At 71.7% G+C, this 230,686-nt stretch carries 179 protein-coding genes, 5 pseudogenes and 1 CRISPR repeat array (2 of these 185 only partly in view); of the genes and pseudogenes, 88 read left to right on the top strand and 96 right to left on the bottom strand.

What is annotated here, in order from left to right; genetic code table 11:
- Nucleotides 1–1,343: the 3' portion of a prolyl oligopeptidase family serine peptidase gene (locus O7633_RS06840; protein ID WP_282326850.1), read on the top strand. The gene continues 490 nt to the left of window position 1, outside the view; the window shows 1,343 of its 1,833 coding nt (coding positions 491–1,833); its start codon lies beyond the left edge, outside the window; its stop codon occupies nucleotides 1,341–1,343.
- On the opposite strand, the gene O7633_RS06835 is transcribed toward O7633_RS06840, so the two are convergent.
- Nucleotides 1,319–2,710: a helix-turn-helix transcriptional regulator gene (locus O7633_RS06835; RefSeq protein WP_091286328.1), complete on the bottom strand. Its 1,392-nt coding sequence runs from the start codon at nucleotides 2,708–2,710 to the stop codon at nucleotides 1,319–1,321. The two genes, O7633_RS06840 and O7633_RS06835, sit on opposite strands and share 25 nt — an antisense overlap.
- Before the next feature lie 370 nt (nucleotides 2,711–3,080).
- Between O7633_RS06835 and fxlM the strand changes: the two genes are divergently transcribed.
- The 10 genes and pseudogenes from fxlM (at nucleotide 3,081) to O7633_RS06785 (ending at nucleotide 16,050) form a co-directional block, all read left to right on the top strand.
- The gene (gene fxlM / locus O7633_RS06830) at nucleotides 3,081–4,301 is read left to right on the top strand and encodes a methyltransferase, FxLD system (RefSeq protein WP_282326843.1); all 1,221 of its coding nucleotides are present in this window, start codon (nucleotides 3,081–3,083) and stop codon (nucleotides 4,299–4,301) included.
- A 46-nt stretch (nucleotides 4,302–4,347) separates the two neighbouring features.
- The gene (locus O7633_RS06825; RefSeq protein ID WP_228986292.1) at nucleotides 4,348–4,542 is read left to right on the top strand and encodes an FxLD family lanthipeptide; all 195 of its coding nucleotides are present in this window, start codon (nucleotides 4,348–4,350) and stop codon (nucleotides 4,540–4,542) included.
- Between the two features lie 83 nt (nucleotides 4,543–4,625).
- Entirely contained in the window at nucleotides 4,626–7,742 is a 3,117-nt protein-coding gene (locus O7633_RS06820; RefSeq protein WP_282326837.1) for a lantibiotic dehydratase, read from the top strand.
- Nucleotides 7,739–8,908, top strand: coding sequence for a lanthionine synthetase C family protein (locus O7633_RS06815; RefSeq protein WP_282326834.1), 1,170 nt, complete (start codon nucleotides 7,739–7,741; stop codon nucleotides 8,906–8,908). The genes O7633_RS06820 and O7633_RS06815 overlap by 4 nt, the downstream gene beginning before the upstream one ends.
- Nucleotides 8,890–9,852 (top strand): thiopeptide-type bacteriocin biosynthesis protein, encoded by a 963-nt coding sequence (locus O7633_RS06810; protein ID WP_282326832.1) that lies wholly within the window; start codon nucleotides 8,890–8,892, stop codon nucleotides 9,850–9,852. Before O7633_RS06815 ends, O7633_RS06810 begins: the two co-directional genes overlap by 19 nt.
- A gap of 2 nt (nucleotides 9,853–9,854) precedes the next feature.
- A complete protein-coding gene (locus O7633_RS06805) occupies nucleotides 9,855–10,997 on the top strand; it encodes a hypothetical protein (RefSeq protein ID WP_282326831.1) in 1,143 nt (380 codons plus the stop codon).
- Between the two features lie 86 nt (nucleotides 10,998–11,083).
- Nucleotides 11,084–12,073, top strand: coding sequence for a transcriptional regulator (locus tag O7633_RS06800; protein ID WP_278136137.1), 990 nt, complete (start codon nucleotides 11,084–11,086; stop codon nucleotides 12,071–12,073).
- Between the two features lie 2 nt (nucleotides 12,074–12,075).
- Nucleotides 12,076–12,366: pseudogene (locus O7633_RS06795) on the top strand (SDR family NAD(P)-dependent oxidoreductase); the annotation flags it as partial.
- Nucleotide 12,367: 1 nt separating this feature from the next.
- Nucleotides 12,368–13,435: a hypothetical protein gene (locus O7633_RS06790; RefSeq protein WP_278136136.1), complete on the top strand. Its 1,068-nt coding sequence runs from the start codon at nucleotides 12,368–12,370 to the stop codon at nucleotides 13,433–13,435.
- 575 nt (nucleotides 13,436–14,010) lie between these two features.
- Nucleotides 14,011–16,050, top strand: coding sequence for a TOPRIM nucleotidyl transferase/hydrolase domain-containing protein (locus tag O7633_RS06785; RefSeq protein ID WP_278136135.1), 2,040 nt, complete (start codon nucleotides 14,011–14,013; stop codon nucleotides 16,048–16,050).
- Nucleotides 16,051–16,144: 94 nt separating this feature from the next.
- On the opposite strand, the gene O7633_RS06780 is transcribed toward O7633_RS06785, so the two are convergent.
- Nucleotides 16,145–16,273: a hypothetical protein gene (locus tag O7633_RS06780; RefSeq protein WP_278136134.1), complete on the bottom strand. Its 129-nt coding sequence runs from the start codon at nucleotides 16,271–16,273 to the stop codon at nucleotides 16,145–16,147.
- Between the two features lie 433 nt (nucleotides 16,274–16,706).
- Here O7633_RS06780 and O7633_RS06775 point away from each other — a divergent pair, with 433 nt between their 5' ends.
- On the top strand, nucleotides 16,707–17,348 hold the full coding sequence (locus tag O7633_RS06775) for a hypothetical protein (protein WP_278136133.1): 642 nt from the start codon (nucleotides 16,707–16,709) through the stop codon (nucleotides 17,346–17,348).
- Nucleotides 17,349–17,378: 30 nt separating this feature from the next.
- Here the strand turns inward: O7633_RS06775 and O7633_RS06770 are convergent, their stop codons facing one another.
- The 3 genes from O7633_RS06770 to O7633_RS06760 all read right to left on the bottom strand — a co-directional run bounded on the left by O7633_RS06770 (nucleotide 17,379) and on the right by O7633_RS06760 (nucleotide 20,109).
- Nucleotides 17,379–18,584 (bottom strand): DUF4238 domain-containing protein, encoded by a 1,206-nt coding sequence (locus O7633_RS06770; RefSeq protein ID WP_282326828.1) that lies wholly within the window; start codon nucleotides 18,582–18,584, stop codon nucleotides 17,379–17,381.
- A 31-nt stretch (nucleotides 18,585–18,615) separates the two neighbouring features.
- On the bottom strand, nucleotides 18,616–19,146 hold the full coding sequence (locus O7633_RS06765) for a hypothetical protein (RefSeq protein ID WP_282326826.1): 531 nt from the start codon (nucleotides 19,144–19,146) through the stop codon (nucleotides 18,616–18,618).
- Between the two features lie 93 nt (nucleotides 19,147–19,239).
- Nucleotides 19,240–20,109 carry a serine/threonine-protein kinase gene (locus O7633_RS06760; RefSeq protein ID WP_282326824.1) on the bottom strand — a complete coding sequence of 290 codons (870 nt, stop codon included), beginning with the start codon at nucleotides 20,107–20,109 and terminating at the stop codon, nucleotides 19,240–19,242.
- A 259-nt stretch (nucleotides 20,110–20,368) separates the two neighbouring features.
- On the opposite strand from O7633_RS06760, the gene O7633_RS06755 reads away from it, so the two are divergent.
- The 3 genes and pseudogenes from O7633_RS06755 to O7633_RS06745 all read left to right on the top strand — a co-directional run bounded on the left by O7633_RS06755 (nucleotide 20,369) and on the right by O7633_RS06745 (nucleotide 22,888).
- Nucleotides 20,369–20,785 carry a transposase gene (locus O7633_RS06755; protein ID WP_282326821.1) on the top strand — a complete coding sequence of 139 codons (417 nt, stop codon included), beginning with the start codon at nucleotides 20,369–20,371 and terminating at the stop codon, nucleotides 20,783–20,785.
- Nucleotides 20,786–20,896: 111 nt separating this feature from the next.
- Nucleotides 20,897–21,709, top strand: a pseudogene (locus tag O7633_RS06750) (IS3 family transposase); the annotation flags it as partial.
- A gap of 66 nt (nucleotides 21,710–21,775) precedes the next feature.
- Nucleotides 21,776–22,888: a DUF4238 domain-containing protein gene (locus O7633_RS06745; protein WP_347405226.1), complete on the top strand. Its 1,113-nt coding sequence runs from the start codon at nucleotides 21,776–21,778 to the stop codon at nucleotides 22,886–22,888.
- A gap of 486 nt (nucleotides 22,889–23,374) precedes the next feature.
- Here O7633_RS06745 and O7633_RS06740 read toward each other — a convergent pair whose 3' ends face one another.
- The 7 genes from O7633_RS06740 to cas6 all read right to left on the bottom strand — a co-directional run bounded on the left by O7633_RS06740 (nucleotide 23,375) and on the right by cas6 (nucleotide 31,168).
- Entirely contained in the window at nucleotides 23,375–23,824 is a 450-nt protein-coding gene (locus O7633_RS06740) for a hypothetical protein (RefSeq protein ID WP_282326818.1), read from the bottom strand.
- A 151-nt stretch (nucleotides 23,825–23,975) separates the two neighbouring features.
- A complete protein-coding gene (locus O7633_RS06735; RefSeq protein WP_043960814.1) occupies nucleotides 23,976–24,395 on the bottom strand; it encodes a hypothetical protein in 420 nt (139 codons plus the stop codon).
- Nucleotides 24,392–25,225: an IS5 family transposase gene (locus O7633_RS06730; RefSeq protein WP_229406985.1), complete on the bottom strand. Its 834-nt coding sequence runs from the start codon at nucleotides 25,223–25,225 to the stop codon at nucleotides 24,392–24,394. Before O7633_RS06730 ends, O7633_RS06735 begins: the two co-directional genes overlap by 4 nt.
- Nucleotides 25,226–25,309: 84 nt before the next feature.
- Nucleotides 25,310–26,482 (bottom strand): hypothetical protein, encoded by a 1,173-nt coding sequence (locus O7633_RS06725; protein WP_282326815.1) that lies wholly within the window; start codon nucleotides 26,480–26,482, stop codon nucleotides 25,310–25,312.
- Nucleotides 26,483–27,535: 1,053 nt separating this feature from the next.
- A CRISPR array of direct repeats spans nucleotides 27,536–28,082; the repeat unit is 37 nt; unit sequence GTTTCCATACGCCCTTCGGCGTGACGTGGTTCAGGAC.
- 201 nt (nucleotides 28,083–28,283) lie between these two features.
- Nucleotides 28,284–28,565, bottom strand: a complete 282-nt coding sequence (cas2, locus tag O7633_RS06720; protein ID WP_278136127.1) for a CRISPR-associated endonuclease Cas2 — start codon at nucleotides 28,563–28,565, stop codon at nucleotides 28,284–28,286.
- 6 nt (nucleotides 28,566–28,571) lie between these two features.
- On the bottom strand, nucleotides 28,572–30,446 hold the full coding sequence (cas1, locus tag O7633_RS06715) for a CRISPR-associated endonuclease Cas1 (RefSeq protein ID WP_278136126.1): 1,875 nt from the start codon (nucleotides 30,444–30,446) through the stop codon (nucleotides 28,572–28,574).
- Nucleotides 30,443–31,168, bottom strand: a complete 726-nt coding sequence (gene cas6 / locus O7633_RS06710) for a CRISPR system precrRNA processing endoribonuclease RAMP protein Cas6 (RefSeq protein WP_278136125.1) — start codon at nucleotides 31,166–31,168, stop codon at nucleotides 30,443–30,445. The genes cas1 and cas6 overlap by 4 nt, the downstream gene beginning before the upstream one ends.
- A 312-nt stretch (nucleotides 31,169–31,480) precedes the next feature.
- Between cas6 and O7633_RS06705 the strand changes: the two genes are divergently transcribed.
- From O7633_RS06705 to O7633_RS06675, 7 genes are read left to right on the top strand one after another with little or no spacing between them, the layout of a single operon-like run.
- A complete protein-coding gene (locus O7633_RS06705; RefSeq protein WP_278136124.1) occupies nucleotides 31,481–33,922 on the top strand; it encodes a TIGR03986 family CRISPR-associated RAMP protein in 2,442 nt (813 codons plus the stop codon).
- A gap of 8 nt (nucleotides 33,923–33,930) precedes the next feature.
- Entirely contained in the window at nucleotides 33,931–35,349 is a 1,419-nt protein-coding gene (locus O7633_RS06700) for a hypothetical protein (RefSeq protein WP_278136123.1), read from the top strand.
- Nucleotides 35,346–35,918 (top strand): RAMP superfamily CRISPR-associated protein, encoded by a 573-nt coding sequence (locus tag O7633_RS06695; RefSeq protein WP_278136122.1) that lies wholly within the window; start codon nucleotides 35,346–35,348, stop codon nucleotides 35,916–35,918. The genes O7633_RS06700 and O7633_RS06695 overlap by 4 nt, the downstream gene beginning before the upstream one ends.
- Nucleotides 35,915–37,240: an RAMP superfamily CRISPR-associated protein gene (locus O7633_RS06690; RefSeq protein ID WP_278136121.1), complete on the top strand. Its 1,326-nt coding sequence runs from the start codon at nucleotides 35,915–35,917 to the stop codon at nucleotides 37,238–37,240. The genes O7633_RS06695 and O7633_RS06690 overlap by 4 nt, the downstream gene beginning before the upstream one ends.
- A complete protein-coding gene (locus O7633_RS06685) occupies nucleotides 37,237–38,496 on the top strand; it encodes an RAMP superfamily CRISPR-associated protein (RefSeq protein ID WP_278136120.1) in 1,260 nt (419 codons plus the stop codon). The genes O7633_RS06690 and O7633_RS06685 overlap by 4 nt, the downstream gene beginning before the upstream one ends.
- Nucleotides 38,493–38,939, top strand: coding sequence for a hypothetical protein (locus tag O7633_RS06680; protein ID WP_278136119.1), 447 nt, complete (start codon nucleotides 38,493–38,495; stop codon nucleotides 38,937–38,939). The genes O7633_RS06685 and O7633_RS06680 overlap by 4 nt, the downstream gene beginning before the upstream one ends.
- Complete coding sequence (locus O7633_RS06675) at nucleotides 38,936–40,087, top strand: hypothetical protein (protein ID WP_282326808.1); 1,152 nt, start codon at nucleotides 38,936–38,938, stop codon at nucleotides 40,085–40,087. Before O7633_RS06680 ends, O7633_RS06675 begins: the two co-directional genes overlap by 4 nt.
- Before the next feature lie 758 nt (nucleotides 40,088–40,845).
- Here O7633_RS06675 and O7633_RS06670 read toward each other — a convergent pair.
- Nucleotides 40,846–42,648, bottom strand: coding sequence for a recombinase family protein (locus tag O7633_RS06670; protein WP_278136117.1), 1,803 nt, complete (start codon nucleotides 42,646–42,648; stop codon nucleotides 40,846–40,848).
- Nucleotides 42,649–43,402: 754 nt separating this feature from the next.
- Between O7633_RS06670 and O7633_RS06665 the strand changes: the two genes are divergently transcribed.
- Both O7633_RS06665 and O7633_RS06660 read left to right on the top strand, forming a co-directional pair.
- Nucleotides 43,403–43,747, top strand: a complete 345-nt coding sequence (locus O7633_RS06665) for a hypothetical protein (RefSeq protein WP_278136116.1) — start codon at nucleotides 43,403–43,405, stop codon at nucleotides 43,745–43,747.
- Nucleotides 43,748–43,796: 49 nt separating this feature from the next.
- Nucleotides 43,797–44,753: a DDE-type integrase/transposase/recombinase gene (locus tag O7633_RS06660; RefSeq protein ID WP_278136115.1), complete on the top strand. Its 957-nt coding sequence runs from the start codon at nucleotides 43,797–43,799 to the stop codon at nucleotides 44,751–44,753.
- Here O7633_RS06660 and O7633_RS06655 read toward each other — a convergent pair.
- Complete coding sequence (locus O7633_RS06655; RefSeq protein ID WP_278136114.1) at nucleotides 44,745–45,737, bottom strand: DUF6880 family protein; 993 nt, start codon at nucleotides 45,735–45,737, stop codon at nucleotides 44,745–44,747. The genes O7633_RS06660 and O7633_RS06655 overlap by 9 nt on opposite strands.
- Nucleotides 45,738–46,157: 420 nt before the next feature.
- On the opposite strand from O7633_RS06655, the gene O7633_RS06650 reads away from it, so the two are divergent.
- Nucleotides 46,158–46,679 (top strand): hypothetical protein, encoded by a 522-nt coding sequence (locus O7633_RS06650; protein ID WP_282326807.1) that lies wholly within the window; start codon nucleotides 46,158–46,160, stop codon nucleotides 46,677–46,679.
- Nucleotides 46,680–46,927: 248 nt separating this feature from the next.
- Nucleotides 46,928–47,443, top strand: coding sequence for a hypothetical protein (locus O7633_RS06645; protein ID WP_282326806.1), 516 nt, complete (start codon nucleotides 46,928–46,930; stop codon nucleotides 47,441–47,443).
- 93 nt (nucleotides 47,444–47,536) lie between these two features.
- Here the strand turns inward: O7633_RS06645 and O7633_RS06640 are convergent, their stop codons facing one another.
- The gene (locus O7633_RS06640; RefSeq protein WP_278136454.1) at nucleotides 47,537–48,247 is read right to left on the bottom strand and encodes an aminotransferase class V-fold PLP-dependent enzyme; all 711 of its coding nucleotides are present in this window, start codon (nucleotides 48,245–48,247) and stop codon (nucleotides 47,537–47,539) included.
- Nucleotides 48,248–48,553: 306 nt separating this feature from the next.
- On the opposite strand from O7633_RS06640, the gene O7633_RS06635 reads away from it, so the two are divergent.
- Nucleotides 48,554–49,699 carry an exonuclease SbcCD subunit D gene (locus O7633_RS06635; RefSeq protein WP_282326805.1) on the top strand — a complete coding sequence of 382 codons (1,146 nt, stop codon included), beginning with the start codon at nucleotides 48,554–48,556 and terminating at the stop codon, nucleotides 49,697–49,699.
- The gene (locus O7633_RS06630; protein ID WP_282326804.1) at nucleotides 49,699–52,746 is read left to right on the top strand and encodes an SMC family ATPase; all 3,048 of its coding nucleotides are present in this window, start codon (nucleotides 49,699–49,701) and stop codon (nucleotides 52,744–52,746) included. Before O7633_RS06635 ends, O7633_RS06630 begins: the two co-directional genes overlap by 1 nt.
- A 205-nt stretch (nucleotides 52,747–52,951) precedes the next feature.
- On the opposite strand, the gene O7633_RS06625 is transcribed toward O7633_RS06630, so the two are convergent.
- From O7633_RS06625 to O7633_RS06615, 3 genes are all read right to left on the bottom strand, one after another.
- On the bottom strand, nucleotides 52,952–53,254 hold the full coding sequence (locus O7633_RS06625; protein WP_282326802.1) for a hypothetical protein: 303 nt from the start codon (nucleotides 53,252–53,254) through the stop codon (nucleotides 52,952–52,954).
- Between the two features lie 209 nt (nucleotides 53,255–53,463).
- Complete coding sequence (locus O7633_RS06620) at nucleotides 53,464–54,018, bottom strand: AAA family ATPase (protein ID WP_282326799.1); 555 nt, start codon at nucleotides 54,016–54,018, stop codon at nucleotides 53,464–53,466.
- Between the two features lie 61 nt (nucleotides 54,019–54,079).
- A complete protein-coding gene (locus tag O7633_RS06615) occupies nucleotides 54,080–54,673 on the bottom strand; it encodes a hypothetical protein (protein WP_282326797.1) in 594 nt (197 codons plus the stop codon).
- A gap of 354 nt (nucleotides 54,674–55,027) precedes the next feature.
- Between O7633_RS06615 and O7633_RS06610 the strand changes: the two genes are divergently transcribed.
- The 3 genes from O7633_RS06610 to istB all read left to right on the top strand — a co-directional run bounded on the left by O7633_RS06610 (nucleotide 55,028) and on the right by istB (nucleotide 58,186).
- On the top strand, nucleotides 55,028–56,056 hold the full coding sequence (locus O7633_RS06610) for a restriction endonuclease (protein WP_278136107.1): 1,029 nt from the start codon (nucleotides 55,028–55,030) through the stop codon (nucleotides 56,054–56,056).
- Nucleotides 56,057–56,168: 112 nt separating this feature from the next.
- Nucleotides 56,169–57,398: an IS21 family transposase gene (gene istA / locus O7633_RS06605; protein ID WP_282326792.1), complete on the top strand. Its 1,230-nt coding sequence runs from the start codon at nucleotides 56,169–56,171 to the stop codon at nucleotides 57,396–57,398.
- Complete coding sequence (istB, locus tag O7633_RS06600; protein ID WP_178062895.1) at nucleotides 57,398–58,186, top strand: IS21-like element helper ATPase IstB; 789 nt, start codon at nucleotides 57,398–57,400, stop codon at nucleotides 58,184–58,186. Before istA ends, istB begins: the two co-directional genes overlap by 1 nt.
- A gap of 72 nt (nucleotides 58,187–58,258) precedes the next feature.
- Here istB and O7633_RS06595 read toward each other — a convergent pair.
- The 6 genes and pseudogenes from O7633_RS06595 to O7633_RS06570 all read right to left on the bottom strand — a co-directional run bounded on the left by O7633_RS06595 (nucleotide 58,259) and on the right by O7633_RS06570 (nucleotide 73,194).
- Nucleotides 58,259–59,463, bottom strand: a pseudogene (locus O7633_RS06595) (IS3 family transposase).
- A gap of 120 nt (nucleotides 59,464–59,583) precedes the next feature.
- On the bottom strand, nucleotides 59,584–60,003 hold the full coding sequence (locus O7633_RS06590) for a hypothetical protein (protein ID WP_043960814.1): 420 nt from the start codon (nucleotides 60,001–60,003) through the stop codon (nucleotides 59,584–59,586).
- The gene (locus tag O7633_RS06585) at nucleotides 60,000–60,833 is read right to left on the bottom strand and encodes an IS5 family transposase (RefSeq protein WP_229406985.1); all 834 of its coding nucleotides are present in this window, start codon (nucleotides 60,831–60,833) and stop codon (nucleotides 60,000–60,002) included. The genes O7633_RS06590 and O7633_RS06585 overlap by 4 nt, the downstream gene beginning before the upstream one ends.
- 1,529 nt (nucleotides 60,834–62,362) lie before the next feature.
- Nucleotides 62,363–62,623: a hypothetical protein gene (locus O7633_RS06580; protein WP_282326790.1), complete on the bottom strand. Its 261-nt coding sequence runs from the start codon at nucleotides 62,621–62,623 to the stop codon at nucleotides 62,363–62,365.
- Complete coding sequence (locus O7633_RS06575; RefSeq protein ID WP_282326788.1) at nucleotides 62,620–69,588, bottom strand: RHS repeat-associated core domain-containing protein; 6,969 nt, start codon at nucleotides 69,586–69,588, stop codon at nucleotides 62,620–62,622. The genes O7633_RS06580 and O7633_RS06575 overlap by 4 nt, the downstream gene beginning before the upstream one ends.
- A 372-nt stretch (nucleotides 69,589–69,960) precedes the next feature.
- Nucleotides 69,961–73,194, bottom strand: a complete 3,234-nt coding sequence (locus O7633_RS06570; RefSeq protein WP_282326787.1) for a LamG domain-containing protein — start codon at nucleotides 73,192–73,194, stop codon at nucleotides 69,961–69,963.
- 710 nt (nucleotides 73,195–73,904) lie between these two features.
- Here O7633_RS06570 and O7633_RS06565 point away from each other — a divergent pair.
- Both O7633_RS06565 and O7633_RS06560 read left to right on the top strand, forming a co-directional pair.
- Nucleotides 73,905–74,492: a hypothetical protein gene (locus O7633_RS06565; RefSeq protein WP_282326785.1), complete on the top strand. Its 588-nt coding sequence runs from the start codon at nucleotides 73,905–73,907 to the stop codon at nucleotides 74,490–74,492.
- Nucleotides 74,493–75,004: 512 nt separating this feature from the next.
- Nucleotides 75,005–75,703, top strand: a complete 699-nt coding sequence (locus O7633_RS06560) for a hypothetical protein (RefSeq protein ID WP_278136101.1) — start codon at nucleotides 75,005–75,007, stop codon at nucleotides 75,701–75,703.
- Between the two features lie 467 nt (nucleotides 75,704–76,170).
- Here O7633_RS06560 and O7633_RS06555 read toward each other — a convergent pair whose 3' ends face one another.
- From O7633_RS06555 to O7633_RS06455, 21 genes are all read right to left on the bottom strand, one after another.
- Entirely contained in the window at nucleotides 76,171–77,106 is a 936-nt protein-coding gene (locus O7633_RS06555; protein ID WP_282326783.1) for an IS630 family transposase, read from the bottom strand.
- Nucleotides 77,107–77,259: 153 nt separating this feature from the next.
- Nucleotides 77,260–78,597, bottom strand: coding sequence for an MFS transporter (locus O7633_RS06550; RefSeq protein ID WP_282326782.1), 1,338 nt, complete (start codon nucleotides 78,595–78,597; stop codon nucleotides 77,260–77,262).
- Entirely contained in the window at nucleotides 78,587–81,073 is a 2,487-nt protein-coding gene (locus tag O7633_RS06545) for a condensation domain-containing protein (RefSeq protein ID WP_282326780.1), read from the bottom strand. The genes O7633_RS06550 and O7633_RS06545 overlap by 11 nt, the downstream gene beginning before the upstream one ends.
- On the bottom strand, nucleotides 81,070–81,582 hold the full coding sequence (locus O7633_RS06540; protein WP_278136084.1) for a flavin reductase family protein: 513 nt from the start codon (nucleotides 81,580–81,582) through the stop codon (nucleotides 81,070–81,072). The genes O7633_RS06545 and O7633_RS06540 overlap by 4 nt, the downstream gene beginning before the upstream one ends.
- Nucleotides 81,579–83,141 carry an amino acid adenylation domain-containing protein gene (locus O7633_RS06535; RefSeq protein WP_278136083.1) on the bottom strand — a complete coding sequence of 521 codons (1,563 nt, stop codon included), beginning with the start codon at nucleotides 83,139–83,141 and terminating at the stop codon, nucleotides 81,579–81,581. Before O7633_RS06535 ends, O7633_RS06540 begins: the two co-directional genes overlap by 4 nt.
- A complete protein-coding gene (locus tag O7633_RS06530; protein WP_278136082.1) occupies nucleotides 83,138–84,058 on the bottom strand; it encodes a hypothetical protein in 921 nt (306 codons plus the stop codon). Before O7633_RS06530 ends, O7633_RS06535 begins: the two co-directional genes overlap by 4 nt.
- The gene (locus tag O7633_RS06525) at nucleotides 84,058–84,714 is read right to left on the bottom strand and encodes a 4'-phosphopantetheinyl transferase superfamily protein (protein WP_278136081.1); all 657 of its coding nucleotides are present in this window, start codon (nucleotides 84,712–84,714) and stop codon (nucleotides 84,058–84,060) included. The genes O7633_RS06530 and O7633_RS06525 overlap by 1 nt, the downstream gene beginning before the upstream one ends.
- The gene (locus O7633_RS06520) at nucleotides 84,711–85,877 is read right to left on the bottom strand and encodes an acyl-CoA dehydrogenase (RefSeq protein WP_278136080.1); all 1,167 of its coding nucleotides are present in this window, start codon (nucleotides 85,875–85,877) and stop codon (nucleotides 84,711–84,713) included. Before O7633_RS06520 ends, O7633_RS06525 begins: the two co-directional genes overlap by 4 nt.
- Nucleotides 85,870–87,030, bottom strand: a complete 1,161-nt coding sequence (locus tag O7633_RS06515; protein ID WP_278136079.1) for an acyl-CoA dehydrogenase family protein — start codon at nucleotides 87,028–87,030, stop codon at nucleotides 85,870–85,872. Before O7633_RS06515 ends, O7633_RS06520 begins: the two co-directional genes overlap by 8 nt.
- Nucleotides 87,027–87,287: a phosphopantetheine-binding protein gene (locus O7633_RS06510; protein ID WP_278136078.1), complete on the bottom strand. Its 261-nt coding sequence runs from the start codon at nucleotides 87,285–87,287 to the stop codon at nucleotides 87,027–87,029. The genes O7633_RS06515 and O7633_RS06510 overlap by 4 nt, the downstream gene beginning before the upstream one ends.
- A gap of 6 nt (nucleotides 87,288–87,293) precedes the next feature.
- Complete coding sequence (locus O7633_RS06505; RefSeq protein ID WP_278136077.1) at nucleotides 87,294–88,649, bottom strand: type III PLP-dependent enzyme; 1,356 nt, start codon at nucleotides 88,647–88,649, stop codon at nucleotides 87,294–87,296.
- A complete protein-coding gene (locus O7633_RS06500; RefSeq protein WP_278136076.1) occupies nucleotides 88,642–90,144 on the bottom strand; it encodes a class I adenylate-forming enzyme family protein in 1,503 nt (500 codons plus the stop codon). Before O7633_RS06500 ends, O7633_RS06505 begins: the two co-directional genes overlap by 8 nt.
- A complete protein-coding gene (locus O7633_RS06495; protein ID WP_278136075.1) occupies nucleotides 90,134–91,375 on the bottom strand; it encodes an acyl carrier protein in 1,242 nt (413 codons plus the stop codon). The genes O7633_RS06500 and O7633_RS06495 overlap by 11 nt, the downstream gene beginning before the upstream one ends.
- Entirely contained in the window at nucleotides 91,372–92,724 is a 1,353-nt protein-coding gene (locus O7633_RS06490) for a TrpB-like pyridoxal phosphate-dependent enzyme (RefSeq protein WP_278136074.1), read from the bottom strand. The genes O7633_RS06495 and O7633_RS06490 overlap by 4 nt, the downstream gene beginning before the upstream one ends.
- Entirely contained in the window at nucleotides 92,721–93,014 is a 294-nt protein-coding gene (locus tag O7633_RS06485) for an acyl carrier protein (RefSeq protein ID WP_278136073.1), read from the bottom strand. The genes O7633_RS06490 and O7633_RS06485 overlap by 4 nt, the downstream gene beginning before the upstream one ends.
- Nucleotides 93,007–94,347, bottom strand: coding sequence for a glutamate-5-semialdehyde dehydrogenase (locus tag O7633_RS06480; protein ID WP_278136072.1), 1,341 nt, complete (start codon nucleotides 94,345–94,347; stop codon nucleotides 93,007–93,009). The genes O7633_RS06485 and O7633_RS06480 overlap by 8 nt, the downstream gene beginning before the upstream one ends.
- A gap of 7 nt (nucleotides 94,348–94,354) precedes the next feature.
- Nucleotides 94,355–95,107: an SDR family oxidoreductase gene (locus tag O7633_RS06475; RefSeq protein ID WP_278136071.1), complete on the bottom strand. Its 753-nt coding sequence runs from the start codon at nucleotides 95,105–95,107 to the stop codon at nucleotides 94,355–94,357.
- A complete protein-coding gene (locus O7633_RS06470) occupies nucleotides 95,104–96,642 on the bottom strand; it encodes an amino acid adenylation domain-containing protein (RefSeq protein WP_278136070.1) in 1,539 nt (512 codons plus the stop codon). Before O7633_RS06470 ends, O7633_RS06475 begins: the two co-directional genes overlap by 4 nt.
- Nucleotides 96,639–99,848 (bottom strand): amino acid adenylation domain-containing protein, encoded by a 3,210-nt coding sequence (locus O7633_RS06465; protein WP_278136069.1) that lies wholly within the window; start codon nucleotides 99,846–99,848, stop codon nucleotides 96,639–96,641. The genes O7633_RS06470 and O7633_RS06465 overlap by 4 nt, the downstream gene beginning before the upstream one ends.
- 6 nt (nucleotides 99,849–99,854) lie before the next feature.
- Nucleotides 99,855–100,136: an acyl carrier protein gene (locus O7633_RS06460; protein WP_278136068.1), complete on the bottom strand. Its 282-nt coding sequence runs from the start codon at nucleotides 100,134–100,136 to the stop codon at nucleotides 99,855–99,857.
- Between the two features lie 218 nt (nucleotides 100,137–100,354).
- A complete protein-coding gene (locus O7633_RS06455; RefSeq protein ID WP_278136067.1) occupies nucleotides 100,355–100,714 on the bottom strand; it encodes a hypothetical protein in 360 nt (119 codons plus the stop codon).
- 210 nt (nucleotides 100,715–100,924) lie between these two features.
- Here O7633_RS06455 and O7633_RS06450 point away from each other — a divergent pair, with 210 nt between their 5' ends.
- Together O7633_RS06450 and O7633_RS06445 are read left to right on the top strand one after the other, a co-directional pair.
- Complete coding sequence (locus O7633_RS06450; RefSeq protein WP_278136066.1) at nucleotides 100,925–101,917, top strand: helix-turn-helix transcriptional regulator; 993 nt, start codon at nucleotides 100,925–100,927, stop codon at nucleotides 101,915–101,917.
- Between the two features lie 139 nt (nucleotides 101,918–102,056).
- Nucleotides 102,057–102,490 (top strand): annotated as a pseudogene (locus O7633_RS06445) (hypothetical protein); the annotation flags it as partial.
- Nucleotides 102,491–102,586: 96 nt separating this feature from the next.
- On the opposite strand, the gene O7633_RS06440 reads toward O7633_RS06445, so the two are convergent.
- Nucleotides 102,587–102,802, bottom strand: a complete 216-nt coding sequence (locus O7633_RS06440; protein WP_278136065.1) for a hypothetical protein — start codon at nucleotides 102,800–102,802, stop codon at nucleotides 102,587–102,589.
- Between the two features lie 206 nt (nucleotides 102,803–103,008).
- Nucleotides 103,009–103,704: a DUF998 domain-containing protein gene (locus O7633_RS06435; protein ID WP_278136064.1), complete on the bottom strand. Its 696-nt coding sequence runs from the start codon at nucleotides 103,702–103,704 to the stop codon at nucleotides 103,009–103,011.
- 131 nt (nucleotides 103,705–103,835) lie between these two features.
- On the opposite strand from O7633_RS06435, the gene O7633_RS06430 reads away from it, so the two are divergent.
- From O7633_RS06430 to O7633_RS06415, 4 genes and pseudogenes are all read left to right on the top strand, one after another.
- Entirely contained in the window at nucleotides 103,836–104,426 is a 591-nt protein-coding gene (locus O7633_RS06430) for a TetR/AcrR family transcriptional regulator (protein ID WP_278136063.1), read from the top strand.
- Nucleotides 104,427–104,972: 546 nt separating this feature from the next.
- Nucleotides 104,973–107,711, top strand: a complete 2,739-nt coding sequence (locus tag O7633_RS06425) for a M14 family zinc carboxypeptidase (RefSeq protein ID WP_278136062.1) — start codon at nucleotides 104,973–104,975, stop codon at nucleotides 107,709–107,711.
- Between the two features lie 239 nt (nucleotides 107,712–107,950).
- Nucleotides 107,951–108,145: pseudogene (locus tag O7633_RS06420) on the top strand (IS3 family transposase); the annotation flags it as partial.
- Between the two features lie 36 nt (nucleotides 108,146–108,181).
- The gene (locus tag O7633_RS06415; protein ID WP_278136061.1) at nucleotides 108,182–108,331 is read left to right on the top strand and encodes a hypothetical protein; all 150 of its coding nucleotides are present in this window, start codon (nucleotides 108,182–108,184) and stop codon (nucleotides 108,329–108,331) included.
- A gap of 80 nt (nucleotides 108,332–108,411) precedes the next feature.
- On the opposite strand, the gene nhaA is transcribed toward O7633_RS06415, so the two are convergent.
- The 5 genes from nhaA to O7633_RS06390 form a co-directional block, all read right to left on the bottom strand.
- A complete protein-coding gene (gene nhaA, locus O7633_RS06410) occupies nucleotides 108,412–110,301 on the bottom strand; it encodes a Na+/H+ antiporter NhaA (protein WP_282326773.1) in 1,890 nt (629 codons plus the stop codon).
- Nucleotides 110,298–111,068 carry an SDR family NAD(P)-dependent oxidoreductase gene (locus O7633_RS06405; RefSeq protein WP_282326772.1) on the bottom strand — a complete coding sequence of 257 codons (771 nt, stop codon included), beginning with the start codon at nucleotides 111,066–111,068 and terminating at the stop codon, nucleotides 110,298–110,300. Before O7633_RS06405 ends, nhaA begins: the two co-directional genes overlap by 4 nt.
- Nucleotides 111,065–111,898, bottom strand: a complete 834-nt coding sequence (locus tag O7633_RS06400) for an SDR family NAD(P)-dependent oxidoreductase (protein WP_278136058.1) — start codon at nucleotides 111,896–111,898, stop codon at nucleotides 111,065–111,067. Before O7633_RS06400 ends, O7633_RS06405 begins: the two co-directional genes overlap by 4 nt.
- Nucleotides 111,895–112,674 carry an SDR family oxidoreductase gene (locus O7633_RS06395; protein WP_282326771.1) on the bottom strand — a complete coding sequence of 260 codons (780 nt, stop codon included), beginning with the start codon at nucleotides 112,672–112,674 and terminating at the stop codon, nucleotides 111,895–111,897. The genes O7633_RS06400 and O7633_RS06395 overlap by 4 nt, the downstream gene beginning before the upstream one ends.
- 300 nt (nucleotides 112,675–112,974) lie before the next feature.
- Nucleotides 112,975–113,865 carry an SMP-30/gluconolactonase/LRE family protein gene (locus O7633_RS06390; protein ID WP_278136056.1) on the bottom strand — a complete coding sequence of 297 codons (891 nt, stop codon included), beginning with the start codon at nucleotides 113,863–113,865 and terminating at the stop codon, nucleotides 112,975–112,977.
- Between the two features lie 1,030 nt (nucleotides 113,866–114,895).
- Between O7633_RS06390 and O7633_RS06385 the strand changes: the two genes are divergently transcribed.
- The gene (locus O7633_RS06385; protein WP_278136055.1) at nucleotides 114,896–115,648 is read left to right on the top strand and encodes a sulfotransferase family protein; all 753 of its coding nucleotides are present in this window, start codon (nucleotides 114,896–114,898) and stop codon (nucleotides 115,646–115,648) included.
- 265 nt (nucleotides 115,649–115,913) lie between these two features.
- On the opposite strand, the gene O7633_RS06380 is transcribed toward O7633_RS06385, so the two are convergent.
- From O7633_RS06380 to O7633_RS06325, 12 genes are all read right to left on the bottom strand, one after another.
- Nucleotides 115,914–117,548 (bottom strand): FAD-dependent oxidoreductase, encoded by a 1,635-nt coding sequence (locus tag O7633_RS06380; RefSeq protein ID WP_282326768.1) that lies wholly within the window; start codon nucleotides 117,546–117,548, stop codon nucleotides 115,914–115,916.
- The gene (locus tag O7633_RS06375; RefSeq protein ID WP_278136053.1) at nucleotides 117,548–118,255 is read right to left on the bottom strand and encodes a GntR family transcriptional regulator; all 708 of its coding nucleotides are present in this window, start codon (nucleotides 118,253–118,255) and stop codon (nucleotides 117,548–117,550) included. Before O7633_RS06375 ends, O7633_RS06380 begins: the two co-directional genes overlap by 1 nt.
- On the bottom strand, nucleotides 118,255–118,938 hold the full coding sequence (locus tag O7633_RS06370) for a putative N-acetylmannosamine-6-phosphate 2-epimerase (RefSeq protein WP_278136052.1): 684 nt from the start codon (nucleotides 118,936–118,938) through the stop codon (nucleotides 118,255–118,257). Before O7633_RS06370 ends, O7633_RS06375 begins: the two co-directional genes overlap by 1 nt.
- Nucleotides 118,935–119,903 carry a BadF/BadG/BcrA/BcrD ATPase family protein gene (locus tag O7633_RS06365; protein WP_278136051.1) on the bottom strand — a complete coding sequence of 323 codons (969 nt, stop codon included), beginning with the start codon at nucleotides 119,901–119,903 and terminating at the stop codon, nucleotides 118,935–118,937. Before O7633_RS06365 ends, O7633_RS06370 begins: the two co-directional genes overlap by 4 nt.
- Nucleotides 119,900–120,922 carry an oligopeptide/dipeptide ABC transporter ATP-binding protein gene (locus O7633_RS06360; protein WP_278136050.1) on the bottom strand — a complete coding sequence of 341 codons (1,023 nt, stop codon included), beginning with the start codon at nucleotides 120,920–120,922 and terminating at the stop codon, nucleotides 119,900–119,902. The genes O7633_RS06365 and O7633_RS06360 overlap by 4 nt, the downstream gene beginning before the upstream one ends.
- Entirely contained in the window at nucleotides 120,897–121,919 is a 1,023-nt protein-coding gene (locus O7633_RS06355; protein WP_278136049.1) for an ABC transporter ATP-binding protein, read from the bottom strand. Before O7633_RS06355 ends, O7633_RS06360 begins: the two co-directional genes overlap by 26 nt.
- A 26-nt stretch (nucleotides 121,920–121,945) precedes the next feature.
- Complete coding sequence (locus O7633_RS06350; RefSeq protein ID WP_278136048.1) at nucleotides 121,946–123,457, bottom strand: ABC transporter substrate-binding protein; 1,512 nt, start codon at nucleotides 123,455–123,457, stop codon at nucleotides 121,946–121,948.
- A gap of 22 nt (nucleotides 123,458–123,479) precedes the next feature.
- A complete protein-coding gene (locus O7633_RS06345) occupies nucleotides 123,480–124,427 on the bottom strand; it encodes an ABC transporter permease (RefSeq protein ID WP_282326764.1) in 948 nt (315 codons plus the stop codon).
- A 3-nt stretch (nucleotides 124,428–124,430) separates the two neighbouring features.
- On the bottom strand, nucleotides 124,431–125,354 hold the full coding sequence (locus O7633_RS06340) for an ABC transporter permease (protein ID WP_074473024.1): 924 nt from the start codon (nucleotides 125,352–125,354) through the stop codon (nucleotides 124,431–124,433).
- A gap of 10 nt (nucleotides 125,355–125,364) precedes the next feature.
- Entirely contained in the window at nucleotides 125,365–126,606 is a 1,242-nt protein-coding gene (locus O7633_RS06335; protein ID WP_282326761.1) for a Gfo/Idh/MocA family oxidoreductase, read from the bottom strand.
- 118 nt (nucleotides 126,607–126,724) lie between these two features.
- The gene (locus tag O7633_RS06330) at nucleotides 126,725–129,160 is read right to left on the bottom strand and encodes a M14 family metallopeptidase (protein WP_282326760.1); all 2,436 of its coding nucleotides are present in this window, start codon (nucleotides 129,158–129,160) and stop codon (nucleotides 126,725–126,727) included.
- 376 nt (nucleotides 129,161–129,536) lie between these two features.
- Nucleotides 129,537–130,769, bottom strand: coding sequence for a PucR family transcriptional regulator (locus O7633_RS06325; RefSeq protein ID WP_282326759.1), 1,233 nt, complete (start codon nucleotides 130,767–130,769; stop codon nucleotides 129,537–129,539).
- Between the two features lie 221 nt (nucleotides 130,770–130,990).
- On the opposite strand from O7633_RS06325, the gene O7633_RS06320 reads away from it, so the two are divergent.
- From O7633_RS06320 to O7633_RS06270, 11 genes are all read left to right on the top strand, one after another.
- Entirely contained in the window at nucleotides 130,991–131,908 is a 918-nt protein-coding gene (locus O7633_RS06320) for a dihydrodipicolinate synthase family protein (protein WP_074473027.1), read from the top strand.
- Nucleotides 131,909–132,186: 278 nt separating this feature from the next.
- Nucleotides 132,187–134,232: a M6 family metalloprotease domain-containing protein gene (locus O7633_RS06315; RefSeq protein WP_282326756.1), complete on the top strand. Its 2,046-nt coding sequence runs from the start codon at nucleotides 132,187–132,189 to the stop codon at nucleotides 134,230–134,232.
- Between the two features lie 76 nt (nucleotides 134,233–134,308).
- The gene (locus tag O7633_RS06310) at nucleotides 134,309–134,761 is read left to right on the top strand and encodes a hypothetical protein (RefSeq protein ID WP_278136040.1); all 453 of its coding nucleotides are present in this window, start codon (nucleotides 134,309–134,311) and stop codon (nucleotides 134,759–134,761) included.
- On the top strand, nucleotides 134,758–135,339 hold the full coding sequence (locus tag O7633_RS06305) for a TlpA disulfide reductase family protein (RefSeq protein WP_282326752.1): 582 nt from the start codon (nucleotides 134,758–134,760) through the stop codon (nucleotides 135,337–135,339). The genes O7633_RS06310 and O7633_RS06305 overlap by 4 nt, the downstream gene beginning before the upstream one ends.
- 446 nt (nucleotides 135,340–135,785) lie before the next feature.
- Nucleotides 135,786–136,877 carry a sugar phosphate isomerase/epimerase gene (locus O7633_RS06300; RefSeq protein WP_282326750.1) on the top strand — a complete coding sequence of 364 codons (1,092 nt, stop codon included), beginning with the start codon at nucleotides 135,786–135,788 and terminating at the stop codon, nucleotides 136,875–136,877.
- A 377-nt stretch (nucleotides 136,878–137,254) separates the two neighbouring features.
- On the top strand, nucleotides 137,255–140,473 hold the full coding sequence (locus O7633_RS06295) for a ThuA domain-containing protein (RefSeq protein WP_282326747.1): 3,219 nt from the start codon (nucleotides 137,255–137,257) through the stop codon (nucleotides 140,471–140,473).
- 239 nt (nucleotides 140,474–140,712) lie between these two features.
- A complete protein-coding gene (locus O7633_RS06290; RefSeq protein WP_278136036.1) occupies nucleotides 140,713–142,005 on the top strand; it encodes a glycosyltransferase family 4 protein in 1,293 nt (430 codons plus the stop codon).
- A 64-nt stretch (nucleotides 142,006–142,069) separates the two neighbouring features.
- Nucleotides 142,070–143,569 carry an O-antigen ligase family protein gene (locus tag O7633_RS06285; RefSeq protein WP_282326741.1) on the top strand — a complete coding sequence of 500 codons (1,500 nt, stop codon included), beginning with the start codon at nucleotides 142,070–142,072 and terminating at the stop codon, nucleotides 143,567–143,569.
- Between the two features lie 26 nt (nucleotides 143,570–143,595).
- Nucleotides 143,596–144,651 carry a Wzz/FepE/Etk N-terminal domain-containing protein gene (locus O7633_RS06280; RefSeq protein ID WP_282326737.1) on the top strand — a complete coding sequence of 352 codons (1,056 nt, stop codon included), beginning with the start codon at nucleotides 143,596–143,598 and terminating at the stop codon, nucleotides 144,649–144,651.
- A gap of 6 nt (nucleotides 144,652–144,657) precedes the next feature.
- On the top strand, nucleotides 144,658–146,226 hold the full coding sequence (locus O7633_RS06275; protein WP_282326736.1) for an oligosaccharide flippase family protein: 1,569 nt from the start codon (nucleotides 144,658–144,660) through the stop codon (nucleotides 146,224–146,226).
- Nucleotides 146,223–147,068 (top strand): sulfotransferase, encoded by an 846-nt coding sequence (locus O7633_RS06270; protein ID WP_282326734.1) that lies wholly within the window; start codon nucleotides 146,223–146,225, stop codon nucleotides 147,066–147,068. Before O7633_RS06275 ends, O7633_RS06270 begins: the two co-directional genes overlap by 4 nt.
- Nucleotides 147,069–147,080: 12 nt before the next feature.
- Here the strand turns inward: O7633_RS06270 and O7633_RS06265 are convergent, their stop codons facing one another.
- From O7633_RS06265 to O7633_RS06255, 3 genes are read right to left on the bottom strand one after another with little or no spacing between them, the layout of a single operon-like run.
- On the bottom strand, nucleotides 147,081–148,565 hold the full coding sequence (locus tag O7633_RS06265; protein ID WP_282326731.1) for a hypothetical protein: 1,485 nt from the start codon (nucleotides 148,563–148,565) through the stop codon (nucleotides 147,081–147,083).
- On the bottom strand, nucleotides 148,562–149,356 hold the full coding sequence (locus O7633_RS06260) for a sulfotransferase (protein ID WP_282326728.1): 795 nt from the start codon (nucleotides 149,354–149,356) through the stop codon (nucleotides 148,562–148,564). The genes O7633_RS06265 and O7633_RS06260 overlap by 4 nt, the downstream gene beginning before the upstream one ends.
- Nucleotides 149,349–150,302, bottom strand: coding sequence for a hypothetical protein (locus tag O7633_RS06255; RefSeq protein ID WP_282326725.1), 954 nt, complete (start codon nucleotides 150,300–150,302; stop codon nucleotides 149,349–149,351). The genes O7633_RS06260 and O7633_RS06255 overlap by 8 nt, the downstream gene beginning before the upstream one ends.
- Before the next feature lie 222 nt (nucleotides 150,303–150,524).
- Here O7633_RS06255 and O7633_RS06250 point away from each other — a divergent pair, with 222 nt between their 5' ends.
- The 6 genes from O7633_RS06250 (at nucleotide 150,525) to O7633_RS06225 (ending at nucleotide 158,134) form a co-directional block, all read left to right on the top strand.
- On the top strand, nucleotides 150,525–151,769 hold the full coding sequence (locus tag O7633_RS06250; RefSeq protein WP_282326720.1) for a glycosyltransferase: 1,245 nt from the start codon (nucleotides 150,525–150,527) through the stop codon (nucleotides 151,767–151,769).
- Entirely contained in the window at nucleotides 151,766–152,803 is a 1,038-nt protein-coding gene (locus O7633_RS06245) for a sulfotransferase (protein ID WP_282326716.1), read from the top strand. The genes O7633_RS06250 and O7633_RS06245 overlap by 4 nt, the downstream gene beginning before the upstream one ends.
- Before the next feature lie 3 nt (nucleotides 152,804–152,806).
- Nucleotides 152,807–153,718 carry a sulfotransferase gene (locus O7633_RS06240; protein WP_282326713.1) on the top strand — a complete coding sequence of 304 codons (912 nt, stop codon included), beginning with the start codon at nucleotides 152,807–152,809 and terminating at the stop codon, nucleotides 153,716–153,718.
- A gap of 137 nt (nucleotides 153,719–153,855) precedes the next feature.
- Nucleotides 153,856–155,751 (top strand): CocE/NonD family hydrolase, encoded by a 1,896-nt coding sequence (locus tag O7633_RS06235; protein WP_282326711.1) that lies wholly within the window; start codon nucleotides 153,856–153,858, stop codon nucleotides 155,749–155,751.
- 141 nt (nucleotides 155,752–155,892) lie between these two features.
- Nucleotides 155,893–157,485: a beta-1,3-glucanase family protein gene (locus O7633_RS06230; protein ID WP_282326709.1), complete on the top strand. Its 1,593-nt coding sequence runs from the start codon at nucleotides 155,893–155,895 to the stop codon at nucleotides 157,483–157,485.
- A 184-nt stretch (nucleotides 157,486–157,669) separates the two neighbouring features.
- Nucleotides 157,670–158,134 (top strand): MarR family winged helix-turn-helix transcriptional regulator, encoded by a 465-nt coding sequence (locus O7633_RS06225; protein WP_282326707.1) that lies wholly within the window; start codon nucleotides 157,670–157,672, stop codon nucleotides 158,132–158,134.
- Between the two features lie 54 nt (nucleotides 158,135–158,188).
- On the opposite strand, the gene O7633_RS06220 is transcribed toward O7633_RS06225, so the two are convergent.
- The 3 genes from O7633_RS06220 to O7633_RS06210 all read right to left on the bottom strand — a co-directional run bounded on the left by O7633_RS06220 (nucleotide 158,189) and on the right by O7633_RS06210 (nucleotide 160,854).
- Nucleotides 158,189–158,962, bottom strand: coding sequence for an SDR family NAD(P)-dependent oxidoreductase (locus O7633_RS06220; protein ID WP_282326706.1), 774 nt, complete (start codon nucleotides 158,960–158,962; stop codon nucleotides 158,189–158,191).
- Between the two features lie 38 nt (nucleotides 158,963–159,000).
- Nucleotides 159,001–159,858: an ATP-grasp domain-containing protein gene (locus O7633_RS06215; RefSeq protein ID WP_282328475.1), complete on the bottom strand. Its 858-nt coding sequence runs from the start codon at nucleotides 159,856–159,858 to the stop codon at nucleotides 159,001–159,003.
- Between the two features lie 147 nt (nucleotides 159,859–160,005).
- Nucleotides 160,006–160,854, bottom strand: coding sequence for a helix-turn-helix transcriptional regulator (locus O7633_RS06210; RefSeq protein ID WP_282326703.1), 849 nt, complete (start codon nucleotides 160,852–160,854; stop codon nucleotides 160,006–160,008).
- 127 nt (nucleotides 160,855–160,981) lie between these two features.
- On the opposite strand from O7633_RS06210, the gene O7633_RS06205 reads away from it, so the two are divergent.
- Entirely contained in the window at nucleotides 160,982–161,968 is a 987-nt protein-coding gene (locus O7633_RS06205) for an aldo/keto reductase (protein WP_282326701.1), read from the top strand.
- Nucleotides 161,969–162,054: 86 nt separating this feature from the next.
- On the opposite strand, the gene O7633_RS06200 is transcribed toward O7633_RS06205, so the two are convergent.
- The gene (locus O7633_RS06200; RefSeq protein ID WP_282326696.1) at nucleotides 162,055–162,699 is read right to left on the bottom strand and encodes a class I SAM-dependent methyltransferase; all 645 of its coding nucleotides are present in this window, start codon (nucleotides 162,697–162,699) and stop codon (nucleotides 162,055–162,057) included.
- A 125-nt stretch (nucleotides 162,700–162,824) separates the two neighbouring features.
- Between O7633_RS06200 and O7633_RS06195 the strand changes: the two genes are divergently transcribed.
- Nucleotides 162,825–163,478 (top strand): TetR/AcrR family transcriptional regulator, encoded by a 654-nt coding sequence (locus O7633_RS06195; RefSeq protein WP_282326693.1) that lies wholly within the window; start codon nucleotides 162,825–162,827, stop codon nucleotides 163,476–163,478.
- Between the two features lie 106 nt (nucleotides 163,479–163,584).
- Here the strand turns inward: O7633_RS06195 and O7633_RS06190 are convergent, their stop codons facing one another.
- The gene (locus tag O7633_RS06190) at nucleotides 163,585–164,793 is read right to left on the bottom strand and encodes an MFS transporter (protein ID WP_282326690.1); all 1,209 of its coding nucleotides are present in this window, start codon (nucleotides 164,791–164,793) and stop codon (nucleotides 163,585–163,587) included.
- A 575-nt stretch (nucleotides 164,794–165,368) separates the two neighbouring features.
- Here O7633_RS06190 and O7633_RS06185 point away from each other — a divergent pair.
- From O7633_RS06185 to O7633_RS06150, 8 genes are all read left to right on the top strand, one after another.
- A complete protein-coding gene (locus O7633_RS06185) occupies nucleotides 165,369–166,124 on the top strand; it encodes a response regulator transcription factor (RefSeq protein ID WP_278136016.1) in 756 nt (251 codons plus the stop codon).
- Nucleotides 166,121–166,969, top strand: a complete 849-nt coding sequence (locus tag O7633_RS06180; protein ID WP_282326688.1) for an aminoglycoside phosphotransferase family protein — start codon at nucleotides 166,121–166,123, stop codon at nucleotides 166,967–166,969. Before O7633_RS06185 ends, O7633_RS06180 begins: the two co-directional genes overlap by 4 nt.
- A gap of 257 nt (nucleotides 166,970–167,226) precedes the next feature.
- The gene (locus O7633_RS06175; RefSeq protein ID WP_282326686.1) at nucleotides 167,227–170,454 is read left to right on the top strand and encodes an amino acid adenylation domain-containing protein; all 3,228 of its coding nucleotides are present in this window, start codon (nucleotides 167,227–167,229) and stop codon (nucleotides 170,452–170,454) included.
- Nucleotides 170,447–172,744: a polyketide synthase gene (locus tag O7633_RS06170; protein WP_282326683.1), complete on the top strand. Its 2,298-nt coding sequence runs from the start codon at nucleotides 170,447–170,449 to the stop codon at nucleotides 172,742–172,744. Before O7633_RS06175 ends, O7633_RS06170 begins: the two co-directional genes overlap by 8 nt.
- Nucleotides 172,744–173,010 (top strand): phosphopantetheine-binding protein, encoded by a 267-nt coding sequence (locus O7633_RS06165; protein ID WP_278136012.1) that lies wholly within the window; start codon nucleotides 172,744–172,746, stop codon nucleotides 173,008–173,010. Before O7633_RS06170 ends, O7633_RS06165 begins: the two co-directional genes overlap by 1 nt.
- Nucleotides 173,010–176,459 carry an amino acid adenylation domain-containing protein gene (locus O7633_RS06160; RefSeq protein WP_282326680.1) on the top strand — a complete coding sequence of 1,150 codons (3,450 nt, stop codon included), beginning with the start codon at nucleotides 173,010–173,012 and terminating at the stop codon, nucleotides 176,457–176,459. The genes O7633_RS06165 and O7633_RS06160 overlap by 1 nt, the downstream gene beginning before the upstream one ends.
- On the top strand, nucleotides 176,456–179,398 hold the full coding sequence (locus O7633_RS06155) for a beta-ketoacyl synthase N-terminal-like domain-containing protein (RefSeq protein WP_282326679.1): 2,943 nt from the start codon (nucleotides 176,456–176,458) through the stop codon (nucleotides 179,396–179,398). The genes O7633_RS06160 and O7633_RS06155 overlap by 4 nt, the downstream gene beginning before the upstream one ends.
- Nucleotides 179,395–181,491: an amino acid adenylation domain-containing protein gene (locus O7633_RS06150; protein WP_282326678.1), complete on the top strand. Its 2,097-nt coding sequence runs from the start codon at nucleotides 179,395–179,397 to the stop codon at nucleotides 181,489–181,491. The genes O7633_RS06155 and O7633_RS06150 overlap by 4 nt, the downstream gene beginning before the upstream one ends.
- 20 nt (nucleotides 181,492–181,511) lie before the next feature.
- Here O7633_RS06150 and O7633_RS06145 read toward each other — a convergent pair whose 3' ends face one another.
- The 12 genes from O7633_RS06145 to O7633_RS06090 form a co-directional block, all read right to left on the bottom strand.
- Nucleotides 181,512–182,888, bottom strand: coding sequence for an MFS transporter (locus O7633_RS06145; RefSeq protein WP_282326677.1), 1,377 nt, complete (start codon nucleotides 182,886–182,888; stop codon nucleotides 181,512–181,514).
- A 107-nt stretch (nucleotides 182,889–182,995) separates the two neighbouring features.
- Nucleotides 182,996–183,784, bottom strand: a complete 789-nt coding sequence (locus tag O7633_RS06140; RefSeq protein ID WP_282326675.1) for a class I SAM-dependent methyltransferase — start codon at nucleotides 183,782–183,784, stop codon at nucleotides 182,996–182,998.
- Nucleotides 183,785–183,829: 45 nt separating this feature from the next.
- Nucleotides 183,830–185,098, bottom strand: a complete 1,269-nt coding sequence (locus O7633_RS06135) for an MFS transporter (protein WP_282326674.1) — start codon at nucleotides 185,096–185,098, stop codon at nucleotides 183,830–183,832.
- A gap of 1 nt (nucleotide 185,099) precedes the next feature.
- Nucleotides 185,100–186,461: a condensation domain-containing protein gene (locus O7633_RS06130; RefSeq protein WP_282326672.1), complete on the bottom strand. Its 1,362-nt coding sequence runs from the start codon at nucleotides 186,459–186,461 to the stop codon at nucleotides 185,100–185,102.
- A 5-nt stretch (nucleotides 186,462–186,466) separates the two neighbouring features.
- Nucleotides 186,467–188,980, bottom strand: coding sequence for a tetratricopeptide repeat protein (locus tag O7633_RS06125; protein WP_282326669.1), 2,514 nt, complete (start codon nucleotides 188,978–188,980; stop codon nucleotides 186,467–186,469).
- A gap of 347 nt (nucleotides 188,981–189,327) precedes the next feature.
- Nucleotides 189,328–189,906 carry a hypothetical protein gene (locus O7633_RS06120; protein WP_282326668.1) on the bottom strand — a complete coding sequence of 193 codons (579 nt, stop codon included), beginning with the start codon at nucleotides 189,904–189,906 and terminating at the stop codon, nucleotides 189,328–189,330.
- A 354-nt stretch (nucleotides 189,907–190,260) separates the two neighbouring features.
- Nucleotides 190,261–191,520 (bottom strand): PQQ-binding-like beta-propeller repeat protein, encoded by a 1,260-nt coding sequence (locus tag O7633_RS06115; RefSeq protein WP_282326666.1) that lies wholly within the window; start codon nucleotides 191,518–191,520, stop codon nucleotides 190,261–190,263.
- Between the two features lie 255 nt (nucleotides 191,521–191,775).
- Nucleotides 191,776–193,242 (bottom strand): family 43 glycosylhydrolase, encoded by a 1,467-nt coding sequence (locus tag O7633_RS06110; protein ID WP_282326665.1) that lies wholly within the window; start codon nucleotides 193,240–193,242, stop codon nucleotides 191,776–191,778.
- Nucleotides 193,243–193,361: 119 nt separating this feature from the next.
- Entirely contained in the window at nucleotides 193,362–193,751 is a 390-nt protein-coding gene (locus tag O7633_RS06105; protein WP_282326664.1) for a hypothetical protein, read from the bottom strand.
- Nucleotides 193,752–193,941: 190 nt separating this feature from the next.
- Entirely contained in the window at nucleotides 193,942–194,202 is a 261-nt protein-coding gene (locus O7633_RS06100) for a hypothetical protein (RefSeq protein ID WP_278135999.1), read from the bottom strand.
- Between the two features lie 134 nt (nucleotides 194,203–194,336).
- Nucleotides 194,337–194,624, bottom strand: coding sequence for a RyR domain-containing protein (locus O7633_RS06095; protein ID WP_282326663.1), 288 nt, complete (start codon nucleotides 194,622–194,624; stop codon nucleotides 194,337–194,339).
- Entirely contained in the window at nucleotides 194,602–196,731 is a 2,130-nt protein-coding gene (locus tag O7633_RS06090) for a TIR domain-containing protein (RefSeq protein WP_282326662.1), read from the bottom strand. Before O7633_RS06090 ends, O7633_RS06095 begins: the two co-directional genes overlap by 23 nt.
- 134 nt (nucleotides 196,732–196,865) lie before the next feature.
- Between O7633_RS06090 and O7633_RS06085 the strand changes: the two genes are divergently transcribed.
- The 3 genes from O7633_RS06085 to O7633_RS06075 are packed head-to-tail and all read left to right on the top strand — an operon-like array spanning nucleotide 196,866 to nucleotide 200,304.
- Nucleotides 196,866–197,477, top strand: coding sequence for an NUDIX hydrolase (locus tag O7633_RS06085; RefSeq protein ID WP_278135997.1), 612 nt, complete (start codon nucleotides 196,866–196,868; stop codon nucleotides 197,475–197,477).
- Complete coding sequence (locus O7633_RS06080; RefSeq protein ID WP_282326661.1) at nucleotides 197,474–198,520, top strand: macro domain-containing protein; 1,047 nt, start codon at nucleotides 197,474–197,476, stop codon at nucleotides 198,518–198,520. Before O7633_RS06085 ends, O7633_RS06080 begins: the two co-directional genes overlap by 4 nt.
- Before the next feature lie 2 nt (nucleotides 198,521–198,522).
- Nucleotides 198,523–200,304: a hypothetical protein gene (locus tag O7633_RS06075; protein WP_282326659.1), complete on the top strand. Its 1,782-nt coding sequence runs from the start codon at nucleotides 198,523–198,525 to the stop codon at nucleotides 200,302–200,304.
- Nucleotides 200,305–200,335: 31 nt separating this feature from the next.
- Here O7633_RS06075 and O7633_RS06070 read toward each other — a convergent pair whose 3' ends face one another.
- The 7 genes from O7633_RS06070 to O7633_RS06040 are packed head-to-tail and all read right to left on the bottom strand — an operon-like array spanning nucleotide 200,336 to nucleotide 205,740.
- On the bottom strand, nucleotides 200,336–201,352 hold the full coding sequence (locus O7633_RS06070) for a HAMP domain-containing sensor histidine kinase (protein ID WP_278135994.1): 1,017 nt from the start codon (nucleotides 201,350–201,352) through the stop codon (nucleotides 200,336–200,338).
- Entirely contained in the window at nucleotides 201,349–202,059 is a 711-nt protein-coding gene (locus O7633_RS06065) for a response regulator transcription factor (protein ID WP_278135993.1), read from the bottom strand. Before O7633_RS06065 ends, O7633_RS06070 begins: the two co-directional genes overlap by 4 nt.
- A 10-nt stretch (nucleotides 202,060–202,069) precedes the next feature.
- On the bottom strand, nucleotides 202,070–202,561 hold the full coding sequence (locus O7633_RS06060) for a hypothetical protein (protein WP_282326656.1): 492 nt from the start codon (nucleotides 202,559–202,561) through the stop codon (nucleotides 202,070–202,072).
- The gene (locus O7633_RS06055; RefSeq protein ID WP_282326655.1) at nucleotides 202,558–203,772 is read right to left on the bottom strand and encodes a molybdopterin-dependent oxidoreductase; all 1,215 of its coding nucleotides are present in this window, start codon (nucleotides 203,770–203,772) and stop codon (nucleotides 202,558–202,560) included. Before O7633_RS06055 ends, O7633_RS06060 begins: the two co-directional genes overlap by 4 nt.
- Nucleotides 203,769–204,410: a class I SAM-dependent methyltransferase gene (locus O7633_RS06050; RefSeq protein WP_282326654.1), complete on the bottom strand. Its 642-nt coding sequence runs from the start codon at nucleotides 204,408–204,410 to the stop codon at nucleotides 203,769–203,771. The genes O7633_RS06055 and O7633_RS06050 overlap by 4 nt, the downstream gene beginning before the upstream one ends.
- Complete coding sequence (locus tag O7633_RS06045; protein ID WP_282326653.1) at nucleotides 204,407–205,084, bottom strand: TIGR04282 family arsenosugar biosynthesis glycosyltransferase; 678 nt, start codon at nucleotides 205,082–205,084, stop codon at nucleotides 204,407–204,409. Before O7633_RS06045 ends, O7633_RS06050 begins: the two co-directional genes overlap by 4 nt.
- A complete protein-coding gene (locus O7633_RS06040) occupies nucleotides 205,081–205,740 on the bottom strand; it encodes a glycosyltransferase family 2 protein (RefSeq protein WP_282326652.1) in 660 nt (219 codons plus the stop codon). The genes O7633_RS06045 and O7633_RS06040 overlap by 4 nt, the downstream gene beginning before the upstream one ends.
- Before the next feature lie 154 nt (nucleotides 205,741–205,894).
- On the opposite strand from O7633_RS06040, the gene O7633_RS06035 reads away from it, so the two are divergent.
- Together O7633_RS06035 and O7633_RS06030 are read left to right on the top strand one after the other, a co-directional pair.
- Nucleotides 205,895–206,944: an NAD-dependent epimerase/dehydratase family protein gene (locus O7633_RS06035; protein WP_074473109.1), complete on the top strand. Its 1,050-nt coding sequence runs from the start codon at nucleotides 205,895–205,897 to the stop codon at nucleotides 206,942–206,944.
- The gene (locus O7633_RS06030) at nucleotides 206,941–208,320 is read left to right on the top strand and encodes a hypothetical protein (RefSeq protein WP_282326651.1); all 1,380 of its coding nucleotides are present in this window, start codon (nucleotides 206,941–206,943) and stop codon (nucleotides 208,318–208,320) included. Before O7633_RS06035 ends, O7633_RS06030 begins: the two co-directional genes overlap by 4 nt.
- A gap of 67 nt (nucleotides 208,321–208,387) precedes the next feature.
- Here O7633_RS06030 and O7633_RS06025 read toward each other — a convergent pair whose 3' ends face one another.
- A complete protein-coding gene (locus tag O7633_RS06025; RefSeq protein ID WP_074473490.1) occupies nucleotides 208,388–208,759 on the bottom strand; it encodes a metalloregulator ArsR/SmtB family transcription factor in 372 nt (123 codons plus the stop codon).
- 301 nt (nucleotides 208,760–209,060) lie between these two features.
- Here O7633_RS06025 and O7633_RS06020 point away from each other — a divergent pair, with 301 nt between their 5' ends.
- The 10 genes from O7633_RS06020 (at nucleotide 209,061) to O7633_RS05975 (ending at nucleotide 220,917) form a co-directional block, all read left to right on the top strand.
- A complete protein-coding gene (locus O7633_RS06020) occupies nucleotides 209,061–211,772 on the top strand; it encodes an alpha-L-rhamnosidase (protein WP_282326650.1) in 2,712 nt (903 codons plus the stop codon).
- A complete protein-coding gene (locus O7633_RS06015; protein ID WP_141723664.1) occupies nucleotides 211,769–212,749 on the top strand; it encodes an ABC transporter permease in 981 nt (326 codons plus the stop codon). The genes O7633_RS06020 and O7633_RS06015 overlap by 4 nt, the downstream gene beginning before the upstream one ends.
- Complete coding sequence (locus O7633_RS06010) at nucleotides 212,746–213,636, top strand: ABC transporter permease (protein ID WP_282326648.1); 891 nt, start codon at nucleotides 212,746–212,748, stop codon at nucleotides 213,634–213,636. The genes O7633_RS06015 and O7633_RS06010 overlap by 4 nt, the downstream gene beginning before the upstream one ends.
- Nucleotides 213,633–214,664, top strand: coding sequence for an ABC transporter ATP-binding protein (locus tag O7633_RS06005; protein ID WP_282326646.1), 1,032 nt, complete (start codon nucleotides 213,633–213,635; stop codon nucleotides 214,662–214,664). The genes O7633_RS06010 and O7633_RS06005 overlap by 4 nt, the downstream gene beginning before the upstream one ends.
- The gene (locus O7633_RS06000; RefSeq protein ID WP_282326641.1) at nucleotides 214,661–215,653 is read left to right on the top strand and encodes an ABC transporter ATP-binding protein; all 993 of its coding nucleotides are present in this window, start codon (nucleotides 214,661–214,663) and stop codon (nucleotides 215,651–215,653) included. Before O7633_RS06005 ends, O7633_RS06000 begins: the two co-directional genes overlap by 4 nt.
- Before the next feature lie 79 nt (nucleotides 215,654–215,732).
- Nucleotides 215,733–217,325: an ABC transporter substrate-binding protein gene (locus O7633_RS05995; RefSeq protein WP_282326640.1), complete on the top strand. Its 1,593-nt coding sequence runs from the start codon at nucleotides 215,733–215,735 to the stop codon at nucleotides 217,323–217,325.
- A gap of 47 nt (nucleotides 217,326–217,372) precedes the next feature.
- Complete coding sequence (locus O7633_RS05990) at nucleotides 217,373–218,170, top strand: SDR family oxidoreductase (protein WP_282326639.1); 798 nt, start codon at nucleotides 217,373–217,375, stop codon at nucleotides 218,168–218,170.
- Nucleotides 218,171–218,218: 48 nt separating this feature from the next.
- Nucleotides 218,219–219,148 carry an NAD(P)-dependent oxidoreductase gene (locus O7633_RS05985; protein WP_282326637.1) on the top strand — a complete coding sequence of 310 codons (930 nt, stop codon included), beginning with the start codon at nucleotides 218,219–218,221 and terminating at the stop codon, nucleotides 219,146–219,148.
- Nucleotides 219,149–219,151: 3 nt separating this feature from the next.
- Entirely contained in the window at nucleotides 219,152–220,084 is a 933-nt protein-coding gene (locus tag O7633_RS05980) for an alcohol dehydrogenase catalytic domain-containing protein (protein WP_282326635.1), read from the top strand.
- A gap of 50 nt (nucleotides 220,085–220,134) precedes the next feature.
- Complete coding sequence (locus O7633_RS05975) at nucleotides 220,135–220,917, top strand: hypothetical protein (RefSeq protein ID WP_282326634.1); 783 nt, start codon at nucleotides 220,135–220,137, stop codon at nucleotides 220,915–220,917.
- Between the two features lie 58 nt (nucleotides 220,918–220,975).
- On the opposite strand, the gene O7633_RS05970 is transcribed toward O7633_RS05975, so the two are convergent.
- Both O7633_RS05970 and O7633_RS05965 read right to left on the bottom strand, forming a co-directional pair.
- Nucleotides 220,976–221,833 carry a fumarylacetoacetate hydrolase family protein gene (locus tag O7633_RS05970; RefSeq protein WP_282326633.1) on the bottom strand — a complete coding sequence of 286 codons (858 nt, stop codon included), beginning with the start codon at nucleotides 221,831–221,833 and terminating at the stop codon, nucleotides 220,976–220,978.
- A gap of 1 nt (nucleotide 221,834) precedes the next feature.
- A complete protein-coding gene (locus tag O7633_RS05965; protein WP_282326632.1) occupies nucleotides 221,835–222,623 on the bottom strand; it encodes an IclR family transcriptional regulator in 789 nt (262 codons plus the stop codon).
- Between the two features lie 169 nt (nucleotides 222,624–222,792).
- On the opposite strand from O7633_RS05965, the gene O7633_RS05960 reads away from it, so the two are divergent.
- From O7633_RS05960 to O7633_RS05950, 3 genes are read left to right on the top strand one after another with little or no spacing between them, the layout of a single operon-like run.
- Nucleotides 222,793–223,566 carry a (Fe-S)-binding protein gene (locus tag O7633_RS05960; RefSeq protein ID WP_282326631.1) on the top strand — a complete coding sequence of 258 codons (774 nt, stop codon included), beginning with the start codon at nucleotides 222,793–222,795 and terminating at the stop codon, nucleotides 223,564–223,566.
- On the top strand, nucleotides 223,563–225,011 hold the full coding sequence (locus O7633_RS05955) for a lactate utilization protein B (RefSeq protein ID WP_282326630.1): 1,449 nt from the start codon (nucleotides 223,563–223,565) through the stop codon (nucleotides 225,009–225,011). The genes O7633_RS05960 and O7633_RS05955 overlap by 4 nt, the downstream gene beginning before the upstream one ends.
- A complete protein-coding gene (locus O7633_RS05950; protein ID WP_282326629.1) occupies nucleotides 225,008–225,676 on the top strand; it encodes an LUD domain-containing protein in 669 nt (222 codons plus the stop codon). Before O7633_RS05955 ends, O7633_RS05950 begins: the two co-directional genes overlap by 4 nt.
- An 80-nt stretch (nucleotides 225,677–225,756) precedes the next feature.
- Here the strand turns inward: O7633_RS05950 and O7633_RS05945 are convergent, their stop codons facing one another.
- Nucleotides 225,757–227,337, bottom strand: a complete 1,581-nt coding sequence (locus tag O7633_RS05945) for a long-chain-fatty-acid--CoA ligase (RefSeq protein ID WP_282326628.1) — start codon at nucleotides 227,335–227,337, stop codon at nucleotides 225,757–225,759.
- A gap of 74 nt (nucleotides 227,338–227,411) precedes the next feature.
- On the bottom strand, nucleotides 227,412–228,068 hold the full coding sequence (locus tag O7633_RS05940) for a TetR/AcrR family transcriptional regulator (RefSeq protein ID WP_282326627.1): 657 nt from the start codon (nucleotides 228,066–228,068) through the stop codon (nucleotides 227,412–227,414).
- Nucleotides 228,069–228,160: 92 nt separating this feature from the next.
- On the opposite strand from O7633_RS05940, the gene O7633_RS05935 reads away from it, so the two are divergent.
- The 3 genes from O7633_RS05935 to O7633_RS05925 all read left to right on the top strand — a co-directional run.
- Nucleotides 228,161–229,378: an acyl-CoA dehydrogenase family protein gene (locus O7633_RS05935; protein ID WP_282328474.1), complete on the top strand. Its 1,218-nt coding sequence runs from the start codon at nucleotides 228,161–228,163 to the stop codon at nucleotides 229,376–229,378.
- Nucleotides 229,375–230,394 carry a phosphotransferase family protein gene (locus O7633_RS05930; RefSeq protein WP_282326626.1) on the top strand — a complete coding sequence of 340 codons (1,020 nt, stop codon included), beginning with the start codon at nucleotides 229,375–229,377 and terminating at the stop codon, nucleotides 230,392–230,394. Before O7633_RS05935 ends, O7633_RS05930 begins: the two co-directional genes overlap by 4 nt.
- Before the next feature lie 282 nt (nucleotides 230,395–230,676).
- Nucleotides 230,677–230,686 carry the 5' portion of a glycoside hydrolase family 2 TIM barrel-domain containing protein gene (locus tag O7633_RS05925; RefSeq protein ID WP_282326624.1) on the top strand. It continues 3,122 nt past the right edge of the window, so 10 of the gene's 3,132 nt are visible here — the first part of the coding sequence; the start codon lies at nucleotides 230,677–230,679; its stop codon lies off the right edge, out of view.

Genomic DNA, 230,686 nt, shown 5'->3' with positions numbered 1-230,686 from the left:
TGGCGTGGTCGTGGTGGAGCGAGCGGGACATGCCGTGGGATGCCTGCGAGCTGCGGGTGGCGTCCTACGAGCCTGGCGGAGGCATCGGGGATCCCGTGCGGGTCGCGGGCGGGGCAGACGAGTCGGCGGTGGAGCCACGGTGGGGCCCTGACGGCGCGCTCTATTTCATGTCGGACCGCAGTGGCTGGTGGAACCTCTTCCGGTGGAACGGACAGGAGGTCCAGGCCGTAGCCCCCGTCGAGGGTGAGTGCGTGGCGGAGCCCTGGGAACTGGGCTACGCGTCGTATGACTTCCTCGACGACGGACGGATCGTGATGGCGGTGCAGCAGGGGCCGCGACACCGCCTGCTCCTCGTCGACCCGTCCGGCACTGCGACGTCGGTCGAGCTTCCGTACACGTCGATCAAGCCCTACGTGGCGGCGCACGGGACGGCAGTCGCGCTGATCGCCTCGTCACCCACGGCGGCGCCGCAGGTCGCGTTGGCGCACCTGACTACTGACGGTCCCCGCCTGGAGGTGCTGGCCCGGTCGGAACACACCCGCCTTGCCGGACGCGCGGTCTCGACGCCGACGGAGCTGCGGGTGCGGGTCGCGGACGACCGTGAGGTGCTGGCCCTGGTGTATCCGCCGACAGGCGCGGGGCCGGGGTGGCGGGCGCCCGTGATCGTCCGTGCGCACCCCGGCCCGACCGCCTCCTGCCTGCTGCGCCTGGACTGGCAGGCGCAGTTCTTCACCAGCCGTGGGTTCGCCGTCGTGGATGTCGACTACCTCGGCAGCACCGGCTACGGGCGGGCGTTCCGCGAGTCGCTGTACGGCCGGTGGGGTGTCGATGACGTCAACGACTGCCGGGCAGTGGCCGAGCACCTGCTGGTAACGGGGCGAGCGGTGCCGGGTGAGGTCTTCATCCGCGGTGCGAGCGCCGGCGGGTACACGGCCCTCCACGCGGCGACGCAGGACGGGCCGTTCGCCGCAGCCACGGCCATCTCGGCGATCGTGGATCCCGACCGGTGGGCGACCACCGTGCCCAGATTCCAGCGCGCCCATGCCCTGCGCCTGCGGGGCGGCGCGGGCCGGGTCCACGCCGACGCGATCCGCCGGCCGGTGCTGCTCGTCCACGGCACCGTCGACGCCGTTGCCACCGTCGACGACGCGCGCGACCTCGCGGCGCAGTTGACCCGCCTCGGACTGCCACACGAGCTGCTGTTACTCGACGGCGTCGGTCACTACGTGGCAACCTCCGGCCATGCCGGGGCGGCACTGGAGGCTGAACTGGCCCACTACCGGTCGTGGATGGGCGAGGCCGGCGGGGATCCGGGGTGCTACACCGCTGCCGCTGGCAGCTGATGCCGCACGTAGTCGCCGAACTCGCGGACCTCCGGCTCGCCGCGGTAGGGATCGAGATCGACCTGGACATCGACGATGCGCTGCACGCACCGGTGCGAGGCCGTCCTGGCCGCGTGATCGACGGCCTCCCGCCCGGTCGCACACGCTTCGTCGATACGCCCGGCGGCGGCCAGGGACGAGGCCAGAAGCGCGGTGTCGATGGCGAGCCGGCGGACGTGCGAGGGACTCAGCGAGGTGAGCGCGTCGCCCAGATGATGCTGTGTCTGCTGCGGCCGGCCGAGGTCGTGAAAGCAGTGGGCCAGCTCGTCGGCGAGGTAGGCCGGGGTGAAGTAACGGATCCACTCCGGTTCGTCCTCCGGCTGGCTACGGGCGAGCTGCTTCTCCGCGACGGAGAGATGGGCTACCGAGTCGGCTTCATGCCCGAGGCGGGCGTGCGCGCGGGCCACCACGGCATGCAGTGCGGCGCGTAGCGCCGGGGTCGCCTGTTCCTCGCACCCCGTGAGCGCGGTGACGGCCATCCGAAGCCCGGCCTCGGGATGATTGCAGTGGAGCGCCAGGTGGCCGATGTTGACGGCGAGCAGATACCCGCCGTAGCTCCGGTCGTCTGCTGCCTGCGACAGCCGTAGGGCGCGCAGGTAACGACGCTGGGCCAGTCCGTGCGCGCCCGTGTCCACAGCCTGGTAGCCGCAGAGCTCGAAGAAGCCCGCCGCGAGCGTGTGCAGGCGTCTACCGATCGACTCGGACGCGGGCGTGGCCGCGAGCAGCCGGTTGAGCTCATTTTCGATGTACCGCTGCACCTGGGCGTGGACCCGGCCGGCACCGTGGGTGTGATCCAACTGCCGGAACACGGTGAGCGCGGTCTCCGCCGATGCGAGATCGTCCTCCGAGACGCGGCTCGCGGCGACCGGTCGACCCGGCGTGGGGCAGCTGGGGCCACGGTCGGCGTTCAGCCAGTCCAGTGCGGCCCGGTCAAGTACTCCCGGTTGTAAGGGAACCCGCCTGACCAGGTCACCGGGCTCGGTGGACCCGGGCGGAGCCGCCTGCGGCGGGATCACCGGACTGACCGGACCGGCAGGTGAGGAGGCAGGCCTTATGTTTCGTTCGAGGCCCCGTTTCGTCTCGAGTAACGGCAGTAGCCGCAGTAGAGCTCCGCCTGCGGCCAGTGCCGTGTCGCAGGCCTCGACGAACTGGCGGGACGGGAACCGGTCCGCTGTCTCCACCCGCCGGACCAGATCGGCGCTAAAGCGGATCTTCGCTCCCAGCCGCGCCTGGGAGAGATTCGCCTGTTCCCGTAGGCGCCGCAGCTCGGCACCGAAGAAGTGACGCTCCGACGCGGACGGCTGGAGCGTCCTCGGGGCCTGGGCCATGACGCCGCCCTCCTCAGGATTCCACCGAACGGTATCGAGCAGCGTAGACCCGTACGCCCGCCGGCATCGTCGTTCGCCGCCGCACACCAGCATGCGCCATACGTGGGTTCGGCCGCGCGTGGCTCGCCGGGCTCACGCGCATGGCGGTCCCGCGTCGCGCCGCCGTGCCCGTATCCGGGTATGCGGACACGTGGTTCGTCCGCATGGCGTGCGTTCACCCGGCCGCCTGTCCGGGCCAGAGTGTGAGGAGCGACCGACGACGCACCCGGGTTCTCCGGCCCGGTGCAGCCGGCGGTCCGGTCCGCGACGCCGGTGCACCACGACGGAAGGTGCCCGGCACCCGAGAAGAAGGAAGTACCGAGTGATCCAGGTGGCTGACACGCATGACGGTGCCGACCGGGCGGCCGACCTGCGCGCCGTGCTGGTGGACGAGCTGCGCGGCCGAGGCAAGATCGCCACCGCAGCGGTGGAGGCGGCGTTCCGCCGGGTGCCACGTGAGCGGTTCATGCCCGACGGCACCGATCTCACCGTTGCCTACGGGGTCGACAACTCGGTGGTCACCAAACGCGACGAGCACGGCGTGGCGATCTCCTCGGTGTCCGCCGCCTACATCCAGGCGCGGATGCTCGAACAGGCCGAGGTGCGGTCCGGCATGACGGTGCTGGAGGTCGGCTCGGGTGGCCTGAACGCCGCGTACCTCGCCGAGATCGTCGGTCCACAGGGACGGGTCGTCAGCGTCGACATCGACCCGGAGGTCACCGCCCGCGCGACGACGCTGCTGGAACAGAACGGCTACGGCGACCGGGTCCGGGTCCTGGTCGCCGACGCCGAGCACGGTGTGCCGGGCGAGGGTCCCTTCGACGCCGTCATCGTCACGGTGGGCGCCTGGGACATCCCCCCGGCCCTGCTCGACCAACTGCGGGACCCCGGCGTGCTCGTCCTGCCGCTGATCATGAACGGGGTCACGAGGACGATCGGGTTCCGCCGGGCGTCCGACCACCTTTCCAGTACGTCCGCGGAGGTCGCCGGTTTCGTGCCGATGCAGGGCGACGGTCGGCACCCCGACCGGGTGTTCCTCCTGCCCGACGGCAACGGGCGTAACGTCCGGCTCTCGTTCGACTCCGGTGCCCCCCGTGAGATCAGCCGGCTCGACGGCGTCCTGGCGGCGGAGCGCGCCGAGCGCTGGTCGGGCGTGACGATCGACAACGGCGTCTCGTTCGCCGACCTGCACCTGTGGTTCGCGTGGTTCCTGCCCGGCTTCTGCCGGATCGCCCCGGACGAGGGAACCGACCTGGCCGCTGAGCGCCGCTGGTTCCCCTTCGGCGTCGTCTCCGGGGCGGGCTTCGCCTACCTGGCTGTGCGCCCGGCTGCCGATGGCGAGGGGGCGGAGTTCGGCGCACGCGCCTACGGCCCGGACGGACAACGAGCCGCTGCCGCCATGGTCGAGCAGATCCAGGCCTGGGATCGCGACGGACGCCACACCGAACCGACCTTCCACTACTGGCCCGTCGGCAGCGACCCCTCGCTCATCCCCGCCGACGCCCCCGTCATGGACAAGACGCACGGCGTCGTCACGATCTCCTGGCCCTAGACCAGGTGGCACCACCCAACCCTTCCATCTGAGGAGAGTGATGTCGATGGCCCCGCCGACTGCGGTCCTCGACGCCCCCACCGCCGACGCCGACGTCGTCACCGACGACGACTTCGCGCTCGACCTGCGGGTCATCGAGGCCACGACGCCGCTGGTCGTCATGGCGTGCAGCACCAGCGACGGCTGCGGAAGCACCTGCAGCACCAGCGCGTGCAACACCTCGTCGTACGACCCTGCCTGACCGCGCCCACCTACCGCCGGAGCCCGCGCTTTGCGGGCTCCGGCGCCCCTCTCCCCACCCCCCCGCCCGCCAGGAGGCACCCCATGCCGCCCGAGCACACCAGGTACCAGCCAACTGGCCCGGTACTGGTCCGGGCCAGCACCGATCCCGGCGACCTCGGCCCCGGACCGTCAGCCGACCTCATCGGCCCGGCAGCGCCCGCGCGTGAGGGCCTCGCCTGGCTGGCCAACCGGTGGACACGCCCCGACGTCCGGGACGCCATCTCGATGGCCAGCCCCGGCCTCGCCGCACGCGTCAGCCAACTCCTCACCCCCAGGGCCGCCGAAGCGACAGCCGCCGCCGTCCGCCGCGCGGTCCTCGCCACCGCCTCCTATCTGCTGCGATGGCAACGCCGAACGACGCCGTTCGGACTGTTCGCCGCCGTCACCACAGCGACCGTCGGCCCGGCGGCGGCAACGATCGGGGACAGGCACCGCGCTGCGGCACGGGTCGACGGTGAATGGCTGACGCACGTCGTCGACAGCCTCGAGTCCCACCCCGATCTCCAACGACGGCTGACCGTGGTCGCCGACAGCGCAAGGTTCGTGCGCGACGGCCGCGTCATCGTCGCCGCCCGGCCGCTGCCGGGCCAGCGCTCGCCTGGACCACCCCGCGAAACCTCCACCACGAACAACCGGGCCGTACGACTGGCCCTTGCCCACGCGGCGCGGCCGATCCACTTTCCTCAGCTCGCCGCGCGGATCGCGGACGAGATGCCCCACGCCGCTCCCGCAACGATCGGGGCGATGCTGCACGGCCTCGTGGGCGGCGGCTTCCTCATCACCAGCCTCCGCCCGCCCATGACCGCCACGGACGGCCTGGCCCATGTCATCGACGTGCTGGATGCCGCAGGGGCCGCCGAGTTGAGCGCGGTGTCACCGATCCTCGACCGGCTCAAGGCGACCGGTGAGCTGATCGCGCGACACAACGCGTTGGCAGATCCCCGCGAGGCGGCGGGGATCCGGGCCGCAGCGATCGGGGTCATGGCGACACTGGCACCCGACGCCGAGCACCAGCTCGCCGTCGACCTGCGGCTCGACGCCACGATCAGCATTCCGTCCCGGGTGCTCGACGAGGTGGCACTCGCCGCCGAGCTGCTGCTCCGCCTGACCACCCAACCGTTCGGATCCGTCGCCTGGCTGGACTACCACGCCCGGTTCCGTGACCGGTACGGCCCCGGGGCTCTGGTGCCGGTCCGCGACCTGGTCGCAGATTCCGGCCTCGGCTATCCCACCGGCTTTCTCGGCGCACCCCGAGCACGCCCGGCCTGGCGGGTGCTGACCGAGCGTGATGTACGCCTGGCCGCGCTCATCCAGAAGGCGACCCTCGACGGCACCGACGAGATCCGCCTCACCGATGTCGACGTCGACGCGCTCACCGTAGGTCACCACGCCACCGCAGTCCCGCCCTGCCGGCTCGAACTGGGCTTCGCCGTGTACGCGGGCAGCGCCGAGAAGGTGGACCGTGGGGACTACGAGTTGCGGGTCACGGCCGCCCCCAGAACGCCGACCAGCATGGTCGGGCGGTTCGCCTACCTTCTCGACACCGCCGAACAGGCGCAGATCGCCGCGTCCTACGCCCACCACGCCTCTGACGCGGACCCGGCGCTCCCAGTCCAACTGTCGTTCCCACCCCGCCGCACGCACAACCAGAACGTCACCCGCGTCGGCACGCTCCTGCCCGACGTGCTGTCCCTGTCCGAGCATCCCGACAGCCCGACGGTCACCGTGGACGACCTCGCCGTCACCGCCGACGCCGAGCAGATGTACCTCGTCCACCGGCCGACCGGTCGGCGCGTCGTCCCGCACATCCCGCATGCCCTGGACACCACCGTGCAGACCCCGCCCCTGGCGCGGTTCCTCGCCGAGGTCGCCGACGCCCGCAGCGTCGTCTTCGGTCCGCTCGACCACGGCGCAGCCGCGCGCAACCTGCCCTACCTTCCCCGTATCCGGTACGGCCGCATTATCCTGAGCCCGGCGCGCTGGCTGCTCGCCGAAACCGATCTCGCCTCCGTTGACCCGCGAGGCGACGAGCGGGCCGCGGGCCGGTGGGAATCATCCCTCGCCGCCTGGCGGCAGCAGCGGCGCGTACCGGACCGGGTGGTGGCCTGCCACGGCGAGCTGCGCCTGCCCCTCGACCTCAGCCGGCCGCTCGACCGTGCCCTCCTGCGGGCCCGGCTGACCCGTGCCGGTCGGCTCGAGCTACGAGAAGACGCCCCGCCCGACGGTTACGGATGGACCGCAGGCCGGCCTGCGGAGTTCCTCACCTCGATGACCCTGACCACGGTCCCGAAGCGCACGCCGCCGGTCACGGCCCCACCCGGCGACACCTTCCGGCCCGGAGCGTCCGCCATCGTCCACGCCCGGCTGGTCGGCAACCCGGCCCGCACCGACCAGTTGCTCACCACGCACCTACCGAAGCTGGCCGACAACCTCATCGGCCTCGGTCTGCGACGCTGGTGGTTCAGGCGGCACCGCGACACCATCCGTGTCGAGGCCGACCAGCACCTGTCCCTGTTCCTCCGGTTCAGCGAACCAGGCGCGTACGGCCCCGCCGCCGCGATCCTGGCGGAGTTCGCCGACGGATTGGCGGCTCAGAGTCTGCCCGCCGAACTCGTCCTCGCCGCCTATCACCAGCATCCCGCCCGCTACGGCCATGGCCCCGCCCTCCTCGCCGCCGAGAAGGTCTTCGCCGCCGACACCGCCGCCGCCATCGCGCAACTTCGCACCGCCGACCTGGCCGGCGTCCCGGCGCAGGCGCTCGCCGCCGCATCGATGGCGCGACTCGCCGCAGCCTTCGCCTCGCGCCCCCACCCGGGCTATCGGGCGCTGCTGGCCTGCCTCCGCGAAGCCACCGAACCAGCCGAGCGCACGCTCACCGACCTGGCCCGTCGCCTGGCCGACCCCGCCGGCGACCATCAGAGCCTGCGAGCCCTGCCCGGCGGGGCCGCCGTCGCGGACACCTGGCAGATCCGCGATCTCGCGGTGCGTGCGTACCACGACTGCCTGCTGCCACAGCGCGACCCCGGGAGCGTGCTGCGGACCCTGCTGCACGAGCACCACATGCGCGCGGTCGGCGTCGATCCCGACTTCGAGCGCAGGACCAATCACGCCGCGCGAGCAGCCGCGATGCGCTGCCTGGCACAGGCAGGTCCGCGATGACGGTCACCGCCGGGCCCACCGGCACCGACGCGAACGGAGCGGGCCGACAGTCCCTCGCGACCGGCGCCGTCGGCCCCGCGCTCCTGGCCATCGAACGTGCCCTGAACGGTGCGGGGGACTGGACCACCGCACACCACCTCGTCACCCGAGCCACGAGCAGCCCCATCGACGCCGGAAGGCACACCGGCCTGTACCACGGCGCACCCGCCGTCCTCTTCCTGCTCAACGCGGCGACCGCCGACGGCCGCGACCGTTACGCCGCCGCGCGTCAGAGCCTCAACCACCATGTGCGGCGGCTCGTCCGCCAGCGGCTGACCGCAGCGGACGACCGCCTCCGACGTGGCCAGCCCGGCACGTTCGCCGAGTACGACATCTTCTACGGCCTCGTCGGCACCGGAGCCCTGCTGCTCCGCCACCTGCCCGACGCCGACGAACTCGGCGATCTCCTGACGTACATCACGCGACTGACCCGACCCCGCACCCACGACGGACAGCGACTACCCGGCTGGTGGGTCGACCACGACCCCGACCCGACCCTGCCCACCCCCGGAGGCCACGCCAACCTCGGGATGGCCCACGGCGCAGCCGGCCTGCTCTCCCTGCTCGCCCTCGCCGACAGGGCGGGCCACCAGGTTCGCGGCCAGACGGAGGCGATCGAGCGCCTGTGCGCCTGGTTCGACCGCTGGCGGCAGGACGACGTCGCCCAGGGATCGTGGTGGCCCCAGTGGCTCACCCGCGACCAACTCCGTACCGGCCGTCCCACCCAGGCCGGACCGGGCAGGCCCTCGTGGTGCTACGGCGCGCCCGGGATCGCCCGCGCCCTCCAACTCGCCGCCATCGCCACGAACCATGCCGCCCGGCAGGCCGACGCCGAGGCCGTACTCGCGGCCTGCCTGAACGACCAGCAACTCGACCGGCTCACCGAACCCGGGGTCTGCCACGGTCTGGCCGGCCTCCACCACACCGTGCTCCGGGCCGCCGCCGACGCGAAGACCCCGGACATCGCCGCACGGCTGCCCGCCCTCACCGAACGCCTCACCCGCCACGAACCCGACCCGGGCGACGGCTTCCTGACCGGTCGCACCGGCCACCTCCTCGCGATGGAGACCGCCCGCGCCGCCGCGCCACCCCGGACCAGGTGGGACACATGTCTGCTGATCGTCTGACCACCGGAGCGCCCGCCGCGGTCGTCGCCCTCGTCGAAGCCGTCCTCGCCGGGGCCGCGCTGGAGACGACAGCCGCAGCCGCCGGTATCGCCCCGGACGAACTCGACACCGCCGTCCAGACGTACCGGGCCGGGGGCATCGCCGCCCTGGAGATCCGCCACGACAACGCCTGGTTCCAGGCGCGCATCCGGCCAATCGACTGGGCCACCGCCGAGGCCGTCTTCCGGACACGGATCGGCCCACAGCTCGACCGGCTCGGTGATAACCGAGCATCCTGGTGGTTCCTACGCAAACACCCGAGCTGGCGGATCAGGATCCGCACGACCGACCACGACGCAGCCGGTGCGCTCCTCGACGACCTCGCCGCTGTAGGAGTGATCGCGGGCTGGGAACCAGGCATCTACGAGCCCGAGACGGCCGCGTTCGGCGGGCTGTCCGCCACCGCGATCGTGCACGAACTGTTCTGCGCTGACAGTCGCGGCGTCCTCGCCTACGCCGGGCACGACCCACCACCGATCGGCCGTCGCGAACTGTCGCTACTGCTGCTGCGGACGCTCCAGCACCACGCCGGCCTGGACTGGTTCGAAGCCGCAGACGTCTTCGACCGGGTAGCCCAGACGCGTCCCGCACCTGCGGCCACCGAGTCGTCACGCGTCGCGGACCTCGCCGCGCGGATGCGACCCCTGCTCGCGCTTCCGGACGAGGCCCGCACGGCACTGTTCGCCCCCGACGGACCGCTCACCGACGCCTGCGACTGGGAAACAGCATTCGCGGACGCTGGCCGCAAACTCGGCCTGGCTGCCGCCAGCGGACGCCTCGACCGGGGCATCCGGGCGATCCTCGCCCAGATCGTGATCTTCCACTGGAACCGGCTCGCCCTGCCCGCCCACGCGCAGGGCATCCTCGCCCGAGCGGCGACCACCGCCATCCTGCCCAGGAGCTGATCGTGCACCACGACACCGTCGCCACCACAGCGCGCCGCTTCCCGCTCCTCGGCCGCCCCCGCCCCGACTGCCCAGCCCTGCCCCTACGCATGAAGGAGATCACGGACGCGGCGAACGCCGCGCTACGGAAACCCGGACACGGCATGGCCGGCGCGGCGCACGCACTCAACAAGGCCGCCCTCATCGCCAGCGACGCCGGACTGCCGGACCTCGCCCGACGAATCTGCTGGCAACACATCGACGCCTACCTTCGACTAGCGCGTCCTCTCACCGTCCTGGAAGCCCGTTACATGCTCGAACCCGTCCTCAACCTGGCCCGCCTGCAGATCCGCGCAGAACAAGGCGCGCCGGCGCTGCGACTCATGGAGGCCATGCACGAAGCGGTCACCAGAAATATCGACCTGGTTGTCGGCGACCGCACCCTGCCCACCGCCAACCTCGTCGGTGATCGCGCCGAACGACGCATGCTCCGCCAGTGGGTCTGGCTTCAACTCATCGGCGAAGGCACGCGCGTGCTGGCCTTGGACGGACGATGGGACGAGGCAGCCGAGCACGCGCGAAGTCACAACGGCATCGGTGCTCACCTGATGGAGGGCCGGCAGGCCGTCATCATCGCAGCGTGCCTTCAGGGCGACCCCGAGTACGGCCGTAGGGTCCTTACGGAAAGCGCGCTCACCCAACCGTGGGAGCAACAGGTCGCCGCCTGCCTCAGCCTCATGTGTGCAACGCCGGCCCGCCCCGCCAAGCCCCAGCACCTCACCGTGCTGACGGAGCGGCTCGCCCTTCCCATCACGGCACCGAACTACGCGTCCTACCGTGCGCGGCTCGGACTCGCGGGCGCCATCCTGGCCAACGCGACCCAGCCCGAACTGGCGACCCGACTTCTGCACCACACCGCGCGACAGGCCATCGACACCGCCGACGGTTACGCCGCCCACGACATCCTCGGCTTCCGCGAACCCCTGCAAGGCATCACCGCCGACCAGCACGCGGCCCTGCGCCGCATCGCCACCACGGCGGGCCTCGGGCTCGGTGAACTACCGGAGGAAGCGGTACGCCACCTCACCACCGCAGCAGATATGGCAGTGCAGGCGCTCGCGGCACCAGCAGCGGCTGCGCCGGCAGCGGGGCTGGGTAGAGCTTGAGGCAGATGCCGCGCTACGCCCCTCCGCGCTGGCCGATTTGGACGCGCCGGTGTGGGACGAGACCGACGCGAACCTGCGTCGGTAAGATGAAGATTGCGGGTGTGCCCCTGGCTGGCATCGCCGAAGGGTGGCTGACCATCGAACCCCAGGAGCTCGTCGCCGTCCTACGAGGCGGCCAGGTCACCGCCGACCTGGTCGAACGGATGGAAGAGGGCGTTCCGCGACTACGCTTCCTGGAGGCGACCCGAGGCGGTGACCAAGCCCGGACCCTCATCCACGCCGAACTCGGCATGGTGGTGGACGTCCTCGACCGATCCGCCTACACGGCTGTGATAGGTCAGCGACTGTACGCCTTGGCGGCAGAACTCGGCCGGATGGCCGGCTGGGCATCGTTCGACGCTGGCCTGCACGCAGCGGCGCAGCACTACTGGCTCGCCGCACTACACGCCGCACACGCCGCCGCCGACCAACTGCTGGGAGCCAACATCCTCAAATCGATGAGCCTGCAGTGCTACGACTTCGGCCGCCCCCGAGAGGCGCTGGAGCTGGCGCGAAGCGCCCACGAGGGCGCTAAAGGGGTGACCCCACGCGCCGCCGCGATGCTGGCGCTACGGGAGGCCAGGGCTCACGCAGCGATCGGCGACAGCACGGCATGCGAACGCCTTCTCAAACAAGCCGACGCCGAGTTTGATCGCGTAACGTCGACCGATACAGAGCCCGCCTTCCTCGGATACTTCGACGAATCCGAGTTCAACGCCCAGGTCGGAACCTGCTACCTGGATCTGGGGCGAACGAAAGAAGCCGACGCGTACCTCAGTCATGCGCTGCGGGTGGTCCCAGCCACCAAGGTCCGCGACCGGGCCACGTACGTGATACGCCGCGCGTCGACGCAGACACAACTCGGAGAGGCCGACCACGCCGCGTCGCTCGTCGCGGAGGCGATACCGCTGATCCGTGAGGCGCCATCGGAACGGAACCTGCGTCGCGTCGTTCGAGCACGACAACGGCTCCCGTTCACCAAGACCGACCCGCGCGCTCGCGCACTCGACGACCAGCTCGTCACCCTGGGGGCCTGATCATGGTTGATGGCACCAAGGTAGCTGTGGTGACCGGCGCCAACCGTGGGCTCGGCGCAGCCATCGCCCGCAAGCTGGCCGAGCAAGGCTTGCACGTGGTGCTCGCTGGCCGAAACGAGTATTCCGTCGACCGTGTGGTGTCCGACCTGGCGAAGGCGGGGTTATCCGTCAGCGGCCACCAACTCGACGTCAACGACCCGGCCAGCGTGGCGCGTGCCTTCGCCGACACCGCAAAGCGACACGGCCGGCTGGATGTGCTAGTGAACAACGCTGGCATTGCAATCGATCGCGGCCATGTTGGTTGCCAACAAGTTCCAGACGGGGTTCGACCAGCCGTTGCTCTCGGCGATGTACGTCGACAAGAAGCTCTCCGGGGTCACCGCCGTGCAGACGCTGTCCCGGCTCAACCGCACCCACCGCACTGCCGGCGGGGAGCAGAAGCGCAAGACGTTCGTCATCGACTTCGTGAACAAGCCCGAGGACATCCGGGCGGCGTTCGAGCCGTACTTCACCAACGCCACGCTGGAGACCGAGACCGACCCGTACATCGTCGTCCACCTGGCCAACAAGCTTGCCCAGGCCGGGATCTACACGCCAGAGCAGGTCCGCGAGGTCGCCGAACTATGGGTCACCCGCAAGGGCAACAACGCCCTCTCGGCAGCGATGAGCCCGGCCAAGAACGACTTCGCCCGCCGCTACGCGGCGGCGATCGAGGCCGACGACAAGGTCACCCTCAACACCCTCGAGCTGTTCCGCAAGGACGTCTCCACCTACGTCCGGCTCTACGACTTCATGAGCCAGATCGTCGACTACGGCGACCCGTACATGGAGATGCTGTCGATCTTCCTGCGGCTCCTGGAGAAGCTCATCGCAGAGGCATCCTGGGCTGCGGAGGTTGATCTTTCCGACGTGGTCCTAGTCGGGGTCAAGCACACCAAGGCGACCGCGGTCGACATCTCGCTGACCGGTGACGGGCAGCTCAAGGGCATCGGCGCTGCCGGCACCGGCACCCGGAAGGAGCCCAAGTACGTCGCTCTACAGGTGGTCATCGACAAGATGAATGACCTCTTCGGGGCCGAGTCGTTCTCCGCGTCCCAGGTCCGCGAGTTCGTGCAGGGACTGGTGCAGCGGCTGCTCGCCTACCCGGGCCTGGTCAATCAGGCCCGGGTGAACTCGAAGCGGCAGTTTATGGAGTCGCAGGACTTCCAAGCGGCGGTTACCGAGGCGGTCGTCGACAACCAGGAGGCCCACAACACCATGGCCGACTACTTCTTCAGCGATGGCCCAAACATCAACGCTGTCATCATGGCGCTCGCGGACGCCTTCTACGAAGCAGCGATCGATCAGCGCACCGACATGTGAGCAGGCCGGTCCCGGCGGATTTCACCGACGCCCAATACGTCGACAGGCGGCGGCTGATCGGCCAGCACGACAGCGGCATGCGCGAGAATCGTGGCGGCGACGACCGGGCACGACAGATCGTGGTCCCGGGCCGCCTGCACGACAACGCGGCCCCCGCCGGCGACCGCAGCCGGCCCGCTACCACGCGGTCAACCTCTTACCTGCTGGAACCTGCGCGACCGCGATTACGACATAAAGCGGCTGTTCGAACACATGCGCGTTCGCGGTATGAGGACCGGCCTGTCGCGGCGACCGTCTCGACGTCGCTGCCCTCGCACCGCTGGCCGTGTTTGCTTGCGACCTACAGCTGTGACCTTGATGCCGTCTGCAGCGGCCTGATCCTGCCCCACGGCCCAGGCCGACTGCTCCACAGTGGTCTAGGCCCTCACCTGGCCTTCTCAATCAGAAGATAAGCCGCTATTTGTGCATAATCGACCAAGTCAGCCTTTCGATATCTGCAGCCCCGGCGAGGCGTTGCGGATAGTGAGCGAGCTAATGGTTTGCTGGATGTCATGCGTTTGTCTCACATTGCGGCTGTGGACCTCCTCTCGTTCGCTGAGCTAAGTCTCGAGGTGGCGGACGGGTTGTCGGTGGTCGTCGGTCCGAACGGCAGCGGCAAGACGAATCTGGGGCGTGTGGTGCGGCTTGCTGGGGCGGCCGTACGAGCGGCTGCTTCCGGCGACTTCGCCACATTGGAGCGGGAGTGGTCTCTTGCTGGCCGGTACGGAAGCTCTCGGTTCGAGGCGCGGGTGAAACTCACTTTCGATCGGGAAGAAGAAGTTTCGGTTATTGAGGACTGGGCTCGAGGAGCCTTCCTCACATCCTTCCAAATTCAGAATGCGCAGACCTTGGCTCGGCTTGACGGCCTATTCCCTGATAGCCTTCGGGCGGGCGAGTTGCTCGCACAGGGTCAACTGATCATTCGCCGTGACGACCGGCGAAGTCAACCTTGGATCGTGTGCTGGCAGACCGAAGATCCGGTTGCCCACGTCGATCTAGGGCAGGGACATGTCCTTACATCCGGCTCGGTCGCCGATGAGATCGGATGGGTGTCTTCGCGGAAAAGGCCCTACGAAATCCTGCTTTCTGCGGACGGCAGTCCTGTTCCCGACCTCACCACCCAGGCGACACTACCGAATTGGGAGGAGCCGTACACGCAAGCCTTGGCCTCGTTCGCTTTCGCCGATCTCGGCAATTCCGATGGTTCGGTCGAACTGGTCGCACGCCGCAGCACCAACGATCCTGAACTTCCTTCGCTGCGCCGGCTGATGGATCGGTTCCCGGCCTTCCGCGAGACATCTCAGGGCTGCATTCATTTCGCACAGGTCCTCGACTACCTGATCTCGTCGGCGCTCGTCGTCACCGACAATCGACGCGTTCCCGTGAAAACGATCATCGAGCCTGCGAAGATCAACACCATGCAGAGCATGGAGGACGGCAGTGGCCTGGCCATTGAGTTGCTTCGCCTCAAGACCGGCGACGCTGCGGAGCGAACGCGTTTTCGCGCCGTGCAGGACGTGTTCCAAGAGATTACTGACCAGCGGCTTGACGTACGTCAGCAGGCGTCTGGCCCTGAGACACACGAGTTACTCGTCACCCCCGTTGTGGTCGACATCGACCCCGGTACCAACTGGGACGTGGACCTGCCGCTCCACCTGGCCGGCGCTGGCGTGGAAGAAAGTGCATGGTTGGCGGTCCTCCTGACTGGTGATCAGCACACGCTTGTGCTCGACGAGCCGGCCAGCAACGTAAGCGCCGTCGCGCAACGCCGCCTGTTGCAAGTCCTGCTGGAGCGCCGACGTGACAATCAGACGATCATGATCACGCATAGCGCCGATCTTGTGCCGGTCAATAGCGCGTCCGACCTCGCCATCATCACGCGACTGACCCGCCAGCATAGAGTCACCAAGGTTCACCAACCGCGGCTCGATCAGCGTCAGTTCGACGATCTGAAAGAGCTTTTGCGGCACTCCCAACTACGGGCACTTTTGTTCGCCACAGGTGTGGTGCTCGTCGAGGGCCCTACCGAGGTCGACGCCTTCGAGACCTGGCTGGCCCGCGTCGACAAGCTGGGACTGCCCACGCCGGAGTCGTCGCACGTCGTGTTTCTGAGCGTGGGTGGCGACGAACGGTTCGTCAAATACTCACAGCTCATGGAGGTCCTGGGGGTCCCGTACGCCATCGTTGCCGACGGCCCAGCGTTTACCCCGGGTAAAGCCCTAGCCAGGCTGCCCGTCCCCGCACCTGCCCCTGTCGACCCGACTAACGAATCCTTCGTAGAGGCCGCGAATCGGTGGGCACCGTATCGCGTACGGACGCTCGCCACAGAATTCGGCACAGGCGACCGCAAGGGGTACGGCGAAATCGAAGTTTTCTTTCAGGCAGTGGACGCACCCGTCTGGGCGGAGTTGAGTTCGGGCGCGGGGCGGAAAGACAAACCTCTTCTAGGATATCGATTCGCCAACCGCACGGCGGTCCCCGCCCGAGTCGTTGAGTTATGGAAGCTTCTGCAACATGACCTCGGCCTGGTCTCCGGCGAATCCGATGGGCGGAATTCCGGAATGGTCACGCCGTGATCTGGGCTAGCACTGTGGCGTCGATCGTTGCGCGGCTTATGCTTTCAACCCGTCGGCCACGCCGACCAGGTTGTGCGGACCTCGGTGCAGTAAGTCAGGGCCACCGGCGCGGTTCGACGACCTGACGCACGTCATCGCGCACCATGCCGGCGTCCCACTTCGCCCGGTAGAACAACCCTTTGTGTTGCGTCCGGCCCGAGGCGTGTCCGGCCTGCTCGGTCACCTGCCAGCATGTCCTGATCTGAAGCTCCGCGAGTGGGCCTGCGCCATCGCTGAGAGGGCATCACCCAAGCATAAGACTCGCAGACGCTAGTTGGGTGGCGACTGACATGACCGTTCGGGGCCAGCCTTCGGCCCGTTCGGGCAGCATGGCGTCGGTAGAAAAGGCAGTCGCCGGCGCCAAGGCTGAGACGACCGCGACACGATCGAAGAACTATGGGGCGACTGAACCCACCGACGCCGCTCCGCGTGTTGCCCCCGAGGTGCTCGGGGCGGTGCGATCGGACCCGCGCGGAGCGGGAAGGGGCAACCTATCCGAGATGATCAACATCCGGAGCGGGCGTAGTTGCTATGGGTCCCGTCCTCAGCTGGCCTGCGCCCCGGCACGCTACTGCAACTGCGTTGTGTCAGCTCAGAACGTCGGCCACGATGCGACTGTGACCGAACTTTTCTCGTCCACTCCTCCCGCCGAGTGGGGCGGTACGGCGGCAATCGGCGGCCCAGATGAGCATGACGCGGATCTTGCGACTGCCTTCCGGGAAGCCGGCGAAATCCTCACTGCCTATTGGCGAAAGAACCAGGCCGACGACACGCTCGCTATCGCCGTGCTGTACAACTATCGGCACGCCTTGGAGCTCATGTTGAAGACCGCCATCCGCCTGATGGTCGAGAGTTGGAGGTTCGAACTCGATCCTGCCGAGCCGGAACCGGTTTGGCTGGTGGAGGCCGAGCGCCGCGCCGGAAGCAGCCATTGCCTCGGGGAACTGGCCGGCCACGTGGGGCGGCTCGCTGCGGACTTCCGGATGCCGTTGCGGCCTGCTGACCGCGACGTTCTCCGTGCCCTGCATGACCTGGACCCAGATGGACAGGGCCTGCGCTATACCGCCACCCGTGACCGAACACGGCAGCGTGCGTTTCGGCCGGACGTCGTCTACGTCAACGTGGTGGAGTTCGCGGCTCGGGCTGGCGGGGCCTTCGAGGGGGTCGAGGACATCGTCGCGCGGCTCGTGGAGATCCAGGACGTGCAGCAATGGATCGGTCCCGAACGCCTTCTCCCCCCGCAGGGCAGCCGCCCTTGAGTATCTGCCTTGGTTGTCAATCTGCTCTGGTTATGGGGCGACTTGTGGATGCAACGATGGCCTGCTCGTAGGCACTCTTCGGCCGGGAATCGGCCAGGGTAGATCATTGATCGAAAAGCTGCGTGCGTGATCACGGGGTCCTGTCGCCCGCGCCAGCGAAGCCAGCGTGGCTTCATCGACACCGTGAAAGAAGCCCTGCTCGTGGACGAAGTCGTCGCCGACCGTCGGGTCAGGCCCATCCGTGCGTGGTTCTGGCAGATGCAGGCCATTGAGCAGGTCGTCATCGGGGTGCTGGTACAGGTAGCGCCTGGCGCCGAGAGCCGTCTCCTGGTTCACGGTGTTGGCGAGCTGCGTGGTGCCGGGGACCGTCGCGTCGGGCATGTCTCGCAATGGCGCCGGAATGCTGGCACGTGGTCGTGCAAGCATGGCCATGTGGCGGTTGAGGGGCAGGAGGAAGGCGTCCGCCGTGGCGATGCCGACGCCTCGCCATGCTGGGTAATCCGACCGTACAAGCAGGGATACCGGCTCGTCCGAGGTCAGTAGGGCTCGGCGCTTGAATCGAATGACGCTCCACTGGGCGTCGTTCAAATAGGCCGTCATGGGATCGACCAGCGATATCAACAGCTGCAAGTGCTCGTGGGCAGACGGGATGAGCTCAGGGCCTCCCGGTTTCGTCAGGTCACGCCATTCCCAGTCGAGCTCGTCGTCGGTGACGACTCGACGCTCTGCCTTCTGGATCACCTGGCGCAGCGCTTCCTTGCCCGACACGCCCACGAGCAGCCTGATCATCGTCGCGTTGTGCGCATTCTGGTTGTAGCGGATGCCCTCAGTTCGGAGGTGTTGGAGCGCTATCCAGGCCGCCACGGCATGTCGCAATTGTCCCGTAAGGGGCCACGTGCCGGTGCTGGCGGCTTGAAACGCTGCCGCCGCCGAGGTTTCTAGCTCGGCGAACGCGCGTTCGAATGCGTCGGATTTCGTACCGTCTGGCAGGATGATGGTGTAGAAGTCCTTGTTGACGGTGGCATCGGCAGTGGCGAGTGTTGCTTCGTGGGTGCCGGGCAGGGTGGTTCGCCGGATCTGCCGGGCGTCGGTCGCGAAGCCCTTCAGGTAGAACTGCGACACAACGTGCTGCCTGCGGACGCGTTTGGCCACGCCACCCCCGTTCATGTGATTGCATTGCATTACGGCGAAGGTCTTGATGTGCTGTGGTTGCACCTGTCCGATCTTCCCCAGCATCTGGGATGGGATACGCGAGAGCCGGCAGCCGTTAGTGCTGGCGCCAGCTTCCTTGGGGACTACGCTCCGGCACTATCGTGGGGTGATCTAGTTGGCCTTGTGCCGCTGCGGCGAACCATCCGGCCCATCGATCGATGAACTCGTGAAGATCGTCAACTGTGATCGCAGTGAACGGCCAGGCGACCTGATACTCCGCCATTCCGTTCCAGACTGCCTTGGCTGCTGCTTCACCGGGAAACTCCGCAAAAGGGACAAGGCTCGTGCTCTTGGGCGTCATCGGGCTGATCATGAACGCCGTCTCGTACCATCCGAAGCGGCCTCTTTCCTGCGCGTCGCAGTACCACAACGCATGGCCACGGCCGCCGTACCCTCGCGAATTGGTCGGAATCGTCACCCCGAGAGCGCCGTGAGCGATAACATCAAACGCCGGAGGTTGCCATCCACCCCACGGATCGATGGAGGTCTGAGCGGGCGGCGCAAACTTGAGCTCCGCATTGTTTAGGACCAGTGTCCATCGTCCATCGTGGGATTCCTTCAGCCGGGCGCTCGGTGCAGCTTCCATCACAGCTTCTCGGAGTGATGCGCCGATTCGTGTGACCAAGCGGATGGCGACTTCCGCCAATGCTGCTCGCTCCTCGGCAGCGGATCGAGCGGCTTACGCCGCGCTGTGAGATGCTCCCTGTCGTGCGACCTCATGGCGGTTTGCCTCGTGGAGGGCGGCGAGTCCGCTTCCTTTGACATTCGCGCTGACTTTTTGCAGCCGTGCAAGGACGTTGGCTGGCGTCGGCCGGGCCCCCTGTGGCTTGAACAAACACTCCTCGACAAGGGACGCAAGCGGCACTGCATGGCCTGAAAGCTGCGGAGGAACCGCATGCAGGTGCTGCTCCCGAAGTTCGTGCTCGTAACGCCCACCGAAAGGAACCTGTCCGGTGAGCAACTCGAAGGCCAGCACGCCGAGCGCGTACACGTCTGTTGCAGAGGTGGCGCGCTCGCCGCGCCATTGCTCTGGAGCGGCGTAGAGGGGAGTCTTTGCGAACTTCCGGGTGTCCGGCGCGGTCGTCGCATCCGCATACCGGGAGATACCGAAGTCGGCGATGCACCAGCGGCCGTCGAGCAGGAGGACGTTCGCCGGCTTCAGGTCTCGGTGCACCACGCGGCCGTCCAGCTTCGCCAGGGCAGAAGCGATGTCTGTGAGCACGGAGACGGCCTCATGCGCCGGGAGCCCGCCGTCGTGGTCCTCGAGATGCGCAAGCAGCGACTTCTCGGCACGCGGCATGACCAGAACCAGATCGTCTACCGTTTCGCCACTTTCGATGACCGGCACTACGTTCGGTACACCGTCAAGGTCTGTGGCGAGGAGGAGTTCTCGGTCGGCCCCAGGGTCTCGTGGAACGAGCTTCACCACCGCGTCTGGGTAGTCGGTCGAACTTGCCTCGAAGACTCGCCCAAAGCCGCCAGCATCCCCGATCGGGTTGCCGATGATCCATTCTCGCTTCAAGCTGAGGCGCTTCATCATGTCTGCCATGCACCCTTCACGGCGGCTAACGATACTGGTCGGCTCGTGGCGTGACGCGCCAGGAGCCGACGTGTCCGGGGTCCTGCTAGACAAATAGTGGCCCCAGAGCGAGCCTGAGGCCACTACGACAGAGCATTCGGGGCCTCCGGGCCGCTGACGATACGCGACCAACTCGCAAGGGGTCTATCTTGCGATTCCCGTGCGGTCACCGTCTGTCACGTGCCAGGGTCAGTGGGTGATCTGGCTTCCATAGCCAACGTACCCGCTGGTGCTGCGCGGTTCTGGGAATTGCCCCCGGCAGGGTACCAACCTGCGCCACCATTCCGCTCCCGGACCCACCAGGGATCTGAGCCACCCTGACCCGCCAGCCCTAACTTCGTGGTCTTGGAAGTACCCCGACGAACTGTGTCAGCGCGCTGTGCGCTTGTACCGCGAGTCGGATCCGAAGCCCGTGATCCGGCGCCTGGCCGAGCAGCTCGGCGTTCATCACGAGGCACTACGGAACTGGATCCGTCAGGCCGAGGCTGACGCCGACGAGCGTCACGACCGGCCGACCAGCGAGATGGCGGAAGAGAACCGCCGGCTGCGTAGGGAAGTCACCGAGCTGCGGCGGGCGAACGAGATCCTGAAGGCCGCGAGCGCGTATTTCGCGGCGGAGCTCGACCCGACCCGGCGACGGTCATGAGGTTCATCCATGAACATCGTGACCAGTTCGCGGTCGCGCTCCTGCTACGGGTCCTGAACATCGGCGCGTCGACCTACTACGCGTGGGTCAAAGCAGGCCGAGCAGCCCTGCGACCGGGACGTGGTCGACCTGGGGCTGATCTCCAACATCCACGAGATCTGGGAGACCTCCGGGCGCACCTACGGCGCGGACCGGGTCCACCGGCAGCTGCGCCGCGACGGCATCTACGTGGGCCGCAAACGCGTCGAGCGGCTGATGACCGGCCAGGGTTGGCAGGGGGCGTTCCTGCGTCGAGGCTGGCGCGGCGGCTCCACGAAGCAGGATCCTCGGCACACGCCGGCGCCGGATCTGGTCGGGCGGCAGTTCACCGCCGACGGGCCGAACCGGCTGTGGGTCGCCGACGCCACCCGCATCCCCTGCGGCGAGGGCGTGTTCTGGCTCGCCGCGGTCCGCGACGTGTTCTCCCGCCGGATCGTCGGGTGGAAGACCTCCGACCGCTGCGACACCGACCTGATCCTCGCCGCCCTCGAATACGGCATCTGGTCCCGCGACGTCCGCGACGGCCAGTTGATCCACCACTCGGACAGGGGGTCGAACTACACGTCCTTCCGCTTCGCGGAACGCTTGCAGGACAACGGGATCCTGCCGTCGATGGGCTCCGTCGGCGACTCGTACGACAACGCGCTGATGGAGAACTTCTGGTCAACGTTGAAGATCGAACTCGTCTACCGCACCTCATGGCGGACCCGCGACGAGGCCGAGAACGCGATCTTCACCTACATCGACGGCTGGTACAACACCCGCCGCATCCAACGCGAACTGGGCTACCTCAGCCCGAACGAGTACGAGGCCGCCTGGCATAGCCGCCAGACCGCACCAGCCGAACCACCTATCGCCACCCCTGCACCAGCCGGCAGCAGGTAACCACCGCTCCATCAAAGCGGGGGGAACTCAATCGCTGCCACGCCCGCGCGGCCGTATTGTTGTCGGGTGCCTCATGGTCACCCGAGTCCAGCGGCTCTCCCGTTCGGGTTGCAGACGCTGATCGCCCAAGCCGCTGCGTCGGAGGCCGGGCCATCCCGGCAGCGTAAGCACCACCTAGTGCCGCGCTCCTACCTGGAACGGTGGGCTGACGGTCGCACCGTCCGGGTGACCCAGGTCGACGACAGGTACAGCTACCACGCGACGCCCGCGAACGCGGCGCGGGAGACCGACTACTACCGCATCGAGGCCGACGACGTCGACCCGGCGGAGATCCCGCCGCTGATCTTGGAGACGATGCTCGGTAGCGCCGAAGGATACGGCAAGCGCGCGATCGACGAGCTGCTGGTGAAGCACCCGAGCCAGATCGACCCCAAGCTGATGATGGGCTTCGTCTGGTTCTTGGCGTTCCAGCTCACCCGAGGCGAGGCGTTTCGCCGTCAGCAGCGGCAGGCTGCCGCCGACTTCTTCCGCATGGACACGAAGGACCTGACCGACCAACAGCTCGCGACACGGCTTGGACGTGACCTCACCGAAACGGACCTCGCCGAGATCAGGGAGTTTATCGGCCAGGTCCAGGCCGGGAGGATCATCGCGCAGCCGCAGACCGCCATGATCCTCGGCAACGCGGCGGCTACGGCTAGCGAACTATGCCGCCACATCATGTTCCGCGATTGGTACGTCGTGCGGACCCCGAGCGTGCTGGTGACATGCGATGAACCCGTGGTCGTGCTGGGCGGCCCGGATCACGATCGCGCCGAACGTGCGGGCGTAGAGTCCGCCGCCGTCATCCTGTATCCGCTGGCCCCCCACGCGCTGCTGGCCCTGTTCCGCCAAGGCACGCGGGTCGAGTCGCCGCCCGTCGAGCTCGACCATGCCGAGACCGCCGAGGTGAACCGGGAGATCATCGCCAACGCCAGCCGGTGGGCGTTCGAGCGCGGCTCGCGCCGTGCCACGCTCGCGCTGACCGTGCCGCCGCTGCCCGCAGCCGCCACCGTCACGGAGGGCCCACTCCCCGGCATCGGATCACCCGGTCAGACTGCTTATCGCGTATGCCGTCCATCCCGATGGGCCAACGCGGAGCACGTTCCGCCGCTGCCCGTCGCGCGTTGGTGGCAGTAGAGGGCGGGATGGTCACACCGACGGTGGGCTTTCGGTGCGCGGGCCGGCACCGGGCGACTTCCAAGGGTGGAGGGTCGCCCGGTAGCCCGGAGCGTCAGCCGTCGCGGCCCGAGAGGTATCGAATCGCGGTGAGGGCGAGGCCGAAGCAGCCGCTGAAAGCGACTCCGCCCGACAGGAGAGCTTTGCCGATGCTCGGCTCGCTGGCCCACGAGATCCGACTGGTCACCGTAGCGGCAACCCGCCCGACAGGATGGCGATGGTCAAGCACAGCAGCCGGACCAGAGCGCTACTCGCCAGCTTCAACCCTTCGATAGGCAGCCCCATGCGGTACCTGAGTCGAGTCCCGACGGGTCTGCGAAGGCGTCGGTTGACAACCGTGCGCCGACGCGCCGGATCAACGCCAGCCCGCCACGGATTGAGATCAGACGCTGACATCGAGCTACGTGTGAGTCGAATCCGGCGGATCGCCGGAGTCGCTCCGCTGTGTCAGCTGGCCGTAGATGGAGAGCCGGGGACATTCTCCAGGTACCTGGTTTGCTGCTCCACGAGTTCATCCACAACCTGTGAGAAGGTGTCGGTCACCCACTGCGGCCTGTGCAGCTCCTCGCCCTGCCCGTACATGAAATGCTGGAGCGCCACCTCGGGCTGCTGGGACCTCCAGGTGGCCAGCAGGTTTCCGGCGTCCCGACCGTTGTCGGCTGCGTACTCGACCAGGCCGAGATCCTGCAGGGAGATGACTCCCAACGCCGTCGCCCTGCTGGTCTGCAACGTTCCGTTCGCGGCCAACACCTCCTGGACCCGGCGATGGACCGCCGGGTTCCACGGGAGCCCATCGTCCGGTGTGACGATCAAGGGCACGAATCGGGTGCCGGGAACCAGATTCCGGCCGGTGAGCTGCGGGAGGAGTTCGGTGAGATGCCGGATGGTGGACGCCATCTGCCGGGCCTTGTTGCCGGCAAGAACGGCCGCCAGCTCCTTGTCCAGCTCGGGTACATCCGCCTGGCCACCGACGACGGGTTGAGAGGGTGGTTCGGGAGCCTTTGTCTGGTGTGGGCTTGGCGGTTCGTTGGAGGCCCTGCTGGTGGGGTTACGCCGAGGTCGTCGGCGGGGCCAGGGTGAACAGTCCGGCCTCGGGTTCGGTGAGGATCTGGCGGGCGACGAGGCGTTTGAGCTTGGCGCGGAGATTCTCGGTGTCCTTGGCGGTGGCGCCGGTGCCGAGGGCCTGGCAGATGTCCTTGGCGCGCATCGGCGCGGTCCCGGCGTGGAATACGGCAAGGATCTGTTGGTAGGCGGGGCTGGCGACGGTCGGATCAGCAGGTGCCGTCGTGTCGAGTGGGCCGCCCAGGCTCAGGAGCGTCTTGCGGGTGATGGCGAGTTCGGCGACCTCGGTCTCGGCTGCGGTGAGTTGCTCGTCGAGGGAGGCGATCTGGGTGCGGAGCCGCTCAACGGCGAGGACGGCGGCGGTTTCGCGTTCGGTGAGCAGGGTCAGCAGCGTCGGCTGGGTCACCGTTGGTAGCGCCAAGACGTGGTGGCGGTGCCGGTCAACCGACGCACCAGGTTCGCCGTCGAGGCCCACCAGGTGCGGGACACCGCCGAGGCCGGTCGGCTTTCGTACTCGCGGACCAGGCGGCGGTGCAGCATCAGCGTGCCGTGGGTCTGCTCGACCACCCACCGGCGCTTCACCGGCACGAACCCGGCGGTCGTGTCGGACCGAAGGACCTGCTCGACGTCGATACCGTTAATCGCGCCGTGGATCTGCACGTCGTCCTTGAACCCGGCGTCGACCCACGCCTTGGTCACCGTCGGGGTGTGCGCGAGGACGTTGTCCAGCAGCCGGATGCCGATCGCGTTGTCGGTGACCGACGCCGCCGTGACCACCACGGCGATGATCAACCCGAGGGCGTCGACCGCGAGGCCCCGCTTCCGGCCTGGGACCTTCTTCGCGGCGTCCTTGCCGGTCGTCGCGGCCGGGACGTGGTTCGCCGCCCGGATCGACTGGGTATCCAACACCACCGCGGTCGGATCCTCCCGACGGCCGGCCTTCTCCCGCGCCTGACACCGCAGCAGATCATGAATCACCTGGTCGGTGCCGTCATCACGCCACAGGGCAAAGTAGTAGTAGGTGGCCGACTTCGGCGGCAGGTCGTGCGGCAGGTACGCCCACTGACACCCGGTCCGGTTCTGGTAGAAGATCGCGTTCACGATCTCCCGCAACTCGTACCGACCCTGATGCCCCGACACCGACGGGTGCCGGTCCTTCCACGCCTGCAGGAACGGTCCGACCACCGCCCACTGATCATCGTTCAGGTCGCTCGGATACGCCGCACGCTCACCCATGATCGGCCCAACGCGGCCGGAGCCCTACCGGTTACGACCACGCCTCACATTCACATGCCGGCCCAAACCCACAATGGACGGAAGCTACCGAACCACCCTCTGAGAAAGCCGTCGGTTGTTCGCGTCCAGGCAGATCCACACGTCGCCGCAGTCCACGACCCAGTCGCAAACGCTGGGCTTCCTTCCTTTCGCCTTCGTCCAGGCATGCCACATGTCGTTTTCGGAGTACAACCGCTTGAAGTGGCCGCTCGCGGGGAAGATGCGCCGCAGAAGCTCCCCGATGCTGTACTCGAACTGGGAGTTGAGGCAGGACCTGAACGCCTCCTCACGGCCGCCCTTGACCCTCTGATCGGTGCCGCCGTCGATCCTTCGGAGGTGGTCAGCGACGTCGAATTCGGGCACCTGACCGAACGCCCGCTCCAGCACGAAACCGACCCGGATGACCTGTACCGAGCCGTCGGGGAGCCGGACGATCGGCCGACGCCGGAGAGCGTTGAACTCCCACGGCTGCTCCGTGGCAGGCGTCTGTTGCGCTACCTGCTGCTGCAGGTCGGCCAGGGAAACCGAGGTGGCGTCGAGGAACAGGTCGATGGCCACTGGGTCAATGCCGAGCCGGCCGAAGAACTCCGGCGGGAAATGCAGGTACTTGTGCATGTATGCCTGCACCCACAGGTGGGTGGCCACACCGAGAAACGCGTCCAGCGCGCACCCCGTCGCCTCGGCGAACAGCTCCGCTGGCTGTCCACCGGCCCGTATCCGCTCCTTTTCACCGACAGCCGAGGACCACCCCTCACGCCAGGTCACCTGGCTCCGCGCCATCAGCGGCGCCGGATGCGCGGTCGCGTTGAAGTACTGGTTTGCCAACAGCTCCGCAGCCAGAGTCGCCTTGAGACCGCCCCACCGAGGCTCGCCGCCGTCGCGAACTTGGCCCAGCTCGTCGGCGATGCTGAACACTGCCTGGAGCACCACATCAAGATTGCTCAGGTCATCGCGGGCTGGCCCAGGTGGACAAGCGACCAGGGCTTCCTTGAACGCAACCAGCAAGAGCTGAGGTGGGAGCAATCGCCGGCCCCCCGCAATCGCGGCACGCGCCCGCGATGCGGCCTCGCCGGGAAGCTGCGCCGCCCATCGGGCCTCGATCTCCGCCTCCGGTGCGTCCTCAAGGTCAAGATCACGCAGCATGCAGCTGAGCAACAACAGGGCCTGCCCTACCGGCACCTGCCCCCACAACAGCTCGCGCGAGGCGCGGTCCGTCACCGCGCCGAAGATCTCGGTACCGGTACAGTAAGGACGGCCCAGCAAGGACCACGAACTCCGGGCCATCGATGGGCGCCCGGGCACCCAAAGGCCACCCATGGCCGGAAACTATATTGCGTGGCCGACGATGCGGACAAGCAAGTTATCCGCAGTCTGATGGTGCTCACAAGCCCGGCCCGAACCCTCGAAGCGGGTGGGAGAAGTCGAGTCGGGGAGCGAAGAACCCGACAGGGGTAGGTTGAGTCGGGCTTGTGGACGCTTTCGTAGCGATGCTCAGGGCAGCGCGAAGGTGGCTTCGATGTGCAGCACATGATCACCTGCGCCGCATGTTGCAGTTTTGCGACGGGCCACGGCGGGTGTCTGGTGGGGCCTGCGGACGTCGCGGCAACGGTCGACGGTGCCCCCGTTTACCCCCCGAAAACCCCTGCCAAGACTCGACTATCAATGACAGGAGTTGGTAAGTTGATGATGGCGTCTATGCAGGTCGACGACGCATATTGACGATCAATGACAAGTTCAGGGCCGTGGGGTCGGTAACCGCGGGTTCGGGGTTCGAGTCCGTGGCCGTACTAGCGAGTGAAGCCATGCTCGTGAGGCCACCTCTTGGGTTGGCGGGGTGGTTAGCCGGAAGGCCGCGGCACCTGTTGTCAGCGTAGCTACGAACGACAGTCGATCATCACGTCATCATCTGCGCCAGGCGATGGTGGGGCCACGGTATCGATCACCCCCCGAAAGCCTCCCGTACGGGGGTGGGGCAGGGCTGCTGGGCTCGATGCTGAGTTCGCGCGGGGCGCGGTGATCTCGAAGGTCATCTCGTCCGGGTTCGGCTTGCTCTCGCCGCACGCACCGGGGGTCGGTGCCGGCATGGCCGCAACACTGCCTGTCGTCGCCGACGGCAATCTTGGCTGGCGTCGCCGGCGTCCCTCGTTGCTCTGCGTGGCAGCGGCCCAGGGCTGGGGGATGTTGGGGCCAGCGGGACACCGCCGGCTCGGCCGTGGCGGACATCATCGGGCACGTGCATCTGGCCGCCGCCGACTGGTCGTAGGTGGTCCTGGATGCATACGCCCTTTGGCATGACGTGGTTCAGGACGAGGTGGCGAGATCACCTTCCCTGCGGAGATGCGTCCGCTGTTTCCATACGCCCTTCGGCGTGACGTGGTTCAGGACAACAAGCCTGGGAGAAATACCAGGCCCGCATCGCCAAGTTTCCATACGCCCTTCGGCGTGACGTGGTTCAGGACTCTGGGCAGGATCGCCGGTGACGCCTCGAAGTGGGACGTTTCCATACGCCCTTCGGCGTGACGTGGTTCAGGACCTGCTGAATCCGCAGCAGACGGTCGACCACGTTGTTTCCATACGCCCTTCGGCGTGACGTGGTTCAGGACATCAAGGTTGTGGCCATTGCAGGGCTGGTGGCAACGTTTCCATACGCCCTTCGGCGTGACGTGGTTCAGGACCTGCTGAATCCGCAGCAGACGGTCGACCACGTTGTTTCCATACGCCCTTCGGCGTGACGTGGTTCAGGACTCGCGGAGACGGGTCCGAGCCAACGCCCAAGCCGGAGTTTCCATACGCCCTTCGGCGTGACGTGGTTCAGGACCCTGGCCCTTGTGCGAGGGGTGTGACCAGGTTGTTTGCCGCGCCGCTGCATACCACCTGGCGTGCGGCGGCAGTTGGACCGACGAAGGTCAATGCATCTCGTGCGTTTGTGCTGGTAGGGATGGCTGCATAGGGGGCGATGTGGAGACTTGATCGGCTACCCAGGTCCGGATCGCCTGTTGCCTAGTGCTTATGGCGGTTTCTATGGGACTGCCCAGTAGAGGGTATCGGGTTGGACGGTGGCTTGGCCGATCGTGGTGATGCCGTTCCAGCAGGTTCCGCAGAGGGGGACGATGTGGATGGAGTCGGTGCGGGGGTTGACGAGTTGGCGGAGTTGTTCGGTGAGGTCGTGGAGGTCGTTGGCGTCGAGGGTACAGACGAAGACGCTGCGTTGGATGCGGTCGCCCCAGGTTTGGATGGTGGCGGCGGCGCGGGCGCGGGTGGTGTCGGTGGAGATGTCATAGGTGATGAGGACGGTGGGCATGGTGGATCACCGCCATGATAGGCCGGTCCACGGGGTGCCGTGGTCGATGTGGGCGGCGAGGCGTTGGGCTTGGCGGTGGAGGTGGCGGCGGAGGCTGCCGGTGAAGCCGGGGAGCGCTCCTCGGGTGGTGTGGAGCATGCGGCGTTCGTAGGCGTCGATGAGGGCGGCGCGGCCGGCTTCGGTGAGCAGGATGCCGGCGCGGCCTTCTTCGGTGCGGGCGTGTTCGGGGCGGAGTTGGTTGGCGCGGGCCAGGGTGGTGACGGCTTGGTCGACGACGAGGGGGCGGAATTCCTCGATGAGGTCGAGGGCGAGGCTGGGGCGGCGGTCGGTGTCGGTGTGGAGGAGTCCGATGGCGGGGTCGAGGCCGGCGGCGGTTAGGGCGGCGACGGCTTCGCCGGTCAGCAGGGTGTAGCCGTAGGAGAGGGCGGCGTTGACGAGGTCCAGGGGTGGGCGTCGGCTTCGGCCGGTGAACCGGAGGGGTTCAGGGACGGCGAGACTCAGCGCGGTGAAGTAGGCGCGGGCGGCGGCGCCTTCTACGCCCATGATTTCGTCTCGGGTGGCGGCGTCGGGTAGTAGGGCCAGCATGCGGCGCATCGCGTCGACGTTGGCGGCGAGGTCTTCGTGGTTGTCGCGGCGGGTGATCCGCTGGATGAGGACGATCTGTTTGCGGATCTTCGCGTCGATGGCGGCGCGGCCGAACGGGATGGCCCGGTCCGGGTCGTCGGCGCAGGCGAGTTGGGCGCGGAGTCGGGTGACCCGTCGGGTGGAGCCTGAGCTGAGTTGCCCGAGGTAGTGGCCACGGCGGGACGCGATGATGACCTCGACGTCGCTGGCCAGGGCCCAGGAGCGGGCGCCGGCGCTGAGCCCGACCGGGCCGAACAGGACGAGTCGTTCGACGTGTCCGGTGGGTACGTTGAGCAGTTCGACGTCGTCGGTGGTTTCGACGATGAGTCGGCCGGCTTCGGTGCGTACGAAGGCGCCGGGTTTGGCGACGTAGACGGTGCGGGTGGCGGGTTCGACGATGCGGTGGTCGTCGAGGACGGGTGGGTAGCGGGGGCCGAAGTCCTCGCCGAGGAAGCAGAACCCGTCGGTGAAGGACATCACGCTGCTGTCAGTGCCCAGGCGCATGCCGATCTCGGCGGCGGCGTGTTCCACGAGGTGGAGTCCTTCCTGTGCGTCGGTGCGGGTGGCGGCCAGGACGCAGAAGTCGTCGCCGTAGCGGACCATGGGGAATCCGGCGGCGGTGACCCGGTCGTCGATGTGTCGTAGGGCGAGGTTGGCCAGCAGGGGGGACAGCGGTGCGCCTTGCGGCAGGCCTTGGGTGGGGCGTGGTCCGGTGTCGCCGCCGATGGGGCGGCGGAGTAGGAGATCGATCAGGGCGAGGACGTCGGCGTCGGTGAGCGTGGTGGACAGCAGGCGTCGTAGGCGGGGCACGTCGATTGAGGGGAAGCAGTCGTCGATGTCGGCGTGTGCGACCCAGCCGAGGCCTTCGGCGCGGAGCCGGGCGACCTGCTGGACGGCGTCGGTGACGCCGAGGCCGGGGCGGTAGGCGTAGGCGGCGGGGCCGAGTAGCGGGTCGATGATCGGGGAGAGGGCTGCGGCGAGGGCTTTCTCCACGATGCGGTCGGTGACTGGCGGGATCGCCAGGTGCCGGGTGTCGCCGTCGTCCTTCGGGATGGTCACCGGGGCCAGTGGTTGTGGCTGGTAGGTGCCGGTGGCGAGTTGGTCGGCGAGGTCGGTGAGGCGGGCGTGCGGGTTGGTGGCGAACCGGCGGGTGCCGGCGGAGAGCGTGCCGTCGTCGTGGTCGTCGGCGAGCAGGTCCTCCCACGCGCGGGTGAGGGCGGCCAGGCTGGTCGCGGTCGTGTACAGCGGGCTGGTCATGGGCGGCCGGGTTGTCGCCAGGTCGGTTCGGGGCGGACCTGGCCGAGTCCTCGGGTGGTGTGGGCGCCGATTCCGGCGTAGGGGGCCAGGCGGATGAGCCGGTCCACGGCGGCGCGGATGTCGGGGTTGTCGCAGGTGTAGCGGATGCGGCCGACGAACCCGGAGACGGTGAGGTTGTTGATTCGAAGGATCTCGTTGGTGCCGTCGACGTCGGTCACCCAGATCGGGTCGGTGGTGAGGTCGAGGGTGATCTCGGGTAGGTCGGGTGGGGCGAAGCGGCGCCAGGTGGCGCGCAGGCTGCCGAGGACCGGGTTGGGTGCCGGCCAGGGGGTGAAGGCGTTGCCGCGGCGGAACGTGGTGGGGGTGACGAAGCGTAGGCACCAGGCGTTCGCGCCGCTGTCGCTGTCGGCCAGGTGGGTCCATGCGGTGGTGGCGAGTTGTTCGGCGCCGAGGGTGAGGTGTGTGTGCTGGGCGCCGAGCCGGAGCCGGACCCCGGGCGCGGCCCGGGTCAGCAGCCGGTTGGTGAGGGTGTCGTCGAGCAGGGTCACCTCGAACCCGGGGGCGTCGGTCTGCCGGGTGGGCGGACTGACTGTGTACGGCTTGGCCTGCGTGTGGTGTGTGGTGTCGGTGTCGAACCAGCCGGAGACGACGGCGTGCAGGTGTTCCACGCGTACTCGGGTGGGGTCGATGCCGGGGGTGGTGATCCGCCAGCGGCTGGGCATGTCGGCGGCGGCCTCCATCCGGATCGGAGTGGTTGTCGCGGCGCTGGACGGCTCACGGTAGGTGACGGTCGCGGGGGCGGCAAGTGGTGCAAGTGTCGTGGTGTGGACAGCGGGCGGATCGCCCTGGACGGTCTGCGGTGGCTGGTGTGGTGACCAGGGCTGATGCCTCGATCTGGTGACGGTGGGTGCCGTCGCGGTCGCTGTTGTTGTCCGGGCGTGGTCTTGTGGCCGTGTTGGCGGAACGGTACGTATGGGAGTCATGACTTTCGGCGGTGGCCGGCGGGACGCGTTCCCGGGTTGCGGTGACGTGTGATGGTGTCGGTGGTGGTCACCGGGTGGGACGCGGATGCGCGGCTGCTGCGGTACGTGCCGGTCAACGGCGGCGAAGGCGGCGGCGAGAGCACGGTGGAGGTGCCGGCCGAGGATGCGGGGGAGGTGTCCGCCGAGTGCGGGCGGGGCCCGCTGCCGAGGGCCGGTGAGTTGTTCATCGAGGGCGGCCGTTGCCAGCTGGACCTGTGTGGCCCGCCGGCCCGTTGGTGTACGGCGAAGCGGGACGGCGCGGCGGTGCGGCTGACCGAGCGGGACACCAACGACCGGGGCGTCACGTTTCCTGCGACGTCGCTCGGGCTGCCCGGAGACGAGGCGACCCTGGCGCGGGTCCGGGAGATCGGCGCTTTCCTCCTGTTCGATTCGCCGGGGCCGGTGCCTGGCTGCTGGGTTCGTCCGGGTGGGCTGTCCGGGTGGCTGTCCGAGGGAGCGCTCCGCCGGGAGCGGGCGGTGGCCGAGGCTGCCAAGGCTCGGAGGCGGCGTCGGGACCGGTTCGTCAATCCGTACACGTTCGTGCCGTTCCCCGCTCGGGTGATGCGGCGGGAGCCGGCGGGGCACGAGTGGCTGGCGCCGGGCCGGCTGTCCGGGCGGCTGGTGGTGCGGTGGGAGTTCACCGGGCCGGCCCAGGCGCCCGACGGGTCGGCCGACGGTGCCGTGTTGCGGTTTCCGGGGTCGTCGGTGAAGGGCGTGGTGCGGTCGGTGCACGAGACGATGGCCGGCGGTTGCCTGCGGATCGTCGACGAGGAGTTCGTCCCGTCCTACCGGGACACCGCCTCGGCGTTGTCGGACGACTGGACCCTCGCCGTCGTCTCGACGGACTTCAACGGGCAGCCGCTGACGGTGCGACCGGCAGAACAAGTCGTGTGGGTCCGCTCCGGGCAACTCGTCGCGGCCTGCGGCGCTGGCCTGCGGACCGGCAGCCGGGTCGGCCTCAACCCGCCGGAGAGAAGGAACAGTCTGGGGCGGTATGAGCTGGACGAGCGGGCTCGGGTGACGGCCGGTGGTGGCTGGGTGGTGCTGCTGACCGACGCCGGGGCACGGCCGCCGCAACGCCGGGACGGCAGTGCGGCCCTGTACTTCGCCGCCTGCGGCCACATCCCCGGCTCGACGCCGGAGGCGGAGGTGGACGAGGCGGCATGGCGACGGTTCCGGCAGGCGGTGGCGGGTGCCCGCGAGGCGGTCCAGAACCGTAGGCCGGCACGACGGGAACTCGGCCATGAAAAACCCGCTCAGGCCGAGCAGAACAGCTGGGTGCCGGTGACGTTCCGGGGGCAGGTCATCGGCGAGCGGAAGTCGGTGACCGGCTGGTTCGAGGAGGGCGACGTGCTGTGGGTACGCCGCGACCGGAGCGGCCGGGTGGTCGAGGTGCGGCTGTCGGCGATCTGGCGGCACCCGGGCACGGGACCGCTGGGTGAGCGGGTGCCGCCTGACCTGTTGCCGTGCACCGATCCGGTGTCGTTGTGCCCGTCGTGCCGGTTGTTCGGGTCGGCGGACACGCAGGCGCGGGACGAGGACGGCCGGGCCGACCAGCGGGCGTACGCCGGTCACGTGCGGTTCGGGGACGCCGTGTCGGCCGGGCCGGTCGCGTTGACCGCATTCCGGCGGGCGCCGATGGGCACGCCACATGCCGGGGCCGGTCAGTTCTACCTGTCCTACGCCGACCGACGCCCGGCGGGAAGGGGGCGGCCGCCGACGCGGGAGTGGGGTGCCGATCCGGACCGGTCGCAGCCACGACCGGTGCGGGGACGCAAGTTCTACTGGCACTCCGCGCCCGGCACGCATCCACCCCGACACGAGGCGCAGGAGCATCACCGGCCGCAGATGGTCGCGGACAAGCTGCTCGCCCCGCCCGGCACGACGCTGACGCAGACGGTCACGTTCGACAACCTTGACCCCGCCGAGCTAGGAGGTCTGCTGGCGGCCCTGCAACCGGACCTGGCCCTGCGCCACGGCGGTGAAACCGAGGAGAGAGGGCCGACGCGGCTGCATCTGGGCGGTGGCAAGCCGCTGGGTCTCGGCTCCTGCACCGCGACCGTCGTGCAGGCGCAGGTGTGGGACGCGGGCAGCCGCTACGGCGACAGCCCACCGCCCGCGTACACGCCGGAGGTGTTCGTCGACGCGTTCGTCGCCTCCTGCCCGGACGAGGTGACCGCGACCTGGGCGGCGTTGTCGGCGGTGCTGGGTGCCGGCACGGTCAACGGCGCCCGGGTGTCGTATCCGCCTGGCGCGGACTGGACGGACCGGCAGCAGGACCCGAAACGGTTCGACGAGCCGTTCGCCTTCTTCACCGTCACCAGCGGCATGTACCTCGCGAAGGGCGAGGAACGGCCGCTGCTGCCGTTGCCCGACCCGACCGCCCCGGACCAGACCCTGCCGATCATCCATGAGGAGCACCAGGAGCATCGGCCGAAGGGCCGACGCTCATGACGGGTGGGATGTTCATCGATGTCGCCGCCGTCCGGATCGGGGACTACCTGAGCCGCACCCCGGACCTGAAGGGTCGCCGTGGCGCGTCGGCGTGGCTCAGCCACACCTCGCACCGCACCGGGCTACCCGACTGGCTGGCCACCGCCACCGCGCAGCTGGGCGTCAGGCCCGAGGTCAACCCGGAGGCGGGCGAGGCCGACGGGCTGATCCCCCTGCGGATACCCGCCGGCCCGGCCGACGGTCCCGGCGGCGGGGCCGCCGAGGAGGTGGCCCGGACGGTCGTCGACGCGCTGCGGCGACGGCTGCCCGGGGTGTGGCTGCGGGCGAACTGGGCCGCCGCCGACTCCTACCTGGCGGCGTACCGGGCCATGCACGACCCCGAGACAGGTACCGGCCTGGAGGCGTTCCCACCGCTGCCGGACCTGTCTGTGCTGGCTACCTGCGCCCGCTGCCGGGTCGACCCGACGGTCGCCACCATCGACATCCACGAGGAGCAGAACGTGCCGGTCTGCGCGGACTGCGAGGCCCGGTACACCGACCGGTACCGACAGCCCGGACTGTGGCACGAGCACGTGCCCGTCGGCGCGGAAACCGACCTGCTGGAGGCGTTGTCGCTGACCCCACGTCAGGTCGTGCAGCACTTCACCGAACTGGCCGCGCTGGGTGAGGAGGACGGTAACCGTAACCACCTGGCGACGGTGTACATCGACGGGAACGGGCTCGGCGCGCTCTTCGACCACGTCGCCCGTCACGGCGACGGGGACCTGAAGGCCCGGGTGTCGGCGCGGGTGTCGGCGGCCACCCGCGCCGCGCTGGTCGAGGCGACCCGGGTCGTCCTCGGCTCCTCCCGTACGGTGCCGGTCATCCCGCATCTGGTCGGCGGGGACGACGTACTCGTCTCCGTGGTCGCCGACCGGGCGTGGCGATTCGTCACCACCTATCTGGAGGCGTTCGCCGACCAGATGCGCGGCATCGACGGCCCGGCCGGACTGCTGCCCGACGGGCAACAGGTGACCGCGTCCGCCGGCCTGGTCTTCGCCCACGCGAAGTTCCCCTTCCGCCGCAGCGTGGAACTGGCCGAAGACGTGCTCAAGAAGGCGAAGAAGGACCACAAGGGGCGGTACGCGGCGGTGGGCTGGCTCGACGTCACCCGCGACGGTGAACAACCACCCCGGCACCGGGCCAGGTGGACCACCCAAGAGCTGGCCGCTCTAGGGCCGGCGCTGGCGGCGCTGGCCACCGTACCGCCGTCCGGGCGGGCCGTCTGCGAGCGGCTCATCGATCCCACCCGGCCTGCCCTGTCCACCGCCCGGCTACGCGAACAGGCCCGCCGCCTCGACCGCAGCGACGTCCTCGACCCGTTCCTAACCCACGGCGGACCGGCCACGGTCGCCGACGCGCTCTGTCTGGTCCGGTGGTGGCGGTGACCCTCACCTTCGAGATCACCTTCCACGGGCCGTTCCGGGTCGCGACCGGGCGCGCCGGCGACGGCACCGACAGCCTCATCGACCGGAAGGTGCCGCTGCCCGCCTCCAGCATCAAGGGCGTCATGCGCTCCGCCGCCCGGGACCTGCTCACCCTCCCACCACACCTGGTGGAGGCGGTATTCGGGACCGCCTGGCAGCCCTCGCCGTGGAGCTGGTCCGACGCCACCCTCACCAGCGACGGGGACGCGCCGCTACGGGTCCGTGCCCGCGCCCGGATCCAGATCTCCGACATCACGCACACCGCCGTCGACGGCGCGCTCGCCGTCGGCGAAGAGATCCTCGCCCACCAGGCCACCTTCACCGTACGACGCAGCGGCCCGGTGCCCGCCGCCGACCTGCCCCGGCACGAGGCGGTGCTGACCGCCGCCGCCCGCGCGGTCACCGCGCTCGGCGGCGACCGGCGACGCGGACTCGGCTGGGTGAGCATCACCCCGCTGGACCCGGCATGGACCGCAGCCAGCGCCGACCACCTCACCGACCTGCTCCACAGCTCGGAGGAGTCATCATGACCGCGCCCGGCCCGGCCGTGCTGGCGGTGACCGTGACCGCCCGGCAACGACTCGCCCTCGGCGTCGGCTCCGAGATCGGCTACCACACCGCCGGCCACCGCTACGTGCCGGGCAGCGCGCTCCGCGGCGCACTCGCCGCCGTCTGGATCACCGAACACGGCCCACCCGGGCGCGGCAACCCGAAGACCGACGAGTTCCGAACCCTCTTCGACGGGACGATCCGCTACGGGAACCTGCTGCCCGCCGGCAGCCACCGCATCCCACTGTCGGTGTTCCAGTGCAAATACTCGCCCGAACCGACGTGCGCGGAGACGGTCGTCGACCGGGCGTTCGAGACCGGCGACCACTGTCCCGGCTGCGGCCAGCGGCTCGAACAGAGCCGAGGCAACCTCGACCCGCCCGGCGAGCCGACCCGCATCACCCGCACCTCGATCGACCCGGCCACCGGCCGGGCCAAGGACGGCGAACTGTACGCCAACGACGCCCTGCCCGCCGGCACCACCCTGACCGGCCTGATCCACGGCCACCACCCGTGGCTCACACAACCCCACACACTGTGGCTCGGCGGGCGGCGTACCGTCGGCGGACAGGCCGACCTCACCACCACCGCACACCAGCCCGCCGCGCCGACACCGCCCGCACCCGGAAAACCGCTGGTCATACGACTGGCCAGCCCCGCCGTCTTCGTCGACCTCGCCGGACGCCCCCGGCTGACACCCGAACCCACCCTCGACCTCATCCCCGGAGCCACCCTCCTGCCCGAGACGTGGACCCGGGCGATCACCTGGTCCGGCTGGCACGCCGCCTCCCGCCTGCCCAAACCCGCCGAACTCTGCGCCACCGCCGGCTCCACCTACCGGATCACCGGCACCCCTGATGTCCTCGCCACGCTCGCCACCCGCCTCGTGCGCTACGGCATCGGCCTACGCCGGTCCGAAGGATTCGGCGACGTCACCATCGCCACTCAACCCTGGCGACCCACCGCTGCCGGTAACAGGAAGGAGAGCATCGCCACCGACACGCCGTCCACACTGCACAAGCGGCTACTCGACATAGGCCTTGACGACGCTGCCTGGCGGTGGCTCATCGGTGCCCTCCGCGCCCTCCAGGTCGAACACCACCGCACCGGCACCGTCCCCGCCAACCTGCTTGTAGACCTGCTCAAACAGCCCACCGCAGCCGACCTCTCCGGCCGGCAACGCGACCAACTCCGCAAGACCCTAGACGGGCTCGCCCCGGCCACCCTGCGGGACCTCACCACCCTCGTGCTCACCACACCCGCCGCCGACCGCCAACGAGCAGCACGACAGGCGGCACGATGATCATCACCTTCCTGATCGCCGAGATCACCGTCGAACCCGGCTGGGCCGTCGGCACCGTACCCATCGAAGACCCCACCCTCGACCGCGACCTGCTCCACGACACCGACGGCCGACCCTGGGTGCCCGGGTCCGCACTCGCCGGATCACTCCGCGCACACCTGCGCAGGCACGACACCCGCCACGGCACCACCCTCGACACCACCCTCATGGGCAGCCGCCCCCCAGCACACCAAGGCGACACCACCGACCCGTCCCCGCTGTGGATTCTGGGCACCCACTTCGCCCCCGACCCCGGCAGCGAAACCATCACCGAAATCGTCGGGCAGACCGCGATCGACCGGCACCGGGGCGCCGCCCGGTCCAACTCCCTGCGCTACAGCCGCACCGTCGCCACCGGCGGAACCCTCACCGCCTACCTACGCCACGACGGACCGCTCACCGACGACCACCTTCACGCCCTCGCCGCCTGGCAACCCGCCATCGGCCGCGACCGCACCACCGGCGGCGGCCAGGCCCGGCTACGCCTACTGCGCCACGGCAGCATTAACCCCACCACCCCGGACGGCATGCGCACCTGGCTCACCCACACCGGCCCCGCGCTCGTCGAAGCCGTCGCCACCCACCCCATCACCCCGACACCACCGCCGACCCGACCCTGGCTGGACGTCGACCTGAACCTGGTCGACGCGCTCCTCGTCGGCGACCCGCGACCCACCGGCGCGGCCACCGCCCGCGCCCGGGACAACCAACCGTTCGTCCCGGGCTCCGCGTGGAAGGGCCTGTTCCGCTCCCGAGCCGAATACATCCTGCGCTCCCGCTACGGCCCCGACACCGCCTGCCGACAACAGACCGGCTGCGGCACCTGCCCCACCTGCGACCTCTTCGGCCACCAGGGCAGGCGAGGACGCCTCGTCTTCCACGACAGCCCGATCCTCGACGCCCAGCGCCCACCGGCCCGCACCCACGTCGCCATCGACCGCGTCACCGGCGGCGCCCACGACGGCCTGCTCTACCAGACCACCCCGGTCACCACCGGCCGACTACACCTACGCATCGACGCACTCACCGACATCCCCGACTGGGCGCACACCGTCATCCAGCACGTCCTGCGCGACCTGCACGACGGACTCATCGGACTCGGCTCCCGCACCACCCGGGGCATGGGCACCCTGCGCCTCGACACCCCACCCACACCCGACCCCGTCACCACTCCCGACCTGGAACCCACAGTTCGTACCGAAGGACCGGCGCGATGACCAGCTCCATGGACACCACCAGCGCGACGACCACCGGTGTCCTGCACTCCCACGGCCGCATCCCCTGGCACCACCTCGCCGCCACCCTCACCGGAGCCGACGGCACCGCCTGGGCCGACTACGACGGCTTCCACATCGGCGCACCCCCCACCAGCCCACCCCCCTACACCCACCTGTGGGCCTGGACCACCAACTGGCTCCTCCGCGCCCGCCTCGACAACGACACCGCCATCGTCGGCGTCCTGCACCTCGACAACGCCACGCCCCCACTGGAGCCGCAGCCCGTCGCCGTCGAAACCATCGCCTACACCATCCGCCACGCCCACACCTGGCCCGCATTGGAAAAGCGCATCGGTCCCCTCGACCACACTGTCACCGACAGGCACGCCGACCTCTACCAGACCGCCGGCACCCACCCGACCACCTTCGTCAGGATCAGATGAACAACCCCGCACCGATGCCCACCGCCAGGACCCGAGCCGGCATCAGACGGTGGCGACCGGCCTCCGGCCCACTGCTCACCACCGTGGCGAACTTCGCCATCGCCGCCTTGACCGCCCTCACCACCGCAGCCCTCGGCCTCATCGTCGAAGACCTGCTACCCCTGAAACCACCCCGCCAGGTGTCCCCGGAACGAGCCACCCTGCTCGCCGCCGCCCTTGTCCTGCTCTTCGCCGCCGTCCTCTGGCGCAGCCTGATCCACCGCCGCACCGGCACCCTCTTCTACGTCCGGCTCCTCGCCGACGACATGCCCGACCTGCACGACACCGCCATCCAGATCGCCGCCCGACGCCGCATGTCACTCAAATCCGTCACCCGCTGGGCCGACCTGCCCACCCACACCCACCAGAGCGTCATCGACCTCAGCGCCACCTGCGCCGACATCGCCGCCGCCCTCGAAACGGTGATCAACACCGACCGCGACGACACCGCCTACACCATCGCACCCAACATCCTCTGGCCCGCCGCCCTCGCCATCGGCGCCGAACTTCCCATCGTCGACGACCTGCAACTCCTCGAACTACCAGACCCCCGCACACCCCAACCCATCACCTTCACCCTGACCAAGGCGGTCACCCCCGCCACCCTCGTCACCGAAGAACTTCCCCTCGACACCACGACACCGGACGCTCCCGTCGGCCTGATCCTCGCCTTCGCGCCCGCCGCAGCGAGAATGACCCCACAGGTGACATACGCGGAATACCCCATCAGCCGATGCCAACGCATCCGACCAGCCGCGACAGAAGACATCACACAACTGAGCCGCACCACCTTCACCGGCCCCGAAATCGCCACATTCGCCAAGCCCCTCACCGAAGCGATAATCGCCGTGCAGAACCAATCCGGAGCACGCGAGGTCATCATCGCCGCCGCAATGCCCAAAGTGCTCGCCATGGCCATCGGATGGCACCTCGCCCAAGCGACCACCCGATTCTTCACCAACACCCGCCTACTCCACTACGACCAGGAGACCAACACCTACATCCCCATCCGTGCCCATCCCGCGCAAGCCACCCGACCACCCGCCAAGCTTCCCTCCGCACACCGTCCAAACGGCGCAGAAACCGCCGAAGCGGACCTGGGTAGCTGATCATGCCCCACCTTGTCCCCTGTGCAATGGCCTTCACCAGCGCGAACGCGGCATAATCATCGACTGGCGGCTATTGTTGGACCGTCCGGACCGAGGGGGTATGTAACCTGCCAACAAACACCCTGGTCAAGCCCAGGGCGACAGCAGTAGGGTCCACAACCACGTCACGCCCAAGGGCGTATGGAGACCCGGTGCAGCCGCTCATCAGGCTCGCGATCGTGTCCACAACCACGTCACGCCCCAGGGCGTATGGAAACGCCACTGCCCACGCGTCTCTTGGACGCTGGGAGGTCCACAACCACGTCACGCCCAAGGGTGTCTGGAAACTCTCGGCCCGCTTCGAGTCGAAGTAAGCCGTGTCGTCCACAACCACGTCACGCCCAAGGGCGTATGGAAACAAGTACCAACCCTCGTCCACCCGCACCGTCTCACCCGTCCCCAACCACGTCACGCCCAAGGGCGTATGGAAACAACATGAACGACTTCCACAGCACGTAGTGCAGGGCCGGACCGTCCACAACCACGTCATGCCCAAGGGCGTATGGAAACATCTTCGGGGTGAACTGGGCGCTCTTGGCGTCGTCGCCCGTCCCCAACCGCGTCACGCCCAAGGGCGTATGGAAACAGTCCCGCGAGGAACTGCTGCAGCTTCTTCTCCGCCTCGTCCCCAACCACGTCATGCCCAAGGGCGTATGGAAACTTGCTTCAGGCTGGGCTACCCTTTGAGGGGCGGTCGGGAAGGTCCGTATCACCCGCAGCTACGGTCGAAATTCGATAGCTGCGTCGTCGTCGATGCACTGTGAGGGTGGGGTTTTGGTATCGATCTCCCCTCGGACACGAACCGAATCCCAACGGTGCGCGGCAAGGTCAACACTTGCCCGCACCGTTTGTGTTTCCGGGTCGTACGCGAGGTGCAGCCCGAGGCTGCGGTAGACCTCCAGTTTGCGTTCCGGCTCGGCGTCCCGCAGTGCGTGCACGAGGTCTCCGAGTTCGTCGACGACGGCCGTGATCTGTTCCTCGGTGAACCGCTGCGGGCTGTCCGTTTCCTGTACGGCTGGGGCGGCGTGCTGGAGTCGTTCGGCGCGTTGGCGTTCGGCCTGGGTCTCGGCGATCCAGGTGGCGACCACGGTCGGGTCGGCGCCGGCTTCGAGTGCGGCCCGGTGGCGGGCCAGTTTCGCGTCGCACTCGGCGATGGTGGGTGCCTGCGGTGCGGTCGGGGTGGGGGTCGGTATGCCGGTGTGGGCCTGGTCGAGGAGCGTGGCGATGGTGTGACGCCGCTGGAGGGGGCCGAAGCCCTGGACGAGCCAGGTGTCCAGCGGGGTGATCAGGATGTCCTCCCGCATGATCACGTTGCGGGGGTGGTCGACCCTGTTGGCCAGGGCGTACTCCTGGGGGAACCGGCAGCGGTAGTAGGCGACGCCGTGGGAGTGCTGGCCCTGCATCTTCCGGTGGCAGATGCCGCAGTGGACGAGGCTCTTGAAGACGTAGGGGTGGCGGGAGCGGTGGGCCCGTTTCGGTGCGGTGGCGGTGCGGGCCCGCAGGCTGAGCATCTCCTGGACGCGGTCGAAGTCGTGCTGCTCGATCAGGGGTTCGTGGACCAGTTCGTTGGAGGTCACCCATCGGTCGCGCCGGTTCCAGCGCATGATCGGGGTGTGGCCGAGGGCGACGTCGTTGACGTCGAGCAGGACCTCGTCGGTGCGTTGCTTGTTCCAGACCTGACGGCCGGTGTAGCGGGGGTTGATCAGGATCGTCCGTACCGCGGTCTTGGACCAGGCCAGGCCGTCTCGGTGGCGGTTGCGGGCGCGGTCGTAGGCGGAGGGGCAGAGGATGTCGTCGCGGGTGAGGGCCTCGGCGATGGCGAAGATCCCGTAGCCGGCGAGATACATGGCGAAGATGCGTTGGACGACGGGTGCGGTCTGCGGGTCGGGGGTCAGGCCGCGTAGGCGTTTGCCGTCGGCGGCTTTCGCCGGGTTCGGGTGCGGTCCGAGGTCCTTGAGCGTGTATCCGTAGGGTGGGCGTCCGCCGAGGTAGCGGCCCTCCAGTTGGGTCTGGGACGCCATGGCGGTGCGGACCCGGACCTTGACGCGGTTCCGCTCGCCCTTGCTCATTCCGCCGAAGACGGACATGACCAGGTCGTGTGCCTCGTTGTCGGGGTCGATCGGCCCGCCGACCTCCGGTACCCAGAGTTGGACGCCGTAGTGGGTGAACAGGGGCATGGTCAGGCCGAACTGGTTGCCGTAGAAGGCGCGGTGCGGCTCGCCGATGACGACCGCGGTGAAGCCGCGGCGTGGGTTGCGCAGCGCGGCGAGCAGCCGGGTGGCGTCCGGACGGCGCTGCCACGGCAACGCTCGGCTGTGGCCCACGTCGAAGAACTCCTCGACGATTGTTCCACCTCGGGGTGTGATCAGGGTCCGGGCGAGCGAGAGTTGCCAGTGGCGCGACGACTCCGGGTCCTGGTTGTCCTCGGTGGAGACGCGGCCGTAGAACGCGAAGGGGAGCGGCGGGGCTTCGAAGCTTCTCTGCGCGAGGTCGTGTCTCAGGTGTTCACGGTCAACGGTCATGTTTCCTCCATAGGGTCTTCAGCAGCATCCGAGCGCTCGCGGTGCACCTCGACGAGGAGGCGTAGGAGGGCGCGCGCAGCGGCCGGTCCGAATGCCGGAGGGGCTGGCGGCACGATTACCTGAATTTCGCCCGATGCTGCCGCGTCCGTGGTTCCCGTACTGCCATGTGAATGGTAATCCTGATCGGTCTGATTGGGCAATTCTGGTTGCAAATACGGCATGTTGTGTTCCCCATTGGGTAGACGGGTTTCGCCCGTGTCGTTCAGGGTTCGCGGCCATCGCTTGGAACTCCTTTCCTGTTGGCGGTGCATCGCGTGACTCGTTCCGCCGCGCATGATCTCTTGCGATTTTCGCTGGTCTGTGGCTTGAGACGGGATCTTCGAATCCGTCGAGGGCGTCGTTCTCCGAGCGCTCGGCGGGGAATAGGGACCCACTCCTCGGACCTTCGTCGAAATTGGAGAAGGCAGTTTCCGCTGAGTGTGCGACTCGGCGGGAACTGCCATCTTCGGTCCTGTGGTGCTATTGATATGGGGTCGTGCTCCAGGGAGCGTCTCGCTTGGTGGCCTTGGCTCAGCCCTCTTGGTCAGGATGGTGTGAGACACCCCGTGTGAGTGGGGTGGTGACCTGCTGAGGGCGGGGATCGGAGATCCTTGTGTACGTGTCCACTTCATCTGGCAGGCAGCCGGTGTCCGGCGGCGGGGACCCGGCGCCGAGGCCGTCGCGGCGGGTGTTCAGCCCGGAGTACAAGCTCGCGATGGTCGCCGAGTACGAGAACGCCGCGAACGGAGAGAAAGGTGCGATCCTGCGCCGGGAAGGCTTGTACTCGTCGCACATCATCGAATGGACACGGGCTCGCGATGCCGGGCAACTCGGCCAGGTAGGAGCTCCGGTTACGGATTCCGGTACTGCCGCGGCCGGGTCGCGGGTGAGGAAGTCCGCGGAACAGAGCGAACTGGAGAAGCTGCGCCGGCACAACGAGAAGCTGCAGGCGGATCTGAAGAAGACCCGCATGGCGTTGGACATCATGGGAAAAGCACACGCGCTCTTGGAAGAACTCTCCGAGAGCGCGGACAACGACAACCCGCCGAGGAGGTCCTGACCGCCGTGTTCGGCGAGTTACGCGACGCGGACATCTCGGTGCAGCGGGCGTGCGCGCTGACCGGGACCTCGCGGGCGACCTACTACCGGCGGGCGACACCGGTGGTGGGACCGCGGCACGGGCCTGGCTGCCCCGGACCCCGCCGCCGCAGGCGCTCAGCACGGCCGAACGCGACCGGGTCCTCGCCATGCTGAACTCGCCGGCCTACGCCGACCTGGCGATCCCGCAGGTCTGGGCCAGGGAACTCGACGCGGGCCGCTACCACTGCTCGATGTCCACGATGTATCGCATCGCCCGTGCGGCCGGGCAGAGCCGGGAACGACGCCGGCTGGCGACCCATCCGCCCCGGGTGCGTCCGGAGCTGGTCGCGACCGGGCCGGGTCAGGTGTGGTCCTGGGACATCACCGCGTTGAAAGGACCTGTCAAAGGCGTCTGGTACCGGTGTTACGTCGTGATCGACATCTACTCGCGGTACGTCACCGGCTGGCTCGTCGCCGCCGGGGAGGACGCGGTCGTAGCCCGCGACTTCCTCGCCGACGCGATCCGCCGTAACGGGATCGAGCCACACACCATCCACGCCGACCGTGGCGGCGCCATGGTGTCGAAGCCGGTATCGGAGATGCTCGTCGACCTCGGTGTCCTCCGCTCGCATTCCCGACCTCGGACCTCGAATGACAACCCGTACTCCGAAGCCCAGTTCAAGACCATGAAGTACGTGCCGGACTTCCCGGCCAGGTTCGGGTCCCTCGCTGACGCAAGGATCTTCTGCGACGGCTTCTTCACCGCCTACAACCACGAGCACCGGCACTCCGGGATCGGCTGGCACACCCCAGCGTCGGTCCACTACGGCACCGCCGAGCAGATCCGCGAGCAACGCCAACACGCCCTCGACGCCGCCCACGCCGCCCACCCGGACCGGTTCAACCGCCCGCCGCGCGCACCGAAACTGCCCGACCAGGCCTGGATCAACCAGCCAACCCAGCAGGAACAGACCGTCTCAGTTTGACTTGACAACTACCGTCTCGTTCCAGCGCGCGAGCCCGGTGTGCCAGGCCTCGTCGTCACGACCGGCGAGAATCAGCACGTCGATCAAATGGGGCAGATATCCCGCCTGCCCTGTGGCGCGTTCGCGTACCACCGTCAACGCCGCCTCGGTGTGCGCGGCGTCCCGGTCGGTGTCGGCCACCGTGGCCAGCAGTGACCGGAAGTTGTCGATCGTCGGTTGAATGTCGAACGCCGTCCGGCGCTCGGCCACCGCCGCCTCCGGTTCACCGGTCTCGATCAACAGCCGGACGAGCAGGTCCCGTAGCGCCACAGCCTGATGCCCCGACGGGTGAGCGGCGAGTCCGCGTCGGGCCCAGCCGATCGCCTCGGCCGGGCGCTGCGCCTGCCCCAGTACCGTGACGATCCGCCCGTACTGGGCGGCGCTGACCAGATGCTCCGCCAGGACCTGTACGTAGCGGTCGGTGTCGCCGGAGACTTCGGCGATCTGCTCCCGCAGGTACCGCACCGCCCACTGCCCGTGCCAGCCATCGGGCTCGGTCCCAGCGGCGGCACGCTCGTCGACCAACCGCGTGACCTCGGCGAGGCCCTTCGGCCCCAGCGCCGGCGCCCACTCGCGCAGCACCACATCCGGCCAGCCTGGGCCGTCACACACCAGCTTCACCAGCCACGCCGCCAACCCTGCCGGCCGCGGCGGCGCGGCCCGACACGCCCGGCCGTAGACCTCCATCAGGTACGCGAGGTCGTTGCCGAGCACGCCCGAGGAGCTGTCCATGTACATCAGGGCACCCGTCATCCGATCGACCGCCTTGCGCAGCACCGGCACCACGACCGACGCCTCACCCGCCTCGATCAACTCCTCGCAGCGGTCGGCGACCTCACGCGCCGTACGCGAGTAGGCGTCCCGGCCCGAGTACGGATCACGGCGACGATCCCGCCGCAACCGATCCACCAGCACCGTCAACTCGCTGTCGCCCTGCACCCTCACCGGTACATCACACCAGACACGCAGGCCACCCCGATGGGCCAAGCGACCCGACACGGCCACGAGGCCAACCGACCTGCCAACGATCACCGTCGAGAAGACCTTCCTGGGTTCGAGACGGGGCTCGGGCCGACGGCTCGAACCCCGCTCCAGTCCAGCAAGCTGAGCTCAGCTGAGCGGGATGACGCCAACCAGGCCCAATCCAAGTTGGGCATCGGTTCGTGTCAATCCCGACAGAAGCCCAAGCCCAACACTCCAGGTCAAGGCCAATTTCGAGGCGTTCGGCCTTTGAGGCGACTCGAACCCCAACGCTGCACCCATCTTCGCAATCACGAGATGTCGAGGCGGCGGTAGGGCCCGCGCGGAGCCGTCGGGAAGGGCGGGGGACACCGGCGGTTGCCGGGGGTGGGCAGAATGCCAAGGGTGGATCTACGGCGAGCGCTCGACATCGTTGCCCAGCCTTGGACGTACTTCGGCGTGAGCGATGCCCAGCTCTGCGCTGACGTGCAGGCGTGCATTACTGATGAACTGGGCGTGCGGGACGTGCCCGCGCTCGATGGTGAGGCGACGGTGCGGCCGTTGGATGTGCTGCTCCGGCTGGCGGTGGCGACGAAGCCGCAGTACCAGACGGATCTGTACGAGGCGCACCGACACTGGTCACTGCTGCGGTACCTGGGTCTGTTCGATGCGGACCCGGATGGACAGCTGTGCCTGTCGTCCGCGGGCCGGCGGATCGTCGGGAGCCAGCGAAGGGTCACCTCGGAGGAACTGGGCATCGGCTTCGCCGTGCACCGGCGCAGGAATGGGTGGCGGCGCGTTGGCCCGGTGCCACGGTTACCGGTGTCATCGATATCGACGTTGCGTTGTCCAGCGGCGTCATCAGGACCGATGGTGTCACCTCATCCGTCGTGCAGCGCGGGGGCCGACGCCCGGACTATCTGCTGATCGCGGAGAGCCCGGGCAGCGAAGACGGGTTCCACTACGCGGTGGTCGAATGTAAAGGCACCAAGGCTTGGAGGTATGGCCTGGATCAAATGGCATCGGCTTGTGTGCAGTTGCGCGGTGTGGCTGTCGCGAGTCGCCAACCTCCAGGGCTCGCCGTCGGTACCGTCCTCGCGGACGACAGGGTGCGTTGTCGGGCGCTCGAGCTGTACCCCGGACACCGCGGGCGCCACGAGCCGGGAACAAGCGCGGTGGAACTGCCGGAACCGTTCGAGGACTTTGCGGAGGTGCACGTCGAGCGTGAGACGTTCGAGCGGACCGTTCATGTCGACATCGACGCGCAAGTGCCGCTGTCGGCGGAGAACTTGGTGCGGGCGGGGACGCAGGCATCTTGGGCCAGCCTCGCCGATTTCGCCGGCAACGACTATGCGTTCCAGAGGTGGGCACCTCCAGTGTTTCGGGCCAACCTGGATCGAGATGCGCAGGCGCGGCCGCAGAGGGTCGAGCGCCGGACCCGCGGCGGGCTGGATGTCGTGGGCGTCCGCAATCTGATCACCCTGCCGGGCGGAGAGCTTGAGGTGGTGTTCGGCTTGGCCGCGGAGGTGGACGAAGCGCTTGCCGACCGCGACGCGGACAGGGTAATCGAGGCTCAGAGGCGGGTAGCCGGGCGGCGAGCCCAGGAGGGTGATGCCGCGAGGCGCGAGCCCGGCGACGACGTCACCGCTGTCACCGACGACGGAGCCGTGTTGATGCTCATCCCGCGCTAATGAGGAAGTTATGTGCGGCTGCGAGCAGGTCAGCCCCTATGCGTGAGCGTGAGTTCACGTCCTAGGAGCTCAAGAGAGCATGGTAGCCAACGCTTACCCCGGCGGTGGTGTCGTGGCGACTGAGCTGCCGATCCGGTGGGCGGCGTGTTCGATGTCGCTCTCCCGGGTTTCACGGCCGAGGCTGAGGCGGATGGTAGCTCGCGCGTCGGAATCGGGCAGGCCGATGGCGGTGAGGACGTGGGACGGTTTGGCGTGCCCGCTGGCGCAAGCTGATCCATTGGAGATGGCGAGGTCGGGTAGGGCGTCGATGAGATCGGCGGCGTCGATGCCGGGGATGGTGAGGCTGAGGTTGCCGGGTAGTCGGTGCTCGGGGCTGCCGTTGATGTGAGCGTGTGGAAGGGCGGCGAGTAGTCGGTCGGCGAGGCTGTCACGTAGCTGCGCGATGCGTGGGGTTTCGTGTTCGCGTTCGGTGGCGAGGATGCGGAGGGCTTCGGCGAGGGCGATGGTGCCGGGGAGATTGATGGTGCCGGCCCTGAAGCCGTGCTCCTGGCTGCCGGCGTATTGGGGCCGTAAGGGCGTTCCGCGGCGGATGTAGAGGGCGCCGATGCCTTTGGGGCCGTAGATCTTGTGTGCGGAGATGGTGAGCAGGTCGACGCCGAGCCGGTTGACGTCGATGTCCAGTGCGCCGATGGCTTGGGCGGCGTCGGTGTGTAGTAGCACGTTGTGGCGGCGGGTGATGGCGGCTATGTCGGCGATTGGTTGGATGGTGCCGATTTCATTGTTGGCGTACATCACTGACACCAGAACGGTGGGGTCCTCTCTCCACCGAAGTGGGGTAGCTCACCGCATGGTCCACAGCGGACGACTCTTTACCCGAGGTGTCCTCGCCGAAGTGTGAGACAGTGCGACCGGTCGGCTGTGGCGGTATGGCACGAGGCCCTCCAAGGCCAGCGGCGCCGACGGTGCCAAGAGGACCACCCTCCGCTCCTCCAGCCATCCCATAGCAAAGGTTTCCCGTACGGACTGCCGGGACACACCCGATCTTCGTCCGGAAGTGTGGTCGGCTGGGGTGATGTGCAGCGGTCAATGGATGTTCTAGCGTCTCGGCTCGTGCGTTTTCTTCACACCTCGGACTGGCATCTGGGCCGTCATCTGCACGGCATCAGCCTGCACGACGCGCATCAGGCGTTCATCGACCATCTCGTCGAGGTTGCTCGGAGCGAGCGGGTTCATGCGGTGCTCATCGCGGGTGATCTCTACGACCGGGCGGTGCCGCCGCCGGACGCGGTCGGTCTGTGGGATCAGGCGCAGACCCGGCTCGTGCTGGAGGCGGGGGCCCAGGTGGTCGTCATCGCCGGGAACCATGATTCGCCGGCGCGGTTGGGTGTCAGTTCCCGGTTGCTGGAGCGGGCCGGTGTGCACGTGCGGGTGGGCACGGGTGCGGTGGGTACGCCGGTGCTGCTGGAGGACGAGGACGCGAGGGTCGCTTGCTACCCGGTGCCGTTCCTCGAACCGGCGTCGGCGGTTGCCTCCTGGGGGGTCGAGGATCGGAGTCACGCGGCGGCGCTGCGTGCCGCGATGAGTAGGGTTCGGTCGGATCTGGCCCTTCGTCCCGGCTATCGGTCCGTCGTCATGGCGCACGCCTTCGTGTCCGGCGGTCAGGGTTGTGACACTGAGCGGGACATCAGCGTGGGTGGGGTGCAGCATGTGCCCGGTGCGGTGTTCGAGGGCGTCGACTATGTGGCGTTGGGTCACTTGCACGGGCGTCAGCGTCTGGCCGACGGGTTGCGGTACAGCGGTTCACCGCTGGCGTTCAGCTTTTCCGAGGCCGCGCACGTCAAGTCGTCCTATCTGGTGGATTTTGGTGTCGACGGGCTGCGTGGTGTGGAGGAGGTTCCTGCTCCGATGCCGAGGCGGATGGCCCGGATCACCGGCACCGTGGAGGAATTGTTGAACAGCCCTGCCTACAGCGCGTATGAGCAGTGTTGGGTCGAGGCGACGTTGACCGATGCGGTGCGTCCGTTGTCGCCGCACGAGCGGCTCAAGCGTCGGTTCCCACATCTACTGAAGCTCGTGGTGCCGAGCCTGGCCGTCGAGGTGGGCGGCCGGGATCTCGCCGATCTGGATCGGCTGTCACCGGTGGAGGTGGCGCTGGACTTCGTGACCGAGGTGCGTGGTCGGCCGGCGGACAACGACGAGGTCGCGCTGCTGCAGCGGACCTTCGACGAGCTGCGCCGGGTGGAGGTGACCCGCTGATGCGACTGCACCGGCTGACCATGACCGCCTTCGGGCCGTTTCCCCACACGGTGAGCGTGGACTTCGAGGCTCTTACGGCCGACGGCCTGTTCCTGATCCACGGGGACACCGGCGCGGGGAAGACCACGATCCTGGACGGGATCTGCTTCGCCCTGTACGGGTCCGTGCCCGGTTTCCGGGACGATGCCAAGTCGCTGCACTCGCAGCATGCCGCCGTTGGTGTCGGCCCCCGGGTCGAACTGGACGTCACCCTGACCAACCGACGGCTGTTGATCAGCCGCAGCCCGGAGTGGATGCGTCCCCGTAGACGCGGCAGCGGGACCATCCGGCAACAGGCTCTTGTCGAGATCGTCGAACAGCTCCCGGACCGGACCGAGTTCGTCACCAGGGACCACCGGGAAGCCGCCGACCTGATCAGGGCGGAGACCGGCCTTGACGTCCAGCAGTTCTGCCAGGTGGTCCTGCTGCCCCAGGGCGGGTTCGCCAGGTTCCTGCAGGCGTCTGCCGACGACCGGCAGGGGCTCCTGCGGCGCCTCTTCGACATCGAGATCTTCACCCGCGCCGAGGGATGGCTGGCGGAGCACCGGACGCAACTCGGCCAGCAGGAACGCGCGGCCCTCGGCACGATCCGCGACCTGACGCAGCGCTTCGCCGAGGTGGTCAAGGTCGAGGTGCCCGCCGATCTCGACAAGCCTGACACCTTGAGTGAGCTGGACGCCTGGGCCGCCGCGCACCGAAACCGGGCCGCTGACCTGGTGGAGGCCCTGGCCCAGAACATGGCCGTGGGTACGGCGGAGGAGCAGCGCCTCGACCAGGTTCGGCAGGCCGCCGCGACCCTCGCCAGGCAGCAACGGGAGTACCAGGCGGCGGTGCAGCAGCGCGATGAGCTGACGACACGCAAGCCGGAGCGTGACCGCTGGAAGCGCCAGCTCGACTCCGCCCGCGCGGCGGCGACGCTGAAGCCGTACCTCGACCAGGTCGACCGGCGGCACACCGACCTCGACCTGCTCCGCCGCACGACGATCGAACACCTCGCCTCGCTGCCCGCTGACGTGGCGGTGCTGCCGGACCGTATCGCGCTGACTGTCCCGGACGGCGGGGAGGCCGTCGACGTGGCCGACCTCGACGTCGACGCGCTGACCCGGGCGGAACAGACCCGCACCACGCAGCTGCGTGCCGCCGAGGCCGCGATCGACAGCGAGGCGCGACGGACCACGCTGCGAGGGCAGCGGACGGCGGTCGGCAAGAAGCTCGAAGATCTGGCCAGCCGAAGCGAGAAGGTCAACGCCCGCCTGGTCGAGCTGCCTGTCGAGCATGCCGAGATCACTGGCCGGCGCGAGCAGGCCCTGGCGGTGGCCGCCGACCGGGAGGCCGCCGAGCTGCGGCTGGACGAGGCGCAGAAGCAGGCCAAGGCGTGCAAGCGCCGCGACGACCTCACCGCGCGGCTTGCGACCGCCGAGGAGGAACGGCGTACTGCCGTCGACCGCCACCAAGCCGCCGAGGCCCGGCACCTCGACGTACGGCAGCGTCGGCTGGCCGGCATGGCCGCGGAGCTCGCTGGTGAACTGCGGCCCGGTCAGCCCTGCGGGGTCTGTGGCTCCCCGGAACACCCCGAACCCGCGCAGGCAGCCGCCGACGCCGTCTCCGCCGCCGACGAGGACCACGCCAAGACGGAGGCGGGCGAACTGCTCGACGAACGTCGCAGCGCCGAGATCACCGTCGAGCGCATCAACGCCCAGCTCAACGAAGTCACCGAGACGGTCGGTGACCTGACCGCAGCACATGCGAGGTCGACGGTCACCGAGGCACGCAAGGCGGTGCGGGCGGCGACCGAGGCGACGAAACTGGCCGACGATCTCGGCGCCCACCTGGAAACCCTCGACGTGATGCTGGCCGATCAGCACCGCGAGGCCGCCAACATCGGCCGCGACGAAGCGGTAGCGAACGCCCAGCAGGCCGCCCTGACCGCGCAGATCACCGAACTCGACGAGACCATCGACGCCGTCCGTGGCCAGGACAAGACCCTGCGGGTGCGGGTGACCCGCCTGACCGGGGAACTCGCCGAGGTCAGGACCGCAGCGACCAACCTGGGGCAGTGGCTACAGGCAGGAAGGGAACTCGCCGACGCCCACCGGGAGGCGCAGCACCACCTGCACCTGTCGGAGTTCGCCGACACCGTGGCAGCGCGGGCCGCAGCCCTGACCGACCCCGAGATCGTCGACCTGCAGGAGCGTATCGACGCTTTCGACGGCGAGTACCACCAGGCCGCAGGGCGAGCACAGGACCCCACCCTGCTCGCCGCCGCACACCAACCATCACCGGACGTTGAGGGCAGCGAACAGACCTACCAAGCCGCCCGACTGCGGGCCACGGAGCTGCACGCCCAGCATGGCCTCGCCGTCGAGCAACACGACCGGCTGAAGCAGCTGGGCCCGGATCTGGTCAACGCCCTCGCTCAGTGGAGACCCATCCGCGCCGAGTACGAGATCGCCAACCGCCTCGCCCAACTCGTCGAGGGCAAGAGCAGCGACAGCGGTACCCGGATGACCCTCTCCACCTATGTGCTGACCCACCGGTTCCGGCACGTCGTCACGGCGGCGAACACCCGACTCGGGCAGGTCACCCACAACCGCTACCTGCTGCGCCATGTCACCGAGTCGGACACCGGCCGCCGCGCCGGCCGCAATGGGCTCGGCTTGTCCGTCGTCGACGCCTGGACCGGCCAGGAACGCCGCCCGGCCACCCTCTCCGGCGGGGAAACCTTTCTGGTCTCGCTGTGCCTGGCGCTCGGCCTCAGCGACGTCGTCCTGGCTGAGGCCGGCGGCACCCAACTCGGCAGCCTCTTCGTCGACGAAGGCTTCGGGACTCTCGACCAAGAAGCACTCGACCAGGTACTCGACGCCCTCGACGGCCTGCGCTCAGGTGGCCGTACCGTCGGACTGGTCAGCCACGTCGCGGAACTACGTCGGCGGATTCCATCCCGCCTCTACGTCCGTAAGACAGCCACCGGCTCCACCGTGGCCGTCGAAACCCAAGCAACCGACTGAGGACACTTTGTCTACGCCTGTTCCTCCCGGTCAAGCCCAGCTGCCAGGGCTTCAACGACTCCGGTTGGTCAAGCCACTACCACCAAACAACGATCGACCTGTAGGGGCCGGCGGTAGCCCCGCCGCCGGTGCTTGCCGGGCGGCGTTGTCCTGTCCTGCGGCGGGCGGCACAAGCATCGCGCGGCGTTACCTCCGCGCGCGCTGATCAGCAACCGGTCGCACCAGCCATTCCTGCGGCGTGCTCAGCGAGGAGATCGGCGTAGGTGTCGACGTCCACGGTGTCGTAGTGGCAGCGTTCGAGGAGCCGGTTGAGTCGCTGGGCGATCTCGTCCGAGGCGAGGTCGAGGCGCTCACACAGGTAACGGTGCGCGCCCACGAGCGGCTCGGCGATCTCCTGCGGCTCGGTGCGGGCGATGTGGTAGGCGTCGCGGAGATGACCGGACAGGTCGTCCCAGACGAGGATGGCTTCCTCGACCAGGTCGAGCGCGTCAGGGGTCGCGGGCTCCAAGCGGTTAAAGCGAAGTCTGCTATGACCGCGTAGCGAAGATCGGCTCCGGGCAGGGTGCTGCGGCCGGCGCCGGATCCCATCCTCGGCCGGCGACGCCACCCCCCTGATCGCTTCGCCGAGGAACCGGCCACCGGTCGTGCCTGTCGGCGGCCAGCTGAATTTCCCGTGGACGGCCAGCACCAAAGCTACGCGAGGTAACGACAGGTACCTCATCGCCCTGCGTTCGCAAAGGCAACGATCTCGTCGAGTCCAGGGCGATAGCCGTCGCTGGTGTCCACCTCGATCGTGGGCACGTCGAGCCGGATGGGCTGGAAGCCGTCGTGGCCGACGGCATGGGTTTGATGGTCGCCGAGGTAGGCGTCGGCATGGGCACGCCGAGTCGCGTTCTCGTCCTGCCGTCGCTGGACACGGTCAAAGGCCGTCTGCGCGTCGACCTGGCAATGCACAACCCGGATGTCGGCGATCCCGATCAATGGCTGCAGGCCGGGGCGCCACAGGCGGTCTTGGAAGGCCGCCTCGGCGACCGTGGTGACGCCTGCGGTCAACAGCAGTTGAAGCACCTTGAAGAACGTGGGCAGGGTCCTCAGGGACAGCTCGTCGGCCGGTGCGGCGATGAAGTCGCCGGCCGCGTGGACCATGCCCTCCTTGATCTCGTCCCGGCAGATCGCCGGGCAACCGATTCGCCGGGCGAGCAGGTGGGCGAGTGTCGTCTTGCCAGCCCCCGACGGTCCGCTGATGACGACAAGGGTCGGCGTTGTTCCCATCACGTCGTTATAGCTCGGCCGGGTGCGTGGCGCAGCACCGGGAGGGATCAGCGCTGAGTAGTCATCTACGGCCAGATACCTCCCCGCTAAGTGGCCGCCAGCGGGGAATCTGAACTGGCCACCAACACGTGCCCGTATTCGTCATCGCGACGATGACCAGTTCCTCACCGACGGTGCGGCACCACACTCTCGTGCCGACGTGCCCCGGCGGGGTCGAGTAGCGCGCCGACCCGACTCGGACCGTCTGATCATCGTTGACCAGGCGTTCCTCACCCAGCGCGGCGGTGTGCGGCTCGCCGGGTAGCACGTGCAGATGGGCACGTTCGACCGCGAGCCGGTCGACCGACGCCGCGCCGGTCTCCCGATGCACGCGGGCGTTGATGTGCTCACACCACTTCTCACACGCGGCGACCAGCTCGCCGAACGTGCCGTAGGCGCCGCGCAGGTTGGCCTCGGTGGGCACCAGATCGACCTTGGCGACCCGGACCGTCGCCTCAACCCCACCCTTGGACTCCGGGTCGAACGGCTCACACGAGTGCACGGTCGCCCCGTAATGCCTCCCGGCAGCCACCACGGTCGGATGCCGCACGGCGACGCCGGCGACGTGGTCGACGGTGACCGTCTTGGCGTTGTCACCCAGCAGATACGCCGGCACGCCCCGATCGGGCGCAAAGTGGCGTCCAGGCAGGCGATCAGCGTGCCCATCGTCTGATCGAAGACCGGGACCACCACCCGGAGCCGCGACCATGCCAGCCACGCGCAGAACAGATGCGTCTTGCGCCCGGCGACGCGGGGCCCGTCGCCCCAGTCGAACTGCAACCACAGGCCGGGCTCGGCCACCCACGGCCGACCACGAAGCGGCCCGCGCATACATCCAATCCATGATCGCCCACGAGCGACGAAAGGCCGCCGAAGACGCCGACACCGGCCGGTAGCCCACCCCGCCACTCGCCCGCCTACGTGACAATGCGCCCCACGGCCATCGACCTCCGCATGCGAGGATCAGGCCATGGCGCTGATCTCCGCCGATGCCCTGGCCGGATATCTCCTTGAGGAGGCGATCGCCTTCCTGCTCAGCTCGAACGGATACCGCCTCTTGCAGCACTCGGACGCTGACGAGCAAGCCTTGCGTCAGGCGGGACACGGCCTGCTGGTTCGCGGCCGGGGCGCCGATCACCAAGCTGACGTGTTGGGTGACCTGCTGATGCCGACACCGTTCTCACTGCCTGTTCGGCTGTTCGTCGAAGCGAAGAACCGCAGCTCGAAGGTCGGTCTGGCGGAGGTGCGCAACGCCCACGGCGTCATCGATGACGTGAACCAGCAGTACTCGACCGAACTATCGATGTCTTACCGGCATCCGCTACGCCGGTACCAGTACCGCTACGCGCTGTTCTCCGCGGCCGGTTTCAAGAAGGAAGCCCAAACCTATGCACTAGCTCAGCAGATCTCGCTCGTCGACCTGTCCGGGCCCGCGTTCGAACCCCTCATCACCACTGTGGAAAGAGCTGCGAACCTGATCCTCACGGCAGCCGTTGCTACGGGCCTCACCACCTTTCCGGTCCGACAAGTACGAACGGCACTCCGAACCGCTTTCGGCAATGCAGGAGCCGAGTCGACCGCGGCTGGGACGCCCACCGACGGCACGAACAGCGGACTACCAGCGGATCTGCTGGCGTCCTGGGCAGCCCGGACGACCGCCGAGCTGCAGGATTCGGCTACCGGCGAAGGACTCATCCTGGGCTTCCCTGCAGCGCCGTTCATTCTGGCCATGCACCCCGAGAGCATGGACGACTTCGAGACCTTCATCGCCGAACACGGCTCTGACATCCGAGTAAATATCCGTTTCGGCCGCGAAGGGCCTCGTGGGGACTGGACCATCACCCCGTACAAGATCCTGAGGCTTTCCGGCTATCGTTCGGTCTCCCCGGCGCGCTCGAGACCTGGCTGTTGTCCGTTCCCGAGCAGGAAAGCCGGCGAGCGGCAGACGCGAAACGGACCTTACTGCCAACGATCAGCCTCTTCCTGGAGGACCGGCTGATCCAGTTGCGATACCAACCCATGCAAGCACCTCCCCGGCCCGTGTCGGCTCCGCCTGAAAACTGACCCCGTGGTTCCGGCTGAATCTTGACCCCTTCCGAAAGCATCGGGAGGTGCTGAGCGTGGAGGACTGGGCGGAGATCCGTCGGTTGCACCGGGCGGAGCGGATGGCGATCAAGGCCATCTGTCGGCGGCTGGGTGTCTCGCGGAACACGGTGCGCAAGGCCTTGGCCAGTCATGAGCCGCCTCGCTATCAGCGGGCGGCGAAGGGTTCGATCGTGGATGCGGTCGAGCCGCAGATCAGGGCGTTGTTGGCCGAGTTCCCGGACATGCCGACGACGGTGATCATGGAACGGGTCGGGTGGACCCGCGGCAAGACGGTGTTCGCTGATCGGGTGCAGCAGCTGCGGCCGTTGTTCCGCCGACCCGACCCGGCGCAGCGGACGGAGTATCTGCCCGGTGAGCTGGCGCAGTGCGATCTGTGGTTCCCGCCAGCGGACGTGCCGTTGGGCTTCGGGCAGGTCGGTCGGCCGCCGGTGCTGGTGATGGTGTCCGGGTATTCGCGGTGGCTGTCGGCGGTGATGATCCCGTCGCGGCAGTCGGCGGACCTGCTGGTCGGGCACTGGACGCTGATCTCCGGGTGGGGCCGGGTGCCGAAGGCTTTGGTGTGGGACAACGAGTCCGCCGTCGGGCAGTGGCGGGGCGGCAGGCCTCAGCTGACGGAGGCGATGAACGCCTTCCGCGGGACCCTCGGTATCAAGGTGGTCCAGTGCCGGCCGGCGGACCCGGAGGCCAAGGGCCTGGTCGAGCGGGCCAACGGCTATCTGGAGACCTCGTTCCTGCCCGGACGCCGCTTCGCCTCACCGCAGGACTTCAACGTCCAGATGTCCGAGTGGTTGCTACGGGCGAACAACCGCCAGCATCGGATGCTGGGCTGCCGGCCGGCTGAGCGGTGGGACGTCGACCGGCAGATGATGCTGCCGCTGCCGCCGGTCGCGCCGGTGGTCGGCTGGCGGCAGACCACTCGGCTGCCCCGCGATCACTACGTTCGCGTGGACGGCAACGACTACTCGGTGCACCCGTCCGTGGTCGGACGGCGGGTCGAGGTCACCGCCGACGGCGACCAGGTGGCGGTGTTCTGCGACGGCCGGACGGTGGCCCGGCATGACCGCTGCTGGGCTAAGCATCAGAGCATCACCGACCCCGCCCACCGGCAAGCCGCCGCGGACCTGCGCGTCGCCGCCCAACACAAGCCGACGACCGCGGTCGACGCCCAGGTCGAACGCCGGCCGCTGAGTGACTACGACCGCCTGTTCGGCCTGGACGTTGAGGTGGCTGCGTGATGGCCGCCAAGACCAGCCGCAACGTCGCCTCGGAGATCGCGTTCCTCACCCGCGCCCTGAAGGCGCCGTCCCTGGCCGCCTCCGTCGAACGCCTGGCGGAACGGGCCCGGGCCGAGTCGTGGACGCATGAGGAGTTCCTCGCCGCCTGCCTGCAACGCGAAGTCGCCGCCCGCGAAGCCCACGGCGGTGAGGGCCGCATCCGCGCAGCGAGGTTCCCGGCCCGCAAGAGCTTGGAGGAGTTCGACTTCGACCACCAACGGTCCCTGAAGCGAGAGACGATCGCCCACCTGGGCACCCTCGACTTCGTGGCGTCGAAGGAGAACGTCGTCTTCTTGGGCCCTCCCGGCACCGGCAAGACCCACCTGTCCATCGGCCTGGGGATCCGGGCCTGTCAGGCCGGGCACCGGGTCGCGTTCGCCACCGCCGCCCAATGGGTGTCCCGCCTCGCTGACGCCCACCACGCCGGCCGCCTGCAGGACGAGCTCGTGAAGCTCGGCCGGATCCCACTGCTGATCGTCGACGAGGTCGGCTACATCCCCTTCGAAGCCGAAGCGGCGAACCTGTTCTTCCAGCTCGTCTCCAACCGCTACGAACGAGCCAGCCTGATCGTCACCAGTAACAAGCCCTTCGGCCGGTGGGGCGAAGTGTTCGGCGATGACGTAGTCGCCGCAGCCATGATCGACCGGCTCGTCCACCACGCCGAGGTCATCTCGATGAAGGGCGACAGCTACCGGCTCAAAGACCGCGACCTCGGCCGCGTCCCCGCGGCCACCAAGACCAACGACTGAACATCAACAACCAGCAAGGGGGTCAACATTCGGCCGGAACACTGGGGTTCCCCCCGGGATGTGGACACCGGGTTATGCCGCGACCTTATGCAGCGTAGTGGGTGTGAGGGTCTGTTCGTAGTCGGCGGGGCTGCGATAGCCGAGTGCGGAGTGGCGGCGTCGGTGGTTGTAGAAGGCAATCCATCGGAACACGTCGCGGCGGGCGTCGGCTTCGGTGGCCCAGCGCCGCTGGTCTACATCGAGTTCACGCTTGAGTGACGCGAAGAACGCCTCGGCCAGGGCGTTGTCGTACGACGAGCCGATCCGTCCCATCGAGCGGCGGATGCCGTGGCGGCGGCAGGCGTCGGCGAAGTCGCTGCTGCTGTATTGGGCGCCCCTGTCCGAGTGGAAGATCACGTCGTTGACCCGGCCGCCGCGGGCGGCGACCGCGGCGTCGAGAGCGTCGATGACCAGGCTGGTGCGCATGTGGGTGTTGATCGACCAGCCGATCAGGCGGCGGGTGGCGATGTCGATGACCGTGGCCAGATACAACCAGCCGCCACCGACGCGCAGGTAGGTGATGTCGCCGCACCACCGCTGGTCGGGTGCGGTAGCGGTAAAGTCCCTGCTGATCAGATCCGGCACCGGCGGCGTGGCCGGATCCGGGATGGTCGTCCGTTTACGGCGGCGCAGGTGCCGGCCCACGACATCCCGCTGCCGCATGATCCGCTCGACCCGCTTGCGGTTGACCCGCACACCCCGGTCGCGCAGTTCGACGGTCACCCGCGGCGACCCGTAGGTGCCGCCGGAGTCAGCGTGAACCGTGGTGATCTGCTCGGCCAGGGCGTCCTCGGCAGCGGAGCGTTCCTGCCGGGCGAACTCGCTGGCCGTCCAGCGGTAGAACCCGGAGCGGGACACCGCCAGGACCCGGCACAGCCGCTTGACGCCGAAGGTGGCGCGGTGGGCGGAGATGAACCGGAAGCGGCTGGTCACCGATCCATCTCCTTCGCGAAATAGGCGGCTGCCTTGCGCAGGATCTCCTTCTCCTGCCGCAGCTCAGCTACCTCACGGCGCAGGCGGGCGATCTCCGCGTCCTTGTCCGCCATCGACAACCCGTCACCCGCCGACATCGCCCCAGTCGACCTGGTGTGCTGATCTTCCTTACGGACCCAGTTCCGCAGCGTCTCGTGACTCATCCCGAGCTCACGAGCGACCTGGTTGATCGGCCGTCCTGACGAACGGACCAGGTCGACCGCGTCACGCCGGAACTCTTCCGTGTACTTCGATGGACGCCCCAACGGGGACACCCCTTCCTCTGGACCAGCGTCCAGTCTCAGGGTGTCCACATCTCAGAGGGTGGTTTGGGAGCCTTTGTCTGGTGTGGGCTTGGCGGTTCGTTGGAGGCCCTGCTGGTGGGGTTACGCCGAGGTCGTCGGCGGGGCCAGGGTGAACAGTCCGGCCTCGGGTTCGGTGAGGATCTGGCGGGCGACGAGGCGTTTGAGCTTGGCGCGGAGATTCTCGGTGTCCTTGGCGGTGGCGCCGGTGCCGAGGGCCTGGCAGATGTCCTTGGCGCGCATCGGCGCGGTCCCGGCGTGGAATACGGCAAGGATCTGTTGGTAGGCGGGGCTGGCGACGGTCGGATCAGCAGGTGCCGTCGTGTCGAGTGGGCCGCCCAGGCTCAGGAGCGTCTTGCGGGTGATGGCGAGTTCGGCGACCTCGGTCTCGGCTGCGGTGAGTTGCTCGTCGAGGGAGGCGATCTGGGTGCGGAGCCGCTCAACGGCGAGGACGGCGGCGGTTTCGCGTTCGGTGAGCAGGGTCAGCAGCGTCGGCTGGGTCACCGTTGGTAGCGCCAAGACGTGGTGGCGGTGCCGGTCAACCGACGCACCAGGTTCGCCGTCGAGGCCCACCAGGTGCGGGACACCGCCGAGGCCGGTCGGCTTTCGTACTCGCGGACCAGGCGGCGGTGCAGCATCAGCGTGCCGTGGGTCTGCTCGACCACCCACCGGCGCTTCACCGGCACGAACCCGGCGGTCGTGTCGGACCGAAGGACCTGCTCGACGTCGATACCGTTAATCGCGCCGTGGATCTGCACGTCGTCCTTGAACCCGGCGTCGACCCACGCCTTGGTCACCGTCGGGGTGTGCGCGAGGACGTTGTCCAGCAGCCGGATGCCGATCGCGTTGTCGGTGACCGACGCCGCCGTGACCACCACGGCGATGATCAACCCGAGGGCGTCGACCGCGAGGCCCCGCTTCCGGCCTGGGACCTTCTTCGCGGCGTCCTTGCCGGTCGTCGCGGCCGGGACGTGGTTCGCCGCCCGGATCGACTGGGTATCCAACACCACCGCGGTCGGATCCTCCCGACGGCCGGCCTTCTCCCGCGCCTGACACCGCAGCAGATCATGAATCACCTGGTCGGTGCCGTCATCACGCCACAGGGCAAAGTAGTAGTAGGTGGCCGACTTCGGCGGCAGGTCGTGCGGCAGGTACGCCCACTGACACCCGGTCCGGTTCTGGTAGAAGATCGCGTTCACGATCTCCCGCAACTCGTACCGACCCTGATGCCCCGACACCGACGGGTGCCGGTCCTTCCACGCCTGCAGGAACGGCCCGACCACCGCCCACTGATCATCGTTCAGGTCGCTCGGATACGCCGCACGCTCACCCATGATCGGCCCAACGCGGCCGGAGCCCTACCGGTTACGACCACGCCTCACATTCACATGCCGGCCCAAACCCACAATGGACGGAAGCTACCGAACCACCCTCTCAGGGGGAAGCCCACACAGGGGTCAAAATTCAGCCGGCGTTGACAGCCCGCCCCGGAAGACGACGAGCGTGCTCAGGGCGACGCGGGGACTGACGCAGCCGATACCTCCTTCCTGCGACGTAACCTCCCCGCACAACCTCGGCACCGCAGACGTCCCGAGCCGCCGATCGTGATCGAGAATCAAGCCGAGCGGGTGCCACGCGACGTTCGAGGTTGGTCGATAGGAGCAGCTGCGGAGCTGATGCGCGTGCTCGACAACTCCTACCCAATGCGGGCAATCTTGATCCGTACCGCGGCACGCCAACACGGTCGGCTCGAGCGAAACCAGGTATACGCGATCGCCGAATTCCCACCGGATCGAACACTGCGCGGTCTGACACGTCCCACAAACCGCATCACGGCCGCCCTCATCGAGCAAGGCCGCCTTCCCGATGAACTGGAGTATCCGTTACAGACAGGCTACGACCACGGGGTCCAAGCAACTCACTTCACCGTGCCGCCCGACCTCGTGAGGGCACTCCGAGCTCTTGGGCCACCACGAGGCATCTGACGAGGGTCCTGCTACCGGCTGAGCGGGCAGCTTGAGCGTGGTGGCTATGGGCAGCCCAGGTGGGCTATCCCTGTACGACTACACGTGTGCTATTGAAGTGCCATAGTGTTGGTAGACGGCAATATCGTATGTCGGATATTGGTTTGTGTAGATCTCGTACACGTTGTTTTCCCACGAAGCGTGATGTCTATTCGCGTTTCATGGAATTCCCGTCCCGTTGGGCGGGGATTCTTGCTGTCGTGGCGAGGAAGCTCGCCGCCGGGGTGAGCGGGTAGATCGCAGTTTCGTCCTCGAGGGTCCAGGCGTGCTGCTCACACACGACGATCATGCTGTTTGTCCGCAGGTGGGTGGCGTCTCTCACCGGGTCAGGGTTGCGCAGCGCGGGGTGGTGGCGGTGAAGTCTGCGTTCGTGGCGGATGCGGTCGAGGAGGTGGTCTTCCCGGATGTAGAGAGTCTTCGGGCGGTGGGGTGCTTTGGTGTGACTGCTGGTGTGGCCGTGGCGGCAGCGGTAGCCGGGTTGGCCGTGGACCCAGTGGGAGCCCATGGTCCTGCCGCAGACACCGCAGCACACCAGTTCGGCCAAGAGGTAGTTGCGGGGAGCGCCGTCGATTGGCGTCGGCGCGGTGTGGATCGCCTGGGCCGCGACGAACTGCTCAAACCGCCGTGTTTCCAGCCACAGCTGCAGTCGCAGCGTGGCGCCTGAGTCTCACACGTGTGGGTGAGGTGCAGATTCTCAAAAGGCTGGGCTGAGTCGGCGTGTGGCCTGCTTGGCCAGACAAGTCTGAGCGGTGCCAACGCCTTGGGCAATGGCACCGCTCGACTCTATGCGCTTCAAGGAGCGGTCGGTCTTTCTGCTGCGCTACCGCTCCACCCGTTGCTTACTCGTATACCAATGCTGCTCGAAAAATTGCGGCTATCATGGCCCAGTCCGGAGTCTCCGGTGCCGGCTCCTTCATGACATTCTTGAAAAAGCTGTCCATGGACATGGTCCAGCGGCCTGCGGAGTCAACGAAGGTGTCAGTGGAGGGGTTCGCAACCGAAAGACGCCCGTCGCGAATCTTGGCCGCGAGTCCTGTTAAGTACAGGGCAAGATCATCGCGGTTCTCAATTGCGTTTATTTCTGCATCTGGCCAGTTCATGGAATCCATTCTACCGGATCAAAGTGCGTGATAATGATAGACCGTCCTTCGTTTTTGGTCGTGAACTTCCATGCTTCGTTCGCGGCTTCCTCTGGAGTGGCCATGCGGAACGGCATTGGAATGCCCGCTTTTTGAAAGGCTACTAGCCTGCGATTGTCCAACGTGTAGATCTGTCCATCTCTTACGGTGAGGCGCACGGGAGGGAGATCTGTCGGCCTGGTGTAACCAGAGCGCAGTGCGGCTGCCGTTTGCTCGATCGTCTCCCCCGTGCTGAAGCGAGGGCTGACCGTGTCCTGTGAGAACCGTACCAGGCTCGGATTGATCGACCCACCGCAATTGTGCACAAGGATCGATGCGTTGTCGACGATCACATAATAGGTGTGAAAAGTAGCGACGGTCAGATCGTTCATCATTCTGTCGCCGGAGAAGCTTCTCGCTTCGACGACCGTCGCCATGGTCCCCGTGGAGGTCTTCAGCCTCTCGGTGGGCATGAGATCCGCAGCGGCTACCCATCCGTTGCGGCTCTCGCTCCAAATCGGGTGGTGCCCCGTTGTTTTCAGCGTGGAGAACGAGCCGTCTGCAATCAGTACAGACAGATCAGTGAGATCTTTGTCCCGATTGACGTGCACCTCGACCACGGCCTGAGGGCTTGTAGTGCCGGTTTCTGGGTTGTGAGCTAGGACTGCGTCGCCTACGGTGACTTCCGCGATCGGGCGGCTGCTGCCGTCGGCCATGAGCACGGGGGTGGCAGGGTCGAAGCTGTGTTTGGCGCAACCGGACTTCGCTGCGGGTGCGCCGCCGCCACCATTATTGGAGGGCTTCCCCCTGGTTGTTGGACCTGGTTCCTTCGTCGGCGGCTTCGGCGGCTTCGGGGCAGGGGCTTGATTGGCTGCGGACCGGGCATCCGCCTTGATGGCCGCCATTTCGCGTGCGTCGGCTGCATGGTTAATCTTGGGTGCAGGTCCAGTCGGCGCCTTTCCGACAACAGACTTTACTCTGTCGGCCATCCAGCCGACGGTGGCCTTGCAAAAGGATTTGATTTTGCAGGCCCAGTCCAGGACGGGAACAGTGGAGACTCCTGCCACCACCGCTTCGGTGTAGTTTCCTTCCTTGACGTAAATGGCCGCGTTCACCCCATCGCAGACCATTCCGACAGGCAGGAACAGCCCGCACGCTTCCAGGCTTTCATGCGTTTTTTGGCTACCGGTCTTCCTTGCGGGCCCTGCCCCGTTGTTGCCGGAGCCGCCGCCTTCGACATCTTCTTGACACGCATAGCCGTCCAACCCATGGTCACATAGGCCCGTGGGCGTATCGACCCCTCCGTACTCTGGGATGATCTCGCCGCTGGGGTCGCTGTACGTGATGGGGTTGTTGGCGGCGTAGGTGTAGGCGGGGAGTTGGCGGGGGTTGCCGGGGTCGTTGATGGGGTCGACGGAGATGAACCGGCCGATGGTCGGGTCGTACTCGCGTGCGCCCAGGTGTGTCAGGCCCGTGGGGTCCTTGAAGCCGCCGAGGAATCCCTGTTGGTTGGGCCAGGTTGGCTGTGGTCCGCGGGGCGTGCCGTATGGGGTTTGTCTGCGTTGGGTGATGGTCTGGTTGGTGTCGGTGGCGACGCTGAGCTGGCCGGTTCCCTGGTAGTCGCTGGCGAGCCAGGTGAGGCCGGTGACGGTGCGTTGGGCGATGGTCTCACCGTTGAAGGTGTAGTAGCGGGTGGCGTCGACCTGCCCGGTGCTGTTGTTTCGCCGGACCTCTTGGCCGTCGAGGAACAGGGTGCTGCCCGTGGGGTCGGTGGCGATGAGTCGGTTGCCGGAGGCGTCGTAGATGTAGGAGTTGGCGCCTGCGCTGTCGGTCAGTGTGGCCAGATGGCCTTCGGCATCCCAGGTCATCGTCTGTTGACCTGAGGGGCCGGGGCGGGTGGTCATGTTGCCGGCGTTGTCGTATGAGTAGGAGCCGGTGGTGGTGCCGGTGTTGTCCGTTCGGCTCCAGCCCAGCAGGGTGTGGGGCTGGGCGGCTTGCGGGCTCGGGTAGTTGTAGGTGGTGGTGATGGTTCCGGTCGGGGTGGCCCGCTCGGTCTGGGTCAGCCTGTTCCCGATGCGGCCCTTCGGGTCGGTGGGCGCGCCGAACGACCACTGCTGCCAGTAGGGTGCCGGCCCTCCGAGTTCCTGGTCGTTCTGGGGAGGCGTGGCGCAGTCATGGGACTCGGGTGTCCAGGCCTGGGTGAGTCGGCGTTGGTGGTCGTAGATGAAGCACTGGGTGTCGCGGGTTCCGCTGCCGGGGTTGTCGTCGATCTTTGTGAGGTTGCCGCTGGGGTCGTAGGCGTACTCGACGTTGGCGATCAGACCCGGGGACGTTGAGCGTGAGACCGAGCTGCTCTTGGCCCGACCGGTGGCTTCGTCGTAGTAGGTGGCGGACTGGAGGAACTTGGCGCCTGCCAGGGCGGTGGCCCGGGTGATGGTGTTGAGTTCGAACAGGCTGGTGTACCCGGATTGGATGGCGTAGTAGCTGGCATCGCCGTAGTCGGTGGCCAGCTGGTTGGGCATGCCGTAGGTCGTGTCGTACTTGTGGGTCAGGACCTCTTGGCTCAGTCCGCCAGCTGCGGGAAGCGTGAGGTTGTTGAGCGCGCCGCTGGCCTTGAACGTGGCCTTGTTGACGAAGCTGCAGGTCGTGGCACCGATGCCGCAGAAGCCTGCCTGCGAGGCTGGGAGGGTGAGCTTGTTCTGCGTCGGCCGGTAGAGCTTGTCGACGGTGACGGTCTCGTCGCGGTACTCGTCCGTGCCGATGAACCGGGAGGCCGACTTGACGACGCCCTTGACCGGCGAATCGTAGGTGTATCCGATGCGCTTCTGGCCGGTGAGGCTGCCCTCGCGGACGGTCTCGAGCCGGCCAACCTGGTCGTAGGTGCGGTACAGGTCCGGCGTGTCGGGCCGGGAGTCGGTGGTCTTCTCCAGATCACCGTACGTGTTGTACGACATGGTGGAGGTGCCCTGGTCGGGGTCGTTGACCGAGACCGGGCGGCCCTGGATGTCGTAGGTGTAGGACCAGGTGTTCCCCGAGGCGTCCGCGACGGTGCTCAGCTGGCCGGTGGGGTGGTAGGTGTAGCTGGTCTCGTCATAGGTGCCGGTCGCCGTGTGGCTGTGGTACTGCCAGAGCTTCTCGACGCGACCCTGGACGTCGGTCCAGGTGGTGACGGCCGCCTCGCCCTGCGCGGGTTCGGTGGTGGTGTGGTCTCCGTGGTAGGTGATCGAGGTGCGGGACTTCTCAACCTGAAGCCCGTTCTGGCCGGCGAGCAGGAGAGAGTGCAGCGGTCGCCCCGCGACGTCGAAGAGAGTCTGGGTCTGACTGGGGACGTCGTAGTCGTTGCCGAGGCGGATCTCGGTGAGGTCGACCGGACTGCTGTTCCAGTAGGCCGAGTTCGCCTTGTAGATCCGGCCGGCGGCGTCGTAGAAGGTGTCGGTGAGGATCCTGCCAGCGCCGTACGCCGGTTCCTGGGTCTGCCTGCCGCGTCCGAGGCCATCGAGCAGGACGTGGGAAGTGTCGTATCCGCCGTTGGCGTTGAGGGACTCGGTCGTGATCGTGGATGGCTGGGTCTTGCGCAGTTGGTAGCTGTAGCGGGTCGATGGCGCGGAGGGGTTCGCGGTGCGATCGCGGTCCGCTAGCCAGACAGCGGTGTTGCGACCCATCGCGTCGTAGGTGTATTCGGTGATCCGCAGGTTGGGGTCGGTCGCCTTGATGGGGAGCCCGAGGACCGGGTCGAGGTCGACGATGTCGCTCCACAACAGCGGATTCTTCGTCTCCACCTTGGTGACCGGACCGTCGAGGAGCGGGGTGTAGGTAGTGGTGGTGGTCTGCCCCGCGACGTCGGTGGACTCTGTCATGCGACCGCGGGCGTCGTAGGCGGCCGTGGATTTCTGCTGGTAGGTGCGGGTGCCGCCGCTGAAGCCGGTGATGGCTTCGGTCTTGGTAGGCAGCCCCTTGGTCGGGGTGGTGCCGTAGGCGAGTGTGTCGAAGCTGAACTTCGTGTCGGCGGTGATCTGGCTTGCGGCGGTCGGCGTGGTGGCGCAGGTGCCGATCCAGCCGTGGGTGCGCTTGACCGGAGTCAGGAGCCAGTTCGTGCCCGTGGTGTTGCGGGCGTACTCGGTCTGTACGCAGGCCTCGTCGCCGGTCTTGTCGTCGTCGCCGTTGTCCTGGACGGTCGTCGGCATGCCGTAGTCGCCGTAGGTGGTCGTCGTGCTGGCTCGGCGGACGCCGGTGTCGGTGGTGGCCCGGCTGTGGACGGTGGTGACTCGGCTGTAGCGGGCCTCGGCGATCGGGGTGCCCGCGCGGGTCGCGGTGGCGGCCGATCGCCACATGTCGTTGACGGTGGCGGCCAGCACGGTGCTACCGAGCCAGCTGATCTGTTCCCGTGGGGTGCCGGCGTAGTGGTCGTAGTCGTTGACGGCTCCGCCTTCGAGACCTTCGACGGTGCTGGTTCGGGTGCCGCCGCCGGCGAGTTTGTCGCCGTACATGCCCCGGTAGTAGAGCGTTTCGGTCTTGACGCGGTTGGTGCCTTCACCGACGTAGGTGGTGACCTTCGGGTAGCCGCGCCACTGTGACCAGCTCTTGCGGTTGTCCGGGGCGAGGCCGTTGTCCTCGTCGTAGTGCCACAGCGGCTGGTTGCCCGGGTTGCTGTACTCGTAGCTGGTGCGCAGCGGTCGGGCCCCGCCGATGGGGTCGATCTGCTGGACCTCACGGACGACGTACTTGTGGAAGTAGTCGGTGATGGGGTCGGTGAAAGCCGGTGGGGTCCACCGGACCGGGTAGCAGAGCAGGGTGTTGCTGTCCAGGGCGCTGGCCGACGGCATCGTTCCGCCCTTGGCACATTGGCGGTCGCTGTAGGTGACGAAGATCTGCCCGCCGGTCTCGAGCGTGATCAGGTTGACCCGGTGCCAGTTCATGGCCAGCGCCCAGTCCGAGCCGGTGGCGTCGACCCGGTTCTGCATCTGGATGCCCTCGAAGGTCACCTCGGGGGCGAGGACCGCCTTGGTGTCGTCATTCGGCGTGGTGATCAGCGCGGGGTCGTTCAGGCCGCGGTGGGTGATGCCTTCCAGCCACAGGCCGGCGCGGGTGCCGTCACCGGGGTCGGGGAACGACTGGCGCAGCGTCCAGGAGTCGGCAGGCTGGTACTTCGACAGGGCGACCTTCCACACGGAGGTGGTGATCACCGTCGTCCGCTTGGCCGACCAGAAGGTGGGTGAGCCGTTCTGGCAGGGGTTCGTGGAGGCGGTGCACTCCTGGTCCCAGGGGGTGTCCGGCCAGGTGGTGTCGTTCTTGGTCGTGCAGTTGGCCAGGCAGCGGTCGGCGTAGGTGAAGGCCACCCGCATCGGCGCGTTCTGGACGTACGGGGATGCCGCGGCGTACTCGGTGTTGTCGCGGTTGTCGGTGCCGTAGTCGATGCGGGTGAGGTAGCCCGCCCGGTCGTATGCGACGGGCGTCGAGGATGCCTTGTTCTTGGCGTAGTAGTTGGTCTCCTTGCTCCACCACAGGGACATGGTGTTGCCGTGGACGTCCTGGACGTAGTCCAGGTTCCAGCGCCACGCCTGCCGCTTGCCGCCGCACTCGGACGCGGCGAAGGTGCTCTGATGGCACGGCTCGCCGGGGTTGTTGCCGTACACCGGGACGGTCAGCACCGAGTTGGTCGTCGGGCGCGAGGTGCTCCAGCCCGGCAATTGGTGGCGACCGAACCAGTACTGGGTGCCATCGGCGGTGGTGACCTTCCAGTACTCGTTGTCGTCGTCGCCGTTGTTGTAGACCGGGGAGGTCAGCAGCTCGATCTTGGAGCCGTCCTCGCGGCGGGGATGCCACTTGCCGTCGCTGCCCTTGAGCAGTTCGACCGACGACCCACCGAGGGACATGACGGCGTTGTCGGGCCCCCAGCACAGGTCTCCGGTCTTGACGGTGTTGTTCGCGCCGGAGCTGTCCATGTCGTCGGCGCACGCCTTGTACTGCCGCTCGATGAATCCCGGCGAGTAGTCGAAGCCCTCACCGATCATCCCCGGCTGGTTGTTCGTCGCCGCCTGCCTGCCGTCGACCGCCTGTGAGGAGTACGACAGGGCGAGGCTCGGGGCGGGGCCGCCCGGGCCGGGTGGGGTCCTCATCGGGTAGGACCAGTTGAAGCCACCAGTGGAGCCACCATGGCTCCACGAGGACGACGGCGCGAGGCTCGACGCGGTGAAGCTTCCGGCACCACCGGACGGGCCCGCCATCAACGCGATCAGCGTCCCGCTCGTCGCGCTGCCCGGGACCGTCCCGTAGCGCTTCGCATCCGCTCTCGACATAGCGGGTCGGATCGGCCCCGCCGGCACCGACGCCGACACGGTGCGGTCTCGCACGGCGTTGCGGGACTCGAGCGGCGTCACGAGGCAGTTCTTGGCCTCCGGTGAGGTCAGCGCGCACTCGGGCACGCGCACGAGGCGTACCCGCGATGACCAGTCGGCGCCGAACGCACTGGCGAAAGTCGAGTAGTCGACCGTCACCTCGACCTGGCCGTCCGACTGCCCGCCGTCGGTCCGTCCCACCCGGATGAGCAGGCCACCACGCAAGCCAGCCCTCTCCGCAGTGGCCTGGGGCAGCACCTGGACCCGCACCTTGCCCGGAACTGCCGCCGCCGGACGGCGTGCCGAGTCGGAGCCCGATGGTGCGATCGCCACCGGAAGCGATCCGGCACGGACCGGCTTCGAGGTGGTTGCCCGCGCTTCGGTCGCAGGTAAGGTCACTTCGGCGGTTCCCGCCACCGGCCACACCGGCGAGGGGCGTTGGATCTTGTTGGGGGCGGCCTCAGCGTCCGGCGCCGGCTTCGCGGTCCTGACCGGGTGAACGGGCACAGACTCGTAGCGCTGCGGCTTGAGTAGTTCGGCAGTGGCCTCTGGTCGCGCCTGCGCCGGGATCTGCCCGCCGACCGTCGCCAAGGCCATGGCGAGCACGATCACCGCAGCGGTCAGTGGGCGTCGGGGCAACAGAGGGGGAACGTGTGGTCGGTGCCGGACCGGGTGTATCGGCCGGCGGGGTCTGACGGTGGCCATGATGTCCTTTCGCCTGAAGGGCTGCGCGCCGTGCTGGTATCCACGGCGGTGGGTGAGAGCCGGGAGCCGGGGCGCGCCTCGTCTGCCCCTGCTGACCAAAGCCGCATGGCAGTCGTCGTTCGCCCGACTTCGCCGGAGATGGGGTCAGTGCGGCAGGCCTTCCGCCGACGAGCTGGGGCCAACCGGGCAGGACGTGTGCGACCCTGCCGCCCGGCCGTATCGCTGCCTTCTGCACCGCTACGGCCGGGCGGCAGGTGTCCACGTGTCAGGCCAGGTGGCTCAGCCCTCGTTCATGTCGGTGAGGATGTCGCCGTCGGACAGCAGCCCCTGCCAGGCACGGACCCGGTCGACGGTGCCGCCGTTGACGAAGTAGGAGCTCTTCGCCTTGCCGACGTGGAACACCGACGAGCTGTTCCAGGTGACGGTGTTGCCTCGGCTGCCTTGTAGGACGCCGTTGACGTACAACCTGAGCTCTCTGGCGGTGGCGTCGTACCGGGCTACGACGTGCGTCCACGTGTCCAGCTGTGCCGGGTTGACGGAGACGACGTACTGCCAGGTCGCGGTGCCGGTGTCCACTGACGGGATCGTGATGCACCACTTGTCGGTGGGCTCGTCGTACATCAGGTAGAAGGCGGCGCGTGTGGCGCCGTCCTGCGCCAGGACCGCCTGGTGGTCGGCCGTGGTGACCTTGACCCACGCGGCGACGGTGAACGACTGGTCGGTGCGAAGGACGGATGCTGCGGTGTCCGCGGAGCCAGGGCTGCCGTTGACCAGCAGGCCGGTCGAGCCGTTGTATCCGCCTTCCAGGGCCCAGTCAGTGGCGGGGGCGTCGGCCAGGGTCAGTGGGCGCTGGTATCCCGATGCGTCGCCCTCCTGTCGGGGTGCCTCGGTGTCGACGTCCTCCATGTCCCAGGCTCCGACCTTGACAGCCGCGACCAGCGGCGCGAGGTCGAGCTCCGGGTCGATGACGCGGTCCCACACTGACACCTCGCTGATCGCGCCGTTCCAGTGCGCCACATCGGTGCTGTTCCAGCGTTCACGGCCGAGGGTGATCGTGCCGCCGGCGTTGAAGGTCCGGGGAACCGTGCCGCTGCTGACCTTCGTGCCGTTGACGTAGAGCAGCAGCTTGCCGCCGGCTGCGTCATACACGCCGGCCACGTGGGTCCACACGCCCGTGACCGCCACCGGCCCGAAGATGTTCGTGAAGGCGGTGCCCCCGAGGTTCTCCTCCATGACCCCGAACGTCCAGCGGTTGTCGCCCCACTTGCGGAGCATGAACGAGTCGGTGGCGCTAGCGGGAGACCCCGCGATCTCCATCAGCCCATCGGCGTCGGGCCGCACCCAGGCGGCGACCGAGTAGCTTCGGGACGTGTCCAGGCCCACGTTGGCGCTCGCGTAGTCGTTCACACCGTCGAACTTGACTGCCCAGTCCTTGCCGCGGGACTTGTGCGTGCCGGTGATCCGCGAGTCGGTCCAGGTGGGCCCGTTGGTCAGGGTTGCGGAAGCCCCGCTGACCTCCGCGGGTGGGGCCAGCGAGGTCCCTGTTCCCTCGTCCATCGCCCAATGCGCCTTTGGCAGGGAAGCGATGTTGACGAGGAAGTTGTAGTCCAGTGCGCCACTGGGGTTCCCGGCCTGGTCGCGACTCACGACGGTCAGCACGTTGTTGCCAATGAGCTCCGGGGTGATCCACACAGTTGCCGAGCCGCCGACTGTGGGTGCCGTGACGATGGACTCGGCGCCACCGTTGAGGCGGTACACGTAGTCGTAGACGCCCGTGGCCCCGTTCGGCGAGAAGGTGAACCGCCCCGAGTATCCGATCCCGCCCTGGGCGTCCACGTTCGTGCCCAAGGGCGGGGACGCCGGGTACAGGCCGTCGGCGGTTGTTACGGCCGGGACAGCCTCGGGCGATGACGTGTCGATGTCGAGCTCACACCACGGTGACGCGCCCGAGCTGCCGCCGAGGGTGTCCTTGGTCTGCACCTGCCACCGGTAGCGGTCCCCGTTCGCGGTGCTCACGGTGAACTGCACCTCGGCCTTGGCCCCGGGCGCGACGCCGGAGTCGGTCTTTGGCCAGCCCGTCGCCGCCGCCCACGTGCTGGTCGTCGCATTCCACTTCTGCACGGTGAAGACGCCCGAGAGGCTGCCGCCGTTACTGCCGTCGGGGTCCGTCAGCGTCGCCTTCAGCCAGGGCGCGGAGGAGTTGATCACGGGACGGGAGGCGCCCGTGACGCAGGCTTTCGCGGGGGCGGTGTACCCGGTGTGGGTGGTCATCTGCCCGGCGGTCGCTGTGGTGGGGCTGGTGTTGTACTCCACCGTCAGCTTCGTCATCGCCGGGTCGAACTTCTTCCACCAGTTGCTGGTGGTCTCGGAGGTGCCGTCGGACTGGCGGGTGGACAACGCCAGGGTGTAGTTGTCCTGGCCGATCGCCGCGACGACATCGTTCTTCAGGTTGGTGCTGGTGAACTCCATGGGCATGTCCGGCTGCGGGTCATTGGGACAGCTCGGGGCGGCGGGCGGCTTGTGGGCGTGTCCCGACCGCTGTTCCAGCCACAACGCCAGGTTCGGCCCGTCCCACGTCTGCTTGCCCGAGGTGGCGAGATCAGCCGACCGCCACAGGTTGACCGGGGTGTTGGCGCAATCCCACGAATGAGTCATCTCGGTCAGGAACTTCACCGACCGGATCGCCTTGCCGGACAGGCTCGTCAGGTTGAACCGGAAGAAGGACCGGAAGGTCCCCGCGCCGGTCGGCTCCTTGCCCACCCGGGCGACGCCGTCGTCCCGCGTCAGGTTCTCCGAGCCCGTGTAACCCCACTTCGCCTTGTTGACGGTCGTCCAAGGATCGATGACGACCGGGTACACGGTGTCTGGCCCCCGAAGCAGGTCCAGGTCCGGCCGGATCACCAGATCCGTACCCTCTATGCCGGTCGGCAACTCGGCCTGTTCAGCTAGATCCGGGGCAGCGCGAACGACGTCACGCTGCTGTTGCGCCGCAGCGGCCTTCGCCGCCTGCGTCGTCGCCCCACCGTTCGTGGACGAGTCCCACATCAGGGCGTTACCGCTCGACAGGACTACTACGCCAGCTCCGTTGACCACCTCGAACCCACCGCCGCTGCGGTCACGCGCGGTCAACCCGGGCGTGTTCAACGGCATGCGAAGCTCCTGGAGCGCAGAATTGGCCGCTGCCTCAGCGGACTTCACCACCACGGCCCAGGTGAACCCGTCCGCCAGTGCCCGTACCCGAAGGTCGACCTCTGGCCACACCGACTCGTACACGGCCGTGTCGCCCTCCAACCGAGGAGCGGGCAACTGGCCAGGCCAGCCGAGGCTCACCTCGCTGCTGTCGCCGATCGGCAGCCGCACGGCCGGAGTGGCACCACCAGTCGAGAAGGTAACTCCGGCCAGCGTCGCCACGGGGGCGACCCCACGGTCAACCGTCATCCGCAGGGTCGTGTCGATCTGCCGCCACGCACCGTCGGTCCCGCGGGTCCAGCGAGGAGTCGCGTAGGACTCCAACAGCAGCGATCCTTCCGGAGTCGCCAAGACCCGCGACAACTCCGACCTCAAGTCCGTGACCTCCACAGGCGAGCCCGAACGCTCCGCCGCCGCCAACGCCAACGCCTCGGCTGACGTGGCCGCCGAAGTGGTCTCCGCTGCCACCGCCGGTGCCGGCGTCGCCGAGACCTGAACACTCACCGCCGCACTGCCAGCGACAACAGCGGCTGTCAGCCCCCATGCCGTTCTGCGGACACGCGTCATCGACCAACGACGTCGCACGTCGCCTCCCCAAGATTGAATTCGACTGAAGCTAAGGCTCGACACCCTTCGCGTCAACACCCTTACTGCGTGTAACGGTGCGTAATGTGAGTGGTGCTCATATGCGGCATGTGGTCTTGATTCTGCTGTCGGTGAGTGATCGCCTGGCCTGGCAGCTCCCGGCCGAGGAAGAAGCCCGGTGCCGCGAAGGGCGAGGAGGGCGAGAGCGACTCGGGGCTGAACAACCAAGATCGACGGGCCAGGGCTGCCTCGGTTGGCCATGGCGTCACGCGGCCAAGTCCTGTTCGCTGGCGTGGTCTTCCAGCGGATCGTTCCGGTGCCGCACCAACGCGCGGCGGAAGGCTTGCGATACTCTGCGCCGACAACTGCTTCGGAAAGCGGCGCACATGATGGTAAGACCGTCGATCGACGGCGCACGTCACACTGCGAGACTCGGCATCCTCGTCGCGGTGGCCCTGCTGGGCACAGTCGGGTGTTCGCGCTCTGCGGACACCGTCGAGTCGCGGACCTCCACCCAGCCTTCGCCCAGCTTCAGTCCTGCGGCGATGCGACTCGACAAGCCGGAGAAGCTGCTCGGACGCTGGAACGAATCAGTCGATCGACGACTGATCGGGCTGGCCGAGAAGAACATGGGCTTCTTCAAGACCTTCGTCCAGGGAGAGCCGACCAGTGCAGTAGGCACCGCCTACGTGGTGGCGAAGGAGCGCCGATCTCCCGAACGCGGGATCTATCGCGATGACGACCGGTTCATCCTTCTCAGTGGGGTGTCCGGAACCGTCACCGCTCCGGATGCCGTGTTGGACGCGGTGTTCGCCGGACTGACGGCTGTCGACGAGGTAAAGCCTGTCCCGTCCGGTCCGCTCGGAGGGAAGGCCCGGTGCGGCGTCGGACGGAGCAAGGACGTCCGCATCGATGTCTGTGTCTGGGCATCCGCACAGACCCTCGGCATGATCCATTTCGCTGGTCTCACCCAAGCCGACGACCCAGGAGAGAAGTTCAGGCAGATCCGCTCACAGACTGAGCACGCAGCAGGGTAGAACGGTCGGCGGCCTTTCGGACGCCGAGCAGTCACTGATACCCGGCGCCGATGGGTGCAGGGGTGCGGGCCGACTTCGCCCTCGCCATCCTCAGTCGGCGTGGTCGTGCCGTGCTCACACTCCAACGAGGCGCTGTATACACCGGCACCAGGCCCGGGGCGGTGCTCTACGACGTCGTGGAGGGTTACTACGAACCCGTTTCATCTCCGGTCACCGAACCCGATTCGATTCGGTAATCCGTGTCGGATCCCCTGCCGGGCCCGCCGCCGCAGCCGTGCAGGGCAGGGCAGCGGAGACTGGAGCATGGCCGACCACCGGCCTGCGCCACCCCTACCCACGCCACGGGGGCTCGCTGCTCTACGGCTCCCCACTGACGAGTGCGTCGCCGACTACGGAAGCGTCCTGATTGTGGTCGCCAGCGGTGACAGTCCCTGCTGCCATATGCACGTGATGGTGGGCCCGCGGCGGCAGGCTGGACGGCAAACGTCCGTGACCACGAGAGTGAGGGGGCGATGTCCGGGCACCTGGCGCGCAATCTGAGCCGAACGCTCTGCCGGGAGTTCGTCGATCCGGTTATGGCAGAGTACCGCCTGGTAAGCGGGGCGGGCCACGTCTACCGCCGGGTCGAAGACGACGGGGATGCTCTCGTCGTGGAGTTCCAGCGTTCCTCATCGTCAACGAGGAACGCCTATCTCTTCTACGTCAACGTGGCTGTCGTGCCGTATCCGTGGTTGCTTCACATGCGAAGCGATTCGAGGGCGACCGACGCCGAACTGCCGGAAGTGACGGAGGGCTTGGTTCGAACCCGGTTGGCCAAGCCGAACTCGCTCTGGACCTTGCCGCGTGAGGAGATGCTCCGCATCCTGACCAGTGGCAGGGTCCCCGCGGGGATCGACTCCGGCGACCACTCCCTGTGGTCGCTCGATTCCCCTCAGGCGGTAATCGAGAAGGGGGCCACGTTGCGCACCTTGTTGGCGGAGAAGATCGCGGAGTTCGCTCCGCTGCTGGACCGCGGTGTTCTCAAGGATCGGCTCCGGTCAGGCGCCACGCTGCCAGGTTACTGTCCCCGCGACGCAGCGCTCGCTGTCCTTCTCGCCGACGAAGGACCCAGCGCAGAGTTGGACGGTGTGCTGAGCCGCTTGGACGATCCCGACTTCTCGTCCTTCGTCGACTGGGTTCGACGGTACGCAGCCAGAGCCGAGTCTCAATGACGGAGGCAGGGGCGCGGCTCTCCGGCCGCGCCCCTGCGCCATGGCAACCGCGATCCAGTTGCCGGGGAGGACGGTTCGCAGAGTTAAGAAGCCCGCCCGGGGTTGACCCCAGACAGATTCTCCTCCTGGTGGGGACGGGAGGTGTCGGTCCCGGCGGTGGGGGAGTAGGCGCGGTGGGACCTGGCGGCAATCTGTCGGTCCCCCCGTTTACCCCCCGAAAACCCCGGCCAGGCGTTGACGAACAGTGACAAGAAGAGGCGAGTGCATGGCCGCATCTGTGCAGCTCAGCGCCTATTCTTGCCAAGCAGTGACAAGCTTGCGATAGCTACGTTCCGTAACAAGGGGTCGTCGGTTCGAATCCGGCCGTCCCGACAGCACGAAAAGATGCCGTCAACCGGGGCTTATGCCCTGGTCAACGGCCTCTAACTCGTATTAGAGCGGTAGAGATTTCCTGATCTAGTGCCTTGTCACGCAGCTTTGAACGGGTAATCCGTGTGGCGGATCTTGGAGTTGATCGCGAACCCGGATTTCGGTCGGGCGTGTTGGTTGCGCCAGCGGATGTAGGCGCCGATGGCGGCGCCCTGCTCGGGGTGGCTGCGGTGGTCGGTGCCGTTGAGGGCGAAGTAGCGCACGGCGGCGAACTCGGCCTCGATCCGGTTCAGCCAGGACGCGTACGTCGGCAGGAACACCAGGTCGACCTGGTTGGCGGTGCACCAGGCGCGGACCTCGGGGTGCTTGTGCGGGGAGAAGTTGTCCAGGATCAGGTACAGGTGTTGGTCGGGCCAGCGGCGGCGCAGGGTCTTGAGGAAGGCCAGGAACTCGCGCCACCGTTTGCGGTCGCGGATGCGGTAGTGCAGCTTGCCGATGGCCAGGTCAAGGGCGGCGATCATGTGCCGTACGCCCTGGTCACGCCGGTAGGTGGCGCGTAGTCGCACCGGGTGTCCGACGCCTCGCCATGCGCGGCCGGGGCGGGGTTGCAGGTTGAGTGGCCCGAACTCGTCGACGCAGAGCACCCCGCCGTCGGCGGGTGGGTGGTCGTAGAGGTCCAGGACCCGGCGCATCTTGGTGGTGAAGTCGGGGTCGGTGCTGGCCTTCCACGTCTTGGTGGCCTGCCACGAGATCCCGCGTCCGTGCAGGATCCGGCGGACGCTCTCGACGCTGATCGTGGTGACGTGACCAGCCGCCACGAGGTAGTCGCGCAGCTTGGTCAGGGACCAGCAGGAGAAGGGTTGGCCGAGGAAGCGGGGGTCGCACCGGGCGATGACGCAGATCCAGTCTCTGGTCTGCTCATCGATCCGTCTCGGTGCGCCCCCGTTCCATTCTGGGTTCAGGGCGTCGAACCCCCGATCGTTGAACGCGTGGATCACGTCGCGGACGTAGTCCTCGCTGGTCTGACTCAGCACCGACGGATTACACGATCAACGTTCAAAGACGAGGCACTAGCCGCGCCCGACCGCACCTGGCCACCCGACCGCCCGGCCGCCCGGCCGCTCCGGCGCTGATCATCGTGCCGGGGCGGTCGGGCGGTCGGGCGGTCGGGGTGACGCGGGGCGGGCTCAGCGCTCGGCGGAGGTCGCCTCCGCCAGCAGCTCGGGGCGGATCACCACGAAGAACGGGACGATCAGCACCGCCGCAACGAGGGCGAACAGGGCGAACGTCACCCGCAGCCCGAACAGCTGGGCGACCGCTCCGCCGATCGCCGCACCGACCGGCATCGCCCCCCAACTGAACAACCGGGCCGCCGCGTTGTACCGGCCGAGCAACTCGTCGGGGACCAGCACCTGGCTGATGGTCCGGGAGTTCACCGTCCAGAGCACCCCACCCATGCCGCCCAGGAACGCGGCCACGGAAACCGCGACGACGTTCGTGGTGACCGCCGGAATCCCGACCATGACCACCGTGCCGAGCAGGTCGCCGAAGAGCGCCCACCGCTGCCCGAGCAGCCGGTTGATCCAGCCGACGGTGGCGGCACCCACCAGGCCGCCGACGCCGAGCATGCTCAGTATCAGGCCATACTCCTGGGGACTGGCGCGCATGACCTGGGTAGCCATCAGCGGCATCAGCGCCAGCCAGACGGCCCAGGCCGAGCAGAGCACCGTCAGCGCGAGCGCCATGAAGCGCAGCAGCCGCTGCCGCCAGAGGAAGGACAACCCCTCCACGATCTGGCGCCGTACCTTGGGCGGCTCGTCACCGGTCACGGCCACCGGCCGGAACCGGCCCACCAGCAGCACCAGCAGCAGGGCGCCGGCCACGTACGCGACAGCCGTCGCGCCGAGCGCGATCGCGCTGCCGAGCGCGACCAGCAGGCCGCCGACGAACGGGCCGGCGAACTCGTTGCAGACGGTCTCCGCCCCGGCGATCCACGCGTTGGTCCGCTCCCGGCCGGAACGCGGCACGGCCGCCGGGATCATCGCCACGGCGGCGGTCAGCGCGACCACCTCCGCCACCCCGAGGACCAACCCACCGACATACAGCGCGGGCATGGTGAGCCCGTCGGCGAGATAGAGCCAGGCGAGGGTGACCACGACCAGCGTACGGGCGCCGTCGGCCAGCCAGAGCAGCCGCCGTCGGTCGAACCTGTCGACCAGCACACCGACGTGCAGGGAGGCCAGCAGCCAGGGCAGGGTCAGCGTGATCGCCACCCCGGAGACCTGCGCTGGTGAACTGGTCAACTGGGTCGCCAGCAGCGGCAGCACGATCTTGGTGACGCCGTCGGCCAGGTTCGTCAGGGCCGTGAAGGCGACCAGGGCGAACGAGTTGCGCGCACCGGCGACCGGGGAGGGCGTCGCGGAGGTGTCCGGCGGTTTCCCTGCCTGGTGCGGACCGGCGGTCAGCACCGTCCCGCTCTCGGCGGCGACACTGGCATCGGTCGTCGACCGCTCGTTACCGGTCACCGATCGATGCTCCAACCTCGACGGTCGACTCGGCCAGCTGTGTCAGCGCGGCGGCGATGTCCCGGACGGACGGCTCCTTCATTGCGGCATAATGGTCGGTGTCCACATCGACGACGATAGTGCCCGAACCGAGCAGTTTGGTCCACCCCTCGACATCGGCGTGGCCGAGTTCGGCGTCCACCAGGACGGCCGGGGTGTCGACCGGCTCGGTCGACACGTAACCGCCCATCGCCCGCCAGTGCCGGACCATCGCCGTGAGCCGGTGCCGGAGCACCTCGATCGGCACCGGCGAGCCGTGCCCGTGCAGGAGCGCGTCGAGCACCCCGAGAGCGTGCTCCACGTCGTCGTCGAGCCGTAGGCGCGGCGGCACCAGGTGCCCGGCGTCGATCGAGCGCAGGATCACGCCGACGAAGGCCTCCAGATCCCCCTCGTCGTCGTTGGCGGGCGCGCCGTCCGGTGGCGACGAGTCGACGATCAGCAGCCGAGGGGGTTGGACACCCTGCTGGCGCAGCCGCAGGGTGATCGCGTAGGCGACCAGCCCGCCGAACGACCAGCCGCCGATGATGTCCGGCAGTCTCGGCTGGGCGAGCAGCGCCGATGCGTACCGCTCGGCCAACGCCGGCACGGTCCAGGCGTCGTCGTCCGGTGCGCCGGTGATCCGCCAGGACTGCGGCAGTGCCGCCACCAGCTCCCGGTAGATGGAGTGGTCGGTACCGCCCGCCGGACGGATCAGGTGCAGGTGCACCCCGTCGCCGGTCCCGGCGCGCAGTGTCGCGTCTCCCGCCGGGCCGTCCATTTCGGCCGTTTCGGTACCGGTGCCGGGTGGCCCGCTGAGTGTGATCAGCCGGCCGAGGGTCGGCCGGTCCAGCCACTCCAGCACGTCGACCGGTGCGCCGGTGTGCCGTTCGATCTCCGCCATCAGGTCGAAGACCTGCAACGAGTGGCCGCCGAGGTCGAAGAAGTCGGTGTCGGCCGTCGCCTCGTCGACCCGCAGCGTCCGTCGCCACAGCCCGGTGACGACGTCCGCGACCGGGTTCACCGGCCCGACCGTCGATCCGTCCGCTACCGGAGGGCCCGCTGACCCGTTCGCCGGCCCGACCCGATGCGCCGACGCGATCCGGTACGCCGGTGCGGTGCGGGAGGCCACCCGGAGCGCTTGCACCGGCACGTCGGCCCGGCCGCCGTGCGCGAGCACCCCGTCGAGGTCGGCGAGGAACCGCAACACCGTCGCCGCGTCGAACCGGCCGGTGTCGTACTCCACCTCGACGGTGGTGCCGTCGGGGTGCTCGAAGACGCCGAGGGCGAGATCGTTGGTTGCCCCGGTGCTGGGGCTCGCCAGCAGCTCGGTCTCCCGGTCACCGAGCCGCACACTGCCGCCGATGTGACCGTGGTAGGTCAGCAGCACCGCCGGCATGGCACCGATGCGTTCGCGTGCCTCGACCGGCAGGGCGGCGTGCATCACCGCGTACGGCACCTGCTGGTGCTCCAGGCCATCCCAGAAGTCGTCCCGGGCCCGGCCCACCACCTCGTCCAAGGTGTCGTCGTCGTGTACGGTGCCGGCGGCTACCACCACGTTGGTCAGGTATCCCACGCACCGTTCGTCGCGCTCGCCGAGCCGGTTCGCCACCGCGACACCGACGGCCACCCGGGTACCGGCACCACCCCGGGCGAGGACGACGTGCACGGCGGCCAGATATCCGGCGATCGGCGTCATACCACCCCGCTTGGTCAACCCCCGCACCCCGTCGACGGCGGCCGGGCTCAGCCGGTGACGCAGCACCGCGCCGGGTGACCCGAGGTCGTCGGGGGCCCGGCCGGCCGGAGCCCGGTCGGGGAGCACCGTGGCGCAGGCGACCGGCTCCCCGCCGCCGAGGTGCCGCACCCAGAAGTCGATGCTCTCCTGCCAGCTCCCGTCGGCGAGCGCCGTCCGGGCGGCCCGCGCGTGCGGCAGGAACGGCACCGGCTCGCTGTCGAAGGCGGTCGACGCACCGCCCGGCCGGCGGCTCTCGATGTCGTACGCCTGAGCCAGCTCCTTGACGACCCGCTGCACCGACCAGCCGTCGAGCACCGCGTGGTGGACGGTGAGCAGCAACTCGTGCCGGTCGCCGACGGTGACCAGGCAGAGCCGGGCCAGCGGTGCCCGCCCCAGCTCGAACGGCCGACGGTGGGTGTGCGTGGCGACCAGGTCGAACAGGTCGGTGCCGGCCGGCGCGGCCGGTGCCGGCCAGGCCAGCTCGGTGAGTACGGCCGGAGCCGTCGCGGAGATCTCCTGCCAGACCGCGCCGTCGTGGGCGACCAGCGCGGTGCGCAGCGCCTCGTGCCGGTCCACCACGGCCTGCCAGGCCCGGCCGAGCACCGTCGGGTCGAGGTCGCCGACGGCCATCCGCCAGGTGAGGTTGTAGAGGTCCTTACGCGTCGACCGCTGCTGCACCCACCAGAGCGCCTCCTGTTGCGGGGCGGACGGTTCCACGGTCATGGCAACTCCCGGAGCAGACGGTGCGGTTGACGTTCGTACGAGACGAGTGGGCCCTCCCCGGTGCCCGCCTCGGCGTGCAGCACCTGGCCGATGACCAGGGTGTGGTCGAGCAGCGGGGCGGTGCCCAGCACCCGGCAGACCACGCTGCTGGCGGCCTGGGTGAGCAGCGGGACGCCGTACCGGTGCTCGATCGGCACGTCGTCGAAGCGGTGCTGCGGCGCCCCGGTGGCGAACCGGGCACAGAGCGCCCACTGCCCCCGGGCGAGCACGTTGACCGCGAAGGTGCCGGCGTCGAGGATCGCCCGCAGGGTCCGGCTGCCGGAGTCGAACGAGACCCCGATGCTCGGCGGGTCTGCCGAGATGGACAGGACCGATGTCGCGGTGCAGCCCACCGGCTGCTCGGCGGTGCCGGTGGTGACCACGGTGACGGTGGCGGCGAACCGGATCATGGCGTCCCGGAAGGCGGCCGGCGACAGCGTGGTGTCGACGGCGGCGGGTGGCTGCCTCATCGGGCCAGCACCTCCGCGAGCGCCCGCCGGTCGATCTTGCCGTTGGCGTTGAGCGGGAAGTCGTCGAAGGCCGCCAGGGTGGTGGGCACCATGTAGGCGGGGAGCCGGCCGCGCAACGCGGCCAGCAGGGTCTCCCGGTCCTGCGGGGTGCCGGTGTAGGCGGCGTCGAGGACCTGCTCGCCACCGGGCCCGCTCCGGGCGACGACGATCGCCTCGCGTACCCCGGGCTGTTCCCGGAGAACGGCCTCGACCTCGCCCAGCTCGACCCGGTACCCCTGGATCTGCACCTGGTGGTCTAGTCGACCACAGTGGACGAAGCCGTCGGCGGTGACCCGGACCCGGTCCCCGGTGCGGTACCAGTGCGCGTCGGTGAGCGGCGTGGCCGGGTCGTACGCCGTCGCGGTGCCGCCGTCGTGGGCCAGGAACCGGCCGGCGTTGTCGGCCGGATCGAGATAGCCCGGGAAGCGCTGCGCGCCACGGACGCACAACTCACCCTCGCCGGCCGGACAGCCGTCCTCGTCGAGCACCAGATACTCCAGCCCGGCGAAGCCGGTGCCGATCGGCACGGTGCCGTTCGGTGGGGCGGGCCACCGGTCGGGATCCCGGGGCAGCGCGTACCCGGTGCAGGTGACGGTCAGCTCGGTCGGGCCGTAGCCGTTCTCCACCACGCTGGCCGGTGCCGCAGCCGCCCAGGCCCGCGCCTGCTGGAGGGTGAACGGCTCGCCGGCGAACATGCTGCGCCGCAACGTCGGCATCGAGTCCGGCGGCAGGGCCCGCAGCCGCTGGGCGAAGGAGATCACCGAGGGCACCGAGAACCAGTGCGTCAGGCTGCGGCGCTGGACGAAGCGGACCGGGGTCAGGATGTCGTTGCGGCCGGGTACGACGAGCGTAGCGCCGGAGCCGAACGTGGCGAACAGGTCGAGCACCGAGACGTCGAAGGTGAGGTCGAAGGTCTGCGAGACCCGGCAGCCCGGCCCGAGGCCGAGACGCTCGATGATATGACCCAGGTAGGCGCAGACGTTGCGATGCCGGATCGGCACCCCCTTCGGCACCCCGGTCGAGCCGGAGGTGAACAGGATGTACGCCAGCTCGGTCGGCGCCGGCTCGGCAGCGGCCGGCAGCGGGCCCGCGGCGGCCGGCTCCCCGGTGGCCAGCGTCGCGTCGTCGACCGTCAGCAGCGGCGTCGGCAGCTCGGCCGCGGCGCCGCCGGCCTGGGCCAGGACCAGGTCCAGCTCGGCCGCTCGGGTGATCGCCGCATTGCGCGCGGCCGGAAAGGACGGATTCAGCGGTACGACGGCACTGCCGAGCCGGGTCACGGCGAGGTAGCCCGCGTAGGCGGCGAGGGTGCGGCCGGCGAGCAGCCCGACCCGGGCGGGCCGGCGTCCCCCGTTCGCCTCGATCAGCCCGGCGGCCAACCGTCCGGCGATCGACTCCAGCCGGGCGTAGCTGACGACGTGCTCGCCGACCTCGAGCGCCGTCGCGGACGGGTGCAGGGCGGCCGAGCGGGCGAACCAGCCATAGAGCGAGGTCGGATGCGGGGGTCCGGAGGCAGCGGTCATGGCGACTCCTCGATCGTGGCGACGCAGGCGGGCAGGGTGCTGATCAACTGGTCGAAGGCCTGTGTCAGTACGCCGGGGCGGGGCCGGCCACGAGTGGCCGAGTCGGCGGCGAAGCGCAGGGCACGCGGCAACTGCTCCCAGGCGTCGCACGCGACCTGGGCCGCGTGCGGGTCGATCCGGCCGGCGGCGGCGTGCTCGCCGTGCCGGTACCGGAAGTGCCGGCTGGCCGCCCAGAGGTCCTCGATGTGCCGAGCGAGCAGCTGACCGTTGGCGAGCAGGGTCTGTGCCACGTGCCGCAGCGCGGCGCCCGGCTCGTCGATCCAGGTCCCCTCCCGGGTGGTGGCCGCGTCGGGGTGGCGGGCCAGCCAGCGGACGTGGGTCACCGGGGGCAGCTCGACCGGCGTGCCGAGCGCGTACCGGTCTCGGTCGACCTGCTCGGGGGCCGGGTCGGCGATCGGTCGCAGGGCCGCCGACAGTTGCGCGTCGTCTAACCACCCGAGGTACGGGTCCTGCCACCCGGCCGGGGTCAGTGCGGCGAAGTGGTCGGCGACCAGCCAGCGCCCCTGGTCGTGCTCGCGCAGTAGCAGCCAGTGTGGTGCGTGCGTCCGGCCGTATGACGGCGACCAGGGAAGCTGGTACGTGTCACCGCAGGCGAGCACCTGACCGGCCTCGGCCAGCTCGGCGCGCAGCTCCGCCCGCGCCGGTTCCCAGGCCGGTGCCGAGCGGTAGGTCAGGCCGTACCCCCGGTCGTCCACGTCCAGTCGCGGGTGGTGCGAGAACGCGAGCCCGTCCGGCAGGTCGGTCCGGACGGCGAGCCGGACACCGTCGGCCAGCCGCTGCCGCACCGCCGGGTCGGTCGGCTCCAGACAGGCCACCAGGTTGGTGGTATAGCAGGTCAACTCCGGATACCCGAGCATCATCGGCTCCCTGGGAGTGGGGCGTAGGCACAGCTGAACGGGATGTCGGACGCCTCACGCAGGCTGGTCCAGCGGTAGCGCCCCCAGCGCCCGTGGTGGGCGTAGGGCCGGACGTCGATCGACCACGGCTGGCCGGCCATCCCGGTGCCGGCAGCCTTGACGCACGCCTCCTGCACCGTCCACACCCAGGCCAGCTCGGTGGCCCGGTGGCGCATCGGGAGTCGAGCCAGCTCGTCGGTGTGCTGCCGCAGGCAGCGGTGCAGCAGCGAGTCCGGCACCGTGTCGGCCGGATGTTGCACGTCGACCCCGACGGTGTGGCCCACCGCCACGCCGGCCGCCACACTACCGGCGTCGTGGGCGATGCTGATCCCGACGTACGGCCAACCGACCAGGTACGGCCGGCCGCTGTCGGCGTACGCGACGGTCGCGTCCCGGGCCTCCGGAAGCACCTCGGCGAGGAGGTGGCGCAACGCGGCACGCCCGGCGAGGAGTTCGGCCCGGCGCCAGGGCGGCAGGCCCTCCAGACCGGCTCGGTCCCCCGCCACCGGACCGGACGATCCGTCGGCGGCGCGGTCCACCGGACCGGGCGATGTGTCGGCGGCCGGTACGAGCAGCACCGTGATGCCCGGCCGGAGCCGCACCCGTACGCTGTTCATCGGTCGATCCGCCGCAGGATCGCGTCGACGTGGTCGGCGACCACGCCGAGCACCACCTCGGTGGTGCCACCGCCGATACCGAAGACGGCGGCCTCGGCCCGCAGCCGCTGGGCCCCGCCGACGGCGAACCCGTCGGCGCCCTGCAACTGGGCGCACTCGGCGAGCACCACCTCGACGGTCGGCCCGACCGCCGCCTTGAGCAGCGCTCCGGCCGCACCGTCGGAGTCGACGGCGGCGGGGCCCAGCACCCGGCAGAGCGCGTCGAGCTTGACCACCTCGGTCAGGCAGCGGGCGAGGCGCTGCCGGACGGCGTCGGAGTGCCACAACGGGGCGTCGGCGACGTGCCGCCGGAGCAGCCGGGCCCGGGTGTCGGCGATGACCCGCCGGCAGAGCGCCACCGCCCAGAGCGCACCGGCGAGCCGCTCGGTGGCCATTCGCCGGGCGAAGAGCGGCAACCCCAGGCCGGTACGCCCCAGCAGGCGCGCCCCGGGCAGTCGGACCCGGTCCAGCTCGACGTGGCCGACCCCGGAACCGCCGAACAGGTCGGTGTCGGCGGCGGTCACGGTGACCCCGGGCGCCCCGGCGGGCACCAGCACCCAGCTGAAGCAGGTGAAGTGTCGGCCCGGCCGTTGCCGGGCGAGCACCAGCAGATGATCGGCCCGGGTCGCCCCGGTGATCCACCTCTTGGTGCCGCTGACGGTCAGGACACCGTCGGCGCCGGACTCGACGGTGGTGGCCAGCGCGGTGAGGTCGGAGCCGGCGCCGGCGTCGGTGGCCGCGAGTGCCACGGTGGCGGCGCCGGAGAGCACCCGCTTCAGGGCCTCGGTGGCCGGCGGTGACCCGGCGGCGAACTCGGCGAGCAGCGGCACGGCGGTCGACGCCTGGACCAGGACGGAGAGGGTCACCCCCGGGGGCCGGGCGGCGTCCAGGGTGGACAGGGTGGTGGCCAGCGCGTCCGGGTCGATCCGGTGACCCGGACGACCCGGCGCGTAGAACCGGTCGAGCAGGCCACCGGTGCCCAGCGCGCGCCAGACCGCGCACCCGTCGGCGTCCGGCGGCACCGGACCGAGCACGGCGTCCAGGTCGGCGCGGAGGTCCGGTGACCGGCCGTCGGGGTCGGCCGGTGCCCGGGAGGCGACGGCCAGCGCCGGCCCGCTAGACAAGGTGCACGTCCGGGTCGAGCAGGGCCAGCTTGCCGTCGGCCAGGTGCAGCCGGTCGTTGCTGTAGTTCAGCGCCGCCGACCGCAGGTCACGGTGGGCGCGTTCCAGCCCGGTGACCGAGCCGCGCAGGTACCCGTGGCGCAGCCCGACCGCGTCGATGAGCGCCTCGACGGCCTGGTAGCACTGCTCGGCGGCGGTGATCTTCAGCGCGTTGAGCAGCAACTGCACCCGGGGTACGGACAGCTCCGGCGCCGACTCGACGACGTCGGCGGTGTGCCAGAGCAGCGCGTGCACCGTGTCGACCCGTTGGCGGGCCGTCGACAGGCGGGTGAGCAGCAGCTCGGAGTCGAGGTCGGCGCTGCCCCGGCCGGTCGGGCTGCGCAGCATCCGCAGCACCCGGGAGAGCGCCCCGGTCGCGGTCCCCAACCAGCACGCGGACCAGCCCAGGTGTGCCAACGGGGCGAAGGTCTGGAGGGCGATCTGCCGGAAGCCGCCCTGCCCACCGAGGACCTGGTGTTCCGGCACCCGGCCGGTGAGCCGCAACGCGAGGCTGTGACTGGCCCGCATGCCCATCGGCTGCCAGTCGCCGGACGCGGTCACCTCCAGTTGGTCGCGGTGGGCGTAGACCAGCGAGACCTGGTTGGCCGAGCGGGCACCGGGGCTGCGCATGGTGACCAGGAACCCGTCCGCGACCGCGCCACCGGTGACGATCGGGGCGAACCGGTCGATGGTCAGCTCGCCGGCCGCCACGCCGAGTTCGGTCTCGGAGCTGAGCAGGTGGCCGCCCTTGCCGGCCTCGGTGGTGACCGAGGCGAGATAGACCCGACCGGCGGCGATCTCCGGCAGCAGTTCGTCGGCGAGCTTCGGCTCGGCGTGACCGACCACCGCGGCGACTTGCTGGCAGTGCATCACGAAGATCATCGCCAGGGACATGTCGACCCGGCCGAGCTGGATGCTGGCGGCGAGCACGTCGCGCAGGTTGCCGCCCAGGCCACCGTGCGCCTGGTCGACCAGCAGGCCGAGCAGGCCCGTGACCCGCAGCTCGTCGAGGGCCTCGACGGGAAAGCTGGCCAGGTCGTCGGTCTTGTCGACGTGCCCGGCCGCCACCGCGCAGACCCGCTCGACCAGCGCGGTCGCCTCCGGCCGGGCGGTCACGACGTCACCACGGAGTCGCCCATGGCGCGCGAGACGACCTGCCACAGGCTGCCGGCGGTGGCGAAGGTGTGCTCGGTGAGCGCGTCGTCCGGCAGGACCACGGCGAAGGTGTCCTCCACCGCGAACATCAACTCGATCGCCTGCATCGAGTCGAGGCCCAGCTCGCGCAGGTCCGACTCCTCGGTGATCGGCTCGCCGGCGGCGAACGGCAGGAAGGGCTCCAGCATGGCGACGAAGCGCGGGTCCAGGGTGCTCATGGGTGGTCACGACCTTTCGGGACGGCGGGCCAGTTCCAGGCGGGTGGTACGCGGTGCCCGGTCCGGGTCGTCGCTGTCGAGGACGACCTCGTCCGGGATGGGGTGCCCGAGGAAGGCGAGCAGGCTGGCGTAGAGCCCGTACGCGCCGACCGAGGGCACGGTGAGGCGGTCACCGGGACGCAGTGGCGGCAGGTCGGCGCTGCGGGACCAGGTGTCCAGCGGGGTGCAGAGCGGGCCGGTGACCAGGGTCGGCCGGGTGGGTACGGCCACGCCGGCACCACCCGCACCGGCCGAGGGCTCGGCAGAGTCGGCAAGGTCGGCGGAAGCGGGAAGGTCTGCGGAGGCGGCAAGGTCGGCGGAGGCGGCGAGCAGCCGGGGGTTGAGTGGTGGCAGCCGGCGCAGCCCCGACATGCCACCGAGGTGGTTGATCCCCGAGTCGAGCACGATCACGTCCCGGTCGTGCGAACGCTTCGCCTCGATCACCGTGACCACCAGCGTGCCGGCGGTGGCCACGAGATACCGGCCGGACTCGAAGACGACCTCGGGTCGGCGGTCCCGCCAACCGGTCGCCAGCTCGTCGAGCAACCCGGCGAGCCGCTCCCGCAGGCCGGTCAGGTCGACCGGTCGACCGGGCTGGGCGAACGGCGCACCGAATCCCCCGCCGAGGTCGAGCACCCGGAACCGGACACCCTCCGGCTCAAGCGCCGCCGCCAGCTCCCGGGCGGTCTCCAGTGCGTGCCGGAACTGCGCCAGCAGCTCGTCGACCGAACCGATGTTGCTGCCCATGTAGAGGTGCAGGCCCTCGACCAGCACCCGGTCGGTGCCGGCGAAGTGGGCCGGTGCCGCGAGCACCTCGGCGGTGTCCACCCCGAACTGGGACGCGACACCGGTCATCGCCAGCCCCTGCCCCCGGGCCGGCCGGCTGTCGTTGATCCGCAGCAGGCAGGTGAGCCGGGCCCGGTGCGCGGCGGCGAGCCGGTCGAGCTGGCCGATGGCGTACGCCGAGTCGACCGAGAACGACCGGACCCCGGCGGCGAGTGCCGTGTCGAGATCGGTGTCCCGCTTGCCCGGCCCGGTGTAGAGCAGGGTCGCCGCCGGCCATCCGGCGTCCAGGGCGGCGTGCAGCTCACCGGGTGAGCAGACCTCGGCACGGGCCCCGCCGAGCAGCAGCTCCCGCAGAATGTCCGGGTGCGGGTTCGCCTTGAGCGAGTAGTACACGGTGGTCGGTTCGGGCAGGGCGGCACACAGTGCGGCGAGGTTGCCGCGCACCTCGGCCAGGTCGTAGAGGTAGGCCGGGGTGGTGTCCAGCGACGACGCCACCGCGTGGACGGTCGACCGGGGCCCGGCCCGGAGGCTAGACATGGTGGCGCTCCTCGACGAGTGCGGCGACGGCACGGCGGTCGACCTTGCCGTTGGCGGTCAACGGCAGCGCCGGCACCACCAGCGCGCGCCGGGGCACCTTGTACTCCTCGATCTGGCCGCGCATCGCCCGCAGCAGCTCGTCGGCCGTACCGTCGGCGACCGCCACCAGCACCGCCGGGCGTCCCTCGGTCGGCGCGAGCACCACCGCCGCCTCGACCCCCGGGCAGCGCCGTGCCGCCGCCTCCACCTCGGTGGTGCTCACCCGAAAGCCGCGTTCCTTGTAGATGTCGTCGCGGCGACCGTGGAAGTAGAGGTAGCCGTCCTCGTCGAGCCAGCCGTAGTCGCCGCTGCGCAGCTCGGGAAAGAGGCCCTCGGCCCGGTGATAGCGGGCGGCGGTCTCCGCCGGGCGCCGCCAGTAGCCGGCCATCACGTGCGGGCCACGGATGACGAACTCGCCGATCTCCCCCGGCGGCAGCCGCCGGCCGTCGGCGCCGATGGTGAAGACCTCGGTGCCGGGCAAGGCGACACCGCAGGCGCCCGGCCGTTCCAGGTCACCGTCCGGCGGCATGATCGCCACCCGCTTGCACTCGGTCAGCCCGAACATCACCTGGATCCGCAGGTCGGGCAGCCCGGCCCGCAGGTCGCGCAGGACCGGCGCGGGCATCGCGGCGCCGGTGGTGGTGAGCAGGCGCAGCTTCGGCAGCGCGATACCGGTGCGGCGTTGCAGCCGGGCCAGGGCCTCGGCGACGGCGGGCACCGCCGGCAGCACGGTGGCACCGGTCCGCTCCAGGATCCCCGGCAGTGGTGGCCCCACCTCCGCCTGGCTGCCCAGCCGGACCTGCGCACCGCTGAGGGCGGCGAGGAAGAGCTGGTAGAGCCCCACGTCGAAGGAGAGCGGCAGCGGGCAGTACACGACGTCGTCGGCGCGGTAACCGAGCACGGACTGGATCGCCCCGGCCACGAACGCCACCTGCTGGTGGGTGCTGACCACGGCCTTGGGCTGTGCGGTGGTGCCGGAGGTGTAGATCAGGCAGATCGGGTCGACCACCAGGGGCCGCCGGGCCGGCTCCCACCGCGTTGCTTCCGGGTCGGTGCCGACGGCGGCCAGCTCGGCGACACCGGCGGTCGGTACGCCCCGGTCGGCGGCCAGCGTGCGGGCCGCGTCGTCGTCGCTGACCAGCAGGACCGGCTCGCAGTCGTCGAGGACGTGTGCCAGCGCCGGGCCCCGGACCTGCTCGTGCAGGAGCGAGAAGACCGCGCCGAGCCGGGACGCGGCGTACACCAGGGCGACCAGGCCCACGGCGGACGGGGCGACCGCCACGACCCGCTGGCCGGGCCGGACGCCGCGCCCGGCCAGCCAGCCTGCGATCCGGGCACTGGCGACGGCGAGGTCCCGGTAGGTCCAGGTGGTCTCCCCGGCGGAGACGGCCGGGTGTGACGGCCAGCGGTTGGCCGCGTCGTCGAGCAGGTCGTGCAGCAGGCGGTCAGGCCGCATGGGAACCTCCGCTGGGGGTCGCGCCGGCCTCCTGTCGGGGGCTGGCCCGCAGGACGATCTCGCACAGGTCGGCGACCCGGTGCAGCCGTTCGGGGACCAGGTCGTCGGGGTGGAACTCGATCCGGAACCGCTGCTCCAACCGGTCGACGATCTCGACCATGCGGAAGGAGCTGAAGCTCGGCACGGTGTCGAGCGCGGTGGCCGCGGTCAGGCCCGGCCCGGTGTCGTCGAGCTGGAGGACCGACCGGACCACCTCGGTGACCTCGGCGCTCAGCTCGGGCCGGACCGTCCCGGCGACGGCGGCCGGTGGCGCCGGCCGGGCCGGTGCAGCGGCGAACACCGAACGGTCGGTGTCGAGCGCCTCGGCAAACGTCGCCAGCAGGCCGGCCGGCTCGGGCCGACCGCGCTGCACCCGGCGGGCCGCGAGGTAGGTCTGCTCCACCACCCGGTCCCAGCGGGCGAGCTGCGCCGCCTCGGCCGCCGTCTCGGCACCGCCCCGGTGGGCCGCCCGGTAGGCGGCGTGCAGCCGGCGCTGCCGGGCCAGCAGCCACGTCTGGAGGGTGAGCGCGTCCAGGGCCACCACTCGATCCGGGTACGCCCGGTAGGCGTCGACGTAGGCGTCGACGGTCGCGGCGTCGACGGCGTACCCCGGCTGCGGGGCCGCCGGCAGCTCACCCGGCACCGGACCGGCCACCACGGCCCCGTCCGGCACGGCGGCGGCCAGCTCCGCGCCGGTCAGCGTCCACCGGCCCGGCCGGGCCGCGCCCCACGGCGTGTCGTTGTGGTACGCGTCGGTGACCGCGAACCCGGAGCCGTCCGGCTCGATAAGGAAGCTGTGCTCAATGTGGCGCTGCCCGTGGTAGGGCACCCACCGCAGGTGGTACGCGTCGGCGACCACGTAGCAGAGCCCGTGCTCGGTGACCTCGGCCACCAGCCCCGCGCCGTCGGTGTGGCGCAGCGGCCCGGTGTCCGGTGTCGTTGGGGTGGCGGGCCGGTGCCCGGCGCCCGGCTCGCACCAGCCGACGCCGAGCCGGTCGGTGGCCTCGGCGAGGTGCTCGCGGACCGCCGGCTCGACGGTCGGCAGCCCGTCGGCGCCGGGCCGGGGCCGCAGCTCCAGGCTGGCGCCCAGCCGCAGATGAGTGCCGGTGCCGTGCCAGCGGTCGGCGAGCACGGCCAGGTTGACCTGGACGCAGTCCAGCAGCTCGGCTCGGATCGTCGCTGGCTCGTTCACCGGCGCACCTGCGCGAGGATCGGCGCGGCGGGTACCGGCTCCAAGCCGGCCTGGGCGGCACGCAACATGGCGGCGGCTGGCTCCTCGTCGGTCAGCTCGCCGGCTAACAACTGCTGGTAGGCGGCGAGGTCGAGATATCCGCTGCCGCTGACACAGACCAGGATCGGCCCCCAGGCCCCTCGCTCAGTGTGGCCACCGGCGAGCTGCGCGGCGACCGCCAGCGCGTGCCCGGACTCCGGCGCGGGCAGCACCATCTCGCTCCGGGTGAGGTGCCGCCCGGCATCCAGGGCGGCGACCTGCCCGACGGCCACCGCCTCGACCTGACCGGCGTGCCGCATCGCGGAGATCAGCTTGGCCGCACCGTGGAAGCGCAGGCCGGCGGAGTGAGAGTCGGGGATCCTGTAGTCGCTGCCGATGGTGTACATCGCCTCCAGCGGTCCGGTGCCGGTCTCGTCGGTCCGGTCGTAGGCGTACACCCCCCGGGTGAGTTTCGGGGTGGCGGCCGACTCGGCGGCGACCAGCCGGGGCGCGGGCACCCCCCGGGCCGCCGCGTCGGCGAAGAACGGCAGCGCGACACCGCCGAAGTTGGAGCCGGCGCCGACCGCGCCGACCACCGTGTCGGCCTCGACGCCGAGCGTGGCGAGCTGGTCGAGGGCCTCCAGGCCGATCACCGACTGGTGCAGGATGCTGTACGTCTCACCGCTGCCGATGCAGAACGCCGCGCTGTCGCGCTCGGCGGCGTACTCGACGGCCTCGCCGATGGCGAGCGACAGGCTGTTGCCGGTACTGCCGTCGGTCGCCCTTGCAACCTCGGTGAGCCCGCTCGGGCTTGCGTGCAGCTCGGCGCCGAGCATCCGCATCAGCACCCCTCGGTACGGCTTGCGCTCCAGGCTGGAGCCGACCATGAACACGGTGCAGCGCAACCCAAACCAGGCGCAGGCCGCCGCCAGCGCGGTACCCCACTGCCCGGCTCCGGTGCCGGTCACCAGTTCCTCGACGCCGGCCTGCCGGTAGTAATACGCCTGGGCGAGCGCGGTGTTCAGCTTGTGGCTGCCGGAGATGTTGCCGCCCTCGTACTTCAGGTAGATCGGGATGCGGGCGCCGACAGCGCGTTCGAAGCCGGTCGCCCGCCACAGTGGAGTCGGCCGGAACCGCCGGTACGCGTCGAGCACCTCGTCCGGGATCGGCCAGTGTTCGCGCTGCCGGATGCTCTGCCGCACCAGCTCCATCGGCAGGTTGACGGTGACCTGGGCGCCGTCCGGGCGCACCGGGGAGCGGTCCGGCGGGAGCTGGTAGCCCAGGTGCGGCAGCACACTGCGCCACCTCGTCGGCGTGGCCCCGGCGCTCATCGGTCGGCCCCGGCGGCTTCGACGACCACGTCGATCAGGTCGGAGACCAGAGTGAAGCTGCGGCCGACGAAGATGTCGTCCGGCAGCACCAGGTCCAAGTCGTCCTCCAACCGGACCAGCATGCCGAGGAACCCCAGCGAGTTCACCCGGAGCAGCTTGCCGTTGAGCGGCTCGTCGTCGGCGATGTCCTCGGGGCGGTACGCCAGCCGGGACTCCGCGATCACCACCCGCTTGACGGCGGTGGCGACGGCGGCCCGGTCGACGTCGGTGGTGGACGGTTGGTCAGGCATCGGTGGTGCCTCCCATCTGCGGGTCGGGGTGGCGGGGCGCCTCGGCGGGGGGCGGCACCTCGTCGCGGAGGGCGCCGTGGGCCTGGACGAGCCAACTGCTGGTCAGCAGGGCGGGCAGCCCCACCGAGCCGCGCACGTGCAGCCGGCCGGTGGAGATGGAGAGCTCCGGTCCCATCCCCATGGTCGGCCCGTCGTGCAGCCGCAGTGAGCCGTTGACCACGATGGTCGCGGCGTCCACTCCGGCGACGAAGCGGTCGACGGTCGGCCGGTCGGTGCTGACGATCCCCTCGGTGTGGCCGGAGCCGTGCCGGCGGATATGGGCGATGGCCTGGTCGACCCCGGTCACGGCGAGCACGCCGATGGTCGGGTCGAGGAACTCCCGGCCGAGGTCGTGCGGCTCCAGCGGCTGCACGCTGACCGCGCCGGTCGGATCGGCCGGCGTCGCCCCGGCCGGTGCCAGCTCGGGCGGTATCCGCAGGACGCATCTCCGGCCGTCGCGGCCGGCCCGGTCGAGCAGCGCCGCCACGAAGCGGGGGGCGACTGACTCCTCGACGAGGACCAGCTCCAACGCGTTGCAGGCGGTTGGGTCGGGCAGCTTGCTGTCCAGTGCGATGGCGGCGGCCGAGTGCAGGTCGGCGCTGTCGTCGACGTAGAGGTGGTTAACCCCGCCGCCGCTGGCGATCACCGGAATCGAGGTCGCGGTGCGGCAGTAGTCGATCAGCGACGGGCTGCCCCGTGGGACGAGGACGTCGACCGAGTCCGGCTGCGCCAGCAGGGCGCGCATCGTGGCCCGGGTCGGGTCGTCGAGGACCGTTACCAGGTCCGGCGGCAGTCCGGCGAGCGCGGCTGCCTGCCGGCAGGCGGCTCCCAGCTCGACGTTGGTCGCGGCGATCTCCCGGCCGGCGCGCAGCAGGACCGCGTTGCCGACGCTGACCGGCAGCAACGCTCCCTCGACGGTGACCGTCGGCCGGGCCTCGTAGACCATCAGCACCAGGCCGAGCGGGCGGGGCACCTGCCGGCGTACGCCCCAGGCACCGATCGGGATCTCCGGCCCTGGGGCGGTCACGGCCGGTAGGGCGTCGTGGACGGCGTCGGCGAGGGCGGCCAGGTAGGCGAGCTGGGCGTCGCCCATGACCAGCCGGTCGACCAGGGTCTCGGGCAGCCGGCGTCGGCGGGCGCTGGCCAGGTCCTCGGCGTTGGCCTTGCGGATGGCCGGCCAGCCGTGCCGGAGCTGGGCGGCGAGTTCGCGGCAGTAACGCTGGTAGGCGGGGTCTCCGGGCGGCGGTGCGTCGGCCAGCGCCGACCGGGCGGGGCCGGTGATCTCGGAAGTCATGGGTCTCCTACCACATGAACTGGCCGCCATCGACGATCAGCTTCTGCCCGGTCAGGTAGGCGCTGCCCGCGCCGACCAGGAACTCCAGGGCATCGGCGATGTCGTCGGTGGAGGCGATTCGACCTTGTGGGATCTCGGTGAGCACGGCGGCCCGCGCCTGCGGGTCGTCCAGGTTGAAGCGGCCGACGAGTTCGTCGGTCCAGGTCATCCCCGGGATCAGGCAGTTCACCCGGATCCGTGGCGCCAGCTCCAGCGCCAGGCACTTGGTGAGCTGGAGCAGGCCGGCCTTGCTGGCGCAGTAGTTGACACCGTTGAGACGCGGCCGGATCCCGGTGGTGGCCCCGACGTTCACGATCACCGACCCGGGCCCGGCGCCGGCCTGGGCCAGCATCGCCGGTGCCAGGGCCCGGGTCAGGTAGAACGGGCCGTCGAGGTTGATGCCGAGGACCCGGTCCCAGTCCTCGGTGGACATCTCCAGTAGTGGCCGGTCGATGTTGCGTCCGGCGTTGTTGACCAGTACGGTCGGGCCGCCGTGCTCGGCGACGATTCGGGCGGTGACCCGCTCCACGTCGGCGGCGTCGGCGACGTCGAGGCGTACCGGCCAGAAGGAGTCACCGAGCTTGGCGTGGGCCTGCCGGGCCGCCTCCTCGTCGGAGTGGTACAGCCCGACGACCCGGTGACCGAGCGCCACCAGTCGGGTCGAGAAGGCCAGCCCGATCCCTCGGGTGCCGCCGCTCACCACGGCCAGCGGGGCGGTCACCGGGCACCACCCGTCACGGCCAGCACCCGCTCGCGGTCGATCTTGCCGGTGACACCGACCGGCAGCTCGGCCAGGACCAGGACCCGGTCCGGCACCATGTACGCCGGCAGCAGCTCGGCCATCCGGCGGCGTACCTCGGCGGGCAGCTCGTCGGCCGCCGGCCCCTGCGGCACCACGCAGGCGGTCAGCCGGGGCCGGCCCTGCGGGCCGCTGTCGAGCACCACGACCGCGTTGCGCACCTGCGGCAGGCCGACCAGCACCGCCTCCACCTCCTCCAGTTCGATACGGAAACCACGCAGCTTGACCTGCCGGTCGGTACGGCCGAGAAAGATCAGCTCGCCGTCGTCGTCGAGCCGCACCAGGTCACCGGTGCGGTAGAAGACGCCGTCGCGGCCGGGCAGCCGGACGAACCGCTGGGCGGTGAGGTCGTCCCGGTCGAGGTAACCCCTGGCCAGGCACGGCCCACCGAGATACAGCTCCGCCGGCTGGCCCGGGAGGGCCTCGTGGCCGTCGGGATCCAGCAGGAGCAGCTCGTGACCGCCGACGGCCGAGCCGATCGGCACCCGGTCGCCGCCCGACCAGCCCCGGTCGATCCGCCGGTAGGTGGCCGTGATCACCGCCTCGGTCGGCCCGTAGGTGTTGTAGAGCGGGATGTGCCCGAGCGGCCCGTTGGACCATCTGCGCACCACGGCGGCGCTGACCGCCTCGCCGCCGAAGTAGATGCCCCGTACGCCGGCCAGTGCCGCGACGTCGGCGTCGGTCAGGTCGTCGGCGAAGAACGCCTCGAAGTACGCCGTCGGGCACTGCACCCGGGTGACACCGTAACTACGGATCCGGTCGAAGAGCTGGGGACCGGTCCACATGGCGGCACCACGTACCACCAGGACGCCACCCTGGACCAGGGGAAGCCAGATCTCCTCGATCGAGGCGTCGAAGCTCGGTGAGGAGAAGGAGAGGCAGACGTCCCCCTCGACGTGCCCGTAGTCGACCGCCACGTGGCGCAGGTGCAGCGCCAGCGGCCCGTGGTCGACGCAGACACCCTTCGGGGTGCCGGTCGAGCCGGAGGTGTAGATGACGTACGCCAGGTCCGTGCCGGACGGCCCCGAGCCCGGCACACCGGCGTCGGCCCCGGCCTCGTCGTCCACGCCGGAGTCGGCGCCGGTCAGCGACTCGACGTCGGCTACCGGCAGCGTGGTGGCGGGGTGCCTGCGGGAGCCGGTGTCCAGCACGAGCCGGGAGCCGCTGTCGCCGAGCAGGTGCCCGATCCGGTCGGCCGGCAGTTGCTGGTCGACCGGCACCCAGGCGGCACCGGCCAACCAGCTGCCCAGGGCGGCCGCCACGAACTCCGGGGTCGCCGGGCCGTGGAGCGCCACCAGGTCACCGGGGCCCACCCGCCGGTCGCGTAACGCGGCGGCGAGCCGACCGGCCCGGCGCCACAGCCCGCCGTAGCTGACCGTGCGGTCGCCGCAGAGCAGCGCCGTCTTCCCGGGTGCGGCCAGCGCGTGCTGGCGCACCAGGTCAACTACGGTGCTCACACCGACCGCCCGTTGGCCAGGGCGAGTGACCCGGTGGTGGCGCCACGTTCGTCGACCAGGGACGCCAGCGCGGCGAGAGTCGGCCGGCGGAACATGTCGCTGACCGCGATCCGCAGGCCGGTCTCGGCGCGCAGGGCGTCGATCAGCTTCAACATGTCGAACGAGGTGCCGCCGAGCACGAAGAACGAGTCCTGCGGGCTCTGCGGTGGACGGCCGAGCAGCCGTTCCCAGAGCCCGGCCAGCAACTCCTCGGTGCCGGTCGGCGACCAGTCCGGGTCGGCGTCACGCTGCTTGGCCGGCCGGAGTTCGCCGCTGTCGAAGCGGGCGGCCAGCGCGCTGCGGTCGACCTTGCCGTTCGGGGTCAGCGGGATCGCGTCGACCGCGACGATGTGCTTCGGGATCGTGTACGTCGGCAGGGTCTGCTGGAGCGCGGCCCGGATGGCAAATTCGTCGAACGCACCACCCGGCGTGGTCCGGACGAAGAGGCAGAGCGCGGCGCTCTCACCACTGCCGTGCACCGCCGCCGCAGCGGCGGCGACCGCCGGCAAGCGCTCCGCCGCGATCTCGACCTCGCCGAGCTCGACCCGGTGTCCCCGGATCTTCACCTGACCGTCCCGGCGCCCGAGGAAGATCAGTGTCGGGCCGTCCGGGCCGTCGGCGGCCACCGCGAGGTCGCCGGTGCGGTACATCCGACCGGGCGGGTCGGTGAACGGGTCGGGCCGGAACGCCGCGTCGGTCCGGTCCGGATCGTTGATGTAACCGTCGGCGGGGCAGATCCCGCCGAGGAAGACCTCACCGGCCGCACCGGGCGGCACCGGCCGCCCCTCGGCGTCGAGCAGGTGCACGTCGACCCCGGCCAGGGGCAACCCGATCGGGACGTGCGACGGGTGCTGCCCCGCCCCGCCCGCCAGGGTGTGCACGGTGACCGCGTGCGTCTCGGTCGGCCCGTACAGGTTGGTCAGGCGCTTGCCGGGCATCCGGCCCAGCAGGGCGCGGCTGCGGCTGTCCAGGTGCAGCTGCTCGCCGGAGACGTTGAGCACCTCGAGGTCGGCCAGCGCCAGATCGGCGTCGGTCACCGAGGCGGCGAAGGCACCGAGCACGGCGACCGGCAGGTAGATGTGGGTCAGCCGGGCCCGGTCGACGAGGCGGGCGACGGCGTCGAGGTCACGCCGGTCGGTCGCGCCGAGGCCGTACACCGTGCCGCCGGCCACCAGGGTCGGGAAGATCTCCTGGTAGGAGACGTCGAAGCCGAGCGGGGCGTACTGCAGGAACCGGGTCGTCGGGCCCATGCCCATCGCGTCGATCTGCCACCGCAGCAGGTTGACCAGCGGATCCTGCCCCATGTGGACGCCCTTGGGTTGGCCGGTGGAGCCGGAGGTGAACATGACGTAGATCGGGTCGGTGCCGCTCGGCTGGGCTGGCACCGGCAGGTCGGCGCCCCGGTCGGCGAGGTCGTCGACGCTGGCGCGCGGCGGCTCGTCGGATGTGACCGGCGCCGGGCTCACCACGTACCGGCAACCGGCCTGACGGAGCATGTAGGAGAGCCGGTCGGCCGGCAGGGAGAGGTCCAGCGGCAGGTACGCCGCTCCGCAGCGCAGCACCGCCACCATCGCCGCAGTCGTGTCCGGCAGCGAGTGCGGGACGATGGCCACCACGTCACCGGCGCCGACGCCGTCGGTGCTGAGCGCGGCGGCGATCCGGTCGGCCCGGTCCATCAGCCCGGCGTAGCTCAGGTCGGGTGCGTCGGGGGCGCTGATCGCCACCGCCTCGGGCCGGGCGGCGGCGGATTCCCGCAGCAGGGCGAGCAGCCCGCGACCGCCTGCGGTGTCGGCCCGGTCCCCGGCGTGCAGGGCCGGCTGCCGGCGGTGCGCCGAGGCGGCGGTCAGCGGGCCGGTGTCGCCGGTCGGGTCGGCGACGACCCAGGCCAGTAGCTCGATGTACTCGTCCAGGAAGCGGTGGGCGTAGGCGTCGGGCAGCAGGTCGCTGTCCCACTCCAGCTCCAGCTCCAGCCCGTCGCTGACCGGGGTGGCGGCCAACCAGATGTCGAACTTCGCCGTCTCGTTGTGGGTGTACTCCAGTTGCATGCCGAGCCCAGGGGCGATCTCCCGCCGGGTGACCAGGTCGTCCTGCATTGCGAACATGCACTGGAACAGCGGGTTGCGGTTGCTGCCGCGCTCCGGGCCGACCGCCGCGACCAGGGCGTCAAAGGGGATGGACTGGAAGCGGCGGGCGGCGCGTACCGCACCGGAGACCTCGGCGCACTGCTCGGCGAAGGGCCGGTGCCGCGCCGGCAGGACGACCGGCAGCGTGTTGACGAAGAACCCGCACAGGTCGTGCGAGGCGATGGTACGGCGGTTGACGAAGGGCCCGCCGACGATCACCTCGGCGTTGCCGGAGTAGTCCCCGAGCAGCAGGGCATAGCAGGACAGCAGCAGGCAGTACGGCGTGGTGCCGAGGGTCCGGGCGGCGCGCTCGACGGCGGCGCGCTGCTCCGGAGGCAGGATGACGCTGCGCAGCCGGCCGTTGAACCGGGTGTCGACCGGGCGCTCCGGCACCGGATAGAGCAACGTCGGGGGTACGCCGGCGAGCGTGGCGGCGAGCGCCTCGACCTCCCCGGCCTCGATCGCCGCCTGGCTGACTCGGCACTGGGCGGCCAGCTCACCGACGAGCCACCGCTCCCGTTGGACCACGTCGACGTCCTCGACAACGCCCGCCGGCCCGGCCCCGGTCGCGCCGGCCAACCGGTAGCCCTCGACCAATTCGTCGAGGAAGACCCGCATCGAGACGCCGTCGTTGATGGCGTGGTGGACGTTGCAGAGCAGGGCGGTCTGCGCCGGGCCGACCAGGAGCCGGAACCGGCACAGCGGGGCCTGCCGCAGGTCGACCGGGGTGGCGGCGAAGCGCCGGCTCTGCTCGGCCAGCCGCGCGGGCCACTGCTCGGGCGGGCAGTCGACCCGCTCCACGTCCATCGGTGCCGGCATGGGGGGGCGAATCTCGGCGACCGGTTCGCCGTCTGCGGCGTCGAACCGGGTACGCAGCGTGGGCTGGACGGCGATCAACCGGTCGAGCGCCCGACGCAGGGCTGCCTCGTCGACCGCCGTGTCGAAGACCACCCGGAAGCTGATGTTGTAGAGGTCCTTGCGGGGGACCGCCTCCTGGATGAAGAGCAGGCTGCGTTGGGAGGGCGTGACGGGTATCTGGACCATGGCGCTTCAGCTCCGGCTCGTGAGGGCGACGAGGAAACGTTCCAGGTCGGCGACGGTCACCAGGTCGCCCAGCTCGACCACGTCGATCTCCAGTCCGGGGTCGGCGACCAGGTCGGCGATGATCCGCAGCAACAGCAGGGAGTCGACGCCCAGGGCGGTCAGTTCCGTGTCGCCACCCGCACCCTCAGGAAACTCACCGGTACGCCTGCCAATGGTGACGCGCAGGCGCTCGGCGAGTACGACTTCGTTCCGTTCGACAATTTGCAGCGGATGCCCGGAAACTGTCACGGACGGCTACCACCTCTCGCTGTACGGGTCCGGTTCGAGTGCTCCCGTCATGGCTGAACAGCGCCCTTTCGGACGCTGGTCGGTTCATGGCCGAGACGACGCCGGAATCGGGTCAGGAATGGCGTCGACAGAACCGGACAGACATTTCCAGCACTGCCGGCGCACTCTGGCGGACATTTCTCCGCCGTCCACGATCCTGCCTGCGGGGTCTCCGACTGTCAGCACCGTCCGGTGTCAGGATCCTGCCATGGCAGCCCCCTGCCACCGTCTGTGGAATCCCCCATGAGCAGCGCTTCGCTCCCTGGCACCAGCCCGGATCCGCAATGCACCACAAGCCACAGGTGGAGGGCCGACGAAACGGCGATCGCGCGCCGGCACAACTGCATAACGACCGCTTCCGCCGCGGCGACGGTCGGTTGTAGGACAAAGAACGCCAGCTCCGCTCCTTCGGGATTCATCATGACGTACACGTGTTCGAGTCCGTCTCCGGGTAGGGCGACGAGCTGGATCAACCTATGCAGCTCGGCTCGGTCGACCAGGGTCCGGCTGCCTTGCAGGCTCGCGATGACAAGGTGCATACCCAGCAGAATGTCCGCTTTCAGTCAAGGTCGCCAGACATTGACGGTGGCAGAATTCCCGGCTTCGGATTTCTGCCCCTGCGACGGCCATCTCGTGAGATGTCAGGAACGGCGCACGGCCACTCTCCGCAAACATTCCTGGCAGGCCTATCCGGCATCGTCCCCGGTATAGGCTCAGTTCGATGTGGGTGCGGTGCGAAGGGGATCACGATGCTCGAAGTCCTGGGCCTGCACGTAGCTTCCGAAGCCGTCTACCGCGTGATGCTCGAGGAGCCCCGGTACGGCGTCGCAGAGATCGCCGCCCGACTGTCCTGGACAACTGAGCAGGTCCATGAGGCGCTCGACGAACTCGGCCGGTTGTCCCTACTGCGGGCCTCCCGCGACGAGCCCGGAGCCCAACGCGCGATCAGCCCCGAGGTCGGGCTGCCTGCGCTCCTGGCCCGGCAGGAGACCGAACTCGCCATACACCAGGAGAAGATCGCGGCCAGCCGCCGGGCAGTCGCCGCGATCGTGGCCGACTACGCCGAATTCCGACCGGCCCAGAGCTGGGCCGAGGTGGAGCGGTTGGCCAGCCTGGATTCGGTCCGTCACCGGCTGGAGGAGCTGGTCCACTCCTGCCGGACGGAGATCCTCTCCTTCGTTCCCGGCGGAGCACAGTGTGAGGAGACCTCGATGGCGGCCCGGCCGTTCGGCGTCACCTGGGCCAAGCGGGGCATCCAGGCCCGGGGCGTCTATCTCGACAGCGTGCGCAACCATCCACCGACCCTGCACCACCTGCGGCGGCTCCACGAACAGCGGGTGCAGATCCGCACCACCGCCGCACTCCCCCTGCGGATGACGATCTTCGACCGAGAGGTCGCCCTCGTCCCGATCGATCCGGAGCAGCACCAGCGGGGCGCCGCCCTGCACCACGGCAGGGGGACGGTCGCGGCGCTCTGCGCGCTGTTCGAGCAGACCTGGCGGGCCGCCCACCCGCTGGGTGCCGAGCGCGACCGGGACGAGTCGGGACTGACCAGCCAGGAACGCGAGGTGCTGCACCTGCTCGCCGAGGGTCACACCGACGACAGCGTGGCGCGTCGGCTCGGCATCTCCGTCCGGACCGGCCGCCGGATCACCGCCGACCTGCTGAAACGCCTCGGTGCCCGGAGTCGGTTCCAGGCCGGCGCGCTGGCCGCCGCCCGGGGGTGGATCGATGCCGCGTGACCTTTCGCCGTGGCGCCGGCCGGGGACGGGGATGTCGCACCCGTGGTCCATGATCTTCCTCGGTACGACGGCGTCGGCGCGGATCCGGCGTCCGCATCGTCATGGGTGACGTCGGTTTCCGGCAGGCGGGAGGTCGGCAGTGACAGACGCGGAGCAGGCCGCGTGGGGGCGGCGCAGCGCGGTCCCGGGTGGTGCCGCTCGCCCGGCCCCGCAAACTGGCCAAGGTGCCCTTCGTCGAGCTGGCTGACGGCCGGTTGCAGGGCGTGGTGTCGAGCGGCTCGGACATCGAGCGGGTCTACGTCTCCTCGGTGACCGCCGGCAGCCACACCTACCACTGCAGCACCAACAACAACCGGCCCTGTGTCGGCCTGCGCGGCACCCCCTGCAAACACCTCCAGGCCCTGGCCGACGAGGCCGTGCTCCAAGTACGGCGTCGACCGGATGGCCCGTTACCTGCGCATCGACGTCGGCGACGGGGTCACCGGCGGTGCCAAGATGCTGGGCCGGCTCGTCGGTCGTCCCGAGCCCGTGCCGGCCGGAGTGGTCTTCAGTCACTTCCTGCATCACCTGGCCAAGAGGCACGAACGGTCGCGCTTCCTGCCTTGATCTGACCCACCAGGACCTCGCAGGCTGCGATCTTCGCTCTTCCAAACTGGCGCTCTGAGGAGGTCAATCAAACAGCCTGCCGGTCAGGGCAGATTGGCCGGCTGCCAGAACGTGTCCCTGGGCCAGGGGCAGCCAGTACAGCTCGAAGCGGATCGGTTCGCTGTCGTCGCGCTCCACGGCGATCCACCGGTCCGGAACCTCGGTGCCCTCGACGGACAGATGGAAGAAGTGCCGCACGTGTACCGGATCGGCGTAGGGCCGCACGTCCCACTCCGTCACGCCGAAGTCCATTGGTCGCGGACGTGGTCACAGTGGTCGCTACGGTTGAGCCGTCGTTCTCGCGTCGTGACCACGGGGGTGCCCTCATGGCCGTCAGCAGCGACCATTGGTCGACCCGGCGGCGTCCGAATCTGCCGATGAGCGCGCGTCTGATCTTGTGCCCGTAAGCGACCGGGTGGCCTGTCGCGGATCCCGGTCGTGGCCGTCTACGCGTTGCTGGCCGTCGACCGCCGGTTGCCCTTCCAGATGGACCTGCCGGCGCAGATGAAGCCGACCAGGAGGGGATAGACCGCGCAGCGTTCGACCAGGCCGATCAGGCTGGCTGATGAGCCGGCGATGGCCATGAAGCCGACCAGCGAGAGAAGACCGAAGACCCCGAGGGCGACCATGACCCGGCCGGTGGTGGTAGCGATTCCGGTCTGTCGGTGCGCGCGCCCGAGAATGATGATCAGTACGTTGCCGCTGACGATGCTGGCCAGGGCGCCCACCGAGTGAAAGTCGATGGCACCGCTGTCGGGCGTCTCGCCGGTTCCGTGGAAGAAAGCCAGCAGCACTCCGCCGGCCGCGATCAGGAAGGCGAGGGTGCGCACTGCCCAACGGCGTGGGCCATGCAGGCCTGCGAGCATGGCGGTGCCGCCGAACAGGACGATCCCGAACAGGAAGAATCCGGTGTTCATGACCCACGCCAGCGGCGAGTACATGAGCTGCCCGAATCCCTGCGTGGGGCCGTGCACGCCGAGGTTGCTGATGTAGTTGTAGGTGTAGCTGTAGGGGGGATGCGTCCACGCGGCCGAGGCGATGAACTCCGCGACGAAGAAGACCAGTCCTCCTGCGATGAGCGCGATGCCGGCAGCGGAGCGTTGCCTCTGCTGAGCGTCCACCTGGGCGTGGTTCGCGTTCATGGTTCCTTCTCTCCCGGCATCCCGCCGCTCGTGTCGCTCCCGTCGATCAATTCCCGGTCCGACATCAATACTGTACCGACACCAGTTGTGGAGTCAATACATGTAGCGAACGGGTCCATTACTCTGTCGGCATGAGCGAGGGGCAGCGACCCGGCCGACGGGAGCGCAAGAAGGCAGCGACCCGGGCATCGATCGTGCAGGCCGCCCAAGAACTGTTCCTCGAACGAGGGTTCGACGCGGTGAGCGTCCGCGAGATCGCCGACCGGGCGGACGTGTCGCCGACCACCGTCTTCACGCACTTTCCGCACAAGGAGGCCCTCGCGTTCGGTGACGAGGAAGTGCGACACGACCGGCTCGTCGCGGCAGTAGCCGACCGACCGCCGGGCACGTCGATCTCCGCCGCGCTCAAGGCGCACTACCTTGCGGAGATCACCGCGCTCGGGTCCGAACTTGAGCGGCCAGTCCTCGCCTTGATGGAACAGACACCCGCCCTGGTCGAGTACGCCGAACGCATGTGGTTCCGCCACGAAGACGCCCTGATCGCGGCGATCACGCGGGAGTTCGGGCTTCCCGAGCCCAGCGACGAGATCCGCTTCTACGTCCGCTTCGCCCTCCAGATACAGCTCAGCGCAACCCGGGCCGCCAACCCGGAGTCCACCATCGACGCAGGTTTCCGGCTGCTCGACGAAGGCTGGCTGCGCTACCAGCGCCAGTTCCACTAGCGCCGACCGGGACGCCGACACCAACCCGACCACCGCCGTGGTGGCCCGCTTCGGTCCGCGCGACTGGCGGTAGCAGGGTGCCCATTACGTCATCCGGCACACCCTGCGCGACGTCGGGGCCGACAGCTACCTGCGGGTACGTGGCACCAGCACCGACGAGCCCGAGCCGCTGGCCGACGGGCTGGAGGGCCCGTGGGGCGATCTGTGGGGTTTACTCCCACCCGGTCCGGGTGCGCTGACCGACCGGCCCCGGCCCGCCGTTGGTGGGCCGGAACCGCCGGTACCGGGAAACCGGGTCCACGGTGGACGCGCAGGCTCGCCACCAAACGCCCGGATTAGGCAGGGTGTGGGGCAGTTGACGAATCGTGTACCGGCCGCCGGTTGTGAATCTTGACCACCCGAAAGCGCAGGTCATACGCTCCGGGCACCCTTGATTCATTTCCCGGGAAGGGAAACGGGACACCCATGCGAACTGCCCCACTCCGCTCCACACTGCATTCCCGTAAACGGCTGGCGAGCGCTACCGCAATCGTACTACTGGCCGGAATGACCCCTCTGGTGGTCGGCCCCTCGGCCGCCGCCGCGCCCCCGACAACCTGTAGTACCGATCCCACCGACCGGTTGGCCTCGGTGCCCAGCCCGGAGAGCTACCTCGGCTTCCCGCTCGGCACCGGCCAGGAGCGGGTGGTCACCAACGAGGAGGTGCGGGGCTACCTCGACGCCGTGGACACCGCCTCCAAGCGGGTGGTCACCGGCGTGATGGGCACCAGCGTGCTCGGCCAGCCGCTGCCGTACGCGATCGTGTCGAACGAGCGCAACGTGCGGCCGGCCGTGCTCAAGGGCATCGCCGAGGACGTCCGTTCGCTGCGCGACCCCCGGGTGGTCAACCAGCAGCGGGCCGGCGAGATCGCCGAGGCGGCGCCGGCGATCGTCTGGGTCACCGCCAACGTGCACGGCGGCGAGAAGAGCGGCACCGACGCCGCCCTCAAGACACTGTACGAGCTGGCCGCCGGGCTCTCCTGCGAGGTCCAGCAGCGCAACGACAACCTGGTCACCATCATCGTGCCGACGCAGAACCCGGACGGCCGCGACGCCAGCCGCCGGCAGAACGAGTACGGCTTCGACATGAACCGGGACTGGTTCGCCCGGACCCAGCAGGAGACCGACGGCAAGCTCGAACTGATGCGCAGGTATCCGCCGCAGGTCTTCATCGACGCGCACGAGATGGGCGGCCGGCAGTACTTCTTCCCGCCCAACGCCGACCCGATCCACCACGAGATCTCCGGCGAGGCGGTCGACTGGATCAACCGAATCGGTGAGGCCAACAAGGCCGGCTTCGGCTACAACGGCGCGTGCGGCGGCGCGGTGACCACCGAGTGCTACTTCAACTACTCCACCTACGACCTGTTCTTCATGGGGTACGGCGACACGGTGCCGGCCGCCGGCTTCGGGGCCGCCGGCATGACCTTCGAGAAGGGCAGCTCGTCGGCGGTGGCCGACCGGGTGCAGCAGCAGTTCCACACCCAGTGGTCGACGCTGGGTTGGGCGGCGACGCACAAGCAGGAGGTGCTCAACGGCTGGTTCAAGGTCTGGAAGGACGCGCTCGCCCAGGGCCGGGCCGGCACGTTGGAGCCCAACGAGGTGGTCCAGCCGACCAACACCGTCCAGTTCCCGGTGCCGGCGCAGACCATCCGGTCGTACTTCCTGCTGCCCGACCGGCAGCTCGCCGACGCCCGCCAGCTCGTCGAGCGGCTGCGCCGGATGGACGTCGAGGTCTACCAGGTGAAGAAGGCCGTCAAGCTGCCCACCGCGAAGCTCTTCGGCGGCCGGTCGGCGACCAACCTGACCGTGCCGGTCGGGTCGTACTGGATCCCGATGAACCAGCCGCAGAAGCACTGGATCCAGGCGATCATGGGGGAGGACCCGTACACGCCGTTCCCGTACTTCTACGACGTGTCGTCGTGGAGCAACCCGCTGCTGATGGGTGTGAACGCTGTCTACACCGGCGCGGACGTCAAGCCCAACGCGGAGCTGATCGACAAGATCCAGAACACCGGCGGCGGCAAGATCCTGGCCGCGCCGCCGTTGAAGGGCTCCTACACCTACGAGCTGGACTCCGCCGCCGCGGCCGAGTTCACCTTCACCCTGCTGGGCAGGGACGTGCAGCTGGTCCGGGACCTCGACAACGGCCAGGTGGGGCTGCCCGCCGGCGCGTTGACGCCGGAGCTGAACACCACGGCCAAGAAGCTGGGCGTCACGCTCACCCCGTACACCACGGCGGCCGTCGGCACCCCGATCAGCCGGCCGGACGTCGGCCTGTTCCAGGGCACCGGCATCTCCACCACCTCCGGCTCGCACGGCGAGGCCCGGTACGTGCTGGGCAAGCGGTGGGGCCTGGACCTCACCCCGGTCACCACCGCCGACATCAACGACAACACCCCCGCCTTCACCGGCCGGACGGTGCTGCTGGTGCCGGACGGCAGCAACGCGACAGGTGGGCTGACCGCGACCGGGCAGGCCAACCTGCGCAACTGGATCGCCCAGGGCCACACCTACCTGGGCCTGCGCAACGAGGGCACCCGGATGGCCCGCGCCGCCGGTCTCACCTCGACCACCGAGAAGCCGAAGCCGACCGGCTACACGGTGATCGGCTCGCACCTGCGGGTCGACGTGGACGCCGACAGCCCGGTCGGGCTGGGCCGGCCGGCGGAGGACTTCGAGTTCAACAACAACGACCCGATCCTCACCCCGAGCAGCACCGGCCGCAACGTGCTGCGCTACCCGAGCGGGGACACCTTCTGGGCCAACGGTTACACGGTGGAGGGCGACGCGCTCAAGGGCACGGTCGCGGTGGTGGACGAGCCGACCGGCGCCGGTCGGGCGGTGCTGTTCGCGTTCAACCCGCTGTTCCGGGCGTACAACGAGAGTGGCCTGCACCTGGTGGCCAACGCGCTGCTGTACCCGAGCAGCGGCACGGCGGCCCGGACCGCCTCGCCGGTCCGGGTCGACCCGGACCGCGCCGCCGCGGCGGCCACCCCGGTCGCCGAGAACCTCGGCGGCGAGTGGCGGCCGTTCACCATCCAGGTGGCGGCCGGCGACCTGGCCCGCACCGAGGCGGTCGTCGACCGGTACACCGACACCGCGCGGGTCTCGGTGGCGGACGGCTCGGCGTACCTGGTGATCCCGAACCCGGAGGGTCTCCAGATCGACGAGCACCCGTTCCTGGGTGACCTGGTGCGGACCCTGCGGGCCGAACAGATTCCGCTGCGCTCCGTGGTGGGCTGACACCGGCGGGTGGGGGCGGCACCTGCGGGTGCCGCCCCCACCCACCCACCACGCGGAGCCGGGCGGGCCGCGTCGGCCGGGAACGGTGCATGCCCCGCTATTTGCTGTTTTCCGGCCGACATCACCTGCTGACCCGGTTCCAGGCCGACGTCTGCACCGGCTCGCCACCGCCGGTCACCACGACGCGCCGGACGGCGACCGCGCCACCCCCGACGGCGGGCCGACCGCCACCTCCGGCGACCTTCTTCGGCCTGCTCCAGAACAACGTCCTCGACTGCCGAACCTGGACCACCCGCCAGCAACCCAGGACCGCGATCGTGACCTGGATCGAACGGACCTACCACCACCACCGACGACGCCAACGATCCCTGTCCCGGTTGACCCCCATCGAGTACGAGACCATCATGACCCCACCGGCCAGTCAGGCCGCGTGACTGAAACTGTCACCTATCGGTGCAGCAGACCCCTTCGTGGAAGCCGTCTACCGGAATCTCGCGCCCGAGGGCACGGTGCTCGCCGACCGGGCGCCGTATGCGCTGCACCAGGCGCTTCGTCGATGGCGCCACGAGCGGCCGTCCGACGTCGGTGCGTGGGCGCCCTACCTGCACTACGGCCGGTAGGGTCGCGGCTCGCGTTTTCCCTTGGTGCCGTTGGCGATCACCTTCGGTTCGTGACGGCTGGGCCAAGCGGGTGTCCGTTGCTAGGCGTCGATGTCGAGTCCGCGCTCGTCGCGTCGCAGGGCCGAGTTTCTTGCTGCTGCCACCGCCGCGTTCACCGAGTCGGCATCGATCGACCCTTCGTAGCGCATGTTGTCGATGAAGTACGTCGGCGCCTGGTGCAGGTGCATGGCTTCCGCGTCGACGAGGTCTTCGTCGACTCGCTGGGCCCTGGCCGCGTCGCCCCAGTCGCGTTCGAACCGCCGCAGGTTCAACCCGGCGCTTGCGGCCGCTCGGCGGATCTGTCGTTCGTTCTCGATCGGTGCCTCGCGGATGAGTTCGTCGCGCATCTCCCAGAATCGTCCCTGGAGGGCCGCGGCCTCGTTGGCGATGGCGGCGGAACGACCGAGCGGCTGCTCGAGCGGAAGATGGCGGAACGCGTACGCGACTTCGCTGCCGAAGCGGCCCTCCATTTCACGACGCATCTCTCCCGCGGCGGGCGAGTACGGCGTGGCGTAGTTGCCGTACTCGACAACTGTCACCACGGCGCTGCTCAGGTCGCCCAGCACGGGATCGCGAGCGGGGTCGAGCGCCCGCACGAGGCGGCTGCGGTGCGGCGATCGTCGCCGCTCGCGTGCGCTCATGACGGCGAAGGCGACGGTGCCGAGGGTAGCGGCGAGCACGGTGGCAGCGATCACGCCGATCTGTCCGCGACTGACATCGACAGGATCGTCGAACGCCAGCTCCGTGACGAAGAGCGAGATGGTGAAGCCCATCCCGGCGAGCATGCTCACGCCGATGACGTGGGGCATGCGTACCGCCGGTCCGAGCGCGTCGGGCCGGATCCGGGTGACGATCCAGGTCGACACCGAGATAGCGATGATCTTGCCGACGACCAGCCCGACGATGATGCCCCACGTGAGCCGCGAGGTGAATGCATCGACCAGCGACTCCCGGGTGACTCGCACGCCGGCGTTGGCGAGAGCGAAGATCGGCAGAATGAGCCAGGTGACATACGGCGTCAGCGCGCGGTGGGCGCGTTCGTTGATGGAGACCGCTCGCGCGAGCGAGTTGTTGGCCGTGCGGGCGTAGCTGGCGGTCGGCGACATGTGGAAGGCACGGACGTGATCCTGAGCCCTGCGCAGGTCGTCGGATCGCGTGGGGAAGATCGGCAGCAACAACGCGATCGCGACGCCCGCCAGGGTGGCGTGCACGCCCGAGAGGAAGAAGCCCGCCCAGACGACGATCGAGGGCAGGAGGTACAGCCCTCCGCGCCACACTCCGACGAAGCGCATCATCGCGATCATCGTGAGACCGCCCACCGCGATGAGCAGCGGCAACGGGCTGAAGTGGTCGGTGTAGGCGAACGCGATGACCCCGAGCGCACCGACGTCGTCGGCGACGGCGAGCGTGACGAGGAAGATCCGCAGCTGGGGCGGCATCACTCGTCCGATGAGGGCGAGTATGCCCAGCACGAAGGCCGTGTCCGTGGAGACCACGATCCCCCAACCGCCAACCGTGTCGGTGCCCGAGGTGACGCCGACGTAGATCAGCGCCGGGATGACGAGGCCGGCGACTGCGGCGATGACCGGGACGCTCGCCTTCCGCCAGTCACGCAACTCACCCAGCTCGAGTTCGCGGCGGACCTCGAGCGTGACGTGGGCGAAGAACACGGCCATGACCGCGTCGTTGACCCAGTGTCGCAGGTCGAGTTCGAACCTGGAGCCCCCGAGCTCCAGGCCGAGAGGGAGATGCCAGAAGGACCCGTAGCTGTCTCCCGGAAGGTTCGCCCAGATCAGCGCGACGACGGTGCCGGCGATCAGGACGACGGCACCGCGCAGGGCCTCTGGGCTGCGCAGCAGGCGGCGGATGGGACCGCGGCGAGCCGCGCCGGGGGAGTCGATCGCAGCGGCACTACCAGCCACGTTCGTCACGCCGTCTCAGTGGGTAGGAGGAGGACCTCGGCGAGGTTCACGCTCCTCGGCAGCGCCGCCGCGAGCGTGACCACCGCGGCGATCGCGTCCGGCTTCACTGCGGAGGCGGCCCGTTCGTGCTGCTGGTCATGTTCGGGCGCTGACGCGTCGCGATGCTCGTCGGACTGGCCGACCGCGAAAGCCGGCTCGACGATGTGGACACGCGTGCCCTGCGGCCCGTACTCGTGGCGGAGCGCGCGTGCGAGTTGCTTGATGGCCGCAGACAGGGCGTTGAACACCGCGAAACGAGGGGCGCGAACGTCGGTGCTGACGGCGCCGATCAGCACGATGTCGGCGGGTGCCCCACGGTCGGCGCTTTCGAGGAGCGGCTCGGCGAAAGTCTGGGACGCGTGCAGCAGCCCGCGGAGGTTCACGTCGATCATCTCGGCCCAGTCTGCCGGGACGCCTTCGCCGAAGGCGGAGCCGGTGATCACACCCGAGGACACGACCAGAAGGTCGACGTGGCCGAACCGCGTGATCGCGGCCGCTCGGGCGTCGTCGACCTCGATCTGGGAGGTGACGTCCGCGATGGTGGACAGCACCCGGTCGCTCCCGCCGAGTTCGCGGTGGAGGGCGTCGAGGCGATCGGCGTCTCGGCCGACCATGACGATGCTGGCGCCTGCCTGGACCAGGTCGTGGCAGATCGCGCGGCCGATCCATCCGGTCGCGCCGAATACGACTGCCACTCGACCGTTGAGGACGCCCGTGGTCGCGCCGTGCTCGCTCATCGTTCGCGTCCCGCAGCCGCGAAGCGCAGAAGCCGGTCCCAGTAGAGGGCGGTGAGCTGCTTCCGGTTCGAGGGATCGGTGGCGTCCGCGCTCGGCGACACGACGTGGTCGTCTTCGAGGTAGGAGCCGGACCGAACGTCGGCGACTGCGGCATGGAGGACGCGGGCTGCGCCCCGCGCGGGGGGACCGCCGATCCGACCCGTCATCGCGGCGCTGAGCGGAGTGTCGTTGAGCCCGGGGCAGAGGGCGACGACACTGACCGGCATCGACCGGAGTTCTTCCGCGAGCAGAGACGACCAGGTCACCATCGCCAGCTTCGCTCGGGCGTACGCGGCCACCGGCGAGTAGCCGTGCTCCAGGTCGATGTCGTCGAAGTGGAACCGCTCGAGGCGGTGCGCGGACGACCCCACGTTCACGATTCGTGCGCCGTCGGCCAACGAAGGAACGAGCAGCCGGGTCAGCAGCGCTGGCGCGAGTGCGTTGACCTGCAGCGTCCGCTCGAATCCATCCATGGTGACGACCCGTTGCGCCGCGCCCGGGACCCCGGCATTGTTGATCAACAGATCGATCGTCGAGACGAGCGACCTGATCGAGCGGGCAGCCTCGACGACGTCGGAGAGGTGGGTGAAGTCGGCACCGACGTAGTGGACCTCGGCGGGGCCGGCCCCACGGATCTGCGTGAGAACCCGCCGTGCCCCTTCTTCCGGCTCGGGCCCGAGCACGATGAGCGTCTCGGAGATCGCCGCCAGCCGGCGGGCGGTCGCTTCGCCGATGCCGCTCGTGGCGCCGGTGAGCACCACCGTGCCGAACCGCTGCCCGGCAGTCTTCACAGCGCGTAGCCCCCGGCGACCAGGATGTCCTGCCCGGTGATCCACGCGGACTCGTCGGAGGCGAGGAACGCGATGACCTTGCCGATGTCCTCCGGCTCGCCCACCCGGCCGAACGCGGTCTTGGCGGCGAGGCCGTCGATGATCTGCGGGTGCTTCTCGAACGCGTCGTCGGCGATGCGGGTGCGAGTCGGCCCCGGGGCGATCGAGTTGACGCGGATGCCCCGAGGGCTCAGCTCCTTCGCGAGGAACCGGGTGGCGACCACCAGGCCGCCCTTCATCGCCGCGTATCCCGAGTAGCCGGCCTCGGTGTCACCGGGCCGTGCGGAGCTGCTCGAGGTGTTGATGATCGAGCCGCCGTCGTGGATCAGCGGCAGGAGCGTCTGGGTGAGGAAGTACGGCCCGCGTAGGAGCACCCGGTAGTACTGGTCGAACGCCTCCTCGCTCATGTCCTCGAACCCACGGCCGCCTCCGAAGCCGGCGTTGTTGACAAGCGCGTGGATCTTGTCGGTGCCCCACTCCTCGCCGAGGACACGACAGAGCTCGCTCTTGAACGCGGGGAAGGTGTCGCTCTGCCCGACGTCCAGAGGCAGCGAGACTCCGTGGCCGCCGTTGTCTCGAATCATCGCGACGGTTTCCTCCGCGCCGTCGGGGCGGGAGTTGTAGGTGGCGATCACCCCCATCCCGCGCGCGGCGATCTCGACCGCGGCGCTGCGCCCGATGCCGGCGCTCGCGCCGGTCACCACGGTTACTGCCTGGCTGGGTGTCTGGGTGTTCACCCCTCCAGACAACCTCGACGGCCTCACGGTGTGTTAGAGCAATCCCCGCGACTTCTTGCCTGATCCTCGCTTCGTCGCCAGGATCCAGGCCGATCAGGCGGTGCTCCCCATGCGGCGCGAGCAGCGGAGTCAGCCGGTAGAGGTCCAGGGACCGGCGCATCTTCGAGCTGAGGGCGGGGTCGGTGCTGGCCTTCCCCGTCTTGGGCACCGCCGGCAGCGGACATCCGGGCAGCGCGACCCGGCTGACCGCAGGATTGCCGGAGACCTCCCGTCAGCCGACCGGTCGTCTCCATGCGGTCGTCACGGTGTGCACCCCGGAACAGCGACCTGCACTGCGAGCATGCGGGCCTCGCGTGCCGACCTGCGAGCCTTCTCGTGGAAGTCGGGTGCCGCGCAGGCGAACAAGGTCGTCCCTGCGGCACCGCCGAGGGCGCACGCGTAGACCGGCGAGCCGGGCCTGATCTCGTCGGTGATCGTTCCGCCCTCGACCACCCGTACCAGCCGGCTGCCGACCGCATCGGCGATCCACAGCCCGCCCGTCGCGTCGAGGCAGGCACCGTCGCCGGCGACCCGTAGCTCGGTCAGCACCTGATCGACCCGGTGGCCGATCGGAAGGGGCCCGAACGTCGCCCACGGTCGCCGGCCGCTGAGGTCCCCGTCGTCGGAGATGTCGAAGGCGGTGACCCGGTTGCCGAACGTCTCCACCACGAGCAGCACGTTGTCGGGGGTGATGACGCTGCCGTTGGGAAACCACAGGTCGTCGGCCACCTGCGTGACGTGGCCGTCGGGATCCACGCGGTGCAGCCCGGCTGGTCGTATCGGATCACCGGCCATGAGATCGAAGCCGAAGTTGCCGACGAACGCGCGGCCGTGGCTGTCCACGACCATGTCGTTGGCGTGCCCGGTGGCGTGCCCGGCCAGATCGGCATGTACGACCAGCGTTCCGTCCGGCTCCCTGCGGAGCACCTTGCGGTCGCGCATCGATACGATCAGCATGCGCCCGTCGGGGAGCCAGCCCAGTCCGGAGGGTTGCCCTGGCACGTCGGCCTCGGCCCGCAGGTCAGCGCCGTCCTCCCGCATGGACCAGACCTGCGGGCCGTAGAAGTCGGCGAACCAGAGCCGCTGGTCGCGCCAACGTGGTGCCTCCAGGAAGTGGAAACCCTCGGCCACCGTGGTCGCTTTCGTGGTCATGATCGCCCTCCTGGGCCCTCGCGTGGCAGGTCAACCGGGCGACCAGCCTGCCACAGGAGCAGAGTAGCCATGGAATGCGTGAACAGCGCATGGCCTTCGCCTGCGCGGCGCTGCACGCGGCAGTCGCCAGCCCGACGGTCGCGCCGGCTTCCCCGCCGCGTACGTCTCGATCGACGGCGTGCCTCGACCCGGCGTCAGCGGCTGGAGTGTTCGACCGTCCCGGACGGCGCACCGAACCGCCCCGCTTTGATCTGAACAGGCGAGTGACCAAGACCGGCCGGATCGCAGCCGCACCAGCGGCCCGGGGCGCCCATCAGCACCCGGTCCGAGTCGGGCTGGATCCTCCTGATCGAAGTCAGATGACCGATGTGCCGTCGGCGGGAGCCGCCGAGAGTTGATCGCAGATCCACGAACCAGGAGGTGTCACCGTGACCGTTGGACACGGTTCGTCAGGCCACGATGACCGCCCAGCCGGGCAGGCGGTCGCCGGTGCGAGCGTCGCCGGTGGGTTGCCGTGGGCGCCTTTCAGCGCCGGTCGGCGGCGTGAGCTGCTTGGCGTGGTCGAGGAAGTGCTCACGCCGGGCATGTTCGTCGCTTTCGCCTTCACCGCCAGCCGCTGGATGCCATCGATCGTCCGGCTGAGGCTCCGCTGGAACCGATTCTGGACGACGGCGCGAAGACCCCTGCGGCGAGAGAGCCGCTTACGGGCTGCGGCGGCCTGCAAGCGGATCCGGCCCGGATCGGGCGCACCATAGGGCTGACCTCACCACCCGCCGCGAGGCGGAGCGGGACTCCGGATGGGGCCCGACGAGGCATCGAAGCGGCGACGTCTGTTGCTCCCCGGCCAGGTATGTGACGGTCGGGGCCTTCTGCCCGCGTGGTGCAGCTGGTGTTGGCGATGCCGAGACTCCGGCTTTCGAGCGGTCATCCGGTGAAGAGATCCACCCGGCGTCCGTCATTCCGGGTGTGGTGGCCGTGGTCCGCACCCGGTCCACCCACATGAGACTGTTCGGGCTGAAGGATGGTGCAGATGTCGATGCGGGTGATCGGGGTCGGGTTCGGCAGGACCGGCACCGAGTCGTTGAAGGCCGCTCTCGAGACGTTGGGCTTCGGCCCCTGCTATCACATGCTCGAGATCGCCGGCCAACCCGAACGGGCGAAGGCCTGGGTCGACCTCGGTGACCCCGTCCGGCCCGCCTGGGACGCCATCTTCGCGGGATACCAGGCAACCGTGGACTGGCCCGGCGCCGCCTATTGGCGGGATCTTGTCGACGCCTATCCGGAAGCCAAGATCATATTGACCGTACGTGATCCGGAGAGATGGTATGACAGTGCGACGAAGACTGTCTTCGCTGCCTGGCGTTTCCTTCGCTCACCGTTCGCCTCGGTCCTCCTCGGCGCCATGGCCCTGCGCAATCCGGCCTACCGCTACTTTCCGGCGGAGCTGAATCGTGTGATCGCAGACCGTGTCTTCGGTGGAAGCCGGTTCGACCGGGACCACGCGCTGACGACCTTCGAATCACACATCAGCGAGGTCCGGCGGACCGTTCCCAGCGAGCGTCTTCTCGTGTTCGATGTCGCGGAGGGATGGCACCCGCTGTGCTCGTTCCTGGAGGTGGGCGTCCCAGCCGCGGATTTTCCTCGGAAGAACGACAAGAACTCCTTCTCGCGGCGTCGCCTGACAGATACGTTCCGTGCCATAGGAACTGCGTTGTCCGGCCTGGCCATCGCCGCACATCGAGTTCGTTCGCGTCGCGCGGCACCCGGGACGCGGAGGAACTGATGGCCCGTGCGGCCCCGACCGGCCCTGGCGGGGGCCCCGGAACCTGAACACTCACCGCCGGACTTTCCGCGCGAGGCCCTGTTGCGGACACGCGTCATCGAAGCTCGTCCGGCTCGGCCCGCAGGCGTTCGCCGTGCTCCGGGTGCTCGTCGAGGCGCGGGGGATGCCGCGCAGTGGGGGTGGGGGTTCCCGCACGGTGCGCTCGCGGGGACACGCTCTCACGTCCCCTTCGCTGTCACCCGGGCGGCGTGCCGCGGGGTCGGACTCAGCTCGGCAGCGCGTCGCCGCCCGCCGGTTGCGGGGCCGTCGCCATGGTCGTCGGCCAGCGCAGGTCGACCCCCCGCCGGGCCAGTTCGGACTGGAAGTCCTCCAGCAGTTTCGCGCTGGCCCGGACCCCGTGCGGCGGGGTCCGGCGGTCCAGGCAGTAGGCGGCCAGCGCGCCGGCGGCCTCCCCGATCGACCACTCGGCCGGGTGCACCCGGTAGCAGCCGTTGGTGATGTGGGTGGTGCCGACGGCCTTGCCGGCGGCGATCACGTTGGTGACCCGCTCGGGCAGCAACGCCCCCAGCGGGATCTCGAACGGGTGCGCCGCCACGTCGAGGTACCCGTCGCCGCCGGTCGTCGGGTGCAGGTCGATCCGGTAGTGACCGGTGCCCACCGTGTCGGGATAGTGGACCGCACCGGCGGCCCCACGCACCGCGACCGACAGGTCCTGCTCGGTCGGCGTGGTCACCGCCACCAGCCGGCGGGCCTCCCTGATGTACGGCGCCTGCGCGAAGCCGTCGGCGGTGCCGGTCACGTCGGGGCGCAACCGCAGGCCGGGGAAACCGGTGCCGCCGTCCGGGCGGGGCGCCTCGGTCTGCAGCCAGTACAGGAACGCCTGACTGGCCTCCCTGGCCCGCCGGACGTGCCGCTCGGCGTCCGGCACGTCGAACAGCGGCCCGTCCAGGTAGTCGTTCATCGGCCAGTTGACGAGCGTCACGTCGCTGGGGAACAGGCCGGGCCGGAACGCCCGCCGGTCGAGGATCCGCCGGTACGTCCACAGCTCCGGCGCGATCAGGCCCTCCTCCATCGAGGTCGCCGTCGAGCGGGGGTTGGGGGTGAACCGGCCGGTGACCGGCCGGCCGGTCCGCGGATCGGGGTAGGTCCAGCTGAACAGCGGGCCCGGCCAGCCGGGTGCGGTGCGGGTCCGCCAGTGGTCGTAGTCGGCCGGCCGGTCCACCGTGTGGTCGCCGTCGACGTGGTCGAGGGCGAAGCAGACGGTGGCCGCCTGCATGTTCAGCGGCGCGGGCCGGTCCGGGGCGCTCGGTTCACCGGTCTGCGCCTGTGACTCGGTGCCGGTGCGGTGTTCGATGCCGGCGAGGGCCAGCAGCTCGCCGGTCTCGCTCGCCTCCAGGACGAGGCTGGCGGCGAGGTGGCGCAGCGTGCCGTCGGCGAGTCGGACGGTCAGGGCGGTCACCGTGTCCCCGTCGGTGTGGGCCCGTTCGACCTGCGCCCGCGTGTGCACGGTCAGCCGGCCCGCCGCGCGCCAGGGGGCGATCATGGCCTGGAGCACGGCCAGCGCCACCCGGGGCTCGTGACACAGCGGGCTGACCCAGCCGTTGCCCGGGTTGAGCGGCCGGGCGGCCCCGTCGGGCGCGAGCGGATACCAGGTGCGGTAGTGGTCGCGTACCGCCTGCCGGAACCGCCGGTAGCCGGCCGTCGAGCCGTGCGTCTCGATCCAGGGGTGTTCGTCCGGCGGCACCGCCTGCGAGGTGAGCTGCCCCCCGATCCACCCGTACGGCTCGACGACGACCACCCGGGCGCCGCCCTCGCAGGCGGCCAGCGCGGCGGCGATCCCGCCCACGCCCCCGCCGACCACCAGGACGTCGGTGTGCCGCTCCGCCGTGGTGGTACGCATCAGTCTGCCTCGCCTCGTCGTGCGGTCAGGGAGAAGTGGTAGCGGTCGCCCCGGTAGAGCGACACCGCGCGTTCGACGGCCCGGCCGCGCCCGTCGTAGCCGATCCGGCGGACCTCCAGCAGCGCCGCCGAGGGCGGGATCTCCAGCAGGTCGCACTGCCGGCGGGTGGGCACGACGGCGGCGATCATCTGCTGGGCCACGGTGACCTGGACGTGGTAGCGGTCCTTCATGATCCCGTAGAGCCCGGTGTCGAGGTTCTCGACCAGCAGCCCGGGGAACAGGTCGGCAGGCAGGTGCACCTCTTCGAGGCACATCGGCGCGCCGTCGGCGAGCCGGAGCCGTTCCACCCGGTAGAGCAGTGACCCCTCGGGCAGGCCGAGTTCCGAGGCGGCCGCGTCGCGGGCGACCAGCGCGTCCGCGACGATCAGTTTGCTGCTCGGCAGCAGGCCCCGGGCCAGCATGTCCTCGGTGAACCCGCTGAGGCTGGTGCCCTTGGCGATCCGGGTGTCGGAGACGAAGGTGCCCTGGCCCCGGATGGTGTAGATCAGGCCGGCGTCGAGCAGTTCGCGCAGCGCCTGCCGCAGTGTCGTCCGGCTCACGCCGAGTTCCTCGGCGAGGTCCCGCTCGCGGGGCAGGGCCGAGTGCGCCGGCAGTCCCGCGACGCGGTGCCGGAGTTCGGTGCGGATCTGGCTCAGTTTGGTGGTCATCACGAGTCCAACCGGGGATGCGGGCAGGCCTGCGCGAACCTGCGCGTGGTGTTGACCGGGTCCGAGATGGCGGTGCCGACGACGACTGCCCATGCGCCCTCGTCGAACGCCGCCGCGACCTGGGTACGGGTACGGTATCGCCCCTCGGCGATGACCGGAACCGGACAATGCCGACTGAGCTTCCCCACCAGGGCGATGTCCGGTCCGTCGGGGACGGCGCCGGCGGTGTAGCCGGACAGCGTGGTGCCGACCAGGTCGGCGCCGGCGTCGACGGCGGCCATCGCCGCGTCCAGGCTGTCGACGTCGGCCATGAACAACGCCCCGGCGGCATGGGCCGCCGCGACGAGGCCGGACAGCTTCTCCCCGCCGGCCCTGGGGCGGCCGGTGGCGTCGGCCGCGACGATCTGCGCCCCGGCGTCGGTCAGCGCGGTCACGTCGGCCTCGGACGGGGTGATGTAGACCGGGCTGCCGGGGGTGTGCCGCTTGACCAGCCCGACCACCGGCACCCCGAGGCCGACCATGCCCCGCACGTGGTCCACGCCCTGCCCGCGCAGGCCGGCGGCGCCGCCGAGCACGGCCGCGGCCGCCATCGCCATCATGTGTCCGGTGTCCCGGAACGGGCTGCGGCCCTGGGCCTGGCAGGACACGATCAGGCGTCCACGGATGGCATCGGCCACGTTCATCGGTGTTCTGCCTTCGCGTCGAAGTCGATCTGGACGGTGAGTCCGGGAAAGGGGCCGGGGCCGGGTGGCCCGTCGGCCAGGGCCAGCGCACCGGCGAGGGGATCCCCGGCGGCCGGAACCGGCTGCGCCGCGGGCGCTGCGGCCCGCAGCGCCGCGGTGAACGACGACCACACCAGGTCCGTGGCCCGGAAGACCCCGCCGGTGCCGGCGACCGGGACCGGGGTCGCGTCGAGGCCGACCCGGAACAGCGCCCCGACCACCGATTCGGCGAGCAGTTCGCCGGCCCGACGCCAGATCCGTCCGGCGTCGTCGTCACCGGCGCGGGCCAGGTCGGCGACCGTGGTGGCGAAGCCCGCGATCCGTTCCGGGGTCGGTGGATCGGCCCGCCAGCGGGCGGGCAGCGTCTCGACCGGCCCCCAGACGGCGGTCACCGCGTCGGCCAGCCGGCCGGGCGCGGCCCGGTCCCGGTCGCGCAGGGCGAGCCGGATCGCGGTCCGGCCGATCCAGTGCCCCGAGCCCCGGTCGCCGAGGTCGGCGCCCCAGCCGTCGGAGCGGGCGGTCCGGCCGGCGGCGTCGGCGGCGAGGACCACCGCGCCGGTGCCGGCGGCGACGACCGCGCCGGGGACCGGGCCGAGCGCACCGAGGTACGCGGTCACACTGTCGTCGGCGATCCGCAGCCGCCCGGGTCGACCGAGGGCGCGCAGCCGGGCCCGCAGGGCGTCGGTCGCCGGTGGCCGGCCGTTGAGCCCGGTCATGCCGACGCCGACCAGCACCGTGGTGTCCGGGCCGAGCGGGCCCAGGCCGGCCAGCGCGCCGGCCACCGCGTCGGCGATCCGGGCGTCGGCGTCACCGGTCCAGAAGCCGGGGGTCTCGGCGTGCCCGGTCGAGCGGCCGTGCCGGGCCACCGCACGACAGCCGCCCTGGCCCAGGTCGACCCCGACGCGGACGGGTTCGGCGCCGCTCACCGGCTCACCGCCGTGGTCGACGGCGAAGCGTCGGCGAGGCTGGACTCGGCGTAGTGGCAGGCGACCTCGCGCCCGGCGACCGTCCGCAGCTCCGGTTCGGCCTCGGCGCAGCGCGGCTGGGCGAGTCGGCACCGGGTCCGGAAGCGACAGCCGGACGGTGGCGAGGCCGGGGACGGCACCTCGCCGGTGAGCAGGATGCGTTCGGCCGGCGGCGTCGCCCAGGGGCGGGGCACGGGGGCCGCCGAGATCAGCGCCCGGGTGTACGGGTGGGCCGGGGTGTCGTACACCGTCGCCGCCGGTCCGGTCTCCACGATCCGGCCCAGGTACATCACCGCGAGGTCGTCGCTGATGTGCCGGACCACCGACAGGTCGTGCGCGATGAACAGGTAGCCCAGCCCCAGGTCGGCCCGGAGGTCGGCGAGGAGGTTGAGGGTCTGCGCCTGGACGGACACGTCCAGCGCGCTGACCGGCTCGTCGCAGACCAGGATCCGGGGCGACATGGCCAGGGCGCGGGCGATGCCGACCCGCTGGCGTTGGCCGCCGGACAACTGGTGCGGATACCGGTCGGCGAGCTCGGCGGCGAGGCCGACCCGGGCCAGCAGGTCGGCGGTGCGGGCCGGCCACTGGTCGCGGGGGACGGAACCGCGGTGCACCCGCCACCCTTCGGTGACGATGAAGGACACCTTCTTGCGCGGGTTCAACGACGAGTACGGGTCCTGGTAGACCATCTGGATCTCGGCGGTCAGCCGGCGTCGTCGGGCCGCGTCGGCGTTGTCGACCCGCTCGCCGGCGTACCAGATCTCGCCGCCGGTCGGCCGGCGCAGGCCGACGATGGTCCGGGCCAGGGTGGACTTGCCGCAGCCGGACTCGCCGACCAGGCCCAGGGTGCGGCCGGTGGTGACGGTGAGGCTGAGCCGTTCCACGGCGTGCACGGCCGCCGCCCGGCGCAGCGGGCCACCGTGGGTCGGGTAGCTGACCCGGAGCTGTCGGACCTCAAGCCGCGTCTGCGACGTCGACACCGGCCATCACCTCCTCGGCGTAGTGGCAGGCCGCCTCGTGGCCGGCGGCGACGGTGCGCAGGGTCGGCCGGTCGGTGCGGCAGGCGCTGCGGGCGACGGGGCACCGGGGGTGGAACGGGCAGCCGGCCGGCGTCGCCAGCGGCGACGGCGGCATCCCCTCGATCGGCGTCAGCCGTTCGCCGGGGCGGTCGGGGGCGGGTACGGAGGCCATCAACCCCCGGGTGTACGGGTGGGCCGGCGCGTCGTACACGGTGCGCAGCGGCCCCGACTCGACGACCGTGCCGGCGTACATGACGGCGACCCGGTCGGCCACGTCGGCGACCACCCCGAGGTCGTGGGTGATGAGGATCATCGACATCCCGTCGGCCTCGCGCAGTTCGCGCAGCAGGTCCATGATCTGCGCCTGCACCGTCACGTCCAGCGCGGTGGTCGGCTCGTCGGCGATGAGCAGCCGGGGGCGCAGGGCGAGGGCCATCGCGATCACCACCCGCTGGCGCATCCCGCCGGAGAACTGGTGGGGGTAGTCGTGGGCCCGGCGGGCGGCGTTGGGGATGCCGACCCGTTCCAGGCCGGCGACCGCCCGCCGCCAGGCCTCCCGGCGTGAGGTGCGCTGCCGGACCCGGAACAGTTCGGCGATCTGCTGGCCGACCCGGACGACCGGGTTGAGCGCGGTCAACGAGTCCTGGAAGACCATCGCCATCTCGGTGGCGGACAACTCGCGGGTGCGCCGCACCGGCAGCGCGGAGATCTCCTCGCCGTCGTACCGGATGGTGCCGCGTTCGATCGTCGCGCTGTGCCGGGGCAGCAGCGCCATGACCGCGCGGACGGTGACCGACTTGCCGGACCCGGACTCCCCGAGGATCGCCAGTGTCTCGCCCCTGCCGACGGAGAACGAGACGCCGTTGAGCGCCCGGTAGGCGCCGAGCGGGCCGTCGAACGACACGACGAGATCGTCGACCGTCAACAGGGGGTCGGGGGTGTGCGGTGGTGCGACCATCGGGTCCTCCGGGTCCGGTTCTCGGGTCAGCGCAGCGATACGCCGGCGAAGTCGGGCAGGTCGTTGGGGGTCGGGGTGAACCCCTCGACGGTGCCGCGCAGCACGACGTTGCCGTTGAGGTCGAGCGGGAAGATGCCCACCGCCTCGTCCCAGACGATCTTGCCGGCCTGGGCGTACAGGGTGGCCCGCTTGTCCTGGTCGAGTTCGGCGCGGGCGGCGAGCAGGATGCGGTCCAGCTCCGGGTCGGCGTAGCCGTTGCGCTTGGCGGTCGACAGGTAGAGCCGGGCCAGGGTGAAGTCGGCGTCGCCGGTGATCGTGCTGCCGGTCGTCATCGTGCTGTCCCAGTCGAGCTTGAGCAGCTTGTCCAGCCAGGTGGCCCGCTCCAGCTCCTGGGGCTTGACCACGATGCCGACCTTGGCCCAGTCGCTGATCATCGCGTCGGCGAAGGAGTTGCCGTTGGTGCAGCAGCCGCTGCTCCACATCATCGTGGTGGTGAACCCGTCCGGGTAGCCGGCCTCGGTGAGCAGCTGCCGGGCGCGGGCCGGGTCGTAGGCGTACGGGTTCTGCCCGGCGGCGCCGAACACGGCCTCCGGCAGCGGGCCGGTGGCCGGGGTCCCGGCCTGGTCGAACAGCGACTTGCTGATCTTGGCGAAGTCGACCGCGTGCCACATGGCCTGCCGGACCCGCGCGTCGGTGAACGGCTTGCGGGAGCTGTTGAACCAGATGTAGTAGTTGGCGTACGTCGGGAACGACTTGACGGTCAGGTCCTTGTTGTCCCGCAGCCCGGTGAGCTGGTCCGGCGGCAGGCCCCAGGTCACGTCGATCTCGTTGTTCGCCAGCGCGGTCACCCGGCCGGACACCTCGGGGATGTAGCGGTAGGAGATGCCGGACAGCTTCGGCCGGTCGCCGCGGTACTTGTCGTTGCGGACCAGGTTCACGCTCTGGCCGGCGGTGAACGACGAGACCTTGAACGGGCCGGTGCCGTACGGGGCGTCGAAGAACGCGCTGTCGCCGATCTTGGCGGCGGGGGCGATCCAGAGCAGGGTGAGGTTGCTCAGCACGGTGCCGAGCTGGCTCTTGGTGTGGATGGTCAGGGTGCGCTCGTCGGGGGTGCGGATGTCGTCGACGGTGGCCCACAGCCCGGCCAGCGGCCCCTTGCCGTCGATCAGCGCCTGGAGCGACGCCTTGGCGTCGGCGCTGGTCATCGGCGTCCCGTCGGCGAAGGTGACGCCGCTGCGCAGCACGAACTGCCAGGTCAACGGGTCGGGGTTGGTCCAGCTCTCGGCGAGCTTGGGGGCGATCCTGCCGTCGTCGCGGACCACCAGGGTCTCGAAGACCTCCTGGACGACGGTGAGGGTGGGTTGGTCCGCCGAGTTCGCGGCGAACGGGTTCAACGAGACCACCGGGGTCGGGTTGGCTACCCGGAGGGTGGTGCCGCCGCCGTCACCGGCGGGGTCGTCGGAGCCGAAGGAGCACGCGGTCAGCCCGAGCACGGCGGCGAGAGCCAGCGCGCCGAGCCGGGTGGTCGAAGATCTCATGTCTGCCCATTTCGCTGACGGGTTACCGGGTGGAGAGGTTCGGGTCGGAGCGGTCCCGTAGTTCGTCGCCGAGCACGCCGACGCAGACCACGAAGACGGCCAGGACCAGGCCTGGCAGGGTGGCGATCCACCAGGCGCTGGCCAGGTAGTCGCGTCCGTTGGCGATGGTGGTGCCCCAGCTCGGCGTGCCGGCCGGGATGCCCAGCGACAGGAAGCTCAGCGACGCCTCGGCGACGATGACGAATCCGAGCTGGACGGTGGCGATGACCAGCAACGGGCTGGCCACCGCGGGGAGCACGCAGTGCCGCACGACGTGCCACGGGCCGGCGCCGAGGGTGCGGGCCGCGTTGGCGAAGTCCCGGGAGCGGGTCGCCAGGGTCTGCGCCCGGGCCACCCGGGCGAAGATCGGCCAGGTGGTGATGGACAGGGTGAGCACGACGTTGGTGACGCTGGAACCCAGCACGCCGGCGACGAAGACGGCGAGCAGGATCGACGGGAAGGCCAGTTGGATGTCGGCCAGTCGCATGAGGGTCGCGTCCACCGCCCCGCCGAGGTAGCCGCAGAGGATGCCGAGCGCGGCGCCCACGGTGCCGGCCAGCAGCAGGGTCGCCGCGCCGACCAGCAACGAGATCCGGGCGCCCTGCATGATCTGGGGCAGCAGGTCCCGGCCGACCTGGTCGGTGCCGAGCAGGGCCAGGCCGCCGTCGGACATCCGGCTGCCCGGGGGGAGCAGCCGGTCGGCGACGGAGGTCGCGATCGGGTCGTACCGGGCGACCAGCGGCCCGATCACCCCCGCCACCAGGTAGGCGGCGATCACCCCGAGGGGGAGCCACAGGCGCAGCCGGCGACGCCGGCGGCGGGGCGCGGCGGCCGGCGGGGTCGACGCCCCGTCGGGCGGGCCGCCGTCGGTGGGCACGACCGGTGTGCCGAGCACGGCCGAGCCGGGTACGCCGTCGGACACGGTGGTCACCTCTCAGACGCTCTCGCGGACCCGGGGGTCCAGCCGGACGTACAGCAGGTCGACGAGCAGGTTGATGACGATGAAGATCACCGCGACGGTGATCACGCAGGCCTGCACGACCGAGTAGTCGCGGGCGGCGATGGCGTCGGTCATCAGCCGGCCCACCCCCGGCCAGGCGAACACGGTCTCGACGATCACCGCGCCGCCGAGCAGGCTGCCGAACTCCAGGCCGGCCACGGTGACGACGGGGATCAGCATGTTGCGCATCGCGTGCCAGCCGACGACCCGGGTCTCGGACAGGCCCTTGGCGCGGGCGGTGACCACGTAGTCCTCGTGCAGCACGTCGAGCAGCCCGGAGCGCACCAGCCGGAGCACCACGCTCAGCAGCGGCAGGGCCAGCGTCACCGCCGGCATGACCATCGCGGCCGGGGACCCCGCGCCGGAACTGGGCAGCAGGTGCAGGAACCGGGAGAAGACCAGGATCAGCATGATGCCGACCCAGAACGTCGGAAGGGACTGGGTGAGCATCGACAGCACCGAGACCACGCGGTCCACCACGCCGTTGGGTCGGGTCGCCGCCAGGGTGCCCAGGGCGAACCCGAGGACCAGGGCGATGGCGAAGGCGGTCAGCGCCAGGGCGGCCGTCGCCGACAGGTGGGTGAGCACCAGGTTCGTCGCGGCGTCGTGGAGCCGGAACGACTCACCGAAGTCGAGGGTGACGGCGCGCCTGAGGAACTGGACGTACTGGACGGGTAGTGAGGCGTCGAGCCCGTACTCCCGGCGCAGCGCCTCGACGGCCGACTGGTCGGCGTCCGGGCCGAGCACCGCGGTCGCCGGGTCGCCGGAGACCGCCCGCATCGCGAAGAAGACCACCGTCGCCGCGCCGAACAGGACGAGTACCGAGATCGCGAGGCGACGCAGCGCGTACCGCAGCATCTCTGACCCCTCAGTTGCCGGGCGGCGGGTCGCCGGCCAGCGCCGCCTCGATGTCCTCGACGACGGTGACGGCCGCGCGGCCCTCCTCGCCGCTGACCGGTGTCGGTCCGCCGGTCAGCGCGGCGTCGACGAACGCCTCCAGCTCGGACCGCAGGTTGTAGGCGCCGCCGCCGTCGCGACTGGGCCAGAAGTAGGTGTCCATGAAGCTGGCCGCCCCGCCGCGGTGGGCGTACAGCAGGTCGTTGTGCGAGAGGTTCATCTCGAGGATCCCGTGCTCACCGACGATCCGCAGACCGGCGTCGGCCCGCGACGGGCGGGAGTGCGGCAGCGTCCAGTTGTTCTCCATCGTGCCGATCGCGCCGTCGTCGAAGCGGACCGTGGCGTGCACGACGTCGTGACTGGGCGAGAGCACCTTGCGGCCGACCGCGCCGGTGACCTCGACCTCGCGGCCGGTCACGAACCGGAGCAGGTCGGCGTCGTGGATGCCGAGGAACCAGGCGACCGACGTCCGGTCCCAGATCCCCTCGCCGACCGCCTGCGAGGTGCACCGCCACACCTTGACGTGCCAGATGTCCCCGAGTTCGCCGGAGCGCACCACCTCACGCAGTCGCCGCACCCGGGGGTCGAACCGCAGCACGTGGCCGATCATCAGTGCGTCGGGATCGGGCCGGCCGGCGATGATCCGGTCGCAGCTGGCCCGCGACAGCGCCATCGGCTTCTCCAGCAGCACCCGCTTGCCCGCGGCGAGCGCGGCGAGGGTGGCGTCCTCGTGCAGGTGGTCCGGCGTGCAGATGCTCACCGCGTCGACCTGGTCGAGGAGGTCGACGACGTCCGGGACGGCCCGGACGCCGAGGTGGGTCTCGGCCCATTCCCGGTTGCGTGGCGAGACGTCCGCGACGGCGACCAGTTCGGCCTGCCGCACGTCGCGCAGCGCACGGGCGTGCAGCTGTCCCTGGACCCCGACTCCGACGACACCGACCCTTAAGCGGTCCACACCCGGCCCCCACTGTTGCGTACCAACTGAAGCTAGATGTGTACCTAGCTCGGTTAGTTGTACACCTGTGCTCCGGGTCGCGCAAGACGCGAGTTCACCTCCGCAACGGCCCCCGACCTGCGGGATCGACGTTCGGCGGTGGTCACCCGCGCGGGCGACCGCCGCCCGTCGAGCGGGAGCTGGGGCCGCCGCGTACCCGGCGCGCCGGCCGACGGCACAACAGAAGATGCCCGAGCCGCGGTGCTGCGGCTCGGGCATCTTCCGGTTTCGCGGGGACGCGGCGGCGACGGATTGTCACCGCTGGCGGGTCACGGGTCGGGCGGGGTCGACCAGCGGGGGTCCGGCGGCGCGGACCCCCGCTGGCGCGTTCCGGGCCTCAGCCGGTGGGCAGGGTCGCCCAGCCCCGGTTGAAGGTCTTGCTGTCCTCGTCCGGCCGGTAGTTGCGTTCGATGTTGCCGGCCGCGTCCACCGAGAACCAGTGGATCTTGGTGCCGACCGGGACGGTCAGCGTCTCGGCCCCCTCCCGGATGCCCGCCGAGGCGTACAGGGTGGACTCGAACGTCGGCCGGCTGCCGTCGAGGGTGTAGAACACGGCCGCCGGCTCGCTGACGTCGAACCGGACGCTGACCGCGCCCTCGGTGGCGCTCGGCGTGACCGACAGGGTGCTGGTCGGGCGCTTCTTGTCCTTGTCGTAGTCCCGGGCCACCCGCAGCAGCTCGACCAGGCCGTTGCTGAACTCCATGGTCTCCTGGTGCGCCTCCTCCCAGGTGGGCTGGAAGCTGGTGCCGACCTCGAAGTTCCAGGCGTAGATGCCGTACTTGTACCAGAGCATGTCGCCGGAGTTGCCGGCCGCCGAGTACAGCACGTCGGAGATCGGGCCGGTCCGGGCCGGGGTGACCGCCATGTTGCGGTGCCGCTTGATCGCGGTGAGGATGCGCGACGACGCGCCCCAGAAGAACGACTCCTCGGCCAGCGTCGGCCGGGGCGCGGAGATCCGGCCCGGGGTGGCGTACGCGCCCGGCGACCACATGAAGTAGTTGCCGGAGGAGTGCAGGTTCATCGAGAACTTCATGTTCGGCCGCTGGGCCAGCCAGTCGACGTTGCGGTTCTCCGGCTCGGACAGCTCGCTCGGCCCGGCGTAGGTGTCGCCGGTGCAGCTGGCCGACGCCCCCGAGTAGCCGTCGAAGAGGCTGTACTCGGTGTAGTTGCGGTTGTTGTCCACGCCCCACGAGTTGCGGGCCAGCGCGTCGGTGGCGCCACCCGGCGCGCAGTGGTTGGTCATGTTGCGCCGCTGCGAGGCGTAGTCGTAGAACGAGTAGTGCCCGCCGTCCGGGTTGATCGACGGGACGATCCAGATGTCCAGGGTGCGCAGCAACTGCTTGGTGTTCTCGTCGGTGGCGTGGTTGCGCAGCAGCCGCTCGGCGGTCTCGATGGTCACCAGCGGCGGCACCCACTCCCGCGCGTGCTCCTGCGCGTAGGCCAGCACCCCGGTGCGGGAGCCGTCGCGGTACTTGCCGATCCGGATGGCGTACACCGGGTGCGGGTCGCGGGAGACCCCGGCCGGCGCCTTCAGGTTGTCCGACAGCGGCGTCGGCGCGACCGGCGCGACCACCCCGGCGCCGGCGTCCCCCCGATAGGTGTACGCCGTGACCAGCGCGCCCGCCTCGGCGGTCAGCGCCGCGGCGACCTGGGCGGCGGTGCTGGTCACCGCCCCGGCGGCGTCGGTGGCCAGGCTGACCCGGACGGCCTTGCCGGTCACCGTGACCGACAGCGGCCGGTCGGCCGCGCCCGGGTCGGCCAGCTCGACGGTGATGTCGTTGCCGCCCTCGTGCCCCCAGGCGAGCGAGTCGACCGCGACCCGGGTGGCGTTGGTCCCACCGAGCACGACCTGCGCCTTACGCCGGTAGCCGTTGGTCTGGTACGGAAGCTTCACCACCTCGGCGAGCTGCGGGTAGGCGTCGGCCAGCCGCTTGATCCGGTCGTACAGCTCGGTGGGGGTGAGGTAGCTGGTGACGAAGTCCTTCTGGTAGCCGGGGCCCTCCGGGCTGTCGGTCGGGATCGGCAGCCACTCCTTGACCTCGGCGACCGCCACGTCGCCGGAGGGGCTGGTGATCTGGATGCGCTCCGGCCGGGCGGTGACGGCGGCGGCGCCCCGGTGGTAGAGGTAGACCCCGGCGTCGACGAACCGGGAGATGTTCTGGGTGCCGCCGGTGCCGATCTCGGTGCCGGGGCCGCTGTCCCGGGCCACGGTCAGTGCGCTGGTGGAGGTCTGCCCCTGGGCCCACTTCGCCTCGACCGAGAGCACCTGGTTGGTGCCGGAGGTGTAGTAGTCGGCCCGGATGATCTTCACGTCGGAGGTCGCGGCACTGCGCTCCAGGGTCGCCGTGTACGCCCGGTTCTCGGCCTGGTGGGCGGCGATCGTGGCGTCGCGCTCGCTGATCCGCTGCGCGGAGTCGGCGGCGTCGTGCAGCACGGCGCCGACCCGGTAGCCCATCCGCTTCAGCGCGGCGACCTCGGTCGGGGTGACCACGGCGTGCACCACGATGCCGGCCTCGGTGGGGGTGACGTGGTGGTCGAGGTCGACGCCGGTGGCGACCAGCGCGTCCAGCTGGGCGCTGCCGTCGACCGTCACCTCCACCACGTCGGCCTGCTCGTCGGCGGAACGTTCGAGCACGACCGGGGCGTCGGCCTCCCGGTCGGGCGGGGCGGCGGTGCCGGCGGTCGCCGGGCCGGCGATCAGCAGCAACGCCACGCCTGCGGCCGTGGCGGCGGGTAGCCGCCGCCAGCGGCGGGGGAGCGCGGAACGGGACATTCGGGCCACCTTCCTCAGGTGCGAGACGGGCCGACGGCGCGCGGCAGCGCCCGCCGTCGGGCGGGTGTGCGAAACAGGGAGGTCGGACGCCGACAGTCGGGCGACGGCGGCGACCGAACACGACGTCCATCCGCGGACGACGGGGGACACGGGGACGTCTCCCGAACGGGCGGATGCGACGGACCGGCGCCGATCCGGTCTGCGTGACGGGCGGGGGGCGAACCTGGTTACGGTAGGTCGTGGGGGCGTTGCCGATCGGTGCGCCCATCCTGGCCGTGCCTACTCTGATCTGTCAATGATCTGTCCGGTCGCACACGGACTGTCACAGCGCGGCGGCGCGGGTGTCCTCTCCCGACGGTCGATCCGGCGCCGACGGTCAGGACCCCGACCGGTAGTGGCCGGTGAGCCGGCCCAGCTTCATCGCCAGGTGCAGGCACAACCGTTCGTTGCCGTCCTTGAGGTCGGTGTCGGCGAGCTGCTCGACCCGTTGCAGCCGGTAGTAGAGGGTGGTCCGGTGCAGCCGCAGCTTCTCGGCGGTCGCGTGGGCGTTGCCGGCCAGGTCGAGGTATGCCTCCAGGGTCTCCAGCAGCACCTGGTGGGCGTCGTCGCGCAGTAGCCGTTCCAGCCCGGGGTGCACCCCGGCGGCGTCGAGGTCCCGGCCGTCGAGCTGGGACAGCACCCGGTAGATGCCCAGGCCGGACCAGGAGACCACCCGGCCGAGCGCCGGCAGCTGCACGCCCACCCGGGCCGCCTGCACCGCCTCCCGGTAGGACTCCACCGCGTCGGCCAACCCCGGGCGGGACTGGCCGATCCCGGTCACCGTCCGTTCCACCGAGGAAAGCCCCCGGGTCGCCTGGGCCAGCGCCTCGTCGAGATGCTCGGCGGCGACCTTCGGGGTGGGCTGGCCGGCGATCCGGCCGCCGGAGATCAGCAGCACCCCGTGGTCGGGCCAGACCATGTGCAGCGACTCCCGCACTCCGAGCCACCGCCGGGTCGCCACCAGCGCCTGTTCCAGCGCGATCCGGGCCACCTCGTCGAGGTGCCGCCCGGCGGCGGGGACGAGCTGGGCCACCACGGCGGTGGTGGGGCCGTCACCGGCGACCGTGCCCTCCTCCAGCAGCGCCCGGACGGCGTGCGTGCGGGCCTGCGCGCTCTCCACCAGCAGCGTCCGGGTGGCCTCCGACTCCCGCTGCGAGGCCAGCTCGCCGAGCAGGTTCTCCCGGTAGAGGGCCAGCGACAGGTCGGTGAAGGCGCTGGTCGCGGTGGCGATGTCGGCGTCGGTCATCGACCCGTCGTCGTCGATGAACCAGACGAACCCGAGCAGCAGGTCGTCGTGCCAGATCGGCACGCAGACCCGGGGGAGCAGGTCGAGGTCGACGTCGGCCGGGGTGCGCACCGGCTCACGGGCGGTGAGCACGCCCATCCGGCGGAACCAGGCGATCACCTCGGGGGTGGTCTGCCGGCGCAGGATCGACATCCGGCGCACCTCGTCCATCGGCCCGTCGTGTTCGCTGTAGACGACCACCCGCTGCCGCCGGTCCTCGATGAGGGCGGGACGCCCCACCCGGGCGGCGACGGCATCGACTATGCGCTGAAGCTCACCGTGCATGGATCTCCCCTGGTTGGCTGCGCGGCAGGGGTGCGACAGCCGGTGCCCTACCCTCTGCGGCCGGCGGCCCCGGGCGCAAGGTCCACCGGGGATCTACCGACAAAAGGACGGCCCCCGGGGCGACTGTTCCGGCAGTTGTCCGAAGCGCCGCCGTGATCGCCGATCGTAAGGTTCCGGTGCGGTGGGCAGCGGGCCGCCGGCGCGCAGGAGGGAACGCCCGAGTGACAGCTGGTAGGCCCTGGCGGGGGGTGCTGGTCGCCGTCACCACACCGTTCCGCGACGACCTCGCCGTCGACTTCGACCGGCTCCAGGAACACGTGCGCTGGCTGGCCGAGGCGGGGTGCCACGGGGTGACCCCGTGCGCGTCGGTGGGGGAGTACCGGGCGCTGTCCGACGACGAGCGGGCCGACGTGGTGCGGGCGACGGTGCAGGCCGCGCCGCCTGGCTGCGCGGTGCTGCCCGGCGTCGGCGGGTACGGCAGCCGGCAGTCCCGCCGCTGGGCCGAGCAGGCCGCCGCCGCCGGGGCCCACGGGGTGCTCGCCCCACCCCCGGACGGCTACCCTGCCGGCGACGCCGACGTGGTCGCCCACTACCGGGAGGTGACCGCCGTCGGGCTGCCGGTGGTGGCGCACAACGACCCGTACGACACCCGGGTGGACCTCACCCCGGAGCTGCTCGCCCGGGTCGCCGAGACCGACGGGATCGTCGCGGTCGAGGAGTTCTCCGGTGACGTCCGACGGGTGCACCGGATCAGGGACCTCTGCCCGCACGTGGACGTGCTGGCCGGCGCGGACGACGTGCTGCTGGAACTCGTGTTGTGCGGGGCCCGGGGCTGGGTCTCCGGCCTGTCCAACGCGCTGCCCCGGCAGGCCCTGCGCCTCTACGACCTCTGTGCCGCCGGTGACCTGGCCCGCGCGTTGCCGCTCTACGCCGAGCTGCACCCGGCGTTCGGCTGGGGCTCCCGGCCGGAGGCGGTGCAGGCGATCAAGCTGGCGATGGACTGCGCCGGGCGGTTCGGCGGACGGTGCCGCCCGCCGCGCGGCCCGCTGCCGCCGCCGGTCGCCGCCCGGCTGCGCCGGGACCTGGTCCGGGCCCTGTCCGTCACCATCGATCCGGTTGCCGACGGCCGTCCCCGCTGAACCGTCCGGGCTGCTCCGGCCGGTGCCCGGGGCGCACCGGCGGGCCGGGCCGGCCGGTCCGGTCCGGGGCCCCGGCCGGTCGCCCCGGCCGGTCGCGACCGGACGCCGGTCCTTCAGGTGTCGGAAGCCGCCGGTCCACCTGCCGACATCTGCACGGTGACCCGCCCCGGCCCGTCCTCCTAGATTCGCTGCGCGGCCCGGTGCACGGCTGTCCCGGCGGCCATCCCTCGGGACACCGGTCACCGGCGGCCGCGTCCCTCCCGACGAGAGGTGAACCCGTGCACCGTGCTCCCCGCAACACCCCCCGACTGCGGCGTCGCGTGCTGGCCGCGGTCCTGGCCGGCACGCTCGTGGCGACCGCCTCGACGCAGGCCGCCGCGGCCCCGGCCAATCCGGCCGGCGGCACCGCGCCGTTCCAGGTCCTCGACCCGCAGGCCTGGCAGAACCCCGACACCATGACCTGGGACGACTACCAGGCGGTTCCCGGCAGGAACTGGGCCGATCCGAGTGTGCGGGGCTCGATCCGCAACTTCAAGATCGCCCTGGTCGCGCTCGACTATCCCGACCAGACGTTCGCGGTCTCCCAGCGGGCCCGCTCGACGGTCTTCGGCAACCCCCAGTCGGTCGCGGCCAACATCCCCCGCGCCGACGTGCCGAAGTTCTACCAGGACTTCCTCAACACCCCGAACACCCTGAACAAGGGGCACACCCTGCACGAGTACTGGATGCAGGACTCCAACGGGCGCTACGGCGTGGACCTGGCCGGGTTCGGGCCGTACCAGATGCCGGCGAAGTCCTACCAGTACGGCCTGGACAACAGCTTCAACCCCGGCGCCTGCCCGAGCGGGGACACCTGCAACAAGAACATCCGCACCGACGGGCTGGGCGCCTGGCGGGCGGCGGTCGGTGACGAGGTCGCCAACCAGTACGAGCTGGTCTTCATCCTCAGCGCCGGGCAGGACGAGTCGTCCACCTGGCAGGAGTTCGGGCAGATGATCTTCCAGAACAAGGAGGACGTGCCGGATTCCTGGGGCCCGCCGGACCCGAACCTGCCGAACTGGGCCAAGACCCGCTACGTGGAGTGGACCTCCTGGAAGGCGGCGGCGGCGCTGTGGCCCAACGCCGGTTCCGGCTCCTCCACCCAGGGGGAGAGCTCCGGCATGGGGGTGTACGCCCACGAACTGACCCACCTGCTCGGCATCGGCGACAACTACAACAACCCGTACGGCGAGCCGTTACGGAGGGCGTACACCGGCATCTGGAGCATGATGTCGCGCGGGTCGTTCAACGGACCCGGCGGCCCGCACACCCGTTGGCAGATCCCGCCGACCAACGGCGGTTCCATGGGTTCGCTGCACACCGTGCGGGACAAGCTCAAGATCGGCCTGCTCGGTGAGGAGCACGTGCTGCGGCTGTCCCGGGAGGCGCTGGCCTCCTCGGGCCTGGTCGTCGCCCAGGTGACCGCCCGTGCGGTCGACGCCGGCCCGAAGGGGCTGACCGGGGTGAACATCGCCCTGAACAAGGACCTCTCGCCGGCCTGCACGGTCGCCACGAACCCGCTGTGCGACGGCGGGAGCTTCAACAACTACACGGTCGAGGTCGTCGACCGGATGGGGGCGGACTCGTTCACCCCCGACCGGGGCGTGCTGCTGAGCAAGACCAAGAACGCCGACAGCGCGCCGTTCCAGTGGGTGGTGGACGCCAACCCGCAGGACATCGACATGATCGACTTCTACCGGCCGGACGGTACCCCGCAGAAGATCACCATGGGTGACTACCGGCAGCTCTCCGACGCGCTGTTCCACGCCGGGGCGGACACCGGCAGCCAGTACGAGTACGTCGACGAGGCCAACCGGCTGCACTTCTACATCATCGACCTCAAGCGGGACTCGGCCGGCTCGCTGTCGTACACGGTGGCGGTGCGGTCGCTGGACGGCACCGGGGGCCCGAGCACGCACGGCGTGACCCTGGGCAAGGGCGAGGTGACCAGCACCGGCAAGCCCACCAACCGGGGCGTGACCTGCTCGTTCGAGCTGACCAACAGCGGCGTCTACTCCGCCGGTGGGCAGCAGCACCCGGAGGACGCGACCGCGTACCTGAAGTCGGACGTCTACCGGCTCTCGGCGGAGGTGGCCGGCAAGGGCTGGCGGACCTGGCTGCCCAACCCGCTGGCGACCGCCCAGTTCGGCAAGTCCACCACCGTCCGGGTGTCGGTGGGGGCCACCGCCGCCGCGGCGGACACCGGCTTCGTCAAGCTCACCGCGACCTCGGAGAGCGACCCGTCGAAGACGGTGACCAAGCAGTGCCGGGTGGAGAAGTCCTGACCGGAATCGACCGACGCCGTGGGTCCGTGGTGGCGCAGGCCGCCACGGACCCGCGGCGCGGGTGGGAGGAGACCACGTGCGGCTGACCACGAGCGCCCGCCGCGGTGTCGGCGCGCTGGCGATCCTGCTGCTGGCCGGCGCCACCGGCTGCGGCGGCCCCGACGCCGAACCGGAGGCGGTCACCCAGACCACCGTCCGGGTGCTGGTCCGCGACATCAACATCCGGGCCGAGGGCGTAGACTGCGCCGGCACCGGCCCGTACCTGTACTTCCACCACCGGGCGCCGTTCCGGCTGCTCGACCCGGACGGCGCGGCCCTGGTCACCGGGACGCTGCCGGCGGGCACGGCGGTGGCCGCCTTCGCCGAGGACCTCGGGGTGGAGCGGGTGCCGACCTACTGCGAGTTCGCGGTGCCGGTGCAGGTGCCGCAGCGGGCCGGGTACCGGCTGGAGGTGGCCGGCCGGCCGGCGCTCGACCTGACCCCGGACACCAGCGAGGGTCCGGCGCTGGTGGCGGTGGTGCCGACGTGAGGCGACGGCTGCTTGCGCCGCTGCTGGTGGTGCTGGTGCTGGCCGGCTGCACCGCCCGGCCGGCCGCCGAGCCCGCACCGGCGCTCGCCGGCGGCGCGTCGACGTTGCCCGGCCCGGTCCCCGCCGACCTGGCGCTGCGCCCGGCGCCCGGCACCGCGCCGGCCGCCCCCGCGTTCACCGGCGCGCTCACCGACGGCACCCCGCTCACCGCCGCCCGGATCTGGGCCGACCGGCCGGTGGTGTTCACCTTCTTCAGCTCCTGGTGCACCACCTGCGTCGACCGGCAGGACGCGCTGAGCGACCTCGCCCGCCGCCACCGGGACCGGGTGGTCTTCGTCGGGGTGGCGGGCGCCGACCAGGCCGACGAGTTGCAGGACTACCTGCGTGCGCACCGGGTGGAGTATCCCGTCGTCGTGGACGAGCAGCAGACGATCTGGCGGTCGTACGCGGTGCGGGAACCACCGGCCGTCGTGCTGGTCGCCAAGGGCGGCGCGTTGCTGCGCGGGTGGCCCGGTGGGCTGGACGCGGCGGCGCTGGAGCAGCGGCTCGGGGAACTGGTGCTGGCCGGCTCCGGGTAGCCGCCCCGGGTGAGGACGGCCGGCCCCCGCCGGCCCGTGCGGGCGTGGCGTCGAACCGACGGGAGGTCGACGCTGCGCCCTGCGGCGTGCCTGGGGTCTCCCCGTCTCCGTCGCGGTCGGTGTTCGCGCTGGTGGGGGCCGGTGGATCCACGGGGGAGGCCGGTGCGGGCGACCGTCCGGCCGCTCCCCGCCGACCATCGGGAACTTCTGTTCGCGCGAACAAAAGTTTCTCCGTTCGAGGTCTATCTTTAGCCGTCGGCCACCGTTAGTGTCCGGTTCACGGACGTAACACGGTTGACATCACCCCTTGATCGACCAGCCATCTACCGGGCCACGCGTATTCGGCGGCGCAGGTCCTTCGACCCTCCTAGCAGGACTTCGCACGTCTCCACGGTCCGCAGGGCCGCTTTCGAAAGGTGGAAATTGTGAACGAGGATCAGCGCCGTATGGCCGCCGACCCCCAGTACCGCGCCCAGGTCACCCGTCGTCGGCTGCTGGCCGCGTCGGCCGGCGCCGCCGCCGTGCTCGGCGCGGCCGGCCTGCCTGTGCTCCAGACCAACGGTCCCGCCCGCGCGGACGGCAAGTGGCGGGTCGACCCGCTCATCCCGGCGCAGAACCGGGGCATCATCCTCTACAGCGTCCGGGACCGGATCTCCGCCGCCCCCGACGACAGCGGCGTGCCCTACGGCTTCGAGCGGGTGCTCGCCAGCCTGGCCGAGATGGGCTACAAGGAGATCGAGTTCGCCGGCTACAACCAGCACACCTCGATCCTCGGTCGGCAGATCACCCCGACGGAGATCCGCAAGATCCTGGACGACAACGGGCTGGTCGCCAACGGCACCCACACGTCGATCAACGCGGCCACCTTCCAGCAGCAGCTGGACATCGCCGAGGAACTCGGCATGAAGAACATCGGCACCGGCAGCGACCCGACCAACAGCGCCTACCAGTCCGACTGGGACGCCGCGGCCGACCTGTGGAACGAGCTCGGCCGGCAGGCCAAGGAGCGCAAGATGCGCCTCTACACCCACAACCACGACGTGGCCTACTCGTTCCTGCTCGACAGCGGCCCGCTGGACGCCAACGGCAAGCCGACCCGCTCCTCCGGCGTGCGCCGGCTGGAGTACTTCTTCGCCAAGACCGACCCGAAGTACGTCTTCTTCGAGTGCGACATCTACTGGGCGTACGTGGCCCGGCACAAGCACACCACGTACACCAACTCGGCCGGCCAGCAGAAGACCTCGCTGTTCGACCCGATCCTGAACGTGGCCCGGCGCACCAAGCGGTTCCCGCTGTTCCACGCCAAGGACGGCAACCGCAACACCACGCTGCCCAACGGTTACGAGATGATCCCGCTCGGTGAGGGCGACATCAACTTCCAGCAGTTCTTCCAGACCATCGGCGAGTCGGACTTCCACCACGCCAACTGGGAGATGGACACCGCCCCCGGCGGCACCGCCAACCCGGGCCAGTCGCTGGACTTCGCCCGGCTCAGCTACGCCAACATGGCCGACCTGACCATCTACACCAAGGACTGACCCGCCCGCCGGCCGTAGCCGGGCACCGCCCGGCCGCACCGCCGCCGGTACCCAGGTGGCGGTCGCGTCCCCCGACGTGACCGCCACCTCTCCCGGGCCCCGCCCCGACCGTCCGCGCCGCCCGGCGGCCCCGGACGGCGACCGGGCGTACCGCCCCCCTAGCCCGTCACCTCTTCCGACCCGTGACCCCGGGCCGCGCTGCCGCGCGCCCCGGCACGGGCCCAGGCCGCACGCAGCTCCCCGGTCGGCGAACCGCACGGGGCCGGGACGGCGTCGTCCCGACCCACCGGAGAGCGAGAGGCGGCACATACCACCCGGGTGGCCCCGGCGACCCGCCCGGAGCAGGCAGCACATCGTCCCCCCACCGGAGGAACCAGATGGCAAGATCGGCACACCGATGGCTCGCCGCGATCGCAGGGGTCGGGATCGTCGTCCCGCTCGCCGCGGCCGCCCCGGCGTTGGCCCAGCCGGCCCAGGACCAGACCAGCGTCCTGGTGTTCACCAAGACCGACGGTGAGCGTCACCCGTCGATCGACAAGGGCGTCAACGCGATCCGCACCCTGGGCAACGGCAACGGCTTCACCGTCGACGTCACCCAGAACTCGACCGCGTTCTCCGACGACAACCTGGCCAGCTACGGCGCGGTCGTCTTCCTCAACACCACCGGCGACGTGCTCAACAGCAGCCAGGAGGCGGCCTTCGAGCGCTACATCCGCAACGGCGGTGGCTACCTCGGCGTGCACGCCGCGGTCGAGGCCGAACCGTCGTGGACGTTCTACCGCGACATCGTCGGCACCACCGCCGCCGGCACCGCGTCGAGCGGGCCGGCGAGCATCGACGTGGCCGACCGGGCGCACCCGGCGAGCAAGCCGCTCGCCCGGCAGATCAGCCTGAACGACCAGTGGTACAACTTCACCACCAACGTCCGGGGCACCGCGCACGTGCTGGCAACGGTGGACGAGAAGACGTTCACCGGCGGCACCATGGGCTACGACCACCCGATCTCCTGGTGCAAGGACTTCCAGGGCGGCCGGTCGTTCTACACCGGGCTCGGCGACTCCGCCGACACGTACGCCAACGGCGCATTCCGCAAGCACCTGCTCGGCGCGATCCAGTGGTCGGCCGGCATCGTGGAGGGGGACTGCGGGGCGACGGTCAAGGCCAACTACGAGAAGGTCATCCTCAACGACGAGCCGGGCGAGCCGATGACCCTGTCGGTGCTGCCCGACGGCCGGGTGCTGCACAACACCCGGGCGGGTGAGATCCGGTTGTACGACCCGGAGACCGGCGCCAGCCCGGTGATCACCACCATCCCCGTCTACCAGCACGACGAGGACGGCCTCCAGTCGGTCACCGTCGGGCCGGACTTCGCCACCGACAAGTGGGTGTACGCCTACTACGCGCCGAAGCTCGACACCCCCACCACGGACGCGCCGGCGACCAGCACCGACCCGACCGCGTGGGACGTCTACAAGGGCCACAACCAGCTCTCCCGGTTCAAGTTCGTGGAGGAGCCGACCCCGCACCTGGACCTGGCCAGCGAGCAGAAGATCATGAAGGTCGACACCGACCGGGGCATCTGCTGCCACGTCGCCGGTGAGATCAAGTTCGACGGCAAGGGGCTGCTCTACCTGGTCACCGGTGACGACACCAACGCCGGTGGCTCGGACGGCTTCACCCCGATCAACGAGTCGCCGACCCAGGGGCCGGGCTACGACGCCCAGCGGTCCGCCGGCAACACCAACGACCTGCGGGGCAAGGTGCTGCGGATCAAGGTGAAGGCGGACGGGTCGTACAGCATCCCGGCCGGCAACCTCTTCCCCGAGTCCGAGGACCGCGACGACCAGACCCGCCCGGAGATCTTCCTGATGGGTCTGCGCAACCCGTTCCGTTTCGACGTGGACTCGCGCGGCTTCGTCTACATCGGCGACTACTCGCCGGACTCGCAGGTGCCGAACCCGGCCCGGGGGCCGGAGGGCACCGGTCGGTGGATCGCCACCAACAAGGCCGGCAACTTCGGTTGGCCGTACTGCTACTCGCCGACGCTGCCGTACATCGACTACGACTTCGTCACCAAGGAGTCCAAGGGCGCGTTCAACTGCGCCGCGCCGGTGAACGACTCGCCGCGCAACACCGGCCGTCGGGTCCTCCCGCCGGTGCAGGACCCGCAGCTCAACTACACCTTCCGGGCCACCACCACCTGCGCCGAGGCGTACCTGGCCAACCCGCCCGGCACCTGTGAGTTCCAGTGGCCGGTGCTCGGCACCGGCGGCGTGGGCCCGATGGGCGGCCCGGTCTACAAGTACGACGCCGCGCTGGCCTCCGAGACCAAGTTCCCGGAGTACTACCACGACGCGGTGGTCTTCGGGGAGTTCACCCGGGACAAGATCTTCATGATGCGCACCAACGGCAGCGGCAAGCTGGTCGGGGTGGAGCAGTTCCTGCCGGGCTTCGTCTTCGACAACCCGATGGACATGGAGTTCGGTCCGGACGGCAACCTCTACCTGCTGGAGTACGGCGACGGCTTCTTCCGGGCCAACCCGGACGCCGCGTTGTCGGTGATCCGCTACGCCAAGGGCACCCGGGCGCCGGTGGCGGAGCTGCACGCCAGCCCCACCTCCGGCCAGGCGCCGCTGACCGTGCAGTTCTCCGCCGAGGGCTCCTACGACGCGGACCCGGGTGAGACCATCACCTACGCCTGGGACTTCGACGGCAACGGCACCACCGACTCGACCGAGCGGGACGCGTCGCACACCTACACCACCAACGGGGTCTTCACCGCCAAGCTGACGGTCACCGACTCCAGCGGCAAGACGGCGGTGCTCACCCGCGAGATCACGGTGGGCAACACCGCGCCCACCGTGAAGGTCACCTCGCCGCTGTCCGGCACCTTCTTCAACTGGGGTGACACCGTGCCGTGGACGGTCACCGTGACCGACCCCGAGGACGGCCCGATCGACTGCAGCCGGGTCACGGTCTCGTTCGTGCTGGGCCACGACACCCACGGCCACGGCATGAGCGACGCCAACGGCTGCTCGGGCTCGTTCGAGACCCCGGCCGACGGCGCCGACCACGCCGGCGGCTACCTGTACGGCGCGATCAGCGCCACCTACACCGACAAGGGCGCCAACGGCCAGCCGGCGCTGTCCTCCCTCGACCAGGTGGTCCTGCAGACCTTCCGGCAGCAGGCCGAGTTCGCCCAGGTGCAGCAGGGCGTCACCCTGGCGAACACCACCGACGCCGGTGGCGGCCAGCACGTGTCCGGCATCGACAACGGTGACCACATCGCGCTCGACCCGATCAACCTGGGCGGGATCGACTCGATCACCTTCCGGTACGCCGGTGGCTCCACGGCCACCGCCGGAACCCCGCGCGGCATCGTCGAGCTGCGGCTCGACTCGCCGACCGGTGAGCTGGTGACCAGCGCGACGCTCAACGCGACCACCGGCACCAGCGCCTGGGCCAGCCAGACCTTCCCGGTCAGCCAGGCGGCCGGCACGCACGCCCTCTACCTGGTCTTCAAGCCCGTCTCCGGCGGACCCACGACCAGCCTGTTCAACCTCAACTGGGTGGAGTTCGGCGGCCCGACCTCCTGACGTCACCACCCGGACGCCGGGAGGACGGAGACTCCGTCCTCCCGGCGTCGCACCGGCACCGGGGCGGCCACCGGCACCCGGCCGGGCGGCACCCGCAGGTGCCCGACCCGGCCGGTGGCGACGGTGGCCGGCCAGGTCTGACTGACCGGCCAGTGGCCGGCCGACCGTCGATGATCTAGCGTCCCGTGCGCCCGGGGGCCACGCCCCGCCCCGGCACGCAGCGAAAACGAGGGGGGACCGTGCCGTTCCGTAACGATGCCGCTGACCGAGGGGGACAGCCCCGCCCCGACCGCCCGGGGCCGGGCGTCACCTGCCCGCCGGGCTGGCGTCCCCTGCGGGTGGCGATGATCGGCCAGAAGGGCGTGCCGGCCACCTACGGGGGGATCGAACGGCACGTCGAGGAGATGGCCAGCCGGCTGGCCGGCCTCGGCCACGAGGTGACCGTCTACTGCCGGGACAGCTACGGCGCGGTCGAGGAGACCCGGCACCGGGGCATCCGGTTACGGCGGGCCCGCACCGTGCCCAGCAAACACCTCGACGCCATCGTGCACTCGGCCACCTCCACCCTGGCGGCGCTGGCCGAGCGCCCCGACATCGTGCACTACCACGGCCTCGGCCCGGTGCTGACCGCGCCGCTGGCCCGGTACGCCTCCCGCGCCCGGGTGGTGCTCACCGTGCACGGGCTGGACAACCAGCGCGACAAGTGGGGCCGGGCGGCGCAGGCCGTGCTCGGCACCGCGTACCGGCTCAGCGGGCACCTGCCCGACGCCCGGGTGACCGTGTCGCGGGGCCTGGCCGCGCACTACGCCAGCCGGTTCGGCCGGCCCGCCCGCTACATCCCCAACGGGGTGGTCGCCCCCACCCACCTGCCGCCCCGGGAACTGTCCCGGTTCGGCCTGCGCCCCGGCAACTACCTGCTGCTGGTCGGCCGGCTCGTCCCGGAGAAGGCCGCCGACCTGCTCGTGCGGGCGTTCCGTCAGCTGCCGACCGACCTGCGGCTGGCCATCGTCGGCGGTTCGGCCTTCACCGACGGGTACGTCGCCCAGCTCCGCGCCGCCGCCGGCGACGACCCGCGCATCGTGTTCACCGACTTCGTCTACGGCGACGTGCTGGCCGAGCTGTACTCGCACGCGGCGGCCTTCGTCCAGCCGTCCCGCCTGGAGGGGCTGCCGCTGACCGTGCTGGAGGCCGCCTCGTACGGCCTGCCGGTGGTGGCCAGCGACATCGAACCCCACCGCGAGATGCTCGACCGCGACGGCCCGGGGCAGCGGCTGTTCCGCGACGGCGACGTCGACGACCTGCGCCGTGCGTTGCACACGGTGACCGCCGACCTGCCTGCCGAACGGGCCGGCGCCGCGCTGCTGCGGGACCGGGTGCTCGCCGAGTACAGCTGGGACGCGGCCGCCCGTGAGCTGGAGGAACTCTACTTCTCGCTGGCCCTGCGCGCCCCCCGCCGGGGGGAACCGGACGTTGGGTCGCCCACGGTCGGCGTAACGGCCCATGCCCCCCGACCTCGGCGACCGTTAGATTAGGCCGTTCCTCCGGCCGTCGGCGGCGACCGGCAACAGTTCCCTGGAAACGAGTGGTCGGCGAGCGGTGGACGGACAGCGACACGGCACGGAGAGTGACCTCGCCCTGCCCGACGGCGGGCGGCGACGGTGGGCCGCCGGTGATCCGACCGCCCGCCTGCTGACCGTCGGCGCGGCCCTGCTCTGCGCCGTGGCGGCGGTCGCCGTCGGGTTGGCCGCCACCGGCGGCGGCCGGGTCGGCGCGGTGCTGCCCCTGGCGGTCCTCGCCGGGCTGGCCGTCGGCGTGCTCGCCCTGACCCGGTTCGCGGCGTACGTGCTGCTGATGCTGGCGGTCCGCTCCTGCGTCGACCTGTTCAAGCTCAGCGGCCCGACGGCCGGCCGGGCCGACGGCGCGGCGGCGACCCGGGCGATGGACCCGTCGACGATCCTCGCGGTGCTGTTCCTGCTCGCCGCCGGGCTCTGGCTCGCCGCCCAGCTACGCCAGCGGGGCCGGCTGCGCGGCTCGCCGCTCGGCGTGGCGATGCTGCTGGTCGGGGCCACCTCCCTGGTCAGCGCGGCGGGGGCCGCCCAGCCGGTGCCCAGCGCCCTGGAGGCGTTGCGGATCGGCACCGTGGTGGTGATGTTCGTGGTCCTGGAACAACTGATGCCGGACCTGCCGGCGGTCCGCCGGGTGCTGCTCGCCGCGTACGCCTCGCTGGCGCTGGCGGTCGGCTACACCGTCGTGCTGTCCCTGCTCGGCCACCCACCGGCCGAGGTCAAGGGGGGCTTCACCCGGATCAGCGGGCCGTTCGGCCAGTCCACCACCTTCGGCCGCTACCTGATGTTCATGGTGATCTTCGGGTTCGGCATCCACCGCTACCTGGGCCGCCGGCTCCGGCTCGGCCTCGGCGCGTTGCTCGCCGCGTCGCTGCTGTTCCTGCTGCTCACCAACACCCGCAGCGCGATCCTCGGCGCGGGGCTGGGCCTGCTGGTGGTGGCGGTGCTGCACCGGAGCCGGCGGATGCTGGTGGCGCTGTGCCTGGTCGCGGTGGCCGGGGTGGCCCTGCTGCCGAGCGTGGCGCACCGCTTCGGGCAGCTCGCCGACAGCACCGCCGTGGGCGGCGGCCCGACCGGCAACACCCTCGCCTGGCGGGTCGGCTACTGGTCGGAGATCGTGTCGCTGGCCAACCGCAACCCGGTCACCGGGATCGGCCCCAACATGACCAAGTTCGAGGCCGACGAGGCGAAGAAGCCACACAACGACTTCCTGCGCGCGTACGTGGAGACCGGGCTGGCCGGGCTGCTGGCGTACCTGGCGATGCTGGCGCTGTGCCTGCACACCGGGCTGAACGCGCTGCGCCGGGCCCCACCGGGGAGCCTCGGCCGGGGGATCGCGATCGGGTTCCTGGGCTGCGCGGTCGCCTTCGTCGCGGTCAGCGCGGCGTCCAACGTGATCTCGAACGTGGTCACCCTGTGGTACTTCGCGGCGTTCGCCGCGGCAGCCGGCGCGGTCGCCCGGGGGCTACCGGCCGAGCCGACCCGGGTGGCGACGCCCCGACCGGTGGGCACCGGGTGGCAGAACCGATGAAGCAACGAGCAGTGGGGAGCGGCAGGGTGGAGATCGTCGACTATCTGCGGGTCGCGCGGCGTCGACTCTGGCTGCTGGTGGGCATTCCGCTGGTGGCCGGGGCGGCGGCCGCGCTGGTCGTCCTGCTCGGCCCGCAGCAGTACGCGGCCACCTCGTACGTCGCCGCGCCCGCCCTGGTCGGCGGCAGCGCGGCCCAGCAGTACACCGGCACCCAGGCGGCCAGCCAGTTCGCGGCGGCCTTCGCCGCGGCGGTGACCTCTCCGCAGGTGGTCGACCAGGTGGCGGCCGACACCGGGGTGCCCGCCGACACGCTGCGCGACGGGCTGGCGGTCAAGCAGGTCGGCGCGAGCAGTCAGCTCACCGTGACCTACACCGCCGCCGACCGGTCCACGGTCGACCCGGTGCTCGCCGCGACCGGCAAGCGGGCCCTGGCCTTCCTCTTCGCCAGCCAGGTCGGCATCGCCACCGACGAGGTGAAGACGGCCACCGACGAGCTGACCACCGCCACCCGGGCGATCAACGACTGGGAGAAGGCCAACAAGGTCAGCCAGCCGGACAAGCTCTACCAGTCGACCCTCCAGGAGATCGCCAGCCTGCGGCAGCAGCAGTTGCAGATGCAGGCGGTCGGCAACACCCGGGGGGCCAACGCCGCCGCCGAGTCGATCAGCGCCGGGCAGAAGCGGCTCGACGGGCTCGGCCCGAAGCTGCCCGACTACCAGGCGCTGATCGCGCAGCGGGACAGCGCCACCAGCGCGTTGGCCTCGGCCCGGCAGCGGCTGCAACAGGCCCGCGCCCAGTCCCAGGCCGCCGACCCGGAGAAGGTGACCAGCGTCGGCGAGGTGCAGCCGGTGTCCCGGGTGAAGGCGCTGGTCGGCCTGGTGCTCCCGGTGCTCGGCGCCGGCCTGCTGCTGGCCGTGCTCCTGGTCGCGGTGCTGGAGTGGCTGTCGCGCAGCCGCCGGGCCGGCCAGCCGTCGGCCGTCGGTCGGGCGGCCCCGCCCGGTGGGCGGCGCGGCAGCGACGACACGGTGGTGCTGCCGGCGGTCACGGCGGGCGTGCCCGAGCAGAACTCCCGGCACCGGTAGGCGGGGGTGCCGGAAGGTTCCGCGCGGGGCGACCAGCACGTCCGGGGAATGGCCCGGGGCGGCGGACTCAACCTGCTCGGCGCCCTGCTCAGCCAGGCGGCGGTCTTCCTGATCATGCTGCTGCTGGCGCGGGTGCTGGGCATCCGGGAGGTCGGCCGGTACGCCCAGTGCTACGCGGTGCTGTCGCTGGCCGGGCTGCTGTCGCTGTCCGGGTTCCGGGCCGGGCTGACCCGGTTCGTGGCGGTGCACCTGGCCGACGCGGACGCCCCGGCGCTGCGCGGCACCATCCGGTTGGGACTGGCCGTCTCGGCCGGCTCGTCGGTCGTCCTGGCCGGGGCGCTGGCGGCGGGCGCGCCCTGGCTCGCCGACCGGCTGCACGACCCGGGGCTGGTCACCGGCCTGCGGCTGGTCGCGCTCACCCTGCCCGCCTCGACGGTCTGCGAGGCGGCCCTCGCGGCGACCCGGGGCTGGCGCACCCAGCGGCCGTTCACCTTCATCGGCCAGCTCTACGAGCCGGGCGCCCGGCTGCTGCTCACCGCGCTCGCCCTGGTCACCGGGGCGGGGCTGACCGGGGCCTTCTGGGCGCTGGTGGTGGCCGGCTGGTCGGCCGCCCTGCTCGCCCTGCTGGCGCTGGGCCGGCTGGTGCGCCGGGTGCCGCCGGCCCGCCCGGTGCACCGGCCGGGGGAGCTGTTCCGCTTCTCCACGGTCAGCTGGGTGTCGTCGCTGTCGTCGACCGGGCTGATCTGGGTCGACACCCTGCTGCTCGGCTTCTTCGCCAACCCGGAGATCGGCGTCTACAACGTCGCCACCCGGCTGGTCACCGTCGCCATCTTCGTCCTCGCGCCGGTCAACGCCGCGTTCGGGCCGTACCTGGCGCACCTCTACCACCGGGGGGACCTCGACGACGTCCGCCGGGTCTACGCGGTGGCCACCGGCTGGGTCGTCCGGCTGTCGCTGCCGGCGTTCGTGGCGCTGCTGGTCCTCCCCGGCGACCTGCTGCGCGTTTTCGGCGGCGAGGTCGCCACCGGCGCGGCCGTGACCGTGATCCTCGCCCTCGGCCAGCTCGTCAACGCGGCCACCGGCCCGTGCGGCACGGTGCTGAACATGTCCGGCCGGGTGGCCCTCAACATGGCCGACAACCTGGTCGCCCTGCTGCTCAACGTGCTGCTCAACCTGTGGCTCATCCCGGCGTACGGGATCGTCGGCGCGGCGGCGGCGTGGAGCGCCTCGCTGATCGTGGTCAACGTCGCCCGGGTGGTGCAGGTCCGCCACCTGACCGGCGCGCTGCCGTTCACCGTCGGGATGGTCAAGGGGCTGGCCGCCGGTGTCGCCGCGCTGCTCGCCGGCCTGCTGGTGCGCTGGCTGGTGCCGGGCTGGCCGGGGCGGCCGGCCGCCGGGCTGACCGCGATCGTGGCCGTCTACCTGGGGACCGTGCTGGCGCTGGGCCTCAGCCGGGAGGACGTGATGGTGCTGCGCACCCTGGCCCGCCGACGCCGTCGCGGCGGCCCGCCCGACGCCGCCGGAGACGATCCGGCCCCGGCCGTCGACGAGGCCGGCCGGGCGGTGTCGCGGTGAGCGCGGGGCCGCGGCGGGCCACCGTGGACCGACTGCGCCGGATGGTACGCGGCACCCGCGCCTGGGCGCGGGCGGCGCGGCCCGGCCCGGTCGGCGCGCTGCCCGATTTCCTGATCATCGGCGGGCAGCGGTGCGGCACCACCTCGCTGCACCACTACCTCGCCGCGCACCCCGACGTGCGGGCCGCCACCGGCAAGGAACTCCAGTTCTTCAGCCTGCACTACGGTCGGGGGCCGCGCTGGTACCGGGCGCACTTCCCACCGGCCGCCCCCGGTCGCCGCAGCTTCGAGGCCAGCCCCTACTACCTGTTCCACCCCGGCGTGCCGGCCCGGGTGGCGGCGACGCTGCCCGAGGCCCGGTTCGTGGCGCTGCTGCGCGACCCGGTCGAGCGGGCCTACTCCCACTACCTGCACACCCGCTCGTACGGGCTGGAGCCGTTGGGCTTCGCCGAGGCGCTCGCCGCCGAGCCGGGGCGGCTGGCCGCGGCGCTGGCCGACGGGCCGGACACCCCGGCGGCCCACCACGCGCTGCGCAACTTCTCCTACGCCGCCCGGGGCCGCTACGCCGAACAGCTCGACCGCTGGTACGCCCACCTGCCCGCCGAACGGCTGCACGTGATCCGCAGCGAGGACCTGTACGCCGACCCGGCGACCACCTACGCGGGCGTGCTGCGGTTCCTCGGGCTGGCCCCGTACACCCCGGCGGAGTTCGCCCGGCACACCCGCCGGGCGGACAGCGGCCCGTCCCAGCTCACCGCCGAGTTGCGGGCCGAGCTGTCCGCCGGGTTCGCCCCGCACAACGCCCGCCTCGCCACCCTGCTCGGCTGGCCCCGCACCTGGTGAACGGCCACCGCGTCAGCGGATCGGGGCGAGGACGTCGGCCGGGGCGGCCTTCGCGCGCAGCAGCACCGGGCTCGGCCCGATCGGCAGCGCGCCGGTGCGGGCGGCCGGGTCGGCGCCGACCGGGCCGCCGGTCACCCCGGCGGTGGCCGGCAGCGACACCGTGCCCCCGGTGGTCGACCAGACCACCAGGGTGCTCTCCGCGCCCCGGCGGAACGCCACCCCGGTCAGCCCCTTGGCGTTCACGGGTTCGACGGTCGCGTCCCGGGCCGCCGCCGCCAGGGCGGCCATCATCGCGCCGGCCTGCCGCTGGGTGCCGTCCGGGTCGAGCAGGCCGTAGCGGACCTCCGCCCCGGCCCGGTTGTCGGGGTTGTATGCCAGCGGCAGCCAGAGCACCTCGTGGACGCCCCCGGCGACCAACTGACCGACCACCTTGACCATCTCGTCGCCCCGGGCCGCGGCGTCGTCCGCGCCGTCCTTCCAGAACTGGCCGACCTCCCACGCCTGCACCGGCACTCCGGTCGGGGTCTCCGCGCGCAGGTAGTCCAGCAGCGCCGGCACTCCGGAGAAGTGCTCGTAGAAGTGCAGCTGCCGGACGTCGACCACCCGGTCGTCGAGCAGCTTCTCGGTGACCGCCAGGTAGGCCAGGTTGCGGGAGTTCTGCGTGTTGTCCAGCGCCGCGCGCAACGCCGCCGGGTCGGCGACCGCCGGGATCAGCCGCCCCCGGGTGCCGATCCGCCGCTGGAAGTACGCCTGGTAGGCGGCGACGGCCTGGTCCGGCTGCCCGGCGCGCAACAGCCGGTCGGCCACCCCCATCCCGTACGCGACGCTGCTCATGCCCGAGTCGACCACCTTGGCCTGCGGGTCGGCCGACCGGATCGCCTCGGCGGCGGCGGTGACCAGCCGGCGGTAGTCCTCGGGGCTGCCGGCCCAGTACTGCTGCGCGTTGACCTCGTTCTCGATGGCGTACTCGCGGACCCCGTACGGGGCGTACCGCTGCACCAGGGCGCGGACGAAGCTCTGGTAGGCGGCGAGGTCCCGGGGCATCGCCGACTCGGTCTTGTTGGCCTGCCCCCGGGTGAACTTCGCCGTCCCGCCGGTGGCCCAGCAGACCCCGGTGCGGATCTTCAGGTGCAGGGTGATGCCGAGCTGCCGGCTGCGCTCGGCGATCCGGTCCACCGCCGAGAAGTCCGGGCTGCCCTGGGTCTTCTCGATGTCGCACCAGCTCAGCTCGTGGTAGGTCGCCGAGCCGGAGAGCTTCTCCAGGTAGGGCACGAACTGGTCGTGGCGGGACCAGTCCCAGTGCGCGCCGAACGGGTTGCGGGCCGGCGCGCCGGCCGGTGGCGCGCCGGTGGCGCCGGCCGACGGGGTGGCCGCCGAGGGGCCGGTCGCCGACGGGGCCGGGCGGGGGGCGGGCCCGTCCGAACAGGCCGCCCCGGCGACCAGGGCGGCCAGCGCCACCCCGGCGAGCAGCACCCGCCGCCCGGTCCGGCGGCTCACCGGTAGCCCAGTTCGCGCAGGGTGGCACCCGAGAAGATCCGGACCAGCACCCGCAGGAAGGGGTCCAGTTCCCGGCGGTAGGTGCCGACCCGGGAGCCGTAGATCGGGGCGTCGGTGCCGGCGGCGGCCCGCCGACGGTCCGCCTCGGCGGTGTACTTGCCCGCCACGTCGTGCTGCTTGCCGTCGTAGTCGAGCACGCCCGCCTCCCAGGGCTCGCCGAGGAACTCGAACAGGGCACGCATGGCCTTCTCCGGGTCGGTGACCGTCTCCTCGTAGCGCAGCTCGTGGTAGCGGTCGGCCGGCAGCCGGGCCCCGGCGGCGCGGGCGACGCGGATGTAGCGCGGCCACTTCACCACGCACTTCACCGCCGACCAGTAGCCGAACCGCTTGCGGTGCGACACCACCACGTCCCGGCCGTCCCGCACGACGTGCACGAACTGCGCGTCGGGGAAGACCTCGGCCAGGAAGTCGATGGAGAGCGCGTAGAGCGGAGTCTTGTCGGCCCAGCGGGTCTTTCCCCGGGACCGGGCGTAGTCGGCCTGGATGCCGCCGAAGAAGTCGGCGATGCGGCCCAGCCAGTATTCCCGGGGGAACCCGAAGCGGGACAGCCGCTCCCAGTCCCGCCCGACGATGCGCTGCATGTCGGCCAGGAAGCGGGTCTCCGGGCCGCAGCTGACCCGGGAGTGCGAGTCCAGCACCAGCCGCAGCATCGTCGTGCCGGACCGCTGGCAGCCGACCAGGAAGATCGGCCCCCGGGTCGCCCCCACCGCCGGGGTGTGCGGTTCAGCCACGGCCCACCGCCTCCCGCCGGCCGGCCGCCGCGTCCAGCCGCCCGGCCAGGGTGGTGCAGAGCGCCCGTACCCGGGCGTCGATCTCCAGCCGGGGCCGCGCCGGGGTGCGCGCGCCGACGTGCGCGTGCAGCACCGGGTCGTACGGCAGGTCGAGGAAGGCGCACAGCCGCCGGGTGGACCCCGCCGGGTCGGCGACCAGCAGGTCGTACGAGCAGAGCAGGGTGTCCGGGCGGTCGGCCAGCCCGAGGGAGAAGTACAACGAGTTGCGCACGTACCAGAACAGGGCGGCGGCGGTGTGCGGGGTCATCCGGTCGTAGTCGAAGCCGGCGACCAGGTCCCGCGTCGGCGCGTCCAGGCGCTGCCCCTGCCAGCCGTCCCCGATCGTGCCGTCGGCGATCGCCCGCAGCGCCCGCAGGTTGGCGTCGCCGAACTTCGCCACCTCGGAGCGGGCCCGGTCGTCGACGTCCCGGTACGCCCACAGCGCCCGCCCCGGCGCGACCCCGGCCAGGCCGAGCAACTCGTCCACCCGGTGCGTGTCGCACAGCGGCTTGACCAGCACGTACCGGTGCCGGCTGCGGCGGACGACGGCGGCCAGCACCGGGTCGGGGCGCAGCCGGAAGCGGTGGAACACGGCCCGGTCGTTCTCGTTGCGGACCTCCACCGACGGGTCGGCGTCCAGCCCCCGGGTCAGCATGTTGGTGCCGGAGCGTTGCAGGCCCACCAGGTAGACCGGGACGGCCCGGCCGGGCGGCCCGGGATGGGCCCGCCGCCAGCGCCACTTCGCCAGCGCGGTGCGGGCCCGGTCGACCGGGTCGAGCCGGTCCTCCTCGATCAGCCGCCGGACGCCCTCGGTGCGCGCCCAGCGCAGGTGCCGACGGACCCGCCGGGCGGTGTACGCCAGCGCCGAGGGCTCGTCGGGGTGCGGCACCGGGTCCTCCTCGGGCACGTCAGGCGGGGTGGGGCACACGGTACCGGCAGATCATCGTGGCTGGCCACGTGGCCGTGTGGTCGACCGGCGATGGGCCGTGTGGTCAGCTTGGGGATCATGAGCTGGACTCACGACGTGGCTGGTGCATACGGTGGGGCCCCTGGTCACCGCTGCCGTCCGGGGCGACCACCCCACCCCTGGACCCCGACGAACCGCGGCAGCCACCCCCGGAGCGGGCCGATGCGTGTCCTCCATGTCAACAAGTTCCTCTACCGGCGCGGCGGCGCCGAGGGCTACCTGCTCGACGTCGCCGAGCTGCAACGGGGCGACGGCGACGAGGTGGCCTTCTTCGGCATGACCCACCCGGACAACGACGCCCCCACCCCGTACGCCCGACACTTCCCCTCCCACGTGGAGCTGGACCCGGCGCCGCGCGGCGCGGGCCCCCGGGCGGCGGTGGCGGCCCGGATGATCTGGTCGCCGGCCAGCCGGCGGGGCCTGGCCCGGGTGCTCGCCGAGTTCCGGCCCGACGTGGTCCACCTGCACAACATCTACCACCAGCTCTCCCCGTCGGTGCTGGCCGCGGTGCGGGCCGCCCGGGTGCCGGCGGTGATGACCCTGCACGACTACAAGCTGGCCTGCCCCAGCTACCAGATGCTCGACCGGGGGGCGGTCTGCGACGCCTGCGTGACCGGCGGCCCGTTGCGCGCGGCCCGTCGCCGCTGCAAGGACGGCTCGTTCGGGGCCAGCTCGCTGCTGGCCGTCGAGTCCTGGCTGCACCGCGCCACCCGGGCGTACGGGCCGGTGCAGGCGTTCGTCAGCCCCAGCCGGTTCCTGGCCGACGTGATGCGCCGGGCCGGGGTCTTCCCCGACCGGATGCACGTGGTGCCGCACTTCGTCGACGTCGCCGCGACGGCGGTGAAGGCGGCCCCCGGCGGGCCGGTGGTCTTCGCCGGCCGGCTGGCCCCGGAGAAGGGCGTCGACGTGCTCATCGAGGCGCTCACCCGGCTGCCCGACGACGTCGTGCTGGAGGTGGCCGGGGACGGCCCGGCCCGCGCCGGGCTGACCGAGCTGGCCCGGCGGCGGGCCCCCGGCCGGGTCCGCTTCCACGGCCGGCTGGACAAGGCCCGGCTGCACGAGCTGGTCCGCTCGGCCACGGTGGTGGCGGTGCCGTCCCGGTGGAACGAGAACCAGCCGATGGCGGTCCTGGAGGCGTACGGCTGCGGGGTGCCGGTGGTCGCCTCCGACCTGGGCGGCCTGCCCGAGCTGGTCACCGCCGGGGTGGACGGCGAGGTGGTGCCCGCCGACGACCCGGTCGCGCTGGCCACCGGGCTGGCCCGGGTGCTGGCCGACCCGCAGCGGGCGTACCGGATGGGGCGGGCCGGCCGGGCGCGGGTGGAGCGGGACTTCTCCCCGCAGGCGCACCTGACCCGGTTGCGGGAGGTCTACGCGACCGCCGCGCGGACCGTGCGGGAGCCGGTGTGAACCCGCCGGTGCGGGTGCTCTACCTGGCCGGCAGCGGACGCAGCGGCAGCACCCTGGTCACCACCGTCCTCGGGCAGTACCCGGGGGTCTTCGCCGCCGGGGAGCTGCGCTACCTGTGGCAGCGCGGCGAGGTGGAGAACCGGCCCTGCGGCTGCGGCCGGCCGCTGCGGGACTGCCCGCTGTGGCGTGCGGTGCGCCGGGAGTTGCCGGTGGAACGGGCCGCCACGATCGCCGCCGGGCTGCGGGGCCGGCTGCGGATGCGCGGGCTGCCGGCGCTGCTGCGTCGCCACCGCCGGGGGGACCGGCCGGTGCCCGCGCACCCCGACGACGCGGCGCTGGCCGGCCTGTACGCCGCCGTGGCCCGGCACACCGGGGCCCGGGTGGTGGTCGACTCGTCGAAGCTGCCCCCGTACGGCGCGCTGGTCGCCGCGCTGCCCGGCATCGACCTGCGGGTGCTGCACCTGGTCCGCGACCCACGGGCCACCGCCTTCTCCTGGCGTCGCCGCCGGGGGCTGGACGGCGACGCCGACCCGGAGCTGATGAGCCGGCCGCCGGTGTGGAAGGCCGCCCTGCTCTGGCTGGTGTGGAACACCGTGACCGTCCGGCTGTGGGGTGACCGCGCCCCGGGGGGCTACCTGCGGGTGCGCTACGAGGACCTGACCGCCGACCCGGAGCCGACGCTGCGCCGGATCGCCGCCTTCGCCGGGGTCGACCCCGACGGCGGCCCGTTCAGCGGCCCGGCGACGGTCCGGCTGACGCCGACGCACTCGGTGGCCGGCAACCCGTCCCGGCACCGGACCGGCCCGGTGCCGATCACCGCCGACGTGCAGTGGCGACGCGACCTGTCCCGTTGGTCGTACACGCTGGTCACCGCGCTGACCGCGGCGGGGCTGCGCCGGTTCGGCTACCCGTGGCGGCGCGGCCGCCCGGACCCGGCGGGGGACGGCCGGTCCGCGCCGGACGGGCCCGCCGCGGCCGGCGGGCGGCCGGTGGGCGTCGGGCGGTCGGGGCCGGCGCGGCACGAGGAGGGCTGAGCGATGTTGGCGGTGGTGGTGGGCACCGGGCGGTGCGGGTCGACCCTGGTGCAGGAGCTGTTGTCCCGGCACCCCGGGGTCGGGTTCGTCTCCGGCGTCGACGACAAGCTGTCCCGGCTCAACCTGGCCGGTCGGTTCAACGGTCCGCTGTACCGGCGGTCGGCGCCGCGTCCGGCTGGCATGACGTCGCTGCGGCACAGCCGCCGGTTGCTGGAGAAGGGCCGGCTGCGGGTCGCCCCGTCGGAGGCGTACCAGTTGCTGGACCGGCACGTGCTCGCCGGGTTCTCCCGCCCGTGCCGGGACCTGACCGCCGAGGATCTCACCCCGTACCTGCGGCGGCGGCTGCGCGCCTTCTTCGACGCCCGGATCGCCCGGCAGGGCTGCCGCCTGCTGCTGCACCACGTGACCGGTTGGCCGAGGACCGGGTTCCTGCGGGCCGGCTACCCGGAGCTGCGGGTGGTCAACGTGGTCCGCGACGGCCGGGCGGTGACCAACTCCTGGCTCCAGATGGGCTGGTGGGACGGCTGGCGCGGGCCGGACAACTGGTTTCTCGGCCCGCTGCCGACCGACCTGCGCCGGGAGTGGGAGGAGTACGACAGGTCGTTCCCGGTGCTCGCCGCGCTGGGCTGGAAACTGCTGATGGACTCCTTCGCCGAGGCCCGCGCGGCGCACCCCGAGGCGCAGTGGCTCGACGTGCGCTACGAGGACCTGCTCGCCGACCCGCGTGCCGAGGTGGCCCGGATGCTCGACTTCCTCGGCCTGGACTGGTCGCCGGCGTTCGAGAAGGGCTTCGGACGGTACCGGTTCCACGCCGGTCGGCAGGCCGCCTACCACGAGGAGTTGGGCGACGCGCAGCTCGCCGCCGTGGAACGGGTGCTGGACAAGCCGCTGCGGCAGTGGGGCTACCGGGACTGACCGGCGCGGCGCACCGCCGTCGGGCGCGGCGCGTCGACGTCGTCGGAGCGGGGTGGGCAAAGTTCCTACAGGTGCAGGTGGTGGTGCCGGTCGGTCGGCCCATAGCGTGCGGTTCTCGGGACATTCAAGGAGACTGCATGGCTGCAACGGGAACACCCCTCCGCGCCGGGGCGGCAGTGCTGTCCGCGGTGCTGCTCGCCGCCCTGGGCGCGGCGCCACGGGCGGTGGCGGCGTCGGACGCACCGGCGATCGTGGTCCAGGACGGGGTCACCCAGCCGGTGTTCGGCTATGCCGACGCCATCCGGGAACGCCTGTTCATCGACTCCACCTTCGACAGCGACAACGACGGTCTGCGCGACATCATCGCGTTCGACCTGATGCGACCGGCGGCCACCGCGAACGGGCTCAAGGTGCCGGTCATCATGGACGCCAGCCCCTACTACTCGACGGTCTGCCGGGGCAACGAGTCCGAGTGCAAGGCCGACCTGGACGGCGACGGCCTGCTCGACAAGTGGCCGCTGTTCTACGACAACTACTTCGTGCCGCGCGGCTACGCGGTGATCCTGCTGGACATGGTGGGCACCAACAACTCCACCGGCTGCCCCACCACCAACGCCAACCAGGACAATCTCAGCGCCAAGCAGGCGATCAACTGGCTCAACGGCCGGGCCACCGCGCGCAACGCGGCCGGCCAGGTGGTCACGGCCGACTGGCACAACGGCAAGTCGGGCATGATCGGCAAGTCGTACGACGGCTCGCTGGCCATGGCGACGGCGGTGACCGGCGTCAAGGGCCTGACCACGGTGGTGCCGATCAGCGGTCCCACCGAGTACTACGACTACGTGCGCAGCAACGGGGTGGTCACCCGGGGCAACAGCTACGTGGCGTCGCTGGCCAACACGGTCACCAACCCCGAGCGGCGGGACTACTGCAAGCCGGTGCGCGACGCGATGGCCGCCGCCGACGGCGACGAGCACGGCGACTACACCGCCTTCTGGAACGAGCGCAGCTACGTCAAGAAGGTCCCCAACATGACCGCCAGCGTGCTGCTCTACCACGGTCTCAACGACGACAACGTCCGCCCGGACCACTTCAGCAAGTTCTGGTACGCCCTGGCGGAGAACGACATCCCGCGCAAGCTGTGGCTCTCCCAGGAGGGGCACGTCGACCCGTTCGACTCGCGCCGCGCGGTCTGGGTGTCCACCCTGCACCGGTGGTTCGACTTCTGGCTGCACGGGGTGGCCAACGGGATCATGGACGAGCCCCGGGTCGACCTGGAGCGGGCCGCCGACGTGTGGGAGACCCACGCCGACTGGCCGATCCCCGGCAAGGCCGACACCGAGGTGTTCCTCCAGCCCGGCACCACCGGGGCGGGCGGCCTGAAGCTGGTGCCGACCGCCAAGCCGGCGACCGGCGCGTTCCAGGACAGCCGTACCCAGAGCCAGAACACGATGATCCTCAACCCGGACACGGTGCAGCCGAACCGGCTGGCGTTCCTGTCCGCGCCGCTGACCGCGCCCCTGCACATCTCGGGCACGCCGACGGTGCAGCTTCGGGCCTCGGCCGACCAGACCGACACCAACTTCGGGGCGATCCTGGTCGACTACGGCACCGACGAGCGGGTGGCGCACCGGGCCTCCGGTGAGGGCATCGTCACCCTGGCCACCGAGGACTGCTGGGGACTGAACAGCCCGACCGACGACGGCTGCTACAAGCAGACCGCCAAGCGGGTCGCCACGGCCGACTACGAGCTGGTCACCAAGGGCATCATGGACGCCCAGAACCGGCAGTCCATCCGCACCGCCGTGCCGCTGGTGGTGGGGGAGTCGTACAACTTCACCTTCCCGCTGCTGCCGGAGGACTACGTCTTCAAGCCGGGCCACCGGATCGGCGTGATCATCGTGGCCAGCTACCCGCAGTACTCCAGCCAGGCGGACACCACCGCCGCGAACATCAACGTCGCCCTGAAGAGCAGCAAGATTGTTCTTCCGGTGGTCGGCGGCACCACCGCCGCCCACGCGGCCGGTCTCTGACCGGTCCCCGGGTGGCCGCCGGCGCAGCGGTGCTGCGCCGGCGGCCACCCGGCCTAGGCAATCACCTATTGACAAACATTGTTAACAATTGGACCCTGCTGAGAGAGCGCTCTCCCGTCCCGTCTCCAGCGAGGTGTCGCCATGCGTCTCCGAAGAAGGCTGCTCGCCGCCGCGTCCGCACTGCTCGCCGGTCTCGCGGGCGCCGTCGTCGCCGCGCCCGCCCGCGCGGTCGGACCGGCCCTGCTGCCCGTCACGGTCACCAACACCACCGGCCGCAGCGATGCGGTCTACCTCTATGTCATCGGCGTCCAGCTGTCCTCCGGCCGGCTCGGCTACGTCAACTCCGGCGGCGTCTTCGCGCCGTGGACCGGCGGGCAGATCCCGCCGTCGCCTGCGCCGGACGTCTCCATACCGGGCCCCGGCAACGGCGGCAGCACCACGATCCAGTTCCCCCGTGGCTTCTCCGGCCGGGTCTACTTCGCCCTCGGGCAGAAGCTGAAGTTCTTCCTCACCCCGGACGGGCTGGTGCAGCCCGCTCCCTGGGCGGCCGGTGACGCGAACCGCGACATCCTCTTCGACTGGAGCGAGTTCACCTACAACGACGCCGGGCTGTGGCTCAACAGTTCTCAGGTCGACATGTTCGCGATCCCGCACGCCGTCACCGTGACCGGCGCCAGCGGCGTCACCAGGCGCACCGGCGACGTGGTGACCAACGGCCGCAACGCGGTCATCGACGGGATCAGGGCGCAGCCGGGCTGGGCCAACACCGTCCACACCCGGTCCGACGGGACCGTGCTGCGCGTCCTGGCCCCCGGCAAGGCGGCCGGGGCCGGCCTGCTGAGCACCACCTACCTGGACTCCTACATCGCCTCGGCGTGGAACGCGTACACCACGAAGACCCTGACCGTGGCACCCTTCGCCGACCAGCCGGCCGTCAGGTACTACGGCCGCACGTCGGGCAACACCATGACCTTCACCAACGGCAGCGGCCAGGTGGTCGCCTCCTTCAACCGGCCCTCCTCGGCCAGCGTCTGGGGCTGCGACGGCGACCTGCCCGCGCCGAACGACCAGGTGGTCGGCCCGATCTCCCGTACGCTCTGCGCCGCGCTCAACCGGGGCACGCTCGGCACCATCGACACCCAGCCCAGCACCAACGCCGCCGACTTCTACCGCAACAACCCCACCAACCAGTACGCCCGCCTGATCCACGCCAACATGACCGACGGCCGGGCGTACGCGTTCGCCTTCGACGACGTCGGCGGATTCGAGTCGCTGGTGCACGACGGCGACCCACGTGCGGCCGGACTGGTCCTCAGCCCGTTCACCGGCGGCACCGGCGGCAACCCGGCCACCGGGGTGCCCGTGGTCAGCACCTGGAACAACAAGTGCATCGACGTGCCGAGCTCCAACTTCGTCGACCGCGCGCCGTTGCAGATGTGGAACTGCAACAACACCAACGCGCAGAAGTGGACGTTCAGCGGCACGGCGCTGAAGAGCCAGAACAACAAGTGCATGGACGTCGACGCCGGGTCCACAGCGAACGGAGCGGTGGTGCAGCTCTACGCCTGCAACGGCACCGGCGCCCAGCAGTTCACCCTCAACGGGGCCGGGGACCTGGTCAACCTTCAGGCCAACAAGTGCGTCGACATCAAGGACGCGAACGGCAGCGACGGCGCACGCCTCCAGCTCTGGGACTGCGTGGGAACGGCCCACCAGAAGTGGCGCACGGGCTGACCGGCCGATGCGACGGGGGCGGGTGCGCGAGTCGCCCCCGCCCCCGGCAGGGCGCTCGACGCGCCGCGAAACCCCGCCGACGACCCGGCCGGCAACTGTCGACCCGATGAGGAAGCGGCTCCAGGAGAACCGCACCGCCAGGCGGTACGCACACCCGGCGGTGCCACGGGTCTACCATCAGCCTGTGCACGGCGGTGAAGACGTCTTCCTCTCGCGGATCGCGCTGGTGTCGCGTCGGCTGAAGAGCGAGGCACAGCGTCGCCTGGCCCAGCACGGCGTGCACTCCGGCCAGCAGTTCGTGCTCGGCCGCCTCTGGGAACGCGACGGCCTGACCCCGGGCGAGATCGCGGCGGCGATCAACGTCGAGGCACCGACGGTCACCCGCGCCATCCAGCGGATGGTGGCTTCCGGCCTGCTGCGCGTCGCCGGCGACCAGCGCGACGGCAGGCGGGTCCGGGTGTGGCTGACCCCCCGGGGTGACCAGCTGCGCAACGTGGTGCCGGCGATCACCAGGGGCCTGGAGGAGGACGCGCTCGCGCTCCTGTCCGAGCAGGAGCAGAAGACCCTCGACAGCCTGCTCGAACGCATCGGCAGGGCATTGGACCACGGCGACAGCGGCGAGAACCTGCCGGACGAAGAGCCGGACTGACCTCGGTCGGGCCGGTGAGAGACCGGCCCGACCGGGGCCCTTGCCTGTCTCAGGTCAGGACATGCCGCCGGTGACCCGGACGATCTCGCCGGTGATGCTCTTGTTCGCCTGGGACGCGAGGAACACCACGGCATCGGCCACGTGCTGGCAGGACGGCAGCCGGCCGGTCGGGAGGCGGGAGGTCTGTTCGTCCATGAGGGCCTGGGGGATCTCGAACGGCAGGTCCTTGCCGTCGATGACCCAGCCCGGCATGACCACGTTGACGAGCACGCCGTCGCGCCCGACCTCCCACGAGAGGCTCCTGCTCGCGCCGTGGAGACCCGCCTTCGCCGCGGTGTAGGCGACCGAGCCGACCATGCCGCGCTCGACGAGCGAGGTGGAGACGTTGACGATCCGGCCGCTGCCGCTGCGTCGCAGCACGGGTAGCGCGGCCCGCAGCACCTGCAACTGCGCGGTCAGGTTCGCGTCGATGAGCGCGACCCAGCTGTCGTCGGTCTCGTCCTCGAACTTCCCGGGGCCCGAGGTCGGATCGTGGTCCGCCCAGCGCACCGCGTTGTTCACGAGGACGTCCAGCCCGCCCCACCTCTCCACGACGGCATCGATCAGCCTGGCGGGCGTACCGCTGTCATCGAGGTCGAACGGCACCGTGTGGGCGGTGCCGCCCTCCCGCTCCACCTGGGCGGCCACCTTCTCCGCCGCCTCCTTGTTCGACTTGTACGTCAACGTGACGCGTGCGCCCTCCCGTCCGAACGCGATCGCGGTCGCCGCTCCGATGTTCGACGATCCGCCGGTGACGAGCACGGCGCGGTCTCGAAGGCCCAGGTCCATTCATTCTCCCGAAGATGCTTGCCCGGCTAACTAATACGTTAGCTCAATGCCGGACTGGTGCCGTCGAGGAGCGTGGTGACGAAGTCGTCGGGGCTGATGCTGCCGGGTCGGTCGCTGACCTGGCCGTCGCCGAGTTCGATGACGCGCCAGGTGCCGTCGTGGCGTTGGGCGAGGTCGACGGTGACGAAGGGGAGGTCGAGGGCGGCGACCAGTGGGGTGAGTGTGGTCAGGTCGAGGCCGGTGGGTGGCAGGTCGTCGGGCGTGTCGGGGTGGGCCCCGATCAGTGCGCAGGCGCCGTCGATCCACCAGGTGCGTACCTCGGCGGTGGTGAGGTGTTCGAAGGCCCGCAGGACGAATCCGCCGGTGAAGTCGTCGGCGCGTAGGTCGAGGAAGCGGGTGGCGATCCGCCAGGCGGCGGCGGAGTCGTCGAGGTCGGGGATGAAGGCCGCCTCGTTCCAGTGGTGCTTCATCGACTTGGTGTAGTCGCGGAGTACGGCGGGGCCGGTGCCGAGTCGTGTCCGGGCCTGGTCGAAGGCGGTCCGGTCCGCGCCGGTGGTCCAGGTGGAGGTCGGCGTGACCGGGGCGAGCGAGGGGTACCAGCCGGGCAGTTCGTGGGCGCGGCGGTACTGCTCGGCGTCGGTGCGCAGGGACACGCCGCGGGTGGTGAGGGCTTCGGCGAAGGCGGCGTACTGCTCGCTGCGGAGCATCCAGCCGCGGTAGACCGCGACGCCGCCGGCGGGCACGGTGGCGACGGCGCGGTGCGGGTCGTCGCGGGTCAGCGCGTCGTGGTCGACCACCGCGACGGTGATCCCGGCTTTGCGGGCGGCGTGGGCCTCGGGCGCGAAGTGGGCGTCGGGCAGGCGGGGGCGGAGCGGGTTCGCGGGCACCAGCAGCATCACCCGGGCATCGTGCCGGAGAGGCGACGGCGGGTTCCACCCGATATCCGGCCGGGCGGTCGGGCAGGCGTGGAGCCGTCGGGAACGCCGGGGGACGCCGGCGGCGGGCCGGAACCGCCGGGGAGGTGCCCACCACGGGTGTCTCCGTCAGTGGGGCACCCGGGCCGGGAACTCCTCGACGCCCAGCACGCGCAGCAGGTCGAGTTTCTCCCGGGCCCCGGCGTCGGCCGGGGTGAGCACCAGCAGTTGCTGGCCGAGGTCGGGGGTGACCAGGGTTTCGCAGTCCATCGTGACGCGGCCCACGCGCGGGTGCACGAACGTCTTGCGGTCGGCCCGGCGCACCATGACCTCGTGCTCGGCCCACAGCCGCCGGAAGTCGTCGCTCGCCGCCCGCAACCGTTCGATCAGGCCGGTCACGGCCGGGTCGCCGGCCCGCCGGCCGGCCACCGCGCGCAGGTCGGCCACCTGCTGGCGGGCGTGCCGCTGCCATTCCTCGGGGCCGTGGAGGTCGCGGACGGCCGGGTCGGTGAAGTAGCGGTAGGCGACGTAGCGGCGGTCGCCGGCCAGCCCGGTGTGGTCGCCGGTGAGCAGGATCGACATGCGGTTCTGCGCCAGGACCTCGCCGAGGTCGGACAGGACCATGGCGGGGGTGTCGCCCACCAGGTCGAGCAGGCGGACCAGCCCGGCCCGGGCCAGGCGGGCGACGCCGTCGGCGGGCGGTGGCTGGTGGCCGGCCAGGTGGAACAGGTGGCTTCGCTCGTCGTCGGTCAGGCGCAGGGCCCGGGCCAGGGCACCGAGCAGCTGGGTCGACGGCTGGCTGCTGCGGCCCTGTTCGAGGCGGACGACGTAGTCGACGGACATGCCGGCGAGCATGGCGACCTCCTCGCGGCGCAGGCCGGCGGTGCGGCGGCGGGGGCCGGCGGCGATGCCGACCTCGGCGGGGCGGATGGCCTCGCGTCGGCGGCGGAGGAAATCGGCGAGCTGCTCGCGCTGCATGCCTTCATGCTGCCCGGGGACCGGGCGCCGGGCCAGGGAGCGCCGCTCCCACGACAGGCGCTCCGCTGTCGGCGGGCCGGGAAGCGGCGCAGGGTGGAGCCGAGATCGACCGATGAGGGGAGTTTCGATGCGGGTACGCACTCTGGGCGACACGGGTCCCACGGTTTCCGCGGTGGGGCTGGGGGCGATGAGCATGTCGGGCGCGTACGGCCCGGCCGACCGTGAGGAGAGCATCGCGACCGTGCGGGCCGCGCTGGACGCGGGGATCACGCTGGTCGACACCGGCGACTTCTACGGCATGGGGCACAACGAGCTGCTGCTGTCGGAGGCGTTGCGGGGACGCGACCGGGACGGCTATCTGCTGAGTGTGAAGTTCGGGCAGCAGGTGGGGCCGGGCATGCGGTTCGCCGGTCAGGACTCCCGCCCGGCTTCGGTGCGCAACTTCCTGAGCTATTCGCTGACCCGGCTCGGCGTCGACCACGTGGACATCTACCGGCCGGCCCGGCTCGACCGGTCGGTGCCGATCGAGGACACGATCGGCGCGATCAAGGAGATGATCGACGCCGGTCACGTGCGGTACGTGGGGCTCTCCGAGGTGGACGCGGAGACCGTCCGGCGGGCGCACGCCGTCCATCCGGTTGCCGATCTTCAGATCGAGTACTCGTTGCTGTCCCGGGCGGTCGAGGCCGACGTGCTGCCCACGCTGCGGGAGCTGGGCATCGGGCTGACCGCGTACGGGGTGTTGGGTCGCGGGCTGCTCTCGGGCAACTGGGTGCCGGGGCGGGCGGACGATCCGCGTAACCACAGCCCCCGCTTCTCCGCCGAGAACGCCTCGCACAACCTCGCCCTGGTGGAGGCGCTGCGCCGGGTCGCCGACGCGAAGGGGTGCACGGTGGCGCAGTTGGCGATCGCGTGGGTGGCGGCGCAGGACCCGTCCATCGTGCCGCTGGTCGGTGCGCGCACCCGGCAGCGGCTGGGCGAGGCGCTGCCGGCGCTGGACGTGGAGCTGTCGGCCGGTGATCTCGAGGAGATCGAGGCGGCCGTGCCGAAGGGCGCCGCGCGCGGTGACCGTTACCCGGCGGCGTTCATGTCGAGCCTCGGCGTCGGCAACTAGCCAGGTCCGGTGTCGGAGTCGGCGGCGGGTTGCCCGGGTCGGTCCGCGGACGACCCGGGGCAACCTGCCCGACCTGACCCGGTCGGTCAGCGGCCCGTCCAGCAGCTGAGCTCCATGCCGTCCTCGACCGGGAAGTCGACGCTGACATAGCCGTTGCCGGGGTCGCGGACGTAGGCCACGTAGTCGCTCATCGACTCGAAGGTGGAGTCGTCGCCGACGACCAGGGCGCCCGGGGCGAGCCGGTCCTCGATCAGGCGCAGGACGGGCAGGCACATCTCCTTCCAGCCGTCGAGCAGCGCCAGGCCGATCGGGCCGTCGACCGTGCCGAGGGTGGTCAGCGCGTCGCCCTCGAGCACGGTCACGAGGTCGCTGAGCCCGGCCGCCTCGATGTTGGCGCGGGCCGCCCTGACCTTGGTCGCGCTGAGCTCGGTCGTGGTGACGTGCCCGATCCCGTTGTCGCGCACGGCCGCGGCGAGGTGGAGCGTCGAGATCCCGTACGAGGTGCCGAACTCGACCACCGTCTGCGGTCGGGCCGCGCGGACCAGGGCGTAGAGCAGGTCGCCGCCGCGGGCCGAGATCGGCATGTAGACGTCTTCGAGCAGGTCGGATCGTTCCTGGGCGGTGGCCGTGGGCGCGGGCCGCCCCGGCGGGCGCTCATCGTCGCGCTCGGCCTCGGCGAACAGCCGGACGATCAGGTCGCGGACCGCGGGGTCGTGCAGTGTCGTCGTCATGACACGTAGACTAGACGCAACGTTGCGTCTAGGGAAGTGGTGGGTCTTGTACCGTCTCGGGAGACGTGGAGCCCTCGCGGGAAGAACCCTCACGGAGACGGCACCTCACGGGGAAGGAGCGCCCGATGCACCGCGGCAACCGGCACGGCCGGAGCGAGGCGGCCCGCGAGGCCGTGCTCCAGGCGGCGGACGACCTCGTCGCCGATATCGGCTATGCCAGGGTCACCATCGAGGGCATCGCAGCCCGGGCCGGCGTCGCCAAGCAGACGATCTACCGGTGGTGGCGCTCCAAGACCGACATCCTGGTCGACGCGTTCGCCGCCGACAGCGTCCAGGAGCTCACCCTGCCCGACACCGGAGCCTTCCGCACCGACCTGCGCGCCCACCTCGACGAGCTGGTCCGCTTCCTTGCGGTGTCCGACTCGGGCGCGGTGTTCCGGGCCCTGGCCGGTCAGGCCCAGCACGATCCGGAGCTGGCCACCCGGCTGCGCGCGGAGGTTCTGCCGCGGCTGCGCGCCCGCGACCGGGTGCCGTTCGACCGGGCCGCGGCACGGGGCGAGCTGCCCGCCGACGCCGACGTCGACCTGCTCGTCGACCAGGTGGTCGGGCCGATCCACTTCCGGGTGCTCGTGACGGGCGAACCGGTGACCCCCGCGCTGCTGGACGCGCTGGTCGCCGGGGCGGCCCAGGGGCACCCCGCGGCGCGGACGTCGGCCGGGACGCCGGGTCCACGATCAGGCGCAGGCGTCGGTCGGTCCGGCGGCGGCGAAGGGTGTTGAGGACGCTGCGGAACTCGCGCGTCGCCTCCGGCCCGGCCGCGGCGGCGCGTCCCGCCGGTGGGCGGGCCCCGATCCGGCCACCCGGTCGACGCGCCGGGCCGGTGCCCTAACGGCTGGTCGCCGAGGCGGGCTCGGGCTCCAGGGTGAGCTGGCTGCGGTGCGCGACCGGCACGATCACCGCCGACGCGGCGAGCGCGGCGAGGGCGATCCCCAGCCAGCCCCAGAACCCGAACGAGATGACCAGGCCGGAGAGCACCGCCGGGCCGACGATGTTCTGCGTGATGACGTGCAGGTCGAACGCGCCCAGGTACTCGCCCTGGGCGTGTTCGGGGGCGAGTCCGAAGGCGAGTCCCCAGCCGGAGGCGGCCTGCATCACCTCGGCCACCGAGAGGATCAGCACGCCGGCGACGATCGCCACGCAGGCGAGCGCCACGTTGTCGTCGAGCGCGGTCAGGGCGATGACCAGGCAGCCGCCGGCGAGCCAGTAGCCGGAGCGCCGGGCGAGCCGGCCGGCTCCCGCCACGGTGTCCGCGCCGCGGCTGGCCCGGACCTGGAACAGGATGACGAAGACGGTGTTGAAGATCAGCAGCAGTGGCACCAGGAAGTGCGGCAGCGCGGTGCGGTTGAGCGCCCACAGCGGCATGGTGACCAGGATGACGCTGACGTGCGAGGCCAGGATCGTGGAGACGCCGATGACCGCGAGGAAGCGCGGATCGCGGACGGCGGCGAAGCGCTTGAAGCCCACCGGCACCGGCCGGGACGGTGCGTCGGGCAGGCGGGTCACCAGCAGCGCGGCGCCGGCCATCAGCGCGGCGGTGGTGAGCGGGATGAGCACCAGCAGCCGCTGGCTGAGCGCGGCGACGGCGGCCACCCCGATGCCGATGCTGAAGCCGATGTTGAACACCGAGCGCATCATCGCCTTGAGCTTGACCCGTTCCTCGGCGGGCACGAGGTTGCCGACCAGGGCCCCGTTGGTCGGTCCGGTGCCGTACTCGATGAATCCGACGGCGACCACCAGGGCGTAGAACTGCGCCGCGCTGCCCACCAGGGAGTAGAGGCCGAAGCCGACGGCCAGGGTGGTGAACAGGACGATCAGCAACCGCCGCGCGCCGACCCGGTCGGCGATCACCCCGAAGAGCACCGACGACACGAAGGCGGAGAGGCCGGCCGCGGAGAGGCCCAGGCCGACCTGCCTGGCGTCGAGCCCGACGCGGAGCGTGAAGTAGACGACGCTGCCGCTGAGGAAGACGCCCTTGCCGATCGACTCGGCCAGCCGGATCGCGATCAGTTTCCTGCGCAGCGGATCGGTCGGCACCAAACGGAACGAATAATCAATCAATCGCGAAAAGGGCATGTTCCCACATCCTGGTGTAATGGCGCGGTCGTCGTCAATAATCGTGATCGGGTCGGCTGTTGGACAGGGCCTACGGGGGGCGGTGGACGGGACACCTTCCCGGGCGGTCGGGAACTTTTCCGCTGGACAACCCGGGGGCGCTGCGGTAGGCGTACGCGCAGATCGGGGCGGATCGCGATGGCCGGCCAGTCGGAGGCGCAGGTCGTGACCTTGCGGATCCCGCCGCTGGCGGTGAAATGCTTCCGACAGACAATAGTCCCGATCCATGCTCGTTTACATAATTGACCTCGGGAAATAGGTCGGATGATTGACAGGGGGGCCTGCTGGTCGTGTATATGTGTTGTTCTAGTGGATGTAGGTAGCTGTTCACGCCGATGAGGCGATCCGTTCCCGCGACGCCTCCACCGGGAGTCGTCGCGGGCTGCTTGGGGACGGGGTGAGGTGTGGCAATGGTCGGCGTTGGCTCGTCGACGGACCTGGCTCATACGAGGAGGCGGGATCCGGAGGAGGTCGCGAGCGGGGCACGACCCCGGGTCGTGACGGTGGTGCTGGCCGACGCTCAGCCGGTGGTGCGCAGGGGGCTGCACGCCCTGCTGTCCGTCTCGACTGAGATCGATGTGGTGGCCGAGGCGGGATCGGCGCAGGCGGCGCTGCGCAGCGCCGCGTCGGTCCGCCCCGACGTGCTCGTGCTCGACATAGCGATGCCGGACTTCCAGGCCGGCACCCTTCAGGAGATCAACCGGGCCTCGCCGTCGACCGCGGTGCTGGTCTTCACCGCAGTGGAGGACGAGGCCGCCGTGGTCGCCACCATGCGCGCCGGCGCCCGGGGGTACGTGCTCAAGAGCTGCCCCGGCGACGGCATCGTGCGGACGGTCCGGGGCCTGGCCACCGGCGAGGTGATCCTCGGTCCCCGGGTGGCCGACCTGCTCATCGGGCAGCTCGACCGGGAGCCGCGCAACCAGCAGCTGTTCCCGGAGCTGACGGAGCGCGAGCGGCAGGTGCTGGAGCTGATCGCGGCGGGCATGCGCAACGCCGCGATCGCCGCCCGGCTCAACCTGTCCCCGAAGACGATCAGCAACCACATCTCGACGATCTTCAACAAACTCAACGTGTCGGACCGGTACGAGGCGATCGAGATGGCCCGTAAGGCCCGGTTCGACCGCCCGCGGCCGTACCGGCCGGCGTTCGACCTGGTGGCCGGCGGCGGCAACCCGCGCCTGCCCGGCGCCGTGCCGTTGCGCCGGGCGGGCGGCCCGGCGGCGCTGGCCAGCCTGCGCTCGGTGGAGGGATGAACGCCGTGACCCTGGACCTGGAGGCCGTCGCCGGCCGGCTGGAGCCGCGCTTCGGCAAGGCCGCCCACCGCTGGGCCGGCACGTTGCCGCAGCGGCTGACCGAGCTCGTCGCCGAGTGGGGCATCGCCCTCGGCGAACAGCTCAAGTCCGGCAACTCCTCGGTGGTGTTCCGCTGCGCCGGCCCGCAGGGCGAGGCGGTGCTGAAGCTGTCACCGGACAGCTACGCGGTGCGGGAGGAGGTCGACATGCTGCGCCAGTTCGCCTCCAGCGGGCGGGTGCCGGCGGTGCTGGCGGCGGCGCGGGGCGCGGTGCTGCTGGAATCGATCCGGCCGGGCACGCTGGTGGAGAAGATGGCGCAGCCGCCCACCCCCGCCGACTACGCCGGCTTCCTCACCGACCTGCACGCCGCCGGTGACCCGGCCGCCGCGCCCCGGCAGCTCACCGACTGGATCGACGTGCTGTTCAACTCGGCGACCCGGCGGGGCGCCGACCTCACCGGGTCGAAGCGGCTGCGCGACGACCTCTTCGCGGTGCCCACCGAGATCGTGCTGCTCCACGGCGACCTGCACCTGGGCAACGTGCTCAGCGGCGGCGCCCGGGGACTGGTGGCGATCGACCCGATGGCCTGCGCCGGCGACCCCTGCTTCGACGCCGTCGACTACGTGCTCGAAGGGCTGGACCGCGCGGAGATGCTCCGCCGCCGCGACGAGCTGGCCGCCGCCGCCGGGATCGACGTCGACCGGCTCGACATGTGGTGCCGGGTCACCGCGCCGATCGGCGCCACGTACGTCAGCAACCCGGTGCACTCCGCCGAGCTGGCCGCCTTCGGGCGCGGCGAGTACTGACCCCCGGCCCGGTCGCCAGGTCGGGGTGACGGCGCGCGCCGTCACCCCGACCTGGTGTCGCCCGGCCGCCGCGGCGGTGGCCGGGAAAGCGGATCCCGCCCCGAGGCTGCCCTGCCCGCGCCCGCGTCCCGGCCGGACGGGGCTGCGGGCCGGGCCGGGCCGGCAGAGCTGTCCGGCAGCCGACCGGGAGGTTTTCCCTGCCGGGGCGGGAAGGCCAGCTCTGTCGGGCGGGAATCCCGGGCGGCCACGATCACCGTATGGTTCGTACCGGTCGCGCTTCGTTCGCTCAGGAACGGCTCTACTTCCTCAACCAGTTGCAACCCGGCAACCCGGCCTACGTGGTGGCCTTCGGGGTGCACCTGCACGGCGCGCTTCGCCCCGAGGCGCTGCGCGCGGCCCTGCTGCGCGTCACCGCCCGGCACGAGGCGCTGCGCACGACGTTCGCGCCGGTGGACGGGGTGCTCGTCCAGCGGGTGACGGACTCCCCGCAGGCGGAGATCGAGATCGAGGCCGGGGAGTGGGCCGACCGGGACACCCAGGAGGGGTTCCTGCGGACCCTGGTCGCCGAGCAGGCGCGTCGGGCGTTCGCGCTCGACGAGGGCCCGGTGCTGCGGGCGTACCTGCGCTCCTGGGGGCCCGACGAGCACACCCTGGCGGTGCTGGTCCACCACATCGCCTGCGACGGCTGGTCGGTCGGGCTGCTGCTGCGCGACCTCGCCGCCGAGTACCACGCCGCGCTGGCCGGGGCGGACGACGCCGGCCACGCCGAACCGGCCGAGTCCTACCTGGCGTACGCGCAGCGGCAGCGCGCCGCCTGGGAGCGGGACGACTCCGGGCTGGACTTCTGGCGCACCACGCTGCGGGACGCCCCACAGCTCGCGCTGCTCACCGACTTCCCCCGGCCGAGCGTGCTCGGCAACCGGGGCGCGGTGCTGCGCCTGCCGGTCGACGCCGGGCTCGTCGACCGGCTGACCGGGTGGGCGCGGGAGCGCGGCGCGACGCTGTTCGCGGTGACCCTGGCCGCGTACGCCGAGGTGCTGTCCCGCTACGCCCGCCAGGACGAGGTGGTGATCGGGGTCCCGGTGGCCAACCGGATGGACGAGGCCGAGGAGCGGCTGGTCGGCTGCCTGGTCAACACCCTGCCGATCCGGCTCGACCTGACCGGCCGGCCCCGCTTCGCCGAGCTGGTCGACCGGGCCCGCCGGGCCAGCATGGCCGCCTTCGCCAACCAGGACGTGCCGTTCGAGGAGATCGTGCGGGCCACGGTGGGGGAGCGGCAGCTCAGCCACGCGCCGCTGTTCCAGACCTCGCTGACCGTGCAGAACTTCCCGTTCGCCTTTCCCGACTTCGACGGGGTGAAGCTGACCGAGGTGGACGTCGAGGTCGACGTCACGAAGTTCGACGTGGGGCTCACCCTCGACGTCTCCACCGACGCCCCGTTCCTGCGCGCCGAGTACAGCACCGAGCTGTTCACCGAGGAGACCGTCGCCACGCTGCTCCGGCACTACCTGACCTTCCTGCGCTCGATCGTGGACGAGCCGGACGCCGAGCCGTCCATGGTGGACGCGGCCGAGCGCCGGCTGCTCACCGAGGGGGTGAACCCGCCGCTGACCGCCGAGCCGGTCGACTACCCGTCGGTGCTGCGCCGCTTCGACGAGCACGTGGCGCGTACCCCCGACGCGGTGGCGGTGCGGCACCGCGACGCGACGGTGACCTACGCCGAGCTGGACCGGTGGGCCGGCCGGATCGCCGCAGGCCTCGCGGACCTGGGGATCGGCCCCGGCGACCGGGTCGGGCTGCTGCTCGGCCGCTCACCCGCGGTGATCGCGGCCATCGTCGGGGCGTGGCGGCTCGGCGCCGTCTACGTGCCGCTGGACCCGGAGTATCCCCGGCAGCGCCTCGACCTGATCGCCGCCAGCGCCGGGCTGCGGATCATGCTGGCGGAGCCCGGCACCGCCGACACCGCCCGGGCGCTCACCGCCGGCCGGGGCATCCCGCTGGCCGACCCGCACACCCTCGACGGGGCCGCCGCGGTGCCGCGGGCCTACCCCGGCGGGGACGACCCGGCCTACGTCATCTACACCTCCGGCTCGACCGGGGCGCCCAAGGGCGTGCTGGTCGGGCACGGCGGTCTGGACGCCCTGAACACCCCCACCCCCGGTGGTCTCGACGTCACCGCCGCCGACGGGTGGCTGGCGGCCAGCTCCTTCTCGTTCGACGCCTCGGTGTGGGAGATGTGGGGGGCGCTGACCACCGGCGGCCGGCTGGTCGTCGCCGACCGGGCGGACCTGGTCGACCGGGAGCGGCTCGCCGCCCTGGTGCACCGGGAGGCGGTCACGGTGGTGTTCCAGACCCCGGGCGCCCTCTACCGGCTGCTCCCGCCCTACCTGCGGCAGCTCGGGGGCGAGCGGTCCCGGCTGCGCTACGTCGTCCTCGGCGGCGAGGCGCTGAGCTGGGCCCGGCTCACCCGACTGGTCGCCGGGGCGCCCCACCTGGACACGGTCTTCGTGAACATGTACGGCATCACCGAGGGCACCATCCACTGCACGATCGTCGCCGCGCCCGCCGCCGAGCTGGCCCGGGTCAGGGAGGGCGACGTCGGCGTGCCGCTGCCCTCGGCCCGGTGCTACGTCCTCGACGAACAGCTGCGCCCGACCGGGGTGGACGTGCCCGGCGAGCTGTACTGCGGCGGGGTGCTCGTCGCGCACGGCTACGTGGACAACCCCGAGCTGACCGCCGCCCGCTTCCTGCCCGACCCGTACGGGCGGGGGGTCATGTACAGGACCGGCGACGTGGTCAAGTGGGGCACCGACGGCACCATGGTCTACCTCGGCCGCAACGACACCCAGGTGCAGCTGCGCGGCTACCGGGTGGAGCTGGCCGAGGTCGAGGGCGCGTTCCTCACCCACCCGGCGGTGCGCTCGTGCGCGGTGGCGGCCGAGGACGACCAACTGGTCGCCTTCGTCGTCGGCGGGACCGGCCCGGACACCGAACGCGAGTTGCGCGGCCACGTCCGGCAGACGCTGCCCGCCTACATGGTGCCGGCCCGGATCCTCACCGTCGAGACGATCCCGCTCACCGCCCACGGCAAGGTGGACACCGCCCGCCTGCTGGCCGAGACCCGCGCGGCCCGGACGGCCGCCGCGCCGGCCCCGGCCGCCGACCACGCCACCGGCACGGACCTCCAGGAACGGGTACGGGCCTGCTGGAGCGAGGTGCTCGGCCGCTCCGACGTGGGGCTGCACGACAACTTCTTCGACCTCGGCGGGCACAGCTTCGCGCTGATCACGTTGCAGCAGCGGCTCGCCGACGAGGGGCTGGAGGTCTCGGTGACGGACCTGTTCCGGGCCGGCACGGTCGCCGGCTGCGCGGCGCACCTGCGCGCGGCCGCCCCGGTGCTGGCCGACGCGCGGGTCGCCCACCGCCACCAGGGGCGGGCCCTGCTCGCCGGCCGCCGACGCGGCGCCGGAGGCGACCGTGGCTGAGCCCGACGACGACGCCACGGTAGCCGTGGTCGGCCTGGCCGTGCGCGTCCCCGGCGCGGACCGGGACCTGGACCGGTTCTGGCGTCACGTGGCGCACGGCATCGACGCGGTCAGCTTCTTCACCCCGGAGCAACTGCTCGGCTGGGGCGTGCCGAAGGACCTCGTCGAGCATCCCGACTTCGTGCCGGCCCGGGCGGTGCTGGACGGCGCGGACCGCTTCGACCACCGGCTGTTCGGCTACTCGCCGTCGGACAGCGCGCTGATGGACCCCCAGCAGCGGATCCTGCTGGAGTGCGCGTGGGCCGCGCTGGAGCATGCCGGCCAGCCGCCGGTCGCCGCCGACGGCAACCGGACCGGGGTGTACGTCGGCACCGGGCTCAACGTCTACCTGCTCGACAACGTCTGGCCCAACCAGCGCGCCGTCGAGGCGGCCGGCGGCCTCGGGCTGATCATCGGCAGCGACAAGGACTTCGCGGCCACCCGGATCGCGTACAAGTTGAATTTGCAGGGCCCGGCGGTCACGGTGCAGGCCGCCTGCTCGACCTCGCTGGTCGCGGTGCACCAGGCGGTGCAGGCGCTGCTGACGTACGACGCCGACGTGGCGCTGGCCGGGGCGGCGACGGTGGCGCCGCCGACGCGGCGCGGACACCGGTACGAGCCCGGCGGCATCTTCTCCGCCGACGGCCGGTGCCGGGCCTTCGACGCCGCCGCCGACGGGACCGTGCCCGGCGACGGGGCGGGCGTGGTGGTGCTCAAGCGCCTCGCCGACGCCCGCCGGGACGGGGACACCGTGCACGCGGTCATCCGGGGCTCGGCGATCAACAACGACGGCCTGCGCAAGGCCGGCTTCACCGCGCCCGGCCCCACCGGCCAGGCGGCGGTGGTCTCGGCGGCGCTGGAGGTGGCCGGCGTCGACCCGGACACCGTCGGGCTGATCGAGACGCACGGCACCGGCACCGCGCTGGGCGACCCGATCGAGGTGGCGGCCCTGCGGCAGGTCTTCGACAGCGACCGGCCCGACCGTGCCCCCTGCGCGCTGGGCGCGGTCAAGTCGGTCGTCGGGCACCTGGACACCGCAGCCGGCGTGATCGGGCTGGTCAAGACGGTGCTGGCGCTGAAACACCGCACCGTCCCGCCGATCGCCCACCTGAGCACCCCCAACCCCCGCATCGAGCTGGCCGGCTCGGTCTTCGAGCTGCCGGTGGCGGCGCGGCCCTGGACCCCGATCGACGGGGTGCTGCGGGCCGGGGTCAGCTCCTTCGGCATCGGCGGCACCAACGCCCACGTCGTCCTCGAAGCCGCCCCGGACCCCGCGCCCCGCCGCCGTCGGCACGTCACCGAGCTGGTCCTCGTCTCCGCGAAGACGGCCGCCGCCGCCGAGGACGCCGTCGACCGGGCGGTGGGCTTCGTGGCCCGGACCGCCCCCGGCGACCTGGCCGACGTCGCGTACACGCTGCGGACCGGCCGCGCCGAGCTGCCCTGGCGGGCGGCGTTCCTCACCGGCCCGCACGGTCCGGCCGCCGGGACCGGCGCGCCGGCCCCGGCGGCGCGGCAGGTCGACGCGAAGGCGCGGGCGCGGGGCGTGGGCCTGCACCTCACCGCGGCCGGCGAGCTGACCGGCAACCGACCCAACTACGACGCCGACCCGGTCTACCGGGCCACCGCCGACGAGGGCGCGGCGCTGCTGCGCGGGCAGCCCCTCGACGAGCCGGCCCGGGAGCGGGCCACCCGGCTGGTCGCCTGCGTCGGCCTGGCCCGGTCGCTGCGCGGCCGGGGGATCGCCCCCGACGAGCTGGCCGGCGCCGGCCTCGGCCTGCTGGCCGGCGCGGTGGTGGCCGGGGTGCTCACCCTGCCGGAGGCGGTGGCGCTGCTGCGCGGCGACCCCGCCCCGGCGCGGCCCCGCCCCGCCGGGCTGCCGCTGCGGCCCGCCGGCGGGGAACCGCTCACCGACGCCGAGTGCGCCGATCCGGCCCGCTGGCGGGCGGCGGCGCTCGCCCCGGCCGCGCCGCAGCCGCCCCCACCCGACGCCGACCGGCTGCTCTGGGTCGAGGTCGGCACGAGCGTCACCCCCCGGTTCGGGCCGGACCCGTCGACGCTGCCCGCCGACCGGCACGCCCGGCTGCTGGCGACCGTCGGCGCGTTGTGGCAGCTCGGCCTGGCCGGCCCCTGGGACCCCGCGTACGACACGGGGCGGCGGCGGGTGCCCGCCCCCACCTACCCCTTCGCCGCCACCCGGCACTACCTGGACGCCCCCGCTACCCACCTGGAAACGGAAGAGAGGCACCACTGATGCGCGACGTAGCCGACCGGACCTGGGTGGCCGAGTTCGAGGAGCTGTGGAAGGAGGTGCTCGGCGTCGACACGGTCGACGACGACGACGACTTCTTCGACCTCGGCGGCCACTCGCTGAGCGCGCTGCGGCTCAGCACCCTGATCCGCCAGGAGCTCAACCTCGCGGTGATGTTCGGTCACGTGCTGGAGAACCCCCGCTTCGCCGACCTGCGTGCGGTGGCGGGCCAGGTGCCGGCGGACCGGCCGGCGGCGGAGGCGGTGTGATGGACCGCCCCGACCTGGCCGCCTGGATGCCACTGGCCGCCGGGGTGCTCGGCGTCGCGCCCGAGCACCTGCCCCAGGCGGCGGCCACCGAGTCCTTCGTCGGGCTGGGCGGCACCTCGTTGCAGGCCATCGCGCTGGTCGCGCTCGGCCAGCGGGAGCTGCGGGCGCACGTCGAGGCGGGCCGGCTGCTGTCCGCGCTGCCGCTGGCGCAGGTGCTCGCCGACGCGGTCGACCACGTCGACACCGCCCCGCCGGTGCTCGCGCGGCGGCCCGCCGAACGGGACCTGCTGCCCGGCCAGCGGTCCATGCTGGCCGCGCACCTGCTCGACCGGGACGCGCCGTACCACCTGATGTTCACCCTGGAGGCGGACGGTCCGCTGGACCCGGCCCGCGTCCGCCGGGTGCTGGGGGAGCTGGCCACCCGGCACGAGGCGCTGCGCACCCGCTTCGTCCACGAGCCCCGGCAGGCCCGGATCGTGCTGCCCGCGCCGTACCAGCCGCGGCTGCTGCATCAGACGCTGCCCGGCGACGACGCGGTCCGCACCGTGCACGACCTGTACGGCGGCGCGGCGGCGCGGCTGCTGCGCCCCTTCGAGGAGCCACCGGTGGTGTTCGTGCTGACCCGGGCCGGGGACCGGGACCTGCTGACCCTGCTGGTGCACCACGTGATCAGCGACGGCTGGAGCATCGGGCTGCTCTGGCGGGAGTTCACCGGGCGCTACGCCGCCGACGCGGCGGGCGGCGCATCGTCCGACGACGACGCGGCGGCCGGGCCCGCGCCCTCCCCGGACTGGATCGGCAGCCGGCTGGCCGCGCGGGAGGCGGCCGGGGAGGTGGACGCCGCGCTGGCCCGGATCCGGACCCGGCTGGCGGGCGCGCCGAGCACCGTGGCGCTCGCCACCGACCTGCCCCCGCTGGCCGAGGCCGACGGGCGGGGCGCCCGCCTGCGCTTCCACCTCGACCCGGCGACGGCCGACGCGGTGACCGACCTGGGCCGCCGCTGCGGGGTGACCGTGCCGTCGGTGGTCATGGCGGGCTGGGCGCTGGCCGCGTCCCGCCACGCCGGGCTGGACGACCTGGTCCTCGGGGTCCCCGTGGCGGGCCGCTTCGAGGCGGGCATGGCGGAGATCGTCGGCCTGTGCACCCGGGTCGTCCCGGTGCGCTGCTCAAGCGGCGACACGCTGACCGTACGCGAGCACGTCCGGGGCGTGGCCGCGGCGGTGGGCGAGGCGGCGGCCGACGCCGACGTGCCGTTCGAGCGGGTCGTCGCGGCGCTCGACGTCCCCACCGAGCCGGCGCGCAACCCGCTGGCGCAGCTCGGCTTCGCCGCCCACCACGAGCTGGTCCCCGACGAGCTGACCGGCGGCGGCCGGCGCTGGCGGCTGCACGAGGGGCACTGCCACGGTGCGGTCTTCGACGCCCTGCTCTACCTCCAGTCCTGGTCGGCGCGCCCCCGGCTGGCCCTGGAGTACGCGACGTCGGTGCTCACCGCCGCCGAGGCCGGTGAGCTGGTCGAGTCGTTCCGGGCGGCGCTGGCCGCGCTCGCCGCCGACCCGGACGCGCCCCTGGGCCGGGTCGGCGCCCTCTCGCCGGCCCAGCGGGACCGGCTGCGCACCCTGGGCGCCGGCGGCCCCCACCACACCACCGACGACGTGTGGCACCGGTTCGCCCGCCACGTCCGCGACGGGGGCGAGAGGATCGCGCTGGTCGACCCGCAGGCCGGGCTCACCCTCACCTACCGCGACCTGCACGACCGCGCCGTCGCCCAGGCGGGCCTGCTGCACGCCTGCGGGGTACGGGCCGGCGACGGGGTGCTGCTGGAACTGCCGCGCTCGGCGGCGGAGGCGGTGGCGGTGCTGGGCGTGCTGCGGCTCGGCGCGTACTACGTGGCGGTCGACCGGGACGCCACCGACGAGTGGCGGGCGCACCTGGCCGGGGCGGTCGCGCCCCGCGCCCGGCTCGGCGTGGCCGCGCCCGGACCGCACTGGTCCGGCGTGGCGGACTGCCCGCTGGTCGACCTCCACGACCCGGCCCCGGTCTCCGACGCCGGCCCCGAGGCGGCCCCGGCCGGGCCGAAGCAGACCGCGTACACCTCGTTCACCTCCGGGTCGACCGGCGTGCCGAAGGGCGTCGTCGTCCCGCACCGGGCGGTGCTGCGCCTCGCCGACGACCCGGGGCTCCTCGTCGACCGGCCGGGCATGCGGATGCTGCGCCTGTCGCCGCTGGCGTTCGACGCGTCCACCCTGGAGCTGCTGGTGCCGCTGGCCAACGGGGACACCGTGGTGGTCTTCCCGGCCGGGGAGCCGACGCCCGACGCGCTGACCGGGTTCCTGCGCGCCGAGGCCGTCAGCCACGCCTGGCTCACCTCGGGCGTCTTCCACCTGGTCGCCGACCACCGGCCGGACGCCTTCGCCGGGCTGCGGCAGCTCCTCACCGGCGGCGGCGTGGTCTCGCCGGCGCACGTGCGGCGGGTGCTGGCCGCCTGCCCGGGGCTGCGGCTCACCAACGGCTACGGCCCGACCGAGAACACCACGTTCACCACCACGTACTCCGTCGACCACGCCGAGGCCACCCCCGACCCGCTGCCGATCGGCGGGCCGGTGCGCGGCACCGACCTGTACGTCGTGGGACCGGGCGGCCGCCTCGTCCCGCCCGGGGCGGTCGGCGAGCTGTGGGCGGCGGGGACCGGGCTCGCCGACGGCTACCTCGACGACCCGGCCCGCACGGACGCCTCGTTCGTCCGCTCCGCGGAGCTGGGCACGCGCCTGTACCGCACCGGTGACCTGGTGCGCTGGGGCGCGGACGGGCAGCTGCGGTTCCTCGGCCGCAACGACCGCCAGGTGAAGATCGCCGGCCACCGGGTCGAGCTGGTCGACATCGAGCGCCGGCTGCGCGCCCGGCCCGGCGTACGCGACGCGGTGGTCTTCACCGTCGGCGACCCGGCGACCGGGGTGCGCCTGTGCGCCGCCCTCAAGCCCGACGCGGACGGCGTCGACGTGGCCGACGTGCGCCGGGCGGTGGAGCCGGAGCTGGCCCCGTACGCCCGCCCGCAGCAGTGGCACACCGTGGCCGAGTTCCCGCTGGACCGCAACGGCAAGGTCGACCTGCGGGCGCTGGCCGCCCTGGCCGCCGCCGCGCCCCCCGCCACGGACGCCGCGGCGGAGTCCCCGGCGTCGTCCCCGGCCCCGTCTTCGGCGTCGCTGACCGAGTTCGAGGAGCTGGTCACGAGGGCGTGGGTGGAGGCGCTGGGCACCGACGACTTCGACCTCGACGAGGCCTTCTTCGACGTCGGCGGGGAGTCCCTGCGGCTGGCCGTGGTCCGCCGGCTGCTCCAGCAGCGGCTGTCCGGCCGGACCATCCCGCTGACCGACCTCTACCGCTTTCCGACCGTCCAGACGCTGGCCCGGCATCTGCACGCACAGACCGAAGGAGCAGGCGCACCCTCATGAACGGCGACATCGCGATCGTAGGCATGGCGGGCCGGTTCCCCGGTGCCGCCGACGTCTGGCAGTACTGGTCCAACCTGGCCGCCGGCAGGATCACCATCAGCTCGCTGACCCGCAGCGAGCTGCTGGCCGCCGGGGTGCCCGCCGACCGGCTGGACGACCCCGCGTACGTGCCGGCGCGCGGGATGCTGGCCGACCCGGAGCTCTTCGACGCCGCCTTCTTCGGCATCACCCCCCGGGAGGCGGAGACCACCGACCCGCAGCACCGGCTGCTGATGCAGACCGCCTGGGCCGCGCTGGAGTCGGCCGGGCTCGCCACCGACGCGCCCTTCGGCCGGGTCGGCGTCTTCGCCGGCGCGGGCTTCAACTACTACGCGCTGCGCCACGTCTTCGCGCGGCCCGGCCTGGTCGACGCGCAGGGGCTGCTGTCGGTGGTGCTCGGCAACGAGAAGGACCACCTGGCCGCGAAGATCGCCTACCGGCTGGGCCTGGGCGGGCCCGCCGTCACCGTGCAGACCGCCTGCTCGACCTCGCTCGTGGCGGTGCACCTGGCCGCGCAGAGCCTGCGCGCCGGCGACTCGGACGTCGCGCTGGCCGGCGGGGCCTGCGTGGCCGTGCCGCAGCACTCCGGCTACCTGTACGAGACCAAGGGCATCATGTCGGCCGACGGCACCTGTCGCCCGTTCGACGCCACCGCGGAGGGGACCGTGCCCGGCAACGGCGTCGCCCTGGTGGTGCTCAAACGCGCCGAGGACGCCCGCCGCGACGGCGACACCGTCTACGCGGTGATCAAGGGGTCGGCGGTGAACAACGACGGCAGCCTGAAGGTCGGCTACACCGCCCCCGGGGTCGCCGGCCAGGTCGACGTGCTGACCCGCGCGTACGCCGCCGCCGGGGTGGACCCCGCCACCGTCGGCTACCTGGAGGCGCACGGCACCGCCACCGTGGTCGGCGACGCCATCGAGCTGTCCGCGCTGACCGAGGTGTTCACCCGGGGCGCGCGGCCCTGCTCGCTCGGCTCGGTCAAGGCCAACGTCGGCCACCTCGACGCGGCGGCCGGCGTCGCCGGGTTGATCAAGGCCGCGCTGGCGCTGCACCTCCGCCAGATCCCGCCGCTGGCCGGCCTGAAGCAGGCCCGGCCCGAGCTGCTCGACGGCTCCACCCCGTTCACCGTGGACGCCGTCGCCCGGCCCTGGGACACCGACGGCACGCCGCGCCGGGCCGGGGTCAGCGCGTTCGGCCTCGGCGGCACCAACGTCCACGTGGTGCTGGAGGAGGGGGCCGGGCCGGTCGCGCCGGACCCGACCGCCGGGCCCGGGGAACGCACCGAGCTGGTGGTGCTGTCCGGGCGCACCCCGGAGGCGGTCCGGGCCGCCGCCGACCAGCTCGGCGAGCACCTGCGGCAGCATCCCGACCTGCCGCTGGCCGACGTCGCCCGCACCCTGCAGTCGTACCGTCGGCACTTCCCGCACCGGCTCGCGGTGGCCGCCCGGGACCTCGCCGGGACGGCGACCCGGCTGGGCCGCGCCCCGGCCCGGGCGGCGGCCCGCCGGCCCGGCGTGGTCCTCCTCTTCCCCGGCCAGGGCGCCGAGTTCCCCGCCATGTCCCGGGGCCTCTACGACCGCTACCCCTCGTTCCGGGCGGACCTCGACCGGGGGGCGCGGCTGCTCACCCCGATCCTCGGGCTGGACCCGCGGGAGGTGCTGGTCGACGACGACCCGCACGACGTGGCGCATCGCACCGACGTGACCCAGCCCGTGCTGGCGCTGCACGAGCTGGCCCTCGGCCGGCTGCTGCTCTCCTGGGGGATACGACCGGCCGCGCTGGTCGGCCACTCCGTCGGCGAGTTCGCCGCCGCCGCGCTGGCCGGCGAACTGGCCGGCGACGACATGCTGCGCCTGGTGGCGGCCCGGGGCCGGCTCATGCACGACGCGCCCGAGGGCGGCATGGTGGCCGTCCTCGCCTCCCCGCCCGCCCTCACCCCCCACCTGGCCGGCCTGGCCGACCTCGACGTGGCCGCGCGCAACGCCCCCGACCTGACCGTGGTGGCCGGGCCGGTGGCGCAGCTCGACGCGCTGCGGGAGCGGCTGACCGGGGCGGGCGTGCACTGGCGGACGCTGCCCGCCCGGCGGGCGTACCACAGCCGGATGATGGCCGACGCGGCCCGGCGGTTCGGCGTCGAGGCCGACCGGGTGGACCAGCGTCCCCGCACCGTAGCGGTGATCAACACAGTGGACGGCGCGCTGCTCGGCAAGGGGCTCTCCCGCCCGGCGGGCTACTGGGCGACCCAGCTGCGCAGCCCGGTCGGCTACCACGACGCGCTGCTGACCGCGCTCGGCCTGCCCGACCCGGTCCTGGTCGAGGTGGGGCCGGGAAGCGCGCTCACCGGCGCCGCCCGGCAGACCCCGCAGGGCCGGTCGGTGCCCGCGTACGCCCTCCAGCCACGGGCGACGGCCCGCCCGGACGCCGGCGACGTGCTGGCCGGCATCGGTGCGCTCTGGACGGCCGGGGTGGGCGTGGACTGGCCGGCGCTGCGCGGCGACACCGGCGGTCGGCGGGTCGCGCTGCCCGGCTACCCGTTCGCCCCCACCCGACACTGGCTCGACGCCGCCCCGCCCGTCCCGGACCTCCCGCCACCCGTCCCGGACATCGCGCCACCGGTCCCGGACGTCCCGGCGTCGCCGGCCGGCGCGACGGACGCCCCGGCCTCACCGGCCGGCGGCGAGGACGGGCTCGTGGGGGAGCTCGTGGCGCTCTGGACCGCCCTGCTCGGCGTCCCGGAGATCGGCCCGGACACGAACTTCTTCGCGGCCGGCGGCGACTCGCTCCTGCTCATCCGCATGATCAGCCAGGTGCAGCGCCGCTACGGCGTGCGGGTGCCGATCGACACCCTCACCGCCGACGCCACGCCGCGCGTGCTCGCCGGGCTGGTGACCGCGTGACCGGCCGCCAGGACGCCCCGGACCTCGCCGCCGCGGTGGCGGCCGTGCTCTGCCACCGGCTCGGCGGCGCGACCGAGGTCGCGGTGCGCGGACCGCGCGGCGAGCTGCGGCTGCACGTGGGCCCGGACCACACCCTCGACCAGGTACGCGCGCAGGCGCGCAGCCTGTCCCCGGCGGCGGCGGTGCCTGACGTGCTGCTGCCCGCAGCGGTGCCTGATGGGCTGCTGCCCGCGGCGGTGCCTGACGTGCTGCTGTCCCCGGCGGGGCCGGACGTGCTGCCTCCCGCACCGGCCACCACCGCTGGCGGCGTCGCGGCCACCCTGGGCGCGCTGCCGGTGCGCTTTCTGCGCCACCACGGCGACGCCCGGTGGCTGCCGGAGCGCCTGCGCACCCTGCACGCCTGGCTCACCGCCCACCCCGACCGGCCGGTGCGGGAGGCGACGCTCGTCGGCCCCGAGGAGCGCCGCACCCTGCTCGGCTTCAACCCCGCGCCGACGCCCGCCCCGCGCACCCCGGTGCACGAGCTGATCTGCCGGCAGGCGGAACGCACCCCGGACACCGCCGCGCTGCGCGGCGGCGGCCGCCACCTCAGCTACCGCGAGTTCCTGGACGAGGCGGCGGCGCTGGCCGGGCGGCTGCGCGCCGACGGGGTGGGGCCGGGGTCGGTGGTCGGGCTCTGCGCCGAGCGCAGCCCCGAACTGGTGGTCGCGGTGCTCGGCGTGCTGCTGGCCGGCGCGGCGTACCTGCCGGTCGACCCGGCGCACCCGCGTCCCCGGCTGGACCTCATGCTCGGCACCGCCGGAGCGACGCTGGTGCTGACCGACCCGGCGGGGCGGGCCGCGTTGGGTGCCGCGCCGGCCGTGCCCGTCCGCCCGCTGGACGGCGGCGACCGGGCCGCCCCGCCGGTCGACTGGCGCGGCTACCGGGCACCGGAGGAGGTGGTCCACGGCCTCTCGTACGTGATCTTCACCTCCGGGTCGACGGGCGCGCCCAAGGGCGTGCAGATGACGCACCTGTCGCTGGCCAACCGCCTGGCCTGGATGCAGGACACCTATCGGATCGGCCCGGGTGACGTGGTGTTGCAGAAGACGCCGTACACCTTCGACGTCTCGGTGTGGGAGCTGCTCTGGCCCTTCCTCGCCGGTGCCACCCTGGTGACGGCGCAGCCGCAGGCGCACCGCGACCCGCAGGAGATGGTCGAGGTGATCGCCCGCGAGTCGGTGACCACCGTCCACTTCGTGCCCTCCATGCTCGCCCTCTTCGTCGAGGAGGCGGGACTGGAGCGCTGCGTCGACCTGCGCCGGGTGATCTGCAGCGGGGAGGCGCTGCCGCCGAAGCTCGTCAACAAGCTCACCGCCGTGCTACCCGGCGCGCAGGTGCACAACCTGTACGGCCCCACCGAGGCGGCCATCGACGTCACCGCCTGGCGGTGCCGCCGGCCCGAACCGGCCGACACCGTGCCGATCGGCCGGCCGATCAGCAACGTCGTCGCGTACGTGCTCGACGACCGGGGCGAACTCGCGCCGCTGGGCCAGGTGGGGGAGCTGGTGGTCGGCGGGGACTGCCTCGCGCGCGGCTACGCCGGCCGGCCCGACCTGACCGCCGAGCGGTTCGTCGAGGTGACCGTCGCCGGCCGGCCGCAGCGGGTGTACCGGACCGGGGACCTGGTCTGGTGGTCGCCGGAGGGCCACCTCAACTACGTCGGCCGGGCCGACACCCAGGTCAAGATCCGCGGGCAGCGGGTGGAGCTGGGGGAGATCGAGGCGACCCTCAACCGGCACCCGCTCGTGGCCAACAGCGTCGTGCTGCTCCGCGAGGACCCGGGCGCCGCGCCGGCCCTGGTGGCGTACCTGGTCGCCGAGCGCGACGCCGACCCGGCCCGGCTGGCCGAGCCGGCGCTGCGCGCGTTCCTCGCCGGGGAGTTGCCCGACCACATGGTGCCGGCCCGCTGCGTCCTCCTGCCCGAGCTGCCCGCCACCGCCAACGGCAAGGTCGACCGGCGGGCGCTGCCTGCTCCGCCGGCCCGGGTCCGCCGCCGCTCCGGCGTCCGCGCGGGCCGCCCCGATCCCGTCGCCTCGCCGTCCCGCGCCTGACCCGTCGTGGCCGCGGCCGGTCAGCGGCCGGCGGCGGCCTCCGGCGCCCCGCGCGGCTCGCGCGGGGTGCCGGACCGCAGGGACGGCAGCGCCCAGAGGAACGCGAGCAGGCCACCGGCCGTCGCGAGGAGCACCGCCGGCCGCAGCCCGACCGATTGCCCCGCCAGCCCGCCGAGCACCGCGCCGACCGGGCGTACCCCGAAGCTGATCGTCTGGTAGGCCCCCCGGACCTGGGCGCGCAGCGACACCGGCACGGCGGCGACGAAGGTGGCGGCGACGCTGATGTCCTGCACCGAGCGGCCCACCCCGGACAGGACCGAGGCGACGAGCACGACGGTCACGACCACCGCCGCCGGACCGGCCACGACCGCGATGGCCGTCAGCGGCGCTGCGGAGAGCAGGCTGCCGGCCACCAGGCTCCGGGGCATCCCGAGGCGTCGGGCGACCGCCGGGAGCGCCAGGGATCCCACCAGGGCGCCGGCGGCCTCCGCGCCGAGCACGAGCCCGGTCACGGCGGCGGACAGGCGCAGCGTCCGGGTGAGGAACAGGACCAGGAGGGCGTGGAACATCAGATTGAAGAAGTTGGCGGTGGTGGTGACGCCGAGCGCGCCACGGAGGGCGGGGTCGTCCGCGATGAAGCGGAGCCCCGTGGTGGAGACCGGCGCGGCCCGGCGCGGTGGCGTCCGCGCGGCGGGACGGTCGATCCTGGTCAGCAGGGCGGCCGACCAGAGGTAGGACAGCGCGTCCGCGGCCACCGCGACCGGGGCGGACAGGACCGGGACCAGCAGACCGCCCGCACCGGAACCCGCGACGGACGCCACCGTGCGCGCGCCGTAGACCAGCGACTGCCCGGCGACGAGGCGGTCGTCGTCGAGGAGGGTGGGGAAGAGGGCGGCGTCGGCCACGACGAACACCACGGACGCGCTCGCGACGATCGCCGTGAGCGCGTACAGGGCGGGCAGGCTCAACCAGCCCAGCCACCAGGCCACCGGCAGCGACGCGGTCGCCGCGAAGCGGACCACGTCCGCGCCGATCATCGGGGTCAGCGGGTGCCGGAAGCGGGCCACCCACCCGCCCGCCGCAATGGCGAACAGGACGCTCGGGAGCCACGCCAACGCCGTCAGCCAGCCCATCTGGGCCGGGCCTGCGCCGAGCAGCACGGCGGCGATGGGAACCGCCACCGACAGCACCCCGTCGCCGGCGGCCGAGACGCTCACGGCGCCCCAGTAACGCCGGAACGCCGACGCCCGCAGCGGCGTCCCGTGCGACGGGAGTGCCGCGTGCGTCCACCGGCGTCCTCCCCACGGGCCACCCGGCCGCCCCGCACGTGCCCGGCCCGTGGCAGGCCGCCCCTGAGGCCGGCGCAGGAGGCGGCCCGCCAGGCGACCGTGGGTCACTCGCTCCAGTCGGCGATCTTCATCGGACACCTCCTCTCGCCTCCAACGGCTCGCCGGCACCGGCTCCGAACCGGTGCCGCACGGCACGCGGCAGCCCGGGCGGACCGTCAGCCCGGCTTGCGCGCGACGACGAAACTCTTGCGGTGCAGCTCCTCGTCGGCCTCTTCGACCAGCTCACCGAGGTGCAGCCCGTGGGTGGCCAGGTGCGTCAGGCCCGCCTCGCCCAGCAGCCGCCCGACCACCTCCGGCGCGAAGTAGGAGAACTCGTGCCGCTGGCGGAACCGCCGCCAGGTGATCCCGTCGTCGGTCGTGAACCGGTCGATCAGGTAGTCCGAGCCGTGCGGGTCGCGGCGCGACGACGCCCCGCGGACGACGGCGAACTCGTCCTCGCCGTCCTCCACGACCACGCGCGACGGGTGCCGCCGGTGGAATCCGGCGGTCCCGAGGTCGAAGACGACCAGGCCGCCCGGCGTCAGCAGGGCGGACACCCCGCGCAGCGCGGCGGACAGCTCCTGCTCGTCGCGCAGGTAGATGAACGGCTCGCCCAGCGTCACCGCGACGTCGAACCTCCCGAGGTCGGGCAGCTCCCGCACGTCCGCGACGACGAAGCGCACCTGCCCGGCGCCCGGCTTCGCCCGGGCCTGCCGCAGCATCTCCGGCGAGACGTCGACCGCGGTGACCCGGTATCCCGCCTGCGCGAAGCGGACGGCGGCCTGGCCGGTGCCGGCGCCCACGTCGAGGAGGCGTCGTCCGGGTGCGCCGTGCCGCTCGATCAGGCCCAGGTAGAGCGCGACCCAGCGGTCGTAGTCGTTGCGCCTGGTGACGTGGTCGTACGTGCCGGCGATCGAGTCGTAGATCGCCTGCACCGAGCGATCCGTCGCGCGCAGATCCGTCACCGTGGGCCCCCTGCCGTCCATCGCCGCCGCCGCACAGGGAAAAGGCTAGGTGTGCCTTGTGGAGGACGAGTGGACGCCGGCCGGCGGCGGCCCCGGGACGTTCCCGCCGCGCAGGCGCAGCAGCGGCAGGCAGGACGCGAGCAGGCCGACGGCGCCCACCCACAGGGCCGTCCGGGCGTCGGCGGCGGCCCCCAGCACGGTGCCCAGCAGCGCGCCCAGCGGCATCGCCCCGCCGAGCAGGAACCGCATGGTGGCGTTCATCCGGCCCAGCAGGTCGGGCGGGCACAGCCGCTGGCGCAGGCTGACCTGGGCCACCGTGGAGGCCGTCGCGCCCGCCCACAGCACCAGGTAGCCGCCGGCCGCCAACCAGATCCGGCCGGCGCTGTCGATCAGGGGTGTGAGCAGCGCGAACGGCGCGGTGGCGAGGAGGCAGAGCCAGGCCGAGCGGTGCTGCCCGAGCCGCTGGGCCAGGCGGCGGGCCGCCATCGCGCCGAGGATCCCGCCGGCGCCGCCCGCGCTGAAGTAGGCGCTGGCCGCCGCCGGGGACGCGCCCAGCTCGCTGACCAGCCGCACCGGCACCATCGCCTGCATCACCAGGGCGAACATGTTGTACGCGCCGCCGGCCAGCGCCAGCACGCGCAGCACCGGGTGGCGCAGCACGTACGCCACGCCCTCCCGGATCTGCCCGGCGAGCCGGGACCGGCCGGCGGCGGTGGCCGGCCGCGGGTCGGGCGCGCGGATCCGGGCCAGGTACGCGGCGGACCCGGCGAACCCCGCTGCGATCAGCAGCACGGCGGGTCCGGTGCCGGCCAGCTCGACGGCGAGCCCGGCCAGCGCGGGGCCGGTGACCTGTGCCACCGCGAGGGTGGTGCTCAGCCGGGCGTTGCCCTCGACGAGCTCCTCGGGCCGCACCACCCGGGGAAGGTAGCTCTGGTGCGCGACGTCGAAGAACACCGTGAGCACCCCGACGCCGAGGACGACGACGTACAGCTGGCCGAGCGCCACGCCGCCCGGCGCCGCCGGCACGGCCAGCGAGGCGACGAGCGCGGCCCGCCCCAGGTCGGCGCCGATGAGCAGCCGCCGCTGCCGCACCCGGTCGACGACCGCGCCGGCGGGCAGGCCGACGACCAGGAACGCCACCGTGCCCAGCGTGCCGACCAGACCCACCTGCCAGGCGGAGGCGTGCAGCGGGCCGACCGCCACCAACGGCAGCGCCACCAGGGCCATCCGGGCGCCGAACTGGCTCGCGGCCGCCCCCAGCCACAGGGACCGGAAGTCGTGCTGCCGGAGCAGCCCGCAACGGCGGTGCGCCATGTCAGGCCGGCGTCGTCCCGGTCGGGGCGTCGGCCGCCCGCAGCCAGGTCGCGCGCAGCAGGTCGGCGGCCCGGCCCGGCTCGATGTCGGGCCGCTCCGCCAGCAGCGCGAAGAACCGGACCAGGGCGGCGCCCACCGGCTCGGCGGCCGGCAGCACCTCCGGGTCGTGGTGGACGGTCAGCTCGGGCCGCTCGGCCGACCAGGTGACCGCCAGGTGCAGCGCGTTGTGGGCGGGGAACCCGCGTCGGCCGGCGGGCGGGCGCACGGCGGCGCGCAGCGGCCGGCCTGCCGGACCGATCGTGGCGACGCCGAGCGGGTGGGTGCGCTCCGCCGCCACCACGTTGAGCACCAGGCGACGCCGCTCGCGCAGCGCCTCGATGCCGCCGAAGTCGGTCAGCCAGCGGCCGAGCAGGGGCGGCGCGGCGGCGTTGGCGGCGGCGAGGCCGCGCACCCAGCCGGCGAGCGAGGCCGACGGGACGGTGTCCGGCGGCACGCTCACCACCGCCTCGTGCAGCGCGCCGGGGACCTCCAGGCTCTCCCGCGTCCACCGGCCGCCCCGCGCGTACAGCACCGGGACGTCCGCCTCGGCCCAGAGGCCCAGCAGGAACGACAGGGCGGCCAGGAGCAGGCCGGAGCCCGTCGCGCCGGTGCGCTCCCGGCCGCGCCGGATGGCCCCGGCGGTGTCGCCGTCCAGCCGCAGCGGCCAGGCGGCCGTCGCCGTCGTGTCCCGCCACGGTTTCCAGCGCCCGCCGGGGAAGGCGACGGCGGGGACCTCCCGGCTCATCGCCTCCGCCCAGAACTCCCGGGAGGCGGACCGCCGCGGGTCCGCCGCGACCTCGGCCACGTGCGCGAAGAACGACGGCGTCGGCGGCGGCGTGCGCTCCGGATGCTCGTACGCCGCCGCCGCGCGGCGCACGAACCGGGTGTGCGTCGCGTGGTCGGCGAAGCCGTGGTCCACCACGAGGGCGAGCGCGTGCTCGTCCGGGGCCAGCCGCACCAGGCAGGCGCCGGCCAGCGGGTCGCGGCGCAGGTCGATCGGCGCGTACACCGCGTCGCCGAGCGCCGCGCCGGCCGCCGCCAGCCGCCGGTCCGCCGGCACGTCGGCGCAGTCCACCGTGGTCACCGGGAACGGCTGCCCGGCCCCGCGCACCAGCTCGGGGCCCGGGGCGAACCGGGCCTGCCACACGTCGTTGCCGGCGGCGACGGCCCGCAGGGCGGCGGCCAGGCGGGGCACGTCCACCTCGCCGCGGACGTGCCACAGCGTCCAGGCCCGGGGCATCGGGTTGTGCCGGGGCAGGCCGGCCCCGTCGGTGTCGCTGAGCAGCAGCAGTTCCCGCTGCGCCCCGTAGGGCGCCACCCCCACCCGGCTCACCCCTCGAACGCGGGCAGCCCTGGCCACGCCGGCTGGCCCGCGGCCCACGCTGCCAGCACCCCCCGGTCGTCGGGCAGCCGGCCGCGCAGGTGCAGGTCGCGCAGCCGGCGCAGCGGCGTCACCCCGGTCGGCCAGTGCGCGAGCGACCGGCGGTAGCACTCGGCGGCCAGGTCGGCCCGGCCCAGCTGCTCGTGCACCTGGCCGGCGTTGAACCAGGAGATGCGGCCGTACGGGAACTGGAGGTGCGCGGCCCGCAGGTACGCATCGAGCGCGCCGCCGACGTCGCCGGCCTGGTAGCGCAGCTCCCCGGCGGTGAGCCAGGTCTTCGGGTCGATCGGGTCGACCCGCTGCGCCAACTCGTCCACCAGGGCCAGCGCGGCGTCGCGCTCGCCGAGGTACGTGTGGGTGCGCACGGCGGTCTCCACGGCCGGGAAGTAGTTGTCGGCGGCGATGACCCGGGTGTGCCCGTCGTGGCCGGTCAGCTCCCGGGCGATGCCCAGCCACCGGTCCATGTCCGCGCGCAGCAGGTCGCGGTCGCCGGTGAGGAACGGCAGGAACCCCATGGCCCGGAACCATCTGCTGGTCATGAGCGCGGCGTCGAACTCCGACACCTCGGGCAGCGCGGTGTACCGGGCCAGGTCCTCCTCGCCGAGCTTGCGCCAGCGGGCGATGGTGTCGGGCTCCCGACGCCGGGCCGCGTTGACCGTGGCGTTGATCGTGGTGACCACCCGCGTGCGGGCGTACCGGACGTCGTCGCCGAGCTGGTCGTAGAGCGTGCGGAAGTGCGGCTCCAGCTCGGCGCTGTGCCCCGTGGTGAGCATCTGCTCGGCGAAGAGCCAGCTGGCCAGCGCGTACGCGCCCTCGGGGTCGCGCACCGGCACGTCCGGCCCGGGAAGGATGTCCCGGGCCTCGGCGTGGAAACCCACCGCGGACAGCAGCCGGCCCAGCAGCGCCCGGTCCAGCAGCGGCAGGTCCGACGCGTGGGCCAGCCGGTCCCGCACCTCGGGCGGGCAGCCGTCGGGTGCCGTCAGCCACGTCCGGTAGTCGGCCGAGGCGCTACCGGAGGCGTACCCGTACACCGCCGCCGTCGCCTGCATCTCGTCGCGGAACATGGCGGCCGTGGCCCGCTGCGGGTGGATCTCCCGGAACCACGGCTCGCGACGCTCCAGCACGGCGGCGTACGACATCAGTGGCGTGTGGATCGCGACCGGCGGGGTGTCGACCGGGTCGAGGAGCTCGCTCGGGCTCAGGTCGAGGAACGGCCGGTAGCGCTCGATCGGGAGCGGCCGCGCCCCCGCTGCCGGCTCCCGCGCCGCGACCGTCGGCTCCCGCGCCGCGACCGCCCACCGCACCGCGTCGGCGCAGACCGTGCCGCCCAGCGTCGGGCGTCGCGCCACCAGGACCGCCAACCGGTCCCGCTCCTCGCCGCGGTCCGAGGCGAGCAGGTCGGCGAGTGCCCCCACCAACTCGCCGGCGTCGGCCGGCGACGCCGGCCCAGCGGGGCCGGCTGTCGCGGCGGGCGCGCCGTCCTCGACGGCCGAGGTGGGTGCCGCCAGGTCGAGCAGCCCGGCCAGCGCCGCGGTCCGCTCCGTCAGCCCGGTCCGGGCGGCCACCCGGTAGTGGGTGCGGGCCGCCTCCCGGTCGCCCGCCGCCCGGGCCGCGTCGGCCGCGAGGAGCCGGGTCGCCGCGCCGGTCGGGTCGAGGTCGAGGGCGAGGTCGGCGAACTCGCGCGCCGGCCCGCCGTCGGTCGCGCCGGTCGCGCCGGTCTCGTCCAGGGCGGCGCGGGCGGCGGCCCGCAGCAGCGCCAGCGCGGCGTCGCGGGCGAGGAAGTCGTCCTGGTCCGTCCCCAGGTCGCGGGCGACGGCGCGGACGGTGTCGGCCTCGGGCGTCGGCCCACCCGGGCTGCGCAGCCGCACGGCGAGGACCCGGGCCCGGGCGACCACGCCGATCCGGTCGCCGGCCAGGCCGGCGGCCAGCGACTCCGCCACGGCGAGCGCTTCGGCGGCCGGCTGCCCGTCCGCCGTCGCCCGGCCGGCGTGGGCCAGCGCGGTGGCGAGGCGGACCGGCAGGCCCGCCGCCTCGGGTGGCACCGGGGGAAGCGGTTGCCGGCCGTCCTCGGCGAGCAGCAGGTCGCGCCAGGCGCGCACCGGGGAGGGTGCGTCGCCACCGAGCCGCCGCAGCAGTCCCGCGGCGTCCTCCCGGCGGCCGAGCGCGCGCATCAGGCGGGCCGCCCACAGCAGACCGGCGGGGTCGTCCGCGTCGAGCCGCTCCCGCACCTCGGGCGGCGCGACGAGGGTGTCCGTGGCGTCGAGCAGGCCGCAGCGGCGCATCGCGCGGCGCAGGCCGGCGGGCGGCGCGTGTGCGGGCAACCAGCCGCACGGGTCGGACCGGCCGACCCAGAACAGCGCCGCCTCGGCGACCAGGGCCGGCGGGACCGCGGGGTCGGCGGTCAGGTCGATCAGCGGGCGCAGCGGCAGCGCCGCCGGATCCCGCCAGGCGATGTCGGCCATCCCTTACCTCCCGGCCCGGTCGGTTGGTGCGGTGCCGAGGGGCGGACACGCGACGATGGGACAGCCCGCGCCCGCCCGGTTGGTGACCGGCGGGTCAGTTGATGACGGCGTTGATCAGGCCCACGGCGGATCCTTCGAGGTCCTCGTAACGCTCCATGCTCGGCACCTCCTCCCGATCACGTGAGGAAGACGGGCGATGACGGCCCCTGCTGCCGCCATTCTCGCCCAGCCAGCGATGTCAGTCAATCAACTGCGAGTGGTCTGCGGTGGGTGCCCGTCGAGCCCCGGGCGCAGCGACGGCGGGGGGCGGTGTTGGGGTACGCGTGCTGCCCGGCCCTCCGGCGTGCTCACAGCCCGGCTGCGGCGTCGTACCTCCGGCGCAGGTCGGCCATCTCCGTGGCGGCCAGCGCCTCCTCCTGCGCCAGCGTCGCGTACTTGGCCGGGAACATCTGGTGCAGCCGGTCGATGAACCTGACGTTCTCGGTCGCCTCGACGACCTGGATGCCCAGGGGCTCGGTGGACATGTCCATGATCAGCGGCCCGGCCAGCTTGACCGCCACGTCCCAGGGGCGCTTCTGCTCGGCGATCCCGCAGAGGTGGAAGCCGTACACCTTCTGGACGTCGGCGAGGGTGGCGGCCGCGGCCGGCTCGTAGCCGTAGACGCGGACCCCGCAGATCACCGGCGGCTTCGCCTCGGTGGCGGCCTGTTGGGCGTTGTGCCCGGCGTGGTTGTGCTGCCCCGGGTCCGCCTGTTCGAGCGTGGTGCGCATCCGGGCCACGATCTGCGCCTGCAGGTCCGCCGGCTCCGCCTCCCCGCCGGCGGCCCGGTTGAGGAAGACCACGCCGGCCGCCACCGTCAGCAGGATCACCGCCACCCACACCAGGCGGTGGCGATACCACCCTGCGAAACCCTCTCGGGAACTCATGATCGCTTCTCACCTCGTTGCCGGCCCTGCCGCGCAGGCAGGCCGATCGGATGCCCCCGAGCGCCGGGCGTCGAGCGCGTCGACTGTCGGGGACACGTGCCGGGGGACAATCGTGGCGGGCGGGAGCGCCCGCCCGGCGTGGTGCCCGTCATCGGGCGATGACCCGGTGATGTGGCGTGCGGGCGACCGCCGAAGCGGCGTGCTGCCGGCACTGCCCTGCTCCCGTGCTTGCCGTTGCTCAGCGCGGTTGCCCCCGCGCTGCGGCGATATGAGCTATTCCAACACGTCTGGATCGGCTCTGGCAATATCGACGGGCGTTGGTGTGGGTCTGCTGGGCGGCACCGGGCTGACCGGTCAGAAGGCGCGCAGGTCCACCGCGAGGCCGTCGGAGCCGGTGTGGCTGACCGCGACCCAGTCCGCGCCGGCTCCGGCGAGCCAGCCCGGATAGCGGCCGAGCTGACGGCCGGTGCGAGCCTCGTACACGAGCACGACCGGCCGGTCGTCCTCCGCCGCGCTGACCGCCACCAGTCCCTCCGTCACCGCCGACCGCCAGCTCGCCGACGCGCCCGACAGCAGCGGATCGGGCGCCGTCCAGCGGGTCACGCCGGTGGACAGGTCCAGCAAGGCCAGCTCACCCGTATCGGCGTTGCCCCGCACCAGCACCGAGTGGCTGTCACCGTCGATCGGCACCCCGGCGGCGGCGCCCTTCCAGACCGTGCGACCGGTCCGTAGGTCGACCAGTTGCGGCCGTCCGTCGGCGGTGACCGCGACGAGCCGGGTGCCGGCGCCGATCAGGGTCAGCCCGCTGTGCTGGTGGGCCAACCGCTTGCCGCACCCGCCGTCCTCCCTGCGTCCGCTGAAGACCACGCCGGACCAGCCCTTGTCGCCGGTGGCCGCGTCGACGGTGGCGATGCTGACCGTGCAACGCTGTTCGCCCCGCGCAGGGTCGTTGTCGGTGGTCACCAGCAGGTCCCCGGCCACGAAGCCGTACCAGGCCCGGTTCGGCAGCCGTCCGGCGCCGACCCGACCGGTGGTGGGAGCGACCGGGGCGTAGGCGGCCGACCGGGGGGACGTGCTCAGCCGCACCGCGACGTATCGGCCGCTGGCCGGCGCGTACGGCGCGCGGGCACCGAGGGTCACGTCGCTCACCCTGGCGGACCGGTCGGCGGGCCGTTCCCAGAGTTGGCGACCGCTCCGCACGTCCCGGCCGACGATCGTGCACGTCGCGGAATCGCCGGTGCCGGCGCACTCCCTGGCGTAGACGGTCTGTTCGTGGACGACGACGTCCTGGCTGCCCGCCGTCCGCCACCGGGTGACGCCGGTGGCCGCGTCGAGCACCTCCATGCCGCCGTCGTCGCTGTCGGCGGCCACGATCGAATCGCCGGCGATCACATACTGGTAGCCCGTGGTGAACGGATGACGCCACCGCTCCTGGCCGGTGGCGCGGTCCACGGCCCGCAGTTCCCTCGTGTCGGGGACCAGGACCACCGGACCGATCTCGCCCAGCTGCTGGTCGAGCCGCCGCAGCGGCACCGACCAGGCTGGCGGCGGGCCCTCGGCGGCGGGCGACGTGATCCTCTGCCGCAGGCTCTCCTGAGTCTCCTCGACCCGCACGGACGGTCGATCCGTCCGCTCGGCCCGGGGCGCGGTGCAGCCGGGGAGCCCTGCGGCCAGGATCAGGGCGAGGGCGGCGACACTCCAACGGGCTGGGCGGTGCGACGGCGACAACGGTCTTCCCCTCGATCGGCGGTCCGTTCCCACCGTAGGACCCGCCGGCACCTCGCGCTCGGCCCGTCCGTGGTGCGACCCGCCGATCAGGTCGGGGCAGGGCGGGCATGGCACCGGGCGCCGGGTGGCCCGGCCGCCGCGTCAGTACACGTAGGGCCAGGCGGCCGCGTCGTAGCCGATGCGGTTGATGCCGAGCAGCGACGTGCCGTTGTCGGCGTAGTAGTGGTAGAACAGGCAGTCGCCGTCGCTGTCGCCGAGGACCGCCTGGTGGCCGGGGCCGTGGATGCTGCCGTGCGAGGCGAGGATCTCGGTGCCCCCGCCCGAGAGCATGGCGCGTCCGGCCCGGTCGACGAACGGCCCGGTCGGGCTCGCCGACCGGCCCACCATGACGCGGTAGGTGCTGCTGGCGCCCTGGCAGCAGCGGTCGAACGAGACGTACAGGTAGTACCAGGCGCCACGCTTGACCATCACGGGCGCCTCGATGCCGGGACCGTAGCTGGCGAGGCTGTGCATCGACGTGCCGAGCCGGCGTCCGGTGGCCGGATCGATCTGGATCAGCTTGATCCCGGACCAGAACGAACCGAAGCTCAACCACCAGCGGCCCTGGTCGTCGACGACGAGGTTCGGGTCGATCGCGTTGAAGTCGTCCGACGTGCGCGACTCGATGACGAGACCCTCGTTGGTCCAGCTTCCGGACGCGCCGGTGGCGCTGGTCGCCAGGAAGATGGCCGAGCGGTTGGAGCCGAAGGTCGACGCCGAGTAGTAGAGGTGGTAGCGGCCGTTGCGGTACGACAGGTCCGGCGCCCACAGGTTGCGGGAGCCGCCGGTGTAGGTGGTGGTCCAGGGCGCGCCGCCGGGGAAGACCGCGCCGGCGTTGCGGAAGGTGATCCGGTCCGTCGACGTCTTCAGCGCGATGTTGTCCCCGGTGTGCGCGACGAGGTAGGTGCCGTCGGGCCGCTTGACCACGGTCGGATCGTGGACGCCGACGTCCCCGGCGACCCTGCCCGGCTGCGGGTAGGCCGGCGCCGTGGTGGTCGGCGTCCCGCCGCCCAGGCGCACCAGCTGCCACTGCTGGTTGGCGCCGTCGACGTTGGAGTATGCGGTGAGCCGGCCCCCGTCGGCTGTCGACCACTCCCACAGGTCGATCACCTTGCTCGACTGCCGGTTGACGAACCGCACGAATCCGCCGGCGGAGTCCTGCAACCGGAACTGCTGCGTGGCGGAGCCCCGGTCGGTGGTCTGCACCAACTGGGTGCCGTCGGCGGCGCTCGGCAGCTCCAGCACCTTCCCGCTGTGCCGCGACCGCACCTTGTAGAAGCCGTCGCCGACGTCGACGAACTGCCACTGCTGCACCGCGAGGTCGTTGCGGGTCCACTGGTTCACCGGCGCGTTCTCCGCCGTCGACCAGTCGTACAGGTCCATCGCCTTGCCGCTGTGCCGGTTGACGAAGACGTACGACGCGGACGTGTCCACGGTCGCCGCCGAGGCCGACGGCGGGCCGAACACCGCGGTGCCCGCCAGCATCGTCACCGCCGCGCCGATGGCCAGCCCGACCCGCCGTGCATGCCGTCGCGGGCCCACCCCCGGCAGCCGATTCAGCCTGGTCATCGAAGCCTCCTTCGAGTGGTCGGCCGGCCCGGGGCGCTGCGCCGTGGCGGCGACGCCCGGCGCCCGACGGACGGATCCCCCCGCGCCGGCCCGGATCGCCTGGCGGGGCGGGTGCCGGATCAGCAGCTCCGCGGCTGCCAGGTCACCTTGATGACGTACATGGGCACGTACAGGTCCCCGTCGCCGCCCGGCACGACGCAGATCGTGCCGGTGAGCGGCGTGCCGAGATACGTGTAGGACCAGGTGATCTCGGCCTTCCTGGCCGTGTAGTTGTAGAAGTTGAACGCCGCGACGTTTCCGGTCCACTCGCTGTTCGTCGTCAGGGACGGGGTGGACGTGGGGCCCTCCGGCGGGTGGTTCCAGTTCGGCCAGATGCAGAGCATGCCCTGCGGGCAGTTCCCGGCCCCCCAGCCCTGGGTCGACACCGGCGCGGGCGCCGCCGCGGCGGCGGGAGCGGTGGCCAGCACGCCGGCGACGGACGCGGCGACGGCGATGGATTTCCAGAGCATGGTCCACCCGCTTCGAGAGAAGTCAATCGACGGACGTCAAAGTTATCGCCGAAAAGTTGAGCGGTCAAGAATGTGGGCGGACGGCTGTCGGGGCTGCTGACGCCGGCTGCGGTCGACGGCCCGGTGGCGGCAGGACGGTCCGCGTGCCCGGCCCGCGCTGCCGCCACCTGATCCGGTCGACCCGGTGTCCCTAGCCCGGCAGCCAGGCCCGGAAGTACCAGCCGTTGTACTGGCTGTCGGGCAGCGTGCGGTATTCGCAGCTGTTGCTCACCTCGCCCCAGTAGCTGGCCTGGATGCGGTAGGCCTCGCACTCCTCGTACGTCGTGAAGTAGCCGTTCCAGTCGAATGGCACGGCGAGGGCCGGAGTCGGCTGGACCGTGAAACTGACGGTTGCCGCGGCGGTGGCGACAACCGCGAGGCGGACGAGCCGGCGGCGGAGCGGCTGGGTCATGGGGGATCCCTTCCGGGGCGGCGACTGACTGTTCGCCTACCGTAGATCCAGGACCGCCGATCTGCTGATCCGCCGTTCGGGTGGGTGGCGCCGCCTGCGGCGACCACCTGGCACGCCGGACCGGAAGTCGCCGCTCAGGTGGAGTCGCGCTCGATCCGGAAGCCCAGCTTGATCAACAGCCTGATGGTCCCGTCGATGAGCTCCCGGTCGTAGGACTTGTCGTCGTCGTCCAGCTCTTCGTAGGCCACCAGGTTCGGGTGGGTCTTCTTCTCGTCGTCGCGGGCCTCGCCGTATGTCCACCCGTCCGCGAGCCGCTTCGCGGCCCAGATGTCGTGCGCCTGCCGGGAGAGCGTCTCCCGTTCGTCGCGCACCGGCTTCGGCACCTCGATCCCGCTGGTGTCAATCGGCTGCGGTTGCCACACCGGATGCCCCCTCGTCTGCCGCGTCGGTGCGCGGCGGTCGCGGCCAGTGCGCCGAGACTAGCCGGCTGACGACGGTGAAGGCGCGCTCCGCCGCCGCCTCCCGGCCCGCATCGTCCGCGCCGGGCGGCGCGACCCCGGCGACCGCGCTGAAGTGGCTGATCCGCCCGTATGTCCGGAACTCCTCCAGCTGCTCGACCGTGTCGACCGAGAGCACGCCCACCGCCACCGCGTCCGGCCACGCCTCCAGCACCGGGGCGAACGCCGACTCCTGCGGCGCGTGCACCACCTCGTCGCCGACGGCCAGCGTGCCCCGCGCCACCGACGGCAGTCCGTCGGCCGACGCCGCGACCCCGGGGTCGGTCGGGTAGTCCCGGTCCAGGCTGGGCACGAACGAGCTGTCCACACTGAACCGGTGGAAGCCGCAGATCCGGTCGGCGACCACCACGTCGGCCGGCACCAGGGCCGACGCGGTGCCGAGCAGCACGACGTGCTCCGGCCCGAACGCCTCGACGGCCGCGCGCAACGCCTCCCGGCCGCCGTCCGCGCCGGCCCGGCAGAGCACCAGCTGGTAGCCGCTGCCCTGCGGGCGGGCCACGGTGCCGCCGAGCCAGCCGAAGCGGTTGGGGTGCTCGGCCGTGCCGACCACCGGGGACGGGTCGCGCAGCGTGCGGGCCGCCGCCGCGTACTCCGTCGGGCCGGTCGCGAGGACGACCACGTCCACGTCGGGCGCCATCCGCCCGCCGGACACGGAGACCTCGATGCGGGGGCGGTGCCGCCGGTCGGTCAGGTCGGTGAGCGCCCGGTCCACGTCGTCGACGATGCGCCGCACCCGCGCCACGTCGTCCAGGTGCATGATCGAGGTGCCCTGGATCGGGACCGAGGCGCCGGCGCCGTGGTCGAGGAAGTAGGGCAGGACCCGCATGCGCCGCTGGCCGCTCAGCTCCAGCGCGATGTCCATCTCCTTGCGGCACCACGTGCTGTCGAGGTAGTGCCGGCTCACCAGCGGCACGAAGATCCGGCACTCGCCGACCTTGGCGAGCAGGCGGTGCTCCCACGCCTTGCCGCGCGGCAGGTCGCTGTTGAACAGGTAGTGGAAGTGCTCGACGTTGCGCAGGTCGAGCTCCTGCGCGACGAGCTGCGCGAGGTCGTTGTCGCCCTGGGCGCTGCTGAGGAAGACGGGGCCCTGGTCGCGGCCGAGGCTCCAGACGTACCGGCGGGCCTCCTCCAGGCCGGCGAACTGGAGCCGGGGCATCTGTAGCCGGCCGATCTCCCGGCCCAGCTCCGGCAGCAGCCCGTCCACGTCGGACCACCAGATGGCGTGTCGGTTGACCGCGCTGGACGCCTGGAGGGCGTGGCTGACCGCGAGCCGGGGCAGTTGCCTGGCCGCGCGGTCCTCGGCGCGGTGGCACACCAGCCGGACCGTCGGCACCCCACGGGCCTGGAGGAACGGCAGCACCCACGACGGCGTCCGCGGGTCCAGGACGTCGAGGAGGACGAAGTCGTAGCGGTCCAGCAGCGTCGCTGCGCCCGCGGCGTCGACCTCGTCCCGCAGCAGCGCCTCGGAGATGTTCTCCACCTGCCAGCCGGCCTGCGCGATGAGCCGGCGCAGCTCCGGCGCGGCGGCCGCGTACTCGCGGGTCGGCGGGAGCATCAGCGCGGCGGCGCCCAGCGGCCGGTCCACCTCGTCGGCGTGCTCCCGGGCGCGGGCCACCAGCTCGTCGAGCGCCTCCAGCGGCATCCGGTAGGCGGCGAGCCGGTTGCGGTTGAACGGACGGGCCAGGTCCGCGCCGATGAAATGGCGGGCCGGAATGTTGATCTCCGGGATCACGAGCCTCGGCCGATTCGCCAGCACCGCCATCCCGTACTCGTGCACCGCGAACGGTGAGCAGCGGTATTGCGGCTGGTTTTCCCGACGGGTGACGACGGCGACGAAACACGCGGTGCGCCGCATCATCAACTCAAGGTGCATAGTGGACAACGTCGCCGAGCGCGGGTCGACGGCGAGTGCGAACCGCTCGGAGAGCGCCTCCAGAAAGAAGTCCGTGACCCGCCGGTCCAGCACGTCGTAGCTGTGGCTGAAGTATGCCGCCGGCCGCTCGTCCAGCATCTCCGCTCTCCTCTTCAGGCCACTATCCGACAGACCGCTCAACATCAACGACCACCGCCGCCGGAGTTATGCTCAGGTTAACCGCCGCGCTCACTCAACGAACGCGTTGATTTCCTGATCAAGGAGCGGGCACCGTGTCAGAAAACCAGCGGAACGTCGAGATCCTCTCCGAGGATGTGCTTCTCACCACCGCCATCTTCACCATTCGACAGGCCAGACTCCGTTATCGCCGCTTCGGTGCGGACCGCTCGTTGTCGGGCGACTGGAGCGAGGAGGTCACCCTCGTCAACGCCGACCGGGGCGACTCCGCCGCGGCGGTCATTGTGGACACCTCGCGCGACGAGGTCGTTCTCGTCGAGCAGTTCCGCTATCCGACCCTGGGCGACGGGTCAGGGTGGCTGGTCGAGCTCGTCGCCGGAATGGTCCGCGCCGACGAAGAACCGGAGTCCGCGATCCGCCGCGAGATCCGGGAGGAGATCGGGTACGACGTCCGAGCCCTCGACCGGATCTGCACGCTCTACCCCTCGCCCGGCGGATCGTCGGAGCGGGTCGTCCTCTTCTACGGGGAGGTCGACGACAGCCTGCGGGTCGGCGAGGGCGGCGGTCGCGCCGACGAGGCGGAGAACATCGCCCGCCGTGCCGTGCCGCTCGGCGACCTGCCGGACCTGATCGACAGCGGCACGATCCGCGACGCGAAGACCCTGGCCGGGCTCCTCTGGCTGCGCCTGTTGCGGTCCCGCCGGTGACGCCCCTGCTGCTCGCCGTCACCGGCGTGCTGGTGTCGATCGGCATCCTGCTGCAGATCCTGTTCTCCGACCCGCGGCGCGCCGGCCGACAGGCCGCGATGCAGCTCCCGTCCGTGCTGCTCTACGCGGTCGCGGTGTCACTGCTGATGTTCTCGATCTTCCCCGACTCGTACGCCGACGGCCGGGCCCTCGGGTTCAGCATCGGCGGCGCGGCGGCGTTCGTCCTCGCCTTCACCACCCTCTCCTTCCAGTGGCTGGCCCGCGCCGGCAAGCGCGACGAACTCGAAGCTGACGCCCGCCGCGCCCGGGAGGAGGTCGAGCAGCTCAAGCTGCGGCTCACCATCGTGGAGGCCGCGCGGAAGCCGCAGCGCCTGCAACGCACCGTCCGGACCCTCGCCCTCGTCCGGCAGGACCGCCGGCACCGGCTCGGCATCGTCACCGGCAACATCGCCAACGTCACCGGCGTCGACGTCTGGGTGAACGCCGAGAACACCCAGATGGAGATGGCCCGCCCGACGGAGCCGACCATCTCCGGCACGATCCGCTACCGGGGCGGCCGGCGGGACGCGGCCGGCACCCTGGTCGACGACCTCATCTACGCCGAGCTGCGCGAGGTGGCCCGGCGCACCCCGGTCGCCCCCGCCACGGTCTTCACCACCACGTCCGGCGCGCTCGCCGACGCCAACGGCGTCAAGCGGATCCTGCACGTCGCCTCGGTGGACGGCTCACCGGGCACCGGCTACCGGCAGGTCGCCGACGTCGGCGGCTGCATGCGCAACGTGCTGGCCGAGTTGGACCGGCTCAACGCCGCCGGCGAGCAGCTGCGCAGCGTCCTCCTGCCGCTGCTCGGCACCGGCAACGGCGGCGGCGACCCGGAGCGGACCGCGAAGGTCATGATCGAGGCCGCGCTGGACTACTTCCGGGCGCACCCCGCCTCCCGGGTACGCACCGTCTACCTGCTCGCCTTCACCGACCTGGAGGAGCAGATCGTCCGCCTGGCGCTGACCGAGCACGGCGACACCAGCGGTCTCGTGCGGGAGTGACCGTGCTCGCCGGCGCAGTCGAGACGATCGCGGGGGTCGGCCCGGCCGGCGTCCTGTTCTGGACCGGGGCCGGCATCTCCCGGGGCGCGCCGAGCTGCCTGCCGACCGGCTGGCAGCTCACCGAGCGGACCTTCTCGGCGCTGTTCCGGCCGTTCACCCTGGAGACCGTCCTCGCGTACCACGAACTGCTGGGCTGGCGGCGTGGCGCCATCTGCCCGGCGGAGCCGGCACGGACCCGCGTGCCCCGGCTGGAGACCGCACTCGGCGCGGGCGCCCGGCAGAGCCCCGACGTGGTCGGGGAGATCCTCGCCGACGTGCGGGACGCCCGGCCCAACCCGGTGCACGAGTTCCTCGCCGCCCACCTGGACGCGGGCGGGCGGCAGCTCACCGCCAACTTCGACCTCTGCGTCGAGCGCGCCTTCGCGGCGCGGCGCGGGCGGCCGCCGTGCCCGCAGCAGCTCCACCACTTCCACCACGCCCTCGCCGACGGCACGGACCCGGCCCGCCTGGGCGCCACCCTCGCGCACATCGAACGCGGCTTCGACGACGCCGCCCGGGCCGCGTTCGTCGAACGCCTGCGGGGCCCCGCCCGCCGGATCGTCGTCGTCGGCTACAGCGGCAGCGACTTCTTCGACGTGGACGTGGCGGTGGCCGACCTGCCGCCGGGCGCGCTGCACGGGCGAACCGTCCACTGGGTCAACCACTCGTCCTGCGCCTGGCACCGGCCGGATCCGCAGCCGCCCGCCGCCGTGTTCGGGGTCGAGGCCGGCGACCCGGCCGGCACCCTGCCCGCCCTGGCGGGACATCTGCGCAGGGCCGGGGCCACCGTCGACTTCCTCTGTGGCCCGACCACCGAACTCCTCGACGGGCTCGCGTCCCGTTGGGGGTTCGACCCGGTGCCGCCGCCGGTGCTGCGGCCACCGCGCCCGGTCAGCGCCGTCGTCGACGACCGACGTCGGCTGGCCGGCACGTTCCTGTTCTACCGGGCGGTCGGCCTCGTCCCCGAGGTCCGCCGGCTGCTCCCCGCCGAGCCGGACGTCCCCGCCGAGGAGCTGGTCCTGTCCCGCTCGGACCTGATGTGGGAGGAGGGCCGGTACGCCGACCTGCGCCGCTGGTGGCGGCGGCAGCCACCGTCGCCGCGGCGCACCGAACGGATCGGGGCGACGCTGTGGGTCCAGGGTCGGCTGCTGCCCGCGTACGCGTGGTTGACGTGGCACCGGCGGCGGGTGTCGGACGACGCGGAGCTGCGGCTGATCGCCGAGACCGAGGCCCGGGTGATCGAGCACATGGGGCTGGTGCCCGACCTGCGCTGGCTGGCCCGTCTCCTGGGCCGCGGGGTCGGCCGCTGGCTGCCCAGGCCCAGCCGGCAGGACGGGCTGCATGGCTTCCGGCGACTGACCGACGTCCACGGCAGCCTGCGGCACGCCATGGCAGCCGTTCCCCGGCCGGAGGCCGAGGCGGCCGAGACGCAGGAGTGGTTCCTGGAGGCCGGCAACGTGCACGCCGCGCTCTCCTACCAGCACCGGCGGCTGCGGGACAACCACCGGGCCGCCACGCCCGTCGCCGAGTTGACCCGGCGCTACCGTGACCAGCAGCGCCGCGCCGAGCTCCTCGGCTCGACGGCGGCGGCGTGGCGGGTGCTGCTGCTCCCGCGCGCCGGGCAGGTGTTCACCCTGCGCGAGGCGGTCGTCGGCTGCGCCGCCGTGCAGTTCGGCGCCTGGCACCGGGTGCGCCTGCTGGGCCGTCTCCTGCTCGACCGGGTCCGGCTCCGGGGCAGGGCGTAGGGCGCGCCCGCGCGGCACCGGGGCAGGCGGGTCAGGCCGCGGGCAGCCGCACCTCGAACTGACAGCCGCGGCCGGTGTTGCGCACGTCGACCCGGCCCCCGTGTGCCTCGACGAGGCCGCGCACGATCGCCAGGCCGAGACCTCCGCCGCCACCGGATCCGGCCGCCCCCGGGGTGCGGGCGCGTTCGCCGCGGAAGGCGACGTCGAAGACGCGGTCCAGGTCCTCCTCGGGGATGCCGCCGCAGGTGTCGGAGACGGCGAGCCACACGGCGTCGCGCTCGTGGCCGGCGGCGATGTGCACGGTGCCGTCCTCGGGGGTGTACCGGACGGAGTTGATCAGCAGGTTGCTGACGACGCGGGCGAGCTCGCGTTCGCCGGCGCGGACGAGGGGCCAGCCGCTGTCGGCGGCGACGAGGTGGATCCGGCGGCGGGCGGCGAGCGGGGCGACGCCGGCGATCGCGTCGGACACCACGTCGCGCAGCGGCACGGTGGTGGGCGCGAGCCGCAGTGCCCCCGCGTTGATCCGGGACAGCTCGAACAGGTCGTCGACGAGCTGGGTCATCCGGTCGGTCTCGACCCGGATGCGTCGGTGGTATTCGTCGACGGTGGCCGGGTCGTCGATGATGCGGTCCTCCAGGGCCTCGGCCATCGCCCGCAGCCCGGCGAGCGGGGTACGCAGGTCGTGGGACACCCAGGCGACGAGTTCGCGCCGCCCGGCCTCCAGCCGGCGTTCCCGGTCCCGGGCCGCCTGCGCCCAGACGGCGGAGGCGGCCAGCCGGCTGCCGAAGACCGCGCCGACGGCGAGGCTGATCACCGCGGAGGCGCTCACGGTGACGAGGACGACCCACAGGTCGTGCGGGGACAGGAACATCGCCTGGGCGACCGTGGCGACGCCGACGACCACGGCCAGCACGGTGACGATGAGCAGCACCAGCACGTGCACGAGGATCGACCGGCCGCGCAGCAGTCGCAGCGCCCCGGCGCCGGCCAGCCCGACGACGCCTCCGGCGACCAGGGCGTAGAGCCCGATGAGCAGCGTGTCGGTCACCGCGGGGGTTCCCCGTCGAGCGGGTCGTAGCGGTAGCCGACGCCCCAGATGGTGCGGATGCGGCGCGGTTCGGCCGGGTCGTTCTCGATCTTCTCGCGCAGCCGGCGGACGTGGACGGTCACCGTCGACTGGTCGCCGAACTGCCAGCCCCACACCCGGTCCAGGAGCTCGGCGCGGGACCACGCGCGCCCGGGGTGGCGCAGGAGGAAGGCCAGCAGCTCGAACTCCCGGACGGTCAGCGCCAGCGGCGCGCCGTCGCGCTCGGCGACGCGGCGGGCGGTGTCGACGGTCAGCTCGGCGTCGACGAGCCGGGTGCGGTCGGCCGGGCCGGTGGCGGGCCCGCTGGCGCGGCGCAGCACCGAACGGATCCGCAGGACGAGCTCCCGGGGGGAGAACGGCTTGGTCACGTAGTCGTCGGCGCCGACCTCCAGCCCTAGGACGCGGTCGGCCTCCTCGCCGAGGGCGGTGAGCATGATCACCGGGAGGTCCGGCAGCTGCCTGCGGATCCGGCGGCACACCTCCAGGCCGTCGATGCCGGGCATCATCAGGTCGAGCACCACGAGATCGGGCCGGTGGGTGGCGATCGCCGCGAGGCCGTCGGCGCCGTCGGCGGCCAGCCGGACCTCGCAGCCGTCCTGTTCCAGGTAGCGCCGCACGACGTCGCTGACCGTGGGGTCGTCGTCGACCACCAGCACCCGATGTCCCATCCCGGCCACGCTACCCACCGGCCGCCGGCGGGCCGCCACCGCCGGGTCTTTCGGATCCCTTACGGCCCGCCGTCGACCGGCCCCGCCCGCGGCCCGCCGTCGACCGGCGACGCAGGTCCGCCGCCAGGCACGCCGCCAGCGTCGCGCCGGCGACGACGAGCAGGACGACGGCGAGGTTGCGGCCGTAGGGCAGGGGCAGCACCGAGGGGTTGTCCGGGCGCCTGCCGAAGCCGAGGACCAGCGGCGCCGCCACGACGGTGAGCGCGGCGGCGCTGATGGCGGCGGCGCGCGCCACGGGCCGGTGCCGGCGCGGCACGAACCGGGCGACCGCCGCGCCGACGGCCAGCAGCGCGGCCATCCAGACGAGGTCGTGACCGGCCAGCACACCGGCCAGGAAGAGCAGCACGCCGGCCGGCTTCAGGTCGGGGTCGGCGCTGCCGCCCACGACGGCGTACCCCATCAGCAGGACGCCGGCGGCGACGAGCGCCGCCCGGACCCTCACCGCCCGCCCCGCACGGTGATGCTCCCGACCCACTTGGTCTGGAGCACGCCGGGCCGGTTCGGGGCGATCAACCGCGCCGGGTAGCCGTGGTCGGGGTGCAGGGGCTCGCCGTCCAGCCGCAGGGCGATCAGCGTCAGCGGGTCGCGGACGTGGGCCGGCGCGACGGTCGACGTGCGGTAGCGGCCGGCGATCTCCAGCGACTCGACGAGGACGCCCGCCCGGTCCGGGTCGCCGCCCACGAGGGCCACCAGGTCGCGCAGCCGCACCCCGGTCCACCGCCCGCCGGCGCTCCACCCCTCCACGCAGGCGATCGGCAGGTCGGCGGTGTGCTGCGCGAGGGCGTGCAGAGCGGCGAGGTCCAGGTCGGCCCGACCGGCGGGGCCGACGACCGCCAGCCGGTAGGACGGGTCGAGCGCGCGGGCGCGTACCCCGGCGGCGTCGGCGGTCCGGTTGACCGGGAGCCCCTGCGGCCCCACGTCGGGCCGGCGGGGGGCGAGCACCGCCAGGCCCGCCAGCGGCCGGACGGTCTGCCCGACCGTGGCCAGGGTGACCAGCCCGGCCGCGGCGGCGACGCCGCCGAGCAGACCGCGCCGGGTCAGCCGGCCCGACGGCGGCTCCGCGGCGGGCCGGGCGAGCGCGGCCCGCACGGTCGGCAGTCGTACGCCGACGTGCACCAGCAGCGCGCCGACCGCCAGCCACGCCACCCAGTAGTGGCCGGCGGTGAAGAAGAACGGCATCGGCGCGTACCAGCGGGAGACGTTGAGGACGCCGCCGATCACCTGGAACAGCGCGGCGGCGACCAGGACGCCGACGCTGGCGCGGTCGAGCGCGTGGGCGACCGAGCGGACCGGCGGCCAGGCGAACAGGCGCGGGTAGGCCGACCACAGCTTGCCGCCGAGCAGCGGCACCGTGGCGAGCCCGGTCGCCACGTGCAGGCCCTGGGTGAACCGGTAGAGCCCCACCGGGCGGGCCGGCCACCCGAACCAGCCCGGCGGGTGCTGGATCAGGTGGCTGAGCAGCCCGGTGAGGAAGCAGACGGCGAACGCCACGCCGAGGGCGACGCCGAGCTGGCTGGTCAGCCGGGTCGACCGCAGCCGGGACGGGAACGCGCCGGCGCGCAGCGGTCCGCGCCGCAGTGCCGTGGGCGGCGTCGGCAGCGGCGTCGACAACCAGCGGGCGAGCCGCCGCAGGACCGCCGGAGGGCCGCTCACGCGGGGACCAGGGTGGCGAACCAGCGGCCCGCCGCCGTCCAGGTGTCCAGGATGCGCAGCGCCGTGGTCCCGGCCAGCGCGGGCAGGCCGTCGAGGGGCACGCAGGCCCAGCTCAACGTGCTGCCGACGCCGCCGGGGGCCTGCACCACGGCGGCACCGGACCACGCGGGCGTGCCGGGTGGCGCGACCTCGGCGTGCAGCCGGCCGTCGGCCGCCAGCAACCGGCGGCAGCGGCGCAGCAGCCGGTGCGGGTCCCCGCCGATGCCGACGTTGCCGTCGGCGAGCAGCAGGTGCTGCCAGCGGCCGGTCCCCGGCACCGGGTCGAAGACGTCGCGTTGCAGCGCGACCGCGCCGCGGCTGCGGGCCAGGCGGACCGCGGCGGCGCTGATGTCGATGCCGAGGGCCGGACGGCCGGCGTCGATCAGCGCGCCGGTGAGCCGGCCGGGCCCGCAGCCGACGTCGAGGGTGGCGCCGGTGCAGCGGGCGAGCAGCGTCGAGTCGCCGGCGGTCGCGTCCCGGCACCAGACGGCCGGGTCGAACCGCAGCTCGCCGCCGCCCGGGTGCCGGGCCGTGAACGCGGCGGTGACTCCCGACGCGGCCCGGTCGAACACGGCGTCGAAGACCGCGACGGCGGTCACCGGCCGACCGCCGCGCGGGACGGCACGTCGACGTCGACGGCGACGGCGAACCGGCTGCCCGCCGGGCACCGGGCGGCCACGGCGTGCGCGTCGGCCGCGGTGTCCACGTCGCGCAGCCGGGGCAGCAGGTGGACCCGCAGGCCGCGGCGGCGCAGCGCGGCCAGGGTGAGCCGCCCGGTGCGCGCCGTGGAGGTGGGGATCGCGCGCAGGGCCTCGGCGTGGCCGGGCGCGCGCAGGCCCAGCGCCCACCAGCCGCCGTCGTCGGCCGGCCCGAGCACCGCGTCCGGCCCGTCCGCCGTGTCGAGCAGCCCCACGGCGGTGTCGAGGTGTGCGGCGGTGAGCTGCGGGGTGTCCATGCCGATCAGCAGGGTCGCCGCAGCCGCCCCGCGTCCGTCGGTGACCGGGCGGGCGTCGGCGAACGCGTTGGCGATGCGGTCGCCGAGGGGGCCGCCGCGCTGGGCGAGCCGCTGCCAGCCCGCCGGGGCCGGGTGGTCGCCGTCGACGACCAGGATCCGCGCGCCGGCCGTGGCCGCGGCGACGGTGTCGAGGGTGTCGGCCAGGGCGGCCGCGGCGACCCGGGCGGCCTGTTCGGGGGTGCAGGGCGGACAGAGCCGCGTCTTCACCCGGCCGGGTTGCGGCGTCTTGGCCAGCACCAGGACTCCAGGGGCGCTCACCGGGCCAGCACCGCGCTCATGTCCCGCACGGCGCGGGCGGTGCCGAGCACCGTGCCGGTCACCTTCGAGCGGGTGCCGGCCGCCCGGGGGTGGTAGTCGACGTCGACCTCGACCACCCGCCAGCCGGCCCGGCCCGCCTCGATCAGCAGCTCCAGCGGGTAGCCGAACCGGCGGTCGCGCAGCCCCAGCGCCAGCAGGTCGGCGCGGCGCACGGCCCGGATCGGCCCGATGTCGTGGAGGTCGAGGCCGGTCGTGCGGCGCAGCCGGTGGGCGAGGACCGCGTTGGCGACCCGGGCGTGCAGGGGCCACACGCCCCGCGCGGTGGGGCGGCGACGTCCGGTGCCCAGGTGCGCCTCGCCGGCCCGGACGGGGTCGGCGAGCCGGGGCAGTTGCGCCGGGTCGAAGGACCCGTCGGCGTCCAGCACGCACACCACGCCGTCGCCGGGGTCGGCCGCCAGGACCCCGGCGTGCACGGCGGCGCCGTATCCGGGCTCGGCCACGCTGATCACCTCGGCGCCGCAGGCGCGGGCCACCTCCGCCGAGCCGTCGGTCGAGCCGTTGTCCACCACGATCGGCCGGTAGCCGGCCGGCATCCGGGCGAGCAGGCCGGGCAGGGCCGGCGCCTCGTTGCGGCAGGGAAGAACCACATCGGTCATGCCGCGGACGCTAGGACGCGATCCGCCCGGAAATCCTTACCTGGCGGTGACAGAGTCTTACGGAACGGTGACCCGGGCCGGAGTTTCTTACGAACCGCTGACGACGGGCCGTCGCCGGTGTGGACGGCCGCGTCCCGGCTCTACCGTCGGCGCCGTGACTCACGTACTCGTTACCGGCGGCGCCGGATTCATCGGAACCCACGTCGTGACCGCCCTGCACGACGCCGGCCACCGGGTGACCGTCGTGGACGCCGGCCATCCCGGCGCGCACCGCCTGCCGCTGCCGGACACCGTGGCGGGGGCCCCGCTCGTCCGGCTCGACCTGCGGGACCGGCCCGCCGTCGCCGACGCCCTGGCCGGCGTCGACGCGGTGGTCCACCAGGCGGCCATGGTGGGCCTCGGCGTCGACCTGGACGACCTGCCCGAGTACGTCGGCTGCAACGACCTCGGCACCGCCGTCCTGCTCGCCGCGATGGCCCGCGCGGGGGTGCACCGGCTCGTGCTCGCCAGCTCCATGGTCGTCTACGGCGAGGGCGCGTACGCCTGCGCCGGGCACGGCCCGGTCCGCCCCGCGCCGCGCGGCGTCGCCGACCTGGCCGCCGGCCGCTTCGAGCCGGGCTGCCCGAGCTGCGGCCTCGCCGTCACGCCGGGACTGGTCGACGAGGAGGCCCCGCTGGATCCGCGCAGCGTGTACGCCGCCACGAAGGTCGCCCAGGAGCACCTCACCGCGGCCTGGGCCCGGCAGACCGGCGGCAGCGTCGTGGCGCTGCGGTACCACAACGTCTACGGGCCCGGGATGCCCCGCGACACGCCGTACAGCGGGGTCGCGGCGATCTTCCGCTCCGCGCTGGAGGCCGGGCGGGCGCCGCGGGTGTTCGAGGACGGCGGCCAGCGCCGCGACTTCGTGCACGTGCGCGACGTGGCGGCGGCCAACCTCGCCGCGCTGGCGGCGACCGGCACGCGCACCGGCTGGCGCGCGTACAACGTCGCCTCCGGTCGCCCGGCCACCGTCGGCGAGCTGGCCGCGGAGCTGGCGCGGGCCGCCGGCGGGCCCCCGCCCGTGGTCACCGGCGAGTTCCGGCTCGGCGACGTGCGGCACGTGGTCGCCTCGCCCGCCCGGGCCGAGGCCGAGCTCGGGTTCCGGGCCGCCGTGGGGCTCGCCGCCGGGATCGCGGAGTTCGCCCACGCGCCGCTGCGCGGATGAGGGTCCGGCTGCCGGGCGCGGTGCCGTCCCCCTCGACGCAGCGGGGGCGGCGTCCGCCGCGGGCCGACCTGATCGCCGCCGCCGCGGCACTCGGCCTGTTCGCGGCGGCCGCCGTCACCGGCGGCGTGCTGTACGCGCTGGGCCGCCCGGTGTACGCCAGCGCGGCGCCGCTGTCGGCGCACTGGCTGCCGCACGTCGGCCCCGGCACGCCGGCGGCGCTGCTGCTGGCCGCGCTGGTGTGCTGGCGGGGACCGGCGCTGGCCGCCCGGCTGCCCTGGCGGCCGCTGCTGGCGCTGTCCTACGCCACCGCCGTGGCCTGGACGCTGTCGCTCGCCCTGGTCGACGGCTGGCGGCGCGGCGTCGCCGGCCGGCTCACCACCGTCCACGAGTACCTGCACGAGGTGCCCGGCGTCACCGACGTCCCGGCCATGCTGGGGGAGTTCACCACCCGGATCCTCGACTTCCAGCCGGATTCCTGGACCACCCACGTGTCCGGTCACCCGCCGGGGGCGCTGCTCGTCTTCGTCTGGCTCGACCGGGCCGGGCTGGGCGGCGGCGGTTGGGCCGGCCTGCTGTGCATCCTGGCCGGGGCGCTCGTCGCCGTCGCCGTGCCGCACACCGTACGGCTGCTCGGCAGCGGTGCGGCGGCCCGTGCCGTGCTGCCGTTCGCGGCGCTGTTCCCCGGCGTGGTCTGGTCCGGGGTGTCGGCCGACGGGCTGTTCGCCGGGGTGACCGCCACCGGCGTCGCCCTGCTGGCGCACGGCGTCACCCGGGGGCGTGCCGTGGGCGCGGTCGCCGGTGGCGCGGTGCTGGCGTTCGGCTGCTACCTCTCCTACGGGCTCGTCCTGATGGCCCCGGTCGCCCTGGCGGTCGTCGTGCTGGCGGGCCGGCACCGGCCCACCGTGGGCTGGGCGTTCGCCGGGGCGGCACCGGTCGTGGCCGCGTTCACGGCCGCCGGCTTCTGGTGGCCCACCGGCTACCATCTCGTCGTCGAGCGCTACTACCAGGGCATCGCCGCCGATCGCGCGTACGGCTACTGGGTCTGGGCCAACCTGGCGCTCGTGGTCGCCGCCGCCGGCCCGGCGGCGGCCGTGCTGCTGCGCCGCGCGGTGCTGGCCGGCTGGCGGGCCGTCGCGCTGCGGCGACCGGGTGCGGAGCACGCCGCCTGGCTGCTGCCCCTCGCCGCCACGGCGGCGATCGTCGCCGCGGACCTGTCCGGCTACAGCAAGGCCGAGGTCGAACGCATCTGGCTGCCGTTCACCGCCTGGCTGATGGCCGGGGCGGCGCTGATCCCGCCCGCCGACCGCCGCACGTGGCTCGCCGTGCAGGCGGGGGCGGCCCTGACGGTCAACCACCTGCTGCTGACGGGCTGGTAGGCGCGCCGGGGGCGGCGGTCTGCCAGGTCGCCCCCGGTGGCCGGGCGCACGGGGGCCCGGCCGGCGGTCAGCGGGTCTTGCGCGTCGCCCGCTTGCGGGGCGGGGTCAACAGGTCGGCGATGGCCGCGATCGCGGACGGCACCAGCCGGTAGTACGCCCAGACGCCCCGCTTCTCGCGTTCGAGCAGGCCGGCCTCGGTGAGGATCCGGAGGTGGTGGCTCACGGTCGGCTGGGAGAGCCCGAGCGGCGCGGTGAGGTCGCTGACGGACGCCTCGCCTTCGGGGGAAGACTGGATCAGGCTGAGCAGCCGCAGCCGGGCCGGGTCGGCGATCGCCTTCAGCACCCCCGCGAGCCGCTCGGCGTCGGCGCGCTTGATCGGCTCGCCGGTGAGCGGCGAGACGGCGGGCGGGGCGGTTCTCGGAGTTGCCACGCCCCTCATCGTCGCACCGACGCCATCGATCGGGCGGTGGATCCGGAACTCGGGTGTCGCCACCAGCCTGCGGGGTGACGCCGGGCCGGACAGGCCGGCGACCAAGGGTGGCCGGGTCGGTCGGACGGTGGAGGCGCCTCCTGTCCGGTCGCGGAGCGCGGACGACGTTCCGGTGGAGTTCGGGGAATGCGCTGGTCAGCGAGGAGCGGGGCGAGAGGTTCATGTATATGAACTTATGTTCTTATCCTTGACAGTCGAGCGCGGCCTGGCAGACGATGCCGGGCGTGTGCAAAATCCCTGTAAACAATCGGTGCCAACAACCGACATCGGCCGGCGCGCGATGACCGCCGAGCCGGGGTGCGGGCCGCGCGGGATGCGGGTCGGTGGGCGGGTCGCGCCACTCGGCGTGCCCGGCACGGCACCCCACCTGTCCTGGTCGGTGCCGGGCGGCGCGGAGATCGATCCGGAGCGCGGGTTCCAGGTATCCGTGGCGGCCTCCCGGCAGGCGGTCGAGTCGGACAGGGACCTCGCCTGGGCCACCACCTGCGCCCGGCCCTGGACGGTGTACGCGGGCCCGCCCCTGGCCTCGCGCGACCGCCGCTACTGGCGGGTCACCGCCACCGACCGCTCCGGCCGCCCGGTCAGCAGCGCGACGGCGGCCTTCGAGGTCGGGCTGACCGCCCCGGGGGACTGGTCGGCCACCTGGATCAGCGCACCCGTGCCGACCTACCGGCGGGAGAGCTGGGACCCCTGCCCGTACCTGCGGCACGAGTTCGACGTCGACGAGGTGGGCGCCGCCCGGGTCTACGCGAGCGCGCTCGGGCTGTACCGGCTGTGGCTCAACGGCGTCGAGCTGACCGCCGACGCGCTGTACCGCCCCGGCTGGACCGACTACCGCACCCGGGTCTACCACCAGACCTTCGACTGCGGGGCGGCACTGCGTCCGGGCCGCAACACCCTGGCGGCCGTCCTGGCCAACGGCTGGTACGCCGGACGCCTCGGACTGCTGCGCGAGCCCGGCTTCTACGGCGACCGGCCGGCGCTGCTGGCCCAGCTCGAGATCGACGGCAGGCCGGTCGCCTCGACCGGCGCCGGCTGGCGCGCCGGGCACGGGGCCCTGCAGGCGACGGACCTGCTGCGCGGTGAGTCCCAGGACCTGCGGCAGGAGCCGCCCGGCTGGCGGCTGGCCGGCTTCGACGACACCGGGTGGGCGCCGGCCGAACCCTTCGCCGGGGTCACGCCCCCGGTCGAACCGCAGCCCCACGACCCGATCACGACCTACCAGGTGCACAGCGGCCGGCTCGTGCACGAACACGCCCGGGGCCCGGCCGTCTTCGACTTCGGGCAGAACCTGGTCGGTTGGACGAAGCTCACCACGAGATGCCTGCCGTCGGTCGAGTTGATCGTGCGTCACGGCGAGATCCTGACCCCCGAGCAGCTCGTCTACCGCGACAACCTGCGCGGGGCCTTCCAGGAGGACCGCTTCGTGGTGCCCGACGCCGGGCCGCACCAGCTCGCCACGTCGTTCACCATGCACGGGTTCCGCTACGCGGAGGTCTGGGGCCTGCCCAGCCAACTGCCGCACCACAACTTCACCCTGCTGCCCGACACCTCGATCGAGGCGGTCTCCGTCACCGGACTGCCCAGCCCGGTCGGCGAGTTCTCCTGCTCCGACGAGCACCTGACCCGCCTCGCGGCCAACGTCGCGTGGACCGTCCGTGACAACTTCCTCGAAGTGGCCACCGACTGTCCCCAGCGCGACGAACGCCTCGGCTGGCTGGGGGACGCGGGGGCGATCGCGCCGACCGCCGCGTACCACTTCGACGTGTCCGCCTTCCTGGCGAAGTTCGCCCGGGACGCGGCGGACACCCAGGGCCCCGACGGGGAGATCCGCAACTACGCCCCGGCGATCCCTCCCGCCAGCATGCGGCCCGGGGCGCCCGGCTGGTCCGACGGCTTCGTCCGCCTCGTCCACCTGCTCGTGCAGCGGTACGGGGACCTGCCGACCGCCGAGCGGCTGTTCGCGTCGATGGTCCGCTTCCTCGACCACGTCGACCGGGCCAACCCGGCCGGGCTGCGGGTCAACGAGGTCGGAGCCGACTTCGGTGACTGGCTGTCGCTGCCGGAACGCGACGGCCTGGAGCTGCACCCGGGCTACGCCTACACCGGCGCCTACTCGACCACCCCGACCGCCATCGTCGACACCGCCCACAGCTACCGCTCCTTCGTCCAGCTCGCCCAGATCGCGGCCTGGCTGGGCAGGGACCGGGAGGCGGCCCGGCTGGCGGACCGGGCGGCGGAGATCCGCGCCGCGTACCGTGCCGCGTTCCCGCTCGCGACCGGCGGCGTCGCGGACGCGACCCAGGCCGCGTACGCGCAGGCGGTCGGATACGGGCTGCTCACCGGTGCCGAGGCCCAGGAGGCGGCGGACCGGTTGCGCGCGGGGATCGAACGGGTCGGCCACGTCACCACCGGCATCCACGGCGTGGAGCACGTCCTGCCCGTGCTCTGCGCCCACGGGCACGCGGACTTCGCGCTCGAACTCCTGCTGCGCAGGCAGATGCCGAGCTGGCTGTACATGGTCGACCAGGGCGCGACCACGATCTGGGAGAAGTGGGACGGCATCCGCCCCGACGGCACCCTCGCCACGGCCGAGATGAACTCCTTCAACCACTGCGCGCTCGGTGCCGTGGGCCGGTTCCTGTTCGAGCACGTCGCCGGCATCGACGCCACCGAGACCACCTGGACCGGGGAGATCACGGTGCGGGCCGCGTACTCCGCCGCGCTCGGCTGGGCCCGCGCCGCCTACGACAGCCCGGCGGGCCCGATCGGCAGCGCGTGGCGCTGGGCGGGCGACGTGGTAGAGCACGAGCTGCGGATCCCCGCGACCGCGTACGCCACCGTCCGGGCACCGGCGGGCGCCCGGCTCGTCGCGGCCGGCCAGGGCGGCGTCGGCGGCACCGAGCTGCGGCTCGGCCCCGGCCGGCACACCGTCGCCGTGCACGGGCTGGTCGCGCCGTGACCCCCGGGTGGCCGCTGGCCCGCACCGTGCTGCTGAAGCTCGTCCGGCTCGCGGCGGTGCTGTTCGTGGTGTCGCTGCTCTGCTTCCTCAGCCTCAGCCTGCTGCCCGGCGACCCCGCCCAGGCGATCCTCGGCGAGTCCGCGTCGCCGCAGGCGGTGGCCGCGCTGCACGAGCAGCTCGGGCTGGACCGGCCGTTCCTGGAACGCTTCCTCGGCTGGCTCGGCAACGCGGTGCAGGGTGACCTCGGCCGGTCCTACGCGACCAACCAGACGGTCGCCCAGATCATCGCCGAGCGGGCCCCGGTCACGATCGAGCTGATCGTGCTCAGCCAGCTCATCGCGATCGCCGCCGCGATCCCCGCCGCCGTGGCGGCCGCCGCCCGGCGTGGCTCGGCCGTCGACCGGGGGATGAGCCTGTGGGTCTTCACCGTCCTGTCGACGCCCAACTTCGTCGTCGGATTCGTCCTGATCTGGGTGTTCGCGGTCCAGCTCGGGCTCTACCCGGCGAACGGCTACGTCCCGGTCAGCGCGGGGATCGGCCAGCACCTCGGCTCCCTGCTGCTGCCCTCGCTCACGCTGGCCGCCGCACCGTTCGCGCTCTACCAGCGCGTGCTGCGCGCCGACCTGGTCGAGACGTACGGCCAGGAGTTCATGCAGGTCGCCCGGGCCAAGGGCATCTCGCCGCTCCGCGCCGCCATGCGGCACGCCTTCCGGCCGAGCCTGCTCAACCTCACCACCTCCGTCGGCGTCACCGTGGGGGTGCTGATCGGCTCGGACGTGATCGTGGAGACCCTGTTCAGCCTGCCCGGGCTCGGCGCCGAACTCGCCCACTCGGTCAGCGCCCGCGACTACGCGGAGGTGCAGGGCCTGGTGCTGGTGATCGCCGCCGCGTTCGTGCTGATCAACGCGGCGGTCGACCTGATCTACGGGCTGATCGACCCGCGGCTGCGGGCGCGGAGCAAGGCGGTGACCCGATGAGCCTCGACGTCGCACCCACGGCACCGGCCACCGCCGCCCCGGCCACGCCGAAGACCCCCGCGCGGTCCGGCCGGCGGTGGCGGGTGACCGACCTGCTGTCCATGGCCTGGCTGGTGCTGCTGGTCCTGTCGATGCTGCTGCTGCCGACCGTGCTCGGCCTCGACGACCAGCAGATGGCGGCCACCGACCGGTTGAGCGGGCCGTCCGCCGCGCACCTGCTCGGCACGGACAACTACGGGCGCGACCTGCTCGCCCGGGCGCTGTCCGGGGCGCGGGTCTCCCTGTTCATCGGCTTCGGGTCGGTCGCCGCCGCCGCATTCGTCGGGGTGCCGCTGGGCATGCTGGCGGGCTACCTGCGCGGCCGGTTCGACGCGGTCGTCTCGTTCGTGGTGGACGTGATCCTGGCCTTCCCGGGTCTCATCCTCGCCCTCGCCCTGGCGTCGTTCCTCGGGGCCTCGATCACCAACGTGCTGATCGCGATCACCGTGCCGATGACACCGGTGTTCGTCCGGCTGGCCAAGGCGCAGACCCTGGCGGTGGCCGGCCGCGAGTACGTGGAGGCCAGCCTGGTGATCGGCACCCCGGCCCGGTCCATCCTCTGGCGGGACGTGCTGCCGAACATCCGCACCGCCGTGCTGTCGTACGCGCTGGTCAGCATCGGCACCGCGATCCTCATCGAGGGCGGTCTGAGCTTTCTGGGCCTGGGCGTGCCCTCGCCCCAACCCTCGTGGGGAAGCATGATCAATCTTGGCCGGTCCTTCATCGCGAACGACCCGTTGCTGATCGTGGTGCCGGCGGTGTTCATGCTGCTGACGATCCTCAGCCTGAACCTGCTCGCCGACCGGTTCCTGTCCGGGGCGGACGCCGTGACGGGCGGTGCGCGATGACCGGGGACGCCCTGCTGAGCATCCGTGACCTCGTGGTGGAGTTCCCGACCCCGGCCGGGCCGGTGCGCGCCGTCGACCAGGTCAGCCTCGACCTCGGCTTCGGCGAGCGGCTGGGGATCGTCGGTGAGTCCGGCTCGGGCAAGAGCGTCCTGGCGCGTACCGCGATGGGCCTCACCCGCACCAGGGCCGCCCGGGTCACCGGCCAGGTCCGGCTCGCCGGCCACGCCGTGCTCGACCTGAGCGAGCGCCGTCGCCGCGCCCTGTGGGGCCGGGAGGTCGCCATGGTGTTCCAGGATCCGCTCAGCGCCCTGCACCCCATCACCCCGATCGGCGAGCAGATCGCCGAGGCGGTGCGGCGCGATCCCCGGGTGACCCGCCGGCAGGCCGCCACCCGGGCCGTCGAACTGCTCGAGACGGTGGGCATCCCGCTGGCGGCGCAGCGGGCCCGGTCCCGGGCCCACGAGCTGTCCGGTGGGATGCGGCAGCGGGTGGCGATCGCCATGGCCGTCGCCGGTCGACCCAAGCTGATCTTCGCGGACGAGCCCACGACCGCCCTGGACGTCACCGTGCAGGCCCGCATCCTCGACCTGTTCGACGCCCTGTGCCGGGAGTTCGGCATCGGGCTGGTCATGGTGAGCCACGACCTGGGCGTGGTGGGTCGGCACACCGACCGGGTGGCGGTGATGTACGCCGGCCGGATCGCCGAGCGCGGTCCCGTGGCCGACGTCTTCGCCCGCCCCGGCATGCGTTACACCAGCGCCCTCATGGCCGCGATCCCGCAGGCGGACGTGGCACGGCAGGTCCTGCCCAGGCCGATTCCGGGGCTGCCGCCGAACCTGCTGGACCCGCCGCCCGGCTGCCGGTTCGCGCCCCGCTGCGGCTTCGCGTCCGACCGGTGCCGCACGGCGCAGCCGCCGATGACGGCGCGGGCGGCGGGGGCCGGGCACGAGTTCGCCTGCTGGCACCCGGGCGAACCGGCGGTCGACGCGGCGGTCGCGCCGCGCCAGGACAGGGAGGTGACGGAGTGACCGCCGAGCGAAGCGCCCCGGTGTTCGAGCTCAGGGACGGCTCGGTCCGCTACGGCACCGGCTCGGTCGAGGCCGTCTCGCAGGTATCGGTGCAACTGCACCGGGGCGAGATCCTCGGCCTGGTCGGCGAGTCCGGCTGCGGCAAGTCCACCACCGCCCGGGCCATGCTGGGCCTCGTCCCGCTCAGCGGCGGCGCCCTGCTCCTGCACGGCGAGCCGGTGCGGCGGCACGACCGCCGGCTGCGCAGGTCCGTACAGGCGATCTTCCAGAACCCGGCGGCGTCGTTCAACCCGAAGCGGTCCCTGCTCGACTCGGTCGCCGAGCCGTTGCGGGTGCACGGGCACGGCACCCCCGCCGAGCGGCGTCGGCGTGCCCTCGCCGAACTGGACCGGGTGGGCATCACCGAACAACTGGCCCACCGCCGGCCCCGGGAGGTCTCCGGCGGCCAGTGCCAGCGCGCGGCGATCGCCCGCGCCACCATCCTGCGCCCCGAGATCCTCGTCTGCGACGAGCCGGTCTCCGCGCTGGACGTCTCGATCCAGGCCCAGATCCTGGAACTGCTGGCCGAGCTGCGCGCCGAGCAGGGGCTGGCCATGCTGTTCATCTCGCACGACCTGGGCGTCGTCGCGTCGCTGTGCGACCGCACGGCGGTGATGTACGCCGGCCGGGTGGTGGAACAGGGCGCCGCCCTCGACATCGCGCACGACCCGCGCCACCCCTACTCCGTCATGTTGCAGGACTCCGTACCCTCCCTGGACCTGGCCGCCGCCCGGGCGCCCCGGGTCCAGCCCACCCCGGGCGCCGAGGACGTCGACGGCCGCCAGCTGGCCGGCTGCCGGTTCGCCACGCTGTGCCCGTCGGTGACCACCGCCTGCACCACGTCGCCGCCTCCGCTGCGGCAGATCGCGCCGCGGCACGAGGTGGCCTGCGTCCATCCCTTCCCGTCGACCACCCCGCGTGTCGCGGCGCAGCCGTCCAGCACGGTCTGACCCCGCCTCCGGGCTGCCCGGCCGGCTCGCCGCGACACGGTTCCACCACCCCCGAACCCGTCATCCGAAAGGCCCCGACATGCCTTTTCCCCCAGCCCGCCGCCGCCTCGGCCGGGCGACAGCCCTGCTGCTGACCCCCCTGCTGGCGGTGGCCCTGACCAGTTGCACGACGAAGGCCGGCACCGGCGACACCGGTGGCGACAGCGCGCCCCGGGCCGGCGGGACGCTGACGGTCGCCCTGGCGGTCGAGGTGACGACCCTCGACCCCAGCAAGGGATCCGCCAACGCGATGGCGCTGGTCGGCTCGTCGATCTACGACACCCTCATGGTCGTTCCCAAGCTCGGCGACCAGCCGCAGCCCAATCTCGCCAAGTCGCTGACCGCGAGCCCGGACAAGTTGACCTGGACGATGACCCTGCCCACCGGGGTCCAGTTCAGCGACGGCACGCCCTTCAACGCCGAGGCGGTGAAGTTCAACCTGGAGCGCGGCATGGCCAAGGGCTCCACGGCCGCGGCGCTGCTGTCGTCGGTCAAGTCGGTGGAGGCCCCCGACGAGACCACCGTGCTGCTGCGCCTGAAGGAACCGTTCGCCAGCCTGCCGTACGCCTTCGCCTACGACGGCTCCGGCACCGCGGGCTACATCGCCTCGCCCACCGCCCTCAAGCAGTACGGCGACGACTACACGGCCCACGCGGCCGGCGTCGGACCGTTCAAGCTGAAGTCCTGGTCGCCCGGCAAGCCGGTCGAGCTGGTGCGTAACCCGAACTACTGGAACAAGGACCGGCAGGTCTACCTGGACCAGGTCGTCATCAAGACGATCGCCGACCCGCAGAGCGCCTACCAGGCGTTGCAGGCGGGTGACATCGACCTGATGTCGACGGTCAACCCCACCCTGATGCAGACGGCCAAGGCCGACAGCCAGGTCAACTTCGTCCAGGGGGTGGGCGGCGACCAGGACGCCGTCATCCTCAACCTGACCCAGCCGCCGTTCGACGACCTGCGGCTGCGGCAGGCGGTGTCCAAGGCGCTCAACCGGCAGGAGATCGTCGACCTGACCACCGAGGGCTTCGGCAAGCCGGCGGTCAGCCTGTTCCCCGAGGGGAACGCCTTCCACGGCACGGCCGCCGACCCGGGCTTCGACCTGGCCGGAGCCAAGGCGCTGGTCAAGGAGTACGAGACGGCAACGGGCCGGAAGCCGAGCTTCTCCTACACGTGCAACACCATCCGCCCGGCCACGGACGTCATCGTCGCGCAGCTCAAGGCGGCCGGCTTCGACGTCAAGCTCGACGCGCTGGACTACTCGGCGTGGGTGGCCGCCTTCTTCGGCAAGAAGTACCAGGCGATCTGCTGGACCATGGCCGGCTTCCTGACGCCGGACCTGCTGCCCTACCGGTTCCTGTACTCCGGTGGCGACCTGAACACCGGCGGGTTCACCGACGCGACGTTCGACGCCCGGGTGACCGCGGCGCGCGCCGAGTCCGACCCGGCCAAGCGCAAGCAGCTGTGGAACGAGGCGGACACCGTGCTGACCACCCAACTGCCCTGGGTGTGGACGACCAGCGCGCCGATCGGCTTCATCTGGTCGAAGCGGATGCGCAGCGCCGACTACGACGAGCCGAGCCGGCTGCGCTACAGCGTGCCCACCTTCGCCAACGCCTGGGTCACGAACTGACGCCGCCGCCGGTCACGCGACCGGCGGCCTGAGGAAGGGAACAGCACATGGAGTGGATCGGTCGGGTCGGCGCCGTCACCGGGGCGGCCTCGGGCATCGGGGCCGCGACGGCGCAGGAGTTGGCCGCCCGCGGCGTGCACGTGGTCGCGATGGACATCGACCCGGCCGGTCTGTCCGCCACGGTCGCCGCGATCGAGGCCGCCGGGGGTGCCGCGACCGCCGCCGTCGTCGACGTCGCCGAGCGGGCCGCGGTGCAGGACGTGATCGCCGGTGTGGCGGCGGGGCACGGACGCCTCGACCTCGTGGTCAACTGCGCCGCGACGTTCCTGGCCCGTGGCCTCGACGTGACCGGCGACGACTGGGACCACGTGCTGCGGGTCAACGTGCAGGGCATCAGCAACGTCGTGCAGGCGGCCCACCCCCTGCTGGCCCGCGCCCCGGGCGCGGCGGTCGTCAACACCGCCAGCATCTCGGCGCACGTCGCCCAGCGGTCCCGGTGGACGTACAACACGACGAAGGCCGCGATCGTCACGCTGACCAGGTGCATGGCGATGGACCTCGCCCCCGACGGCATCCGCGTCAACGTGGTGAGCCCCGGCTGGATCTGGACCCCCGAGGTCGCCCGGGCGGCGGGCGGCGACCGGGCCGCCTGGGAGCCGGTCTGGGGCCGGTTCCACCTGCTGCGCCGCCTCGGGGAGCCGGTGGAGGTGGCCCGCGCCATCGCCTTCCTGTGCTCCTCCGACGCCAGCTTCATCACCGGCACCGAACTGCCGGTGGACGGCGGCTACCTCGCCATGGGGCCCGAAGGGCTCGGGGACGACTCGTCCTTCGCCGGCTCCCGGTAGCACCGCCCGCCCCGCGGGGCGCATCGACTAGTGATTCGAGGAACGACAGTGACCACCAACATCGTCATCACCGACACCAACCTGGGGGACGGCTCGATCGAACGAGCCGTGCTGGCCGGCGACTTCGCGGTCAGCCGGTTCGACGCCAGGACCGAGGACGCCGTCCTCGACGTCGCCGGCGACGCCGACGGGCTGCTGGTGCAGTGGGCGCCCATCACCGACCGGGTGCTGGCCGGGCTGCCCCGGCTGCGTGCCGTCGTGCGCTACGGCATCGGCCTGGACAACATCGACCTGGCCGCCGCCGCCCGGCGGGGGGTCGAGGTGCGCAACGTCGACGACTACTGTCTGGCGGAGGTCGCCGACCACAGCATGGCGGCCGTCTACGCGCACAACCGCCGGCTCACCACGGCCAGCCGGTCGTGCGCCGCCGTGGGGTGGACCACCGCGGGCATCGCCCCCGCGCTGCCGCCCGGGCAGGACCCCGTCGGCGTCGCCGGCTTCGGCCGCATCGGCCGCGAGGTCGCCTCGCGGGCCCTCGCCCTGGGCTTCCCGGTGCACGTGTGGGACCCGTTCGTCTCCGACGTGCCCGCCGGCGTCACGGCGCACCCGACGCTGGTCGGGCTCGCCGCCGCGGTCAACCACCTCACCCTGCACGTGCCCGCGACGCCACAGACGCGCGGGATCGTCGACCGCGCGGTGCTCGACGCGCTCGGGGCCGACGGCCACCTGGTCAACACGGCCCGGGGCGCCCTCGTGGTCGAGACCGACCTGCTGGCGGCGCTCGACGCCGGCACGCTGGGCTTCGCCTCGCTCGACGTGCTGGCCAGCGAGCCACCCGAGCAGACGTCCGCGAAGCTGGCCGGGCACCCGCGGGCCCTGGTGACCCCCCACCTCGCGTACCTGTCGACGGTGTCGCTGCCGCAGTTGCAGCGGCGGGCCGCCGAGATCCTGCGCGACCTGCTGACCACGGCGGGCTGACCGGTGCGCGCCCTCGTCTTCACCCGGCCGAACACGGTGGAACTGCTCGACGTCGCGCCGCCCGTGCCGTCCGACGGTGAGGTCGTCGTCGCCGTCCGCGCCGTCGGCATCTGCGGCAGCGAGCTGCACGGCATCGGCGACTCCCACTTCCGCAGCCCGCCGCTGATCATGGGACACGAGTTCTCCGGCACCACGAGCGACGGGCGTCGGGTCACGGTGAACCCGCTGCTGAGCTGCGGCGCCTGCGACCTGTGTGGCCTCGGCCGCGAGCAGTTGTGCCGCCGCCGGCAGATCCTCGGCATCCACCGGCCCGGCGCGTTCGCCGAGCACGTGGCGGTGCCCGAGCACGCGTTGCACCCGCTGGCGCCCACGATGTCGTTCGAGACGGCCGCGATGATCGAGCCGCTGGCGAACGCCGTGCACGCCCTGAACCTGGCCCGCCCGGCCGAGGGCGCGCGGATCGCGGTCCTGGGCGCCGGCACGATCGGCCTGGTCTCGCTGCTCGTCGCCCGTCAGCACTCGGACGAGGTGACGGTCTGCGACCTGTCCGAGGCCCGCCTGGCGGTGGCCGAGCGCCTCGGCGCGGCGGCCGTCGGCCCGACCCTGACCGGCGAGTTCGACGTGATCATCGACGCGGTGGGCGCCGCGGTCACCCACCGGCTGTCGGTGCAGCGCCTGCGTCCGGGCGGCACGGCCGTCTGGGTGGGCCTGCTCAGCGGCGACGCCGGCTTCGACGGGCAGCAGATCGTCCGGGAGGAGAAGCACGTCGTGGGCTCGTACTGCTACACGGGTGCCGAGTTCGCCCACGCGGTCGCCCTCGCGGAGACGGTCGCGCTGGACTGGACCTCACCGTTCGACCTCGCCGACGGGGCCACCATCTTCACCGAGCTGATGCGGGGCCGCCAGGACGTGGTCAAGGCGGTGCTGCGGCCGTGACGGCGCGGCGACGACCCCTGCCGGCCGACCCCAAGGAAAGGAGGAACGCCATGTACGGCGTGCGGCTACTTCATCTCGGTGACGGTGACGTGCCGGGGCCCGAGGTGTACTGGATGTCGGACTGGGACCGCTGGTACCGGCTCGCCTTCCAGGCGGTCCTGATCCAGGGCCCGGGCGTCAACGCGCTGGTGAGCACCGGCCCGGCCCGGGATCTGGGCCCGATGAACGCGCGGTGGGCCACCTTCCTCGGCGAGCGGGCCGCCCTGCGGCGGGCCCCCGGGCAGTGGCTGCCCGACCAGCTGGCCGCCCACGGCCTCGCCCCCGAGGACGTCACGCACGTCCTGCTCACCCCGTTGCAGCTCTACACCACGTCGAACGTGCCGTTCTTCCCCCGCGCGCAGATCTGCCTGACCGAGCGGGGGTGGACCCACTTCCACCGGACGACGAAGCACCCGCACGACGACCGCTGGTCCTCCCTGTCGCCGGAGGTGCTGCACCACCTCACCCACGAGGCGTGGGACCGGGTCCGGCTGCTCGCCGACGAGGACGAGGTCGTGCCCGGCATCCGTACCTGGTGGACCGGGTCGCACCACCGCGCCTCGATGGCCGTCGAGATCGACAGCACCGTCGGCGTCGTCACCGTCACCGACGCCTACTTCACCCGCCGCAACCTGGACTCCGACCACCCGATCGGGATCTGCGAGAACATCTACGAGGCCATGGCGGCGCACGAGCGGGTGCGCCGGGTCGCCGACGTGCCGCTGACCCTCTACGACGCCGACCAGCTCACCGCGTACCCGGACGGGCTGGTCGCCGAGCCGCCCGGGCGGTGACGTGCCCGGGGTGTGCTTCCCGCTGTCCGGCCCGGCCGGACAGCGGGAAGCGACGGGGTCAGCCGGCCGCCCGGTGCCCGACGACGGTCTGCTCCTGCCGGCCCAGGCCCTCGATCTCCAGGGCCACGACGTCGCCGACGCTGAGGTAGGGGAACCGGCCGGACAGCGCGACGCCCTCCGGGGTGCCGGTGTTGACGACGTCGCCCGGCATCAGCAACATGTGCTGGCTGAGGTGGACGATCAGCTCGGGCACCGAGAAGATCATGTCGGCGGTGCTGGAGTCCTGCCGGGGCTCACCGTTGACCCAGGACCGCAGCCGCAGCCGGCCGGGGTCGAGCTCGCTCGCCGGGCGCAGCACCGGCCCGAGCGGGTTGAACGTCTCCGCGCACTTGCCCTTGGACCACTGACCGCCGGAGACCTCGATCTGGAAGGCGCGCTCGGACAGGTCGTTGGCGAGCGCGTAGCCGGCCACGTAGTCCAGGGCGTCGGCCGGGTCGGTGAGGTGGCGCGGCGTGCGCTTCATGACGACGGCGAGCTCGACCTCCCAGTCGGTCTTCGTCGACCCGAGCGGCAGGACGACGTCGTCGTCGGGGCCGACCACGCAGCCGGGGTGCTTGAGGAAGACCACCGGGTACTGCGGCGGTGCGGCGCCGGACTCCGTGGCGTGGGCCGCGTAGTTCATGCCGATGCACACCACGGCGGGCGGGCGCGCGATCGGTGCGCCGATCCGCTGCCCGGCCGTGTCGACCGGGTCGAGCGTGCCGGCGGCGAGGGCGGCGGCCGCCCGCTCGATGCCGTCGGTCTCGAAGAAGGAACCGTCCAGGTCGGCGGTCAGCCCGGTGAGGTCGTACTCCCGGCCCTCGTGGCGCACGGCCGGGCGTTCCTTGCCGGGAGCGCCGAAGCGGAACAACTCCATGTCAGTCCCTTCGTGTCGTGGGTGCGGCGCCGTCCCGGTAGCCCAGGCGCAGCGAGAGCTGGTGGGCCGTGGAGCAGAGCGTGTCGATGGTGCGCCGGATGAGTTCGGGTGTCTTGCGGACCTCGGGAATGGAGACGCTGACGGCGGCCCGGGTGGTGGCCCGCAGGCCGTGCAGCGGGGCGGCGACGCAGAAGACGCCCGGGGTGTACTCGCAGTTGTCGATCGCGTACCCGTGCGTGCGGGCCTGCCGGACGGCGGCGAGGAGCTCGGGGAGCGAGGTGACGGTCTGCGGCGTGTACCGGACGAACTCCGTGTCGGCGAAGCGGTCCCGCAGGTCGTCCTCGTCGAGCTGGCTGAGCAGTGCCTTGCCGATGCCGGTCGCGTACGCCGGCAGGCGCACGCCGACCCGGGAGGCGAGGCGCAGGTGGTGATCCGGATCGACCTTGGCGATGTAGACGTTGTCGGTGCCGTCGAGGGTGGCGAGCTGGACCGTCTCGTTCAGCGTGTCCCGGAGGGTCTCCATGTACGGCAGCGCGACCTTCTCCAGGTCGTTGATCGCGACGTAGCTCTGGCCGGCCTGCCACAGCCGGATGCCGATGCGGAACCGGCGGGTGTCGGGGTCCTGTTCGAGGAAGCCCCGGGCCGTCATCGTCATGAGCAGCACGTAGGTGCTGCTCTTGGGGAACTCCAGGCGGCGCTGGACCTCGGTCAGGGTCAACCCGTCACGGTGCTCGGTCAGCAGGTCGAGGATCGCCAGCGTGCGGTCTGCCGACTTGACGAGAGTGCTCATAGGAACGGCCCTGTTCATGTAGATGAACCGTGGTTCTGATACTGGTACCATACAACCTCGTCGTCGCCCGTGGGCCACCGGGTCGGGCGGCACGCCGAAAGGACATCGATTGGGCCAGGATGCCGGGCCTTGCGCCCGTACCGTCGCGTCAGCTCCGCCCCCGAACCGGGTGGCGCTGTTCGTCACCTGCCTCGTGGACGGGTTGGTGCCCCGCGTCGGCGCCGCGACGGTCGCGGTGCTCGAACGGCTGGGCCTCGACGTGGCCGTGCCCCGGCGACAGACCTGCTGCGGTCAGCTCCACGTGAACTCCGGCTACCCCGACCAGGCGCTGGCCCTGGTCCGCAACCACGTCGCGGCGTTCGCCGACGCCGAGGCGATCGTCGTGGCCAGCGGCTCGTGCGTGGCGGCGATCCGGCACCAGCACGTCGAACTCGCCCGGGCGGCCGGCGACGAAGGGCTGGCCGCCGAGGCGGCCGCCGTCGCGGCACGCACCTACGAGCTCTCCGAGTTCCTCGTCGACGTGTGCGGCGTGCTGGACGTCGGTGCGTGGTTCCCCCACCGGGTGACGCTGCACCAGGCGTGCCACGCGCTACGCCTGCTGCGCACCGGCGACCGGGCGCGACGACTGCTGGACCGGGTCGAGGGCATCGAACTCGTGGACCTGCCCGACGCCGAGTCCTGCTGCGGCTTCGGTGGCACCTTCGCGCTGAAGAACGCGGCGGTGTCCGCCGCCATGCTCGCCGACAAGCTGCGGGCGATCGACGCGACCGGGGCGACCGTCGTCACCGCAGGGGACGCCTCGTGCCTCACGCACCTCGGCGGCGGGCTCTCCCGCGCGGCGGCGAGGGCCCGCACCGTGCACCTGGCCGAGATCCTGGCCGCGACCCGAGACCGACCGTGGGCACCGCCCGGTGCTCCGCCGCACCCGAGGAGACGACCGTGACGGTGTTCCTGGGCCTGCCCACCGCGTCGCCCGGCGTCGGCAACCTGCACGCCGCGACGCCGTTCCCGACCGCCGCCGCCGAGGCGCTGCGCGACGACCAGCTGCGGCGCAACCTCTCGCACGCCACCCGCACCATTCGTGGCCGGCGACTGCAGACGGTCGCCGAGCTCGACGACTGGGAGCAGCTGCGGGCCGCCGGAGCCGCCATCAAGGACGACGTGCTCGACCACCTCGACCGCTACCTGCTCCAGCTCGAACAGGCCGTGACCGCCCGGGGCGGCACGGTGCACTGGGCCCGGGACGCGGCGGAGGCCAACGCCATCGTCGTCGACCTGGTCCGGCAGGCCGGCGCGACCGAGGTGGTCAAGGTCAAGTCGATGGTCACCGCCGAGATCGGCCTCAACGAGGCGCTGGCCCGGGGCGGCATCGGCGCCGTCGAGACCGACCTGGCCGAGCTGATCGTGCAACTCGGCCGGGACCACCCCAGTCACATCCTCGTGCCCGCCATCCACCGCAACCGGCGGGAGATCCGCGACATCTTCCGGCGCGAGATGGCCGGCGTGGACCCCGCGCTCGGCGACGAGCCGGCCGAGCTGGTCGAGGCGGCGCGGGCCCACCTGCGGCAGCGGTTCCTCACGGCGCGGGTGGCCGTCTCCGGGGCGAACTTCGCGATCGCCGAGACGGGCACCCTGGCGGTCGTCGAGTCCGAGGGCAACGGGCGGATGTGCCTCACCCTGCCCCGCACCCTGATCACCGTCATGGGGATCGAGAAGATCCTGCCGAGCTGGCGCGACCTCGAGGTGTTCCTGCAACTGCTGCCCCGCTCGTCGACCGCCGAGCGGATGAACCCGTACACGTCGATGTGGACCGGGGCGGTGGAGGGGCAGGAGTTCCACCTCGTGCTGCTCGACAACGGGCGCACCGCGACCCTGGCCGACCCGGCTGGTCGGGCGGCCCTGCGCTGCATCCGGTGCTCGGCGTGCCTGAACGTCTGCCCGGTCTACGAGCGCACGGGCGGACACGCGTACGGCTCGGTCTATCCGGGGCCGATCGGCGCGGTGCTCACCCCGCAACTGACCGGGGTGGCCGACCACCCCCACCTGCCGTTCGCGTCGACCCTGTGCGGGGCCTGCTTCGACGCGTGCCCGGTGGCGATCGACATCCCGCGCATGCTGGTGCACCTGCGGGCGCAGGCGGTGGCGGCGACCGCGCGACAACGGCGGCTGCCGACGTCCGAGGCCGCCGCGATGTCGGTGCTCGGCTGGCTCATGTCCGGCCCGGGGCGCTGGTCCGCCGCGCTACGGGCGCTGTGGCTGGGGCGGGTCCTGGGCCGGCGCACCGGTTGGATCCGCCGGTTGCCACCGCCGATGTCGGCGTGGACGAGGTCGCGGGACGCGCCCCGCCCGCCGCGCCGCCCGTTCCGGGCCCGGGGGAGGCGGCGGTGAGCCGCGACGGGTCCGCCGGCGGGACCGGCCGCGACGCCGACGCCGCGCGGGCCGAGGTGCTGCGCCGGGTCCGGCTCGCCGTCGGGACGCGGCCGCCCGGCGTCGGGCTGGCCCGGGACTACCGGGGCGTCGGCGCGCGCCCGGCCGACGACCCGGTCGGGTTGTTCGTGGAGCGGCTGACCGACTACCGGGCGAGCGCGTTCCGGTGCGGTGCGGACGAGGTCGGCGCGACGATCGCCGGCATCCTGGGCGAGCGCGGCCGGACCCGGATCTGCGTCCCCCACGGCCTGCCCGCGCGGTGGACCGCGCCCGGTTGGCAGGTGGTCGGCGGCGACGTGCCACCGGACCCGGTCGCGCTCGACGCCTTCGACGGCGTGGTCTCCGGCTGCGCCCTGGCGATCGCGCTCACCGGCACGATCGTGCTCGACTCGGGGCCGGGCCAGGGCTGGCGCGCGGTCACCCTGGTTCCCGACTACCACCTGGTGGTGGTGCGTGCCGACCAGATCGTGCCGGCCGTGCCGGACGCGGTCGCCCGGCTCGACGCCACCCGGCCGATGACCTGGATCAGCGGGCCCAGTGCCACGAGCGACATCGAGTTCGACCGGGTCGAGGGGGTGCACGGCCCGCGTACCCTGGACGTGCTGGTGGTGGCCGAGGGCCGGTAGGCCCCGCCCGGCCGGGCAGCGGTCGTCGGGTGCGGTGGCGGCGGTGGGTGGGGCCTGTCGAGTGCCGGCAGGTCCCGCCCCTACCGGGCGGTGGCGCGCAGCTCGACCTTGCGGACCTTGCCGGAGGCCGTCTTGGGCAGGTCGCCGAACTCGATGCGGTCGGGCACCTTGAAGGCGGCCAGGTGGGCCCGCACGTGGGCGCGCAGCGCGTCCGGGTCGGCGGGCGCGCCGGGCCGCAGTGTCACGAAGGCCACCGGCCGCTCGCCCCAGCGCTCGTCGGGCACCGCGACCACCGCGGCCTCCAGCACCGCGGGATGGCTGCACAGCACCGCCTCGACCTCTATGGACGAGATGTTCTCCCCGCCCGAGATGATCACGTCCTTGGCGCGGTCGCGCAGTTGGAGGTAGCCGTCGGGGTGCCGGACCCCGAGGTCGCCGGTGCGGAACCAGCCGCCCGGTCCGGCCTCCCGGGTCGCCGCCTCGTCCCGGTAGTAGCCGAGCATGACGTTGTTGCCGCGGATCGCGACCTCGCCGACCGTCTCGCCGTCGGCGGGGACGTCGCGTCCGTCGGCGTCCAGCACCCGCAGCTCGCACGAGACCACGTTGGCCACGCCCTGCCGGGCGCGCAGCGTCGCCTGCTCCGCCGCCGGCCGGTCGTCCCACTCCGGCCGCCAGTCGCAGATCGCCGCCGGGCCGAACGTCTCGGTCAGCCCGTACAGGTGCGTGACGTCGAAGCCGAGCGCCGCGCACCGGCGCAGCAGGCTGGGCGACGGCGGCGCGCCGCCGACCGCGACCGTGACCTGCCGGCCCGCGCCGGCGTCGGCCGCGTCCGCCTCGGCGAGGGACACGAGCACCGTGGGCGCGGCGCACAGCATGGTGACCCGCTCGTCGCGGATCAGCTCCCAGACCCGATCCGGTACGACCCTGGGCAGACAGACGTGGGTGCCCCCGGCCGCGGTCACCGCCCAGGTGAAGCACCAGCCGTTGCAGTGGAACATCGGCAGCGTCCACAGGTGGACGGTGTCGGCGCGCAGGCCGAAGTGGGCGACCATCGCCAGCGACTGTAGGTAGGCGCCCCGATGGTGGTACATCACCCCCTTGGGGCGGCCGGTGGTGCCGCTGGTGTAGTTCAACGCCATCAGCGCCCGCTCGTCGGTCACCGGCACCCGGCGCGGTGGCGCGGCGGCGAGCAGTCGCTCGTACTCCGCGCCGCCGTCGACCAGCCGCACCCCGGGCAGCGTCCGGACGATCGTGGCGGCGAACCCGGCGAGATCCGGGTCGTGCAGCAGGACCCGGCAGCCGGCGTGGTCGAGGATGTAGCGCAGTTCGTCGGCGGAGAGCCGGGTGTTCAGCGTGACGAGGACCGCGCCGCCGTAGAGCACCCCGAAGTGTGCCTCCAGCATGAGGTGCGTGTTCGGTGCCAGGACGGCGACCCGGTCACCCGGCCGGACGCCGAGGTCGGCCAGCGCGCCGGCCAGGCGCAGGCACCGGTCGTGGAACTGGTGGTACGTCAGCCGAAGCGCGCCGTCGACGACCGCCAACCGGTCGGCGTGCACCGCCGCGGCCCGGTCGAGGAAGGCGGTCGGGGTCAGGGGTTCGAAGCTGAGGCTGCTGTGGGGCCCGTCCCGGTCGGCACGGCCCGCTCGGGCGCTGCTCGCCATAACAGAGGGTTCCGTCTCGCTCGGCTGGAGAGTCCGGCCATTGTTTCCACCTGTTCCATATGCTGTCAACAGGTTCAAATATGTGAACCGGCCTGGTGGTGGTGCCCCGCGATCCGCAGGGCCATCTCCCCGTACTGGCGGACGACCTCGTCCTCGGTGAACTCGCCGTCGGGCCGGAACCACATCGCCACCCCGATGCCCATGTCGAGAATCGCGTACGAGGCGAGCCGGGCCGACGGGACCCGGAACCGGCCGAGGTCGACGCCGTCGGTGATGAGCTGGCGCAGCCGCCGCTCGTAGGTGGCGCGCCGGTCGAGGACGTCGCTGCGGTGCGGCTCGTCCAGGCTGTTGATCTCCCGGTTGCCGACGAACGCCTCCGCCGCGTGCCGGGCGTGGTAGCGCACGTGGGCCTCGGCGGCCCGGCGCAGCCGGCCCTCGACGTCGGCGCCGCCGTCGAGGGCGACCTGCTGGTCCTCCAGCAGCGCCGTCATGGTGCGCAGCATGATCCCGGCGAGCAGGTCCTGCTTCGAGCGCACGTGCTTGTACACGCTGGGGCCCCGGATCCCGGCGCGTTCGCCGATCTCGTCCATGGTGGTGAGCTGGTAGCCGCGGGCGGCGAACAGGTCGAGCGCCGCGGCCCGGACCCGCTCGCCCCGATCCGGTCGGCCGCCCGTGGGGGTGGGGGCGGGGCCGTGCGGGCGTGCCTGGTCGTCCATCTTCCGGAATTCCACCGGCACATGTTGACACGCCCCCGCGGGGCTGCTTCCCTGTATCGGCTAGTGAGCGTTAGCTCAGGTTGACGGCATCGGAGGCAGCCTTGGCCGTGGATCTCACCCCCGACGACGCGGCCCGCTCCGTCGCCGAACGCACCCGGGCGTTCGTCCGGGGCACGGTGCTCGCCGTCGAGCGCGAGCACCGGGGCAGCGCCCATGCGCTGCCGGAGCAGGTGCGGCTCGATCTGCAGGCCGCGGCGAGACAGGCGGGCGTCTTCTGCCCGCACCTGCCCGCGCGGTGGGGCGGCCTGGGCATCGACCGGCGCGGGCAGGCGCTCGTCTTCGAGGAGGCCGGCTACTCGCTGTTCGGCCCGCTGGCGCTCAACATCGCGGCCCCCGACGAGGGCAACATGCACCTGCTGGCGGCGGTGGCCGACCCCGACCAGCAGGAGCGGTACCTCCGCCCGCTCGCGGCCGGGCTGATCCGTTCCTGCTTCGCCATGACCGAGCCGGCGCCGGGGGCGGGATCCGACCCGAGCGCGCTCGCCACCACCGCCCGCCCGGTCCCGGGCGGGTGGGTCCTGAACGGGCGCAAGTGGTTCACCACCGGCGCCGACGGGGCGGCGTTCGCCATCGTCATGGCCCGCACCTCCGGCCAGCCCGGCGACCGGGGTGGGGCGACGATGTTCCTGGTCGACACCGACGCCCCCGGGCTGGAGCTGGTCCGGACGATCGAGACCCTCGACGAGGCGATGGTCGGCGGGCACGGCGAGTTCCTGCTACGGGACTGCTTCGTCCCGGCCGACCGGGTCCTCGGCGCGGTGGACCAGGGGTTCGACAACGCCCAGGTCCGGCTCGCGCCGGCACGCCTGACGCACTGCATGCGGTGGCTCGGCCTGGCCCGCCACGCCCAGGACGTCGCGCTGGACCGCGCGGCCGGACGGCGGGCCTTCGGGTCGGCGCTGGCCGACCTGGGCATGATCCAGCAGATGCTCGCCGACAGCGAGATCGACATCGAGGCCAGCCGCGCCCTCATCCTGCGGGCGGCGTGGGAGCTCGACTCCGGGGGCCGCGCCGCGCAGTCCACCTCCGTCGCGAAGGCGTTCGTCGCGGAGGCGGTGTGGCGGATCGTCGACCGGTCGCTGCAGATCTGCGGCTCCCTCGGCGTCTCGGGCGACCTCATGCTCGGGCGCTACCTGCGGGAGGTGCGCGCGTTCCGGATCTACGACGGGCCGAGCGAGACCCATCGCTGGGCGATCTCCCGCCGGGCGGTCAAGCGCCGGGCCCGGGAGCGCGACGCGGCGGTGCGGGGAGCGCTGCCGGCATGACCGCCGACCTGCGCCCGCTGGACCTGCCCGCGCTGGAGGCGTACCTGGCCGACCGCATCCCGGGCCTCGCCGGGGGCCTGCGGGTGGACTTCGTGGACGGTGGGCGTTCCAACCTGACGTACGCCGTCCACGCCGGCGACCGGTCGTGGGCGCTTCGGCGTCCTCCGTTCGGCACCATCGCGCCCTCGGCGAACGACATCCACCGCGAGTTCCGGGTCACCGCCGCCCTGGCCGGCTCGACCGTGCCGGTCGCGGCACCCGTGCTGTACTGCGCGGACCCGGCCGTGATCGGGGCGCCGTTCAGCCTCGCGGCCTGGGTCGACGGCGTGGTGATCCGCGACCCCGGGCAACTCGCCGTCCTCGCGCCGTCGACCGTGCGCGCCGTCGGGCAGTCGATGATCGACCTGTTGCTGCGGCTGCACTCCGTGGCGCCCGCGAGCGTCGGCCTCGACGCCTTCGGCCGGCCGGAGGGCTTCCTGCTGCGACAGGTGCACCGCTGGAAGCGGCAGTGGGACGTCGTCGCGACCCGGTCGTCCGCCGACGCCGACGAACTGCACCGACGCCTGGCGGCCGCCGTGCCGCCGCAGTCCGCGCCGGGCATCGTGCACGGCGACTTCCGGTTGGACAACATCATCTACGCGGCGGACCTGTCCGGGGCGGCCGCGCTGCTCGACTGGGAGATGGCCACGATCGGCGACCCGCTCACCGACCTGGGCCTGCTGCTGGTCTACACCGACCCGGTGTGCGCGCCCGTGCTGCCGCACGGCTGCCCGGTGACCGGCAGCGACCACTTCCCGACCCGCGACGAGCTGGTGGCGGGCTACGCCGCCGGCACGTTCCGCGACCTCACCCATCTGACCTTTTACGAGGCGCTGGGTTACTACAAGCTGGCCGTGATCGCGGAGGGCGTGCACCGCCGGTTCGTGGAGGGGATGACCGTCGGCTCCGGTTTCGAGACGGTGGGCGGTGCCGTGCCCGGCCTGCTCGCCGCCGGGCTGGCCCGGCTCGGCCGGTGATCCGGGCACCCCTTCAGAAGTTGGTGAACCGGATGTCCGCGCTGGCGGTCTCGGCGCCGCCGGTGGCCGACGCGGCGCAGTCGAAGTCGCACCGCAGGACGAGCCACACTATTCATCGACGTACTCCCATGTAACGATATTGACATCAGATGTCATACGAATTACGTTGGCCATGCTCCCGTCACCCTCCGCCAGGCGGGGGAGCGCACGTGCCGCAGCAGCCCTGCCTGCACCCGGACGGCCCGGCTCTTCCACCCGCATTCCCGAGAAATGGGGAGGACAATGCGAAAGC

This window comes from Micromonospora sp. WMMD712, assembly GCF_029581295.1.
Taxonomy (GTDB): Bacteria; Actinomycetota; Actinomycetes; order Mycobacteriales; family Micromonosporaceae; genus Micromonospora; species Micromonospora carbonacea.
This window is presented reverse-complemented; position numbering and strand designations above follow the sequence as displayed.

Bases quoted from the DNA above. Each gene is read 5' to 3' on its own strand.
- O7633_RS06835 (WP_091286328.1), bottom strand. From the start codon at position 2,710: ATGGCCCAGGCCCCGAGGACGCTCCAGCCGTCCGCGTCGGAGCGTCAC.
- O7633_RS06825 (WP_228986292.1), top strand. From the start codon at position 4,348: ATGGCCCCGCCGACTGCGGTCCTCGACGCCCCCACCGCCGACGCCGAC.
- O7633_RS06820 (WP_282326837.1), top strand. From the start codon at position 4,626: ATGCCGCCCGAGCACACCAGGTACCAGCCAACTGGCCCGGTACTGGTC.
- O7633_RS06815 (WP_282326834.1), top strand. From the start codon at position 7,739: ATGACGGTCACCGCCGGGCCCACCGGCACCGACGCGAACGGAGCGGGC.
- O7633_RS06810 (WP_282326832.1), top strand. From the start codon at position 8,890: ATGTCTGCTGATCGTCTGACCACCGGAGCGCCCGCCGCGGTCGTCGCC.
- O7633_RS06800 (WP_278136137.1), top strand. From the start codon at position 11,084: ATGAAGATTGCGGGTGTGCCCCTGGCTGGCATCGCCGAAGGGTGGCTG.
- O7633_RS06790 (WP_278136136.1), top strand. From the start codon at position 12,368: ATGTTGGTTGCCAACAAGTTCCAGACGGGGTTCGACCAGCCGTTGCTC.
- O7633_RS06770 (WP_282326828.1), bottom strand. From the start codon at position 18,584: ATGCTGGGGAAGATCGGACAGGTGCAACCACAGCACATCAAGACCTTC.
- O7633_RS06765 (WP_282326826.1), bottom strand. From the start codon at position 19,146: ATGGAAGCTGCACCGAGCGCCCGGCTGAAGGAATCCCACGATGGACGA.
- O7633_RS06760 (WP_282326824.1), bottom strand. From the start codon at position 20,109: ATGGCAGACATGATGAAGCGCCTCAGCTTGAAGCGAGAATGGATCATC.
- O7633_RS06740 (WP_282326818.1), bottom strand. From the start codon at position 23,824: ATGGCGTCCACCATCCGGCATCTCACCGAACTCCTCCCGCAGCTCACC.
- O7633_RS06730 (WP_229406985.1), bottom strand. From the start codon at position 25,225: ATGGGTGAGCGTGCGGCGTATCCGAGCGACCTGAACGATGATCAGTGG.
- cas2 (WP_278136127.1), bottom strand. From the start codon at position 28,565: ATGCCCACCGTCCTCATCACCTATGACATCTCCACCGACACCACCCGC.
- cas1 (WP_278136126.1), bottom strand. From the start codon at position 30,446: ATGACCAGCCCGCTGTACACGACCGCGACCAGCCTGGCCGCCCTCACC.
- cas6 (WP_278136125.1), bottom strand. From the start codon at position 31,168: ATGCCCAGCCGCTGGCGGATCACCACCCCCGGCATCGACCCCACCCGA.
- O7633_RS06705 (WP_278136124.1), top strand. From the start codon at position 31,481: ATGGTGTCGGTGGTGGTCACCGGGTGGGACGCGGATGCGCGGCTGCTG.
- O7633_RS06700 (WP_278136123.1), top strand. From the start codon at position 33,931: ATGTTCATCGATGTCGCCGCCGTCCGGATCGGGGACTACCTGAGCCGC.
- O7633_RS06690 (WP_278136121.1), top strand. From the start codon at position 35,915: ATGACCGCGCCCGGCCCGGCCGTGCTGGCGGTGACCGTGACCGCCCGG.
- O7633_RS06685 (WP_278136120.1), top strand. From the start codon at position 37,237: ATGATCATCACCTTCCTGATCGCCGAGATCACCGTCGAACCCGGCTGG.
- O7633_RS06680 (WP_278136119.1), top strand. From the start codon at position 38,493: ATGACCAGCTCCATGGACACCACCAGCGCGACGACCACCGGTGTCCTG.
- O7633_RS06675 (WP_282326808.1), top strand. From the start codon at position 38,936: ATGAACAACCCCGCACCGATGCCCACCGCCAGGACCCGAGCCGGCATC.
- O7633_RS06670 (WP_278136117.1), bottom strand. From the start codon at position 42,648: ATGACCGTTGACCGTGAACACCTGAGACACGACCTCGCGCAGAGAAGC.
- O7633_RS06665 (WP_278136116.1), top strand. From the start codon at position 43,403: ATGGTCGCCGAGTACGAGAACGCCGCGAACGGAGAGAAAGGTGCGATC.
- O7633_RS06630 (WP_282326804.1), top strand. From the start codon at position 49,699: ATGCGACTGCACCGGCTGACCATGACCGCCTTCGGGCCGTTTCCCCAC.
- O7633_RS06620 (WP_282326799.1), bottom strand. From the start codon at position 54,018: ATGGGAACAACGCCGACCCTTGTCGTCATCAGCGGACCGTCGGGGGCT.
- O7633_RS06610 (WP_278136107.1), top strand. From the start codon at position 55,028: ATGGCGCTGATCTCCGCCGATGCCCTGGCCGGATATCTCCTTGAGGAG.
- istB (WP_178062895.1), top strand. From the start codon at position 57,398: ATGGCCGCCAAGACCAGCCGCAACGTCGCCTCGGAGATCGCGTTCCTC.
- O7633_RS06585 (WP_229406985.1), bottom strand. From the start codon at position 60,833: ATGGGTGAGCGTGCGGCGTATCCGAGCGACCTGAACGATGATCAGTGG.
- O7633_RS06580 (WP_282326790.1), bottom strand. From the start codon at position 62,623: ATGAACTGGCCAGATGCAGAAATAAACGCAATTGAGAACCGCGATGAT.
- O7633_RS06560 (WP_278136101.1), top strand. From the start codon at position 75,005: ATGTCCGGGCACCTGGCGCGCAATCTGAGCCGAACGCTCTGCCGGGAG.
- O7633_RS06545 (WP_282326780.1), bottom strand. From the start codon at position 81,073: ATGACCGTGGAACCGTCCGCCCCGCAACAGGAGGCGCTCTGGTGGGTG.
- O7633_RS06540 (WP_278136084.1), bottom strand. From the start codon at position 81,582: ATGAGGCAGCCACCCGCCGCCGTCGACACCACGCTGTCGCCGGCCGCC.
- O7633_RS06535 (WP_278136083.1), bottom strand. From the start codon at position 83,141: ATGACCGCTGCCTCCGGACCCCCGCATCCGACCTCGCTCTATGGCTGG.
- O7633_RS06530 (WP_278136082.1), bottom strand. From the start codon at position 84,058: ATGCTCGGGTATCCGGAGTTGACCTGCTATACCACCAACCTGGTGGCC.
- O7633_RS06525 (WP_278136081.1), bottom strand. From the start codon at position 84,714: ATGAACAGCGTACGGGTGCGGCTCCGGCCGGGCATCACGGTGCTGCTC.
- O7633_RS06510 (WP_278136078.1), bottom strand. From the start codon at position 87,287: ATGAGCACCCTGGACCCGCGCTTCGTCGCCATGCTGGAGCCCTTCCTG.
- O7633_RS06505 (WP_278136077.1), bottom strand. From the start codon at position 88,649: ATGTCTAGCCTCCGGGCCGGGCCCCGGTCGACCGTCCACGCGGTGGCG.
- O7633_RS06500 (WP_278136076.1), bottom strand. From the start codon at position 90,144: ATGCGGCCTGACCGCCTGCTGCACGACCTGCTCGACGACGCGGCCAAC.
- O7633_RS06490 (WP_278136074.1), bottom strand. From the start codon at position 92,724: ATGAGCGCCGGGGCCACGCCGACGAGGTGGCGCAGTGTGCTGCCGCAC.
- O7633_RS06485 (WP_278136073.1), bottom strand. From the start codon at position 93,014: ATGCCTGACCAACCGTCCACCACCGACGTCGACCGGGCCGCCGTCGCC.
- O7633_RS06480 (WP_278136072.1), bottom strand. From the start codon at position 94,347: ATGACTTCCGAGATCACCGGCCCCGCCCGGTCGGCGCTGGCCGACGCA.
- O7633_RS06465 (WP_278136069.1), bottom strand. From the start codon at position 99,848: ATGGTCCAGATACCCGTCACGCCCTCCCAACGCAGCCTGCTCTTCATC.
- O7633_RS06455 (WP_278136067.1), bottom strand. From the start codon at position 100,714: ATGCACCTTGTCATCGCGAGCCTGCAAGGCAGCCGGACCCTGGTCGAC.
- O7633_RS06450 (WP_278136066.1), top strand. From the start codon at position 100,925: ATGCTCGAAGTCCTGGGCCTGCACGTAGCTTCCGAAGCCGTCTACCGC.
- O7633_RS06435 (WP_278136064.1), bottom strand. From the start codon at position 103,704: ATGAACGCGAACCACGCCCAGGTGGACGCTCAGCAGAGGCAACGCTCC.
- O7633_RS06430 (WP_278136063.1), top strand. From the start codon at position 103,836: ATGAGCGAGGGGCAGCGACCCGGCCGACGGGAGCGCAAGAAGGCAGCG.
- O7633_RS06425 (WP_278136062.1), top strand. From the start codon at position 104,973: ATGACCCCTCTGGTGGTCGGCCCCTCGGCCGCCGCCGCGCCCCCGACA.
- O7633_RS06405 (WP_282326772.1), bottom strand. From the start codon at position 111,068: ATGAGCGAGCACGGCGCGACCACGGGCGTCCTCAACGGTCGAGTGGCA.
- O7633_RS06390 (WP_278136056.1), bottom strand. From the start codon at position 113,865: ATGACCACGAAAGCGACCACGGTGGCCGAGGGTTTCCACTTCCTGGAG.
- O7633_RS06385 (WP_278136055.1), top strand. From the start codon at position 114,896: ATGTCGATGCGGGTGATCGGGGTCGGGTTCGGCAGGACCGGCACCGAG.
- O7633_RS06380 (WP_282326768.1), bottom strand. From the start codon at position 117,548: ATGCGTACCACCACGGCGGAGCGGCACACCGACGTCCTGGTGGTCGGC.
- O7633_RS06375 (WP_278136053.1), bottom strand. From the start codon at position 118,255: ATGACCACCAAACTGAGCCAGATCCGCACCGAACTCCGGCACCGCGTC.
- O7633_RS06370 (WP_278136052.1), bottom strand. From the start codon at position 118,938: ATGAACGTGGCCGATGCCATCCGTGGACGCCTGATCGTGTCCTGCCAG.
- O7633_RS06355 (WP_278136049.1), bottom strand. From the start codon at position 121,919: ATGGTCGCACCACCGCACACCCCCGACCCCCTGTTGACGGTCGACGAT.
- O7633_RS06350 (WP_278136048.1), bottom strand. From the start codon at position 123,457: ATGAGATCTTCGACCACCCGGCTCGGCGCGCTGGCTCTCGCCGCCGTG.
- O7633_RS06340 (WP_074473024.1), bottom strand. From the start codon at position 125,354: ATGCTGCGGTACGCGCTGCGTCGCCTCGCGATCTCGGTACTCGTCCTG.
- O7633_RS06335 (WP_282326761.1), bottom strand. From the start codon at position 126,606: ATGCCCGAGCCGCAGCACCGCGGCTCGGGCATCTTCTGTTGTGCCGTC.
- O7633_RS06330 (WP_282326760.1), bottom strand. From the start codon at position 129,160: ATGTCCCGTTCCGCGCTCCCCCGCCGCTGGCGGCGGCTACCCGCCGCC.
- O7633_RS06325 (WP_282326759.1), bottom strand. From the start codon at position 130,769: ATGCACGGTGAGCTTCAGCGCATAGTCGATGCCGTCGCCGCCCGGGTG.
- O7633_RS06300 (WP_282326750.1), top strand. From the start codon at position 135,786: ATGGCCGCCGACCCCCAGTACCGCGCCCAGGTCACCCGTCGTCGGCTG.
- O7633_RS06295 (WP_282326747.1), top strand. From the start codon at position 137,255: ATGGCAAGATCGGCACACCGATGGCTCGCCGCGATCGCAGGGGTCGGG.
- O7633_RS06250 (WP_282326720.1), top strand. From the start codon at position 150,525: ATGCGTGTCCTCCATGTCAACAAGTTCCTCTACCGGCGCGGCGGCGCC.
- O7633_RS06240 (WP_282326713.1), top strand. From the start codon at position 152,807: ATGTTGGCGGTGGTGGTGGGCACCGGGCGGTGCGGGTCGACCCTGGTG.
- O7633_RS06235 (WP_282326711.1), top strand. From the start codon at position 153,856: ATGGCTGCAACGGGAACACCCCTCCGCGCCGGGGCGGCAGTGCTGTCC.
- O7633_RS06230 (WP_282326709.1), top strand. From the start codon at position 155,893: ATGCGTCTCCGAAGAAGGCTGCTCGCCGCCGCGTCCGCACTGCTCGCC.
- O7633_RS06220 (WP_282326706.1), bottom strand. From the start codon at position 158,962: ATGGACCTGGGCCTTCGAGACCGCGCCGTGCTCGTCACCGGCGGATCG.
- O7633_RS06215 (WP_282328475.1), bottom strand. From the start codon at position 159,858: ATGCTGCTGGTGCCCGCGAACCCGCTCCGCCCCCGCCTGCCCGACGCC.
- O7633_RS06210 (WP_282326703.1), bottom strand. From the start codon at position 160,854: ATGCAGCGCGAGCAGCTCGCCGATTTCCTCCGCCGCCGACGCGAGGCC.
- O7633_RS06205 (WP_282326701.1), top strand. From the start codon at position 160,982: ATGCGGGTACGCACTCTGGGCGACACGGGTCCCACGGTTTCCGCGGTG.
- O7633_RS06200 (WP_282326696.1), bottom strand. From the start codon at position 162,699: ATGACGACGACACTGCACGACCCCGCGGTCCGCGACCTGATCGTCCGG.
- O7633_RS06195 (WP_282326693.1), top strand. From the start codon at position 162,825: ATGCACCGCGGCAACCGGCACGGCCGGAGCGAGGCGGCCCGCGAGGCC.
- O7633_RS06180 (WP_282326688.1), top strand. From the start codon at position 166,121: ATGAACGCCGTGACCCTGGACCTGGAGGCCGTCGCCGGCCGGCTGGAG.
- O7633_RS06175 (WP_282326686.1), top strand. From the start codon at position 167,227: ATGGTTCGTACCGGTCGCGCTTCGTTCGCTCAGGAACGGCTCTACTTC.
- O7633_RS06165 (WP_278136012.1), top strand. From the start codon at position 172,744: ATGCGCGACGTAGCCGACCGGACCTGGGTGGCCGAGTTCGAGGAGCTG.
- O7633_RS06160 (WP_282326680.1), top strand. From the start codon at position 173,010: ATGGACCGCCCCGACCTGGCCGCCTGGATGCCACTGGCCGCCGGGGTG.
- O7633_RS06155 (WP_282326679.1), top strand. From the start codon at position 176,456: ATGAACGGCGACATCGCGATCGTAGGCATGGCGGGCCGGTTCCCCGGT.
- O7633_RS06135 (WP_282326674.1), bottom strand. From the start codon at position 185,098: ATGGCGCACCGCCGTTGCGGGCTGCTCCGGCAGCACGACTTCCGGTCC.
- O7633_RS06125 (WP_282326669.1), bottom strand. From the start codon at position 188,980: ATGGCCGACATCGCCTGGCGGGATCCGGCGGCGCTGCCGCTGCGCCCG.
- O7633_RS06120 (WP_282326668.1), bottom strand. From the start codon at position 189,906: ATGAGTTCCCGAGAGGGTTTCGCAGGGTGGTATCGCCACCGCCTGGTG.
- O7633_RS06110 (WP_282326665.1), bottom strand. From the start codon at position 193,242: ATGACCAGGCTGAATCGGCTGCCGGGGGTGGGCCCGCGACGGCATGCA.
- O7633_RS06105 (WP_282326664.1), bottom strand. From the start codon at position 193,751: ATGCTCTGGAAATCCATCGCCGTCGCCGCGTCCGTCGCCGGCGTGCTG.
- O7633_RS06100 (WP_278135999.1), bottom strand. From the start codon at position 194,202: ATGACCCAGCCGCTCCGCCGCCGGCTCGTCCGCCTCGCGGTTGTCGCC.
- O7633_RS06090 (WP_282326662.1), bottom strand. From the start codon at position 196,731: ATGCTGGACGAGCGGCCGGCGGCATACTTCAGCCACAGCTACGACGTG.
- O7633_RS06065 (WP_278135993.1), bottom strand. From the start codon at position 202,059: ATGGGACATCGGGTGCTGGTGGTCGACGACGACCCCACGGTCAGCGAC.
- O7633_RS06040 (WP_282326652.1), bottom strand. From the start codon at position 205,740: ATGACCGATGTGGTTCTTCCCTGCCGCAACGAGGCGCCGGCCCTGCCC.
- O7633_RS06030 (WP_282326651.1), top strand. From the start codon at position 206,941: ATGAGGGTCCGGCTGCCGGGCGCGGTGCCGTCCCCCTCGACGCAGCGG.
- O7633_RS06025 (WP_074473490.1), bottom strand. From the start codon at position 208,759: ATGAGGGGCGTGGCAACTCCGAGAACCGCCCCGCCCGCCGTCTCGCCG.
- O7633_RS06010 (WP_282326648.1), top strand. From the start codon at position 212,746: ATGAGCCTCGACGTCGCACCCACGGCACCGGCCACCGCCGCCCCGGCC.
- O7633_RS06005 (WP_282326646.1), top strand. From the start codon at position 213,633: ATGACCGGGGACGCCCTGCTGAGCATCCGTGACCTCGTGGTGGAGTTC.
- O7633_RS05995 (WP_282326640.1), top strand. From the start codon at position 215,733: ATGCCTTTTCCCCCAGCCCGCCGCCGCCTCGGCCGGGCGACAGCCCTG.
- O7633_RS05990 (WP_282326639.1), top strand. From the start codon at position 217,373: ATGGAGTGGATCGGTCGGGTCGGCGCCGTCACCGGGGCGGCCTCGGGC.
- O7633_RS05975 (WP_282326634.1), top strand. From the start codon at position 220,135: ATGTACGGCGTGCGGCTACTTCATCTCGGTGACGGTGACGTGCCGGGG.
- O7633_RS05970 (WP_282326633.1), bottom strand. From the start codon at position 221,833: ATGGAGTTGTTCCGCTTCGGCGCTCCCGGCAAGGAACGCCCGGCCGTG.
- O7633_RS05965 (WP_282326632.1), bottom strand. From the start codon at position 222,623: ATGAGCACTCTCGTCAAGTCGGCAGACCGCACGCTGGCGATCCTCGAC.
- O7633_RS05945 (WP_282326628.1), bottom strand. From the start codon at position 227,337: ATGGCGAGCAGCGCCCGAGCGGGCCGTGCCGACCGGGACGGGCCCCAC.
- O7633_RS05930 (WP_282326626.1), top strand. From the start codon at position 229,375: ATGACCGCCGACCTGCGCCCGCTGGACCTGCCCGCGCTGGAGGCGTAC.